The organism is Micromonospora pisi (genome assembly GCF_003633685.1).
Taxonomy (GTDB): domain Bacteria; phylum Actinomycetota; class Actinomycetes; order Mycobacteriales; family Micromonosporaceae; genus Micromonospora_G; species Micromonospora_G pisi.
The window spans coordinates 55,936-286,621 of the sequence record NZ_RBKT01000001.1; the positions used below are offsets into that span (position 1 = coordinate 55,936).

The window sequence follows — 230,686 nt, forward strand, 5'->3', positions numbered from 1 at the left end:
CTTCGCCACCCGACGCAACGGTGACCCCACGGACCAGCAGGTACGCGCCGGGTACGCCCAGGAACTCGAGGGGCGTCAGGAGCGGATCTCGTGGCCGCCGGAGCGGAACGGGACCTGCTGGTGCGGCTCCGGGAACAAGTACAAGAAGTGCTGCCTGCCCCGTTCCCGCGCCTGACCTCCCACACTCCGCCCCGGTACCCGACCTCCGACACCTGATCCCCCACGACCGATCGACCCGACGGGTCGGGGGTCGCTCCGCACGGTGACGCCGAGCGGAACGGCACCCGACCCGTCGGCGTACGCGCCCCTGGTCGGACGGAGCCGAGTCGCCGTACGCGTCCGATCGTCGTCGCCCCGACGCACCTTCGACCCATCCCGGAAACACGCACAACCTTGCGGCATCTCTACGCACCGTGCTATTGCTCATAGTCCGCATACATCGAAGGGAGTCGCCTCCCGGTGCCTGACCAATACTCCCGACGGTCCTTCCTCGCCGGCGTCCTGACGTGCGGCACCCTCTCCGCAGGCGCGATCTACCTCCTTCCCGGTGGCCGTTCCCTCCCCACGATCGAGCTTCGGCTGACCACCGGCCGGGACCCCACCGGGGCACGCGACCTGCTGATAGCCATGTGGGAACGGGCCAATCCGCGTACGAAGGTGCGGCTGGACATCGTCTCCAGCGGCACGCTCGACGAACGGGTGCAGATGCTGAGCCGCGCCCAGCACGGGCAGGCGGACATCGTCAATCTCGACGTGATCCATATTCCGGAGTTCGCCCGGCAGAAGCTCATCACACCGATCCCGCTGGCCGACAGCCTCGAACTCCTCGACCCGATCCGGCGGATCAGCCAGGTGAGCGACGACCCGGACCGGTTCTGGGCGGCGCCGTTCAACACCGACGTCGGCATGCTCTTCTCGCACCGTCGCGGGGGCGGTGACCCGGAGCAGGCGCCGACGCTGCGGGACGTACTCGACACGGTCACCAACCAGCAGTTCGTCGGCCAGCTCAAACCGAGCGCGGAGACGTCCAACGAGGCCTTTGTCATCAACGTGCTCGAGCACGCCCTCTCCAGGGATGGTGACCTCCTCGACGAGAACGGCGCGATCGAGATGGACACCCCGGTCAACGACCACCTGGAACGCTGGCAGCAGGCTCTGCACCCGCTCCGGGACGCGATCGCCGAACAGCGGGTCGCCCTCGGCGACGACGAGAACGACAGCATGCGGATCTTCGCCGACCGGGGCCTGACCTACATGCGGAACTGGCCGGTGAAGTACCGCGAACTCCAACAGCTGGAGCGTCCGGGCGCCAACCCCAACGAGATCCAGTTGGACGCGTTGCCGACCGGGATCCTGGGCGGTCAGAGTCTCGCCCTCGTGGCGAACTCGCCGCACGAGGAGCGGGCACGCGAGTTCATCGCCTTCATGACCGGTGAGCCCGCCCAGAAGGTGCTCGCCGCGCACGGGTTGGCACCGACCCGTCGGGGCGCGTACGGAGACGCCAACCTACGAGCCCTCATCCCCCACCTGGGCAAGCTCCGGGGCGCCGTCGGGGCGGCCCGCCCCCGGCCGATACACACGAACTACGTCGCCTTTTCCAAGGCCGTCCGGGACCACGTGTACCAACTGCTCTACGAGAAGCGTGAGCTACAGCCGGAGTTCGTCACCGACCTGCGGGCCGCACTCGCCTAGTCGAGGTCCGGTCGGTGCGTATTGAAGGGTGGCAGAGGATGAGGGTCGAACCCTGGCAGGCACCGATCCTGGTGATGGCCGGCATCATCGTGGCGGAGTTCCTGTTCGGAACCGCGCTGCGCAGGTGGGGTGACGCCGTTGTCAGCCGGTGGCTGCGCACGGTGGCGCTGGCGGGGCTCACCGTACTCGTGCTGGTGGTCGGGATAGCGGCGCTCGGCCCGGACCTGGCCGACCAGCTCGCCAGCGTCGCGGCCGCGGTCGCCACGCTTGTCGGCCTCTGGCTGACCTACCGGTCGCACCAGGCGTCGACCCTCGACACCGGTACGGTCCTGGCCGTGCCCCCGCCGGGAACACCTCGACCGGTGACGGCGCCCGAGGGCGACACCCCGGCCGGGGCGGCACCGCCACCGTCCTAGAGGTTCCGTCTCACGGACCATGGATCTCGTTCGTCAGACCGTTTCCGGTCGTTCGCACCGATCAGATCGGCGACCGGAAGATGAAGAGCGGCGCGAGTCGGTCGGCGAACTCGTACGCGTATACGGCCGGCCGGCTGGCGCGCGCAGCTCGAGTTGTTGTGCCGGGCCCAGTGGGGCCGCCGCGCTGCGCGCCGGCTCGTTCCCGATCCTCGCCCGCGTCACCGCCCGGCCCGATGTCGACCTCACCATGGACACCCTGTTCGAATTCGGCCTGGAGCGCACCCTCGACGGCATCGCCGCGCTGCTGGCCACACACGCCCGATAACCGCCGGGCAAACTCCTCACGCTACCGGAGGGCCCATCTGGCCGGTGCGGGTTTCGGCTGACCCGGACGCCGGCACCGCCGCCACCGACCCGACCGGGCCGGCTCCGGGTGAAACGGTGTCCGGCCGGGCGGAACGGAGGCGGCGTCACCGGTATGAGGACCGGCATGGTGGGAATGGGACCGTCGGTGGCACGGTTTACACCGCCGGAAGCAGCCGGAACACGCAGGTGTGCCCGGCACCGACGGAGGAGAAGATCATGGCGACGGCCGTGGAGTTTGGCTTGGACACCTTCGGCGACGTCACCGCTGACGCCGACGGTGACCGCGTCCCGTACGCACAGGTCATCCGGAACGTGGTGGAGCAGGCGGTGCTCGCCGACCGGCTCGGCGTCGACGCCTTCGGACTCGGCGAACATCACCGCGACGACTTCGCCGTCTCGGCTCCCGAGATCGTCCTGGCCGCCATCGCGAGCCGTACGGAACGCATCCGTCTCGGCACCGCGGTCACCGTGCTCAGCTCCGACGACCCGGTGCGCGTCTTCGAGCGCTTCGCCACGCTCGACGCGCTGTCACGGGGACGCGCCGAGATCACCCTCGGTCGAGGCTCCTTCACCGAGTCGTTCCCGCTGTTCGGCTACGACCTCGCCGACTACGACCGTCTCTTCGCGGAAAAGGCCGACCTGATGTCGCACCTGCTCACCGAGGGGCCGGTGACCTGGCAGGGAAGCGTACGTCCCGCGCTGGAGAAGCAGCACGTCTACCCGAAGACCGAATCCGGCCGGCTGCGTACCTGGGTCGGCGTCGGCGGCAGCCCCGAATCCGTGGTCCGCGCCGCCCGCTACGGCTTCCCGCTGGTGCTGGCGATCATCGGTGGGCACCCGAGCCGGTTCGCCCCGTACGTGGATCTGTACCACCGCGCCCTCGCCGAGTTCGGCAAGGAGCGGCTTCCGGTCGCCGTGCACTCGCCCGGCTTCATCGCCCGAACCGACGAGGAGGCCGCCGACGTGCTGTGGCCGCACGCGCGGGCGATGTTCAACCGGATCGGCGGGGAACGGGGCTGGGCGCCGATGACCCGGGAGCGGTTCGAGGACGACATCAGGGACGGCGCGATGCACGTGGGCTCACCCGAGACGGTGGCCCGCAAGATCGCGGCGACGGTGAGCGCGCTCGGTGTCCAACGTTTCGACCTGAAGTACTCCAGCGGCACCCTGCCCCACGAACGGATGATGACGGCGATCGAGCTGTACGGCACCGAGGTCATCCCCCGCGTCCGGGAACTCCTCGCCGCGCAGACCCCGACGGGTTCCTGAACAGACCCGACGGTTGCCGGCGGCGGCCCAGACGACAACCCGGGTACGGGTCAGCCGTCCGCCGCCGGCAGCCGTAGCCGCATCGCCGGATCGGTGGTGGGAACAAAGCCCGGCATCGAGCCGGGCCATCGGGCGGGACCTGCGGGGGATCCGGCCGAGGGCCGGCGCCTCCGGCGAAGCTAGGCTGGTCGGCATGCTGCGCCACGTCGTCGGGACCCGATACGTCACCCCGCTGCGCGAGGGTGGGTCGTTGCCGGGCGTGGTCGAGGCGGACGACCTCGGGACGTACGTGGTGAAGTTCCGGGGCGCGGGCCAGGGGCCGAAGTCGCTGGTCGCCGAGGTGGTCGCGGGTGAACTTGCCTGCCGGCTCGACCTGCCCGTACCCCGACTGGTGGTGATCGACATCGACCCGGTCATCGCCCGCGCCGAGCCCGACCAGGAGGTACAGGAACTGCTTGCCGCCAGCGGTGGCGCCAACCTCGGTCTGGACTTCCTACCCGGCGCGCTCGGCTTCGACCCGGTGGCGCATCCGGTGGAACCGGAACTCGCCTCGCGGGTGCTCTGGTTGGACGCGTACCTGGAAAACGTCGACCGAAGTTGGCGCAACCCCAACCTGCTGCTCTGGCACCGGAAGCTCTGGCTGATCGACCACGGCGCGGCGATCTACTTCCACCACAACTGGCCCCGGGCCGGGGCAGCCGTACAGCGTCCGTTCCGGGCCGACGACCACGTGCTGGCACCCTTCGCCACCCAGTTGGCCGAAGCGGACGCCGAATCCGCCTCGCGCGTCACCACCGACCTGCTCACCGAGGTGCTCGCCCTGGTACCCGACGAGTGGCTGGAGGGGCCGGATTTCGCGTCCCCCGAGGCCACCCGCGTGGCGTACGTCGACCACCTCGCCGCCCGGGTCGCCGGCACCCGTTCCTGGCTCCCCCAGGGGGTCGCCGCATGAACAGGAAGCCCTTCGAGTACGCGGCCGTGCGCGCCGTACCCCGGATCGAACGCGGCGAACAGATCAACGTCGGGGTGGTCCTCTACTGCCAGGCCCGCGACTTTCTCGCGGCCCGGATCCATCTCGACACCGAACGGTTGCGCTGCCTCGACCCTGGCGTCGACGTCGAGGCGGTCGCCGCCGCACTGCGCGGCTGGGACACGACCTGCGCCGGCGGACCCGACGGCGGGCCGGCGGCACGGATGCGGCTGGGTGAACGGTTCCGGTGGCTCACCGCCCCGCGCAGCACGGTGATCCAGGCCGGCCCGGTGCACACCGGCTTGACCGAGGAGCCCGCCGACGAACTGGAGCGGCTACTCGAACTGCTCGTGCGCTGAAACGAGCACCCAGGGTTCACAGATCGGAGCGTCCCCCCATGCCCCGTACCACCCACCTCGGGGCCTGTCCGCTGGACTGCCCGGACACCTGCACCTGGCAACTGACGGTCGAGGACGGCCGGGCGGTGCAGATCCGCGGCGACCGCGACCATCCGTTCACCCGGGGCGTGTTGTGCGGCAAGGTCAACCGCTATCTGGACGCCGTCAACGGCCCCGACCGGCTGACCACCCCGCTGGTGCGGGTCGGCCCGAAGGGGGTGGGGCCGGGCTCGTTCCGGCCGGCGACCTGGGACGAGGCGATCGCCTGGGTCGCGTCGGGGCTTCGGGCCACGATCGACCGGGACGGCCCCGAGGGGATCCTGCCGTACTACTTCGCCGGCACCATGGGGCACGTACAGGGCTGGACGATGGGACCGAGGCTCTTCGCGCACCTGGGCGCCTCCAGGTTGCAGACCACGATCTGCACCGCCGCCGCCAGCGCCGCCCTGCGCTCGATCTACGGGGGCTCGGTCGGCTTCGAACCGGAGTCGATCGTCGAGGCGCGGTTGGTCGTCCTCTGGGGCGCCAACCTGCTCTCGACGAACCTGCACCACTGGCCCTTCGTGGAGGAGGCGCGGCGGCGGGGGGCGTACGTCGTCGCCATCGACCCGTTGCGTACCGACACGGCGGCGCGCGCCGACGAGCACCTCGCACCGCTGCCCGGTACCGACGCCGCCCTGGCGCTGGGGCTGATGCGCCACCTGCTCGACGCCGGTGCGGTGGACGAGGCGTGGCTCGAGGCGTACACCGTCGGCTGGCCGGAGTTGGCGGCCCGGCTGGCGCGGTGGCCGGTGGAGCGGGCCGCGGCCGAGTGTGGACTGGACGTCGCGGTGGTACGCCGCCTGGGAGACCGGATCGCGCGGACCCGCCCGACCGCCATCCGGGTCGGGCTGGGCGCGCAGCGCCACCACGGTGCCGGCCAGGCCATCCGGGCGATCTGCGCGTTGCCGTTGGTCACCGGCGACTTCCGCTACCCCGGCGGTGGGGCGCTCTGCATGACGTCGGGACATCACCCGGTGCACCGCGACCCGGTGGTCCGGCCCGACGACCTGCCGACCCCACCGGCGCGGTCGGTAAACATGAGCCGGCTCGCAGCCGTCCTGGCCGGCGAGGCGGACCCGCCGATCACTGCGCTGGTCGTGTTCAACACCAACCCGGCCGCCACCGCCCCCGACCAGACCCGCCTGCACGCGGGCCTGCGCCGGGACGACCTGTTCACGACCGTCCTCGAACAACGCTGGACGGACACCTGCGACTACGCCGACGTGGTGCTGCCGGCGACGATGCAGCCCGAGCACCTCGACCTGCACTCGTCCTACGGTCACCACTACACGACGTTGAACCTGCCGGTCACCAGGGCGCCCGGCGAGGCCCTGCCGAACACCGAGATCTTCCGCCGGATCGCCGCCGCGATGGGAATCGACCATCCCCGGCTGCGGGACACCGACGAGGACCTGGCGCGGCAGTTGCTGCGCGACGCCCCGGTCACCTTCGAACAGTTACGGGAGCGGACGTACGTGCGCTCGACCGGTGTCGACGTCGGCTCGGCCCCCTACGCCACCGGTGGTTTCCCCACACCGGACGGGCGCGCCCGGCTGCTCGACCCGGAACTGGCGAGCAGCGGGGTGGACCCGCTGGTCGGCTACACGCCGCCGGTCGAGGCCGCCGACGCGGAGTTGGCGGCGCGTTTCCCGCTGGTGCTCATCGCCCCGGCCGGCAGGTTCTTGATGAACTCGACCTTCGCCTCGTTGCCCTGGCACAGCGGGCGGATGGGCCCGCCCCGGGTGCACCTGCACCCGGACGACGTGGCGGCCCGGGGGCTGACCGAGGGCGACGAGGTACGGGTGCACAACGACCGTGGCTCGTTCCTCGCGGCGGTCACCGCCGACGACGCGACCCGGCCCGGCCTCGCGTTCACGTACAAGGCGTACTGGGCGCGACTCAGTCCCGGTGGCACGAACGTCAACGCGGTGACGGCGGTACGCGACACCGATCTCGGCGGCGGCCCGACGTTCCACGACACCCGGGTGGAGGTCGAGCGGGCCCGGTGAGCCGCGGTGCGGGTGGGGCGGCGGTCGGTTCCGCCGCCCCACCGGCACGCCTCAGAAGCCGGGGAAGACCGCGCGCAGGTCGTCCAGGCTCAGCGGCCCGGTCACCCGTACGTCCTCCGGCGTGTAGCGGGGCGTGAGCCGTCCGACGGCCAGCCGCAGCCACGCCTCGGCCGGGAGGACCAGTTCGCCGTCCGGCTGCTCCGGCACCTCGGTCAGCTCGATCCGCTCCCCCAGCCGCAGTCCGTACGAGCGGTCGGGCTTGCGCAGGTGCAGCGCAAGGGTCGCCTGCCGACCGCCGAGCGCGTCCGGCCGACCGGTCCAGGCGAGCATGCCGGCGACCTGGTCGAGCAGGATCTCGACGGCCTCGGGCGCCAGCGTCGCGTACTGATTGAAGCCGACCTCGACGTCCCAGTGGTGCAGGGTGAACTCGCTGAGCCGGAACCGGGCGGCGGTGGCGACGTCGACCGGTTGGGGCAGGAAGCCGAGGTCGATACGGAGTTCCGCCCGGGTGGCGGAGTCCAGCGCCTCGTACGCCTCGACGAGCCGCTGGTTGGCGTCGAGGAATCCGCTGGCGTGCTCGGCCGGGGACATCGCGTCCCAGCGGGCCCAGACCTGGCGGTTGAAGTCACCGTCGGGAGTGGGGCCGCCGGCGAGCGCGGCGGTCAGCGACGCCAGGTTGATCTCGGCGCCACTGCCCAGGTGGCTGAGCACCTGGGAAATCTGCCATTCGCTGGCCCCGGAGGGCCGGACCAAGTCGTCCGGGCCGAGGTCGCGGACGAAAGCGGCGAGTTCGTCGTGGCCGGAGCGCAGGGTGGCGATGGTCTGATCGGCGAGCGTGGTCATGCTTCTCCTGTCATCTGGTCTGCAGGCTGACCTTAGGCGGCCCGGGCCGGTGGCCGGTAGGCGGCGCCCGGAACGCGACAGGGTCCCCGGTGAAGGAACTCCGGGGACCCTGTCGGGTGTTCTTCGCGTCGTGCGACGGTGTTACTTGGTGAGCGGGGAGAGCTTCGGGTCGTTGGCGTAGGCCTCGGCCGCGTTGGTCTTGGTCACGATGACCGGCGGCAGCAGGAACGACGGGACGACCTTGACCCCGTTGTTGTACGACTTGGTGTCGTTGACCTCGGGCTCCTTGCCACCCTGCAGGTCCTTGACCATCTGGATGGTCTGCTTGACCAGGGTGCGAGTGTCCTTGTTGATGGTCGAGTACTGCTCACCGGCCATGATGGACTTGACCGACTCGACCTCGGAGTCCTGTCCGGTGACGACCGGCAGCGGCTTGCCTGCGCCCTTCACCGAGGTGATGATCGCGCGGGCCAGGGTGTCGTTCGGCGAGAGCACGCCGTCCAGCGTCTTGCCGTTGGTGTAGCTGCCGTTGAGCAGCGTGTCCATCCGGCGCTGGGCGTTCTCGGCCTTCCAGCCGTCGGTGGCGACCTGCTTGATGTCGGTCTGGCCGGAGCCGACGATGACGTTGCCCGCGTCGATCTCCTTCTTCAGCACGTCCATCGCGCCGTTGAAGAACACCCCGGAGTTGTTGTCGTCGGACGAGCCGGCGAAGAGCTCGATCGTGTACGGGCCGTTCGGCTTCTTCTCCTTCATGCCCTTGAGCAGGGCTTCACCCTGGAGCTGGCCGACCTTGAAGTTGTCGTACGCGACGTAGTAGTCCACGTCCTTGCTGTTCGTGATCAGGCGGTCGTACGCGATCACGGCTGCGCCGGCCTGCTTGGCCTGCTCCACCTGGGTGGAGAGCTGGGCTGCGTCGGTCGCGCCGATCACGATCACCTTGGCTCCCTTGGTGACCATCGCCGAGATCTGCGACTGCTGGTCGGCGACGGTGCCCGAGGCGGCGGCGTACTGTACGTCGGCCTGGAACCCGGCTTCCTTGAGCCCGTTGGTGAACAGGTCACCCGCGAGGACCCAGTTCTCCGAGGTCTTCGCCGGCAGCGCCACGCCGATCAGCGCGTCGGCCGCGAAGCCCTTGTCGGAGCCGGTCGAGCCGCTGCTGTCCGAGTCGGAACGCGAGGAGCAGGCGGTAAGCGCCAACAGGGCGACGGCGCCAACCGCGACACCCTTGGCGAGGAACTTGCGCATAGTAGCCCTTCTTTGGAGTAGATCGGGGCGGATGGATTCTGCCCCGATGGCGGTGACCGTCAGCCGGCCACCGGAGTCTTGGTGGGCTCGGTGCCCGAATCGGTCGCGGCCGCGGGTACGAGGGACGCTTCCCGGCGGAATTGCCGCATGAAGATCCCGCTGATCGAGGGCCGCCCCTGGTTCTTGTTCCAGACGTCGAGCGCGACTGCCAGCAGCAGCACCAGACCCTTGATGATCTGGACCCGGTCGGACCCGACGCCGACGAGCTGGAGGCCGTTGTTGAGCACGGCCATCACCAGGCCACCGACGATGGAGCCGCTGATGGTGCCCAGTCCGCCGGAGACGGCCGCGCCGCCGATGAAGACCGCGGCGATCGCGTCGAGTTCCCAGCCGAGTCCGTCCTGCGGCCCGGAGGCGGCGGAACGCGCAACGAAGATCATGCCGGCGATGGCCGCCAGGATCGACATGTTCATCATGACGAAGAAGTTGACCCGGCGAAGCCGGACACCGGACAGCTCGGCCGCGCGGGCGTTGCCACCGACGGCGTAGATGTGCCGGCCGCCGGCGGTGTTGCGGGTGATGAAGGAGTAGATCAGCACCAGCACCGCGAGGATGATGCCGGAGATCGGGAAGCTGGTCCCGATCCGGCCACCGGCGAACCGCATCGTGGCGAAGATGATCACGGCGAGCAGGATGACGACCCGGAGCGCCGAGATCCACATGGGAGCGACGTCGGCCGCCATCTCACGCCGGGTGGCGCGGAGCCGCCATTCCCGGATCACCACGGCGACGCAGGCCGCCAGCCCGAGCAGCAGGGTCAGGTTGTTGTATCCGGTGTCGGGCCCCACCTCGGGCAGGAATCCGGCGCCGATGAACTTGAAGTCCTGCGGTACGGGGGTGGTGTCGGCGTTGCCGATGTACTGGTTGCCGCCCCGGAACAGCATCATGCCCGCCAGGGTGACGATGAAGGCCGGCACGCCGACGTAGGCGACCCAGAAGCCCTGCCAGGCTCCGATCAGGGCGCCGACCACGAGGCCGATCAGGATCGCCACGAACCACGGTACGGAGTATTCCTGCATCACCTTCGCGACCACGATGCCGACGAACGCGGCGATCGAGCCCACGGAGAGATCGATGTGACCGGCGACGATCACCATCAGCATCCCGATCGCCAGGATGAGGATGTAGGAGTACTGACTCACCAGCGAGATCATGTTGGCGGAGTTCAGCGTGAGGCCGTTGGTCAGGATTTGGAACAGCAGGACGATCGCCACCAGCGTGAAGATCATCCCGAACTGTCGGGCGTTGGAGGTCGTCCCTCCGAACAGGGACTTCCGAAGGTCTTTGATTCGACTCATGGCGTCTGCGTCTTCTTCGCTGAGGTCATCTGCTTCAACAGGGTCTCCGGGTCCGCGTCCCGCTTCTCGATGTTGCCGGTGATGGTTCCTTCGAACACCGTGTAGATGCGGTCACACAGGCCGATCAGCTCGGGCAGTTCAGAGGAGATGACGACAACGCCCTTCCCCTGATCCGCGAGCCGCTGGATGATTCCGTAAATCTCGTACTTGGCGCCCACGTCGATGCCCCGGGTCGGTTCATCGAGGATGAGCAGGTCAGGGTCGGTGAACATCCACTTCGCCAGGACCACCTTCTGCTGGTTGCCACCGGAGAGCTTGGTGACTCCCTCGTCGACGGTCGGGGTCTTGACCCGCAGGCTGGTGCGGTACCCCTCGGCCGCGCGGTACTCCCGTACGCGGTCGAGCACCCCGCGCCGGGCGATCTTGGAGAGCTTGGCGGAGACCATGGAGGTCTTGATGTCGTCGAGCAGGTTCAGGCCGATCGACTTGCGGTCCTCGCTGACGTACGCCAGCCCGTGGTCGATCGCGTCCGACACCGACTTCAGGACGATCTCCTCACCGTCCTTGAAGATCTGACCGGAGAGGTACACGCCGTAGGAGCGGCCGAAGACGCTCATCGCGAGCTCGGTACGGCCGGCGCCCATCAGGCCGGCGAACCCGACGATCTCGCCCCGCCGGACGTTGAAGTTGGAGCCCTTGCAGACGAGGCGCTCCGCCGAGATCGGGTGTCGTACGGTCCAGTCGCGGACCTCGAAGAAGACCTCGCCGATCGAGGGGGTGTGGTCCGGGAAACGGCTGTGCAGTTCCCTGCCGACCATGCCCCGTACGATCCGGTCCTCGTCGACCCCGTCCGCCTTGACGTCGAGGGTTTCGATGGTTCGGCCGTCACGCAGGATGGTGATGGAGTCCGCGATCTGTGCGATCTCGTTGAGCTTGTGCGAGATGATGATCGAGGTGATGCCACGCTCCCGGAAGCCCCGCAGCAGGTCCAGCAGGTGCTGGGAGTCGTCCTCGTTGAGGGCGGCGGTGGGCTCGTCGAGGATGAGCAGCTTCACGTCCTTCGCGAACGCCTTCGCGATCTCGATGAGCTGCTGCTTGCCGACACCGATGTCCTTGACCAGGGTGTCCGGGTCCTCCTGGAGGCCGACCCGCGCCATCAGCTCGATCGCCTGGCGGTTGGCGGCCTTCCAGTCGATCACGCCGCCCCGCCCCGGCTCGTTGCCGAGGAACAGGTTCTCGGTGATCGACATACCGGGGATCAGCGCGAGTTCCTGGTGGATGATCACGATGCCGGCCTGCTCGCTTGCCCGGATGTTGGAGAAGCGGCACTCCTCGTCCCGGTAGACGATGTCGCCGGTGTAGGTGCCGTACGGGTAGACCCCGCTGAGCACCTTCATCAGGGTGGACTTGCCGGCACCGTTCTCACCGCAGATCGCGTGGATCTCACCGGCGCGGACGGCCAGGTTCACGTCCTCGAGCGCCTTGACGCCGGGGAACTCCTTGGTGATCGAACGCATTTCCAGCAGGACCGGAGCGGCGCTCATCGCAGCGGCTCCAGGGTCGCGTTCTCGAACGGGTGTGGTCGCACGGTGGCCGGAGCCGCCAGGCGGCCTTGTCCCGGTCGCCGGAGGCGTCCGCGCGCGGCCACCACAAGGGGGGCGCGCCACGTCACCAACGTCATCGTTGCCTCCGCGGGGAGTTGTCAACAGCTCATGCGTTTGTTGCGGGAAGCAACCTATTGGAGACGAGCATGTTTCGCAACATTCAATTTCTCACCCTTGTCACGAATCGGATACGCGGGGTTAACCCGCCCACCAGCAGGGGCGACGGGCCATGATCAGGGAGATCGACGGCATACTTGACCAGTGCTTTCGACGCTGTGGTTCGTCGGCGTATCCACCGGACACTCCTTGATCCACGAGGCCTTTCCGCTCTGGATGGCCGACCTCGGCCTTGACCTGCGGCTGGTCGGTCGCGACCTGCCGCTAACCGCCCCGGTGGAGGCGTACCGCTCGCTGATGTCGGAACTCATCGCCGACGATGGGGTGGTCGGCGCGGTGATCACCTCACACAAGGTGACGCTGCTGCACGCGGCCGGCGACCTCGTCGACCAACTCGATCCACTGGCCGCGGAATGTGGCGAGATCAACGCGGTACGGCGGGAACAGGGCCGGCTGACCGGCTTCGCCCGCGACCCGATCTCGGTCGGTCGGGTGGTCGACGAGATCTGGCCCGACGGCACGAACCTGCTCTGCCTGGGATCGGGCGGAACCGCCATTGCACTCGGTAGTCACATGCTCACTCGCACAGTGCCGCCGGAGCGGCTGGTCTTCACCGACCCCCGCCCGGACGCGGGCCGGCACCTCCGCTCGGTACTGGGTCCACGGGCCACCGCCCGGCGGGTACGCCTCGAGGTGCACCACGGCGACGGCACCTGGGACCACCTGGTCCGGGACGCCCCGGCGGGCACGCTCGTCATCAACGCCACCGGTCTCGGCAAGGACCGCCCGGGCAGCCCGCTGTCGCCGGCCCCGTCCTTTCCGCCCGGAGTCGTGGTCTGGGACCTGAACTACCGGGGGGACCTGGCCCTGCTACGGCAGGCGGCCGCCGCCGGGGTGACGACGTACGACGGCTGGCGGCTCTTCTGCCACGGCTGGGCGGCAGCGCTGGGCCCGATCCTCGGACTGGCGGACGAGGCGAACCGGGCCGAACGGTTCGCCACGCTCGCCGCGCCCCTGCGGGGACCGGCCTGAGGCAACCCTGGATCGCCCCGCGTCGACGCCCGTGAGACGGTCTGCCTGTGATCGACGTTTCCGGTGACTTCGAGATCCACCTCACGGTCGAGGCAGCCGCAGCCGACCGGACCGCCACCTTCGCCGAGCAACACGGACTCAAGTACAGCCACATCGTGCTCGACCAGGCCCTCTCCCCCACGCAACCGATGCTCACCCTGTCCGGCCGGGGCGGCCGGGAGGCGCAGGCCGAACTGGCCCGGCGGTGGGTTCGTGACCTGCGCGCGGCGGATCTGCACGTACGTCGGGTGAAGATCGAGGCCACCCCGTGGAGCCGGGGCGTGCCGCAGACCGACAGCGAGGCCGCCGCCGACCCACCCGAGCGCTACTTCGAGCACCACGTCAAACTGCTGCTCCCCGATGCCGGGGGCGAACGCCTGGCGGCAGTGACCGAACTGGTGCTGCCGCACCACGCCCGGCTGTCCCGCAACGCGCGCAGACACCGGACCGACGGCAGCGAGGAAAGGTTCGTCACCCAACGCTGTCACGGGGTGGGACAACCGACCGCGCGGGCCCGGCTCGACAACCTGATCGCTGCCCTACGCGGCGCGGGGCACGAGGTAGCCGAGGTGGAAGCGGAGTACGTCGTCTCCGACAGTGCCCTGGACCTGGACCACGGCTGGTTGACCTCGGGCGGGCGCGACGCTACCCCGCCACCGGCCACCCGCACAGCCTGACCACCTCGTCGGCACAACCCCAGGAGAGGGTCACCCCGGCACCGCCGTGTCCGTAACTGTGCACCAGCCGTCGACCGCCGGGCAGCCCGACCGGGTCGACCGCCACCCGCGCCCCACCGTGCCGCGCCGGGCGCAACCCGACCCGTTGCCCGGTCACCCGGGCGCCGGCCAGCTCCGGCACCAGCGCGACGCTCCGGTCGAGGATCGCCCGACCGGCGGCATCGTCGACGCCGGTGTCCCAGGCATCGCGCTCGAAGGTGCCACCGAGCACCACGTCGCTGGCGCGCGGGTGAACGTACGTGATCCCGGCCGGGTTCTGCTCGTCGCGTACCGAGGTGACCAGCCCCGGGTTCTCCACCAGGACGATCTGCCCGCGGGCCGGGTGCACCGCCGGGTCGGCGGCGAGCGTGCCCGAGGCCAACCCGGTGGCGTTGACGACCACGGGCGCCAGGTCGGCGACGTCGGCGAGGCGGGCCACCCGCCGCCGCAGCATCGGCGCGCCGGCGGCGACGACCTGCTCGACCAGCCAGTCGAGGTACGGTCCCATCTCCACCGTCGGTACGGTGAACCGCCACTCGCCGGTCACTCCGGGCGGTACGTCGGTCGGGGCCACCGCACGGAAGTCCGGTACGGCCGGCGACCACCACGGTCGCGGCTCGGCCGCACCGCGCAGCAACATCCGGGTCGGCCGCATCACCACCCCCGGCACCGCCCGCCCGGCCTGCTCGGCGAACTCCACAAAGGTGCGGTGCGACCACTCCAGGACCCGGGGGTCGGCGTCGGTACGCGTCGGATACCAGACCGCGGCGGCGATCCGGGAGACGGTTCGGCCGCTCTCCTGCGCCGTCACCACGGCTACCCGGGCGCCGGCCCGCTGTAGCCGCATCGCACAGGTCAGCCCGATCACCCCGGCGCCGACGACCACCACGTCGACCATGCCTCCATCGAACCCGGTGGCGCGGTCGGTGTCCACACCGGTCCGGTCGCCTCCGGCGGACCGGTGACGGCGCCCTGCCGGCCGACCGCCGAGCCGCCAACCACCCCGCCGCCGCCGGACCATACGCCCGTAGGCTGCCCCGCGAACGGTTGATCCATAGGGGAGAGTGCTCGGGGTGAACGAGGTATCGGCCACCGTCAGGATGCGGGTGGCGAGCTGGTGTGGGCGTGTGATCGGTGCCGAGTGGTTCAACGCCGTCTCGTTCGGTGTGATCATCGTGAACGCGGTCATCCTGGGGATGGAGACGTACGACCAGGCGGTCGAGCGGGCCGGGCTGGCCCTGCTGGCCGCCGAGTACGCGTGCCTGGCCTGCTTCACGATCGAACTCGCGCTACGGTTCGGCTCCCACCTCACCGCGCCCCGGGACTTCTTCCGCGACGGCTGGAACATCTTCGACCTGCTGATCATCGCCGCTCCCCTGCTGCCCGGCGTACGGGAGAAGGTCACCCTGCTGCGGTTGCTGCGACTGGCCCGGGTGGTACGGGCGGTACGGCTCTTCCCCAGCCTCCGGATCATCCTCGGCGGCGTGTTGCGCAGCCTCCCCGGACTGGGCAGCTTTCTGCTGATCGCCACGTTGACCATCTACCTCTACGCGATGGTCGGCTGGATGACCCTCGGCGACGCCTACCCGGAGAAGTACGGCACCGTGGGGCAGGCGATGTTGACGCTCTTCCTGCTGCTGTCGTTGGACGGCATCACCGACGCTCTCGAAGCGGGCCGGCTGGTCTCCGACTGGAGCGTGCTCTACTTCACCTCGTACATCGTGGTGGCGTCGTTCCTGCTGACCAACCTGCTGATCGGCATCGTGCTGAAGGCACTGGAGGACGCACACCTGGCGGAGCACCCGGGCGATTCGCCGACGCCGACCGCTCCCCTGCCAGTCCCCACCGACACCACCGCCGTGCCGGCGGCGCCGCCGGCCCCCGGCGAGGGTTCGCGGCTGATCGGCGAGCGGCTGCGGGAGTTGCGCAACGCGTTGGAGGCGCTGGAGGCCGAACTGGACGAGCAGCGACGGATCGAGGAAGCGGCGGAGCACGCCGGCGGCGGGTGGGCGCACTCGCGGCGGGCGACCGCGCACCGCCCCTGATCCCACCGGCCCGGCCCACTATCGTGATCCGGTGGTCGCGGCGCTCGAACTTTATCTGGACCCGGACGCCACCCGGCGGATCCGTACCCTCTGGGACGCCCTGGAGTCCGAGGGTGTGCAGAGCATGCGTTCACTCCTGGGGCAGCGTCACCGTCCGCACGTCTCGCTGGTGGTCGCCCCGCGCCTCGACCCGGACCGGGTGGCCGAGGCGCTGGCCGGGATGGTGGTGGCGGCACCGCTGCGGATGTCGTTCCAGCACGCCGGGCAGTTCGTCGGGCGGGTGCTGTGGCTCGGGCCGACCCCGACCGCCGAGCTGCTCGGTCACCAGGCCGAGGTGCACGCCCGGCTGACCCGGGGCGGGGTTTCCCTGGCCGAGCAGTACCAGCCGGGACGATGGGTGCCGCACTGCACGCTCTCGATGCGGGTGCCCAACGTGTTGATGGCGGCGGCCGTACGACGCTGCCTGGAGATGCTGCCGCTCGAGGCGACCGTGGTCGGCGCGGCGGTCGTCGACCATGCCCGGGACATCGTCCATCCGCTCGGCTGAGCGGGCCGGCCGGCGGTCGACCCGAGCGTCGAGCTGTCAGCCCTGAGCCCTGAACTTCCAGCCTCGGTGACCTGTCCAGATTATTCCCATGTCGGCGAGTTGGTTGACAGCCCTTAGATCGACAGGTATCAAGATTCCCATGCGTACGCCCAGGGGCTGGCCTGGATCAACGGGGAGGATCAGTGACCAACTCGGGTCTGACGGATGGCATCGACAGGCGGGCCGCACTGGGGCTCGGTACGGGCCTCGGCCTGGCGGCGTTCCTCGCCGGCTGCGGCGTACGGACCAGCAACGGTGGTGACGACGGCGGAGCGGACTACCCGCAACGCGCGGTGGAGCTGATCGTCCCCTTCGCACCGGGCGGCAGCACCGACCTGATCGCCCGCACCCTCGGCAAGGCGATCGAGAAACCACTCGGTCACTCCATGGTGATCGTCAACCGCGACGGCGCCGCCGCCGCGGTCGGCACCAAGGAGGTCGCCGCCGCCACGGCGGACGGTTACAAGGTCGGCTTCCCGCCCAGTTCCCTGTTCACCCTCACCCCACAGCTCGTGAAGAACGCCGACACCGTGCCGCTCGACGACCTTCGGGTGGTGATCGGGCTGACCGTGGAGAACATCGTCCTCGTCGCCCACCGGGACTCTCCGTTCAAGACACTCGACGACGTCATCGCGCTCAGGGGCAGCGGCCGGCGCATCACGTACGGGCACTCCGGGGTGGGCACCGGGGCGTACTTCGCCCAGACGGCGTTCTACAAGCTCGCCGGGATCAACGCCGCCGACGTACCGTTCGGCGGCGGCGGTCCGGCCGTCACCGCCGTACTCGGCAAGCAGGTCGACATCGGCGCCTCACAACCGGCCGAGTCGATGCGGCTGGTGCAGTCCGGTGAGCTGCGCTGGCTCGGTCTGTTCAGCCAGCAGCGCAGCCCGTCCCTGCCGGAGCTCCCCACGGCCACGGAGAAGGGCTTCGACCTCGTGGTCGACCAGGCCCGTTTCATCGCCGGACCGAAGTCGATCCCGGACCGGGCGGTGACCACCCTTCAGGAGGCGTTCCGGGAGGCGGTCAAGGCCCCGGAGTACGACGAGTTCCTGAAGAAGAACTACATCGACCGGTTCGAAGTCGCCGGCACCGAGGTCGCCAGCAAGATCAAGGGCGACTTCGACCGGTACCAGGTGCTGATCGACCGGTTCGGGCTGCAACCGAAATGAGCCGCCTCGACCACGAGGAGGCAGCCACCCCCACCCCCGGCAACAGTCCGGACGCCGTCGACCTCGCCGAGACGGAGATACCGCCAGCCGGACCGCTCGGCCAACTCGTCGCCAGCGTGGTACCGGTCGCGCTGGGCGCGGCGGCTCTCGCCTACGCGGTCTCGCTCGGCCTGGGCACGCCGACCGAGGCCGGGCCGGGACTCTGGCCCGCGCTGGCCAGCCTGCTCCTGATCGCGGCCGGCGGATGGTCGCTGGTCTTCGAACGCCGCCGGCAGGAGGCCGAACAGTTCAGCCGGGGCGCTGTCGGCATCGCCGTCGGCATCGCCAGCCTGGTCGTCTTCGTCCTGCTGATCAGCCGGATCGGGTTTGAGATACCGACACTGCTGATCATGGGGTTGTGGTTGAAGGTGCTCGGCCGGGAGCCTTGGCTCACCACCATCGTGGTCAGCGTCGTCACCACCGCCACCCTCTACCTGCTCTTCATCACGCTGCTCGGCGTCCCGCTACCGAGATTGGCCTTCTGAGTGGACTTCCTCGAGCCCGCGCTCTCCGGCTTCGGGGTGGTGTTCACCCCGGTGAACCTGCTCTACGTCCTCGCGGGCGTCGTGATCGGAATGGTCATCGGCGTCCTGCCCGGCCTCGGTCCGGTGGCGACGATCGCACTCCTGCTCCCGATCACCTACGAGATCCCGGCCGAGGGTGCGATCATCCTGCTCGCCGGGATCTACTACGGCGCCATGTACGGCGGGACGATCACCTCCGTACTGCTGCGGTTGCCCGGCGAGGCGGCCACCGTGATCACGACCATCGACGGCTACCAGATGGCCCGCCAGGGCCGGGCCGGGTCGGCGCTCGGCATCGCCGCGATCGGGTCGTTCATCGGCGGCACGGTCAGCATCGTCGGGCTGACCCTGGTCGCCCCGCTGCTGGCCAGCCTCTCCCTCGGCTTCGGACCGCCGGAGAACGCCGTACTCGCCGCCATGGGCATCCTGCTCGTCGCCAGCCTCGGCACGGTCTCCACCGCGAAGAGCCTGACCGCTGCCGCACTCGGACTGCTGCTGGCCGCCGTCGGGCCGGACCCGCTCTACGCCTCGCCCCGGTTCACGTTCGGCAGCATCAACCTCGCCGACGGCGTCGACTTCATCGCCCTCGCGATGGGGCTGTTCGGGCTCGGCGAGATCCTCTACCACCTTGAGCACCGCGCCCGGAACCGGCTGCCGAAGCCGAAGGTCAGCAACGTCTGGCCGTCCCGGGACGAGTGGCGGCAGTCGCGCGGGGCGATCGGCCGAGGTTCCGTCGTCGGGTTCTTCATCGGGCTGCTGCCCGGCGGCGGCGGGGTGCTCTCCTCCATGGCGGCGTACACGCTGGAGAAACGGCGCAGCCGCCAGCCGGAACGGTTCGGGCGGGGCGCCATCGAGGGGGTCGCCGCCCCGGAGACCGCGAACAACGCCGCCGCGACCTCTTCGTTCATTCCGTTGCTCACACTGGGTATCCCGACCAACCCGGTGATGGCGCTGATCTTCGGAGCGCTGCTGCTGCAGGGCATCGCGCCCGGCCCGCGCCTGATCAACGAGAACCCCGAGGTCTTCTGGGGCGTCGTCGACTCGATGTACGTCGGCAACATCTTCCTGCTGATCCTCAGCGTGCCCCTGGTGGGGGTCTTCGTCCGGCTGGTCACCGTACGCGACACCATCCTCGCGCCGATCGTGGTGATGGTGACGATGCTCGGCGTCTACACGGTCAACAACAGCGTCTTCGACATGCTGCTGGTGATCTTCTTCGGGGTCGTCGGTTACCTGATGAAGAAGACCGGCTTCGAACCCGGACCGCTGGTGCTGGCCTTTGTCCTCGGCAGTCTCCTGGAGACCGCGATCCGCCAGTCGATGCGCATCTTCGACGGTGACCCCACCGGCTTCGTCACCCGCCCGATCTCGGGCACCCTCTTCGCCGCCGGGGTGCTGGCGCTGCTCGTACCGGTCGGACTCCGGTTGATGCGCACGCGTCGGGCGCGTACCCGGTCGACCGAGCCGGTCGACAGTGGCACCCCGAGCCGCTGACCGGGTGGCACCCATCCCGCGATACCGGGACGGGCACGAACAATTTGGTGTTCGTTGATATGTTCACGGACGCGATGACGGCATCGGCGTATGGCAGCCGCCCTGGCGCGAGCAGTAGGGGGTAGCGGTGACCTACCACGAACGCTTTGGCCCGTACCGGATCTCGGATCGAATGTTCGTGCTGGTCGCGGTCGCGACCGTGCCCTCGGTCGGGGTGCTGATCGCCGCGTTCGCCTCCCTCGACGACATCCATCCGGCGATCCGGGTGACGGTCGGGATCGCGGGCGCCGTGCTCGTCACACTGGCCCTGTGGGCGATGCGCTCCAGCACCAGCGCCGACGAGAAGCAGCTCCGGACCACCATGCTGTGGCGCAGCCGTCACATCCAGTGGTCCGACATCCAGGACATCAGGATCGAGCAGCTCCCCGGCGCGCAGTACTCCGGCATGGGGGCCAGCGAGCAGGCGGTGGTCTACGACCGGCAGGGCCGCCGTACCACCCTGCCCTACCTGGACAACCTCAACGTCGGGCGGGGCGGACGATCATTCGCCGGCGAGGTACGGGCGCTGCGCGACGCCTGGGATCGGCTGCGCGAGGGTGACCGGCCGCCGATGCCGGCAACCAGCGCCGGACGGTCCGAGCTGCTCGGGCGGCTCGCCGAGATGTCCGACCCGGCCGAACTGTGGCGGCTGGTACGTGACCTTCCGCTGATCGAGGCGGCCACCGCCGTACGCCGCTTCGAGGGCTGGCGCCCGGACGGCCCCGACCAGACACTCTTCGACCAGCTGAGCAGAGCCGACCCGGAGCGGCTCCGCGCCATCCTCGGCCGGCTGACCCCGACCGTACCGGTCCGGCTGGCCTTCGACGACATCGTGCTCTCCGCCGCGCTCGCCCCCGGCGAGCGCCGGCTCGCGGTGGCCACCATGGCCGACGTCGAGGCACCGAACATCGTCCACGAGTACGTGCTGCCCACTCCGATGGGCGCCCGGGCCGACTCGCCGGACCCCCGTTGGACGTACGAGATCGACGGGCCGTGGGTGACCGACCTGCTGCACCTCGGCGACGCGATCGTGGTGCGGATCGAGGAGTTCATGGGCGGGACCCGGCTGGTGCGGTGCGCCGACGGCGCTACGGAAGTGTTCGGCCGCGGTGTCGAACTGGGCCGGCTGCTGCACGCCCGGGAGGGGTTCGTCGGCGTCACCCACAACCACGCGCTGATGTTCGGCTCCCCGCGCGGCGCCACCCTGCGGCGGGTCGGGCTCGGCACCGACCTCGGTCTCGGCGCACGCGAGGTCAACCCCTGGACGCTCGCCAGCGAGCCCGGTGGCGGCCGGCTCGCGCTCGGCGGACGGACGCTGGTCGTCCTCGACGAGCGGGCCGGCGCGATCATCGCCCGGGTCACCCCGCCCGGCCGGCGTACGCTCGTCGGCCAGGTCGTCTTCGCCGGCCCGGACCGGTTGGTGGCCCAGCTCGGCCGGCCGTGGCGGGACGTCCGGGGCGCGATCTGCTGGGACACCCTGGGCAGCTGGCGGCTGCGCGGGGACAGCCTGACCTACGAGGGCGCCGCCCCCGAGGCGACCTGGGGGTCGATGTGGCCGGCCGGCATCGTCTCGCAGCGGCGGGTCGCGACGGTCCAGCATGGTCCGAAACCGGTGGACGGCGGGACACTCCGGTTTCGCGACGGCGGCACACTGCGCCTCAGCGGCGCACCGGTGAACTCCCTGGCCGACCTCAACCGGGTGACCGCACTGGCTGAGGGACCCGACCAGCGCGAACTGGTGGTGACCCGGCGCCTGCGGCCGGACCTCGACCGTGACGACACCGTCGAGGTCCACCCGCTCCGAGCCGGTTACGCCGACCTGATCCCACGCCCGCTGGGCGAACTGGGCGAAGCCGACCTCGCCGACGCGGCGGAGAGCGCCACCGCCGGCGACAGCCCCGCCGTACGCGACCTGTACGCACTCCTCGACGCGTGCGTACGGCAGCGGCGGCGGATCGACACGACCGGCGACACGGGTGTGGGTTTCCGGCCCGGCGTACCGGGGCAGCATGGTTGAGTTGATCGGGATCGGCCGGTCACCGGGCCACCCTCCCCAGTAGGCCGGCAGGAGGCAGTCACCATGAGCAGCGCCGAGATCCTGGTCGACGCGTTCGGACGGATCCGGGAACTCGTCCACGACGTGGTACGCGACCTGAGCGAGCAGCAGCTGACGTACCGGGTCGACCGGGACGCGAACACCATCGCCTGGCTGGTCTGGCATCTGACCCGGATCCAGGACGACCATCTCGCCGACGCCGCCGGGACCGAGCAGGTGTGGACCGCCGAAGGATGGCTGGAGCGGTTCGGCCTACCGTTCGACCCGGGAGCGACCGGCTACGGTGCCAGCCCCGAAGAGGTGGCGGCGGTACGGGTGGGCCGCGACCTGCTGACCGGCTATTACGACGCGGTCCACGGCCGGACGGTCGCGTACGTCGCCAACCTCACCGAGTCGGACCTGGCCCGGATCGTCGACCCGAACTGGAACCCCCCGGTGACGCTGGCCGTGCGGCTGGTCAGCGTGGTCGGTGACGACCTCCAGCACGCCGGCCAGGCCGCCTTCGTCCGAGGCATCGTACGGCGCTGACGGTGCCGGCCGGGGAACCATGCGAACACGGGTTCCCCGGCCGGTCACGCCGTAGCCGCTAGCGGCCCGATGCGAACAGCGCCCGGACCTCGGTCGCGTCCAGCGGACGGTCGTAGACGTGCACCTGGTCGACCGCGCCGCCCAGGTAGTCCACCGGTCCCCCGCCGAACCGGCCCCGACCGATCACCAGCGGACCCGTGGACGCCTCACCCGCGCAGGCGTCGACCTGCCGGCCCAGCACCCCGTCGAGGTAGAGGGCGAGCCGCCCGGTGGCGGCGTCCCGGACACCGACCAGGTGGTACCACTGGCCGGCCACCGGTGCGATCGGGGCGACCGCCCGGAGGCTGGCGAAACTCATCGCGAACCGCCGGTCGCTGCCGGAGTACTGGAGGAAGAAGGCACTGTTACGAGCACCGTCCTGGCTCACCACCGTCTGGAACGCACCGTTGGCGTTGTCCAGCCGTACCCACGCCGCGACCGAGTAGCTGCCGGTGGTGTCGAGAATGGTCCGACCGGTGTCGACGTACTGGCCGCCGCCGCTGAGCTGGATTCCGGAGCCGGTCCGGCCCGGGGTCCAGGTCGCGCCGCTGACCAGCGTGCCGTCGTTCCGCGCGATCTGGTCGGCGGCGACGGTCCCGGTGTTCTCGTCGAGCGGCCAGTAGCCGATGCCGTCCGGCCCCGGCGTGCCGGGCGACGGCTGCGGGAGCGCGACGCCGTCACAGGCGCCGGGTACCGGCACGAAGTCCCGGGGCGCCTGGTTCGCGCCGGTCGCCCAGCGCAGGTTCGGCTCGGCGCCGAGGGTCACCGAGACCGTCCCGCCGTTGCGGATGAACGACTCCGGCAACCAGGACCGGCCGTACGACTCACCGTCGAGGCGCACCGACTGGACGTACTGGTTCGCGTCGGAGGTACCCGGAGCCTTGATCACCAGCTCCACACCGTTGTCCCGCTCGATCCGCACGGTCGGGAAGAGCGGGCTGGCCAGCAGCAGTTCGGCCCGTCCGGTCACCTGTGGGAAGACACCCATGGCGGCGAAGACGTACCAGGCCGACATGGTGCCGAGGTCGTCGTTGCCGGGCAGACCGGACGGGCCGGTGCCGTACACGGTGTCCACGATCTCCCGTACCGTCGCCTGGGTCTTCCAGGGCTGGCCGAGAGCGTTGTAGAGCCAGGGGGCGTGCAGGCCGGGCTCGTTGGTGGGGTCGTAGCGCAGGGCGCTACCACCCTTCACCGACCAGTTGCCGGCGTCGTCGTGGAAGAAGGCGTCGAGCCGGGTCTGCGCGTTGGTCGGGCCACCCATCGCGTCGGCCAGACCGGAGACGTTCTGCGGCACCATCCAGGTGTACGTGGCACTGGACCCCTGGGCGAAGCCGAAGTCGGTGGACGGGCTGAAGCCGCCGGCCCAGCTACCGTCGGCGTTGCGCGCCTGCTGGTAACCCTCGGTCGGGGTGGCCGCCGAGTTGAACGTGTTGCGCCACCAGTTGGCGCGCACGGCCAGGTCCTGCTGCTCGGCCGGGCGACCCAGCCGCTGCGCCCACATGGCCAGGGAGAAGTCCGCGAGCGAGTTCTCCAGGGTCTCGGCCGCCCCACCCCAGCAGTGGCAGGCGTCCTGGGGTGCGTAACGCAGGTCGAGGTAGCGGTCGAGGGCGGGCCGCTGACCGGTGCACTGACCCGGGCAACCGCCGTCGTTCTCGGCGTCCGGGTTCTGCACCGTCGCCTGCCGCAGCAGCGACTCGTACGCGCCGACGGTGTCGAAGTTGCGCACGCCCATCGCGGCGAAGGTGGCCAGGGTCGGGGCGGCCGGGTCACCGGTCATCACGTGGGTGGCGCCGTTGTTGTGCAACCACCGGTCCCAGACGCCGTTGTTCTGCTGGGCGAACTGGTAGAGCGACTGGGCGAAGTCGCCCGCGATCTCCGGCTTGAGCAGTGCGAGCAACTGGATGTGGGCCCGGTACTGGTCCCACCCGGAGAAGGTGCCGTACTGCGCCTGCTGCCCCTTGGCCAGCGAGTGGATCGCCTGGTCGGTGCCGAGGTAGCGGCCGTCGACGTCGTTGGAGACGTTGGGCTGGAGCATGGCGTGGTAGAGCGCGGTGTAGAAGGTGGTGCGCTGGTCGGGAGAGCCGCCACCGATGCGGACCGTACGGAGCTGTTCGTTCCACTCCCGGTAGCCCTGCTCGGCGACCTTCGCCACGGTGGAGCCCGGGCGCAGTTCGGTCTCCCGGTTCAGTTCGGCTCCGGCGAGGCTGACGTAGGAGATGCCGACGCGCATCCGTACCGGTGTGTCGGCACCGGGTGCGAAGGTGACGTAACCACCGGAGCCACGACCGGCCCGGTCCGCGCCGGTGGCGTACCCCTCACCGCCGGTGGCGTGGACGCCGCCCGGGGTGAGCGTGCCATCGGTCCAGGTGCCGGTGCCGACGATCGGCCGGTCGAAGGTCGCGCTGAAGTACAGCCGGTAGTACGTCTTCCGGTTGTTGACCCCACCGTTGGCACGCCGGCCGCAGAAGGCGCCGGTCAACACCGAACCGGTCACCCGGCGGTTGGCGGCGTCGATGTCGATCTGCGCGTCCTCGCTGCCGTTGAGCGAATTCGAGGTACGGAAGAGCAGGTTGGCCGGAAGGTCAGCGGGGAAGGTGAACTCGCCGACCCCGGCCCGGGTGGTGACGGCCAGGTCGGTCTTCACCCCGGAGTCGAGGGTGACGGTGTACCGGCCCGGGTCGGCGGATTCGCGGGCGTGCGAGAAGTTGCTGGCGTACTTGCTGTCGGTGGTGTCCGCGCTCGGTGAGGAGTCGACCGCGCCGACGTACGGCATGATCGGCACGTCACCTGCGGCACCCGGGTTGCAACCGGCGCCGTTGACGTGGGTGAGGCTGAATCCGCGTACCCGGGTGGTGTCGTACTGGTACCCGTTGGCGGCGCCGGTGCTGGTCTGGTCGCCACGGGTGCTGGTCGGACTCCACGAGATCATCCCGAACGGGCGGACCGCTCCCGGCCAGGTGTTGCCGTCGCGGGCCGAGCCGATGAACGGATCCACGTAGCTCGCCGGGTCGGTGACGAGGGCCGCGTCGGCGGCGGCGCTGGCCGGCGCGAAACCGGCCACTCCCGCGACCAGGGCGAGCACGAGACTCGCGGTGGTGCTTATTCGGACTTTGGACACGGGTCACCCTCCGGTACGTACGACGAGACGATCGCAACGTACGGTGAACGCCGCACCAAAGATCGACTCTGGACCGTCGGGCCGGTGAATGCGCTGTGAACCGGGATTAGTCGGTCCGGCGGCGCGACGCTCGCCGGTCCACCCTGACTACGATCTGCGAATGTCTCTCACGCACCGGGCGACCCGGCTGTTGGCGCTCGCCTCGGCTGCCGTCTTCCTGGCGGTGGCGCTGGCCATCCGCGCCATCGACGACGGCGCTCTCGAACAGCACTCCGGCACCGCGTTGTACGCGTCGATGGTCTACGCCGGGGTGCTGTTCGGCTGGCCACGACTGGCCCCGGTCGCCGCCGGTGCGTTCGCGGTCGGGTTCTGCTGGCTGGTCGAGTGCGCGCAGCTGACCGGGGTGCCGGCCGACCTGTCGAGCCGGAGCCTGCTGGCCCGGCTGGTGCTGGGTGTGCAGTTCGACCCGACCGACCTGGCCTGGTACCCGGTGGGGGTCGTGCCGCTGGTCGCGCTGCACTGGTTTCTCCGTACGTCCTCGCGCCCGGCCGGGGGCGCGGTGGCCGACTCGACCTGAAGCAGCGGTTATAGGACCGTTTGTCGGGTTCGGCCACCGGCCCGGGACACCGCCCGGGCCGGCCCCGACGATCACACGACGCACCGGTGGACCCGGTGGTTAGGGTGGTCCGAGTGAGCGTTGAGAAAGCTGGCGGCGGAGCCGAACCGACCGCTCTGGGGCTGGTCATCCACCCCAGCGCGGACGTAGGGGAATCGGTCCGCACGATCATCGACTGGGCGACCGCCCACTCCGTCCCGGTGCTCGGGCGCGACCAGGACGTGGAACGGCTGCCACCGGAGGTCGACACGGTGCCCGACGACCAGTTCCGGGCCCAGATCAAGGGACTCGTCTCCCTCGGCGGCGACGGCACCATGCTCGGGGCCATGCGACTGGTGGTCGACCGACCGGTGCCGGTGCTCGGGGTCAACCACGGCAACCTGGGCTTCCTGGTCGAGGTAACCCCCGCCACGCTGGTGGACGCACTCGCCCGGCTGGTCTCCGGTGACTACACCATCGAAACGCACGGCTGCCTCGTCGCCGAATCCAGTGGCGCCCGGCCGCTCCGGACCGATGTGGGCTTCAACGACTTCATCCTGGCCCGGCACGGCCGGACCGGCACCGTCTCGATCGACCTCACCCTCAACGACCAGCAGTACGGGTACTACCGAGGTGATGCCGTGGTGGTCGCCACGCCCAACGGCTCCACCGCGTACAACTACGCCGCCGGTGGACCGATCGTCTCGCCCTCGGCGGCCGCGATCGTGATCACCCCGGTGGCGCCGATGGCCGGCATCAACCGGTCGATCGTGCTCGGCGCCGGTGACCGGGTGTCCCTGCACGTCGCGTCGGACAGCGTGCCGGTGGCGGTCAACGTCGACGGCACCGCGTCCACCGAACTCGCACCGGGCGACGTGCTGAGCATCCGCCTCGACGAGAACGCGTCCCAGGTCGTACGCCTGGCCGCCGGCACCCACTCGAACCGCAGCCGGATCAAACTCAGCCTGCTCGACCTCCCGCTGCGCCGCGACCAGCTCCTGGAACTGATTCCCGAGAGCCTGCGCCCGAACGGCAGCATCCAGCCGATGCAGGACCAGGCCGAGGCCGGCGACGCACCCCGCTGACCGAGGTCGCCCCGGCCGACGCGCGGACCTCCGCCCGAATTCCGGTTGTCCCGGCCACATCCACGCTGACAAGATCCGCATATGCCCACCTTCTCCGCACCTGACGGCACCCAGCTCTCGTACCAGGTCACCGGGGATGGCGAACCCCTCGTCTGTCTGCCGGGCGGCCCCATGAAGGACTCCCGCTACCTCGACGACCTCGGGGGCCTCTCCCGGCACCGCCAACTGATCATGCTCGACCTGCGCGGCACGGGGCAGTCGGCGATACCGGAGGACGCCTCCTCGTACCGCTGCGACCGTCTGGTCGACGACGTCGAGGCGCTGCGCGAACATCTCGGACTCGATCGAATGGATCTGCTCGGACACTCCGCCGGGGTGAACCTCGCGACCCTGTACGCGGCCCGATTCCCGGCGCACGTCCGCAAGCTCGCCCTGATCAACCCCAGCACCTTCGCGGTCGGCATCACGATCACCGGCGAGACCCGACTCGACACCGCCCGCCTCCGCAAGAACGAGCCCTGGTTCCCGACCGCGTTCGCCGCCCTGGAGGCGGTCACCGGCAACCGGGCCGGCGACGAAGACTGGGCGGCGATCGACCCGTTCTTCCACGGCCGCTGGGACGCGACGGCAAGGGAGCACCAGGCGACCTTCAGCGCCCAGCCGAACCCGGAGGCAGCGAGGACCTTCGCCTCCGAGGGTGCCTTCAACCCGGAGGCGACCCGCACCGCCCTGGCCACCTTTCCCGCCCCGGTCCTGCTGCTCGCCGGGGAATTCGACGTCAACAGCCCTCCCCCGTCGGTGGCCGAGTACGCCGGACTCTTCCCCGACGCGTCGCTCGTCGTGCAGCCCGGGGCGGGGCATTACCCCTGGCTCGACGACGCCGACCTCTTCGTGGCCACGCTGACGACGTTCCTCCGGTCATGACTATTCGCCGCCGGCGCCATCCACGCGACCGCCGCAGCACCGCGCGCAGGGCTGGATGAGCTGCGACCTCGGTGACGATCGCGCAGGTAGTCCTCTTCGGGCAGTCACGGCAGCAAGTCGCACAGCACGTCGGCGGCGGCATGATCGGCTGTCCGATCTTGTTCTTCGGCGATTATCGGGCGGCGGCAAGATGTCGGAACATCACGATGTTTCTTCCGCAGGTGGAAGGAACTGCGGGTGTTGAGAGTTTTCACAACACCCGCAGTTGGTGTGCGGTTCAGGCTGCGGCAAGGAAGCTGGTCAGGCCGTCGAGCAGCATGTTGCTGCCCTGTTCGGCCTGGTCGCGCTCTTCGGCGGTGTCGAAGCTCTGGGAGAGGGTGATCTGGGTGCGGTCGCCGTCGGCGGTCAGGTCGAGGTCCATGATGGCGGGTTCACCGCGGCCGGGCACGTTCATGCCCATCACCAGTCGCTTGTTCGGTACGACCTCCGTGTAGGTGCCGGACAGTGGGATGCGGGCCCCGCCGGGGATGACCATGACCGCGCTCCAGGCTCCGCCGGGTCGGACGTCCAGGGCGACCTGCTCGGCGCTGGCCCACTGCCCGTAGTTGTCGGGGTTGACCCAGGCGTCCCACACCTTGTCGACCGGGGCGTCCAGCGTGCGGGTGATGGTGTAGTCGAAACCGGGGGTGCTCATAGTGTGCGTCTCCTTGTTCGCCCCTGTGGTGGGGGTTGGGGGGATCAACTGAGAACAAGGTATAGTCACGGTTGTTGAAAGTCAAGGATCGTGACTAATTGAAGGAGTTCGGATGACCGCCACCGTGCCGGAGCCTGAGCCGGACCTGGGGGTTTTGACCGGGCAGCTGATGCGAGCCTTGCAGGAGGAGTTGTTCGAGACCCTCGGCGAGCAGGGGCATCCGGATGTACGCCCGCGGCACGGCTCGGTCCTGGCGTTCCTCGAGCCCGAAGGAGTGCGCGCGACCGATCTGTCGGCCCGCTCCGGTCAACACAAACAGATCATCGGTACGATCGTCGATGAGCTCGTCAGCCTCAACTATGTCCGCCGGGAGCCCGACCCTGCCGACCGTCGCGCCAAGCGCATCGTCCCCACCGGACACGGCCTTGATGAGATCGCCAAAGCACGCGCGATCCTGGCCGCCATTGAAGAGCGCCTCGAACACGCCCTCGGCGAGCAGCGCTTCGCCACCTTCCGGGAGGTGTTCCAAGAGGTTACCCACCTGCAGCGAGGTTGGCGGCAGACGCGGAACCCACCCGCCTGAGCCGCCCTCTCCCCCGGTCATCCACTGGTCCGTCGCGGAAGTCTCTCGCGGGCAGGAACGCCCGCGCGGGCGGCTGTAGGTAGGCACGCTCTCATCGGCATCGTGCGCGCAGGCGGATCGATGCCGTGCCGGATGTCAACGGTGCATGATGAGGGCTCCAACCATCCCGGGTAACGGTCGGCGGCAGCGGAACACCTCGTCAAGGGTCACCTGAACCGCCTCCGGCGCCTGCCGGGGCCGGCCGCGGCAGGCGCTCCACCCAGGCACGACTCGCGCCCGCTCCTCGCCACGCCGAGATGGCAACTGCACCGGGGCTGACCGACGCAGCGCGGCCCGCACGCCTTGCCCGAGCACATGCTCTGCGGCGGATGTGTGCGTTGGTATGGGCTGCGGGCAGTCGGCCTACCGAAGTCGGTCCGGATGGTCATCGCGCAAGTGATCTCAACATTTCTCGCAGCCAGGCGATCTCGGTGCGGCTGGTGGCGGTGGCGATGCGGAACAGTCCTCGACGGAAGGGGTTGTCGGGAAAGTCGTCGGCGCGCAGCGGTCGGTCGCCGTCCCAGAAGAAGCTCGCCGGCTGCGTGAGGAAACTGAGCCGGCGGTGCAGCACGGCCCTCTGGGCTGCTGGGTCGTCGAGATGATGCAGGAAGGCCAGCAGCGTGAACCAACGGTTCTCGTCGGTGATGAACAGCTCGTCGGGTGTGCGGAGCTGACGCAGCAACTCGGCGCGTCCAGCCGGGCTCAGGATCAGCACGTGCCGTGGTGCCGCCACCTGACCAGCCTGCACGTCGCGACGCAGCAATCCCGCACGTTCCATGCGCTTGATCGTCGGGTACAGCGTCCCGTCCGCGATCGGCCGTACGTGACCGGTAAGCGCAGCCACGCGTCTGCGCAGCTCGTACCCGTGCAGCGGGGCGTCGGCCAGGAAACCCATTATCGCGAACTCCAACACCGTGTTAGCTTATCTCGGCAGCGAGGTACCTCGAACACGAGGTACCGATCAGGAGGTACGTGATGCACGGCGCCCAGGTCCGACCAGATGGCACGACGATCCGCTGGGTGGAATTGCCCGGCGCCGAACCCACTCGGGTCTACCTGCACGGGCTCGGCGCCTCCTCGCCGGCGTACTACGCGGCGGTGGCCACCAAACCCGCCCTCGCCGGACGGCGCAGCCTGCTGATGGATCTGCTCGGGCACGGCATCAGCGACCGGCCGGCCGACGCCTCGTACACGCTGGAGGAACACGCCGACCTCCTCGCTATCGCGCTGACGACAGCCGGGGTCAGCGCCGCAGAGGTGATCGCACACAGCATGGGCGGCGCCGTCGCGATCGTCCTGGCCGCCCGCCATCCGCACGTTGTCTCCGCGCTGGTCCTTGTCGACGCCACCCTCGACCCGCAACCTCCGGGTGTCGGCATCCGCGCCCGCTACACCGAGGAGCAGTTCGTACGAGGCGACGGCCGATCGGAGACGCTCACCCGGGTCGGCCCGACCTGGGCGGCGACGATGCGGCTCACTGGTCCGGAGGCGCTCTACCGCACCGCGGCACACCTCGACCGCGGCACCACCCCCACCATGCGGGAACTGCTGCTCGAACTGCCCGTGCCGCGCACGTACCTCCACCCGGCCGACAGCGAACCGATCGGCGCGCGCGCCTTGGCCGACGCCGGTGTACGGGTGGTCGCCGTGCCGGACGCCGGCCACAACATCATGCTGGACAACCCGGACGGCTTCGTCGCGGCCACAGCCGCCGCATTGCGGTCGTAGTGCAAGCGTTCCATCCGCAATTCGACAGTTCAGGATGCCGACACCACGGGACGCCGAACACCGAGCGTGACGGCTCGTAGTCTTCCTGCGCGCACGGGTGGCGGTAGATCCGGACATTCGATCGGAGGCCGCCGAGCGCGGGATTCCGGCTTCGCGGTCGTTGATCACCGTAGGCAGTTTGTCGGCCACGCCACGTCCGCCGAGCGCTCGTGGTTCCGGGCCAGCGGGCGACGCATCAGACATACGCGATCTCCACCGGCGCAGCTAGGCTCCTCGCGTGTATTTCGTGGAACGGTCGCGCGTGGACTCCCCGCTCAGCAAGATGGTCTTCCACGTGCCGGACACGACAGTGCTCGGTTGGTTTCAGCACGCCTGGCATCACGAGGACCCGGAAGCGTTGCTAGACGCCGAGATCGGCGGCGGCTCCTACGGTCTCGACTCGATCTTCGAGGCGATTGAGGAACACCACCTGCCCTGCCCGCAGACCCTTGACGAGCTGCGCGAGCTCCTAGGCGAGCACCTCTGGATCGAATCTGACGACCCGATCCGCCTCGACGAGCGAGGGCTGCGAGTGCGTACCAACGACGACGAGGTAGACCTGGCCTACTTCTTTCTCGAGGACGAGGCAGTCACAGCCCACCCCGACCGGCTCATGTACCTCGTAAACCACACCTGGCCGCTGCCGTCCAGCGCCGGAGCGCCCAGCGCGACCTTTACCCCTGACGTGGCGCTCCGCGTCGTCAACCCACCCGGGTCCGGTCCAAATTCCGTCTACGCGGTCCGCATCAGCTGGCAGCACACCGACCACAACGGCACGAACCTGGACCAGCGGGGAGCGATCGTCTTCCCCGGCGTCAGCTTGCCCGGACTCTCCGACCACCTACGCCGTATCGGCGATTCCGTGTCCCGGGAATGCTTCGACGCCGACCTACTGCGCTCTCTAGTCGGGCCCGGCGACGACAGCATCGGTCCCGCCATAAACCGTTACATCGCCCTCGAATCCTACGACCTGTCGATTTTCGGAGAATGGACGGCGCCCAGCCACGAGCAAATCCTGCAATGGAAGCTGCCGGAGCCACCGCTGAAGGCCCGCGTCGCGGTGGACGAGCACCTCGCTCAGGCCGCTCGATACATCGACGACTTCTTCGGTTATGAGCAACTGTTCCTCTTCGACACGCAATGGGCGGCCGCGCATCCCGACCTGGCCCTGTCCCTGCTCCGCTACGCCGCCCACTGGGACCCGTTTGCTTCGTGACGGGTATCCCGAGCGCACAGGTACAACACAGGTTCCCGACCGGCAGAACAGGTCGACACCAGAAGCTGTGACTAAACTTGCCCATCCGCTCTTCGGCAATAGCGGATGCCCAGCATCTGGCGTCGGCATCGCCGGCAATGCAGATCGTGGCCGTATCCGGCGCCGCCGGTGTTCTATGGGATCAACTCAGCCACGGAAAGTGCTTCGTCCAGCCGACCAGCGGCCAGGTCGTCGTGACGGATCACGAAACTACCGTCACTCCGGTAATAAAGCTCGTTGTCTACGGGAAAGTGGGCGAGCGACACCCACTCACTCGTCAGCCGGTGCGTTTCCTTCTCCACATGGGAATACCATTTCGCGACCGGGATGACGATCTCGCCGGTCTTCTCGCGCCACGCGAGGGTCTGCTCCGCAATACTCTTGACTACCTCCTCGTCGGCATACCCGCCGATATAGGCGCTGGCGTACCCGTTGTCAGGCGGCCAGAGATCGTTGGCCAGAGCACAGAGTTCGTCAAGGTGCGGCAGGTCACGCTCGAGGTCACGGGCCAACTGCTGCTGGAAGGGCGACAGGTCGTCCTCGTCCTCGTCGTCCGCCCCGAACCAATCGGGGAACTCCGCGCGCAGCCTGGCGCCGACGTCGTACTGCTCGCCGACGAACGCGTCGTCGGTGGATCCTGTCGCCACCTCGGTATCGGTACCGGCCGGCACATACACGACGCGCCCGTACCTCCGCTCCCCGGTGGCAGCGGCCTGCTCGTGGTCCTGGAAGAACAGCAGCGAGCCGTCTGCCGGCAGGCCGAAGCCGTCGACTCTTGGCAGCGCCGCACAGTCGACCGAGAAGATGAACGGCAACGGACTGACCCCGTCGGACGGCCAGTCCATGCCCACCGGCAGCCGGGGCAACCCACCGAACTGCCCGACCGGAACACCGCCGGATCCCCCGCTCAACCGGATCGACAAACGGAGGTGCTGGATGAACCGGCTGACCTCGTCGTCCGGGATGCCCAACGCGAGCGCTGCACGACGAAACTGCCCCTGATGATCCACAGCGCAACATGGTGCCACGTGGGCGAGCCCGGCGACCGGGTGCCCCACGGCCGCACGCGCTGACGTCGGCATCGCTGCCGCCGTGATCGGGTGCGCACATCTCGACAGTTCCGGGCTCCGGTCGCAGCCGACGGCCGACACGGAGCGCGGCGGCTCCGGCTGAGGGTGCCGCCGCGCGGTCGGCGGCTACTTATCTACTGGTGTTACGACCGCAGCCCGGCCAGGCTTGGTCGAGGTGACCGGCAGGGTCGCTCTTTCGGCGGCTGCCCACCGCAATTTGGTGTGGCTCTCATCTGGCATGCGTCCTGCCGGTCACCGTGGCGCGGAGAGGATCCAGAGGGGAATGCCCAGCTCGAAGTAGCGCTGCCCTCCTCGCCGGATTCAGCCCCGGTTTGATCGAGGAGGACGAGCGTGGGACAGGTCATTATCGGTATGGATCCGCACAAGCGGTCCGCGACCATCGAGATCATCAACCACCGCGAGAAGGTCCTCGCGCAGGGCCGGTTCACCACCGACCGCGACGGCTACCAGACGATGCTGAACCTCGGCCGGCAGCACAAGGACCGGGTCTGGGCGGTGGAGGGTTGCAACGGCATCGGCCGGCACATCGCTCAACGTCTCGTCGCCGACGGTGAGACCGTGGTGGACGTGCCGGCGAAGCTGTCCGCGCGGGCCCGGGTGTTCGACACTGGTCAGGGCCGCAAAACGGACCCGGTCGACGCCCACAGCGTCGCCGTGGCAGCCCTGCGGGCGAAGGGTTTGCGGCAGGTCACCGTCGACGATGTGACGGTTGCGTTGAGGCTGCTGGTGGACCACCGCGATGGTCTCGGTCACGCCCGCACCGACCTGCTCAACCGCATCCACAAGCTGCTGCTGGAACTGCTGCCCGGTGGGGCGAAGAAGTTCCTGTCTGCCGCCCAGGCGCGGACCCTGCTCAACACGATCCGGCCACGCGATCTGGTCGGGCGCACCCGCCGCCGGCTGGCCTCCGAACTGATCACGGAACTGGTGCAGGTCGACAAGAAGATCAAGGCCGCGAACAAGGAACTGACCGAGCTCGTCGAAACCACCGGCAGCAGTCTGCAGGGCCTTAACGGCATCGGCCCCTCCGGCGCCGCCCGCCTGATCGGCGACATCGGTGACATCAGCCGATTCGCCAGCCGCGGGCACTTCGCCTCCTGGAACGGCACCGCACCCCTGGACGCGTCCTCGGGCGACCAGCAACGCCACCGCCTGTCCCGGGCCGGGAACCGACGCATCAACCGGGCCCTGCACATCATGGCCGTCGTCCAACTACGCCACGACACCGAAGGCCGCGCCTACTACCGGCGCAAACTCGCCGCTGGCAAGACACCGATGGAAGCCATGCGCGCACTCAAACGCCGGCTGTCCGACATCGTCTACCGGCAAATGATCAAAGACGCCAAGGAGGCCGGGACGGGCCCGGGAGGACACGTGGGGGCGACACTTCAATCCAGCGCGGCCGATCAAATCCCCATGATCGACACTTCGGAACAGTCACTTCCCGGACCCGCCGGACCCCAGCCTAGAACACCACTACTCGCCGCCTCTTGACACAGAGGTGTCCCTATGACGCGTGTCAAGCCGTTGTTGTGGTGCCGTCGTCGTTCGACGGGACGGTGGGTTGGTAGGGGGTGCGGTCGCGGACCATGGCGTAGAGGACGTCGGTGCGGCGTCGGGCGAGGCAGAGAAGCGCTGAGGTGTGGTTCTTGCCCTCGGCGCGTTTCCGGTCGTAGTAGGCGCGGCTGTCAGGGTGCTTCAGGCTGGCGAACGCGGACAGGTACAGGGCTTGTTTGAGTGCCCGGTTCCCGCGCTGGGGCTGGCGTTCGCTACGGATGGTGCGTCCGGACTGGCGGGTGACGGGCGCCAGTCCGGCATAAGCAGCGAGGTGTCCGGAAGTACGGAACGTGCTGCCGTCGCCGAGGGTTAGCAGCAGCGCGACCGCGGTTCTGGCTCCGACGCCGGGCATCGAGATGAGCACCTCGACGAGGGGGTGCTCCTTCAGAAGGGTGTCCAGGTCGTGGGCGACAGACACCCGCTCGTCCAGGACCGCCAGCAGTTGGGCGGCGACACCGCTGATCACCCGCCCGTACTGCACGGTGGCGGGGATGACGACGCTCTGCTGTTCCAACGCGGTGTGGATCTGCGCCGGCAGGGTCAGCGCGAGACGCCGTGACCGTGGTGCCAGCGCTTGACGCAACGCGTCCTCGTCGAGTGCGCAAAGCTGCTGCGGAGTCCCTGCCGCGGTGAGTAGTTCCAGCACACCGCGGCGACGGAAGTGCTTGCCGAGTAACCGTTCCAGGGCTGGATGAACGTGTAGCAAGGCGTCGTGCAGCCGGTTGGTCAGCCGGGTCGCCTCGGCGGCGAGGTCGGCGTCGTAGCCGGCAAGCACACCCAAGGCGGTCACGGTCTCTTCGTCCGGGCCGACCCGCCGCAGGGTGTGCGGCAAAGTCCGGGCGGCGTCGGCGATGACGAATGCGTCTCGCGCGTCAGTCTTGCCCTCACCGGGATACAGGTCTGCGATGCGTCGCATCGCCAACCCAGGAAGGTAGCCGACCTCGATGTTCATGCTGCGGGCGACCGCGATCGCCAACGCCCCGATCGACGCGGGCTGGTCGACGACCATGAGCAGCCGGCCGTGCTCCGCCAGCTCGGCGAACAGCGCCCGCAGGGCGGGCTCGTCGTTAGGCAGCGCACGCTCGACCAGCCGCCGCCCGTCACGGTCGAGAGCCACCGCGTAGTGGGTTTCCCGGGCTACGTCAACGCCGCAGAAGATCTCGAATCCGCGGCCCCCGCCGGGGCTGATGTCATGGGACTTGGTCAACAGGCGCTCCTTGTCACGGTGGGTAGGCCAGCCGCGGACGACGCGCCGGCAGCCACGTTACAAAGGCCTCCACACTGCACCGGCCAGGTCCCTATAAGCGGTCACGAACGCCCTGCGGTCCCGGTGACACCACCTCTGAGATCATGACGACAGGAGCCATGAGTCATGCCGAAACCGCTGGCCTACACCCCCAACACGAGGGCTCCAAGAACGTAACGGGTGCCAGATGAGGGCGTCTCGATCGGCGGTGGGGCGTTCATTGGCGGCGATTGCTGACAGAAGGAGCTGCTACCGGGGTGCCAATCTCGGCATGATTCTTTGTTCACCGGTGGCGGCCATCGAGTGCATCGCGCCGCTGGCGAGCGGGATCAGCCTGGCCAGGCCCGGCTGTCCGTTGCGTCGGGCCAAGTCGGGCCCGAGGCGAGTCATCAGCAGAGTGAGCGCCGGCAAGGGCCGGACGTAGAGGGTGATGTCGCTGATCAGGCCGTCGGCGCCCAGGCGCAACCGCTGGGCTTCGTAGAGACGCGTCGCGCCGACCTGCGCCTCGTAGAAGAGCGCCACGGTACGGCCCTCGGCGACCTGGTCGGTGTAGGTGATGTCATCGATCGCGGCCAGGGCCACTTCGAGCAATGTGCGTACTTGCCGGTGGCCTTGGAAGGTGAACTGCTCGGTGATCGGCGAGACCAGAGTGACATCAGGGCTGAGGGCGGCGACCGCACCGGCGGCGTCACGGGCCTCGCCGGCGGCCCGCCACGCGGCGACGGCGTCATACGACTGATCCACGGATACTCCCTTGTCTGCTGTGGTTATCAGGGGCTTCGTTACTGCAAGTCCGCGCCGGTGGAAGCGGGTCGGTGGAACGCGCCCGCGATCCAGGTAGACCGCAGCCCGCACACAGACGGATCCGGTGATCGTTCGGAGCGCTTTCCGCTGATCGGCGGCCGTAGGAGACGGTTGCCCCAACCAGCAACACGGCCCCTGTGAAGAAGTAGGTGTTGATCCCGATGCCGGTCCAGAACTCGACCGTGGAGATGTCTGCGGCCCCCACAAAGCCGCCGCGACGGATACCTGCGACCATCAGCAAATTCTCGGCCATTCCTGGAACACCCCGGATGACGAGCAGCAGGCTGCCACAAAACAGCGGCGTCAGAAGTATCCACCGGGGAAGATGTTGAGCCCACGGGCGGACTGTGGCGAGGACGACGACCGCCCCGACGGCCGACATCGAGATGAGCACAATGTTGAAGATCACATAGGCCCTCATGCCCCAGGGTCCGTCACCGGTCGGATCGTCACCGGGGAAGAACACCAGGATCACATGGGACACCACAAAGAAGATCAACCATGCGAAGGCGCCGTGCGCCCAGCGAGGACCTCTGAAAGCGTGCATACCAGCAGCATCGCCAAGCCAGCACGACAATGCCTCCCTCCTTGGGTGGGTCTAACTCCCCCAGAAGAGCGAGGCGCGGGAGTGTCAAAGCACTCGACTCAGCAGTTCCGCATGCTGAGCGACTACGTCGTGGTCGGACCCGACGCTGGACGCGCTGCGGCGTCGTTCCCGCGACGCCCGACGCGGTACCACTACGACATCCCCACATCACAAACCGTTGGTTGGACAGACCTGTTCGTGCAGCATTGCCGCGAGCACCGATGGGATGCCACCCTGGAACCCGCTGCAGCTGTCGGGGTACGGCTTGGAGTGCAGAGCCAGGTACACGATGAGCTACAAAGATCCACAAGCCGCCGCATCGACGTCGGGTGCATCGAGGACTGCCGTCGGCCACCAGGACGGCTGCCTGATCTAACTACGTTGGGTCACAGGAGGACGGAAGGATGAGCGTGGATCGCGGCTAGTGCTCTGACCACAAACGTTCGCGGTGTTGGATGACACGCCGCTGCGCCTGCAGGCGCAGGTGCGTGGGTGGTTCAGGCTGGGGCGGTGGCAGAACCTGTTCGAGTACGCCGATTAAGTGATCAAGAGGGTCAGCGGTTGCAGCGCATGGTGCGCCGTGGGACTGGCTCGACGGTGCGGCTGCGGCGGGCGATGGTCGTGCTGGCCTCCGCGGGCGGTAACAGCGTGCCGGTGATCGCCCGCCTGGTGCAGGCCGATGAGGACTCTGTTCGGCAGGTGATCCACCGGTTCAACGAGATGGGGATGCCCAGCCTGGACCCTCAGTGGGCGGGTGGCCGTCCCCGCCAGATCAGTGATGACGATGAGCAGTTCATCGTCGCGACGGCCAACACCCGCCCGGCCACGCTCGATCGGCCGTTCACCCGGTGGAGTATCCGCAAGCTCGTCGACTACCTGGCCGTCAACCCGGATCGGGGTGTCGTGATCAGCCGGGAACGGCTGCGGCAGTTGCTGCGCAAGCATGAGATCACGTTCCAGCGGACGAAGACCTGGAAGGAGTCCACTGACCCGGACCGGGAAGCGAAGCTGACCCGCATCGAGCACGTCATGCAGCACTTCCCGCAACGGGTGTTCGCCTTCGACGAGTTCGGGCCGTTGACGATCCGTCCGCAGGCCGGCTCCGGCTGGCGACCGAAAGGCAAACCGCGCCGGCTGCCGGCGAACTACCACAAGCTGCACGGAGTCCGGCAGTTCCACGGCTGTTACTCGGTCGGTGACGACACCATGTTCGGTGTCGTCCGTCAGCAGAAATCCGCCAAGAACACCCTGGCCGCGCTCAAGTCGATCCGCGCGGCCCGGCCGGACGGTGCACCGATCTACGTCATCCTCGACAACCTGTCCGCGCATAAGGGCGCAACGATCCGGGGGTGGGCGGCGCGGAACAAGGTCGAGTTGTGTTTCACACCGACATACGCGTCCTGGGCGAATCCGATCGAGGCCCACTTCGGGCCGCTACGCACCTTCGTGATCGCCGGCTCGGACCACCAGAACCACACGACGCTGACCCGCCATCTGCATCAATACTTACGCTGGCGGAACACCAACGCCCGCCACCCCGACGTCCTGGCAGCCCAACGCCGTGAACGCGCCCGCGTCCGCAGTGAACGCCAACGACGCTGGGGTCAGGCCCCCGCCCGCGCAGCCTGAACACACCAGCCGCCGGTCATCAGCCTGCACTGAAATGCGCCGGATCATAGTGCCGCTGTCCCACGACGCAGTGGTAGCAGCGCTCGACCTCACCGTCAGCCTTGTACCACTCATGGTCACCGCAGTCAGCCGTGCCCTTACTCGCCAGGCCACGGTTGACCAGGAACCACGGCAGCCCTCTCCGGATCTTCGTCCTCCACCGGAACCGTCCACGAGCCGTCCTGGTCATCGCCACACCGTACGACGAGATGATCCGACGGCGAAGCCGGTAACCAACCCGGCGAACGTTTGTGGTCAGAGCACTAGATGCGGACTCGTCCACTGCGCGAGCGGGTTATCCCTCGGCAGCGGGTCGGCTCCGTACCACCAGCTCGTCGATCTCCAAACGGCCGACGCGCAGCTCCCGCACCACCGCCCGGCGGATAGCTAACCGCCCGATGACCAGCACCCCAACGGCCACGGCCCCAACGGCCAGCGCCCCGACGGCCAGGGCGCCGAGCGACGCCGCCCCCGCAGCCCGCGCGCCTGTAGCCGCCGCGCCCGTCGCCACCGCACCGTCGGCGCGCGTCCCGGCCAACCGCATCAGGCGAACCTCTCGCTTCATCCCCCCATTATCCGCGCACCGCCGGCCGCCCGATCCCCACAGATCCCGGATGTCACCCCACCGCCCCTATCTTCGTCCGTACCGCCCGCCGCCAATCGCTGCATCCGGCGCCGAAGGGCGGAGGTGAACGGGCGGGCCGAGTCGCGGCTTCACAGGCCAATCCGGCAGGCCGCGGCCAAGACAGTGTCCCGGCACTGCTGCGCCGCATCGCGGACAGCATCGAACAACGGCCCGGCATCGAAGTCCAGGACGTCACCCTGCACAGCGAGGTCACCGCCGACGGAGCCGACGGGCCGCGCGCTATCTGCGGCATGTGCGTGCACCGGGTCTCGGTGGTGGCCGCCTGGGTGATCGTGGCAACATCGCCGTGTGCCGGCCGCCGAGCAGAGTGTCCCGTTCGGTGGGACCTCGTGACTCCCTCGTTCTGGATAACCGGTCAGGCCGCATCTACCGTTGAAGCGAATGACCGCTCTTTGAAGGAGTTGGCGTGGCCGCCCTAGCCCCCCAACGCCGTCGACACATGCTCGGGCGCCGCATGAAGGCGACCGAAAGTGCCCGTCGTGGCTGACCCGGCCGAGCGACGCTTCGCTCTTGACGCCGGAGTCGTCGTAGGTCGGGTCGACGGCGATGTAGTGCGGGCGCTGGGCATTCCGTACGCGGAGGCGCCACGGTTCGCTCCTCCGGTTCAAGTCATGCGATACGAGACACCGGTCAACGCATTCCAGCGGGCGCCGGCCGCGCCGCAACTGCCGCCGAAGCTGTTCGATCGGTTGATCGGCCGCGACGACCTGGGCACGACTGAGAACTGCCAGCGGCTGTCGGTCACCGCGCCGGCCACCCTCGGCGATGACGAGCGGCTACCGGTACTGGTCTGGATCCACGGCGGCGGCAACGTCGCGGGAGCCGGTGATCTAGCCCAGTATGATCCCCGCGCGTTCGTGGCCGAACAGCGTGTGATCGTCGTCGCGGTCACCTATCGGCTCGGGATGCTCGGCTTCCTCGGTGACGGCGCCGACGTGCCTGCAAACCTTGGCCTGCTCGACCAGCTGACAGCACTGTGGTGGGTTCGGGACAACATCACCGCATTCGGTGGTAACCCCGATTTGGTCACAGTGTTCGGCCAGTCCTCGGGCGCGGACGCGATCGCGCACCTGATGATCAGCGAAGGTGCAGAAGGGCTGTTCCGGCGGGTGATCATGCAGAGTGCCCCACTTGGCGTCACCACGGGCCGAGCCGCCATGACCGACGCGATGCTCGCGGCCGTCGGTGAGTTGTCACGGGACGCCCCGGTCGAGGAGATCATAGCGTTGCAGCCGGTGGCGGAGCGGGCAGCGCGACGGTTTGGGATGGCAAGCAGAATGCCGTTCGGGGTGCAGTACGGATTCCCGCCGGTACCGGGTGAGGCCGACCGGGATAGGGCCTGGCAAGAGGCGGCCCAGCGCGTCGATGTCTTGATCGGCTGCACTCTGGAGGAGACCGGCGTAGTCGCGGCCCTCGTTCCAGCCCTCAAAGGTGTGTTCCGATTGCCGGTGATCGGTAGCCGCGCGCGGCGGCTGATCGTGACGCCGTCCACCCGCAGCATGTACGACACGCCTGCCCGACGGTTTGTTGTCCGGCACCGAACGGCGGGTGGTCGCGCATATCGGTACCGCATGACCTGGCGGCCATACGACAACGGTTACGGGGCCGCACACCTCACCGACCTGCCACTCTTGCTTGGCACACGCCAGGCATGGCAAGGCGCGGCGCTGCTCGGGTCAACTGACTGGGCTGACGTGGAAGGCCGGGGTTACGTCGTTCGCCGTATCTGGGCCGAATTCGCTAGAACCGGCACGGTGCCAGACATCCAGGCGAACGACACGATCACCGTCCTGCCGGACTGACAACGTCTGCCGTGAGCCACCCCCGCTTTCATGGAGCTTCTTGATCATGGTCTGATGGCCGTGGGGAGGAAGTTTCTGTGGTCGCACCGAAGAAGTACCCCGATGAGCTACGTCAGCGTGCTGTGCGTTTGTACCGCGAGTCGGACCCGAAGCCGGTGATCCGGCGCCTGGCCGAGCAACTCGGCGTGCATCACGAGGCGTTGCGGAACTGGATCAGGCAGGCCGAGGCTGATGCGGGTGAGCGTCACGACCGGCCCACCAGCGAGATGGCCGAGGAGAACCGGCGGCTGCGTAAAGAGGTAGGCGAGCTGCGGCGGGCGAACGAGATCCTGAAGGCGGCGAGCGCGTATTTCGCGGCGGAGTTCGACCCGACCCGGCGACGGTCATGAGGTTCATCCACGAACATCGTGACCAGTTCGCGGTCGCGCTCCTACTACGGGTCCTCAACATCGGCGCCTCGACGTACTACGCGTGGGTCAAGCAGGCCGAACAGCCCTGCGACCGCGACGTGGTCGACCTGGGCCTGCTCTCCAACATCCACGAGGTCTGGGCCACGTCCGGGCACACCTACGGCGCGGACCGGGTACACCGGCAGCTACGCCGCGACGGCATCCGGGTGGGCCGCAAGCGGGTCGAGCGGTTGATGGCCGCCCAGGGCTGGCAGGGCGCGTTCCTCCGTCGCGGCTGGCGCGGCGGCTCCACGAAGCAGGACCCACGGCACACGCCGGCACCGGACCTGGTCAACCGGCAGTTCACCGCTGCCGGGCCGAACCGGCTGTGGGTCGCCGACGCCACTCGCATCCCCTGCGGCGAGGGCGTGTTCTGGCTCGCTGCGGTCCGCGACGTCTTCTCCCGCCGCATCGTCGGGTGGAAGACCTCCGACCGCTGCGACACCGACCTGATCCTCGCCGCCCTCGAATACGGCATCTGGTCCCGCGACGTCCGCGACGGCCAGTTGATCCACCACTCGGACAGGGGCTCGAACTACACGTCGTTCCGCTTCACCGAACGCCTGCAAGACAACGGAATCCTGCCCTCGATGGGCTCCGTCGGCGACTCGTACGACAACGCACTGATGGAGAACTTCTGGTCCACCCTGAAGATCGAACTGGTCTACCGCACGAGCTGGCGGACGCGAGACGAGGCCGAGAACGCGATCTTCGCCTACATCGACGGCTGGTACAACACCCGCCGCATCCAAAAGGAACTCGGCTACCTCAGCCCCGACGAGTACGAAACCGCCTGGCGTATCCGCCAGAGCAACCCAGCCGAGCCACCTATCGCCACCCCTGCGCCGGCCGGCAGCAGGTAACCACCGCTCCATCAAAGCGGGGGGAACTCAGCCGATCATCACACCCCATGAGCTTCCCGCGCATCCGCTCATCGGCTACTTATGTACTGGTGCTACGACCGCAGCCAGGCCAGGCTTGGTCGAGGTGACCGGCGGGGTAGCTCTCTCATCGGCTGCCCACCGCGAGTTGGTGTGGCTCTCATTTGGCATGCGTCCTGCCGGTCACCGTGGCGCGGAGAGGCTCAAGAGGGGTCTGCCCAGCTCGAAGTAGCGCTGCCCTCCTCGCCGGATTCAGCCCGGTTTGATCGAGGAGGACGAGCGTGGGACGCGTCATCATCGGCATGGATCCGCACAAGCGGTCCGCGACTATTGAGATCATCAACGACCGCGAGCAGATCCTTGCCCAAGGCAGATTCGCCACCGACCGTGATGGCTACCAGGCGATGCTCAAGGTCGGCCGACAGCACAAGGACCGTGTTTGGGCGGTCGAGGGCTGCAGCGGCATCGGCCGGCACATCGCTCAACGCCTCGTAGCCGACGGGGAGACTGTGATCGACGTGCCGGCGAAGCTGTCCGCGCGGGCCCGGGTCTTCGACACCGGTCAGGGCCGCAAGACCGACCCGGTCGACGCCCACAGCGTGGCCGTCGCGGCGTTACGCGCCAAGGGCTTACGGGAGGTGGCCGTCGACGACGCGACCATCGCGCTGCGACTACTGGTCGACCGTCGCGATGGTCTTGGTCATGCCCGTACAGACCTACTCAACCGCATTCACAAGTTGCTCCTGGAACTGGTGCCCGGCGGGGCGAAGACGTTCCTGTCCGCCCCGCAGGCCCGGACACTACTCAACACGGTCCGACCCCGTGACCTGGTCGGATCCACCCGCCGGCGACTCACGTCAGAACTCATCACCGAGCTGGCCCAGGTCGACAAGAAAATCAAGGCCGCGAACAAGGAGCTCAGCGAACTCGTCGCCGCCACCGGCAGTGGTCTGCAGGACCTCAACGGCATCGGCCCGTCCGGCGCCGCCCGGCTGATCGGCGACGTCGGTGACGTCAGCCGGTTCGCGACCCGTGGCCACTTCGCCGCCTGGAACGGCACCGCGCCTCTGGACGCCTCGTCCGGCGACCAGAAACGCCATCGACTGTCCCGGGCCGGGAACCGGCGCATCAACCGGGTCCTGCACATCATGGCCATCGTCCAGATGCGGCACGACACCGAAGGTCGCGCGTACTACCGGCGCAAACTCGCCGCGGGCAAGACCCCGATGGAGGCCATACGCTGCCTGAAACGACGCCTGTCCGACGTCGTCTACAAGCAGATGATCAAAGACGCCGCATCGGCGAGGACGGGCCCGGGAGGACACGTGGGGACGACTCTTCAATCCAGCGCGGCCGACCCAATCCCCATGGTCGACACTTCGGAACAGTCACTTCCCGGACCCGCCGAACCCCAGCCTAGAACACCGCTCCTCGCCGCCTCTTGACACAGAGGGGTGCCAGTTTCGGACGTGGGTCGACACCCGAGGTCGGGCACGGAGCGTAACGGTTCTGGCTAAGGGTAGCGCGCCCGGACGGCGGCATGGGTGCGCACATGACCATAGCGTTCGGTGGTGCGGAGGCTCTGTCAGCGCCAGGGGGTAGGCGTCGCCGGGGAGGTCGTTACTGTAGCTGCGCGGGGGTGTGAGCGGCTGTTCGCTGGCTTGCGATGCGATCGGGCCACGCGATGCCGTCAACCGCCAGCCATGGTTGACCGATTGCGGTCGCCGGGGTCGATCCGGTGAACGCCACGACGTCGCGATGTAGGTGGGACTGGTGGGAGTAGCCGCTATCGGCGGCGACTCGGGCTGCGTGTTCACCCGCGACCAGGCGGTGGATGGCGTGGTCGAAGCGGACCAGCTTTGCGGCGCGTTTGGGCGCCGCGCCGATCTGCGAGTGGAACCGGTACCACATACGTTTACGACTCCAGCCGACCTCAGCCGCCAGTCTGTCGACCCGTGCTTGGCCACGACTGACGAGGATTCGCTTCCAGGCCCAGGCCACCTCCGGATCCACGGGTGATCCTGCGGTACGCGACCCAGCCTGCCACTGGTCGGCGAGCAACGCGTCGACCAACGCAAACCGGTCCTCCCACGACGAGGCGTTGCACAGTTGCTCACGCACGTGCGACGCCTGTCGGCCCCACACGTCGTCCAGGGTTACTACGGCACCGTCTAGGTCGCCCGGCGACACGCCTAGAATTGCGCGAGCGATAACGGGGGACAGGCGTACCTGCACGGCCTCGAAATTCTCCCCGCGGGCACCCAGAGCGCGTCGGATCCGAATCCGAGCCCGGCGACGAGACTTCCCCGTTGTTGCCGCCCTGCGGCATCGTCCACGATGAGCGGGCCGGAGCCGAACTCCAGGGCCAGCGTCACCGCCGGGTGTGGGATCACCCGCTGGCCGACTGCGGTCACGCCGCGATCACGAAATCCGGCCATGCTGACACCGGCCACCCGGCTGGGCCGCGCGGGGCGGGTGACCTCCCAAAGGGTCGCATCGCCACGTCCGCGAACGGTAGAACGCATCGTCAGATTTTACGCGGGCCGGTCGACCGGAACATTTGTTCAAGCCAGCGGTGCCGCAGGGCAACGACAGTGGGCTTCATGACGACATCGCCAGCCCCCGGCAACCAGCTCGACGAGGCTGATCCGCGCTCGCCCGACCAGCAGCCGCGTGGGAGTCGCGCCCGTCGGCGACGCCGCATCATCGCCTCGACAACCCTGCTCACGGTCGTCGGATTGCTCCTGGCGAACGCGGCAATGGTGAACTGGCAGACCGCCCCTGCCACCGGAGACTCGACCCTGCATCTCGACGGCGGCGACATCAACGTCAGCCAGGACGGACCCCGCGACGCTCCGGCACTCGTGCTGATCCACGGGCTCGGTGCCTCGACCGAGTGGTGGAGTCCGATAGTTCCGACGCTGGCAACGTCCTATCGTGTCATCCGAATCGACCTGCTCGGACATGGCCGTTCCGCCAAACCGGCCGGCGGCTATGCGATCTCACAGCAAGGACGCCACGTCGGGCAGGCACTGGACCAACTCGGCATCGAACACGCCACAGTGATCGGCCACTCCACCGGCGGCTACGTCGCCACCGCGCTCGCCGAGCACCGCAGCGACCTGGTGACCGCACTTGCGCTCATCAACACCGGACCTCGCCTGGACGCCTTCATCTCGGACGGGCCGGTGGGCAAGCTCGTCTTCGTTCCTGTGCTGGGTCAACTACTGTGGCGACTTCGGACCGATGGAATTCTGCGCCGGGGCTTGTGAGCACCGCGTTCGCGCCAGGCTTCCACGTCCCGCAGCAGCTCGTCGGCGACTCGCGCAGCTTGACCTACCACGCGCTCACGGCAACATCGCGGGCGTCCAACGACTATCTGACCCAGCGACCACTTTCGGATCGGCTCACGAGCCTCGGCAAACCACTGCTGGTCATCTTCGGCGAGCTCGACCAGAGGTGGCGATCCTCATCGGCGGCATTGTACCGCTCCATTACAGGTGCGAAAGTCGAGTTGGTGCCCGGTGTCGGCCACTCACCCATGCTCGAAGATCCTCCGCATACAACCGGACTTCTCCTCAGCTTCATTAGCTCCGTGTCAGGCGGTCAGTGAGATACGCAACGCCATCGATCCACATGCGGCCGTGCGAGGTGCGCGCACATCGACACGTACGTGAGACGGGGATCGGGTCGATGCGGTGCCAGATGCCCACGGTGAGTGATGAGGGCTCCCGCCTCCTGGTGCCCCGTCGGCGGCAGATTCGGATGGCCATTTCTAGGAAGCGACACCCTGCCGGAGTGCTGACGCGGCTGGGTGGGGTCGTCGCATAACCTGCTGCTATGACTGGCGGGCCAGCTCGTTTCGGTGGACGGCATGACGTTGTGTTGGCGGTAGTCCTGGACTGTGCCGATCTGGCTCGCTCGGGGGCGTTCTGGTCTGGCTCGCTCGGGGGCGTTCTGGTGCGGCGCACTCGGGTATGTCGCGGAGCCGCTCTCGCCGGGGCGTTACCGGCGACTGCTACCCACAGACGGAGACGGCGTTGAGCTGCTGTTACAGCGAGTTCCCGAGCCGAAGACGCACAAGAACAGGATGCATATGGACCTGCGCGTACCTGACCTGGAGGCAGAGGTGTCCAGGCTGGTATCTCTGGGTGCGCAGTGCATCACGGACGGCCCGATCGAGGAAGACGGCTGGGCTTGGCATGTGCTCGCCGATCCCGATGGCAACGAGTTCTGTGTGCTACGGCCACCGGCAACGTCCGCCGAACACTGACCGCACCATCGGCCGGGTTCCGACGCAAAACCCCACCCTCAGACAGCACGTCCAGACGTCCTGTGAGACGCAGGCAGCCACGATCCGTAAGCGCGGATCGCGGCAGGAGAGGATGCCTTGCGGCCACCAGTAAACGCATATGTCACCGGAATCGAGGCGATAGGGTGGCGCGGTGTTCTCCATCGGCAAGCGTGACTCGACCCGGGAGCAGTTGCTCGGCTTAGCCGAAGGTGACCCCGCCGTCGTCGGGGCCGCCATCACCGGATCCCACGCCGTCGACGGCGGCGACCGATGGTCGGACATCGACCTGGCGTTCGGTATCGAAGGTTCGCTGGATTCAGCGATACGCCGCTGGACTGAACTGCTCTACCGTGACTTCGCCGCCGTTCATCACTGGGACTTGCCGTCCGGCTCGTCGGTGTATCGGGTGTTCCTGCTTCCCGAGATGCTCGAAGTGGACATTGGGTTCACCCCGGCTGCGGAGTTCGGGCCGCTTGGTCCGAACTGGCGTACCGTCTTCGGGCATCCCGCACAGGCAAAGGAAGATCCGTCCCCCTGTCGGCGGACTCTGGCCGGGTTGGGATGGCACCACGCCCTGCACGCGTGGACATGCATCCAACGACACCGCTGGTGGCAGGCCGAGCAGTGGATCAGCGCCCTACGCGGCCAGGTTCTCGCCTTGGCCTGCTTGCGCCTCGGTCATCCCACCAGCTACGCGAAAGGCGCCCACCTGCTTCCCTCAGAAGTGACCGCACCGCTGAACACCACCCTGGTCCGTGCGCTCGACGAGGCCGAGCTCACCCGCGCTCTCTCCGCAGCTACGGCCGCGCTGATCGCGGAACTCACGCTCGCCGATGCGGCTCTTGCAGCCCGACTCGCCTCCATCCTCAGCGACCTGCGCGTCGATAGCCGTCCACCAGGCTCAACCATTCCGCTCTGCTAACGGCTTCCGCTCATCGACAATTCCGGATGTCATTGTGTCTGGACGCACCACGCTCGACGGCTACCGAAGGTGACGGACGCGCCAGCACCCGCGCTCTGCCTGCGGCAGTTGCGGACGCGCGGCACCCGATAGCCTGGCGACCATGAGGGACGGATGGCGGTTGCAGGATCACCACCGTCTGCTAACCGGAACTGACGCCGCGGAACTCGTCCGTGCACGAGCTGGTGAAGGCCAGTTCGAGACCTGGTTCGAGCATGATCACGGACGGCTATTGGCGGTGGTGACCAACGGGACCCGCGCGCTGATCATGGTGCTTGACGAGCCCGGGGACGCGGGCAAACACGCGATCGACCCGATGGCAACTGACCAGCAGGGCGGGTACGTGCTAAGCAACGGGCAGCACGACACCTACGACAACCGTGACACTGTCCCTCTGGAACAAGCCCTCGTGATCGTCGAACACCTCGTCAATCATGGGCGGCCGCCGACCGGAGTCGACTGGCACGTCGACCGGTAGATCAAACCGCGCGCCTCGCGGCAAATCCGGGCGCCTGATCTTGGCGAGACATATAGCAGGCAGGAAGGCACCGCCGATGGCTCGGCTGGGCGGCGTTGCGTTCTGGGTCATCAGCCGTTCGGATGACCGAAGGCGATGATCGGCTATTTCCATGTGCGACGGACACCCTGCGACGCTTAGGAAGGAGGCATGACCAACGAGGTGACCGTTCCCCTGCTGCCGTGCGCATCCATTGACGACATCGAAACCTTCTACGGGGTTCTCGGTTTCCGCACCACGTACAAGCAGCGCAAGCCTTACGCGTGTGTGGGGGTGCAGCGGGAAGACCTGCATCTACAGTTCTTCGAGATCGCCGGATTTGACCCGGAGCAGTCCTATGGCTCCTGTCTCGTACTCACCACGGACATCGAGGGACTACACCGGGCATTCGCAGCCGGCATGCGCGCCGCGTACGGCAAGGTACTGGTGTCCGGAACACCGCGGATGACCCGGCCTAGGGCGCGGAAGAACGCCGACGGGTTGGGCGGATTCAGCGTCATCGACCCGGGCGGCAACTGGATCCGCGTCTTTCGGAACGCCGCCACCGCGCCCATGCCGGCCACCACGCCTGCCGGGCGGCTGGCCAAGGCCCTAGCGAATGCTGTCGTGCAGGCCGATTCCAGGGGGAGCGTCGGACAGGCCGTTCGGATCCTCGACAGCGCGTTGGCCCGCCCGCAAGCCGACGACGACCCGGTCGAGCAGGTAGAGGTCCTGGTCTACCGCGCCGAACTCGCGATGGTGCTGCACGATCCAAAGACTGCGGCCGAGATGCTGGCCCGCGCCCAGTCCGTCACGCTCACGGAAGACGAATCCGAAAGGGCGGCACCCGCGTTCGACAACGCCGCCGAACTCGCAGCAGCACTGCGGTGACTCACCATACGAACGCCTCCCTCATCTCGACAGTTCAGGACGCTACGCGACGTAGCAACCCGTCACGGAGCGTGGCCGCTTCAAACGGCGAGCATGCCCGGTCGGCGGCTACTTGTTCACTGGACCTACGACCGCAGCCCGGCCAGGCTTGGTCGATGTGACCGGCGGCCGGGTCCGACCTCATTCGATCGGCTAAGTTATGCAGCCATGACTACCGGGACGGCATCGCGCCACGCACGGATTGGTGACCCGGTGCCCTTCTGAGCGCCGTACGGGCCGGTGTATGCCCGCTTATGGATCGAGAATCCCGCACTTCTGCGCGGGCTCCACCTCCGTCGTGTTGACCAAGGCTCGAGACCTCAACGACGACAGGAGAAGTCATGCCCACCAAGACGCTGCACATCCCCACCGCGGACGGCCAAGCCGACGCATTCGCCGCTCTCCCCAACGCTGGCGGGCGACGCCCGGGAGTGCTGATGTACCCGGACGGCTTCGGCATCCGGCCAGTGCTGCGGCAGATGGCCTGTGAACTGGCCGAGCACGGATACTACGTGCTCGTCCCCAACGTCTTCTATCGGCACGGCCCAGCACCCGTGATCGAGCTTCCCGAGCACATCGGAGAGGAAGCCCGGCCCGCGATTTTCGCCCAACTCATGCCCATGATCAAGGCGCACACCGCCGCACGGACCCTGAGCGACGCCGACGCCTATCTCAGGTTCCTCGCCACCCAACCCGAGGTCAGTACGGGACCGGTCGCGGTGACCGGCTATTGCATAGGCGGCCTCATGGCGGTACGCACCGCTGCGGCCCACCCCGACCAGGTGGTTGCTGTTGCCGGATTCCACGCCCCCGTAGGCGCCGACGGGCCGGACGTCCTCTCCAAGCTCACCGCCCAGCTCCACTTCGGTCACGCCGAGGGCGACATAACCCCTGGGGCCCTCAAGGAGCTCAACGAGACCCTGAGTGCTACGGGCGTCAGCTACACCTCCGAGATCTATCCCGGCACCATCCATGGCTTCACCATGTCCGACACCGACGCATTCAACCCGGCCGCGCTGCAACGCCACTGGGACCGCCTGTTGTCCCTGCTCGGCAACACCCTGACCACCGGCTGATCGTTCGAGTTGTTCTGGGGTCAGGCTGCCCGAGCGGCGGGCTGGCCCCAGAACCGTGAGCGCACTACTTTATGCTGAAAGCTGTAGAGGCCCTCTACGCCGAGCTCAAGGCTGAGCCGTACGCGATGGTTCGGTGCGTGTCGCCGCCGAACTCATCGCGACACTGTCGAAAGCAAGTCCGGGTGACTCAACGGACGACACGCGCCTATTGGCAGCCGCCCTCTGGCCGACCATCGACAACACTCGAGCGCGGTGTGGTCCGCGTTCGGGGTGCCGGAGGTAACCACCCGGTCGGCGGCAGATCCGTGCACCGCGAGCAGCAGCTCCGATGCAGTCCCGGACAAGTCGCAAGCGGATTCCGTCCACTATCATCTTCGCGCCGCTGGCTGCTGGCTGCTGGGGCGCGGCACTTCCACCAGGAGGAAAAGATGGCGACGGACGTCTGGAGCGTTCTGGCCGAAACGCAGCGGCTCCCGTGGTCGTTCACACCTTTCGAGCGCGTCGGCCCGTTGGAGTTCGGCATGACACACGCCCAAGTTCAGGCCGCGACACGTGGCGCCCTCTGCGTTGCCGTCTCTGAGGGCACCTCGGGAAATGAGGGGTGGGCGGAATTCTGGCTTGAGCAACGCACTGACGCGAGGTTCTCCGGTCCGGCGGTCACCACCTATTACGACGAGTCGGTCGGCCTAGCGGGCGTCGCGGTTAACGCGCTGCGTGGTCCTCAGGTGGCGCTGGAGGGGATGCGCCTGGTCGGGCAGACGCCCTCACGTCTGGAGGATGAGATCGCTGATTACCTAGCGGCGCACAGCAGGGAGCTGCGGTACTCGCAGTGCGCTGATCCTTGCTCGCCAGAACTCGGGTTGGTGCTGCGGGCGCAGCGAGCTGGCGACGCTGTGCTGACCCGCCCAGTAATGGTGGCAAAGGCATGGGCTGATCGTTGCTGGGACACCAGCGAAGGCCACATTCCGACACGGGAGTGGAAGACCTTCGAGTGGTGACCCAGGGCCCGACCGCTCACCGGTAGGCATCTTCGTCAGCCAGTTTGGCTACCGTCGCTGTTGTCAGCCCACGGAGAGCACCAAGATCGGGTACGCGCTTTTCGGCACGTGCGTACGCCGGGATCGGGTCGATGCGGTGCCAGATGCTTCGACTCGACGCCAGTCATCGGTGCTGCGCCGTCGCCCTGCACCCCGTAATGGCGTCCCAGCCACCCGACGGTCCCCATCAGCAGCGGAAAGCCGAGATAGTCGTACGGCGACAGGTCCGAATACTCCACGTCACGATCATCCAGCGTGCTGCAACCAGGACCGCCCTCCGGGCCGGCCCGAGCATGTCGAAGCGCCGAGGCCGACGGGTACCGAGGGTGACGGGGGCGCCAGCACCAGCGCGAACGACCGGCGGCATGAGCGTGCATTTCAGTTACTGCATGATGGTGATCGGTGGGTGCTCCTGCGAGGCGGTGCATCGGTAGACCTGGAGTGTGTAGCCACGGCCGATTTCCACCTGGGTCGGGGTGTGGTCGACCGACTCGTCCTCCTCAGTGATGGGACGCCAGCTGCGGCTGTCGCCGTCCCATTCGTCGCTGGGAATGGTGAGAAGGGGTTCCAGCGACGCACCGCAGCACTGAAGCTCATCAGGGCCCGCCGGGCTCCGAAAGGTAAAGAAGGCGGACCAGCCACCGACCTTCCAGCCAGGAGCGATTGACAGATCGCCCCTGTAACCCGGTTGCTTCTCGTCCGGTGACTGGAGGAGCTCCCTTTCTCGGGAGATGATGCGTTCCGCGAGCTTGTCATCCAGCTCGTGATAAGCCGGGTACTCGATGATCTGCTCTGGATACAGAACGCAAGGTTCCGGCACGTAATAGCCTTGGCCGACGAAGGTCGGCTCGGGTGGGTGCATCAGCAGGTTCCGCACGCTTGCGGACCGCCGCCACCGTAGGTGTACCGCAGACCGCGCATCCATGATTTCGTCGAACGGGCACCACAACACCTGAAGCACGTCCGCGCCATCGGGACAGGGCAGATCAGGGACGTCCCGGGCATAGAGCTGCGCCAGCGGGATGAGCGGCAGCGGCTCCACCGGCAGCAGCGCCGGGTCGTAACCGGCATCTATCTGGTCTACGACCGCCTTTTCATCTGGATTGAGTAGATTCGTTCCCGGCGGCGTGGGCCGTTGCCACGCCGCGGCGAGGATGCGTCGACGCGTGCGGACGTCCTCCAGCGTCGTCAACGCGTACGGCTCATGCTCGGCGCTGCATGTCGGCCATGCCTCGCCTACTGGCCACAGCAAAGGCCCACCCACCGAGCTGTCATGCACGGTCGGGTCTCCTGGGCGGGGATGAAGGCGGGTGGCGGTCCTGGCCATCTCTGCCAGTTCCGGAAACAACGAGACCACATCCAACGGACGCGGTGGGGTCGTGCGCGTCATGATTCCTCCTGATCGCCAGCCTGTATCCAACCAGGCCGCACTGACAGGAGAGGAGCCGTCATAGAGCCCGCTGGTCATCCGGTCAGATCTTTTGTGACTGCCGCTTAGCGCGACGAGACGTTCCACCCTCCGTAAGTGCGATGCCCCGGTTCCCGTTACCGGCCGCTACACCCCAAGGCATCAGGTGCCATCACCCCTCAGGCGTGGACAAGGCATCCGCTCGTCGGCAGTTCAGGATGCCGGCACTACGGGACGCCGAACACCGAGCGTGGCGCCTCGTCGTTTGTCTGCGCGCACGGACGGCGACAGATCCGAATGTGTGCCGGATCGGCGATGATCATTCCGTAGTGCTACCCGGCGGTGGCTCGTTCCGCGCCGCGTGCGGAAATCTCGTTGATGGCGGTGTTGCCAGCCGCTCCATGATCAAGACTTTTCTCGGCAGGGTCAGCGTGGGAGGGCGAGCAGACTCTCGGCAGTCTCGGCGATGGTGTCCGCGATCGGGCGCGTCTTCCAGCCGAGCAGGCGCTCAGCCTTGGCCGAGGTGGCGTCGAGGTTGCGGCCCAGCAGCATGCGCAGGTTGCGCATCTCCGGGTTGACCTTGGCCAGCCCGTGCGCGACCCACACCGGCATCTCCTTGGTCGGCACCTTCGCCGCTCGCTCGCCGAGCCGCTCGCGCAGGATCGCGGCGACCTCACGCATCCACAGGCTGTGGCCGGCGGTGGCGATGAACCGCTCGCCCGCGGCGGCGTCCTCGGTCAGTGCGAGCAGTTGCAGCGACGCCACGTCCCGGACGTCCACATAACCGCAGGCGAAGGGCAACAGGGTCGGCATCGAGCCGTCGAGCATGCGGGCGATCGCGCCCAGCGACGGCGAATAGTCCGAACTGAGGACCGGGCCGAGCACGGCGGTCGGGTTGACCACGGCCAGTTCGAGGCCGCCGCCCTCTTCGTTCACGAAATTCCAGGCCGCGCGCTCAGCGAGGGTCTTGGACTTCTGGTAGGGCTGGATACCGTCCGCGTCGATGTTCGTCCAGTCCTGCTCGGTGAATGGGGTGTCGCGCTGCTCGTGACCATAGGCGATCGCGCCGATCGCGGAGGTCAGGACCACTCGCCGGACGCCGCCGTCACGGGCCGCGCGCAGCACCCGCAGTGTGCCGTCGATCGCGGGGCGGACCATCTCGTCGTCATTCTTCGGTGTCTGGGTCAGCGTGGGCGACGCGACGTGCAAAATCCCGTCGCAGCCGGCCGCCGCGTCCGTCCAGCCCTCGTCGTTCTGCAGGTCGGCGCGTACGACGCGCAGGTTGTCACCGGGGTCCACTCCGCCGCGCCGCAGCATCTCGCGCACCTGCGGCTCGCGGCTCAGATCGCGCACCGTGGTGCGTACCGGCATAACCGGCGTTCAGCAGTGCCAGCGTGCACCAACTGCCGATGTAGCCCGAACCGCCAGTAACCAAAATCTCCGACATTTCGCCCCCAGGGTGTCCGTTTCGCCTAGCTGAAACGGTACCGGAGACCTCTCCACATCGTCAACCAGAACCGGAGATGTCTCCAGTAATCTCCCTCTCTGAGTCGGGGCCTGGCGTATCAGCGGTGGCGGCCGGCGTCGAGGCCGTCGAGGATCAGCGCGAGCATGGGCTGCGTACGGTCTTCGGCGGCCCTCCAGAGGGCGCCGGTAAGTTGCAAAAAGTCACCGGGCTCGGCGTCGGCGCGGATGCTGCCGTCCGCCTTACCCGCATCGAACAGCAGGGTGATCGCGGCGATCACCGGACCGTAGGTCTGCTCGGTGACCGCCTTCTGGATGCCCGGGGTGAGAGCGGAGCCCAGGGCGTGCTTCTTGCGCATCGCGTCGACCAGTACGCTCGTCCAGCTCCGCAGCGCCTCCAGCGGCGTCTGCGTGGTCAGTGACTCGGACACCGAGCCGACGAGCTGCTCGACCTCCTCCTGGTAGATGTCCAGGATGAGCGCCTCGCGCGACGGATAGTTGCGATAGAGCGTGCCCGGACCGACGCCGGCCCGCTGTGCGATCTGATTCATCGATGCGTCGCCGTCCTCGGCGAACGCCTCATGGGCGGCGGCCAGAATGCGGTTGCGGTTCCTGCGAGCGTCTGACCGAACCATGCTTCTCCCTGCGACGTTAGTGGAGACCTCTCCACAACGATAGAGGAGCGGCGAGAGGCACATCAACCAACGATCGCCTGGAGCAAACCTTGGACGAACCTCTGTCAGCCACTGTTCGACGACCGGCACCCGCCAGTCCATCTCTGGAACCAGCAGCATCATCCGGCTCCTCGGGGATCCGCCCCGCGAGGACCTGCCCCACCGCACCCCTCGACGAGACGGCGGCCGGCGGCGACACGCCGTTGCGGCAGGGCGAACGAGGTCCGGCGCCGACCAGCCCCCAGGCGACCAGTTCCCCAACTGCAGTTAGACGTAATCGCCGCGCTTGGCGTGATGCCACGCCGCGGTGGACATGTCCGACACAAGGCCCTGGCCACGAGCACGGGGGCAAACCGCAGGAAATCCAAGCCATTGTCGGCGAGCACGCATGTTATCAATAGCCGCTGCCCGAACCGAGATGAACGACCCTCGTCCGCCGGCTGCGCGCCGTTGAAGAGCTCGGCAAGGGGTACGCCGTGCTGCTCCTACACCCAGACAAGCCTTGCGGCCGCGACCTCGATCCTGCTCGTCTCGAAGTGTTCCCTGGGCAGGGCGTGCAAGCCCCACATGTCGATTGACCAGTGTTTACACGCCGTACCTGGACGCCTTCGGTGGACGGCAGGGGCGTTCGGCGTACCTGGGCGGCTTGGCAACGCCCCCGTGCCGTGCCGACGCGGGGGCGTGTGCGCGATCAGTTATGACTGCTTGGCGAAGCTGACGAACGCCCGCCACGCGTCGGGGGCGATGGTGAGGGTCCCCCCGTCGCGATCCTTGGTGTCACGGACCAGTACACGCCCGGGAAGGTTGTCTGCCACTTCCACGCACGCCCCGCCGTTGTTGCCGCTCTTCGTGCTCTTGCGCCACCGCGCGCCGGTCAGGTCCATGAAGTTGCCGCTTCCCTGAGCAGGTCTAGGGACTGCGACCGTGAGAGGGCTTCCCCACGGATGCGTTCCCACCGTCGCTCAAGCGTAGCAACGTGCTCCGGTTGGGTCAGGATCTGTGCCTCTGCCTGGCTATCAGCATGTGCGGCCCTCCCGCCGTCGGGCAACTCGGCGAGGATGAACGGCCCGCCGTGGCCCGGGTACATGCCAACTGACATCGGTACGACGTGCACCGACACCGTCGGAAGTTCGGCGGATTCCGCCAGACGTGCGCACTGCTCACGCATCAGGGCGCGGTTGTTATGCGGCGCCCGACGCAGGACCAGCTCGTCTATGACCGCTATGAACAAAGGCGCCTGCTCACGGCGGAGGACCGTCTGCCGCTGGATTCGCGCCGAGACAAGCTGGTCGACGATGGTCGTGGTCAGCGTCTCCCCCGCCAGCGTTGCCCGCGCATACGCCTCGGTCTGGAGAAGGCCCGGCACCCATGCCAGCTCGAACCAGCGCAGCGACACGGCCTCGCGCTCGATGTCCGCCCACCGTCGGAACCACGCGGGCTCCTTCCGCTTAAGGACGTCCGGCCAAAGGTCACCGACGTCCTTCTTCAAAATCTCCGCGATCTTCACTCGCCGTCTGGGCTGCGGTATTCGTCCGGGCGTAACCCAGCGCCCCGCTGTCTTCGGGTCGACACCTAGCTGAGCTGCGAGAGAGTCGGCGGTTTCGCCCGCCTCAGCCATTGCGGCGACGAGTGCATGGTTCATACATGCCTCCCATATGGACGTCCATGATGTTCGCAGACCATACATCAACGGAGTGTGCATGTCTCGCCACAGGAGGCAAGGTGGCTCATTAAGCGGCGTGGCTGGTGGGGGTTCGAGCCCGGCGGTCGCGTTGCGGGGCGCCCCAAGCAACGGGCGCGGGGCGCCCCTCCCAACCCGCAAGGAGGTGGCGCGTTGTTCACGTTCCGGCGATGGTGGTCCGGGTGGCCATGGGTCCTCGGGTCCGCACTCCCGATCCCGCCCGAGCCGCCACCACCACCGGCCCGCCCCGCCTGGGCCGACGAGCGTACGGCGAACCTGCGCCAGGTCCCGCTGCTCACCCTCGGGCAGCAGGTCGGGTATCGGGTGGCCCGGCGCAACGGGGGCCGTCATGTCCGGTAGGCCGCTGGGCAACGTCGGTGACATCGTCAACGCCGAGGGCGAGGACTACTACCGGGGCACCGGAGCGGACCGCCGACCCGGCGTCGGAGACCTCCACCTACGCATCACCCAGGCACCGCTGAACACGACCCAGGAGTGGATCGTCGTACGCGGCATCGAAAAGCCACTGGGCAAGCCCGAACGCCCCGAGGCCGACTACGTCATCCGCCGCCGCGTGCTCCTGGACATCGAACGCCCCGCACCGAAGGGACCGACCTGGTGATCGAGCCGAAGCCGGTCGCCAGCCGGCAACTCCACCTACCGTTGCGCCCGGTCTGGTGCTGCCGGATCTGCGCCCAACCATGGCCGTGTGCCGACGCCCGACTCGACCTGACGGTGGGCTTCCGGCACCAACGGATCGCGTTGATGCTCTACCTCGGCACCCAGTTCGTCGACGCCATCTCCGACCTGCACGTCTACGACTCCGCCCTCGGACCACCACCCGACGTACGCGCCATCTTCGACCGCATCATGTGCTGGATGCCGCCCGAGCGTCCCCCGGCGGAAACCTGACCTTAGTGCGTCGTCGAGCCGAGGCGGCGCCGATCACGGGTCCTCCTGGCGCGCAGCCAGAGCCCCACGGGCAGGCCGAGCGCCGCGACCAGCAGCGCCGCAACCAGCATGGGCAGCAGGGCACCGCCGCTCCCGCTGGTCGCGGCGACGGTGGACCTGCCGAGGACGTCCGCTGTCCCGTCCGGCGATCCGATTCCGGTCACGGGCTCGGAAGACCCGCCGCTGGGCTGCGTACCGCCGGGAGGGGTGGTCGCGGGTCGGCTGGTGGCGGCGCGGGCCCCGGCCGCCGGGGCGGATTCGAGGATCACGTCCGAGCAGGAGTAGTAGGTGTCCGGCGTACTCGAGTTCTGCCAGATCGCGTAGACGAGGTGCCGCCCCGACAGTCCTGCCGGAAGCTTGCCGCGCATCCGGTACGAGCCGTCGACCACCGGCGGGTCGGTGGCGGTCAGGAACGGCCGCTCCGAGAGGTCAGACCAGCTCAGGGGTTGGCTCGGGTCGTAGCCCGCGCGGGTGACGTACCAGCGGAACGTGCCCTTGTGCGGGATCGTCGTGCGGTAGGTGAAGGTGAGTTCGACACCCGTCCTGAGCGTGGTCGCCGGCCAGTCGGCGCGAGCCAGGTCCAGGCCCCGGAACTTGGCCATGCCGCCACTGCAAAGCTTCCCGTCGGGGACCTTCTCCCGGTCCCGGCCGGCCACGTCGGACAGCCGGACGTTGTCCCACTGCTCGGTCGCCGTACCGGCGGCCTTGGCTGCCGTACAGGCCGCGGACCGGTTGGTCTGACGTCCTTCCGGACCACACGCGACAGCCCGGCTCACCGGACTCCCCGGTGCACCGTGAGCAAGCGCCGGACCCACGACAAGGCCGGTGAGCAGCAGCGCAGTGGCCGTCAAGGCGGCGGCCACCACGAGCCTGCGACGTACGGTCATCATCTGGCTGACCTCCCGCCCAGGGTACGGAGATCAGCGTCAAAAGGTTCAGCCCGTCGTTGCGACAGTCGAACGTGACCGGGGCGACCCCCGGTAGCCGTCCTAGGACAATAGGCTGAAATGACCAGCTCTTTGGGCCGCCCGTAGTTTCCAGACCAAAAACAACGGTAAGCAGTTGATCTAGGGCACCACCTGGGACGACTTCCTCATGGCGGCCGGTTTGCCGGACGCCGGGCGCCGTTTTCCGTAATCCCGGTACGTGGGATGCAAGGTCAGCGGCGGTGCCGCCGGTGGTGGTGGTGCTCGTCGTTCTCGGCGGTGATGCGGGCGGAGGTTTCCTCGCCGAGCCGGACGTAGATGCCGAGGGTGGCCAGGTGCCGGTGGCGGGACTTGGCCTGGAGTTCGGCGGCGCTGCGGCCTTTGGCCGCGAGGTGGGTCAGCCCGGAGTGACGTAGCTGGTGGAGGGTGTAGCCGGCGCCGTGCGGGTCGTGGAGCTTGGACGCCTGCTTGAACAGGTACTCGGCGCGCGGGTAGGACAGTCGCCCCCGGCCGGTCTCGGGACAGATGTCGCTCAGGGCCGGGGCGCGGCGTCCGGCTGACGCGGCGCGTCGGTCGGCGAGGAAGACCGGCCCGGTGGTGCGGCCGGCCAGCAGCCGGGGCAGCAGGCGGGCGGTTGGGGTTTCCCAGTGCACGTAGGCGCGGTCGCCGCCCTTCTCGACGGCCAGGGCGCGGCGGAACTCCATGTCGAGGTCGGGCACGTCGAGGCCGAGGATCTCCTCGGCGCGGGCGCAGGTCTCGTAGAGCATCCGCCAGAGCACCCGTTCGCGCAGCGGGTTGCGGTCGTCGGTGAACAGCCGATCGAGGCGGGCGCGGGGGATGGCCTTGTCCCGGGTCCGGGTGACCTTGCGGCGTTCCAGGCGGCGGCCGGGGTCGGTGGCCAGCCAGTCCTGGCGGCCGCAGTAGGCGGTGAACGAGGTCAGCGCGGACAGGTGCTTGTTCCAGGTGTTCGCGGCGCCGGGGTCCCAGCGGGCCATTGTCTGCTCGTAGATCTCCGGGGTTAGCGCCGCGACCGGGAGTGAGTCGCCGGCGGTCTCGCGCAGCCGGCGCAGGGTCTCGGTGTAGGTGGCGCGGGTGCCGGGGTCGTCGCGGAACCGGTCGAGGAACGCGTCGACGGCGACCACGAGCGCGATCGGGCGGTGGGTGGTCGGCAGCGGGATCACGGACACCTCGGCGGCCCTTCCGGTGATGTGACACAGAATGTGGCCGAGTCGCCCCGGCTGCGGTGACGGCGTCCCGCAGGTGGCGGTGGGTGGATCATCGGCTCTGTGACAGAGAATATGCGATTCTGTGTCACACGAAAGCAAGTGACATCCCTTACATGTGTGTCCCGTACGGGCTGGGCTGGCACAGTCCGGGTTGAGTCGGCACCGGGCTGGCACCGTTCGGAGGGATTGGCACCTCCGGTGTCCGATCCGCCACATCGCTGTTGGCATTGCACGGCCAGCCCTTGCTTGAGACCCGTCCTACGGGGCCGGGCCTTCGCCTTGTCTTCTGTGGATCGCCTCAGGGTGGCTCAGCCGGGGCACAGGTTTGGGCGCGGAGACTGCCGGTATGCGATCGAGGATCCGGGTAGCGGGGGCGGCCGCCGCATTCACTGCGTTGTTCGGCATCGGCACAGGCATCGGCGCGTTTGCCGGCCAGGACGAGTTTGCCGGCTTTCCGCACGCGGCGTGGCCCGCCGCAGCGGTCTTGCTGCTCGCGAGCGCCGCGGTGCTCACTCGCCGCCGATGGGCGGCATGGGCGATTGCCGTCGTGCTGATCGCCGGTAGTTGCTGGCTGCTGCTCAACCTCGTCGACCTCGCTCTCACCGGCACGGTCAACGACCGGCACGGCGATCCTGCCTGGCGCGCGTTCCTGGAACGTCTCGGCTTGCTGGCCGCCGGCGCGCTCCTAATCGCGGCCACCGTGCGGCGCCGGACCGGTGGTGTCCCGCCGCCCGCACACGCCGCCCCGGCACGGATCCGCTGGATCGCCTACGCCGGCTGTATGGCGTGGCTGCCGTACGGCGGCGTGCACTTGCTCTCCGTATTCGGGGTGCCCGGCCTTGAGCCCGATGGCTTCCGTCCGAGTCCCAGCATGGCTGTTGCGCTCTGCGTCGGTCTCGGCTTGGCCGTGTTTCTGCTGCTCGGACTGGTCCGGCCGTGGGGCATGGTGTTCCCGCGCTGGACGATCCTGCTGGCCGGCCGGCGCGTGCCTCGTTTCCTGCCGATCGTCCCGGTCTGGCTGATCGCCCCCACGTTCGTGCTGTACGGGTTGGGCGCCGGGATTTACGTCATGCTGCTGGTGGGCGGTGTGCTGCAGTGGCAGGGCCGCAGCGACCTCGATGCGGTGGGCTATATCGGCGTGGCCCAGCCGATATCTTTCGCTGGCTACGGGCTGGCGCTTACCGTCTGTGTTGTCTCGTACCAGCTCAGGACTCGACCGACGCCGGTGACACTCCCGCCTACGCTAGAAGCGGACTCATCGGAGCTGGGGAGTCGTACCGCATTAGTGCACCACAAGGGTGCGTCACGGGTCACATGAAGCCGGCCGACGTTGCGGTGACGACCTCGTGAGCGGCGGCCCTTTCTTCGACGCCGCCGCTCACGGAGGTTGCCGGTCAGTTGTTCGCCGGAGCATCCTCGGCCAGCCGCAGCGGCCGGTAGCCGTCGGTGTCGAGCTGGGCGAGCTCGCCGTCGATGTCGACGGAGTGGGTGCCGTAGAAGTGGACATTCTCGTGGTGGGTGGGCCAGATGTGCGCCAGGACCTCGTCGTCGACCTGACGACCGGTGCGGCGCAGGGCGGCCACGCCGAGACCGTGGTACTCGGTGGACCAGCAGACGATCGCGTTGGTGGCCAGGGTCAGGCACCACATCTGCTCGGTCTGCTGCTCGTGGTGCCGGCGCCGCAGCGTTCCCTCGCCGGCGTAGGCGAGGGAGCGGCGCAGGGCGTGCAGGTTCTCGCCTTTGTTGAGCTGCCGGGCGATTCGGCGCCGGTAGGTCTCGTCGGCGAGGTAGCGGGCGGCGTAGACGGTGCGGCGCAGGGCCCCGTACTCCTTGATCGCACTGGTCAGCGCGTTCTGCTGCCGTTTCGAGGAGCACAACTTGCCGACCACGAGCGCCGCGGTGGCGTGTCCGCCCTGGACGCTGGCGGCGACGCGCAGCAGGTCGTCCCACATGTCCGTGATCAGGTCCAGGTTCAGCCGCCGGGTCAGCAGCGCCCCGGCGCGCGGGTACCGGTTCAGGAAGTCGGCGCGGGGGCCGGTCCGGTACAGGGTGATCTTCCCGAGATCACGGATGCGCGGGGAGAGCTGCTTGCCGACCAGGTCGAACAGGGCGAAGTTCGCCAGGGTGGCGCCGTGGGTGTCGGTGGCGTGCTCGAAGGTCGGCAGGTCGGTCTCGTTGCCGAGCAGACCGTCGAGCACGTAGTGCGACTCGGGCGCGGTCGCCACGATGACCTTCGTGTCGAAGGTCGAGTGCTGGTCGGAGACGTGGGTGTAGGTGGACACGCCCTGCCCTCGGGCGAAGTACCGCGACAGGTGCCGGGCGGTGATGGACTTGCCCTTGACCGGGAACCGCTGCCCGTCCGACGACGACAGGGTGCCCGAACCGAACGCTCTCGTGAGCGGGAGCCGGTGGTGGTAGTTGACCACCGCAGCGTTGGCCGCCTCCAGGGTCTCCGGCCGGAAGTACCACTCGGCGGTCCAGGCGCACGCCGCAGGACTCGGCCATCGCGGACAGGCCCATGTTCGTGGCCTCCGCGATGATCACATACATCAGGTTGCGTTTGAGCTCGACCGGCCGGGCGACCTTCCCGCCGGCGTGCACGAGGTGGTCGGTGAACCCGGTCCGGGCGTCGACCTCGACCAGCACCGACGCGATCGGCACCCGCGGCAGCATCCCGGCCAGCTCGGCGCGCAGCGCGTCGGCCTCGGCAGGCACGTCCTCGGCTGTCAGCGGCGGGATGATCAGCTCGCCGTCGTCGGTGAGCCGGACCTCGCCAGGGTTGCCCTTAGCCAGCTGAGCCTCCAGATCAGCCAGGGCGGTGTGCAGCTCGTCGCCGGCCTGGGCGAGCGCGTCGGCCGGCTCGCCGGGCTTGCCGACCAGGTGGCAGAACTCCACCTTCTGCGGCGCCCACGCCTCGGCCGTGAGCAGAAACGACGCCGGATCGGCGTACCGGCGCGAGCCGGGCACGAACACGTCGCCGGAGCGCAGCCCGTCGCGCAGACCGACCAACACGGCCAGCTCCCAGTACCGCCGGTACGCGGTGACGTCGCCGGCCTGCTCCGCGGCGACCAGGTAGCCGGCCCACTTCGTCGGCACGAACCCCACCGGCGCGCCGGCCGGGACCTTGCGGGCGCCGCTGGCGTACAGCCCGGCCAGCATGCTCACCGCCTGCAGCAGCTGCTCGGTGCCGGGCCCACCGGCGAACTGCACCGCCGCGAGCACGGCCGGGGCGAACTGCCGCAGGTACGACATCGAGGCGTCCAGCATGCTGAGCTGACCGTGGTCGCGGGGCAGCCGCTCGCGGCGCTCGGCCCACGCCGCCCGCATCCGGTCCAGGCCGATACTGGCGCGCAGCATGGTGCCGATCTGCTCGTCGCCGATCGCGGTGTCGAGCACGATGGTCAGGATCTCGTCCAGCAATGCCTGCCGGTTCTCGCCGCCCTTTGCCCGCTCCGCGAGGGCGTCGGCGACCTTCTGCTTCGCCGCCGCCTCCCGGCCGCTGATCGCCTGGTCGAACAGCAGCAGCGTCTCGTCGAGCACGTCGACCGCCGACTGCGACAGCAGCGTCAGCAGAATCGGGTACCGGCGTTCCGGCTCGCGCCGCTGCAACGCCTGCCCCGTCAACCGGCGGCCCACCCCGGCCAGGAACCGACGGCGCTCAGCCGGGAGCATCGACAGGTCCACGGTGTGCGCGTCGAGGCGGCGCAGGTAGGCCAGCTTCTCCAGCTCCGCCTTCACCGCGGCCGGGCTCGACGACGTCGGCCCCACGCCCAGCCACGCCAGCGGCGTGCGGCCGAGGTAGGCGTCCGGGACCAGCAGCAGGTCCAGCTCGGCGCATCGCCGGTCGGTGAGCAGGTGCTTCACTCGGGTCCACGTCTCCGTCCGGGCGCGGACCCGGGCCGCGGCCACCCGGCGCAGCAGCAGGATCACCCCGGGCCGGATCACCCGCGACGAGAGCAGGTACTCGCAGGCCAGCCGGAACAGCAGCTTCGGCGAGTCGTGCTCCATCGCCCGGGCGAACAGGAACTCGTCGAGGTCCTTCCACTCGGCAGTGTCCATCGACCGCCAGCCGGCGTAGCCGGCCACCTCCCGCAGATGATCCGTGCGGGTCTGCTCCCGCTCGCCGTACCCGCGCAGCTCACCCATCGCGATCCCGAGCCGCTGCGACAGCCGGCCCACCGCGGCGTCCGGAGCCAGTGCCACCTCATCGGGCACGAACCCGAGCCACGGCAGCGTGCACAGCTGGACCGCCACGCCCAGCACGTTGCAGCCGGTCCGGAACTGACGCACAAACGCCTCGTCCGCACCGGTCAACGTGAAGTGCCGGATCAGCTCCGCCCGGTTGATCTCCGGGAAGCCCCGAAGCCGCGCCAGTTCCTCCGCCGAGAACACGTCCTGAGTCGCCACGAACCACCGCCTGAGCATCGATCGTCACCCAACGGGACGGGACGCTAGGGCTCGGGACAGAGCTTGATCAACCCTCAGTTCTTACCGTTGTTTTTGGTCTGGAAACTACGGGCGGGCCTCTTTGACACAACCCTCCCACCGTCCACACCCGACGGTGGGGCCTTCCCACGCCTGCGGACGCCCGCCCAATGGAACCGAGCATCATCTCCGCCGGCATCGCTGGGCGTCTCCGCCACTGTCAGAGCCGGTCGACCACCCGGTCGGAGCTGCGCGATAACGCTCACGCACTTCATCGCGGCCTCATCGATATCCGAGACCCAGCGCCAGCAGGGATCTAGGCGGGCTGCTGGCGTATCCGAGCGGCCCTGTCCGCCGCTAGTTGCGCTAAACCTTCTGCGCAACTAGCCTCTCAACCCCATGGCGACCCAGCAGGAGATCCGTACGGAGATCGTCCGCATTTTGAGAGCCCTCCAGCACGCCGAGGGCGAGCGGCGCACGATGCTCTACCGCGACCTGGCCGACCAGACGGTGGACCTGCGCGAGCACTACCTCACCCCCGCCGGGCAGCCGGACTGGACCGGTCGGACCGGCGCCTACCGCATCGCCGTACGCGCGCTGTATGCCGAGGCCGGGTACAGCCAGGCGGAGCGCAAGGTAGTACAGACCTCCACCCGCTACCACATCGGCAACCACGTCCGGGCCCGCATCTCCAAGGAAGAAGCCGACGCGCTGGCCCTGAACCCCCAGAGCCCGCTGCTGCGTGCGCGTGAGCGCTCGCGCTCGGACCGCCAGGAGCTGCGCGACCTCATCGCACAGGCCCGCGCGATTGTCGAGGCACATCAGCAGCAGCCCGAGCCTGGGCTGGCGAAGAGCGGGCGGCGCCGCGCACAGTAGCGCGCCCAGGGCGGAATAGCTCAGCACGGAGCTACTCCTCGATCGCACCGCCGACGCGCCGCAGGTGCCGACGGAAGGTGTACGACGGGTCGGTGGCCCGGCGGGACAGGTAGTCATCGAAGCCGGTCTGCTCGCGCAGCGTCCGCCCCGCCCGGATCATCCCGGCCTGCTCGCGCTCGGTCCGCCGGATCTGGTCGTTAACCGCTGGCGTATGGCGACGGTCGGTCCATACGGTTTTGCCGGTGTTACTGACTGAGATCTGCAGACGTGCCGGGTGAGCGGTAACGGCTGGGGCCTTGACACGGTGTTCGTGCGGTGGATGTGGTGCCGGGCCTTGCTGCACCGGGGCTGGTGGCTGGTCACCAGCGTCTACCTGGTCGTCGACGCGCACCTGTCCGCGTCTGAGCTGGTCTTGATCGGTGTCGGCCAATCGGTTGTCTCGCTCCTGTTCGAGGTTCCCGCCGGTGTCCTCGCCGACACGTTCAGCCGGAAGTGGTCGCTGGTCGTCTCTCACGTGCTCATGGGCGCCGCCATGCTGGCCACCGGTTTGGTCAGCGGGTTCATGCCGCTGATGGCCACCCAGATGGTGTGGGGGCTGTCCTGGACGTTCGCCAGCGGCGCCGATGTCGCGTGGATCAGCGATGAGCTGGATGACCCGGCGCGCGTCTCGGCGGTGTTGATGCGTTCAGAGCAAGCTCAGCTCACCGGGACGGTGGCCGGTCTGGTGGGCGTCGGCGGGTTGGCATGGCTCACGCGACCCGGCACGGCGCTGGTGCTCGCGGGAGCCGCCATGCTGCTGCTCGGCCTGTATGTCGTGGTCGGCTTCCGCGAGCATCGGTTCGTAACCGTCCGCACCAAGCGGTGGTCTGCATCGTGGTCGATCCTGATCCGCGGATCAACCTTGGTGCGTGGTAGCCGCCTCGTCCTCGCCATCTTCGCGGCGACGTTCCTGGTCAACGGCGTCGTCAACGCCTTTGGTCGCCTCTACCCGTTGCGGTTGGTCGATCTCGGGCTGTCCGTCGATCCCGTGGTATGGCTGGCGGGCCTGGGTGTGCTGATGAGCCTCGCCGGCGCGGCCGGGTTACGTATTGTGCGACCGCACATCGACGGCGTCCACACTGTGCGGCGCGGCTACGTCATCGCCTGCGCAGTCGCTGTTGTCGGCGTTGTCGGCCTGGTCGGCGCACCCGGGGAGAACAGCGGCAGTCTCGCTGTACTGCTGGCTGCGGGCGCGTTGCCGCTGACCCGCACCTTCAGCACCATCTGGGTCAACCGGCAGACCAGTAGCGACGTCAGAGCCACCGTGCACTCGTTGCTCGCCCAGGCCAAGTCCCTCGGAGAGATCACCTGCGGGCTCGCCATCGCCGCCATCGCCCAGTTCGCCGACATGTCCATCGCGCTGGTGACCTGCGCTGCGCTGCTCGTGATCACGATCCTGCTTGTCCAGTATTTCGGCTCCCCGCGTTCCGAGCGATTGCCGTGAGTTCAGTTGATCCCCGGCAATCGGGGACCGCGCTCATCGGCAGCGACTCGCAAGGTAATTCCGACCCTCGCAAGATCACTCGCAAGCTAAGTCTGACACCCGCAACCTTCGGCGATACAGGACAACGACCGCCCCGATGCCGGGTGGCGCGGCGCGCAGGGGCACGTCACCCGGACGCAGGCGTCGGCCAACAGTGGCGTGGAGAGGTCGGCGAACGCATCCAGCAAGGCGGCTCCTCCGACTCGTCGGATCGTCCGGGGTCTGCCCGACACACCTCGGTCGGACACACCCCGGACGACGGACGCTACCGGTCGGCGCCCATGGCGTCGATGAGACTCTGTGGGCGCAGGTCCGTCCAGTGCGTCTCCACGTAGTCCAGGCACTCCTGCCGGGGCCCGGGGCCGTGCGCGACGGTCCAGCCGGCGGGCACGTCCACGAACGACGGCCAGAGGCTGTGCTGGTTCTCGGCGTTGACCAGCACCAGGTAGGTGCCATCCGGGTCTTCGAACGGATTGGTCATCGATCTCTCCTCGGGTTGGATTCGACGGACGCGACGAGTGCCCGCAGCGCCCGGGTGAAGGTATCGGTCAACTCCCGTACGTCTTCCTCGGCCAGCAGCGCACCGGGCCAGGCCCAGCCGACGACGAGATACGGGCCGTCGGCACGGTCCTCGACGTGCGCGGTGACGCTCAGACCGTACGCCTGCGGCATGCCCGGATCGGCGGCGTGCGCCGCCGCGACGGCCATCTCCGGCGCGAACGCCCAGTCGGTCGCCTCCGGCGCGCCGAACCGACCCAGGTAGTTCACCTGGATGTCGGGCAGACCGAGGGCGGCGAGCTGCGGGGCGCTCGTCGGATTGAGGAAACGCAGCAGACCGTAACCGAGCCCGTTGTCCGGCACGGCGCGCAACTGCTCCCGGATCCGCGACACCGCCGGGGCCAGCCCCGCACCGCCGTCCGGCTGATCCAGCCGGACCGGGCCGGGGTCCAGCCGCACCGGGTAGACGCTGGTGAACCAGCCGACCGTACGGGTGAGGTCGAGCCCGCCCGGGACCGGCCCGAGTGCCGACTCCTCCCGCCCGTGCCCCTCGACCGAGAACCAGACCCCGGTGTCGGTGCCGGTGCGACCCCGCACCCGGCGGAACTCGTCGACGGCGAGCGCGAACCCGGTCATCAGCACCTCGTTGACGGTGCCGTCGAACGCGGTCGGCACCCGCGTGAGCAGCGGCGACACCTCCTCCGGGCCGAGTGTCACACGCACCTCCCGGACGGTGGCGGCGGTGTCCCGCAGCGGGTCCACCGGATCCAGCAACGGCGTGGCGCCGGTCATCACCTCGGCCCAGTACGGCAACTCCGCCGCCCGCTCGGCCTGCACCGCGTGCCGGGCCAGCAGCTCCGCCCAGCGGCCGAAGGTGGTGCCCGGCGACGCCGGTTCGTCGGTCCCGCCGACACCGCAGGCCGCGGCGAGTTCCGGCACCAGGATCCGCCAGGAGACACCGTCGACGGCGAGGTGGTGCACCATCAAGAGCAGCCGACCGGGCCGCTCCCCCGCGTCGAACCAGACCGCCTGGAGCAGCACACCCCGGTCCGGGTCGAGCCGCTCCCGAGCCGTCCTCGCCTGCTCGTCCACCTCGGCCCGCAGACCGGCGTCGTCCAGCGCCGCCACGTCCACCCGTCGCAGCAGCGGGCGTACGTCGACGGTCCCCGGCGCCGGCACCCGCAGGGTCCACTCGGCACCGGGGCCGCCCCGGTCCAGTCGGGCCCGCAGCAGGTCATGCCGGTCCAGCAGGGCACCGACCGCCCCGGTGAGCCGGTCGGATCCGAGTCGTGGCGGCACCCGCAGCACGACCGACTGGTTGAACCCGTCGATCGGGCCGCCGAGCTCCCGCAGCCAGTGCATCACCGGGGTCAGCGGGACCACGGTCTCCACCGGCAGCGCGACCTCGGCCAGCGCCGCGACCGTACGGAGCCGGAACACGTCCCGGGGACGGATCTCCAGACCGGCGAGCCGGGCCGCCACCACCAGCTGGATCGAGCCGGCGCTGTCCCCGCCGAGGGCGAAGAAGTCGTCCTCCACACCGATCTCCGGCCGGTCCAGTGCCCGTGCCGCCACGTCGAGCAGCGTCCGCTCGACCGGGTTGCGGGGAACCCGCCCCGACTCCGCCGCCGGGTACTCCGGAATCGGCAGGGCCGCCCGGTCGAGCTTGCCGTTCGACAGCACCGGCAGCCGGGGCAGGAACACAAACGCGGCGGGTGTCATGTACTCCGGCAGCAGCCCGGTCAGGTGGGTCCGCAGTGACGCCGCCCCGACCGGCTGCCCCGAGGCGCCGACCAGGTACGCGACCAGGTGCCGGCCGCGCGCCCGGTCCTCGCGTACGACCACGGTCGCCGAGCCGACGCCGGGGTGCGCGGTGAGCGCCGCCTCGATCTCGCCCGGCTCGATCCGGAAGCCCCGGATCTTCACCTGGTCGTCGGCACGGCCCACGTAGTCGAGCTGCCCGTCCGGAGTCCACCGGGCCAGGTCACCGGTCCGGTACATCCGGGCGCCGGGCAGCCCGAACGGGTCCGCCACGAACCGCTCGGCGGTCAGCCCGGGACGGCGCAGGTAGCCCCGGGCCAGGCCGGCACCGGAGAGGTACAGCTCCCCGGTCACCCCCGGCGCGACCGGTCGCAGCGCCGAGTCGAGCACGTACGCCCGGGTGTTGTGCACCGGTCGTCCGACCACCGGTACGTCACTGTCCCGGAACCGGCCGACCAACGCGTCCACGGTGCACTCGGTCGGTCCGTACAGGTTGTAGCTCTCGGTGCCGGTCAGCTCCCGCAGGGTCGCCCAGAGTGCCGGCGGGACCGCCTCGCCGCCGACGCCGACCACCGCGAGCCCGCACCGGCCGTCGCGGACCAGCCCGGCTGCGGCCATGGCGGCGAAGTGCCCCGGGGTGACCTCGATGAAGTCGAGGGCGGCGGCGGCCACCTCGGCGGCGAGCCGTTCCGGGTCGCGCCGGGTCTCGTCGTCGACGACGTGCAGGGCGTGGCCGTCGAAGAGCCAGAGCTGCGGCTGCCAGGAGGCGTCGAACGAGAACGACCAGGCGTGACCGACCCGCAGGTGACGCCGGCCGGTCGCCTCGACCGCCGGGCGGTAGAGCGTCTCCCGGTGACTGTGGAAGAGGTTGACCAGGCTCCGGTGGCTGACCACCACACCCTTCGGCCGACCGGTGGAACCGGAGGTGTAGATGACGTACGCCGGGTGGTCGGGGCGCAACGGCGCCAACCGGTCGGCGTCGCCGAGGCCGTGGCCGGGAAGTGCGGCGAGCAGCGCGGCGGTCTCGGCCGTGTCGAGCAGCACCGTGGCCCGGTCCGTCGGCGGCAGTTCCGCCGCCAGCGCGGTCGTGGTGACCAGCGCCACCGGTCGGGCGTCGTCGAGCATCATCGCCACCCGGTCGGCGGGCAGGTCCGGGTCGACCGGCAGGTAACCGGCACCGGCCTGCTGGGTGGCGAGGATCGCGGCGATCATCCCGGCGCCACGCGGCAACGCCAGCGCCACCACCGCCTCCGGGCCGGCCCCCCGGGCGACGAGCAGCCGGGCCAGCCGGTTCACCCGGTCGTCCAGTTCGGCGTACGACCAGCCGTCCGGCCCGGTGTCCGGTCCGACGACGGCGATCGTGTCCGGCGACTGTGCCACCCGCGCGGCGAAGAGCGCCGGCACGGTGGTCGCCGGCTCGTCGACGACGCCACCGGTCCCGGCTGTCAGCACCTGGTCGCGTACGTGCGGGGCGAGCAGGTCGACGGTGCCGACAGGACGGTCGGGGTCGCCGGCCAGGGCGGTGAGCACCCGGGCGAACGCCGCACCGAAGCGGCGTACGGTCTCCGCGTCGAACAGGTCGGGACGGTACTCGGCGACCAGGGAGAGTGTCTCCCTGGGCGAGACCGCCCAGGTCAACGGGTAGTGGGTGGCGTCGCGCCCACCGGTCGGTCGGATCGACAGCCGGTCGCCGCCGGTCGCCTGGTCGACGGCGTCGGGCAGGCCGCGTACGGCGGGGAAGTTCTCGAACACCAGCAGGCTGTCGAAGAGTTCACCGAGACCGGCGGCCCGCTGGATCTCCGCCAACCCCAGGTGCTCGTGTTCGACCAGTCGGGACTGGGCCGCCCAGACCCGGTCCAGCACCACACCGAGCCGGTCGGCCGGGGCACAGTGGACCCGTACCGGGACGGTGGTGATGAACAGGCCGAGCATCGACTCCATGCCGGGCAGGTCGGCCGGGCGACCGGAGACGGTGGCGCCGAAGACGACGTCGTTCCGACCGGTGAGCCGGCCGAGGACGACGCCCCAGGCGGCGTGCACCACGGCACCGAGGGTCAACCCCCGGGACCGGGCGAGTGTGGTCAACGCCGTGGTCACCGGCTCCGGCAGCACCACCTCGTGCAGCCGGGGCGCGATCGGCAGCCGGGTCGGCTCGGCCGGCGCCAGCAGCGTCGGCTCGGCCAGCCCGGCGAGTTCCGCCGCCCAGGCGGAACGGGCCGCGTCCCGGTCCTGCGCGGCGAGCCAGCCGAGATAGTCCCGGAACGGTACCGGCGGCGCGAGCGCGCCGTGGGCGGCGTCGGCGGCGTCGGCGGCGTACAGGGTAGCGAGTTCGTCGACCAGCGGTGGTCCGGACCAGCCGTCGAGCAGCAGGTGCTGGTGGGTGAGGAGGAGCCGGTGCCGGTCCGGCCCGAAAGCTGCCAGCAGCAGCCGCAGCAGCGGCGGGTGGGCCGGGTCGAAACGGGCGGCCTGGTCGTCGACGAGCGCCGACCAGGCGTCCTCGGCGGCCTGCCGGTCGAGACCGGTCAGGTCCCGCTCGGTCCAGGGCAGTGACGCCCGGGCCGGGATGAACGCCACCGGGCGGCCGGAGCCGAGGTAACGGAATCCGGCGCGGAGGTTCGGGTGCCGGTCCAGCAGCGCCTGGGCGGCCCGGCGCAACCGGGCCGGGTCGACCGGCCCGGTCAGTTCGAACCAGGTCTGCACCGTGTAGACGTCCGGCCCGTCGGCGTCGAGCGAGGCGTGGAAGAGCAGCCCGGCCTGGAGCGGGGTGAGCGGCAGCAACTCGACCGGAGCCGGGTCGAGGATGGCGACCTCCGCCTGTTCGGCCGGGTCCAGCGCCAGCAGGGCGGTGGTGTGCGGCGTCACGGTCTCGCCCAGTTCATCCGCCTCGCGGGCTAGCCCGGCCGGGGTACGGGCCTGGAACACCGCCGCCGGACGCAGCCGCAGCCCTTCCCGCCGGGCCCGGCTGACCAGTTGGATCGCGACGATGCTGTCGCCGCCGAGGGCGAAGAAGTCGTCGTCGGCACCGACCCGGGGCAGGTGCAGCAACTCGGCCACCAGTCGGCAGAAGACCTCCTCGCGGGAGTTGGCCGGGGCTCGGCCGGAGCTGGTGGCACCGAAGTCCGGCGCGGGGAGCGACCGGCGGTCCAGTTTGCCGTTCGCGGTCAACGGCAGCGGACCGTCGAGGACCACCACCGCCGCCGGGACCATGTACTCGGGCAGCAGCCCTGCCACGTGTTCCCGGAGCCCGTTCGGATCCAGCTCGGCCGCACCTGAGGTCTTGCCTTCGGGCACCACGTACGCGGCCAGTCGGACCACGCTGCCGGCCCGGTCGGCGACGACGGCGGCCTGCGCCACCGCCGGATGCCCGGCCAGCGCCGCCTCGATCTCGCCGAGCTCGATCCGGAAGCCCCGGATCTTGACCTGGTCGTCGACCCGACCGAGGAAGTCGAGGTTGCCGTCGGCCCGCCAGCGGGCCCGGTCGCCGGTGCGGTACATCCTGGCCCCGGCCGCACCGAACGGGTCGGCGACGAACCGTTGCGCGGTCAGACCCGGCCGACCCAGGTAGCCCCGGGCCAGGCCGCGACCGGCGACGTACAGCTCGCCGACCACTCCTGGCGGGACCGGCCGCAGCGCGGCGTCGAGCACGTACACCCGGGTGTTCGGGTCGGGCCGGCCGATCGGTACGGCGGCGTCCCAGTCCGGCTCGGCGGCCCAGAGCGTGGAGTTGACCGTCGCCTCGGTCAACCCGTACGCGCCGAAGACCCGCTGCCGGCGGGCCAGCCGCCGGATCAGGTCCGGCGGCACGGTCTCCGTACCGACCAGGACAGTGCCGCCGTCGGGGAGTTCGCAGTCGGCCGGCAACGCCGACAGCAGCGACGGCGGCAGGATCATGTGGGTGACGCCCTGCGCGCGCAGGAAGTCGGTGAGCGGGTGGTCGGCCACCCGGGCCTCGTCCGGGATCAGCACCAGCCGCCCGCCCACGCACAACGACATGACCAGGTCGAACACGGCCACGTCGAAACCGACAGAGGCGAACTGCGAGACCCGGCTCGCCGCGCTGACCCCCATCCGGTCCACGGCGGTGGCGATCAGACTGCCGATTCCCTCGTGGCTGACCACGACACCCTTCGGGCGGCCGGTCGACCCGGAGGTGTAGATGACGTACGCGGCGTGGTCCAGGCCCGGCGGGATCCGGCTCAGCGCCGGGTCGAGTGGCCCGTCGGGCAGCCCGGCCAGTTCCGCCACGGTCACCGGGTCGTCCAGTTCCAGCCGGCGCAGACCCGGCCGGTCCGGCAGCCGGTCGGCGGCGGAGGCGGTGACCAGCACCAGTCCGGTGCCACTGTCGGTGAGCAGGTAGCCGAGCCGGTCCGCCGGCAGGGTCAACTCCAACGGCAGGTACGCGGCGCCGAGCTTGAGCACACCGAGGATCGCCGCGACCATCTCCCGGGACCGGGGCACGGCCAGTCCGACCACGTCCCCGGCCCGGACCCCCCGCCCGGAAAGCAGCCGGGCGATCCGGTTCGACCGGGCATCCAGTTCGGCGTACGTCGACTCGCCCTCGGCGTCGACCACGGCGACCGCGGCCGGACGCTGCGCCACCTGGGCGGTGAACAGCTCCGGCACGGTCCCCTCGTCGACCGGCCGGCCGGTGTTGTTGAGGTCGTGCAGCACCCGCCGCCGCTCGCTGTCGTCGAGCAGGTCGACCCGACTCACCGGCGCCTCGGGGTCGGCGGCGACCGCCTCGACCAGACGGCCCAGTCGCCGCCCGATCGCGGCCACCGTGCCGGCGTCGAAGAGGTCGGCCCGGTACTCCAGCAACACGTCGATCGCGTCGGTGTCGGTCCGCTCGCCGAAGCTGAACACCAGGTCGAAACGGGCGGTGCCGGTGCTGTGCGGCTCCGGGGTGGCTTCCAGGCCACCCAGTTCCAGCCGGTCGGCGTTCCGGTTGCGGTAGACCACCATCACCTGGAACAACGGGTTGTCCGTCACCGACCGGTCCGGGTTGAGAGCCCGGACGACGGCCTCGAACGGCACGTCCTGGTGTGAGAACGCGGCCAGGTCGGCGGCGCGTACCCGACCCAGCAGTTCGGTGAAGCTCGGGTCGCCGGAGACGTCGGTCCGGAGCACCAGTGTGTTGACGAAGAACCCGATCAGGTCGTCGAGCGCCTCGTCGGTGCGACCGGCGATCGGTGCGCCGAGGGGGATGTCGGTGCCGGCGCCGAGCCGGTGCAGCAACGCCGCGACCGCGGCCTGCCCGACCATGAACATGCTGGCGCCGCTGGCCTGGGCGAGTTGACGCAGCGCCCGTACGGCGACCGGGTCCAGCGCGACCGTGGTCTCGCCGCCGGCCCGGACGACCTGTCCGGGCCGGGGTGCCCGGTCGGTCGGCAGTTCGAGCCGCTGCGGGGCGTCGCGCAGGGTCTCCCGCCAGAAGTCGAGCTGTCGGGCGGCGAGGCTGCCCGGGTCGGCCGGGTCGCCGAGCAGTTCCCGCTGCCAGAGCGTGTAGTCGGCGTACTGCACCGGCAGCGGGGTCCAGTCCGGTGCGGTGCCGGCACGGCGGGCCGCGTACGCGGCGCCGAGGTCGCGCAGGAACGGCCCGTCGGACCACTCGTCCGTGGTGATGTGATGCAGCAGGAAGACGACCACGTGCTCGTCCGGGCTGAGCCGGGCTACGGTGACCCGCAGCGGCAGCTCGGTGGCGAGGTCGAAAGGGCGGGACGCGGCGTCGGAGACCACCCCGGCGAGGTCGGCCCGGTCGACGGCGACGGTACGCAGCACCGGACGGGCGTCCGCCGGGGCGACGATCCGCTGTGTCGGCAGCCCGTCGTGTTCCACGATGAGCGTACGCAGCGCCTCGTGGCGCAGCATGACGTCCCGGACGGCGTCGGTAAGCGCCACCTCGTCCAGCGGGCCACGGACCCGTGCCACCAGCGGGAAGTTGTACGCCGGGGAGTCCGGGTCGAGCTGCTGGATGACCCAGAGCCGCTGCTGGGCGTACGCGGCGGGCAGCGGGTCGGGCCGGGTCGCCGGCACCAGCGCCGGGCGCTCGGGTACGCCCGCCTCGGGTGCGATCCGGGCGGTCAGCTCGGCGACGGTGGGCGCTTCGAACAGGTCCCGGATGGAGAGTTCCGCGCCGATCACGCTGCGCGCCCGGCCGATCAGCCGGGTGGCGAGCAGCGAGTGTCCACCGAGGTCGAAGAAGCTGTCCCGGACACCGACGGCGGGCAGGCCCAGGACGTCGGCGAAGAGCTGGCAGAGCACCTTCTCCCGCTCGGTGACCGGGGCCTGGTCGCCGGTGACGGTTCCGGTCGGCTCGGCGTCCGGCAACGCCCGTACGTTGAGCTTGCCGTTGACGGTGAGCGGCAGCGCGGCCAGGGTGACCAGGGCCGCCGGCACCATGTAGTCCGGTAGCCGGAGCTTGAGGTGCTCGCGCAGACGGGTGGTGAGCGCGGCGACGCCGCGCGCCACCGCCGGCCGGTTGGCGCAGTCGTCGGGTGCCGCCGCGACCCGCAGCGGCCGGCACAGGTCGACCGGGAGTTTCCCGTCGAGCAGTTCCGGGGCCACGAAGATCGCGTCGAGGCTGCCGTCGGCGACCGGGGACCAGGTGGTGAGGACCTGGTAGCCGAGTCGCTCCCCGAGTTCGTGCAGGGCTTCCGGCTCCACCGCCGCCGGTTCCGTCTCCGAACGGGCGGTGCCGGGCTCGGCCTGGTCGGCGTCGAGGCGCCGGAGCAGGGCGAGTTCCGCCGCGAGCCGGGCATTGGGTACGCGTTCCACCCGCAACCGGTCCGGGCGCTGCCGCTGTAGGTATCCGGCGAGTCCGGCCAGGTCGGCGACGGTTCCGCCGCCAGTTTCGCCGTCGGCGCGGTCGGCGGCCCAGCGGAGGGTGGGGAACTCGGCCAGGGAGAGCGTCTGCTCGTCCGGCGGGGCGGCGAGCCGGCGCAGGACGGCGTCGTACCGGTGGCGGGTCAGCTCGTTGTGCCGGTGGCCGCGCTTGGTCCGCACGGTCACCGCGACCGGGGTGTGCTGCGCCCAGGCCGCCGCCACGGCGCCGAACAGGTCCGGGTCGACCAGCAGTTCCTTCTCCAGCAGCACCGAGCGCTCGACCGCGCGGCGCAGTCGTGCGGGGTCGACGTCCGGCCCGGAGCGGCTCGCCTGTACGGCGGCGTGGAAGGTCCGGGCCAGGCGCAGGTTGCGGATGTCGCCGACAAAGAGCGAGCCGCCGGGGACGAGTAGCTCCACCGCCCCGGCGAGCACCTGCACCAGGTACTCCACGCTGGGGAAGTACTGCACCACCGAGTTGATCACGATGGTGTCGAAGTGGTCGCGGGGCAGCCCGTCGAGTACGTCAGCCGGCTGGTGACGCAACTCGACCCGACCGGCCAACTCCGGCGTCGCGGCGACGTCGGACCGGAGCTTCTCGATCACCGGACCGGCGAAGTCCGTACCCCAGTACGCCTCGCAGTCGGGTGCGAGCCGGGAGAGCAGCAGTCCGGTGCCGACACCGATCTCCAGCACCCGGCGGGGCCGCAGTTCGCGGATCCGGGCGACCGTCGCCTCCCGCCACTCCCGCATGTCGTCGAGCGGGATCGGCTGCCCGTCGTAGCTGCTGTCCCAGCCGGCGAAGTCCTCGTCGGCCACGGCGGTGCCGATGGCGGTGTACTCGTCGTGGTAGATCTGCTGCCACTCGGCCAGGTGATCGCGTTCGTTGCCGGCGTCGACGCCGGTCGCCGGCACCACGTACGCGACCAGGCGTCGACCGACCCCGTTCGCGCTCTCCCGGGCGATCACCGCGGCGCGGGCCACGTCCGGGTGTTCGACCAGGACCGACTCGATCTCGCCGAGTTCCACCCGGTAACCCCGGATCTTGACCTGGTCGTCGGTCCGGCCGAGGAAGTCGAGGTTCCCGTCCGGACGGCGGCGGACCAGGTCACCGGTGCGGTACAACCGCTGACCCGGGCCACCGAACGGGTCGGCGACGAACCGGTCGGCGGTCAGGCCCGGCGCGTTCAGGTAACCCCGGGCCAGACCGGCGCCGCCGATGTAAAGCTCGCCGGGGCAGCCGTCGGGCACCGGCCGCAGCCACGGGTCGAGCAGGTACGCCCGGGTGTTCCAGATCTCCCGCCCGACCGTGGGGGTGGCGCTGTCCACGGTGCCGCCGCCGAGGGTGTTGATGGTGTACTCGGTCGGCCCGTACAGGTTGTAGCCGAGGGTGCCCTCGGTTTCCCGCAGCCGGCTCCACACCTGGTCGGAGACGGCCTCACCGCCGAGCAGCACCAGCACCGGGCGGTGTTGCCCGGCCGCCGGGTCGTGCCGCAGCAGACCCTCGGCGATCAGGTGGTCGGCGTACGTGGGAGTCACGTTCACCACGTCGATCCGGTGCCGGTCGCAGTACGCCACCAGCGCCTCGGCGTCGCGGCGCAGGTCCTCGTCGCAGACGTGCACCTCGTGTCCCTCGACCAGCCAGAGCAGTTCCTCCCAGGACATGTCGAAGGCGAACGAGACGGTGTGCGCGATCCGCAGCCGCCGGCCGCCGGCCGCCTCGACCGTGGGGCCGAAAATCGCCTCCTGGTGGTTGAGCTGCATGTTGGTCAGTCCCCGGTACGGGGTGACCACGCCCTTGGGACGCCCGGTCGAGCCGGATGTGTAGATCACGTACGCCGGGTGGTCGAGCCGGTCGGTGCGGGTCCGGGCGAACCCGGGGTGTTCGGTGTCGGTGATCTCGGTGGCGGGCAGGGCGTCGAGTTCGGCGGCGGTCTCCGGGTCGTCGACCCGGAGGGTGCCGGGCAGCGCGAGCCGGGTGGCGACGGCGGTGGTGGTGAGTACGCAGACCGGTGCCGCGTCGTCGACCATGTGCGCCAGCCGCTCAGCCGGGTGGTCCAGTTCCAGCGGCAGGTACGCCGCACCGGTGCGGAGCACGGCGAAGAGCGCCGCGACCATCTCCGCCGAACGCGGCAACGCGAGCGCCACCACCCGTTCCGGCCCCGCACCCCGGGACAGCAGCAGCCGGGCCAGCCGGTTCACCCGCGCGTCCAGTTCCGCGTACGTCCAGGTGGCCGAGCCGAAAACCAGGGCGGTCTCGTCCGGGGTACGCCGCGCCTGCGCGCCGAGCAGGTCCGCGACCGTCTCGCCGGGCAGTGGGCGGGTGGTCGCGCGGGACCCGGCGTCCAGTGCCGCCCGCTCCGACGCCGGCAGTACGTCGAGCCGGCCGACCGGCCGGGTCGGGTCCCCGGCGAGCCGTTCGAGGACGGTGACGAACCGGGCCAGCAGGCTCGACGCGGTCGTCGCGGCAACCGCGTCGGCCCGGTAGGCCAGGGTGGCCCGCAGTGTCGTGCCCGGCGCGACGACCAGGGTCAGCGGATAGTGGGTGGCGTCGACGCTGCCCACCTCGGTCAGCCCGTGACGCTCGCGCAGCTCGGCCGTCTCGTCCTCACCACCGACCTGTTGCAGAGCGAAGAGGGTGTCGAAGAGCTGGCTCTGCCCGCTGGCGCGCTGCACCTCACCGAGGCCGAGATACTCGTGGGCCATCAGCCCGGTCCTGGTCGTCTGCACCCGCCGCAGCAGGTCGCCGATTGGCTCGTCCGGGTCGAGCGCGACCCGGACCGGCACGGTGTTGAGGAAGAGCCCGACCGCGTTCCCGACGTGCGGAATCTCGGCGGGACGGCCGGCGACGGTGGTGCCGAACACCACGTCGGTACGCCCGACCGCGGTCGAGAGCACCACCGCCCAGGCGGCGTTGAGCAGCGTGTTGAGGGTGACTCCGGCCTCCCGGGCGGCCACCCGGAGCCGTTCGGTGACCGTTGCCGGCAGTTCCGCGCGCCGCCGCCGGGGCAGCACCGGCTGGCGGGCCCGGTCGACCGGCGCGACCAGGGTGGGTTCGGCCAGGTCGGCGAGTTCGTCCCGCCAGGCGGCCACCGCCGCGTCCCGGTCCCGCCCGGCGAGCCAGACCAAATAGTTCCGGTAGGAGCCGGCCGGGGGCAGATCGTGGTCGTCGCCGCCGGTGACGTACAGGGCCAGGAGTTGGTCCAGCACGATCCGCGCCGACCATCCGTCCCAGAGCAGCACATGGTGGGTGATGACCAGGCGGTCGTTGCCGTCGCCGAGCCGGAGCAGCAGCAGCCGGAACAGCGGCGGCCGGGCAAGGTCGAACCGCCGGGTCCGGTCGTCGGCGAGCAGCGCCTCGATCCGCGCCGCCCGGTCCACCTCGTCGACCGTGGTCAGGTCGACCACGGTCAGCGGCGGCGGCGGGTCGGTGGTGATGAACTGGACCGGGGCGGGGAGTCCGTCACCGGTGAAACCCGCGCGCAGGCCGGGGTTGCGGGCGAGCAGGGTCGCACAGGCGGCACGGAGCCGGTCCGCGTCGATCGGGTACGCCGCCTCGAACGCGACCTGGGCGGTGTAGACGTCCAGCTCACCCTGGTCGTAGCTGGCGTGGAAGTAGAGGCCCTCCTGCAACGGCGACAGTGGCCACACCTCGGCCACCGGCCACGGGCTCCGCTGCCGGACCAGCTCCCACTCGCCCGGTTCGAGGGTGCCGAACGCCCGGTCGACGTCGGTGCCATTCCCGGTCGTGGGGCCGGTCGCGGTGCCCCCGGGGACGGTCGCGGGGCCGCCGGTCAGTTCGAGCAGGGCGGCGAGCCAGCTTTCGGCAAGCTCGTGTACCTCGGCGCTGTCCCAGACCGCCGTCGACCAGGTCCAGGTCGCGGTCGGGTTCGTCCCGCCCCGCACCCGCAGCTGCAACGGGTGCGGCTGGGCGGTCGGCGTGGCCAGCCACTCGGCGCCGGGCAGCGCGGGCGCGTACTCGACCAGCACCGGTGGGCGTACCGTCGGGGCGAGAATCGGCGCCGCCTGCGGGTTGAGGTAACGCAGCAGGTCGTACCCGGATCCGTGGTGTGGTGCCATTTGCCGTCGCCGGGCCACCTCACGGGTGGCGCCGGTCAGGTCGGTCACGGCCGGCAGGCGTACCGGACTCCACCGGTGCAGCGGGCCGACCGTACGGGAAAGGTCGGATCCGGCCTCACGTCCCGTCGTCAGCAGGTCGACCAGGAGGTCGCCGGTCTCCTCCCGCCCGTGCCGCCGCCCCCACCGGGTGGCCGCCACCCGCAACGCCGCGAGCAGTCGGTCGACCGGGTCCCGATCAACCAGTCCCGGTGGCAGGACCAGCTCCATCGTGGACCGGGCCGCCGGGTCCGCGCCGACCGGCAGTGTCCGGGCCAGCGTGTCGGCGCCGGGCACGAGCGTCTCCACCCAGTGGGTCAGCTCGGCGAGCCGATCCGGGTGCTGGGCCTGCTCGCCGAGGGCGCGGACGTGAGCACGCAGCGGCACCGGGACGGGCGCGACGGCGCCACCTTCCCAGAGTGCCTCCAGGTCGGCCAGCAGAATCGGCCACGACGCCTCGTCGACCGCCAACCGGTGCGCGACAAGCAGCAGCTCGCCCGGCTTGTCCGTCCCGCCGTCGAACCAGACCGCGTCGAAGACCGCACCGGTTTCGGGGTCGAGCCGACCGAGCGCGTCGCGCAGCTCCTCGTCGACGCGGGTCCGGTCGGCCACCGCTCCGGTGTCGGCACCCGGCGTCGCCACCCGTGGCAGCCACGCGTCGCCTCCGTCGCCGGGCGCGGTGATCCGCAGGGTCCAGAGCAGGTCACCGATCCGGGTCAGCCGCTGACGCAGGCCGTCGTGCCGGTCCCGCAGCGTGGCCAGGACCGCGCGCACCCGGGCCTCGGTCAACCCGGCCGGGGTACGGGTGAGCACCGCCGTACCGGCCGGTCCGACCGGTAGACCGCTCTCCCGTAGCCGGTGCACCGCCGGGGTCGGCGGCAGGTCGCCGTACCGCTGCGGGTCCGTCCCCTGCTCCGCCGGCACGGCCGGGGTCGCTGGCGCCGGTTGGGCCGGCTCGGGACCGGCCAGCTCCGCCAGGTGGGCCGGGGTCCGGTGGGTGAAGACGTCACGTGGACTGATCAGGATGTCGTGGGCGTGCGCCCGGTTGGCCACACCGATCGACTGGATGCTGTCGCCACCGAGGACGAAGAAGTCGTCGTCGGGGCCGACCTCGGGCAGCCCCAGCACCGAGGCGAAGACCTCGCAGAACAACCGCTCTGCGGCGGTACGCGGGGCCCGGCCGGTGGACCGGGACGGCTGCGGCTGCGGCAGCGCGGCGACGTCGAGCTTGCCGCTCGCCGTACGCGGCAGTTCGTCCAGCACCAGCAGCGCCGCCGGGACCAGTGCGGCGGGCAGGGTGGTGGCGAGCGCGGTCAGCAGCGTCTCCGGGTCGACGGTGACACCGGTCCGGGCGACCACGTACGCGAGCAGCCGCACCGCACCCGTCGAACCCGTCCGGGTGACGACGGCGGCGGCGGCCACCTCCGGCCGTACGGCCAGGTGCGCCTCGATCTCGCCGAGCTCCACCCGGTGACCCCGGATCTTCACCTGCCGGTCGACCCGCCCGAGGTACTCCAACGTCCCGTCGGCGGCCGAGCGGACCAGGTCACCGGTGCGGTACATGCGCTCCCCCGCCGGCCCGTACGGGTCGGCGACGAACCGGTCCGCGGTCAGTCCCGCCCGCCCGTGGTAGCCGCGCGCGAGCTGCACCCCGGCGACGTAGAGCTCACCGGGCACGCCGTGCGGCACCTGACGCAGCTCCTGGTCGAGTACGCGCAGCCGGGTGCCCGCCACGGCGGTGCCGATCGGCACCGTGCCCCCGGTGACCGGGGCGCCCGGCCCCTCGGTCGCCTCGGCGCAGGTGACCTGGATGGTCGCCTCGGTCGGCCCGTACACGTTGTGCACCGGCACCCCGGTCGTCGCCTGCCAGCGGCGGGCGACCGACCGGCTGAGCGCGTCGCCGCCGGCCAGCACCCGGCGCAGACTCTCCACCCCGGCGCCGGTCTCGACGGCGTCGGCGAAGGCACCCAGCATGGACGAGACGATCACCATCGTGGTCACCCGGTGCCGGCGGACCGCCGCCGCGAGGCGGGCCGGGTCGCCGGTCGCCTCCGGCGGGGTGAGCACCACCGCCGCGCCCACGGTCAACGGCCAGAAGATCTCCAGAGCGGCCGGGTCGAAGCTCGCCGAGAGGTGGTGCAGCACCCGGTCGTCCGCACCGAGTCCGAACTGTCCCTGCACCCAGGCGAGCTGGCTCGCGATCGCCCCGTGCGGTACGAGCACGCCCTTCGGCTGCCCCGTCGACCCCGAGGTGTACAGCAGATAAGCCCCCATCTGCGGAGTAAGGAAGGGCCCCTTGTTATCGCTTTCCGTTGTATAAGGGGCCCTTCCCAACGCCTCGGGGGTGTCGCTGTCGAGCAGGAGGAGATCCAGGTCGGGGCATGGCGGCAGGCGGTCGGCGGCGGACCCGGTGGTGACGACGGTACGGACGCCGGAGTCGGCGAGCAGGTACGCCAGCCGCTCTGCCGGGTGGTCGACGTCCAGCGGCAGGTACGCGGCACCCGCCTTGAGTACGCCGAGCAGCGCCACAACCAGTTCCGCCGAGCGGGGCACCGCGACGGCGACGACCCGCTCCGGGCCGACACCCGTGGCGCGCAGCCGAGCGGCGAGTGCCGCCGCGCGGGTCTCCAGTTCGAGGTAGCTGAGGGTGGTGTCGTCGGAGACCAGCGCCGGCGCGTACGGCGTCCGGGCGACCTGCGCCCGCACCGCCGCGACCAGCGTGGTGGCGGTGGGGTCGCCGGCCGGGCCGCTCAGCCGGGCCAGGATCTTCTCCCGCTCGGTGGCATCGAGCAGCTCGACCCGTCCGACCGGCCGCCGTGGGTCGTCGACGAGCTGTTCCAGGAGCCGGGTGAGCCAACCGGCGATCCGGTGCACGGCGTCGGCGTCCAACCGCGCGGCGTCGTGCTTGAACCGCAGCTCCAACCGGTCACCGGGAACGACGATCAGCGCGAGCGGGTAGTGCCCGGCGTCCCGGTAGTCGACGCCAGCGACCGCGACGCTGCCGCTCGGGTCCCGCAGGTCGGCCTGGTCGGGGTAGTTCTCCAGCACCACGAGCGTGTCGAACAGTTCGTCCACCCCGGCGATCCGGTGCAGGTCGGCGAGGCCAACGTGCTGGTGGTCGAGCAGGTCGGACTGCTCGGCGTGCAGTTGGGTGAGCAGGTCCGCCAGGGACTGCTCCGGTTGCCAGCGGACCCGTACCGGCAGCGTGTTGATGAGGAGACCGACCAGGTCACCGATGCCGTCGAGGTCGGCGCCCCGACCGCTCACGGTGGTGCCGAAGAGTACGTCACGGCCTCCGGTGAGCTGCCCCAGCAGCAGCCCCCAGGCGCCCTGGAGTACGGCGCCGAGGGTGATCCCGTACTCCCGGGCCCGTGCGGTGAGGCCGGCGGTGAGCGCCTCGGGCAACGCCACCCGGAGTTCCGCCGGACGGGCCGGCTGCTGCGGTCCGGTCACGGGAACCAGCCGGGTCGGCTCGTCCACCCCGGCGAGCACCTGCCGCCAGGCGGCGTGGGCGGCGTCCCGATCCTGTCGGGCGAGCCAGGCGAGGTGGTGCCGGTACGGGGTGACGGCCGGCAGCCACGGCGTGCTCTCCGCCAGGCCAGCGGCACCAGCCGGGGCGGCCAGGCCAGCCGCACCAGCCGAACCGGTGGTCGGCTGGTACAGGGCGAGCAGGTCCCGCAGCAGGACCGGTACCGACCAGCCGTCCGCGACGATGTGCGGGAACTGCAGCACCAGCCAGTGTCGTACGTCGTCGCGGCGCAGCAGGAGCGCCCGCAGCAGCGGCGGGCGACCCAGGTCGAACGGGCGTCCCCGTTCGTTGTCGGTCTCGGCGAGCAGCCGGGCGCGTTGGCCCGCCTCGTCCAGGTCGGCGACGTCGACCCGGCGCCACGGCAGGTCGACCCCGGCGACCACCGCCTGGATCAGCCGACCGTCCGGGCCGAGGCGGAACGCGGCCCGGAGCGGGGCGTGCCGGTCCAGCAGCCGCTGTGCCGCCCGGCGGAGCGCGGCGTGGTCGAGCGGACCGGAGAGGTCGACGATGAGCTGGACCACGTACGCGTCGGTGCCGCTGCCGTCGGCGAGGGCGTGAAAGTAGAAACCCTCCTGCATCGGGGTGACCGGCAGCGCCTCGACCAGCCCCGGCAGTTCCTCGGCCAACTGGGCGGCGGCGTCCGGGGTGAGCACCGGTGCCAGCTCGTCGGCGACCGGTGCGCCGGCAGGCACCACGACCGGGGCGAGCTGGGCGACCGTACGGTGGACGAAGACCTGTCGCAGGGTGAGCGCGAGTCCGGCCCGCCGGGCCCGGATGACCAGTTGGATCGCGACGATGCTGTCTCCGCCGAGGGCGAAGAAGTCGTCGTCGATGCCGACCTCGGGCAGGTCGAGCACCTCGGCGTAGAGGGTGCAGAGCAGTTCCTCGCGGGCGCTGCGCGGCCGTACGCCGGTGCTGAGCACGCCCCGGTCGGGCCGCGGCAGCGCGGCCCGGTCAAGCTTCCCGCTGCCGGTGACCGGCAGTTGGTGCAGCGCGACGATGGCGGTCGGGACCATGTACTCCGGCAGCCAGGCCCGGGCCCGCTCGCGTAGCCGGCGCAGCAGGGTGGGGATGTCCCGGAAGCGGACCGGGGTGTTGGCGTGCTCGGGCCGGGGACCGCCGGCGGACGCCGGCTGGTAGACCGGTCCCGGTAGGGCGTCGCCCCTGGCGAAGACGACGTCGAGGCGACCGTCGGTGGCGTCGGCTGTCCAGGTCGTCCGGACCGTGTACCCGTGCTTTTCACCGAGGCGGTGCAACGCCTCGGGATCCGCCGCGACGGACCGGGGTGTCGACTCCGGGTCGACCGAGCCGGACGCCAGCGCGTGCGCGGCGGCCAGGTCCACGGTGAGGCGGGCGTTCGGCACACCGGTCAGCCGCAGTGCCGCCGGTCCGTCGCCGCCGAGCATGCCGGCGAGCGCGTCGAGGTCGGCCAGGTCGGCCAGGTCGGCCCCCCAGCGGTACGTCGGCACGTCGGTCACCGCCGTCGCCACCTCGGCGGGTGCGCCGTCCGGGCGGCGGCGCAGCACGACGTCGTACCGGTAGCGGGTCAGTTCGTTGTGGTCCTCGCCCCGCTTGACCCAGAGGTCCACGGTCTCGACCTCGGGCAGGTCACGGGCGAGGGCGGGAAAGAACTCCGGGTCGAGCAGGAGTTCGCCCTCCCAGGCGAGATCCTGCGCGACCCCGGTCCGGGCGGCGGCGAGGTCGGCCGGCTCGGTGCCGGGGCGGCGGCCGAGCTGGATGGCGGCGCGCAGGCTGGGCAGCAGGCGCAGGTTGCGCACGTCGCCGACGAAGACCCGGCCACCGGGAACGAGCAGGTCCACGGCACGACGCAGCACGTCGGCGAGGTAGTCGGCGGCCGGGAAGTACTGCGCCACCGAGTTGATCACGATGGTGTCGAAGTGGTTCGCCGGCAGGCCGTCGAAGCGGTGGGCTGGCTGTGCCCGCAGGGTGACCCGGTCGGCGAGCTCGGGATTCCGGTCGACCTGCTGGCGCAGCGACGTGATCGCCTGCTCGGAGAGGTCGGTGCCCCAGTACTCGGCACAGTTCGGGGCGAGGCCGGAGAGCAGCAGGCCACTGCCGACACCGATCTCCAGGATCCGGTGCGGACGCAGGGCGGCGATCCGGGCGACGGTGGCGTCCCGCCAGGCCCGCATCTGCCCGAGCGGGATGGGCTGGCCGTCGTAGCTGCTGTTCCAGCCGGTGAAGTTCTGCGCCGCCGGCTCGGCCCGGCCGGCCGAGTAGAGCAGTTCGTGCAGGTCCTTCCACTGGGCGACCTGCCGTTCCCCGACGGTGTCAACGGGCTCGGCGCCGCCAACCGCGCCGGTGGTGGGCACGACGTACGCGACCAGGCGCCGCTCGCCGGGCTGGTCCTCGCGTACGGTCGCGACCACCTGGGCCACGTCCGGGTCGCCGGCCAGCGCCGATTCGACCTCGCCGAGTTCGATCCGGTAACCCCGGACCTTCACCTGGTCGTCGGCGCGGCCGACGAAGTCGAGCTGGCCGTCGGAGCGCCACCGGACCAGGTCCCCGGTCCGGTACAGCCGCTCGCCGGGGTCGCCGTACGGGTCGGCGACGAACCGCTGCGCGGTCAGTGCCGGGCGCCCCAGGTAACCCCGGGCCAGACCGGCCCCACCGAGGTAGAGCTCACCGAGGACACCGGCCGGCACCGGCCGCAGCGCGTTGTCGAGCACGTAGGCGCGGGTGCCCGGGTCGGGTCGGCCGATCGGCACCGAGGAGCCGGACCGGGTCGCCGGGTCACACCGGCCGAGGGTGGAGTTGACGGTCGCCTCGGTCGGCCCGTACGCGTTGAACATCCGCTGTCGGGTGGCGTACCGGGCGACGAGTTCGGGACTGACCCGCTCGGTGCCGGCGAGCAGGGTGGCGCCGTCCGGCAGCGTGACCTCCGGTGGCAGCGCGGCCAGCAGGGCCGGCGGGAGGATCATGAAGGTGGCGCCGTGGGTGTGGGCGTACTCGGCGAGTTCGGCGGTGGGCAGCCGGCGCTCGGTCGGGACCACCACCAGCCGACCACCGGAGAGCAGCGCCAGGCAGAGGTCCCAGAAGGCGACGTCGAAGCTGGGCGACGCGAACTGGAGAATCCGGCTGTCCGGGCCGACACCGAAGCGTTCGGTCTGGGTGGCTAGCAGCTTCGCCACCCCGGTGTGGGAGAGCACGACGCCCTTGGGGCGGCCGGTGGAGCCGGAGGTGTAGATCACGTACGCGGCGTTGTGGACGCTGAGCGGCGCGGTCCGGTCCTGGTCGGTCGGGTCGGTGTCGGGTCCGTCGGCGACCGCGCGGACCAGGTCGGGGTCGTCGAGCAGCAGCCGGGTGGTGCCCGGGTGTTCGGGTACGTCGGTCGCCAGTTCCCCGGTGGTCAGCAGGCAGACCGGCGCGGCGTCGGCGAGCATGTACGCGATCCGCTCGGCCGGGTACTCGACGTCGACCGGCAGGTACGCGCCACCGGCCTTGAGTACGGCGAGTTCCGCCACGATCAGGTCGACCGAACGGGGCAGGGCCAGCGCGACCAGCCGTTCCGGGCCGACCCCGTGCGCGATCAGCAGATGGGCGAGCCGGTTGGCCCGCTCGTCGAGTTCGCGGTAGGTCAGCTCGTCGCGCTCCAGGACCAGCGCGACCGCGTCCGGGGTGCGCCGGACCCACGCCTGGAACAGTTGCGGCAACGTCGCCGGTGGCACCGACAGGGCGGTGTCGTTCCAGCCGTCGAGGAGCAGGTGCCGTTCCTCGGGGGTGAGCAGTTCGAGCACTCCGACCGGCTCGCCGGGTCGGCGCAGGCCGTCGTCGAGCAGCCGCAGCAGGTGGTCGAGCAGCCGGTCGGCGGCGGCCCCGGCGAGCACCTGCCCGGCGTGGCGCAGCCGCAGCGCGTACCCGGTGGGGGTTTCGGTGAGCCCCAGCCAGAGGTCGAGTCGGGGGTCGGGGGTGCCGCCGTAGCCGACGTTGGTCAGCAGCGCGCCCCGGCGCAGTGGCGCTACGCCCAGGTGGGCGGCGATCGCCGGCAGCGGCAGCGGGTACGCCGACGCGTCGAGGCGGGCGGTGGCGACCCGGTCGACGACGTCGTCGAGTCCGGGCGCTCCGCTCAGGTCGAGTCGCAGTGGCAGTTCCGCCGCCGTGAGCACCAGGTCGGTGCCGGCGCCGTAGCGCAGCAGCAGGGCGGCGAGCCCGGCGAGGACCACGTCGTCGGCGCTCACCCGCCCCTGGCGGACGTGTTCGGCCAGCAGGGTGCCGAGCGCGGCCGGCAGTTCCCGGGTCCGCTGCCCGGACGGTTCGCCCGTGTCGGCGGCCGCTGGGGTTCCGGCGTCGCCGGCCGGTGCGTCCGAGGGCAGCGCGATCTCCTGGGCGACCGGGGTCAGCCGGTCCCGCCAGTACCGAAGGGCGTCATCCACTGTGGTCAGTTCGCTGGCGGACAAGAAGAATCACACCTCTTCGACGGTTGGCGCAGGGACGTACGCGGGACGGCGGGAGAGAAGCCGATCCCGCGACGGGCCGGGTGTGCGGTCGCACGGCTCCCGGCACCGGTGGACCGGGAGGCCGTGGTCGGCCGTCCGGTGGCGGTACGACGATCGACGGTCAGGCGCGACCGGCACCGGCCGGCGCCGGCATCGGGGTGGGCAGGTCGCGGTGGGACACGATCGAGTCCAGGATCTCGGCCGCGCGTACCGAGCCGTTGGAGAGCAGCGAGGAGCTGATCCCGTGGCTGTGCTCGGTGCCGCCCTGCAGGTAGATGCCGCAGCGCAGCCCGTCGCCGGTAACGACCCGGTAGTCCCGGTCCAGCCGGAGCCGCCCCAGTTCGTCGCGGTGGCAGTGGCCGCTCAGCTCGCCGAGCATGGAGACCGGGTCGACCGGGTCGTAGCCGGTGGCGCAGACGAGTACGTCGGCGTCCAGGACGGCCGGCTGCCCGGTGATCAGGGTTTCGATGGTGACCTGTACGCCGTCCGGGTGTGACACCGCGGCACGCAACCGGGAGGTGTTGAGCAGGCGGAGGCGGGACTGGCCGAGCACCTGTTCCCGGTAGCTGCGCCGGTACAACTCGGCGATCAGGTCGCCGTCCACGACGGAGTAGTTGGTGTTGCCGTGGTAGTCCATCAGCTGTGCCTTGACCTCGGCCGGGGCGTCGAAGTAGTCGTCGACCGCACCGGGATCGAAGATCCGGTTGGCGAACGAGCTGTCGTCGGCCGGGCTGTAGCCGTACCGGGAGAAGACGGCGCAGACCTCGGCGGTGGGGAACCGCTCGTGCAGGTGTGCAGTGACCTCGGCCGCGCTCTGTCCGGCGCCGACGACAACGAACCGGGCGGGGGCCGTGACGGCCTGCCGGTCCAGGTTGAACAGCAGGTCCCGGCTGTGCCAGATGCGGTCGTCGGCGATCACGCCGGCCGGCATCCGGGGTTGCAGGCCGGTGGCGAGCACCAGGTTACGGGCCCGGTGGACGATGGTGCCCTGCCCGGTGTCGACCAGCACGTCGACCAGTTCGATCCCGTCCTCGCCGAGCACCGGCCGTACGCCGATCACCTCGTGGCCGTAGCGCACCAGGTGGTCGACCTGGGCCGCGGCCCACTCCAGGTAGTCGTGGTACTCGATCCGCAGCGGGTAGAGCGTCTTGTGGTTGATGAAGTCGACCAGGCGGTCCTTGGCGTGCAGGTAGGCCAGAAAGCTGAACCGGCTCGTCGGGTTGCGCAGTGTCACCAGGTCCTTGAGGAACGAGACCTGCATGGTCGCGTCGTCGAGGAGCATGCCGCGATGCCAGCCGAAGCTCTGCTGGCGTTCGAGGAAGACCGCGGAGACCGGTTGCGTCGTCCCGGCCGGTCCGGCGGGTACGTGCTGTTCGGTGAGGGCGATGGCCAGCGCCAGATTGGACGGGCCGAACCCCACTCCGACGATGTCGTAGACGGGCACCTCGTCGTGCGGCGGTACGTGCGCCATGGACCACACCCCTAGATCGTCGATTTAGGGTAGGCTACCCTTGCTTCAAACCTCGGTCAATGCGGGGACAGCAACACCACACACGCTAGCTAGGTAAGGCTTGCCTGACTAGTATCCGCCGGGAATGCCAGGAGGCGTCCACATGCGAGTAGTCATGTTCGGTTACCAGACCTGGGGTCACCGGACCCTACAGGCCCTACTGGACTCGGAACATGAGGTCGCGATGGTGGTCACCCACCCCAGAAGCGACCACGCGTACGAGCAGATGTGGGACGACTCGGTAGCCGACCTGGCCCGCGCGCACAACGTACCGGTGCTCCTGCGCCAGCGACCCGACGACGAACTCGCCGACCAGGTCAAGCAGGTCGACGCGGACATCATGGTGGCCACCAACTGGCGCACCTGGCTGCCCCCGTCGATCTTCAACCTCCCTCGTCACGGCACCTTGAACGTGCACGACTCGCTGCTGCCCAAGTACGCCGGCTTCTCCCCCCTGATCTGGGCACTGATCAACGGCGAGCCGGAGGTGGGGGTGACCGCGCACCTGATGGACGACAAGCTCGACGGCGGCGACATCGTGCTGCAGCGCGCCGTCCCGGTCGGGCCGACCGACACCACGGCAGACCTGTTCCACCGCACGCTGGCCCTGTTCGGGCCGATCACACTGGACGGCCTCGCCCTGATCGAATCCGGTCAGACCGAGTGGACGAAGCAGGACGCAAGCAAGGGCAGCTTTTTCCACAAGCGCTCCATCCAGGACAGCCTGATCGACTGGACCTGGCCGGCGGAGGAGCTGGAGCGGCTGGTCCGTGCGCTCGCCGACCCGTACCCGAACGCGTTCACCTACCACCGGGGCGAGCGGGTCCGGATCACCGAGGCCGCCGTGTCGCGCGGCTACTACGGCGGCACCCCCGGACGGATCTTCATCCGGGAGGACGACGGCATCGTCATCGTCGCCGGCGCCGAGGCGCGCCACGGACGCAGCCACGGTCTGCTGGTCAAGCGGGTCCGCACCGACGACGGCACCGAATACCCGGCCACCGAGTACTTCCACACCATGGGCGGCTACCTCACCGGCCAGCCCTGACCGACACCGACGGGCGTGCCCGCCGCCGGGTCCGGTGACCACGGCGGCGGGCGGGCCCTCCTCAGTTCGGTTGTTCTCGGCCCCGCCGCCAGTAGCCCATGAACGCCACCGCCCGCCGGTCCAGGCCCCGCTCCCCCACCAGGTGCCGGCGCATCGCCACCACCGCGCCGGCCTCGCCGGCCAGCCAGGCGTAGAAGCCGTCCGGGCGATCGGGATCGTCCGAGGCGGGCACCTCCCAGGGATCGTCGTCCTGGTCCGACCCGTCGACCGGTGAGCCGTCGGCGGGCAGCGGCGGCCGACCCGAACCGGTCCGGCCCGCACCCACGACCGCCGGCACCAGTTGCCCGACCAGTTCCCGGACCACCGGCCCGAGCACCTCACCACGGTCGCGGGACAGCCAGATCACGGTGACCCCGGGGGGTGCGTCGATCTCGAGCACGTCCGCCGGCTCCGGCACCTCCAGCACCACGGTCGCCCGTACGTCCGGACCGAGCAGTTCGACAATGGACGAGGCGGCCGGCACGGCGGCCTCGTCCGCGGCGAGCAGCAGGCGTCCGGCGTGCGCGGGCGGCGCCCAGGCCACGTCGGTCACCGGTCCCGGTTCACCGGCGACCGGCCCGATGACGGTGATCGGGTCACCGGGCCGGGCCGCGCCGGCCCAGCGCGAGGCGGGCCCGACGTCCCCGTGCAACACGAAGTCCAGGTCGAGTTCACGCCGCTCGGGCCGGAACGCCCGAACCGTGTACGTCCGCAGTGGTGGGCGCCGGTCAGCCGGCACCGACTGCCACCGCTCGACCCAGTCCGGGCCGGCGGGAAGCACCTCCGGACCCGCGCCGGGTGGCGGGAACAGCAGGTTGATCCGCTGGTCGAAGCCGTGACCGGCGAACCCCGCGAGGGAGTCGCCGGCCACGGTGACGCGTACGAAGGTGGGGCTCAACCGCTGGACCCGGACGACCCGTACGGCGAACGGCAGGTAGGCCGGCACGTTACCGACCGGGCGCCACGAGCATCGGCAGCAACTGGTCGATCGCGTACGGCACGCTGAGCACGGTGACGAAGGAGAGCGCCGCGCCGACCGGTGGTTCCATGTACGGCACGAAGACCGCCCGACCCTCCTTGGCCACCTTCAGCGCCGCGTAGACCGGGTCGGCCTTCACCCGGGGCTCCACCGCCGGGTCGGCGGTCAGCAGCACCAGCCGGTCCACATCGAGCAGGTCGAGCCGCTCCGAGCTGACCACCGCCGCGATTTCCTTCCCGGCCAACTGCTCGACCTGGTCGGAGAGCTTGTAGCCCATCTCGCCGAGCAGTTGCGCCTTCGGGTCGCCCTTGGCGAAGGCCGCGTACGTGCCCGGCTCGCTCGGGTCCGCGACCACCGCGGTCTGGGTGGCGAACTCCGGGTGCTGCTGCCGGATCTCGGTGAGCCGCTTGTCGATGGCGGCGAGCAACTGGTCGACCTTCGGCTCCGCCCCGAGGGCCCTGCCGATCACCTTCGCCATCTCGTCCCACGGCGTGGCGTAGTCGTCGTACTGCTTCGCCTGTGCGACCACCGGGGCGATCTTCGACAGGGTGGTGTACTGCTCCTGGGTCATGCCCGAGTACTGGGCGATGATCAGGTCAGGCTTCAACGCGACGATCTTCTCGACGTTGTAGTCGTCCCGCTCGCCGACGATCTCCGGCGGGGTGGTGCCCCAGAGGTCCTTCGTCCAGGCCCAGTTGCCGAACGGGCGCTCGCCGAACCAGTCGACCGCGCCGACCGGCTTGATCCCGAGCGCGAGCACCGTGTCCTGATCGCTGAGGCCCAGGGTGACGACCCTGCTCGAGGCCTTGGTCACGGTGGTCGAGCCGTACTTGTGCTCGATGGTGACCGGGAAGGCTCCCGGCGCCGCCGACGACGACGCGGTGCCGCTGGGTTCTTCGGACCCACCACCGCAGGCGGCCACCGTGGCGGTCAGCGCCGCGGCGACGAGCACCCGCGACCATCTGCCGGTCCGACGGCCTTTGACAATCTTCGACGGGCTACGCATGGGTCCCCTTCGGGAATCGACGTCAACTGGACCTCGGCACCGGCCGAGGAGAGGTTGCCATATAGTAAGGGTCGGCTAACCTAACCTCAAGCCGTAAGATGCTCTCACCTATGTCGGGGTCGATCGCGACGACGACGCAACCGCACGAGGAGACCATGTGAGCGCACCGATCCGGCCCCCCACCACGCGCCGGCGCGGCCGCGTCCATCTGGTCGCGCTCACCGCCGGCCTGCTGGTACTCGGCCTGGTCTGCCTGCTCTCCATCGCGATCGGCGCCCGCCAGATACCCCTGTCCGAGGTCGTACGCTCGTTTGTGGACCCGGGAGGCACACCCGAGGACGTGTTCGCGATCGTGCGCGAGGTACGGCTGCCCCGCACCGCCCTCGGCCTGCTCGCCGGTGCCGCCATCGGCCTGGCCGGCGCCGTCATGCAGGGGCTCACCCGCAACCCGCTCGCCGACCCGGGACTGCTCGGGGTCAGCGCCGGCGCCGCCTTCGGCATCGTCACCGCCAGCGCCGTGCTGCACCTCACCGGCCTGTACGGCTACATCTGGTTCGCCATCCTCGGCGCGCTGCTCGCCAGCGCCATCGTCTACCTGCTCGGCGGGGTCGGTCGAGGTGGCGCCACGCCGGTGAAGCTCGCCCTGGCCGGGGTCGGGGTGACCCTGCTGCTCGGCTCGTTGACCAGCGCCATGGTGCTGGCCAGCCCGCTCGCGCTGGACCGCTACCGGTTCTGGACCGCCGGCTCCCTCGCCGGCCAGGACCAGGGCACCCTGCTGCGGGTCCTGCCCTTCCTCGTCCTCGGCATCCTCGCCGCGCTCGCCCTCGCGCCCGCCCTGAACAGCCTCGCCCTCGGTGACCAGGTGGCCACCGCACTCGGGCGGCGGGTCGGCGTGATCCGCCTCGGTGGAGCGGCGGCGATCACCGTGCTCGCCGCCGCCACGGTCGCGGTGACCGGGCCGATCGTCTTCGTCGGACTCGTCGTACCGCACCTGGTTCGGATGATCACCGGGCCGGACTACCGCTGGCTGCTGCCGTACACCCTGGTTCTGGCCCCTATCCTGCTGCTCGGCGCGGACATCGCCGGCCGGGTGGTCGCCCGCCCCGGCGAGATCCAGGTCGGCGTGATCGTGGCCTTCCTCGGGGCACCGTTCTTCATCGCCCTGGTCCGGCGACGCCGGCTGGCGGAACTCTGATGGCCCTCGTCGAACTCTCCACCACCGGTGGGCGGGCCACCTTCCGGCTCGCCGGGTCCCGGATCTCCGGCGTCGTGTCGCTGCGCGCGCTCACCGTCGGCACCGCCCTGGCGCTCGCCACCTTCGCGGTGTTCTGCCTCGGCATCACCACCGGCGACTATCCACTGACCCTGACCGAGGTGGTGCCGGCCCTGTTCGGCGTCGGCGACCCCGGAACGCTGCTCGTGGTACAGGAACTCCGTCTGCCCCGGGCCCTCGTCGGCCTACTCGTCGGCGCCGCCTTCGGCATCTCCGGCGCGGTCTTCCAGACCATGACCCGCAACCCGCTGGCCAGCCCGGACATGATCGGAGTGATCGCCGGTGCACAGACCGCCGTGGTCGCCGGCATCGTGCTCGGCTTCGGCGCCGGTCTCGGCACCCAGGTGCTCGGCCTGCTCGGGGCGCTGGTCGCCGCACTCCTGGTGTACGTGCTGTCCCAGGGGCGCGGGGCGACCGGATACCGGATCGTCCTGATCGGCATCGGGGTCGCCTGGATGTGCACCAGCGCCACCGACTACCTGCTGGCCAAGGCGATGCCGTTCGAGGCCCAGAAGGCGGCCGGCTGGCTGGTCGGCAGCCTCAACGAACGCGGCTGGCAGCACGTACGCCCGCTCGCGCTCGCGATGGCGGTGCTGCTCCCCGCCACCCTGCTGCTCGGCCGCTGGCTCCGTACGCTGCAACTCGGCGACGCGATCGCCACCGGCCTCGGTACGCCGGTCGCCCGTACCCAGCTGGCGCTGCTGGTGACCGCCGTCGGCCTGGCCGCGTTCGGCACCTCGGCGGCCGGACCGATCCTGTTCGTCGCGCTGATCGCCCCGCAGATCGCCCTACGCCTCACCGCCTCGGCGACCCCGCCACCACTGGTCTCCGCCCTGACCGGGGCCCTGGTCGTGGTGACCGGCGACCTGATCGCACGGCACGTGCTGCCCGACGACCACCTGCCCGTCGGAGTGGTGACCGGAGTGCTCGGCGCACCGGTCCTGCTCTGGCTCCTCGCCCGCGCCAACCGAACCGGCTCCGGAGGATGACCCGTGACCGCTGAACCGATCAGCCGAACCGTGACCGACCTCCCACCCGGCCCCCCGCAACCGCATCGGACCGACCCGTCCTCGGCGCCGCCCGGACCGCGTACGCGCGAGTTCCCCGCCGGTCTGCCCGACCTGCGGGCGAGCGACCTCACCCTCGGCTATGACGGGGTCGTCGTCGTCGACGGCCTCGAGGTGGCCATCCCGGCCGGACGGATCACGGTGATCGTCGGCGCCAACGCGTGCGGCAAGTCGACCCTGTTGCAGGCCCTGGCCCGCCTGCTCACCCCGCGCGCCGGCGCGGTCCGGCTGGACGGCGCGTCGATCCGGTCCATGCCCACCCGACAGGTCGCCCGCAAGATCGGCATCCTGCCGCAGTCGCCGGTGGCACCGGCCGGACTCACCGTGATCGACCTGGTCACCAGGGGCCGCGCCCCGCATCAGACCTGGTGGCGGCAGTGGTCCAGCCAGGACGAACAGGCCGTGACGGACGCGCTGACCGCGACCAACATGCTGGAGCACGCGCACCGACCGGTCGACGAACTCTCCGGCGGTCAACGGCAGCGGGCCTGGATCGCGATGGCGATCGCCCAGGAGACCCCGGTGCTGCTGCTCGACGAACCGACGACCTTCCTCGACCTGGCGCACCAGATCGACGTACTCGACCTGATCGTCGACCTGAACCGACAGGAGAACCGCACCGTGGTGATGGTGCTGCACGACCTCAACCAGGCCAGCCGGTACGCCGACCACCTGATCGCGATGAAGTCGGGGCGGATCGTCCGCCAGGGCAGCCCGGCCGAGGTCATCACGACGGACCTGGTCGAACAGGTCTTCGACCTGGACTGCCAGGTCAGCCTCGACCCGGTCACCGGCACTCCCATGATCATCCCGATGGGCCGGCACCACCACGCCGCCCCCGCACCACTGGGCATCAGGTGACCACCCAGACCACGGCCACGCCGACCCGACCCGGCCCCCCGGCCACGCCGGCACCGGCAACCGCCCCACCAACCGGCCGACAGGTGCTGCGACGGGCGGTCACCGGCCAGGGCCGGTACGTCGCCCTCGGCAGCCTGCTCGCCGTCGGACACCAGGCGGGCGAGGCTCTGGTCCCGGTGATCATCGGCGTGGTGGTGGACCAGGCCGTGGCGACCGGTTCGACCACCGCCCTGGTGCGCTGGCTGGTCGTACTCGGCCTGGTCTTCGCCGGCCTCTCCACCAGCTTCCGGTTCGCCGCGCGGGCCGGCGAACGCGCGGCCGAACAGGCGGCCCACCGGATCCGCCGCGAACTGACCGCACGGGTCCTCGCCCCGTACGGCGGGGTCGAACGCGGCCACCTGCCCGGGGCACTGGTGAACATCGCCACCAGCGACGCCAGCCGGGTCGGGGCGGTGAACATGGCGCTCACCGCGGGCGCGGCGGCACTGGCCGCACTGGTCACCACCGCGGTCGTCCTGCTGCACACCTCCGTACCGCTGGGACTGCTCATCCTGCTCGGCGCGCCACCGGTGCTCTGGATCGCGCACCTGCTCGGCGGCCCGCTGCAACGGCGCAGCGAAGCCGAACAGGAGAACGCCGCACACGCCTCCGGAGTCGCCGCCGACCTGGTCAGCGGATTACGCATCCTCAAGGGAATCGGCGCCGAACAGGCCGCCTCGGCCCGCTACCGGCTGATCAACCGCCGTTCGCTCGCCGCGACCTTGCGCGCGGCGCGAGCACAGGCCTGGCACGACGGGGCACTGATCGCCGTCACCGGTGCCTTCATCACCGCCGTCGCGCTGCTCGGTGCCCGCCTCGCCATCCAGGGCGACATCACCATCGGCGAACTGATCGCCGCGGTCGGCCTCGCGCTCTTCCTGCTCAACCCGCTGTCGACGCTGAGCTGGGTCAACGCCGAACTGGCCCAGGCCAGGGCCTCCGCCGCCCGGGTCGCGGCAGTGCACGCCGCCGCGCCGGCCGTCCACCCCGGCACCGTCGACCTGGCCGATCCGGTCCGGGGCGAACTGCGCTTCGACAACGTCACCGACGGTCCACTACGGATCAGTACGCTCCGGGTCTCCCCCGGCGAACTGCTCGGCGTGGTCGCCCCGGACCCGGCCGCCGCCTCGGCGCTGGTACGTTGCCTGGCCCGCGAGGCCGATCCGGAAACCGGCACGATCACGTTGGACGGTGTGGCGCTGACCGACCTGGACCCGGCTCGGGTCCGCACCGCGATGCTCACCGCCAGCCACGACGCGGTGCTCTTCGCCGGCACCGTACGGGAGAACGTCACCGCCGCCGGCAACAGCGAGGGTCCACTGGAGACGGTCCTCACCGCCACCACGGTCGACCAGGTCGCCCGGGTGCTCCCCGACGGGTTGGGGACCCCGGTCAGCGAGCGTGGCCATTCGCTCTCCGGCGGTCAGCGGCAACGGATCGCGCTGGCCCGCGCGTTGCACGCCGAGCCGCCGGTGCTGGTGGTCCACGAACCCACCACCGCCGTCGACACCGCCACCGAGGCCCGGATCGCCACCAGCCTGCGCCAGCTGCGCGAGGGGCGTACCACCATCCTGGTGACCAGCAGCCCGGCGCTGCTCGCGGTCACCGACCGGGTGGTGCTGCTCGACGGCGACCGGGATCCGGTCACCGGCCGTCACGCCGATCTGGTACGCGGCCACGAGCGCTACCGCGCCACCGTGCTGGCCTGACCCCGCCCGGCTGTCCGCCGCCCATCCGCCCGCCCGCTCGCGACAACCCGGCGTCGAGCGCGTCGACAAGGGAGACCAGTGACTCCGCAGGTGCTACCGATCGCCAGCCCGGCGCAGACCACCGCCGCGGTGCGGCGACTGCTGCGCGGACGCCGCGCCCTGGCGGTCGGCTCGCTCGGCGTACTGGCCGGCGCGACCGCGATCGGGCTGCTCACCCCGCCACTGCTCGGCCACATCGTCGACCTGGTCACCCGGGGTGGCACCGTCGGCACGCTCACCGTACCGGCGATCGCGCTGGTCGCCATCGCGCTCGCCCACGCGGTCAGCACCGCGATCGGAGTCGGCATGATCGCCCGTCTCGGCGAGGGGATGCTGGCGGACCTGCGTGAACGGTTCGTCGACCGGGCGCTGCACCTGCCACTGGGGCAACTGGAGCAGGCCGGGGCCGGCGACCTCACCTCCCGGGTCACCAACGACGTCACCGCGATCGCCGAGGCGGTCCGCGGGGCGCTACCGGAACTGGTCCGTTCGGTACTCGTGATCGGGCTGACCCTGGCCGGTCTCGCCGTACTCGACCCCCGGTTCCTGCTCGCGGCTCTGCTGGCCGCCCCGATCCAGTGGCACACCGTACGTTGGTACCTGCGCCGCAGCCGGCCGCTCTACCCGGCGCAGCGACTGGCTGTCGGCGCCCAGCAGCAGCAACTGCTGGAAAGCATCGGTGGCGCCGCCACCGTCCGCGCCCTCCGTCTGGAACAGCGGCACCTGGACCAGGTGACGACGCGCTCCCAGGGCGCGGTCGACCTCGCCCTGCGTGCGGTACGCCTGATCACCCGGTTCTACGCCCGGCTCAACCTGGCGGAGTTCGTCGGGCTGTCGGCGGTGCTGGTCACCGGCTTCCTGCTCACCGACGCGGGCGCGGTCACGATCGGTACGACCGCCGCCGCCACCCTCTACTTCCACAACCTCTTCGGCCCGGTCAACTCCGCCCTGCGCCTGGTCGACGACGCCCAGGTGGCGACGGCGAGCCTGGCCCGGCTGGTCGGGGTGACCCAGCTGCCGGCCCCGGTCGACGCCCCGGACCGCCCGGCCGCAGTGGACGCCTCGGTGAAGGCGGTCGACATCGAGTACGCCTACCTGCCCGGCAACCGGGTGCTGTCCGGGGTGACGCTCGAGATCGAGGCCGGACAGCGGGTGGCGCTGGTCGGGGCGAGCGGGGCCGGCAAGACCACCCTGGCCCAGCTCGTCGCCGGCGTCCACCGCCCCACCTCGGGCAGCATCATGCTCGGCGGTGTGGAGGTCGCCGAACTGCCACCCGAACATCGTCGCCGTACGGTCGCCGTGGTCACCCAGGAGGTGCACGTCTTCGCCGGCCCGCTCGCCGACGACCTGCGGCTGGCCCGACCGGACGCCACCGAGGACGAGCTGCGCGCCGCCCTCGCCGAGGTGGAGGCGCTGGAATGGGCGCTCGGGCTGCCGGAAGGGCTGGCGACCGTGGTCGGCGACGGCGGTCACCAGCTCAGCGTGACCCAGGCGCAGCAGTTGGCGTTGGCCCGGGTGGTGCTGGCCGACCCCCGGGTGGTGATCCTCGACGAGGCGACCGCCGACGCCGGCAGTGCCGGGGCGCGGGTGCTGGAACGGGCAGCCGAACGCGCACTGCGCGGGCGTACCGCCCTGATGGTCGCCCACCGCCTCACCCAGGCCGTCGGCGCCGACCGGATCATCGTGCTGGAGGACGGTCGGGTGATCGACGCCGGAACCCACGAGGAGCTGATCGGACGTGGGGACGGTGCCTACGCCGCGCTCTGGCGGGCCTGGTCACAACAACGGTGACCACGGCACAGGGGACACAGGCTTCCCGGGAACTGGGCGCGAGGTGGTGACGACTAACGAGCGAAACCAGCCACTGGGAGGCCAGAGTGAGAACAACCGTGCCGCGACGTACCCGGCTCCGCCCCATCCGGACGGTCCTTCTGCCGGCGATCGGCGCCCTGATGGTCGGCGCTCTGGTGCTCGGCACCGCGGCCGGCTGCGGCGCGACCGACCCGTCGCCCTCGCGGCCCGGGCCCGAAGCCCACCCCAGCACCGCCGTGGCGAGCGTCTTCCACGTACGCGATCCCTGGGTCAAGGCCGCGCAGAGCGGGATGACCGCCGCGTTCGGTGTCCTGGTCAACGACAGCGGCACCGATGCCACCATCGTGAGCGCCACCTCGTCGGTGTCGCCGATGGAACTGCACGAGATGACCATGAAGGACGGCAAGATGCTCATGCGGCCCAAGGCCGACGGCATCACCGTCAAGGCGAAAAGCACCCACACCCTCGAACCGAGCGGCGACCATCTCATGTTGATGGCGCTCGCCGAGCCGGTGCAGCCCGGCGACGAGGTCACCTTCACCCTGACCTTCGCCGACGGTCGGACGGCCGAGTTCACCGCGATCGCCAAGCCGTTCACCGGGGCCGGCGAGAGCTACGACCCGCACCCCGGCAGCGGTCCGAGCGCGAGCCCGGCGACATGACCGGAGATTCCGACCCGGCGCCGGTGAGCAGACGTCGACTGCTCACCGGCGGGGCCATCGCCGTCGGTGGCGCGCTCACTGGTGGTGGTGCCGTCGCCGCCACCGTCCATGACGACCGGCCCGCTCCGACCGTCGGTGTCCTCACCGGGCCGCAGGCCGGTACGGTCACCGAGCCGTTCCACGGTCGGCGACAGGCCGGGATCGCCACCCACCCGCAGGCGCACGCCTCGTTCGTCGCGTTCACCCTGCGTCGGGAGACCGACCGGGCGGCGCTGGTCCGGCTGATGCGGCTGCTCACCGACGACGCCGCGCGGCTCACCCAGGGCCAGCCGGCCCTGGCCGACACCGAGCGGGAACTCGCCTTCCTGCCCGCCCGGCTCACCGTCACCTTCGGTTTCGGGGCCGGGCTGTACCGGGCCGCCGGCCTGGACGACCGCCGCCCGGTGTCGATCGCCGACCTGCCACCGTTCACCATCGACCGGCTGGAACCGGGCTGGTCCGGCGGCGACCTCCTGGTCCAGATCTGCGCCGACGATCCGCTCACCGTGGCGCACACCCAACGGATGATCGTCAAGGACACGCGCCCGTTCGGCACTGTCCGCTGGGTGCAGCAGGGGTTCCGGCGCGGTCACGGCATCCAGGACCGACCACAGACCCAACGCAACATCCTCGGACAGCTCGACGGCACCGCCAATCCGAAACCCGGCACCACCGCGTTCGAGCAGGCCGTCTGGGTGCCGGACGGCCCGCCCTGGCTGCGCGACAGCAGCACGCTGGTCGTACGCCGGATCCGGGCCGAGTTGGAGACCTGGGACCAGCTCGGCCGCTCCGACAAGGAGTTCGCGATCGGCCGGCGACTCGAGACCGGTGCCCCGCTCACCGGCGAGGTGGAGGAGGACCTGCCCGACTTCGCCGCCACCGACGAACTCGGCTTCACCGTCATCCCGGACTTCGCCCACATCAGCCTGGCGCAGGTTCCCGACGACCGGTCGAAGATCCTCCGTCGGCCGTACAACTACGACGGTGTTCCGGACGCGGCGGGGCGTGCCGACAGTGGGCTGGTCTTCGCCTCGTACCAGGCGGATGTCGAACGGCAGTTCCTGCCGATCCAACGCCGGCTCGCGGAGCGGGACCTGTTCAACGAGTGGATAACCCCGATCGGTTCCGCCGTCTTCGCCATCCCACCGGGTTGCGCCCCCGGCGGGTGGATCGGTGAGCAGGTGCTCGGCTAGCCGGACACCAGGTGTGGATCGTCGCGCTGGCGATCTGGCGCCTTGCCCGGATCGACGAGCGATGGGGGCGCGGGCGACCCCGGCCCCACACCCCCACCGCGTACGCTGAACGCGTCTCCCCGGCGACCGGTCAGCGGCGACGGACCGCGCGCAGGACCGCGTCCCGGATGGTGATCGACCGTCCCTCGGGATCGGTCACCTGCCGTGGCGGCGCCGTGGCTTCGATCTCCCAGTCCTGCGGGTCCAGGACAGCCGCCACCTGTTCGGCCGTGAACATCAGCTCGGGAAGGTTCGGCCGCCCGATCGTGGTCTCCAGGTCGGACGGGTGGTGACCGACGATGAGCAGCGTCCCGCCGGGGCGTACGGCCGCCGCCAGGCGGCGGTGCAGCGCCTCCAGTTCCAGCCGGGGCAGGTGGATGAACTGGGCCGACACCAGGTCGTACCGGAGCGGTTCGGGTCCCCAGGAGAGCAGGTCGGCCTGTTGCAGGGTGATCCGGTCCGCGATCTGGCTCCCGGCGGCGGTGGCCTGCGCGGCCGCCCGGTCCAACGCCACCCGGGAGATGTCGACCCCGGTGACCTGCCATCCCCGGGAGGCGAGCCAGACCACGTCCGCCCCCTCGCCGCAGCCGACGTCCAGTGCCGTCGCCGGGCTGAGTTCGGTGGTGACATCGACCAGGTGTGGGTTGGCGTTCCCACTCCAGATCCGGTCGGCGGACCGGTAGCGCTCGTCCCAGAACTCCTGGGTGAACAGGACCACCTCGTCAGCCTGTTTGTGGGCATGGTGGTGGCGGTGCATCGGAGCGGCGTCCGTCGGCGCCGCCTCCGGTTCGGCCGCGTTCCGTTTCCGGTGGGCCTCCACCGCCCGCTCGGTCTCCTCGGCGATCAGGTCGGCGTTGATCGCGGCGCCCGCGAGGACGCCGCCCGAGGCGGCGGTGACAACCTGCGCGACCAGGTCGGTGACGTTGCCGGCGACCCACACCCCCGGCACCTCGGTCAGCCCGGTCGGGTCGGCGGCCACGAACTCGCCGACACCACGCGGATCGGCGGTGGTCTGGAGCCCGAGCGTGGCGAGCACCCCGGACGAGGCCACCAGCCGCGACAGCACCACCAGCGCCCGGCGGGCCACCACCGTGCCGTCGGCGAGGACCACCCCGGTCAGTTGGTCGTCGACGACGTCGAGCGCGTCGACCGGGCCGGTGACGACCCGGATGTCCCGGGCGGCCAACTGCTCGGCCTGCTCGTCGGTGAGCGGCGGCGCGGTGTGCGTGAACAGGACGAGGTCGGAGGTCCACTGCCGGAACAACAGCGCCTGGTGGACGGCCCACGGTCCGGTGCCGAGGATGCCGACGGGCTGGTCCCGGACCTCCCACCCGTGGCAGTACGGGCAGTGGATCACGTCCCGCCCCCAGCGTTGCCGGAGCCCGGGGATGTCCGGGAGTTCGTCGACCAGGCCGGTGGTGACCAGCAGCCGACGGGCGGCGACGACGGTGCCGTCGGCGAGGACCACCTCGAACCCGTCCGGCGTACGGCGCGCGCTGCGGGCTTCGCCGTGGTGCAGGACGCCGCCGTACTGGTCGACCTCCTTGCGACCGGTTTCGACCAACTCGGCCGGGCTGATCCCATCCCGGGTCAGCCAGCCGTGCACGCCCTCGGCCGGGGCGTTACGGGGTGAGCCCGCGTCGATCACGATCACCGAGCGACGTGCCCGCCCCAGGGTCACCGCCCCGCTCAGACCGGCGGCACCACCGCCGATCACCGCCACGTCGAACCCCCGCGTCAAACGCTCGGCCGGCGCCTGAACCCGTTCCTGGTCCTGTTCCCGATTCTGTTCCTGGGTCATCGCGACCACCTCCACGGCAACGATGCGTCCATCACCCCTAGACCCGCAAACATTGTTGCCGTTATGGCAAACTGGTGCGGTGGACGACAACCTGGAGAGCGTGCTCGACGCGGTCGGACCCCGACTCCGGACGCTGCGCCGGCAACGCGACATCACCCTGACCGAACTCTCCGCGACCACCGGCATCTCGATCTCGACCCTGTCCCGGCTGGAATCCGGCCAGCGCCGACCAACCCTGGAGCTGCTGTTGCCGCTGGCCCGGGCGTACGGGGTGCAGATCGACGAACTGGTCGACGCGCCACCTACCGGGGACCCCCGGGTGCACCTACGTCCGGTGATCCGTGACGGGATGACCATGATGCCGCTGACCCGCCGCGCCGGGGGCGTACAGGCATACAAGTTGATCATCTCGGCCAGCCGGCACACGCCGGAACAGAAGACCCACGAGGGCTACGAGTGGATCTACGTCCTCAGCGGACAACTCCGGTTGCTCCTCGGCGACCAGGATCTGACGCTCGGCCCCGGTGAGGCCGCCGAGTTCGACACCCGGGTGCCGCACTGGTTCGGCAGTGCCGACGCCGAACCGGTCGAGGTGCTCAGCCTCTTCGGTCGTCAGGGCGAACGCGCCCACCTGCGGGCACGGTCCGTACGCTGACCGCCCGTCATCGCCATCGACGGTCGGTCATCGTAGGCGACCCTCGACCACCTGGCCCACGAAGCCCGCCGACTCCACGACGACCCGACCACCGGCGGGGCGATCAGACCGACCTGAGTGTGGCGGGCGGGTCGAATCAGGAGGCGGGGAAGGCCCGCTGCGGGGTGACCATGCAGCTGGCGATCGGTCGTCCGCTCTCTTCGGCCAAGACCTTGTCGCCGACGAGTAGCCGGCAGGTCGCGGTGGCTCCCAGCGGCGCCAAGGCGGTGAGTACGATGACGCCCCGCTCCGAGGCCACCTCGATGCGCTCACTCCAGGGCGTCTCGATCGGCTCCCCTGAATCGGACACCTCGTGCGTCTTGTTGTTGTCGTCCGGGCCCCGCCAGTTGATGGCCTCGACCTCACCGGAGGTGGACGTGACCTCCATCCGGATCTCACGATCATCCCCGCCGAATACCGCTATCCCGGCCCACAGACCGAGTCCGACGACGCAGACGGCGGCGACCGTGGCGGGACGACGGAACCAACGGCGGTCGGCAGCTCTGGTGGTGGCGGCGTCATCAGTCACGGCGGCAGGCTAGCCGACCAAGGGGGTGTCGACCACGGCGGTGCCGGGGTCCCACCCGAACAGGCCGATGGTCCCCTCCTGGGAGGGGACCATCGCCTCTGCCTCCCAGCCGTAGGGAAGGCATCGAACGGAGGTGTCCGTCGAATGGAGGTGTCCAGAGCGCCTGACCGAACACTCCGAACTGGACCGCTCAGAAGTCAAACTGTCCGATGTTCGCGGCGTCGAAGACGGTCGGCGGGCCGAGGACGATTACCCCGTCGGCCTGGATGGTGTACTCGCCGAGCTTCCCGGCCGTGAACGTCTCCCCCTCCTTGCCACTGATCATCCCGGAGGCGAGGGCGGCCCCGGCGTACGCGGCGAGGTAGCCCAGGTCGGCCGGGTTCCAGAGCGCAAAGCTGCGCACCGTCCCGTCGGTGACGAACTCGCGCATCTGGTTCGGTGTGCCCAGCCCGGTCAGCGCCACCTTGCCCTTGTACTGCGAGGTCGACAGGTAGCGGGCGGCCGCCGCGACGCCGACCGTGGTGGGCGAGACGATCCCCTTCAGATCCGGGTACGACGCCAGCAGGCCCTGGGTCTCCTGGAACGACTTCTGGTCGTCGTCGTTGCCGTAGACCACGGTCACCAGCTCGATCTTGGCGTACGCGGGTTTCTTCAGTTCGGTCCTCATCAGCTCGATCCAGGCGTTCTGGTTCGTCGCGTTCGCGGTCGCCGAGAGGACGGCGATCTTCCCTTCGCCGCCGATCGCGTCCGAGATCAGCTTGATCTGGTTCTCGGCGATGCCCTGGCCGGTGACCTGGTTGACGAAGAGGTCCCGGCAGTCCTTGTTCGTGTCCGAGTCGAAGGTCACCACCTTCGCGCCGCCCTGTCGGGCCTGGTTGACGGCCCCGCAGATCGCGTTCGGGTCGTTCGCCGAGACGGCGATCACGTCGCTGCCCTGCTGGGTGAGCGTGTTCAGGTAGCTGACCTGGGACGAGGCGCTCGCCTCGGAGGGGCCGACCTCCTTGTACTCACCCTTGAACTCGGCGACCGCGGCCTTTCCGCCGTTGTCGGAGACGGTGAAGTACGGGTTGTTCACCTGCTTCGGCAGGAACGCGACCTTCAGTCCGGCCCTGATGGCGCCACCGGCTGCGGCGTTCGAGCCGCCGGACGGGGTGTCGCCCTCGTCGCTGGCACACGCCGAGCCGCTCACCAGCAGTGCCGCCAGCGCGAGAACGGACGCGCCGAGGCGCAGGGGTGTGGTCCGCGTACCTCTCATGGCTCTTTCCTTCCTGGACATAAGGCTGATCGGTGGCGGGTCGGTGGTCGAGCCAGGGTGGTGCGTGGTCGGGCGGTCAGCCCGCCACCGGTGACGCGCGGGGTCGGCGGCGGCGCAACCGGGCCCGGAGCATTCCGGCCAGGTTCGGTCCGACCACCGAGATGATCAACAGGGTGCCGGTGACCACGGTCAGCGTGTCGGCCGGGACGTCGGCCAACTGAAGCGCGTTGCGCAGGGTCGTCAGCAGCAGCACCCCCGCGACCACGCCGACCAGGGTTCCCCGACCGCCGAAGATGGAGACGCCGCCGAGCAGCACGGCGGCGACGACGGAGAGTTCGAGACCCGATCCGTTGTCGGCGCGGGCGCTGGCGTACCGCAGGGTCCAGAAGAGACCGGCCAACGCCGAGACCGCGCCGGTGAGGACGAAGAGCCAGAATTTGGTCCGGGCGACCGAGATGCCGGCGAAGACGGCCGCCTGGTCGCTGTTGCCCATGGCGTACAGGCTTCGCCCGACCGGGGTGGCGTGCAGCACCAGGCCGAAGGCGAGCGCCAGGCCGCCGACGACCAGGGACACCCACGGTACGGTCGTGCCGGGCAGGGCCGCGATGGCGTTGCCGGTCCAGTCGAACGGGAAGTCGGCCACCGCCCGGTCACCGAGCACCACGTAGGCCAGCCCCCGGTACAGCGCGAGGGTGCCGATCGTCACCGCCAGCGACGGCAGGCCGAAGCCGGCGACGAAGAGGCCGTTCACCGCGCCGAGGAGCGCGCCGAGCAGCACCACCAGCGGGAGGATCAGCGGCAGCGGAAGGCCGAGGAACCACAGTTGGCCCATGACCGCGCTGGAGAGACCGAGCACGCTCGCCACCGAGAGGTCGATCTCGCCGGTGATGACCACCAGGGTCATCGGCAGCGCGATCAGCGCGATCGGGAAAACGTCGAGCAGCAGGAATCCCCAGAACCGTGGGCTGGCGAATCCCTCGACCAGGACCGACGAACCGATGATCACGGCAATCAGGACGACGATCACCACGACGTCCCAGCTGCCCAGGGCGGAGAGGCGGCCGCCGGACCGGCCCGTCTGGTCAGGCGTCACGGGCCTTCCTTCCTCGTAGTCGCCGGGCCACCCGCGCGGCGAGTGCCCGGTCCAGACCGATCGCGGCGAGGATCAGCGCGCCGACCACCGTCTGCTGCCAGAAGGGGGCCACCCGCAGCACCGGCAGCGCGCCGCCGATGGTGCTGAGCAGAAGTGCGCCCAGTGCCGCGCCGTACACCGAGCCGCTGCCGCCGAAGATGGCCACCCCGCCGACCACCACCGCCGCGACCACCTGCAGTTCGATCCCGGTGCCGGCCGCGGCGTCGAGGGTGCCGAACCGGGCCGCGTACAGCACACCGGCGAGCCCCGCCAGCGCACCGCTGACCACGAGCGCGCCGAAAACCCGGCGGCCGACCGGGATGCCGTGCAGGCGGGCCGCGGCGGGGTCCGATCCGATCGCGTAGAGCTCCCGACCACCTCGGTACGAGCGCAGGTAGAAGCCGGCCAGCAGCAGCACCGCCACGGCGAACAGGGCGAGCACCGGTACGGTCAGCACGGTCGCGGTGCCCATGTTCTTGAAGTTCGTCGGCAGGTCGGCGGCGTTGATCTGCTGACCGGCGGCCCAGGAGAAGTCGAGGCCCCGGAAGACGTAGAGGGTGCCGAGGGTCACGACGAGGGCCGGGACCCGGGCGACCGCGATCAGCGCGCCGTTGACGATGCCGCAGAGCGCGCCCAGGGCGATCCCGGCGAGCAGCGCCACCGCGATCGGCGCTCCGGGTACGGCCAGGAACAGCTTGCCGGTGGCGAAGGCGGCCAGGCCGAGGATGGAGCCGACGGAGAGGTCGACGTTGCGGGTGATGATGACGATCGTCTGCCCGACGGCGAGCACGACCAGGATGGTCGCGCCGAGCATCAGGTCCTTGCGGCTCTGCCCGGACAGGAAGCGCGGGTTCACCACGGTGGTGATCGCGATCAACAGCACCAGCGCGAGCCCGATGCCCAGTTCACGTACGGCGAACAGCCGGTTGACCCCGCGTACCGGGTCGCCGCCGCTGGTCGGGGGCGCCGGGACCCCGCCCGCCGCCGGGCCGGTGCTGACCGTCGTCGTCATCGGGCCGGCTCCGATCCGGGCGACGCCTGGCCGGTCGCGGCGAGCATCACCGACTCCTCGTCGGCGTCCGCGCGGGAGATCTCCCGTACCAACCGGCCCTCGTGCATGACCAGCACCCGGTCCGCCATGCCCAACACCTCCGGGAGTTCGCTGGAGACCATCACCACGGCCACGCCCTCGGCGGCGAGCTGCGACATGAGTCGATGCACCTCCGCCTTGGTGCCGACGTCGATGCCCCGCGTCGGCTCGTCGACGATCAGCAGCTTCGGTGTGGTGGAGAGCCACTTGGCCAGGACCACCTTCTGCTGGTTCCCGCCCGAGAGGGTGGAGACCGGGTCGGTCGACCGGCCCGCCTTGACCTGGAGGCGCCGCAGCCACTGCGCGGCGGCCCGCCGCTCGACCCCCGGGCCGAGCAGGCCGTAGCGGGACAGCGACCAGCGTCGGGTCAGGGTGGCGTTCCGCTCGATCGACAGCTCCATGACCAGGCCCTGCTGACGGCGGTCCTCGGGGACCAGTGCCATTCCGACGGCGATGGCCGCCGAGGGACGGCCGCCCGGCACCCGTACGCCGCCGACGGACACCTCACCCGCGTCGTACCGGTCGACGCCGAACACCGCCCGAACCACCTCGCTGCGCCCGGCGCCGACCAGCCCGGCGAGGGCGACGATCTCGCCGGACCGTACCTGGAAGCTGACCTCGTCGAAGACGCCGTGCCGGGTTAGGCCGCGCACGTCGAGGACCACCTCGCCGGGTGACGACTCGGTCTTCGGAAACAGTTGGGAGATCTCCCGTCCGACCATCCGCCGGACCAGTTCCGCGACGTCGAGCTCGCCGGCCGGGTCGGTGGAGACCCGGCGACCGTCCCGCATCACCGTTATCCGCTGGCAGAGTGCGAACACCTCGTCGAAGCGGTGGGAGATGAACAGGATCGCGGCACCGGCGTCGCGCAGTGATCGGACCACGCTGAACAGGCGCTCGACCTCCACTCCGGAGAGTGCCGCCGTCGGCTCGTCCATCACCAGCACCCGGGCGTCGAACGACAGCGCCTTGGCGATCTCCACAAGCTGCTGGTCGGCGATGGAGAGTCCACGTGCGGGCCGATCCGGGTCGAGGTGTACGCCGAGCCGGGCGAAGAGCTCCTCCGCCTGATGCCGCATCAGCCTGCCGTCGATCCGTCGCAGCGAGCGCAAGGGTTGACGGCCCATGAAGATGTTCTCGGCCACGGAGAGGTCGGGGAAGAGCGTCGGTTCCTGGTAGATGACCGCGATGCCGGCGGCGCGCGCGCCCGCCGGGCCGGTCAGCGACAGCCGATCACCGTCAAGCGTGAGTACGCCCTCGTCCGGCTGGTGCACCCCGGCCAGGATCTTCACCAGAGTGGACTTGCCCGCGCCGTTCTCCCCTACGAGCGCGTGGACCTCGCCCGGGTGAAGGTCCAGCGAGACGTCCCGCAGGGCGTCGACCGCGCCGAAGGACTTGCTCGCTCCGGTCAGGGCCAGCAACGGCCGGTCTGGGCGATCGTGTTCGGGCACGGAACACCCCCAGGCTGAAACGTTTCATCGACGTTCGTGAGGTAGACGTTAAGCGGACGTTTCACCTGTGGTCAAGGGTTGCCGGGCGCGGGCCGCGATCGAAGCACCTCGACGCGGGCGAGTTCGGCCGGGCCACGGGACTCCAGGGTTGTCGATACGCTGTCGTGACGTCGGTGGCCGGCCGCCACACCGGGCCGCCGCAATCACCGGGCTGAGGGGAACTCGATGATGCAGACCAGGATGTTCGGCACCACCGGCCTACGGGTAAGCGCGATCGGGCTGGGGGCATGGCAGCTCGGCCGGTCGGCGCAGTGGCACGACGGACCCGACCCGGACGAAGCGGTCCGGATCGTCCACACCGCGCTCGACGCGGGCGTCAACCTGATCGACACGGCGCCGGGCTACGCGGACGGGACCAGCGAACGCAACATCGGTCGGGCGCTGACCGGACGCCGCCGCGACGAGACCATCATCTGCACCAAGGTCGGCTACTTCCCCGACGGCAGCCCCAACTGGGGCTCCGACGCCATCGAGGAGTCGATCGAACAGAGCGCCCGCCGGATGAACGTCGACCACGTCGACATCGTCGTCCTGCACAACCCGCCACCGGAGATCCTCGACGGCACCCGCAGCGACCACTACCAGGTCCTGCAACGACTCCAGGACAAGGGCGTCATCCGCGCGTACGGGACCTCGGTGGACTGGGGCGCCGACATCGACACCGTACTGACCACGAGCGACTCGAACGCGCTCGAGGTACGCCTCTCCGCGCTCTACCAGGAACCATGGGAGGCGATGGGACGGGCGCACGAGCGCGGCGTCGGCACCATCATCAAGGTGCCGTTGGAGTCCGGCTGGCTCTCCGGCCGGTACGACGCGCAGAGCGTCTTCACCGACGTACGGGACCGCTGGTCACGCGAGGACGTGGCACTGCGCGCGGCACTCGTCGACGACCTGCGCGCGCTGCTGCCCGAGGGGGTGAGCCTCTTCGAGGGCGCGCTGCGCTTCCTGCTCGGCTACGACGCGGTCTCCACCGTCATCCCGGGCAGCAAGTCCGTGGCGCAACTGCGGGCGAGCATCGCCGCCGCGCAGCTGCCACTGCCCACGGAGACGTACGACGCGATCCGCTCCTGGTACGCCGCCCGCCTCGCCGACCGTCCCCTCGACTGGTAGCGAACCTTTTCCGCCCCCTCGGCAGTCGAAGCTGACGAGGGGGCGGGAAGTGCCGCCACAGGGGACGGAAACGGGACGACCTCGATGCTGGGGCTGCCCGGACCACTGCGTCGGTTCAGCCAGCGCCGCGACGTGACCGCTTCAGCAGGGCCCGGCCAGAACCGGGCCGACCCGTACGACCGGTTCATCCTCTGGGCTCGGTGACTCCGATAACCCGGGGGGGCGGCGACCAACCCGGACAGCAGAACGCGGAAAGGCCCCGTCCACGGCTGACGGCCACCGGGCCGGCCGAAGATCGAGTACCAGCTGAGCTGCGCTAGCATCCCCGAGCCTCGAATGGGCTGGAAGAAAACGGCGCAAAGGAAATTTCTTGGCTAAAACGAAAGCCTGGGTGGTCGGTATCGCGGCACTCGGCCTCATTCTCTGTTGCGGCCGGGCGTTCTCCCAGTCCGAACAGTCTGCTGCTCCCACACTCACGCTCACGCCAATGCCAACGTGGTCGGCACCAGCCGCGCCAACCCGGCCCAAGCCCCCGCCTGCGCCATCGGCGTTGGTACTGCCGACCGGGCACAAGATGACGCCGGCCCAGTGGTGCACCACCTACGCCGAGACGTTCATTCAGCTTCAGGCGAAGAGCGACCGGATCAGCGACCTACGCAGGACCGAGTACAAGAACGGCGTCGCGCTCGACAACACCAAGCGAAAGCTCCAGGCTGATGCACTGTGGGCTGAGGTCGAGGCGTTCGATCCCGGGCAGGCCATCGCCGACGCGCTCATCTCGCTCCCACACTCCAGCTACAAAGAGGCGGCGCTGGCCGCGCCGGACGGCGCGGACGCCAATCCCGTGAACGTCGACATGTGGCACGCCTACGACCAGGTCGGGAAGGCGCGCGACAACTACGTGGAAAAGTGGAACAGCTCACTGCTCGGACCGGACGATGCCGGCGATGCTCGCTTCTACGGATCGCACACGCTCATCGACGCGATCGGCGAGCCGCCGAACGGAAAGCCCGGCTCGGGCCAGACAGGCCTCTGCTACGTCCAGCAGCCGTGGGAGAGCCAGTCGGGCGGCGACGGCACAGGCGACACGGCCAGCACAGGCGGTGGCAGCACCGGCTGCGAGTATCACGGTAGGCCCAGGGCCACGTGGAAGGTCTGGCGCTGGGGAGACTGGAGCTGTTGATTCCGATCGTTGAACTCCGCTCGACCGACCGCATCGACCGGGCTGGGCAGGCGTACGGACCATCGCCCTTGATGTTCTTGCCGTTTGGGCGTACTTCGGCTGGTGTCCACTGTGTTGTTGCTCGGTCCCTGAACGCCGGCCAGTCAAAAGCCGCCTCGACCTGAGCCACTCGAACGGCCCTGACCCGCACCAACAGCAGCCGGCGCAGGTCTCCCCGGTGGCTCGGCGAGGTCTGGTGTTCAGGGGCGGGCTGCGCGTACAAGATGTCGCGCATGCCAGGCAACGACTCCTGGTCTTCTCGCCAGATCAGCCGCAGGCTGAGATCCGGGAGGGGAAGGTCGAGCTGGATCAGCGCGCCGGAGCGGAGACTGTCGGCGACCGCGAACCTGGGTAGCAGCGAGATTCCGAGTCCGTGCTCCGCCCATGCGCGCATCACCGGGACGCCTCCGACTTTGATCCGTTTGGGACCGGAGCCGAGGATCTTGTCCCCGGCCATCCAGAACGAGCACTCTGGCACGTTGACCAGGAGCCGCTCGTGCTTGAGGTCATCGGTGGTCAGTGCGGCTCGGGCGGCGAGCGGGTGGGCAGGTGCGGATACCAGTACGAGGGGAACCGGGTCGAGGTCGATGAAGGTGAGCGGTTCGGCGGGGGCGGGGAAGCCGAGTCCGCCGACGTTGTCGCCGGAGTCCAGCAGCAGGGCGGCTTCGAGTCGTCCCTCGATCACGTCGGCGAGGAGGCCGTCGCGGGCGCTTTCGGCGTGGATTTCGAGGTCGATGTCGGGCCGGCGTTCGGCGAATCGGGCGAACACCTGGGGCACGTAGGAACCGGCGAGGGTTTCCAGTGCGCCGAGCCGCAGCAGTTGCCGTTCGCCTCTGACGTCGCGGGTGGCCTGCTTGGCCTGGTCGAGCAGTGATCGTGCCCATCTCTGTAGGCGTTGTCCGGCGGGGGTCAGCTGCATTCCCTTGGGGCCGCGGACGAACAGGGTCACGCCGAGTGTTCCTTCGAGGGTCCGGATCTGCTGGGAGACGGACGAGGGCGCGAGGTCGAGCGCGACGGCGGCGTCGGCCACGGTTCGGTGCTGGACGACTGCCTCGAAGGTCCTGAGTTGGCGTAGCTCCACGCGCGGAGCAACATCCCGGGGCGTTCGGAAATTCCGAACGCGTCGTGCGGCTGTGGCGGTGGAGCGTTGGCCTGCCAAAACGCACAGTGGTGGCGTCCTTCCCACTGTCGTCTTCGGGGAGCTGTCCCAGCTATGACGCTTTTGAATTCATCTGCACCAGCACAGGCGAATCACCGTCCGCCGCAGGGGCGCTCCAGTGCCCTGACGGGCATTTCGCTGGGCTACTTCATGGTGCTGCTGGACATGACGGTGCTGTCGGTCGCCGAGCCCGATCTGGCGTCGTCTCTCCGCACCTCGATGGCCGGGTTGCAGTGGGCGACCGCCGGCTACACCGTGGCATTCGCCGCGTTGCTGCTGTCGGCGGGGGCGGCGGCGGACCGCTTCGGTGCCGAGCGGCTCTTCCGGGCCGGCATCGCGGTCTTCACGCTCGCGTCCTTGCTCAGTGCGTTCGCCCCGGGGCTGTGGGCCCTGGTCCTCCTGCGTGCGATCTCGGGGGTCGCCGCCGCAGCGTGCGTGCCCGCCTCGATGGCGATGATCGCCCATCTCTATCCAGAACCGGCGGCACGGGCGCGCGCGGTCTCGACTTGGGCCGCGATCAGCGGTGCGGCCGTTGCGGCCGGTCCGATCGCAGGCGGCGCACTGGTCGGCGCGGCCGGATGGCGGTCGATTTTCCTGGTCAACGTGCCCATCGGTTTGGCAGTGCTGGCGCTGACGCTGGGCCGGGCGGTGGCCTGCCAGCGCGGTGACCGCCGGATCGACTGGCCCGCCCAGTTGGCAGCCGCCGCAGCGCTGGCCCTCTTCACGGACGCATTGATCGCTGCCGGTTCGCAGGCGTGGGCCCACGCCGCGTGGTCGTCGGTGGGGTTTGGGGTGTCGGTGCTGGTGTTCCTCGGCCTGGAGCGCCACAGCCAGGCGCCGGTCCTGAACCGGGCTCTGCTGCGGTCAGGCCGGGTGCGGGCTGGGCTGCTGGCCGCTGCGGCGGTGAACTTCGCGTTGACCGGGGGTCTGTTCGTGCTGCCACTGCTGTTGCAGCAGGAGCGGCACCTGGACCCGCTGCAGACCGGGCTGGCGTTCCTGCCGCTGACGGTTCCCTTCGCGGCCAATCCGCCGTTCACGGGCAAGATCGTGGCACGGGTGGGTCCTCGCCGTCCGATCCTGGCCGGTTTGGCCCTGCTGGCGGCTGGAGGTGCCGTGCTGGCAGCCGTGGTCTTCGCCGACGGCGGCTACCTATGGCTCGCGGTGGGCCTGCTGATGACCGGCTTCGGCGTCTCCTACGCCTTGCCTGCGCTGGTCGCGGCCCTTGTCGGCGTCGCCCCGGCGGGCACGGCCGGTGCGGTGGGCGGTCTGCTCAACGCCGTACGCCAGGTTGGCGCCACGCTCGGCGTCGTCGTCATGGGTGCTGCCGTCACCGCAGGCACTGGATGGTCTCTGCTGATGTCGGGCTCGGTCTGCGCAATCGCCTGCTTCGTGTTCGCTGTCGCGCGCCGCGAGGAGACGGCCGAGTGACGCGCACCGGGGCCAATGCGGGCCGTGCCGCGCCCGGCGCTGGGATCCGGCCAAGATTGCCAGCGTGCTGCGTGCCCCCCTGACCTGATCTGCCCGAAGTGCCTGGTCGTCGGTGAGGGCATGGTGCCTGTACCTGCTGGCACGGCGCGGCGGCCGGCGCCGTACGGCTCCCCGCCCGACCTTCGGGCGTCGCGCCGGGTCGCGGGACACGTGGACCACGAAATCCAGTAACAACCGTGTATCGGCGCGGCAGCTTGGCAGCGGGCCAGGTACAGGGGTATCGCTTAGGCTGATCCTGTGATTGATCTTCAAGTGCGGACCGAGCTTGGGGAGATGGTGGCGCGGGGTGATCGCGGCTTCGACTGGACTCGAGAGTTCATCGACCTCGACAGGTCCGCATATCCGCTGCTGAGCGGCGTTTGCGCGTACTTGGACACCGTCTTCAATCAGCGGCAGGTCCCGATGCTGGTGGACGAACTGGATCGCCTACCAGACGGCAGTGTGCTGAGTGAGGAGAGCAGGGGTGAGATCCGGAGGCTCTGCGCCATGGTCAGGGAGCGATCTCACCATTATCTGTGGTTCGTTGGGGACTGACCGGACGAGCGTGGGAGCGCCGGCCTTTGGTCGGCGCTCGCTGTCTGCGGTCGGGGCACCGAGTACCTGGACCACGACATCGGTGGCAAGCCCCGAAGCGGCGCGGCAGCTGACCGCCCCGACCTCGACGGCGGCCACCATGCTCCCGGTCGTCACGGCGTTCTGTTGAGTCGAACTCTGACCCAGCAGGCGGGTTGGCCCTGGCAACTCGGGAGCCAGCAGGGAGCGGGTACGCAGCGTCCACAACGCGACCGGAGAGCATTCACGCTGGTCAGATGACATCTTTGCTGATCCTCGAGGTGCCCCCGGCAGGATTCGAACCTGCGACACACCGTTTAGAAGTACGTGTGCAGCACGTCCACGATGATCTGGTTGTCGTCGACGACCGGGATGGACCGCCACTTGTCGAACGCGGTGCAGGGGTGGGAGATGCCGAAGCAGATCAGGTCGCCCGTCCCCAACTCCACATCGGACGGCACCTCGAGAAAGGTGTGGTGGTCGTTGAGCCGGGTCACCCTCATCCCACCGACCGGGTCGAGCGCGCCGGAGGCCCGGCGGATCCGCAGCGGCACCGGCAGACCCTCGTCGTACGGCGCGTCGCGCTTGCCCATGCCGACGATCGCCAGGCCGGGTTCCGGGGTGGAGGTGACCTGCGCCCAGAGTTCGAGCGCGCCTTCGAGGGAGTCGCCCTCGGGCAGCCGGTCGAACGGGGTCCGGTCGGCGTAGAAGCCGTGGTCGTGGGTAATGTAGGCGCCGCTGCGCAGGACCACCCGCAGCTGGTGGCCGGGGAGCCAGTCGCCGCCGAGCCGGTCGGCCACCACGTCGAACCAGGCGCTGCCGCCGGCGCTGACGATCACCTCCGGCCCGAGCAGACCCCGGTGAGCCAACTCCAGCACGGCGGTACGGGCCTGGTCCAGGTAGGTCGCGACGGCGTCGGCGGCGGAGAGGCCGCCCTCGTACGCGGTGACGCCGTCGAGTCGTACCCGGGGGGCGGCTGCGGCCGCCTCGGCGACCTGAACCAGTTGCTCGACGGTGCGGCCGCCGGTACGTCCTCCGGGGTGGCCGAGTTCGACGAGGACCGGGATGGAGGACCGGCCCGGTTGGTCCTTGAGTGCTTCTGAGATCGCCTCGACCCCGGCGACCGAGTCGACGAAGATCAGTGCCTGGAACCCCTGGTCGAGTTCGCTGGCGAGCCAGCGTAGCGGCACCGGGTCCAGCATCTGGTTGGCCACAAGAGCGCGGGGCACGCCGAAGGCGCGGGCGACGAGTAGCTGGTTGGCGGTGGCCACGGTGATGGCCCAGGCGCCGGCGGCCAGTTGCGCGTCGAAGAGGGACGGCACCATGGTGGTCTTGCCGTGGGGCGCGAACGAGAAGCCGTGCCGGGAGCAGAAGGCGGCCATGGTCGCGATGTTGTGCGTGAGCGCGGATTCGCGGGCGACCAGCACCGGCCAGGTGACCGCACCACCGAAGAGGTGGTGGCCGGCGGCGGCGAAGTCGGTGTCCGACACCGGCGGGCCGGGCTGCCAGAACCCCTTCGCCCGCCAGTCGAGAACATGCTCGTCGAGCCGGTCGTGGAGCAACGGCCCTCCCACGTTGGTTCGGATATGGCGCGCTGTCGGAGGCTGAGCCTCGTCGATCCCTCATTCCGGCCAACGTCTTGACGGGACCGAGTCGAAGATATCAGGCTGTCGGGACCCTCCGTTCTACGGACCACTTCCGAACCTGGAGTGCCGATGGTGATCGGTCTCGTCATCCACGCCAGTCATCGCGCCGCGTTCGAGGACGCGGCGCGCACGCTGGCCGGGGTGAACCTGGAGTGGGTGGTCTACGGGCACGAGGACGAGGTGGCCGTACGGGTCGACGACCTGTTGGCCCGGCGACGGGTGGACGGGCTGTTGCTCGGCCCGGTGCCGTACGCGAAGTGCCGCCATCTGCTCCCGGCGGACCTGCCGGTGGCGGTCCTGCGCTCGGCCGGTCTGGACCTCGCGCTGGCCCTGTTCCGGGCGTCCGCCCGGGGCTGGCGGCCCACTCCGGTCAGCATCGACACCTACGACGCGCGGACGGTGGACGAGGTCGTGCGGGCGCTGGAGCTCGACCCGGCCCAGGTCAGTTGCCTGCCGTACGACCGGGAGCAGAGCGTGGCGGAGACGGTCGCGTTCCACCGCGAGGCGCTGGCCCGCACCGGCGGCGAGTACGTGATCAGCCTCCGTACGGCGGTCGCCGCCCAGCTGCGCGACGAGACCCGGGTGCTCGGCGGCCTGCCCGGCCCGGCGACGCTCCGGGCCCAGTTGCACGAGCTGGCGCTGCGGGTGCAGTCGAAGCGGGCCAGCGCGCTCCGCTTCGCCGCCGGGGTCTTCCTGGTCGGGCGGTCGGGGCCCCAACTTGACCTGGACCGGGCCCGGGTGGGGCTGTTGAACCTGCTGCTGAACACGCCGGAGTTCGGCGACGCGTGGATCGAGAACCGCGATCGACGCGGCGTGGTCGTCCTCGCCCACCAGGCGCTTTTCGAGGAGGCGACCAGTAGCTGGGTCAGCCTGCCGGCGTTGCGCCAGGCGCAGGAGACGCTCGGCATCAAGGTGGCCGCCGGTTTCGGGGTGGGTGCCTCCGCCCGTAGCTGTGTCCATCTCGCCGAACGGGCGGCCACCCGGGCCGAGCAGGAGGAGTCGCCGAGCGCGTATCTGATCGAGGACGGTGGCGTGATCATCGGCCCGATGAGCGCTGCCGGCGCCTCGGTGGCGTTCACCTACCGGGAGCACGGCGCCGAGCTGGAGCGGCTGGCCGGGGAGGTCGGGCTGAGCGCGGCGACCCTGTCCCGGCTGGCGGCGATCGAGCGGGCCCAGATGGGTCGGGCCATCTCTCCCAGCGACCTCGCCCAGCAGCTCGGCATCACCGATCCGAGCGGGCGGCGCCTGATCCGCAAGCTGGGCGACTCCGGACTGGTCGAGGTGGAGGGGAGCACGCAGGTGCATCGCCGGGGTCGCCCGGCCCGGTTGTACCGGCTGCGCATCGGCCCGGCGATCGGCCGGTCATGAACGACGATCGGTTGGCCGTGAACGGTGGCCCGCTGGCCGTGAACGGGGACCCGCAGGCGGTGCGGGGCGATCGGTCGCCTCCGGCGTGGGATCTGCTGCTCACCGGCGGCGACCTGCTGGACCCGGGTACCGGGCGGGTCGGGCGGTACGACGTCGCCGTACGGGACGGGCGGATCGCCGAGGTCGGCGCGTCGCTGCCGCCCGGGCAGGCCGCCGAGGTCGTCGACGTAGGCGGCCGGTTGGTCACACCGGGCCTGATCGACCTGCACACCCACGTGTACGGGGGCGCGACGTACTGGGGCATCGACCCGGACCCGGTCGCCTGGCACAGCGGGGTGACCACCTGGGTCGACGCCGGATCGGCCGGGGCGTACTCGTTTCCCGCCTTCGCGGCGACCACCGCCGGTTACCGGGTCCGGGTGCCCGCGTTGTTGAACATCTCCGCGGTGGGGCTGGTCGCGCCGGTGGGCGAGTCACGCGAACTGGCCCACTGCGACGTGGAACTCGCGGTGACGACGGCGCGCGCGTACCCGGAGACGATCGTCGGCTTCAAGGTGCGGATGGACCGGCACAACGTCGGCGACCACGGCACCGAGCCGCTGCGCCGGGCGGTGGAGGCGGCGCGGGCATGTGGGCTGCCGGTGATGGTGCACATCGGAGCGGGACCGCCCTCGGTCGCGCAACTGCTGCCGCTGCTGCGGCCGGGGGACGTCATCACGCACTGCGCGAGCGGGATAGCCGCCGGTCCGACCGGGTTCGACCCGGCCGCCCGGGAGGCGTACCGGGCCGGGGTCCGGTTCGACATCGGGCACGGTTCCGGCGGCTTCGCCTTCGACGTGCTAGAAGCGCAGTTGGCCGCCGGCATGCCACCGCACACCGTCTCCACCGACCTGCACAGCCGGTCGCTGCACGGTCCGGCGTTCGACCTGCCCACCACGATGGCGAAGATGCTGGCCGTCGGCATGGACCTGCCCCAGGTGGTGGCCGCGACGACCGTCGGTCCGGCACGGGTGCTCGGGTTGACCGGTGGCATCGGCACGCTCGCGCCGGGAGCACCGGCCGACATCGCGGTGTTCACCGTCGACCACCGGCCGTTCGAGGTGGTCGACGTGCACGGCCAGCGCCGGACGTCACCGCTGCGGCTGGTCAACGAGCGGACGTACCGGGCCGGTCGGCCGTTGCCGGCGCGTCTGCCGGCACCCGTACCACCGTGGATCCCGCTCACCGTCGTCCAGCGCGAGGCCCTGCTCCGACGTGAGCGGGCGGTACGCGACCTGCTGACCTCACCCCTGGTGGGCCCGGACGGGCTCGCCGAACAGTTTCCCCGACACGGAGGTTGACCGATGCCCAAGAAGATCATCGTCGCGGATCAGGCGGCGCCGCCCGGTGGCCCGTACTCGCACGCCGTGGTCGCCGGTGACCACGCGTACCTGTCCGGGGCGTGCCCGGTGCTGCCGGACGGGACCTGGGTCACCGGCGACTTCGCCGCGCAGGCCCGGGCCGCGTTCACCAACCTGGCCCGGGTCGCCGAGGCCGCCGGCGGCGACCTCGGCAAGGCCGTACGGGTCGGCGTCTACCTGCGCGACTTCGCCGACTTCCCGGCCATGAACGAGATCTACGTGGAGTTCTTCGGCACCGAGAACCTACCGGCCCGCACCACCCTGCCGGTGGCGCTACAGGGGTTCGACATCGAGATCGACGCGGTGCTGTACCTGGGCGGGTAACGTCCACTCCCCCGCCGAAGCCAGCCGTCACCGCAGCTGCCACAGCAGCTGTCGGCGGCTGGCGTCCGCGCGCCTGGAAACCGGCTCTCAGCTGCGGAAACGTGGCTTGACGGAACACCTTCCGACGCCCAACCTGGAGGGCATCGATGCCGACCTAATTATGAACCTGGCTCGTTATTGGAGGGGAGAGAAGCTGTGCGGAAACCCCTGGCCCTCGCCGCGCTGATCGCACTGGCCCTGGTCGCGGGCGCCTGCGCGCCGTCGACCGGCACACCCACGGAGAGCACCGACGAGAAGACCGGCACGTTGCGGGTCTGGCTCTTCGACGAGGCGAACCGCGCCGCCAAGGAGGCGGTCGTCTCCGAAGCCGTCGCCGAGTTCACCGCCGCCCACCCCGGGGTCAGCGTCGACGTCAGCTACCTGGCGACCGACACCCGGGCCGAGAAGTACAAGGGGGCGCTCAACGACCCGGCCAGCGCGCCGGACGTGACCGAGGTCGGCAACACCGACCTGGCCGGTTTTGTCGCCTCCAACGGCATGGCGGACGTCAGCTCCGACCTCAAGAGCTGGTCGGAGGCCGCCGACCTGCCGGCCGACCTGGTGAACACGGTGACGGTCGACGACAAGGCGTACGGCGTACCGTGGTGGATCGGCGTCCGCGCCCTGTACTACCGCACCGACGTCTTCACCGATCTCGGCCTGCGGCCCCCCACCTCCTACGCCGAACTGGTCAGCGCGGCGAAGCGGATCCGGGCCGAACGCGAGGAGATGCTCGGCATCGCGGTCGGCGGGCTGTACGTCTTCGGCGCCCTGCCGTTCGTCTGGGACGCCGGTGGCGACATCGCCACCAGCGGCGGCTCCGGTTACACCGCCAGCATCGACTCGGCCGCGTCGAAGGCCGGCATCACCGCGTACACCGACCTGTTCGGCGACGACATCTGCCCGGCTCAGCAGTGCGTCGACCTGACCGGTGGCGGCACCGTCGAGGCGTTCGCCGCCGGCCGGGCCGGGATGGGCATCCTGGGCAACTTCAACCGCTCCGCCGTGGAGGCCGGCGCGGTCAAGGGCAGGTACGCCGTCGTCCCGCTCCCCGGCGCGAAGCCGGGCTCGATCGCGCCCGCCTTCGCCGGTGGCAGCAGTCTCGGTGTCTTCCGCTCCACCAGCCACCGCACCCTGGCGGTCGAGTTCATGCAACTGCTCGCCGGCCGGAAGTACACCCTGAAGCTGTACGACGCGATGGGCTTCGTACCCGCGATGAAGTCCGCCCGGACCGAGGTGATCGCGAAGGACCCGCAGCTCAAGCCCTTTATCGACACCATGGAGGCGGGCACCCGTTTCGTGCCGGTGGACAAGGCCTGGACCACCATCGACGCCGAGAAGATCCTGCCGACCCTGCTCCAGAAGGTGATCACCAAACAGGCCACCGTGGACGCGGCGACGGCCGAGGCGAACACCCGGATAAACGCGGCGTTCGGCAAGTAATGACGGTCTCCGCAACGATCCGCCGGCAGCGGCTGACCCCGCTGTGGCTGCTGCTGCCGGCGCTCGCCGTGCTGGTGCCGATGTTCGCGTACCCGCTCTACCAGCTTGGCCTGCTCTCCCTGTTCGAGTACGGGCAACCGCAGGTCAGTGGTGGCGAACCGGCCCGGTTCGTGGGCGTCGGCAACTTCCGGGCCCTTTTCGACGACCCGACCTTCTGGACCGTGCTCGGCCAGACGGTGGTCTTCGCCGCCGGCTGCGTCGTCGTGACGCTCGCGGTCGGCGCCGCGCTCGCCGTCCTGCTGACCCGGATCGGCCCGCTGGCCCGGGCGGTGCTCTCGTTCGCCGCGCTGACCGCCTGGGCGGCACCGGCGATGACCGGCTCGGTGGTCTGGGCGTTCCTGTTCGACAGCAATCTCGGCCTGGTCAACGAGGTGCTCGGGCTCGGCGGCTACAACTGGTTCTACGACCGGAGCGTGGCGTTCGCGCTGGTCGGCGCGGTGGTGGTCTGGCACTCGTTCCCGTTCGTGATGATCACTCTGTACGCCGGCATCCAGGCGGTGCCGACCTCGGTACGGGAGGCCGCCGCGCTGGACGGCGCGAGTGCCCTGACCACCTTCCGTCGGATCATCGCCCCGATCCTGCGGCCGCTGATCATCATCGTGGTGATCCAGTCGATCATCTGGGACTTCAAGGTGTTCACCCAGATCTACGTGATGACCGGTTGCGGTGGCATCGCCGGACAGAACCTGGTGCTCAACGTGTACGCGTACCAGAAGGCTTTCGCCTCGTCCCAGTACGGCCTCGGCTCGGCGATCGGCATCGTGATGACGGTGATCCTGCTCGTGGTCACGCTCCTCTACCTGCGCGCGCTGCGTCGTACCGGGGAGGCGCTGTGACCCGCCGCCGGATCGCCGACGCCGCCGCGATCGCGGTCGCGGTCGTGACGGTCTTCCCGATCTACTGGATGGTGCTGTCGGCGCTCAAACCGACCGGCGAGATCCGGTCCGCCGATCCCCGGCCCTGGACGCTGCACCCGACCCTGGAGCACTTCAGCTCGGCGCTCGGCGTCAGCGGGTTCGGCCGCTACTTTCTCAACAGCGCGGTCGTCGCGCTGACCGTGGTCGCGCTCAGCGCGCTGATCTCGTTCCTGGCCGCGGTCGCGCTGACCCGCTACCGGTTCCGCACCCGGACCACCCTGCTGGTGCTGTTCCTGGTCGCCCAGATGGTGCCGGTGGAGGCGCTGAGCATCCCGCTCTTCTTCCAGATCCGCGACCTCGGCCGGACCGTACCCGGGGTCGGGCTGAACACCCTCGGCTCGCTGGTGCTGGTGCAGTTGGCGTTCAGCCTGCCGTTCGCCATCTGGATGCTGCGGGGTTTCGTCGCCGCGGTGCCGCAGGAGATCGAGGAGGCGGCGACGCTCGACGGCGCGGGCCGTTTCACCATCCTGTGGCGGATCCTGTTTCCCCTGGTGGCACCGGGGCTGGCGGCGACCGGGGTGTTCTCCTTCATCACCGCCTGGAACGACTTCCTGTTCGCCAGGACGTTCATCATCAGCACCACCGAGAACCAGACCCTGCCCGCCGCGCTGCTGGTCTTCTTCAAGCCCGACGAGAACGACTGGGGCGGCATCATGGCCGCCTCGACCCTGATGACGATCCCGGTGCTGGTCTTCTTCGTCTTCGTCCGGCACCGGCTGGTCTCCGGACTCGGCGGGGCGGTGAAGGACTGATGCTGCCACTGCCGGCCGACATCCGCCCCCTCACCGGCTCGTTCACCCTCACCGAGGCGACCACGATCGGCTGGGAACCCGGGTGCGCCGAGGTCGCACGATGGCTCACCGGTGCGCTGTCGCGCCCGACCGGATACCCGTTGCGCGCCGCGCACAACGGCGTCGGCGGCATCGACCTCAACGTCGATCCCGACACGCACCCGGAGGGATACCGACTGCGGGTACGGCCGGACCGCATCACCATCACCGGCGGCTCCCCCGCCGGCGTCTTCTACGGCGCGCAGAGCCTGCGACAACTCCTGCCGCCGCAGGTGTACCGCCGGGCGCCGGTCCGATCCGGTCCGTGGGTGGTACCGGGCGTGGAGATCGTCGACCAGCCCCGGTTCGGATGGCGGGGCGTGATGCTCGACGTGGCCCGGCACTTCATGCCGGTCGCCGGTGTGCTGCGCCTGGTCGACCTGATCGCCGCGCACAAGCTCAACGTGCTGCACCTGCACCTCACCGACGACCAGGGCTGGCGGCTCCAGATCCGGCGCTACCCACGGCTGACGGAGGTGGGCGCGTGGCGCCGCGAGTCGATGGTCGGGTCACGCCAGCACGAGCGGTTCGACGGCCGGCCGCACGGCGGCTACTACACCCAGGACGACATCCGGGAGATCGTCGCGTACGCGGCCGAGCGGTTCGTCACCGTGGTGCCGGAGATCGACCTGCCCGGCCACACCCAGGCGGCCATCGCGGCGTACCCGCACCTGGGCAACGGGGCCGACGGACCGGTGGAGGTCTGCACTCGCTGGGGCGTGTCGTCACACGTACTGAACGTCTCCGATCAGACCGTCGCCTTCTTCTCGCACGTGCTGGACGAGGTGATGGAACTCTTCCCCAGCCGGCACATCGGCATCGGCGGCGACGAGTGCCGCAAGGACGAGTGGCGGGCCAGCCCGGCGGCCCAGCAGCGGTTGCGGGAACTCGGTCTGCGCGACGAGGACGAGTTGCAGAGCTGGTTCGTCCAACGGTTCCAGCGGCACCTGGAAGCCCACGGCCGGGTCCTGTTCGGCTGGGACGAGATCCTGGAGGGGAGCCTCCCGCCCGGCGCGACGGTCGCCGCGTGGCGCGGACCGGCGTTGGCGGTCGCGGCGGCACGCGCCGGGCACGACGTGGTCGCCTGCTGGGACAGTGCCGCATACCTGGACTACCGCCAGTCCGATCATCCGGACGAGCCGATCCCGGTCGGCACCGTGCTCACGGTCGCCGACGTACGCGCCTTCGAACCGGAGCCGCCGGCCCTTCCGGCCGAGCTACGGCACCGGCTGCTCGGCGCTCAGTGCAACATCTGGACGGAGCACGCCGACCAGCCGCGTACGGTGGACTACCTGGCCTTTCCCCGGCTCTGCGCGTTCGCCGAGGTCGCCTGGTCGGCCACGGACACCGCCCCCTGGCACGGTTTCGACGCGCGCCTCACCGAGCACCTGTCCCGCCTCGACGCGCTCGGCGTCGCGTACCGCCCGCCCGACGGGCCGCTACCGTGGCAGCGGAGACCGGACGCGGCCGGCTGGCCCCGCGAGCGGGCCGACCGTGACGCCGAACTCGCCGCTCTCACCGGTAACGTCCTGTCGCCGAGGGAGCCGGGGACCGGGCCGATCGAGAGTTGACCTGAACAAACGTTGAGGTGGCAGGATCCTCGGAGGCGGGTCGGAGCCCGGTTGTTTCCGCCCGGTGCCGCTACGCGGGGGCCGGACCGCCACCACGGACCATCCCGTACGGGCGACACTGATCCGCGCACTGGGCATGGCGGCGCTGCGCCTGCCCCGGCGCTACCTCACCGTCATGAACCTGTTCTGGGGACTCGGGTGCCTGCCCCTGGCACTGGTCGGCTTCGCCGACCAGGCATGGCTGATCGCCGTGGCGCTCTTCGTGGTCGGGATCTGCTTCTCCGCGCCGATGGTCATCTGGGGAACGTTGTTGCAGCGGCGGGTTCCGCCGCACATGCTCGGTCGTGTCTCCAGTCTCGATTTCTTCGTGTCGCTGCTGTTCGTGCCCGTGTCGATGGCGATCGCCGGACCGGTGAGCACCGGCATCGGACTCGGTACGACCTTCGCCCTCGCCGGTCTGGTCCCGACCGCGCTCGCCGCGCTGGCGATCATCCTGGCCAGGATGCCCCGGGACGACCTGGCCCACCCGCTCGACGTGCTTCCGGACGGCGACCGGCCGCAGGAACAGACCGGGGACGACGACACGACCCGGATCGGCGAGGACGTAGCGCTCGCGACCAACCGCACCGAGACCTGACCCCCGGAACGAAGGACCCGGGTGCGCACCGGCACCCGGGTCCTCACGCTCCGTTCAGCGGAATGGGACGGCTACCGCTGCGCCGCCCAGAGCACGGCCCGGCCGAGCTGCGACTGCAGCCCCTTCGGGTGGGTGCGGTACGTCGGATCCGTACCGAAGAGCACCACACCGTTGCCGCCGGCCGACACGCCACGGACGATGCTGGCCTGGTTGGCCGCCGCCGCCGGACCGTTGGCGCCCGCCGCATTCGCCGCCCACCAACCGGAGAGCAGCGGGTCGGCGCTGTACGACTGCTCGACCGTGACGCCCGCACCGAGGTTGGTGAACCAGACGGGCTGGTTGATGAACGAGTGCGGGATCGCACCCGAAGTGACCGGGCCTTGACTGTTGACGATGTTGACCACACCACTGGCCAGCGAGGCACCAGCGGTGGCCGTGACGCTCAGCAGCGAGGTGGCGTTGCTGAAGCTCGCGCCAGCGGTGTCCAGACCGATGACACCACCGCCACGGGCGAGGAAGGCGTTCAGCGCGGCCCGGTTCTCCACCGTCAGGGTGGCCAGGTTGACGTTGCTCGCCACCAGCAGTACGTCGACGTCGGCGGTCAGCGTGGTGGCCAGGGTCGTCGCGGTGAGCGTACGCGCGTCGAAACCGAGGTCCCGCAGCGTGTCGCGCTCCTCGACCGTACCCAGGTAACCGACGACAACCTTGTTCAGCGGCGTTCCCTGCCAACCCGCCGGGGCGGCTTCGAAGGCAACGTCGTGCTTACGGGATTCGGCTGCGGCGAGCCGGCGGTTGGTCGTCGTGTGTGGAATGGCGACCGACCCGTCGGCCAGGCGGTAGACCCTCACCCCCTGGTCCAGCAACGCGTTGACCGCGAGCAGGTCGGCGGCGTCCTGGAGGTTCAGGCGCAGGTCGGGAGTGCCGGCCGGCACGGAGCTCTCGGCCTTGCCGTCGTAGGCCCGCTCCAGGCCCACCCCCGGCAACTGGTCCCACAGGGTGTCGACGGTCGCTCCCCAGGTCAGACCCTGGCTCCAGGCAGCCGGGCCGGCGTAGAGGTCGTCCACCCGGTCGGTGATGTCGACGCCGGGTTCGAGCAGGGAGTTGACCAGGCCACGCTTTGGCTGGTGCATGTCGATCACGTACGAACCGGCGGGGTAGCTCTTGCCGTTGGCGGTGAAGTTCTGCTTCGCCCGCCACACCCGGCCACCGCTGCCGATCAGCAGGTCGACGAGTCGGGCCGCCGCCGGTGCGGAGTGCTGGCCGGAACCGGCCGGGATGACGTACGAGCGCGGGAAGACCGTGTGGTAGTTGTCCTCCGGCCCCCAGCCCGGCACGTAGCCGTCCGGGATGTCCCGCAGCGGCTCACCGGCCGCGCCACGGCGGTAGACCTCGGCCTGGTCGAACAGCACCTCGGCCCGGTGGTCCTGGATGTACTGCAACGAGGTCCTGATCGCCACCTCGTGCACGTCGGTGTTGATCCGGGACCGGCGCACCTTCTCTTCCGGAGTGAGGTTGCCGCGCGGGTTGAGCGGTGCCTCGATCGTGTACGGGATGCTGCTCTGCAACATCGCGAAGGACGGCACGTAGATCGGCGGGAAGTCGTCCCACACGCCGGGCTCGTCGTCCCGGAACGGGATCCGCGCCCGCTGGGTCTCGGGGTAGCCCAGGCCACGCAGGCCCTCCTCGATCGCCAGCGCGTTCGGCAGGCCGTGCTTGATGTAGAGGTCGTACTCGTTGTTGACGTTGTGCGGGGGCGTGCTCGGGTGCAGCAGCGTCGGGTTGACGTAGCCGTGCAGGTCGAGCGTGATGATCGGCCGGGTGTCGACGATCAGCTCACGGATCAGGTTGGTCTCGGGCTGCGACACGATGGTCAGGTCGCGGTTGAGGTCGTAACCCGCGGCGTTCTGGCGGGTGCCCGCGACCCGACCGTCCGGATTGGAGGTGACGTTGAAGACGAGCCGGTTGCGCGCAAGGAGCTGCGCGACCTGGGGATCGGTGCTGGTCGCGAGCTGCTCGATCACTCGCAGCGCAGCGTCGGTGCCCTCCCACTCGTTGCCGTGGATGTTCGCGTTGACGAACAGCGGGGTCTTGTAACCGGCGAGCAGACGCTGGTCCTGCTGCGCCGCCGCCGGCTCGTTCTCGATCCGACGCCGCCAGTTCTCCTGCCGCCGTGCCTCATCCTGGCTTTCCGGTGCGGTCACGGTCACCGCGTACAGGTCGTAGCCGCCGGCGGACTTGCCCGCCACCCGGGCCGAGACCCGGTCCGTCGTGCTCTGCAGTGCGTTCAGCTTCGGCGCGATCTCGTCGTACGGGATGACACCGATCGGGATGGACGCGTCGTTGGGGTTGTCGGGCCAGACCGGCAGGACGTTCCGGCTCGGGTAGCCCGTGATGCCCCAGAAGTCGACACCGGACGGGGGCACCGCCGGCAGCGCGGTGGCGTTCACCGGACCGGTCCACGCCACCGTGCCGATCAACGAGACGGCCACCGCCGTAGCCGTGAATCTAGCGAGTCTTCTGACCATGAAGAACAGGTCTCCTGTCAAGAGCGGACTGTGCGCGCAGGCGAACGCCACCGCAGGGCCGGAGACCTACGGCAAGAAAAGGAGCGTTGGCAGCGTGCGAAGGAGGGAGAGGTGCCCGGCGTCAGATGGAGCGTCGACAGGCAGCGCTGGCGACACGCAGGAGGTCGATGTGACCCCGCTTAGTCAGGAAGGCGCTCCGCACGAAGTAGATCTTCGTTGAGCATCGATGCCCTGTCAACCAACCGGGCGCTTTCCGATCATGAGTGCCGTTCACCCGGACCCGTACCGATTCGGGCCGGAGCGTGCCGACACCGGCGACCTCGGCGGGTCCCGCCGTTACGCGGACGGACGCGTCCGCTGGATGCCCAGCAGGGCGATGTCGTCGGCGGGCTGTTCCGCGCCGAGCACCCCCATGATCGCCGCACAGACGTCCTCGGCGGAGCCGGGACACGTGGCGACCCGAAGCCGGTCGAGTCCGACGTCGATGAGCTCACCACGGCGCTCGACCAGCCCGTCGGTGTAACAGACGAGGACGGCGTCGGACGGGAACTCCACGGCGGTGGTGTGGCGTACCCGCGGGGCCCCGATGCCCAGCGGCGGATCCACGGGCAACGACAGCAACTCCGCCGAGCGTCCGGGACTGGCCAGTACGGGCGGGAGGTGACCAGCGAGCGAGATGTGGATACGCGTGCGGTCCGGGCTGATCATGGCGTAGAGCACGGTCGCCAGGTTGCCCGTCTCGAAGTGGTGGACCTTGCGATCGAGACGGGTCAGCGCGTCCGCCGGATCGTCACACTCGAGTGTGTACGCCCGCAGCGCGCTACGGAGACGACCCATGACGACCGCTGCCGGCAGGCCGTGTCCGGAGACATCGCCGACGACGATGCCGAGCCAACCGGTGGGCAGGACGAAGACGTCGTACCAGTCACCGCCGATACCAGCCTGGTGGCCGGGCACGTACCTGGCGGCCATCTCGACGCCGGGCACCCGTGGCAGCCGGGTCGGTAGCAGGCTGCGCTGCAGGGCCAGTGCCGCGACCCGATCGATGCTGGCCAGACGTGCCTGGCTCACCAAAGCGGCCCGGTCCGCCACGAGTTGCAGCAGTTGGACGTCGTCCTGGCTGAACTGCCGAGGGTCGCGGGAACCGACGTGCAGCACCCCGACGAGGTCCTTGCCCGCCAGCATCGGCACACCGAGCAGGGAGCGGATGTCCGCGTCCCGCAGTACCGGACTGGCCACGTCGGTCGCGCCGACGTTCTCGATCAGGACCGGCTGTCTGGTCGCGGCGACCCGTCCGGCGAAGCCCTGACCCACCGGAAGCCGGAAGTTGCGCCGTACCTCTTCCTCAAGCCCTTTCGCCGCAGTCGACACGAGCTGCTGGGAGTGGGGGTCGAGCAGAAGGATCGCCGCGGTCTGGACCCGCATCAGGTCCCGGACGCGGTCGAGCAACTCGTCGAGCAGGTCCTCCGCCTCGAGCCGGGACAGCGCCGCGTCGGTCACGGCCTCGATACGGCGCAGGCGCTCGGCGCTACCGGTGTCCTCTGCCTCGATCACGGAAGCAGCCTAGCCCGTGGCCGGCCCGGCGTGGCCGGCGGCAACCCGTTCACCAGCGCCGATAACATATATTCCGACTCACGCGTGGCGACCGGTTGATTCCCCCGTACGCACCAGCCGCCGACCGTCCGCCCTGACCGGCTCCACCCGCGGACAATTCGGCGGCAACGTGGTTTCGATCCACCGCCGGGGGTAGGTTCCACGGATCCACAACGTGCAGAAAGGGCGGCTGACGTGTCCGGGCATCTCCCGAACCAGGCACCACCCGCCGAAGTGGAACGACTACTCTTCGTCACAGAATTCGACGCGGAGAACTTCACCGAAGTACGGCACGAGGTCGACGCCCACATCCGGCAATGCCAGATCCCCCCGGAGAAGGCCGCCGACTTTGTCGCCGCCGTCAACGAGGTCATGATCAACGCCGTACGCCACGGTGGCGGGCGGGGTGTGTTGCGCCTGTGGCGAGACGTCCACCTGCAGTGCGAGGTCCGGGACCACGGCCCGGGGTTCGTCGCCGAGCGGTACCTCAACCGTGACCGACGGCCCAACCCCAGCGCCGAGGGCGGGATGGGGTTGTGGATCGTCCAGCACACGACCGACCTGCTCTCCATCGTCAGCGGTGCAGCCGGCACCACGGTGGTCATCGGCGCCGCGCTTCCACCGCCGGCGCCGCCCGGCGAGACCCGCTAGCTCCGCCGGGAATCCTCGGCCGGGCGACGGCGGCGACACCATCACCGGCGGCACCTGCCTGATCGGCCTCGCTGATGGCACCGCCAACCGCGAGACGACCACACGCGCAACCGGGTCTCCTGTCGGCTCGGGTTTAAGGGCGGACGACTTCGGGCACTTTGCCCGGGCGTCGCCCGACCGCGCCGGGCGTCGCCCCTGCTGTCGAGAAACCTGGGAGCGATTCGATGTCGGAGGCGTCCGAGCCGCAACAGCAACCCCCCGGAGCCCTGGGGGCGATGCGTCAGCAGCCCGATCACGGCGAAAGTTCCTACCGGGGATCCGGTCGCCTGGAGGGCAAGAAGGCGGTGATCACCGGCGGCGACAGCGGCATCGGTCGGGCGGTGGCGATCGCGTACGCCCGTGAGGGTGCCGACGTACTGATCTCCTATCTGAACGAACACGACGACGCCAAGGACACGGCGAAACTGGTCGAGCAGGCGGGGCGCCGGGCGGTGCTGGTCGCGGGCGACGTGGGCAACGCCGCGCACTGTCGTACGGTGGTCGAACGGGCCGTGGAGGAGTTCGGACGGATCGACGTGCTCGTGAACAACGCCGCGTACCAGATGACCCACGAGACCGTCGAGGAGATCACCGACGACGAGTGGCAGCACACCTTCGATGTCAACATCACCGCCATGTTCCGGCTCGTCCAGGCGGCGTTACCGCATCTGGGCGAAGGCGCGTCGATCATCAACACCAGCTCGATCAACTCGGACCAGCCCCGTCCGACCCTGCTGCCCTACGCGACCACAAAAGGGGCGATCGCGAACTTCACCGCCGGGCTCGCCCAGATGCTCGGCGAGCGGGGCATCCGGGTCAACAGCGTCGCACCGGGCCCGATCTGGACCCCGCTGATCCCCTCCACCATGCCGCCTGAGCAGGTCGAAGGGTTCGGCAAGAACACCCCACTGGGTCGACCCGGCCAGCCGAAGGAGGTCGCTCCCGCCTACGTACTGCTCGCCTCCGACGAGGCCAGTTACATCTCCGGCGCGATACTCCCCGTCACCGGCGGTAAACCGATCCTCTAGCCCGTCGACCCGTCGGGCGAGCCGTCGCGGCCTCCCGGTTCTGCCGCCCCACCTCCGGCACCGCTGGCAACCGTCGCTGGAGGGCCGGAGTTTCTAGGCACGTGAAAGCTGCTTACGACTCCGGGGCGGCGGCCGGGCACAGGTACGCGGAACCGCCCCGCGCCGCCAGGGCCGCGCCCCGACCCACCTCCCGATACCGGCACCAACGCACGATCGCGGTGCTCGCCGCCGTGGCAATCGCCGTCGGCGGCGTCCTGCTGGTGCCGGCCGCCTACGGCCGACTGAACCCGCCCGCCCCGGTGACAACCAACGCGGGTGCCACCAGCAGCCCCAACTCCAGCACCGAGGCGGCGCCGACGCCGGCCACGCCGCCCAGCGCGACGCCGGGCCGGACGAAGCCCTCACCGAAGTCGCAGCGACGCACGCTGGCCGCCGGACGGGTCTCGGTGAAGCTCGGGCAAGAGTTCTTCTCCTATGCGCTGCTCGACCGCGAAAGCGGCAAGGTCTCCGGTGCGAACCTGGCCGCGACCAGCTCCACCGAGTCGATGATCAAGGTCTGGATCGTCTCCGACTATCTGCGCCGCCTCGGGGACGAGGAACCCCCGCCCGACCGGCTGACCGAGGCGAGCAGTGCGATCCGGGACAGTGACGACGCCGCGGCGCAGTCGCTGTTCATCGCCGGCGGCGGCGCGTCGGTGATCGACCGACTGACCCGGACGTGCCGCCTGCGGCAGACAAGAGCGGTCGTGCCGGCCGGCGCCGCCGTGGTCTGGTGGAGCTACACCGAGATGTCGGCCACGGACGCCGTCCGGATGGGTGAGTGCGTAAAGAACGGCACCGCGGCCGGACCGAGGTGGACCAACTGGGTACTGGGCCAGATGGCCAAGGTCCGGGGCAGCACCGCCGCCCGCGATCAACGGCCGACCAGCGGCGGTGGCCGCTGGGGAATCATCGACGGGCTGCCCGAGGAGATCCTCGCCCAGGGTCCCGTCGGGATCAAGAACGGGTGGACCCTGCACCGGGACGACGGCCTCTGGCACGTGAACTGCCTCGCCGTCGCGGACGACTGGATACTCGCCGTGCTGTTGCGCTACCCCGGCAGCCAGGACCTCGACCGAGGCGCCGGGATCTGCGCCAGCGTGGCCGAGCAGTTGGTCACGCCCCGTCAGAAGACGGGGTGAGGGCGCACGGGACCGGACCATTTTGCCCGGGCGGCCGGCGCGACCCCCGTCAGGAGAACCCGGCGGCCTTGTCCGGACCCCTGAGGTTTCCTTCGGCGGCGAGGCGTTCGGCCTCGAAGGTCGGAACCCGGCTGGCGGTGGGGTCCTCCGCCGAGAACTGCCGGTTCCGGTCACGCCAACCGAGGTAAACCACCAGGACCACGAGCACAGCCGCGCCGAGCCCGAGTATCGCCCCTACCACTGCCATGGCCGGAGCGTACAACCACGACCGCCGATCCGCTTCGGACGGTCCGCTCGACCGGCCACACCGCAGCGGTCAGGCGCTCTGCCGGCGTATCAGGGTCGAGGGGAAGACGACGTTCGGTGGACCCGGAGCCTGGTTGAGGACGGCGGTGGCAGCCGCCCCGACGATCCGGCTCACCGGATGACTCGCCGTGGTCAACGCGGGGGCGCTCAGCGCGGCGAACGGAATGTCGTCGAACCCCGCCACCGCCACGTCATCGGGCACCTTGCGGCCTTCCTCGCGCAGGGCGGCCAGCGCGCCGAGCGCCGTGGCGTCGTTGATGGCGAAGACGGCGTCGGTGTCGGGCCAGCGGCGGAGCACCCGACGCATGGCGCGGTGACCGGTGCCGGCGGAGAAGTCCCCGGCGACCAGGCGGGCCGGAAGTCCGGCGGAGCGCATCAGTCCCTGGTAGGACTCGACCGACCGCCACGCGCACGGCATCCACTGCGGCCCGGTCACCATGGCGATCCGGCGGCGGCCGGTCGCGTAGAGGTGACGCAGGACAGCGGCGGCTCCCCCACCGTTGTCGACGTCGAAGGACGGCACCCAGCGGGACCCGATCCCGATCGAGGCGACCCGTCCGCGCAGTGACATCGGTACCGCCTCCAACGCGGCCTCGGTCGTGTTGAGCAGGACCACACCGCGAACGCTGCGGTCCTCGGCCAGCCGGTCCAGCCGGGGCGCCTGGCGGGGCAGCCACTGCAGCGAGGCGCCGACGCCGTACGGGGCACCGGCCTGGGCCGCCGCGGCGACCGCCCGGTCGACGTACGGGTCCTCGAGCACCTGGGCGGTCGTACCGACGACCGCGACGACGAGCCGGAAGCCGGACCCACTGACGAGTGCACGGGCCACCGGGTCGGGGCGGTAGTCGAGCCGCCTCGCCGCCTCGCGGACCCGGTCCCGTACGGCGGCGGAGACCGGACCGGATCCGGACATCACCCTGGAGGCCGTCGCGCGCGAGACTCCCGCCTCCTTGGCGACGTCCTCCAGCCTCATCTGCCGTACCGATCCTGCCGTCATGGGTACCTCCACTCGGAACCGTGCCGCCCCGGGGCGGCTGGTGCCGGGCGGGCCGGACGGCCCCGGTTCGTTGTTCGTCATTCAGGTTACGCTTGCCCTGAGAGCGCTCTCAGGGGTGCGATTCAAGGCGTTGGCCGCCCACGCCAACGCGGAAGGAGCCCCACCCGTGAGCCCGATCAAGACATCACCGCCCGAGCGCGTCCCAGCACCAACCCGGCAGATCGTCGCCGCCCGTACCGCCGTCGCCTTCGTCTTCGCGCTCAACGGTCTGGCCGTCGCGACCTGGTTCGCCCGGGTACCGGCCGCCCGCGAGGGGCTCGGACTCAGCTCCGGACAGCTTGGCCTGCTTCTGCTCGCGATGTCGTGCGGCGCCATCCTCGCCATGGTGACCGCCGGTGCGGTGGTGCACCGCGCCGGTTCACCGCGTACCGCGGCCGGCTCCACCACCCTCATCACCGTCGGCCTGCTGCTGGTCGGCGTCGGCATCGGGGTGTGGTCGTCGGTCCCGCTGGTGGCCGTCGGACTCGCCGCGATCGGTTACGGTTCCGGCCTCACCGATGTCGCCATCAACGTGGAGGCGGCGCTGGTGGAACGGCGACTCGGCCGGACGATCATGCCGCGCTTCCACGCCGCCTGGAGTCTCGGCACCGTCTCCGGCGCCGCACTCGGCGCGGGCAGCGCCCAGATCGGCGTTCCCGTCCTGGCCCACCTGACGATCGTCGCCCTCGTCGTACTGCTCGGCACCCTGTGGTCGGTTCGGTCCTTCCTGACCGCCCGGACCGACGGACGGCTCGAGGAGAACCCGGCCACGGCCGGCCCGGCTCAGGGCAGCGGCGTCCTCCAGGCGTGGCGCGAACCGCGTACGCTCCTCGTCGGTCTGCTGGTACTGGTCGTGGCGTTCACCGAGGGGACCGCCAACGACTGGGTCGCGGTCGCGTTCATCGACGGACACGACATCAGCGAGGCGGCCGGGGCCGCCGTCTTCGGCATCTTCGTGGCCGCCATGACGGTGGGCCGGACCACCGGCACGATCGCGCTCGACCGGTGGGGCCGGGTACCGGTGCTCTTCGCCACGCTCGCGCTGGCCATCGTCGGCGTGACGATTGCCGTACTCGCCCCCTCCCAGCCGGTGGCACTGGCCGGGGTGGCGCTCTGGGGACTCGGCGCGTCGCTCGGCTTCCCGGTGGGGATGAGTGCCGCCGCCGACGACGAGGACCGGGCGCCGGCGCGGGTGAGCGTCGTCGCGACGGTCGGCTACACCGCGTTCCTCGCCGGGCCACCGGCCGTCGGTTTCCTCGGTGACCACGTGGGCACCCTGCGGGCGCTGCTGATCGTGCCGATCCTGCTGGTGCCGGCACTGGCCCTGGTGCCGGTGACCCGGCCGCCGGTCGGCACCCGTCAAGCGGGTCCGGCGGTGCACGCGGGCGACCCCGCACCACTGTGACCTGTGGAGCACCGCCCGACCCGCGCACACGTCCGACCTGCGACACGACCGGTCGCGCGGCCGGGCGCGCGCCGTCCGGGTGGGACGGTACGCGCCCGGCCGCCGCGAGCGCGGTCCGGTTCGTAATGGTCAGTCGACGACCGGCGGCGCCGTCCTGGCCGCAGCCTTCAGCGCCGCCGCCTCACTGACGTACGGGTTGTAGGTGTACGCGCGGGACGGGCTGCCGGGCACGGTGAAGTACTCGACGGAGAGCTTGGCCGGGTCGGTGGCGATCTCGCCCCGGCCGGGCGCGTCGTCGCCGTCGTCCCAGCCCCACGGCGCGTTCGCGGAGTTGGTCGAGCACTCCCAGGTGCCGACACCACAGTTGTCGGTGTTGTCCCCGGCGAAGGTGCCGAGGTTGGCGAAGAGGCTCGCGTTGGCCCGCTGCGCCCACAGGCCGCCGGAGGCGAAGACGTCGATCAACTGGTAGCGCACGTCCCGGTCGTCACCGTTGCTCGGCGTCTCCGCCACGGTCGACGGGTAGTACACGATGCCGTCACCGTTGATGTTGTACTGCGGGTACGCCTTCAGCCCGTGCCCCTGCGCCTCCTGGGCGGTCACCGGGTGCGAGAACGAGTCGTGCGGCGACGACTGGAACTGCAACGTACCGTCGACGTTCTCCCGACCACCCGACCAGGTGCTCCCCGCCGGGGTGTAGGAGTAGAAGCTGGTGTGTGCCACGGTGACGGCGGAGCGGAGGACCCCGTACGTGGACCCGTCCCGCTCGATCGCGAACAGCACGCCCTCGCCGTCGTTCTCGTGTTCGGTCTCGAAGAACGGGTGGTCGGTCCAGTCGCGCGGGTGGAAGAACAGGTACGTGATGTACCAGTGGGTGCTGGTCTCCACCACGGAGTAGTAGCCGGCCGCAGCGAGCGAGACACCGGCCGCTCCGGTGCGGTCCCAGTTGTTGCGCCCATTGAGGTCGCCGTCGAAGTCGACCCGGGTGATGTAGTCGGACCGGCCGCCGAGTGCGTGACTTCCGGTGGCGTCGACGTCCTGGTAGTGGATCGGCGCCCAGCGCAACGCCAGCTCCGCCCGGCTGACCGCGGCGACCGCCGGTGTGGGCACCGCGAGCCCCACGGTCACGAGTGCCGCGGCCAGCGTGGCCGCGGCCAGGGATCGCCCGGCGAACCTGCTTCTGTCGAACATGTCTACTCCCCATCCGGTCTGGATGAACCGCAGGGAATCCTTCTGGCCCACGGCGCCCGGCACGTGTCCGGCGAGCGAAGAGAGAATAGATGTACGTCAACGGATTGTGTGCCCTGGCGGGTCTGGTAGAGCACGTAGAGCGGCGTCGGCGCACTGGAGGCGGCCAGGAACGAGATCACCGTGACCGGGTCAGCCCGTCGGAGCGGGGAATGTCCAGTCCCGCCGCCCCGAGCACCTCGTCGACCTCGACCTGTGCCGCCGTGAGCGTGCCGCGTCGGCCGCCGGGGAGCCCGAAGGCGACGAGTGCGGCGCCGAGGGCCGCCCCGACTGCGGCGATCGCCAGGATGATCACGTACTGCGACTCGTGCGGGAGTGGAACCGGGGTGCCGTCGATGAGGTTTCGGGTCAGCAGGGTCACCACCAGGGCGCTGGCCACCGAGCCACCGATCGAGCGGGCGATCGAGTTGACACTGTTGGCGATGCCGGTCTCGGCGAGCCCGACGTGCTCGACCAGGAGCGCCGGCAGGGCGGCGTAGCCGAAGGTGACGGCGGTGTTGACGGCGAAGGAGCCGACGATCACCTGCCAACTCGCGGAGTGCAGCACGACGAGGGAGAGGAACCCGAGCCCCGCCAGCAGAAGCGAGACGACCAACGTGGTTCGGGCGCCGTACCGGGCCACGAGTCGGCCACCGAGCGGGGCGGTGACGATGCCGGCGGCGGCGCCGGGCAGCAGGTAGACCACGCTCGCGGCGAGCACGGTGGATCCGAAGCCGTATCCGGCCAGCGCGTGCGGTGCCTGGACGAAGCTGGAGACGGTGAGGAAGACGACGAAGAGGGAGATGCCCAGGAACAGGCCGGCGAGGTTCGCGACGACCAACGGCCGGTGGGTGAGCATCCGGACGCTCACCAGCGGGTGGGTGAGCCGACGTTCGAACAGTACGAAGATCGTGAACGCCAGGACGGCGCCGACCAGCGAGCCGATCACCCGAGCCGAGCCCCAACCCCAGTTGTTGCCCTGGGCCAGGGGCATGAGCAGGAGTACCAGCGCGACACCGAGGATGCCCGCGCCGGCCCAGTCGGTGCTGCCCTCGGCGGCCGGCCGACGGCGCGGTACGGCGAACAGGACGCCGACGATCCCGATCACGCTGAGCACGGTGGCGAGCCAGAAGACCCGGTGGTAGTCGGCGCCGTCGCGGGTGAGCAGTCCGGTGGCGACAAGTCCGAAGCCGGCGCCGATGGCGAGCGTGCCGCTGACGATGGCCATCGCGCCGGTGAGCCGCTGCGGTGGCAGTTCGTCGCGGAGCACACCGATGCCCAGCGGGAAGAGGGCGAAGGACGAGCCCTGGAGGACCCGGGCGAGCAGGAGCAGCGGCAGGTTGTCGGTGGTGGCGGCGAGCACCGAGCCGACCAGGACCACGGCGAGTACGGCGAGCAGAACCAGGCGGCGGCCACGCAGGTCGCCGAGCCGGCCGAGGATCGGGGTGAGTACGGCGGCTGCCAGCAGGTTGGCGGTCACCACCCAGCTGGTGGCGTTGGCGGTGGAGTGCAGCGACGCGGTGATGTTGGCGAGTACCGGCACGACCAGGGATTGCAGGGCGGCGACCAGCAGTACGCCGTACGCGACGACGGGTAGTACGAGACGGGGGAAGCGTGACCCGTCGGAGGCGCTCATCATGTCGGGTTCTCTTTCGGCTGTGGGAAGCACGAACGTAGGCCCGACGGTCCTCGTTTTTCAACACCGTGTCGATTATTCTCGTCGTGACGTCGATCACCACCGACGGTGGGTATAGTGGCGGCATGCCAGCTTCCGGGAGCCGTCGTGGGCCGACCAAGGGTGATCAACGCGAACGGGCGCTGCTCGACGCGGCGCGGACCGTGCTGCGACAGAAGCCACTCGCACAGGTGACGATCGACGAACTCGCCGCCGCCGCCGGCATCGCCCGTTCCGGCTTCTACTTCTACTTCGAGTCCAAGCAGGCCCTGCTCGCCGCACTCTGCGAGAGCACGCTCGGCACGAGCGAGGAAGAACTCGCGGAGTGGGTCGAGGCGGACGGCATCGACCGGGACGCGCTACGCCGCGGAATGGCGCGCGCCCTCGATCGCTGGCGGATCGACGGCCGGTGGCTGTGCGAGGCGTTCGTCAACCCGTTCCCCGGGCCGGAGATCCTCCAGGTCCGGGAGCGGGTCACCGCCAACGGCTGCACCGCGGTCAACCGTCGCATCGAGCGCGACATCCGGGCCGGTGTCACCGTGTTGGGTGACCCCACCCTGCTCTCCATGATGGTGGTGAAGCTGAGGATGATCATGTTCGCGCACGCCTTCACCAACCCCGACGAACAGACCGACGACGCCCTGCTGGACTCGCTCACCGAGGCCACCCTGCGACTGCTCTACGGCACCCTGCCGGCGCGGGCGGACGCGGCCGCAACCGCCTCGGCCTGAGGCGGCCACGGCGCCCGCCCGGACCCCGGCCGGGGCGCGGAGGTCAGAGCGCGGAGGCCAATGCCGTGACGACGTCCCGGGCCGGGCCGGCGGGCGCCCGCCGGTAACCGGTGCCGGCCCAGAGATGGGCGCGGTCGGTGTCCCCGGCCGCCACAGCGGCCGCCCGGAGGGGACGGGTCAGGTGATGCACCGCCGGGTAGCCCAACGGGGCACCGGCCTGGTGACGGTCGACGAACCCGTTGCGCAGCGCCCGGGCCGGGCGCCCGGTGAAGGCGTGGGTCATCACGGTCTCGGTGAACGCCGGGTCGACGAGCGCGTCCTTGTGCGGCTGACTCGCCCCACTCTCGTCCGTACGCAGGAGCAGGGTCCCGACCATGACGGCGCTCGCTCCCGCGCCGATCAGGTCGCGCACCTGCCGAGCTTCGGTCACTCCCCCGGCCACCACCACCGGCAGCCCGGTCGCCCGAACGACCTGACCGGTCAGGCGCTCCAGCGTCACCGGCGTCGCCGGCTCCCCCGGCGTGTGCGTGCCGCTGTGTCCCCCGGCGTCAGCCCCCTGGGCCACGAGGCCGTCGACGCCCTGTTCCCGCGCGGCCCGCGCCTCGGCCTCGTTGGTCACGGTGACGAGAACCCGGGAGCCGGCCCGTCGCAGGGCGGACACCACCGCCTTCCCGGGCAGACCGAAGGTGAAGCTCACCACCGGCACGGGGTCCTGGAGCAACAGGTCGATCTTGTCGTTCCAGTGGTCGTCGTCGACGACCGGGTCGGCGGCGAGTTCGATGCCGTAGGGCCGGGCCTCGGCGGCCAGATCCCGGGCGTAGCGACGGAACGCGTCCACGTCGATCGGCACGGCGTTCGGTACGAACACGTTCACCCCGAACGGGATCGCGTGCCGACGGAGCTGGTCCATCTCGGTCCGCATCGCCTCGGGGGTCTTGTAACCGGCGGCCAGGAAGGCAAAGCCGCCGGCGCTCGTGACGGCCGCCACCAGTGCCGGCACGCCCGGGCCCCCGGCCATCGGCGCGGCGACGACCGGCAGCTCACTGCCGAGTAGCTCACCCCAGACGCTGGTCATGACGGTCATTCTGCCGTGACCCCGGGAGCCGGATCCGGCGCGGGTCCCCGGCCCACCAGTGTCCGCCCGAGAAGGACGCCATCGGTTCCAACTACCCGGGACGACAAGATCCGTCCAGATCAGTGTTTTGAATGTCGACAATGGTCCCGAAATACACGACAAAGCCACGCTTGAATATTGACAGAATTCTGCAATAACATGACCGAGTCTAGCTCTGTTTCGAGCCTGTGAACTCAGCGTGACGATCCTGAAGCGACACGGGGGACGCTCCGCCTTCGAGCGTCAGCACACGTCACCGTCCCGAGAGAAACGAGTCATTCGATGTCACGGAGCATCATCGAAGTCACGGCGAGGCGGGCCACGCGTCCGGCACGCTGGGCCGCCGCGGGGACCGCGTTGGCCCTCACCCTCCTCGTCGCCGGGGGCGCCGGCACGGCGTACGCCGCCACGAAGACCCAGCACGGCCCGGCCCCGGTGGTGACCCGCGCCGGCCTCGACCCTTCGCTCGTCACCGGCCGTGGGGCGGCCGTCGACTTCCTGGAGCAGGAGGCGGAGAACGCGCGGACGAACGGGACGGTGATCGGGCCGGACCGGGCGGCGTACACGCTGCCGTCCGAGGCGTCCGGCCGCCGGGCGGTCAAGCTGACCCCGGGGCAGTACGTCGAGTTCACGCTCCCCAGGACGGCGAACGCGATCACCGTCCGCTACAGCATCCCGGACGCGCCGAATGGCGGCGGCATCACCGCCCCGCTCCACGTCACGGTCAACGGCGGGTCGAAGAAAACCATGACCCTCACCTCGCAGTACGCCTGGCTGTACAACCAGTACCCGTTCACCAACGACCCCAACGCCGACCTGCTGCACCCCGACTGGTGGATCACCGAGTGCGCCTGCGTACCGGCGGCGACCACGCCGGCCCCGACGATCAGCAAGCCGTTCCGCCCCATGCACTTCTACGACGAGCAGCGCCTCCTGCTCGGTCAGACCTACCGGGCCGGTGACCGGGTACGGCTGAGCGTCCCGCCGGGCAGCAACGCCGCGTGGACCGTCATCGACCTGCTCGACTCGCAGCTCGTGGCCCCGCCTCGGGTACGGCTGATCGCGGCGAACGTCCTGGCGTTCGGCGCGGATCCCACCGGCCGCCGCGACTCCGCCGCCGCGTTCGACAAGGCGATCGCCTTCGCCAAGCTCACCCACCTCAAGGTCTACGTCCCGCCGGGGACCTACCAGGTGAACCGCCACATCATCGTGGACGACGTGACGATCGAGGGCGCCGGCAACTGGTACACGATCATCAAGGGCCGGGAGGTAGCCCTCGACCCACCGGCTCCGGACGGGTCGGTGCACACCGGCGTCGGTTTCTACGGCAGGGACGCCTCGGCCGGTGGCAGCGACAACGTCCACCTCTCCGGCTTCGCGATCGAGGGTGACGTACGCGAGCGGATCGACACCGACCAGGTGAACGGCATCGGCGGCGCGATGAGCAACTCGACCATCGACGGCCTGCACATCCGCCACACCAAGGTCGGCCTCTGGTTCGACGGGCCGATGACCAACGTCCGGGTGACGAACAACGTCATCGTCGACCAGATCGCGGACGCGCTCAACTTCCACATCGGCGTCACGAACTCGGTGGTCTCGAACAACTTCGTCCGCAACACCGGTGACGACGGCCTCGCCATGTGGTCCGAGACGACCTCGAACGCCAACAACACGTTCGACCACAACACCGTGCAGACGCCGACGCTCGCGAACGGCATCGCGATCTACGGTGGCAGGGACAACACCGTCTCGAACAACCTCGTCGCCGACCCGATCCGCGAGGGCAGCGGCATCCACGCCGGGTCCCGTTTCGGTGCCGAGGCGTTCACCGGACATCTGCGGATCACGAACAACACCGTGGTCCGAGCCGGCACGTACGAGCTGAACTGGAACATCGGCCTGGGCGCCATCTGGATCTACGCCCTGGACAAGAGCATCGAGGCGGACATCCAGGTGGTCGGGGACCACTACCTCGACAGCACGTACAACGCGATCATGATGGTCAGCGAGTGGTCCGTGAAGGACCTCTACTCGATCAGCGGCGTCCGCTTCAAGGACATCCGCGTCGACGGTACGGGCACCTCGGTGCTGAGCGCCCGGGTGGCCGGCTCCGCCTCCTTCGAGAACGTCGACGCCCGCAACATCGGCGCGGTCGGCATCAACAACTGCGGGTCGTTCCACTTCACGCCGGCCGGCTCGGAGTTCTCCGTGACCGATCTCGGCGGCAATGACGGCGGCGGCACCACCGGCCCCTGGCTCGCCGCGTGGGAGTTGCCGAACACGATCACCTGCGACGACCGGCCCCCGGTCGTCGTACCGCCGGCACCGGCGCCGTGGTGACCCCTGGGACGCCGAGGCGTTGATTCGCCCGCACGACGACGGCGGAGGCCGGGCCCTACCGAACCGCGAACTCGCGGAGACGGCAGTGGTCCGGCCTCCGGCCGTATCAACACCTGGTCAGGCCGAGGAGTCCGATCCGGACAACTACTGGAAACCGAAATGGGACGGCAGCGGCTCCCGATCGAACAGCCGCAGCGGTACCGCGTCCGCCAACGCCCGGTAACCGGTCGGACTCAGGTGCAGGTGGTCCCCGTCGTCGTACGCGCCCACCAGCCGGCGCGGGTCGCCGGGATCACGGACCACCCGGTCGAAGTCGAGGAGATCGTCGAACCGGCCGCTGGTGCGGATCCAGTCGTTGACCCGCTGGCGGGCCCGCTCGCGCAGACCGGCCGGGTCGTCGTAGGCGCCGTTGCCGCCGAACGGCAGGAGTGTCGCGCCGTAGACCCGGATGCCGTGCGCGTGGGCCCGGACGACAAGCTGGTCGTACGCGGTGACGAGGTCGTCGGCCACCCGCCTCTGCGCCGCCTCGGTTGCCTCGGCGGTGCCGATGTCGTTGACGCCCTCGAACACGACCAGCCGCCGGACCCCGCTCTGTGCCAGTACGTCGCGATCGAGCCGGGCCAGGGCACTGGGGCCGAGCCCGTCGGTGAGGACCCGGTTACCTCCGGCGGCCTGGTTCAGGATCGCCACCCCGCGACCGCCGGGGTGGGATCCGAGCCGGCGCAGCAACTGGTCGGGCCAGCGGTTGTTCGTGTTCGTGGTGGAACCCCGGCCGTCGGTGAGGGAGTCACCCAGCAGCACAGCCGCCGAGGTGCCGTCGCCGGACCACACCTCGACGCCGCTGAGCAGGTACCAGTGGTCCGTCGGCGTGGCCGCCGGCAGTTCGGCGGCGGTGACGTGGTTGCCGGCGAGGAGGTACGAGGTGGTTCTGGAGCCGGGATGTGAGGTGACCTCGTTCGTCGCCTGGCCCTCGGCCAGGTAGACGGTGATGGTGAGGTTCGTCAGTGGTGCGAGGTCGAAGCTCAGCGGGTCGGAGACGACCTGTGCCCCGACCGGTACCACCATGGACGGCTGACCGGAGAACGTCACCGATCGGGACGTCGCCGCCTGGATCCCGCTGACACCCGCTCGCCCACCGGTCGGTAGTGCGACCGAGACGGCGGTGATCGGCAGCGCGGCCCCGCCGAAGGCGTTGGAGAGGCGTACCCGCAGGTGGCGCCCGCCGACCGAGACGAACACGGTCTGCCGCAGAGTGGTGTCGACGAAGACCGCGTCGTCCCCGGTGAACGGCGCGGGCGGCAGGTTCTCCGGTTCCGTCAACTGCGGCATCGATACCCAGGTGTGCACCCAGTGGCCGGTCATGCTCGGCACCCCGGTCGCCCCGGTGCGGGAGGCCAGCCCTTCCGCACCGGGGCTCGGGGTTCAGCTCGCGGTGCAGCTGGGCGTCATGCCCGTCGCGCTGCCCGTGCCCTGGAAGCCGAACTCAGTGGTCTGCCCGGCGGTGAGCCGGCCGTTGTAGCTCACATTGCGGAACTGGACGCTGCCGCTGTTACCGCTCGCGGTCGCGCTCCAGGTGTTGGTGACCGTCGCTCCGGCGGGCAGGGTGGCGGTCACCGTCCAGCCGTTCGTACCCGAGGAGCCGGCCGTCACCCGGATCGTGGCGACGAACCCACCCGTCCACGAGTTGAGCGAGACCGACGCGGAGCAGCCGGCGCCGCCGGGCGGCGGAGTGGTGGTCGGCGGCGGGGTGGTGGTCGGCGGCGGCGGGGTGGTGGTGGTCGGCGGGGTCGGCGGGGTGGTGATCGGGTTGCCGCCACTGTTGAGGGCGTTCAGGGTCGAGGTGTACGCGGCCTTCTTGTTGCCGCTGCCGTCGAAGAGCAGTGGCGTGCCGCTGGCCCGCCACGAGTCGGTGTCGCGGATGCCCCACACCGTGATGCCGGTGCACCGGGTGACGGCGAGGCACGCCTGCACCACCCGGCCGAAGTTGTTGGCCTGGGTGGTGCCGGAGCCCTCGATGTCCAGCTCGGTGATCTGTACGTCGACGCCGAGGTTCGCGAACCGCTGCAGGTTCGCCTGGTAGTCGTTGGGAACCGGGCTCTGGGCGTTGAAGTGGGACTGGAACCCGACGCAGTCGATCGGCACGCCGCGCGACCTGAAGTCCTGGACCATCGCGTAGACGGCGTTGCTCTTCGCGTTCTGGCCGTCGGTGTTGTAGTCGTTGTAGCAGAGCTTGGCACCCGGGTCGGCGGCCCGAGCGGCGCGGAACGCCGCCTCGATCCAGTCGTTCCCGGTCCGCTGCAGGTTCGAGTCACGCCGGCCGCCACCGCCGCCGTCGGCGAACGCCTCGTTCACCACGTCCCAGGCGGAGATCTTGCCCCGGTAGTAGGTCGCCACCTGGGTCACGTGGTTGAGCATCGCGTTGCGCAGCGCGGTGCCGCTCATGTTCTGTGCCCAGCCGGGCTGTTGCGAGTGCCAGGCCAACGCGTGGCCGCGTACCTGCTGGCCGTTGGCGCGCGCACTGTTGACGATGCGGTCCGCGTTGGCGTAGTTGAACTGGTTCTGCGACGGCTCGGTCGCGTCCCACTTCATCTCGTTCTCGGCGGTGACACTGTTGAACTCGCGGTTCAGGATGCCCACGTACGTGGAGTCGGAGAGCTTGTTCGCCGCCACGGCGGTGCCGAAGTAGCGTCCCTTCTCCGCGGCCGACGCACCGAGCGTCGTACCGGCGCTGGCGTTCGGCGTGAAGGCGATCATCGTGCCGACGACGAGGGATCCCGCCGCGGTGAGCACCAGCGCCAGGCGCGGCCATGACCTCGCGCGGGCCGGTTGGCCGGGGCGAGCCGATTTGTCGCTCATCTCTGTTGCCTCTCGGACGGTTTGGGGAAGGAGATGGTTGTCGAAGCCGAAGGCATCGGGGCTGAGCGCGACGGGTCGACAGGGGACGGATCCGAGATCGCCGGCCCTGCCCAGCTCGTAGCGGTGCCCACGCCCGGAAAGGCGACCGACTACGGCGTTGACCTGGCGTCTCCTGAACCGCCCAGAAACACGACCCGCACAGGCAGCGCCACCCGCCTGGCACATCACCTTCTGGATCTCGTGCAAAAATTTGCGCAGGTCGATGTTAGCGGAAAGTTTCCGGAAGTATCAATGGCGGGACGCCGACGACCACCGAGGGACCGGTGCGTGACCCGACACGACGTCCCCCCTGCAAGCGGCCACGCGTGGCCACGGGTAACGACCACGGCCGACGACCTGGTGTCGGGTGTCACCACACATCCGGCCCAGCCAGAAGGCTCGCCCTTCCGGGGCGTTACCGGTAACTTCCGGCATCGATCGTCCGAGCCCGGCACCCGCGACCGGCACGTCCCGGGAGACCCGTTCCAACGGCTGCCGGATCGTGGTCAACGCGGGGTCGGTCTCGCCATACTGTGAGCGCTCACAGGAGCCAGCCCTTCCTTGACGTACGACCTCGCCCCGACCAGACCGTCGCGCCGGACCAGAGTGACTCACCGATCCCCCTCCCACCTGCCCACAGCCTCTGACCTGGGGATACGGTCTGGTCATGGAAATCGCCGCCATTCTGCGCGGTGGCCCCGGGGACAGTCAGTCCGTGGTGGCCACCGGACGCCAGGTGGTCTGGCGATCATGCCTCTACGAGATGACGTCCGATCGGGTCATGCGCGGCGGCGGCGAAGGACGGGTGTACGAGCACCGCCCGGACTGCTGCGAACCGTTCGGGCGGGGCGCGGAGGACAGGTGCGAGTGACCGCCGTCAACCGCCCGGGAAGAACTCGGCGCCCTGGACGTACAGGCTCCGGAAGCCGCTCTTGACGGCTCCCGGAGCCCGGTCGCCCATGCGTCAGTAGCGGTAGTGGTCGGGCTTGTAGGGGCCCTCGATGTCGAGTCCGAGGTATTCGGCCTGCTTCTTCGTCAGGGTGGTGAGACGTACGCCGAGCGCGTCCAGGTGCAGCCGGGCGACCTTCTCGTCCAGGTGCTTCGGCAGCGTGTAGACCTCGTTGCGGTACTGGTCGGGCTTGGTGAACAACTCGATCTGGGCCATCGCCTGGTTGGTGAAGGAGTTGGACATGACGAAGCTCGGGTGGCCGGTGGCGTTACCGAGGTTCATCAGCCGCCCCTCGGAGAGCACGATGACCGAGTGCCCGTCGGGGAAACGCCACTCGTGCACCTGCGGCTTGATCTCGACCCGCTCGATCCCCGGCACCCGGGCCAGCCCGGCCATGTCGATCTCGGTGTCGAAGTGGCCGACGTTGCCGACGATCGCGTTGTGCTTCATCCTCGCCATCTGCTCGGCCATGATGATGTCCGGACCGCCGGTCGTGGTGATGAAGATGTCGCCGGTGGAGACGACGTCCTCCAGCTCAACCACCTGGAGGCCCTCCATAGCGGCCTGGAGTGCGCAGATCGGATCGATCTCGGTGACCACCACCCGGGCGCCCTGGCCGCGCAGTGACTCCACCGCCCCCTTGCCCACGTCGCCGTAGCCGCAGACGACGGCGAGCTTGCCGCCGAGCATCACGTCGGTGGCACGGTTGAGGCCGTCGGCGAGCGAGTGCCGGATCCCGTACTTGTTGTCGAACTTGCTCTTGGTCACCGAGTCGTTGACGTTGATGGCAGGGAAGAGCAGCTTGCCCTCACGGGCGAACCGGTAGAGGCGGTTGACGCCGGCGGTGGTCTCCTCCGTGACGCCCCGCAACTGCTCGGCGATCCGGGTGAAGCGCTGGCCGTCGGCGGCGAGGCTCTCGGCGAGCGTACGCAGGATGATCTGGTATTCCTCGTGGTCGTCCTCGTCCGGCTGCGGTACGGCACCGGCCTTCTCGTACTCCACGCCCTTGTGTACGAGCAGCGTGGCGTCGCCACCGTCGTCGACGATCATGTTGGGGCCCTGGCCGTCGCCGAAGTCGAACAGGCGCATGGTGCACCACCAGTACTCCTCCAGCGTCTCGCCCTTCCAGGCGAACACCGGCGTACCGCTGGGCCGCTCGACCGTGCCGTTCGGGCCGACGACGACCGCCGCGGCGGCCTCGTCCTGGGTGGAGAAGATGTTGCACGAGACCCAGCGGACCTGGGCGCCGAGCGCGACCAGGGTCTCGATCAGCACCGCGGTCTGGACCGTCATGTGCAGGGACCCCGCGACCCGTGCGCCACGCAGGGGTTGGGCGTCGGCGAACTCCCGCCGGATCGCCATCAGGCCCGGCATCTCGTGTTCGGCCAGGCGCATCTGGTGCCGTCCCGCCGCGGCGAGCGACAGGTCCGCGACCGCGAAGTCGACGCCGTTGATCTCTTGCAGTCGTGCGTTCATGGATTCCTCTTCCGTACTGCCCGGAGTGCATGGGTTCTCGGTCGGGTGGGATCCGACCGGTACGGCGCCGCGGTGGGTGTGGCCCACGGCGCGGCAGGAGGTGACCTGAAAAAGGGCACCTCCTGCTCGGAGGCGCCCTTGTCACTGGCCGCAGGTCGAGCGTGGCGGATGGGATCCGTCGCAGCGCCTCTCGACCCGGGCCGCGCCCCGAGGGACGCACGGGAAGCATAGCGCGCACGCCGCGCTCAGGACATCACGCGCACCAGGTCGGTACGGGATCGGATACCGAGCCGGCTGAAGATGTTGCGCATGTGGTGGTCGACCGTACGGGTGGAGAGGAAGAGCCGGGCTGCCACCTCCCGGTTCGTGGCGCCCTCGGCGACCAGCCGGGCGATCTGCAACTGTTGCGCGGTCAGCGCCCCGGTCAGCGCCACCGGCGACGCCTCGACGGTCTCCCCGGCCGCCCGCAGTTCCGCGCTGGCCTGCGCCGCCCAGTACGCCGACCCCAGGTGCACGAACGTCTGCCACGCGGTGTGCAGGTGCTCCCGCGCGTCCCGGGGTCGGCGGCTGCGCCGCAGTTCCCGGCCGAAGAGCAGTTCCGTACGCGCCCGCTCGAACTTCGACCCGGTCGCCGGATGGAGCAGCAGCGCGGTCCGGAATCCCTCCTCGGCCGCCGCGCTGCCCCGAGGCGCGAGCAGGGCGTGGCACCGGGCGGAGAGGGCCCGACGGGCGGGGCTGCCGGTGTCGCCGACCCAGCGGTCGAAGATCGCCAACGCGGCGTACCCGGGCGACGGGTCGCTGCCTCGGGCGGCGGCCTCGACCAGGTACGGCATGGCCATCATCTGGACCAGGATCTGCCCGCGCCCGGTCGCCGGGTCGGCGAGCGCGGCCAGCCGGGCCAGTGCGTCGTCGCAGCGACCGGCGGCGAGTTCCAGCACGCCGAGCGCCCACTGGGCCAGTGCCCGGGGGCGGGTGTCGCCCACCGGCGCGTCGCCGATCTGTGCGACCCGTCGGATGCAGGAGGGCTGGTCGCCGCCGATGGCGGCGAAGACCGCCAGCAGGCCGAGGTGGGCAGCGGCGCAGTTGCGCTGGCCGGTCTCCCAGGCGGTGCGGTACCCCTCGTGGGCGGTCGCCGCCGCGTCCTCGTCCGGGCCGAGCCAGTATTCGGCGCACGCCCGTAGCTCCAGCACCCGGGGCAGCAGGGCGATCTGCCCGGTGGCGCGGGCCAGTTCGACCGCGCGGCCGGCTGCCCGGTGTGCGGCCTGGTCGTCGGCGAGCAGCAGGCTGTCGGCGCTCGCCACGGCGAGTGCCGCCGCGTCGTCGAGCCGGGTGGCGAGGTCGACGACGCGACGCAGCGGCGGCACCGCCCGACGGTGGTCGCCGCGGAGCATGGCGCCGAATCCGTCGAGGTGGGCGCGCATCAGCTCGGTGACCGGTGAGCCGTCGCGGTGACGCAGGGCCGTGGCGCGGCGGGCGAGGTCGGCGAAGCGGTGGTCGGCGCCGACGAAAGTGGCCGCCTCGCCGGCGCGTACCAGGGCGGTGAGGGCGAGATCCGTGCGCTCACCGGTGAGGAGGTCGGCGGCGGCGAGCAGCATGTCGATCGCGGCGCTGGCCGACCCGGAGCGCAACTCCATCTCACCACGGAGCAGCGCCACCGGTCCGCGCAGTTCGGGGCCGACGGTGACGGTCGCCGTGGGTGGTCGCGGAATGAGCGAGTCCGGCGGCGCCGACCCGGCTGGCTTCGCGGCGCCGCCGCCGAGTTCGCCGAGGAGTTCACGGGCGCGGTACGGCGAGCCGGCCAGCCACGCGTAGCGGGCGGCGGTGAGCAGCCGGCTTGCCACGCGGAAGGGTTCCGTGGTCAGTCGGGCGGCCCGTTCGAGCGCGTGCGACGCGGCGAGGTAGCCGTCGGGTCCACTGGCGGCGGCCCGTTCCAGCTCGGCGGCGAGGCCGGGATCGGGTTCGGTGGCCGCGGCGGCGAGGTGCAGCGCGCGTCGGAGCCGGTCCCGCTCGCCGTCGAGAACACCGGCGAGCCTCAGGTGACCGGTACGGCGCTGCGCCAGCGGCGCCTCGTCGTGCACGATCGCCCGGACCAGCGGGTGGGCGAAGTGGACCCGCTGGTCCCCGACCCGTACCAGTCCGGACACCTCGGCGGGAGTGAGGGCGTCGACGCCGGTTCCGGACGCCTGTGCGGCCCGGACCAACGTGGACGCGTCGAGTTCGTGGTCGAGCGCGGCCAGCAGGAGCAGCCATCTGGTCTCCGGCGCGAGGGTGGCCAGCCGGCGACGGTAGCCCTGGCGCAGCACGCTGTCCGGCCCGAGCGCGGTGGGCGGCGGCTGGTCACCGCGACGCTGTGCCGGGGTGAGTGCACCGGCCAGGTCCGTGAGGGCCTGCGGGTTGCCGGCGGCGAGTCGGGCGAGCGCGGCGGCGACGCCGTCGGGCAGGGGTTCGTCGAGCAGGTCGGCGAGGAGGTCGGTGCTGCTGGCCCGGTCCAGGCCGGGCAGGTGCCGGGACCCGATGCCATCGAGCACGGTGTCCGGGGCGGCGGCGAAGAGGACGGCGACGGGTTGGCCGTGCAGTCGGCGCGCGGCGAAGGAGAGCGCGTCGAGCGAGGGGCGGTCGAGTAGTTCGACGTCGTCGATGGTGCAGAGCACCGGGCGGTCCCGGCCGGCGGTGACAAGCAGTGCGCGTACCGCCATGGCGAGGGCGAAGCGATCCGATGGTGGGCAGTCGCCGCCGGCGAGGGCCCGACCCAGCACCCGGGCGAGCGAGGCGGGCAGGGCGGCGACCTGGTCGAGCAGCGGCTCGACCAGTCGCTGCAGTCCGGCGTACGGCAGCCCCGTCTCGTCGGCGAGCCCGGCGACGGCCAGGATGGTGAAACTCGGTGCGGTCGCCCGCGCGTCGGCCAGCAGGGCGCTCCTGCCGATTCCCGGGGGGCCGTGCAGGGCCAGCGCCGCACCACTGCCCCCGGCCGTCTCCCGAAGCAGTTCGGCCACTGCCCGCCGTTCGGCGTCCCGGCCACGAAGGAAGGTTATTTGCACTGCCGATGCAGTAACCATGGGCTCAGTGTTACCTATCGGTAATCACTTGGAAAGAGCCTGGTGACGCGAGGGTCGAGTGTTCCCGGTCCGTCGACGAGGCGGAGATCGCGCACCAGGCGTCGGGAACGAGGAACGGCCTCCCCCTGTGGAGCTGGTGGTTATTCGGTTGGCGCGGACCACGGCCCTGGGTAACCTGACCCTCCCTGATCCGACGTCCGAAGTGGGTGCATTTGATGCCGGTGCGCAGCGTTCTGATCCGAACCGACCAGCGCCAGCCCGAGCTCACTCACCCCATGGACGTCAGGAGTCACAGAAATGGACCTTCCACGTAGTTTCACCATTCGCGAGGGCGACCTCCGCATCCTCAACCCGTACTCGCCGGAGAAGCTGGCCACGCTCGGCCAGGTCATCCGCCTCCGCCCGGGAATGTCGATGCTCGACCTCGCCTGCGGCAAGGGCGAAATGCTCTGCACCTGGGCCCGCGACCACGGCATCCGTGGCACCGGGGTCGACATCAGCACCGCCTTCCTCGAAGCGGCACGGGCACGGGCGGCCGCGCTCGGCGTCGCCGACCGGGTCGGCTTCGTCCATGCCGACGCGGCGACGTTCGTCGCCGACGAACCGGTCGACCTGGCCACCTGCATCGGCGCCACCTGGATCGGCGGCGGCGTCACGGGCACCCTCGACGTTCTCGACCGCAGCCTCCGCCCCGGCGGGATGCTGCTCGTCGGCGAGCCGTACTGGCGGCTCGACCCACCCGACCAGGAAACCGTCGAGGCGTGCTACGCCCGGTCGAAGGACGAGTTCCAGAGCCTGCCCGACCTCGTACGCCTCTTCGGCGATCGCGGGTGGGACCTGGTCGAGATGGTGCTGGCGAACCAGGACAGTTGGGACCGGTACGCGGCCGCGCACTGGCTCAACCTCCGTACCTGGCTCGACGACAACCCGGAGGACGAACTCGCGGCGGAACTGCGGCGGGAACTGACGGATGATCCGGCGCGCTACGTCCGCTACGTCCGCGAATACCTTGGCTGGGGAGTCTTCGCCCTGATCAAACGCTAAGCGGTCGACCAGAAGTCTTGTCCGTAACCCTCGGTAGCCAGGGCGCCGCGGTGGTCTGAAGTCCGCCCAACCGGTGTCGATCCGATGGTCATGGCCGCGCCCCGTCACCCTTGCGGGGCGCGGTCCTGGACGATACGGCTGACGGCGGTGACGACAGCAGCCCGCAGTTGCTGCCACCGTTCGGCCGACCACGGTCCACCACTGTCCGTAATCTGGAGCCCCAGCGGGGTGAGTACATGGACGTGATGGATGGCCCAGATCACGGCGTAGAGGTCGGCGTGCGCGAGTGACTGGTCGATCTGGGCGGTGGTCAGCGAGTCGAGGGCCTGCCGGTAGTAGTCGAGTTCCGGCTCGGTAGGCGCGGGCCGTTCCAGTTGACGCCACAGGGTTAGGCGCACCCGGTCGGGGTCGGAGGCGTAGTAGTCGAAGATTGCGCCAGCGAACCGCGGAAGGTCCTCCCAGGAAGCCGGCAGGCTCTCGCGGCTGAACTCCAGGCGTGCGACGACCACCTGGTCGAAGAGATCTTCCTTCTTGCCGAAGTGCTCGTAGATCGCGCGCTTGTTGGCCTTCGCGTTCTCGGCGATCCGGTCGACACGGGCGCCGGCCAGGCCATAGGCGGCGAACTCCCGGTAGGCCGCCTCAAGAATGCGCTCTTTGGTCGCGCTGGAGTCGTAGACCACGTGAGCAGTGTAACGAACGAACTAGTTCGTAATCCACGTGAGGGCGTGTGTATGGTTGGCGAACTAGTTCGTTCGCTTTCCGGCCGCGCCCCGGCGGCCGATCAGATAGGAAGTGGTTCTTTTGTCCGCGTTTGCCCTGTCTGTGCCCGTGACGGCCACCGTCGCAGGCGAGCCACATCCCACTCGATCGACGTTCGACGTGGTAAATCCGGCCACCGGTGAGGTTTTCGCGGTCGCCCCGGACGCTTCGGCGGCCGACGTCGACGCTGCGGTGAAGGCCGCCCACAACGCGTTCGCCGCCTGGCGGTCGGACCCGGCCGCGCGCCGGGCCGCCCTACACGCAGCCGCCGACGCCCTGACCACAGCTCGTGACGAGATCGCCCCGGTGCTAACGGCCGAGCAGGGCAAGCCCCTGGCCGAGTCGGCTCGTGAGGTCACCACGGCTGCCGCCTACTTCCGCTACTACGCGGACATGGAACTTGGGCGCCAGGTGATCCGTGACGACGCGGACGCTCTGGTGCAGATCGTGCACCGGCCGCTCGGGGCCGCGGCGATCATCGCGCCGTGGAACTTTCCGCTGATCATTGCTGCGGCGAAGATCGCCCCAGCACTCTCCGCCGGGAACACGGTAGTGCTCAAGCCATCGCCATTCACACCGCTGTCCTCGCTGAGAATCGGTGAGGTGCTGCGCGGCGTGCTACCTCCCGGCGTGTTCAACGTGCTCAGCGGTGGCGACAAGGCCGGAGCCGCCATGACGGAGCACCCATTGATTCGAAAGATCAGCTTCACCGGGTCCACCGCCACGGGCAAGGCCATCGCAGCCGCTGCGGCGGCCGACCTGAAGCGCACCACTCTGGAACTCGGAGGCAACGACGCGGCCATCATCCTGGCCGACGCCGACCCCACCGCGGTCGCTGCGGGCATCTTCGCGCGCGCCTTCTCCAACACCGGTCAGGTGTGCGTGGCCCCCAAACGGGTCTACGTCCCCGAAAAGCTGCGCGCGCAGGTTGTCGAGGCGTTCGCGGAGCTGGCCCGGAATGCACGGATCGGCGACGGCACCGACCCCGCCACGCAGTACGGCCCGCTGAACAACCGTCCCCAGCGCGACCGCGTAGCGGAGTTGGTCGGCGACGCGGTGCGCCGAGGGGCGACCGTCGCCGCCGGTGGCGCCGAAATCGAGGGTAAAGGCTTCTTCTACCAGCCCACGATCCTGACCGACATCAGTGACGGCGTCCGGATCGTGGACGAGGAGCAGTTCGGGCCCGCGCTGCCGATCATCGGCTACCGCGACGTGGAGGACGCGCTGGCCCGGGCGAATGCCACCCACTTTGGGCTGGGCGGCTCCGTCTGGGGCGGTGACCCCGAGCAGGCCCTTGCCGTCGCCGAGCGCATGGAGGCCGGCATGACATGGGTGAACACCCACACCGCCACGAGTTTCGACCAACCGTTCGCCGGAATCAAGTGGAGCGGCGTCGGCGTCGAGAACGGCCGCTGGGGCCTGGAGGGCTTCACCGAGATGCAGGTCATCCACCATGCCCGGGCAGCGAAAATCGCCGCACAGCGCTGACCGCGAGAGCGGGTCACGCCCGATAAAGGTCGCGCCGCCCGGTCCGGCGTCCATCGCCTGCCGGGTAGGCCGGCAACGACCCCTGCGACGAGGAGCAGCGCCCGCCGGCCTAGGAGAAGCCGCGCGTCGTCGCCCTGCCACGAAAGGCCTCTCTCCTATGCCCGTCACGCGCGTCCGCAGAGCCAGGGCGGCCGGCACCACTCCCACCGCAGGGCTGGTGACCGCCGCCCTGGCCTTCGCCGGGCTGACGACGTCGATGGCCCAGACCGCGATGGTTCCCCTCGTCCCACAGCTGCCACGCCTGCTGAACACCTCGCCGTCCGGCGTGGCCTGGACGGTAACCGCCGCCTTGATCGCCGGAGCGGTCTCAAACCCGATCGTCGGGCGACTGGGGGACATTTACGGCAAGCGACGGGTCCTGCTGTGGACCCTGATGGCCCTGTTCGCAGGATCCCTGCTGTGCGCGTTCGGCGACACGCTGCCTGTCGTGATCGCGGGACGCGCGGTCCAGGGTTGCGCGCTGGGCGCGATCCCGGTCGGCATCAGCATCCTGAGGGAGCTACTGCCCGCCTCCCGGGTCGCCACCGCCACCGCGGTGATGAGTTCCATGGTCGGCGTCGGCGGCGCGCTGGCCCTTCCCGGCGCGGCCCTGCTGATCCACGGCGCCTCCTGGCACGTGCTCTACTGGGCCTTCTCGGTCTTGAGCCTGGTGGCGCTCGTAGGGGTGCGTGCCGTCGTGCCCTCGCCGTCCCCCTCCAGATCCGCCGCCACGATGGACACCGGCGGGGCCGTCGGACTCGCCCTGATCTTGGTCGCTCTGCTATTGGCACTGTCCGAGGGTGGCGCGTGGGGCTGGACGAGCCCTCGCGTGTGTGGCCTGTTCCTGGCCGCCGCAGCGGTGCTCGCCTGGTGGGGCCGGTGGGAGTGGCTGCGGCCTCATCCGCTGGTGGACCTGCGGGTGTCGTCCGCCCGGCAGGTACTCGTCACCAACGTGACCGCGGTCCTGGTGGGTTTCGCCACCTACGCGCTGGCGTACTCGGTAAGCCAACTGCTGCAACTGCCCTCGGGCACCCACTACGGACTGGGCCTGTCGACGCTCACCGCCTGCCTGTGTCTGGCGCCCTCCGGGATCGTCATGCTGCTGTCCTCACCAGTGTCGGCACGCCTCTCGGCGCGGTTCGGCGCCCGCATCACCCTGACAACGGGCTGCGTCCTAGTCGCCCTCGGCTGGGCGCTGAGCCTGCTGCTCATGCACACGACCTGGGGGCTGGTGGCCGCCAGCTGCGTCATCGGCACCGGCGTCGGGCTGGCCTACGCGGCGATGCCCCTGTTGGTCATGACCGCCGTACCGTCCTCCCAGACGGCATCCGCCAACGGCCTCAACACTCTGATGAGGTCACTGGGCACCTCGTCGTCCGGTGCCGTGCTCGGGATGATCCTGACTACCAGGGTGACCGTCTTCCACGGTGCCACCGTCCCCACCGAAGGCGCGTTCCACACCGTGTTCCTCAGTGCGCTCGCCGCCTCCCTGCTAGCCATCGTGACGGCACTGCTACTGCCCTCGAGTCGCCGTACCGGCGCCAAGCGGACGGGTGTTGGCGTCCCGGCTGAACCGTCGTGACGACCCCACTCTGGATCATCTCGGCGATCGAATGGGCGACCGGACGAAATTGGCCATTGCGGCCGGCCCCGTCTACTCCCCCGCGCTCTCCGCCAACAGCGGATCGTCACTCCCGCGACCCTCCTGACCTGGGACCACCGCCTGGGGCAGCCAGTCCGGCAACGCTTCCCGACGACGCAGCCAGGTCCGAGGTATCCCGTTCACCCCGCTGCCGGTGTACGCGGCGACGATGCCACCGACGATCGCCGAGGTGGTGTCGACGTCCCCACCGGCCTCGACGCAGGCGGCGATCGCCGCCGGGTAGTCGTGCAGGTGGGTCGCGGCGACCCAGAGGGTGAACGGCACGGTGTCCTGGGCCAGCACCTGCGAGCCGTTGCCGAGTTCGTAGGCCGCCTCCGCCACGCTCCCGCCGAGCAGTGTCCGGGCCCGTTCGATGCCACGCCGAACCCGGCTCTCGACGAGGTGGTCGAGTGCCGAGTTGAGCAGTTCTCCGGCCTCGGGGCGGACTCCTACCGTCCGCCCCCACCCCGCCTCGGCGGCGGCGACCGCGACTGCGACCGCACCGAGCACCGCCTCGGCGTGTGCGTGGGTGACCTCCGCCGAACGCATCGCCTCCAGCGCGGCGGTGCGGGAATCGTCCGCGTGGAACGCACCCAACGGCGCCACCCGCATCGCGGCGCCGTTGCCCATGGAGCCCTGCCCTTGGAAGACGGACCGGGCCACGTCGCGCCAGGCGGCGCCTTCACGGATCTGGCGCAGGACCACCACGGCTCCCCCGCCGTAGCCCCGGTACGGCTCGAACCGCTCGGCGAACGCCATGGCCAGCCGGTCCTGGTCGATCCGGCCATGCGTCTGAAGCTGCTCCGCGATCGAGCAGGCCATCTCGGTGTCGTCGGTCCACGGCCACGGTCCGGCGGGTATGTGGCCGGCGGCGAAATCCTCGGCCGAAACGCCGGGTACGAAGAACTGGGCGCCCAGAGCGTCGCCCACGGACAGCCCGTCCAGGCTGTCGAAGCAGAGTCGCGACATGGTCATGTTGCGCCGATCCTGCCACGGAACCTGGTGCCGGCGTACCCACGTCGGGTCGGGACCACCACGGAGCAGAGCGGTATGGTCGGCGTCGCGCCACCGGAACGCGCGACCCGAAAGGCGAGCCCATGATCATCCCTGCGCGTTTCAACGGTCCACCCGGCTCGGGCAACGGCGGCTATTCGGCCGGGGTCTTCGCCGAGGGTGCCGCGTGCGAGGTGACGCTGCGGATCCCGCCGCCGCTGGAGACGCCGCTGTCACGGGTGGGCGGGCTGGTCCAGGGGCCCGACGGCGCCGTGGTGGCCGAGGTCGGACCGGCCGCCGAGGTCGACACGGTGGTGCCGCCCGTCGGGTACGCCGAGGCCGTCGAAACCTCCCGCACGTACGCCGGCTTCACCACCCATCCGTTCCCCACCTGCTACGTCTGTGGGCCGGAACGCGGCGACGGCCTGCGCATCTTCCCCGGCCGGACGGGCGACGACCGGACCGCCGCGCCCTGGACGGTCCCGGCGGAGGTGTCGCCCGCGATGGTCTGGGCCGCGCTGGACTGTCCAGGTGGCTGGGCGGTCATCGCCGCCGGACGCCCGTACGTGCTGGGCCGGATCGCGGTCGCGCTCGACCGGATGCCGCTGCCGGGTGACCGTTGTGTCGTGGTCGGGGCCCTGGCGCGCACCGAAGGGCGCAAGGCCCTGGTACACACCACCCTGTACGCCCCGGACGGCGCCGCGCTGGCCCGTGCCCGCGCCACCTGGATCGCGATCGGCTGACCGGCCGGCACCGCACCCGCGGAAACGGCTGGAGTATTCCGTTGTCCGGGGCGATACCCCGAGTTGCGCGTTCTGACGCTCGTCAATGTGGCCGATTGCCGGCGCGACGATGATCCCTAGGATCGGCTTCATGACCGTACCGCTGCGTCAGCGTCCGTACGACCTCTTCTTCGTCATCTTCTTCGCTATCAACGCATTGATCATCACCTACATCGTCGACCTCGAACAGCTGGTGGTCGCCGATCCGGCGAACTTCGACTATCCCTTGTGGCCCCCGGCGCCGGCGATCGATCTGGTGCACTGGTGGGGCAACACCTACGATCCGCTGCTGATGGCCCGTCCCCCGTTCTGGCGGATGACCATCTGGATCGACGTCGTCTTCTTCGGACCGTTCTACCTGTTCGCCCTCTACGCCTTCATTCGCGGTCGCAACTGGATCAAGGTGCCGGCGCTGGTATGGTCCGGCACGATGCTGGCGAACGTGTTGATCATCCTGATGGACGAACGGTACGGCGTCACGCCCACCCCCAACTTCCCCATCGTGTTGGCGGCGAACACGGCCTGGCTGGTCACCCCGTTCCTGGTGATCTGGCGCCTGCGCCGTGAGCAACCGTTCACCCGGGTCGAGCCGGTAACCGCATGAGGGGCGACTTCGGCCAGCGGTACGGGCCCTGGGCACTGGTCGCAGGCGCGTCGGAGGGGCTCGGTGCCGCCTTCGCGCACCGGCTGGCGGGCGCGGGCCTGAACCTGATCCTGGCGGCACGGCGGGAACAGCCGCTGGCCGCCCTGGCGGAACAACTGCCCACCCGTACCATCACGGTCAGCGCGGACCTGGCCACCACGGACGGCCTCGACCGGGTTGTCGAGGCGGCGGACGGCCTCGCCGTCGGCCTGGTGGTCGCGAACGCCGCCTACTCGCCGATCGGCCGGCTCATCGAGATGGACCCGGCGGAGACCACCCGCGCACTGGACCTCAACTGCCGCATGCCACTGCGGCTCGCCCACGACTTCCTACCGGCGATGGCGGCCCGGGGACGCGGCGGCTTCGTGGTCATGTCGTCGCTCGCCGGCCTGCAGGGCTCACCACCGATCAGCGTGTACGCGGCGACGAAGGCGTTCGGCGCGATCCTCGCCGAGGGCCTCTGGGCGGAACTGCGCGGCGCCGGCGTCGATGTGGTCACCTGCGTCGCGGGCGCGGTGGCCACGCCCAACCTCGCCGGCGCGAAGGGCCGTCCCGCCCCCGGCACACAGACACCCGATCAGGTCGCGCGAACCGCGTTGCGGGGTCTCGGCCGTGGACCGCGGGTGATCCCCGGACTGACCATGCGGTTCTCGTCCGCGCTCATGTCCCGGCTGCTCCCGCGCCGCACCGCGATCGCCGTCATCGCCCGGGCGAGCCGGGACCTCTCGCCTCCCTCCGCCGGGTAGGTCACCGCCGCTCGACAGGGACCGGTCGGGGCCACGACGATCTGCGGTGACCAGCCCCGACGCGTCGATCATTGCGCGATGATTACCTGCAGTAATCATCGCCTGATCGACAGCGAACCCGGAGGCCCAGGTGACGCGGTTGCCCAGGGTCGTCCACCCGCTGCGGCTGCGCGGAACAGGGCCCGCCGCCCAGGAGGGCGAGCGACACGCGACCTGGCTGGAACTCTTCTTCGACCTGGTGTTCGTGCTGGCGCTCTCGTCCATCACGACGGAAATAGGGAATGGCGCGTCGCCTGCCACCTCGAAAATCCTGGTCGCGGTCGCGCTGTACATGCTCGTGCAGTGGGCCTGGGTCAGCCAGTCCTTCTACGACACCCGATACGACCCGGACGACTGGCTCCACCGAATCCTCGTGTTCGTGGCGACGGCCGGTGCCGGTGGCATCGCGATCGGCGTACGCCACCTACCCGAGGACCTGTTGCTGCCGGCCGGCTACCTCGTGGTACGCGGCGCGCTGATCCTGATGTACCTGCGGGTCCTGCTCACCAGCCAGGCGGAGCGGTCGGTGGCGACGGTCTACCTCGGCGGGTTCGGGGTCGGTTGGTCTCTCTGGCTCGCCTCGCTCGCCGTCGACCCGTCGACCCGCCCGATCCTCTGGGTGGTCGCGGTCGCGATCGAACTGAGCACCCCCGTGTGGGGGTACCGCTGGCTGCTGCAACACCCGGTCGACACCTCACACCTGCCCGAGCGGCTCGGCCAGTTCACCATCATCCTGCTCGGCGCCACGCTTGCCGACCTGCTCAACGCCGTACCGGTGAGCCACCGCTCCGGCGAACTGGTCGGCGCGGCGATGCTGGCATTCGTGGTGCCGGTCTCCATCTGGTGGATCTACACCACCTTCCTGACCAGCCAACTTGCCTTATCCCGGTTACGCAACGGGTCGTGGTACGCGTTCCTGCACCTACCACTCGGCACCTCACTCGTCTTCCTCGGGTGGGCGCTGGGCGAGGTCGTCCAGGAGATCGCCCACGGCGTGCCTCGGCTACCCGACACGCTCCGCGTCCTGCTCAGCGGCTCGATCGTGATCGCGATGCTGTCGGGGCTGCTGCTGCAGTGGGGATCGCTCGGCTCGCTCCTGCTGAAACGGATCGTCATCGCGGGCGTGGGGATGACCGCGGTGATCGTGACGGCCGCCGTGGTCAGCGATCCGCTGCTCACTCTGGCCCTGACGGCCTTGTCCATGGCCAGCTACGCCAGCCTCGTCAACTCGGAGATCTTCCACGTCCGCTCGGCACGGTCGAACCCCTGACCGAACCCGATCACATCGCCAGCAAGACCGCCCAGCCGGGTTTCGGCGTACGCCGAAAAGATTGACCTGCCGACCCACCAGCCCCAGATTAGGGGGCCAACGGGGAGGAGAACGCCTTGCGACGGATCATGATCTGGGGAATGGCGTGGGGGCTGCTGCTCGGCGCGTCGGCCTGCGACGGGGGCGAACCACCGGCGACACCAGCCTCCCCCACCGCAGCCGCCGTACAGCCCGCACCGGGCAAGCACCAGTTGACCCTCGACCACGCCGGAGTCACCCGTCGATACCGACTCCACGCGCCCGCGAGCTACGACCCGGCGACCGCCGTCCCATTGGTGATCGCGTTGCACCCGTTTCCCGGCGAGGGTCTGGGCATGAGCGAGATGGTCGGCCTGGACGGCAAGGCCGAGCAGGAAAACTTCCTGGTCGCGTACCCCGACGGGATCAATGGCGGCTTCAACGCGTTGGTCTGCTGCGGCACCGCGGACGATGTCGGCTTCCTCAGGGCGCTCACCGAACACCTGATCAGCGAATGGCGGGTGAACCCGGACCGGGTGTACCTGACCGGGATCTCCAACGGGGGCGACCTGAGTTTCCGGGCCGCGGTCGAGGCCACCGGCGTGTTCGCCGCAATCGGCGTGGTCAGCGGTGGTTTCGGAGGTCCGCTCGCCGCTGCCGCCGACTATGCGCCCCGCACACCGGTCTCGGTGATCACCTTCATCGGTGGCCAGGATCGCTACGTCAAGGAGTTCCAGGCTGGAATTCGGACCTGGCAGGAACGGCTGCGCTGCGCCCCGGCCACGTCCACCCGGGTCGCCGAGACGATCGGCATGACCCAGGCCCGGTGCGCCGACGGCAGCGACGTCCACGTGTACGTGCTGGACGAGATGGGTCACTCCTGGCCGGGGGCGAAGGTCGGCATGATCGCGGCTCCCACGGCGGGACTCGTGGCGACGGACCAGATCTGGGAGTTCTTCGCCGCCCATCCCCGCCTGTCCTGAGCCGCCGCGCGGGGCAACGGGACGACGGCCGGTGCGGCATACTTCCGGCCGTGCGGGGGACAGGACGACGAATAGCTTTCGGTACGGCGGCATTGCTGGTGGTCGCGCTGGTTGCGGGCGGCCTGTGGTGGTACTTCCACCCGACCGACCCGCTCCACGACCGAGCGGTGGCGGACGCCACGAGCAAGGTTGACAAGGTTCTCGACCGGTTCGAGTACGACCACCTCCACAAGGCCAGCGACTACGCACACTCTGCCGGTCAACACTCCGACGTCACCGTTCTCGACGTCGACGGCGAGACGCACTGGCAGACCGGCGTGACGTTGGTGCTCCAGGTGATCGGTCATGCTGAGGGGGAGACCCCTGACGGCCTCCGGATCGGCAAACACGATGAGCCGATCTGCTTCCGTATTCAGCTCGGGCCGGACGACGACAGCCGCGACGACGACATCGACTGCCCGGCCGGCCCTCCGGTGCCGGTCACGAAGGATCCGACGCTCCGTGGCGTTGACGACCTCCTGAAGAGTGCCCTGGAGTCGGTCGGTCCGGACGAGGCCGCCGTCCGCGTGGCGATCGCCGGCCTGGAACTCGACCCGGCCATCGAGCAGAAGGTCGCCGTGCGCGACGGCATGGTCGGCGTGTCCTTGCGGGCTTCGCAGTACGACTGTCTCCTGGCTCGGGTCACCTCGAAGGGGCCCGCGCTCTGGCGACCGTCGCACACCCAACTGGCCCCGGGCGAGCTGCCCTGCTCGGCGGGGGTCGCGTTGAGCAGCGAGTTCGGAAAGTACCCGCACTGACCCTGCCCGAGGTCATACCGTGACCGGAATGCGGATACTCGTCACCGGAGCGGCCGGGTTCATCGGTTCACACGTCGCCGATCTCCTCGCCGACCAGGGGCACGAGGTGGTCGCGCTGGACGCGCTGCTGCCCCAGGCCCACGGTGGGCCGCCACCTCCCTGGACCCGCCGCCACGAACTGATCGTCGGAGATGTACGGGACGCCGACCTACTGGCCGGCGTACTACCGACGGTCGACGCCGTCTGTCACCAGGCGGCGATGGTCGGGCACGGGTTGGACCCCTCGGACGCCCCCAGGTACGCCGCACACAACGACCTCGGCACGGCCAGTCTGCTGGCGGCGATGCACCGGGTCGGGGTACGGCGGCTGGTGCTGGCGAGTTCGATGGTGGTCTACGGCGAGGGGCGGTACGACTGCGACCGGCACGGCGTCGTACGGCCGACCGAACGGACGCCGGCCGATCTTGACGCCGGCCGGTTCGAGCCGACCTGCCCCGAGTGCGGTGATCCGCTCACCCCGGGGCTGGTGCCGGAGGACGCGCCACTGGAGCCGCGCAGCACGTACGCCGCGACCAAGCTGGCTCAGGAGCACCTGGCCGGGGCGTGGGCACGACAGACCGGTGGCGGCGTCTGGGCACTGCGCTACCACAACGTGTACGGCCCGAGAATGCCCCGGGACACCCCGTACGCCGGGGTGGCGTCGATCTTCCGTTCGGCGCTGGCCGCCGGACAGGCACCCCAGGTGCTGGAGGACGGGCGGCAACGACGCGACTTCGTGCACGTCACCGACGTCGCGAGGGCGAACCTGCTCGCCCTGACCACGGCACCGCCGAACGGGCTGGTACCGCTGAACATCTGCTCCGGTCAACCACACACCGTCGGAGAACTCGCCCACGAACTGGCTACCGCGATGGGCGGGCCCACGCCCGAGGTCGTCGGCGGCGGCCGACCAGCGGACGTACGACACGTGGTCGCGGACCCGACCCGGGCCGGGGAACTGATCCGGTTCCGCGCCCGGGTCGGGTTCACCGAGGGCGTCGCCGCGTTCGCCACCGCTGAGCTGAGAGTTCCGGCGGCGGTCAGCGCCCCGACTCCGGTGGGCGGCTGACCGGCGCAATCGGGTACGCGAAAAGCCGGGCCCCCCTGCGGGGGCCCGGCTTCGCCGTGCTGTTGTGCTGGTTGCTTACTTGGTCCAGACGTCCTGGACGATGTGGGCGGCCTGGTTCTCCCACTGCGCGTACGCGTCCGGGAACGCCGACACCTGAACCTTCTGCGCCGCCACCGTCAGCGGCAGGTCCTGCCAACCGTCAACCTGCTTCAGGTTGCTCAGGAACGCCGTCGCCGCGTACGTCGGGTCGGTGATCTGCTCCGGGGTACCCCAACCACTACTCGGACGCTGCTGGAACAGACCCAGGGAGTCGTGGTCGTTCATGTCACCCAGATGACCCAGGTTCTCCAACTTCGACTCCTGCATCGAAGTAGCGACCGCGATCACCGCACCACGCTCACCCATACCCAACTTCTTGGCCGTGTCAGTAATGGCCTTGGCGTTCGCGAGCTGGTCCTTGCTCAACGAGATCTCCGACTGGGCACCCTGCGTGCCGTGCGGCACCAGCTTGTCCATGGCCGGCTTACTGTCAACAACCTGCGCGACCGTGGTCATCGCCGGGGCGGTGTGCACGGCCGGCGACGCGAACGCGTGCGACGCGGGACCCGCGACGGCGCCACCAACAAAGGCGAGGCCAGCGATACCAAGGGCGGTCTTACGAACAAACGAAGCTTCAGTAACAGCGGTGAAAGTCGTCTTCACGATGGTTCACCTTCCAATCGGGGGTTCCGAGGCGCACACACGTAAAGGGGGAAAACAGGTGCGTCACTCGGGAAGAAGTACGAGGCCACAGGCCCTCATGAGGCGGGGAGAGAACACTGCCTCGGCGCTGCTCCGGTCGTACGCGATGTATAACGACCCCACCCCCGCCAACATTCCGCCGATCATGCCCCGAACCAAGTCGATCAAGCCCGAAAACCTCGCACCGGGAAGATCGGGCCCGACACCTCACACCACTCCCCCGGGCCCGAGCCCGCTGGCCCCGCAGACCCGGAGACGACCGACGACCGGCCGACCGAATGACGCGACTAAGCAACTCTGTCCGGTTTGCCCGGATCGTTCGATCGGCAACAAGATCACTACAACCGTTGCCACGTCGTAAAATTCGTTGATCTCTATTGCCGTGAGGTCCCGCCGACTGGTACTCAATGGGGGCCAGTGATCAACAAACGGCCGGGAGGGTCGCGATGATCGTTGCTGCCCTCGACCCGAACCGCCGTGGCCACAAACCGATCATCCGTACGACGACGGCGCGCCAACCATCCACAGCGGAGCACTGCCGTGGGCCCCCAAGGACCCGCGATGTCCACAAAGGGGCTGATGGCTGTGCTCACCTGTCGCTATCTGGGAGGCACGGGAGCATCCGGAATCTGGGCAGTGCCACTGGTCGCCCTCGCGTACCAGGCACCACCACGCGGATTCCACGAGAAGGACCTACCGGTAGTGGCGCGGAGCGGTGTTCTCCGCGCCAGACGATGGCCGGCCCACGAGCCGACCACGGAAGGCGATGCCAGATGACAATCAGTGAAAGCTCAGGTCTGTCCCGGCGCACGTTGCTCAGGTCGACGGCGGCGGCCGGTGCCGCAGCCGCCACGGCGACCGTGATCCATCCCGATGTCGCTTCGGCGCAGCCCCGGGCAGCCGCCCAGCCCGTCGACGTGTTCGCCGCCGCGAAGGCCGCCGCGATTCCGACGCCCGAGCAGTACTTCGGATTCCGGATCGGGTCCGAGGGCAAGCTCGCGACCTGGGACAAGATGGTCCCCTACTTCCAGCTCATCGCCGAACAGAGCAACCGGGTCACGTACGAGGAGGTCGGCAAGACCACCGACGGCAACCCGTACGTGCTACTGACGATCAGCTCGCCGAAGAACCTGAGCAACCTGGACAGGCTGATCGAGATCAACGATCGGCTGGCCGACCCGCGCGGGCTGTCGCCGACGGAGGCGGAGGAGCTGGCCCGGACCGGCAAGCCCTTCTACTTCGTACAGGCCGGCATCCACTCCAACGAGGTCGGCAACTCACAGGCCACCATCGAATGGGCGCACCGGCTCGCCACCGAGCAGTCGGAGTACGTCAACAAGATCCTCGACAACCTGGTCATCCTGCTGGTGCCGGCCCAGAACCCGGACGGGCTGGTCCTGATCAACGACTACTTCGTCAAGACGGCGGGCACCAACTACGCGCGGACGTATCCGGATCTGTACCAGAAGTACACCGGACACGACGACAACCGTGACTGGTTCATGCTGACTCAGATCGAGAGCAACATGAACATCTCCCTCCTGAACAAGTACCACCCGCAGGTGTTCCAGGACTCGCACCAGGCCGGCACGAACGCACCCCGCATGTTCACCCCGCCCTACCTGTCGCCGTACGACCCGAACATCGACGCGATCACCGTGCAGCAGACTGACGCGCTCGGCATGGCGATGCAGCGGGGCATGACCGCCGCCGGCATGAAGGGCGTCGGCTGGGGCATGACGTACGACTACTGGACCCCGTCGCGCCAGTACTGCGTGTACCACAACGCGGTGCGCATCCTGACCGAGGCGGCCAGCTGTTCGAACCTGGCCTACCCGCAGGTTGGCAGCGGTCCGCTCGGCAGCCAGGAATCGTCGATCAGCTTCATCGAGCCGTACGACCAGAACACGTGGACGCTGCGGCAGATCGTCGACATCGTCTCGCAGGCCTTCTACTCGGGCATCGAGGCGGTCGCGTACGACAACTACAACTGGCTCTACAACTTCTACCGGGTCGGGGTGAAGGCGACCACCCGGACGAGCCCCCGCGCGTACGTCATCCCGGCCGGCCAGCGGGACCCGCAGGCGGTACGCGACGCCATCGACATCCTCTTCAAGGGGGCCGTCGAGGTCCACCAGGCGCAGTCCGCGTTCACCGCCGGCGGCCAGCAGTACCCGGCCGGGTCGTACGTCATCTACCTGAACCAGCCGTACGGTGGCTTCGCGAAGACGTTGCTGGAGGTGCAGGAGTACCCGCACCTGCTGCAGTACCCGGGCGGACCGCCGCAGCGCCCGTACGACGTGACCGCGCAGACCCTGCCGATGCTGCTCGGTTTCAAGGCCAACCTGGTCACCGGCTCGTTCTCGGTCACCGCCAAACTGCTCACCGAGATCAAGCCAGCGCCGGTGACGATGCCGGACGCGCCCCCCAGCACCGGTGCGTACGTCATCGGCCCGGAGTCGTACGGCGTCTTCCAGATCGTGTCCCGGTTGCAGAAGCAGGGCATCCCCACCTTCCGCGCGGCGGCGCAGTTCGTCGACGCCGGCCGGACCTTCCCGGCCGGCACGTTTGTCGTCCCGCCGACGGACGCGGCCCGGCAGATCCTGCAGAACCAGTCCCGGACCACCGGCATCCCGATCTCCGCGATCGCGGTGGTGCCACGCGTGGCCGGCGCCCAGCTCAAGCCCGGCACGAGGATCGGTCTGCTCAAGCCGGCAAACAACATCCAGTCCGGTTGGTTGATGTGGATGTTCGACCAGTACGGGGTGACCTACTCCGTGGTGAAGGCGCAGGACTACAAGAACCTGTCCGGCCGGTTCGACGCCATCGTCATGCCCGAGGGCGTCAGCAAGAGCTCCATCACCAACGGGTTGAACCAGAACAACTACCCGCCGGAGTGGAGTTGGGCGTTCGGGGTCGGCGAGGACGGCTGGAACAAGCTGCGGGACTTCGTCACCGCTGGCGGCACCCTGGTCGCCTACGGCAGCGGGGCGAACACCGCGCAGCAACTCTTCGAGCTGCCGCTGCGCTCGATCCTGCCGAGCGACTCGTCGGTCTTCTACTGCCCCGGCGCGCTGCTCAGCCAGGACATCGACACTGACGACCCGGTTGCCTGGGGTATGGACCCGCACCACCCGACCTGGTTCGACGGTGACCGCGCCTACGAGCTCACCGACCCGAACAAGTACCCGGTACACGTCGTCTCGAAGTACCCGGACAGCGGGGAGCAGTTGCAGAGCGGCTGGCTGATCGGCGGCGAGTATCTGAACGGGGCGGTGAACGGCCTCTCCTGGACCGTCGGCAGCGGCTCGGTGGTCACCTTCGCGAGCGAGATCGCGTTCCGTACCTGGAACCGGGGCGAAGAGAAGATGATCTTCAACGCGATGTACCACGGGCCGTCGCAGAAACTCACCCCGGAACAGTTCGAGCGCCTGGGGCGGTAGTACCCGCAGCCCGGATGGGGCGGGGCCGAACATCGGCCCCGCCCCGCCCTCCAAAAACCGACTAAGCCGATCTGTGAAGGAGGTTGGTGTGGATCCCGACGACGGAGACCGGACCGGGCGCGGAGCCCCGGCGGCCACCTCCCCCATGGTCGAGCTGCGCGGCGTACGCAAGGCGTTCGGCGACCTGGAGGTCCTCAAGGGCGTGGACCTTACCGTCGACCGGGGCGAGGTGGTAGCCATCATCGGCCCCTCCGGCGGCGGCAAGAGCACCCTGCTGCGCTGCGTCAACCTGCTCGAACCCGTCACCGCCGGGCAGGTCTTCCTCGAGTCGGAGGACCTGACCGCGCCCGGAGTCGACCTCAACCGGGTACGCCGCCGGATCGGCATGGTCTTCCAACAGTTCAACCTGTTCCCGCACCTGACCGCCCTCGACAACCTCACCCTGGCGCCCCGCAAGCTGTTGCGTACGCCCAGGGCCGAAGCCGAGGAGCGTGCCCGTACGCTGCTCGACCGGGTCGGGCTCGCCGACAAGGCCGGGGCGTACCCCCGGCAGCTCTCCGGCGGTCAGCAGCAACGGGTCGCGATCGCCCGGGCCCTGATGATGGACCCGCACGTGATGCTCTTCGACGAGGTGACCTCGGCCCTGGACCCGGAACTGGTCAGCGAGGTCCTCGACGTGATGCGCGACCTCGCCCGGTCCGGGATGACGATGCTCTGCGTCACCCACGAGATGGGCTTCGCCCGCGAACTCGGCGACCGTCTGGTGTTCGTGGACGGCGGTGTCATCGCCGAGCAGGGGCGGCCGGCCGACGTGCTGGACCACCCCGAGCAGGAACGTACCCGTCAGTTTCTCCGCAAGGTCTTGAGATAGCCCACCGTGGGTGGGCAGGAGGAGTTCGCGATGAGATCACGTATTGGTTTGGTTCTGCTCGCCGTCGCCCTGGCTCTCACCACCGGTTGCGGTGCCACCGGTGGCGACGGCGGAGCCGATGACGCTCCCGCCGGCGCGCCCGTCGACGTCGGCGCGCCGTTGCCGGGCAACGTCCAGGACAAGGGCAAGCTGGCGATCGGCGTCAAGTGCGACTATCCGCCCTTCGGCTACATCGACGAGGCCGCGAAGAACGCCGGCTTCGAGATCGACGTGGCGCGCAAGCTGGCGAGCTACGCCTTCGGTGACGCCGACAACGTGGAGCTGACCTGCGTCACCGGGGCCAACCGGGTCTCCTTCCTCACCACCAACCGGATCGACCTGATCATCGCGACGATGAACTACACCAAGGAACGCGCGGAGACCATCGACTTCACCACGCCGTACTTCTCCAGCGGGGTGAAGCTGCTGGTGCCGAAGGACTCCCCGATCACCTCGTTCGCCGACCTCACCGGCAAGTCGGTGATCAGCACCAACGGTGCCACCGCCAGCCTCTGGCTGACCCAGTGCATGAAGGACGCCAAGCAGGTGCTCTTCGGCCAGACGAGCGAGGCCCTCACCGCGCTCAAGCAGGAACGCGGGGCAGCGCTGGCCCAGGACGACACCCTGCTGCTCGACCTGGCGGCGAAGAACCCAGACCTGAAGGTGGTCGGGGAGGGCAAGGCCGGCAGCCCGTGGGGAATGGGCGTACGCAAGGGCGACACCGCCATGCTCGAATGGGTCAACGCGGCGCTCAAGAAGATGCAGACCGACGAGTTCTTCTGGACCGAGTTCCAGAAGACCGTCACCGACCCCACCCTGCAACAGCAGTTCGCCAAGTTCGTCCCACGCCCCGGCAACGACCTGAGCTACCCGACCGGGTCCACCCTGGTCTGCTGACGACATGACAAGCGCCGATGGCTACCGCTTCGACCCCGGCTTCCTCGTCGACCATCTCGGCGAGTTGGGCGGCGGTCTGCTCCGTACGGTCGAGATCAGCGTCATCGGCATGGCCGGGGCCCTCGTGGTCGGCGCGCTGCTCGGCGCCGTCTCCGCGTTCCGGGTCCCGGTCGCGCACCAACTCGTCCGGGCGTACGTGGAGGTGTTCCGCAACACCCCGCTGCTGGTGCAGATCTTCTTCCTCTACTTCGCGCTGCCCGAGGTCGGGCTCCGGCTCGACGCCTTCACCGTCGGCTGGCTCGCCCTGCTGCTCTGGGGCGGCGCGTACAACGTGGAGAACTTCCGGGCCGGCTTCGAGGCGGTCGAGAACGGGTACGTCGAAGCCTGCCGGGCACTCGGCTTCTCCCGTACGGCCGCCTTCCGCCAGGTCGCGTTCCCGCTCGGCTGGCGGATCGCCCTGCCGTCGGTCACCAACACCCAGATATCGGTCTTCAAGAACTCGTCATTCATGATCGCGATCAGTTATCCGGAGCTGACCGAGACGGCGGTCAACATCGTCGCCGTCTCGTTCCGGGTCTTCGAGATGTTCCTCGCCATCGGCGTCATCTACCTGGGGCTGGTGTGGCTCATGTCGTGGGGCACCAGGGCCGTCGAACGCCACTACGCCATCCCGGGAGGACACTGATGCCGGCCTGGGTACCGCCGGTCGCGACCTACCTCGCCACCGGCCTACGCACGACCGCGTTGCTCGCCGCGATCAGCATCGGGGCGAGCATCGCGATCGGCGTGCTGCTCGGCACGCTGCTGACCCTGCCGAGCCGGCTGGTACGCGCCGTGATCCGGGCGTACGTGGAGATCTGGCGTGGGCTGCCGATCATCATCATCCTGTTCTTCATCTTCTTCGTCCTGCCGATCATCGGCCTGACGGTGGAGACCTTCACCGCCGCCGCGATCGGCTTGAGCCTCTGGGGCAGCGCCAACATGGCGGAGGTGGTCCGTGGGGCGGTGCAGTCGGTGCCCCGGGGCCAGACCGAGGCGGCAGCCGCGCTGGGACTGCCCTGGCCGGCCCGCATGCGGTACGTCATCCTGCCCCAGGCCACCCGACGCGCCCTGCCACCGCTCATCGGCCTGGTCGTCAACCTCACCCAGCAGACCTCGCTGGCTGCGGTGATCGGCCTGCTCGACATCCTCGAAGCGGCCCAGCGCTCGATCGAACGTCTCACCCTCACCGGTGGCGACACCCACGCGGTGCCCATCCTCGGTGGCGTACTCGTGGTCTTCTTCGTCATCTGTCTGCCACTCACCATGCTGTCCCGGTGGCTGGAGCGCAGGCTCCACTGACCGGCCCCGGCCCGGCTGGCACGCCCGTTTCTGTCGCAGGTCGGCGGCAGGATGGCGGGCATGACTGTGACTGGCCGCCTGGAACTCGTAGCACTCGACGCACCGGACGTCGCGAAACTCGCCTCGTTCTACGCCGCGCTGACCGGCTGGGAGGTGGTCCGTAAGGAGGTCGACTGGATCACGATACGGACCGGGGACGGCCAGGAGGTCGCGTTCCAGCACGCTCCCGACCATCTCGCACCCCGCTGGCCCGGTCAGGATCTGCCGCAGCAGTTCCACCTCGACCTGCTGGTCGACGGGCACGAAGCGGCGGCAGAACGGGCCATCGGCCTCGGCGCCACCCGGCTGGCCGCCGGCCCGAGCTGGATCACCCTGGCGGACCCGGCCGGCCACCCCTTCGACCTCTGCCACAGGGACGGCGTCGGCCCGGAGATGGGCCTGTACGCGGTGACGATCGACGCGCCCGACGCGCCCGCGCTGGCCCGCTTCTACGCCGACCTCCTGGGCATGGAGGTCACCTACGACGGGCCGGAGGGGGCGCTCATCGCCGGCGACGGCAGGAGCGTGATGTTCCAACCGGTCGCCGACTACACGGCGCCGAGGTGGCCCGATCCGGCGTACCCGCAGCAGGCACACCTTGACATCACCGTCGACGACCTCGACGCGGGCGAGGCACGGGCGCGTGAGCTGGGTGCGTCCCGGCACGACGGTGGCGGCGAACGGTTCCGGGTCTTCGCCGACCCGGCCGGGCACCCGTTCTGCCTCACCATCTGAACGGGCGGGAGCCCGGCGCGGGAGAGGGCCGCCAGTTGCCGCAAAGGCGCCCCGGGCGGGCGAGAACTGGACCATGCTCAGACGGTGGGCGCGACGGGGGCGACGGCGCTGATCCCGCCGATGCTGGCGGTCGCCGGTGAGCTGCCGGCCGAGGCGGGCTGGGCGTACGAGTTCAAGTGGGACGGCGTACGCGCGGTCGCGTACGCCGAGCGCAACGGCCGGCTGCGGCTGTTCTCCCGTAACGACCGGGACATCACCTCGGCGTACCCGGAGATCGCGGTGCTGCCGTCGCTGCTCGGTGGACGCGGCGGTGTGCTGGACGGCGAGTTGGTCACCCTGGACCAGCGGGGCGCACCGAGCTTCTCGGCGTTGCAGCGCCGCATGCACGTACGGGCACCGGGCGCGTCCCTGATCGCGTCCACTCCGGTGCGGTACGTGGTCTTCGACCTGTTGCGGCTGGACCGGACCCGGTTGCTCGACCGGCCGTGGTCGCAGCGCCGGGCCGCGTTGGAGGAGCTCGGGCTGGCAGGGGAACAGGTGAACGTCTCCCCGGTGTTCGACCGCGACCCGGACTCGGTGCTGGCGGTCGCCCGGGAGCGTGGCCTCGAGGGAGTCGTCTCGAAACGGGTCGAGTCCGAATACCAGCCCGGCCGCCGATCTCCGTCCTGGCGCAAGACCGCGCTGATCCAGACGACCGAGGTGCTGGTCGCCGGGTACAAGCCCGGTGCCGGCCGGCGGTCGGGCCTGGTCGGCTCGCTACTTCTCGGGATCCACGAGCCGGCTGGGCTGGTCTACGTCGGTGGTGTCGGTACCGGGTTCACCGACGCGATGCTGGAGGACCTCGGGCAGCGTCTGCGGCGTCTGGAACGGGACCGACCACCGTTCGCCGCACCGGTGCCGACAGCGGAGGCGAAGAACGCTCGCTGGGTCGAACCGACACTCGTCGGCGAGGTGGTCTACCGGACGGTCACCCCGGACGGGCGGCTGCGGCACGCGTCCTGGCGTGGTTTGCGGCCCGATCGGAACCCGGACGAGGTCAGCCGCCCGTCGACCGCCGCCTGAACGCGTGGGTCGCGAGGACGACATCAGCCAGGGTCTCTTTGTTCCTCAGGATCTAGATACCTGGATTTCCCGTGACCTTGACCCGGAAGGTGTTCACCCGCGCCTTTGCCGTTGCTGCTTCTACCCGGCTCGCCCAGCTGGGCTCGTACGGATCATCCAGAAGTTCCAACACCACTCATGCCCGAACGAATCTCACACACGCGGGAGCGATACACACGCGACACAGACCACGAACCGGCCAGTGCTCCCGAACAACCTTCCTGGCTTTGAGTTGGACGATCCTGGTTCTCTGCTCCGAACTCAGCGGCATTACCACTCTCCGGGTTTGGTGAGAGCTTCCGCCTTCTTCAGCTCCGGGCATCCGTCGTCCGCGCACGAGGCGCATTTCTTTCCGTCCTCGTGCTGACCGACGACCCTGAGGGCCTTCTTCACCGTCTCGTACGCCGAACCCGTCACGAAGGCTCTCCCATCTGCCGCAGAAAATCGACAGCACGATCCAGGTATTCACAGCCAGACCAGGAACAGAACAGACACACGGGCTTCCAGAATTTGGCTCGTGCGTGGCGAGCAACCTCTTTCCTGGCAATAGCGACAAGTTCCCTGTCGGTCAGAGTCGCCCGCACAGGTTCCCGTCGACCAGGTCGAAAGGCAGGCACGTAACCGAAGTTAGGGGCTTTCTTGTGCCTACCTTCAAAAACTAGGACAGAACCAGCACCGTAAAACTTGATCTCCCCGCTCTTCGCAGTGAACCACGACCACCGCAAGCTCAGCTCTCCCGTCTCCCGCAGGGGCTAGTCAGAAGCCTAGACGATACACGACTAGTACGCACGCCTAGTAGATGCTCGACCAGTTGGCACAGGACTAGCCGACACGTGCCTAGCGTCTGCGGCATGGCAAAGCTCAGGCTGATGGGCTCGCAGGAGATCAGGGATGCGCTTGGAGGCATCTCGCGTCAGCGCGTGTACCAGATAACCCAGCGCAGAGACTTTCCTGAGCCCGTAGCGCAGCTTGGCATGGGCAACGTCTGGCTTGCCGAGGATGTTGAAGCGTGGATCAAGGAGCACAGGTCATCTCTGGATGACTAGCACGAGATCGTCATGTCCCTATAAGTCATGGTTGTTCCACAAGGAAGCAGCCTGGATGCGGGCAGGATCGCGGTAACCCAGAGGAGCGGTCGACCACCGGACCACCGGCGAGGCGACCGGCCGACCATAACGTTGGTGGGAAAGTTGGTCCTGTTCGGCGACGGTATCTGCGGCTGTCGTTGCGGAGTGGGCACATAGGATCGCTGGCATGGCACTGCGACCTGTTCAGGTGAACATCAAGGCTCTTGATCACTGGGCGGTCGGCCGGTTCTGGGCGGAGGCGCTCGGCTGGGGTGTCTACAGCGGCGGGACGACCTACGTTGGACCCGTCGGCGGCTTCGTCTGGCCGGACCCGGTCGCCGTCTGCATCGACGTCGTTGCCGTCCCGGAACCCAAGACGACAACAAAGAACCGTACGCACCTCGATCTCGCCACCACCTCTGCGGCCCATCGGGCGGAGTTGGTCGCGCACCTGAAGGCACTCGGTGCGACGCCCGCCCAGGTTGGCCAGGACAGAGTGCCGTGGACGGTCCTCGCCGACCCGGAGGGCAACGAGTTCTGCGTGCTGGAGCCTCGGGAGATCTACCGGGACACCGGGCCGATCGCCCGGGTGGTGGTCGACTCTGCGGATCCGCAGGCCATGGCCCGGTTCTGGGGTGAGGCGATGGACTGGACCCTGCACGAGGTGACTGACGACCATGCAGTTTTGCGCTCCGCCAAGGGTGTCGGCCCGTATCTCGAGTTCCTCCGCACGCCCGGCGTGAAGAACGTGCCGGACCGCGTCCATCTTGACCTGCTGCCGTACCCAGGTGACGACAAAGCAGCGGAGGTGGCCCGGTTGCGGACCCTCGGCGCCACCGACCTCGACCTCGGCCAGGGCGACGTTCCGTGGACGTGCCTGGCCGACCCGGAGGGCCACGAGTTCTGCGTCCTCGCCCTGTCCTGACGCCCTGGATCCTGACCAGCGAGCGCCCCGGGTACGGCAACGTACGTCGGTGAACGTCTACCGGGGCCAGGAGCACGGTGGACCTGAGGCAGTCGTGTCGGGCGCGTTGCCAGAAACGCGCCTCACTACGACGGTCGCTGTGCGTCTACATTGGCGTGTCGGCTGACCTCCGCTCGCGGTCCCCGTGGCGCGGTCCGCCACGGCGACCCGGATTCGCGGTGCGGGCAATCCACGCAGCTCACTCCCCCGAACCGGATGCTCGTGCACGTGTCGAGGAAGTCGGAGTGCCATTTGCAGCGGGGGGCCACCCGTCCGTACGAGTGGTGACCCACCGTACGGATGACTAGTTTCAGCCCATTATCTGCCCGAATGCTGCCCGCCAACATGTCTTGATCAGCAACAGTGATCCACTCACCATGATCGAGGTCGTCGCGGAGCACCCATCGATCACCGGGGAGCGCTCCCACTCGACTGGTGGCACCGGACATCCCGGCGCCGCCCATCGGTGCTCCCAGTTGCGCGGGCACCGATAAGTGGGGAGGAAGAATGTCAGCACGACAATCGCATCGGGGCGGGGGCCGGTTCATGCTCCGGTCCTCGGTCGCCATCCTGGCGACCGTCGCCCTCGGTGCAACGGCGCAGCCCGCGCTCGCGGCACCCGCCGCGCCCAGCGCCACGGTGGAAGCCGGCGTGTTCAAGGAAATCAGCAGCAAGGGCAGCACCACCTTCATGGTGTTCCTGCGCGAGCAGGCCAAACTGGACGGCGCGGCGCGGCTGCGCGACGCCGACGCCAAGGCCACCGAGGTGCACCGGCAGCTCACCGGCACCGCCGACCGGACCCAGGCCGGACTCCGCGCCGATCTGGACGCGAAGAAGGCGACGTACACCCCGTACTGGATCGCCAACGCCCTACGGGTGGTGGGTGACAAGGCCCTGGTCGACTCGATCGCCGCCCGTCCCGAGGTGGCCCGGATCGAGCCGGTGAAGTACTACCCCCTGATCACGCCGACGCCGAGCAAGACGACGGCTGCGGCGAACCCGGCCGGGGTCGAGTGGGGCCTGACCAACATCGGGGCACCCCGGGTCTGGTCCGAGTACGACGACCGTGGCGAGGGCATCGTCATCGCCAACATCGACTCCGGGGTCCAGTACGACCACCCGGCACTGGTCGGCAAGTACCGTGGCAACAAGGGTGACGGCACCTTCGACCACAACTACAACTGGTTCGACCCGGCGAACGTCTGCGGCGGTCCCACACCCTGCGACAACTCCGGCCACGGCACCCACACGATGGGCACCATGGTCGGCGACGACGGCAACGGCAACCAGACCGGTGTCGCCCCCGGCGCCAAGTGGATCGCCGCCAAGGGCTGCGAGACCAACAGCTGCTCCGACACCTCCCTGCTCGCCTCCGGCCAGTGGATGCTCGCGCCGACCGACGCCAACGGCCAGAACCCCCGGCCCGACCTGCGTCCGGACATCGTGAACAACTCCTGGGGCGGTGGCAGCGGCGACTCGTGGTACGAGCAGACCATCACCGCCTGGCGGGCGGCCGGCATCTTCCCCGCCTTCGCCTCCGGCAACACGCTCGGCGGAGCACCCTGCGGCTCGGCGAGCTCGCCCGGTGACAACGTTCCCGCGTACGCCGTGGGGGCGTACGACGTCAACAACGTCATCGCGGACTTCTCCAACCGGGGACCGACAGTCGACGGGCGTACCAAGCCGGAGATCGCGGCACCGGGCGTCAGCATCCGCTCCAGCGTCCCGGGCAACGGGTACGAGAGCTGGGACGGCACCTCGATGGCAACCCCGCACCTCTCCGGCGCGGTCGCGTTGATCTGGTCGGCGGCGACGAGCCTGCGTGGTGACATCAGCGCCACCGAGGCACTGCTCGCCCAGACCGCCACCGACACCGAGGCGCTCGCCTGCGGTGGCACCATCGCCAACAACAACATCTTCGGCGAGGGCCGGCTCAACGCGTACCAGGCGGTCACCGCCGCTCCGCGCGGATCGGTCGGCCAGGTCACGGGCACGGTCACCAACAGCGACACCGGTGCCGGCGTGGCCGGCGTGACCATCGCCGCCGGGGCCCGGAGCGTCACCACCGGCGCCGACGGCACCTACTCGCTGACGCTCTCGGTCGGCGAGCAGACGCTGACCTTCAGCGCCTACGGGTACGCCACCCAGACCGTCACCCTCACGGTCGCCGAGGGCGGATCGGTCACGAAGAACATCGCCCTCGTCGAGACCCCGCCGGTGACCGTCACCGGTAAGGTCACCGACGGTTCCGGCCACGGCTGGCCGCTCTACGCCTCGATCGAGGTCGCCGGCCGACCGGGTGCGCCGATCTTCACCGACCCGACCACCGGCGCCTACTCCTTCACCGTGCCGGGCAACAGCAGCTACAGGCTGACCACCACCGCCCGCTACCAGGGCTACCAGAAGGTCACCACCGAGCTGAACCTCGGCACCGCCGCGACGACCGCGAACATCGCGGTGCCGGTCGAGGAGGCCTGCACCGCGGCGGGTTACTCCGCCACCCTGAGCGCACCGCTGCTGTCCCAGAGCTTCGACGGCGACACCGCACCGGAGGGCTGGTCGGTGAAGAGCCGCACCGACGGTGGCAGCTGGTCGTTCAAGAACGAGGGTGGTCGGAGCAACCTGACCGGTGGCAGCGGCAACTTCGCCGTCATCGACAGCGACCACGCCGGTCGTGACGCCACGCAGGACAGCGACCTGGTGACGCCCGCGATCGACCTGACCGGGATGCGCGCGCCGCAACTGAGGTTCAAGGCGGACCGCTACTCGACCGGTGGCGACAACACCTTCGACGTCGAGGTCAGCAGCGACGGCGGCGAGAACTGGATCAACGTCCGGCACGACTTCAACAGCCGGCGTGGCCCGGCCGCCGAGGAGGTGCTGCTCACCCCGGTCGCCAACAAGGCCAACGTCCAGCTCCGGTTCCGGTACCAGGGTGCGTACGACTGGTGGTGGCAGGTCGACGACGTTCAGGTGATCAACCGAAGCTGCAACCCGGTCCCGGGCGGCCTGGTCACCGGCTTCACCACCGACGTCAACACCGGTACGGCGGTCAACGACGTCACCGTTACCAGTGTGGACCAGCCGCAGGACAAGGGCGTGTCGGCGGCGACGCCGGACGACCCGAACCTCTCCGACGGGTTCTACTGGTTCTTCTCCGGCCTGACCGGCGCGCACTCGTTCAGCGCGAGCAAGTCGCCGTACCCGTCGCAGGCGAAGACCGTCACCGTGACGCCGAACGGCGTCAAGAAGGCGGACTTCGCCCTGAAGGCCGGTCGGCTGACCGTGGACTCGACCAACGTCGAGTCGCACCAGCCGTACGGCAGCACCCGCACCACCACGGTGACGGTCAAGAACACCGGAACCGCGCCGGCGAACGTCGAACTGCTGGAGCGGTCCGGTGATTTCGAACTGCTCTCCCTGCCGGGCGCGGCGTTGACCGAACGCCGGATGAAGGGGCTGTCGGCGGCGATGACGGTGACCCCGTACCCGGGCGTCGCCGGTGGACCGGCCGCGGCCGGTCCGACCGCCGACGGGGCGTGGAAGCAGATCGCCGACCTGCCGTCGGAGATCTTCGACAACGCCGCCGCGACGGTGGACGGCAGGGTCTACTCGTTCGGCGGTGCGAACGGCAGCGGCAACGAGCGGAAGGCCTGGGTCTACCAGCCGGAGACCAACACCTGGGGTGCCCTGCCGGCGCTGCCGACCGGGCGGGCGAAGCCCTCGGCCGTCGCGGTCGACGGCAAGATCTACCTCATCGGTGGCTGGGCCACCGGCGGCACCCCGGTCGCCTCGGTCGACGTCTACGACCCGACGGCCAACGCCTGGAGCACGGTTGCCGGGGCGACCAACCCGGCGCCGCGCGCGGCGGCCGGCGCGGCCGTGGTCGGCGGCAAGGTCCACCTGATCGGTGGCTGCGCCAGCAGCAACTGCGCGGGGTCGGACGACGTGGTCGTCTTCGACCCGGCGACGGGTGGATTCAGCCTCGGCGCGAAGTACCCGCACACGGTGGCGTGGATGTCCTGTGGTGGCATCGGCGGCAGCGCGTACTGCGCGGGTGGCACGAGCGGTGGCACCTCGTACAAGGACGCGTTCTCGTACGACCCGAAGAGCGACTCCTGGTCCGCGCTGCCGGACATGCCGATCGACCTGTGGGGCTCGCAGTTCGCCACCGCGGGTGGTCTGCTGGTGATCGCGGGTGGGGTGACCGGCAACTCGTCCGGGCTCACCAACCGGACGCTGGCCTACAACCCGGCCGGACGGGCCTGGGAGGACCTGCCGAACGTCGGGTTCCCCGTCTACCGGGGCGCGCTGGCGTGCGGTACGTACAAGCTGGGCGGCTCGCCGAACCCGGGCGAAGCCAGCAAGCAGGCCGAACAGCTCGGTGGGCTCGGCGAGTGTGAGGCGGGCGACGCCCCCTGGCTCGCCACGACGCCGGGCACGTTCACGCTGGCTCCGGGTGCCACCAAGAAGGTGACGCTGACCCTGACCGCCACCGCGGAAACGGGGATCGACCAGCCGGGCGCGTACCACACCGACCTGGTCCTGCGTTCGGACACCCCGTACGCGGTGCCGGCGGTCAACGTGGAGCTGAACGTCTCGGCGCCGAACGGCTGGGGCAAGATCCAGGGTACGGTCACCGGCCTGAGCTGCGACGGGAGGCGTGTCCCGGTCAAGGCGACGGTCCGGCTGAACCTCGCCGACGGCGGCTACACCCTGACCGCCGATGGCCAGGGGCACTACACGTACTGGCTGCCGAGGGGCAAGTACCAGGTGATCGTCGCCAAGGACGGCTGGGTCCCCGAGGTCGTCCAGCAGCAGATCCAGCCCGGCTTCGTGTCGACGCTGGACATCACCCTTGATCCGGTCACCGCCTGCGACGCGCGCGTGGGCGGGATCTGATCTTCGCTGATACCGGTGGCCGTCGACCCGCAGGGGTCGGCGGCCACCGCCGTTCCCGGACCCGCTCGCCCAGGTCAGGCAGGTCACCCCCTCACATTGCAACTGCATTGCCAAACGAGGTACGGTAGAGAGGCAATGCAGTTGTATTGGAACCGGGGAGGGTCACCGATGCTCGTGATCGAGTTGTCCGAGACGACCGCCGACATGATCGACCTGGTGGGCGGCAAGGCGGCCGGCCTGGGGGAGCTGATCCGCCGGGGCGAAGAGGTGCCGCCGGGGTTCTGTGTCACCACCGAGGCCCACCGGCTCGGCGTGGTCCCCCGGGACGAAGTCCTCGACGCGTACGAGCGGCTCGGCTCCGGTCCGGTCGCGGTGCGGTCCAGCGCGACCACTGAGGATCTGCCCGAGGCGAGTTTCGCCGGACAGCAGGAGACCTTCCTGAACGTCACCGGCGCCGCCGAGCTGATCGCCGCGATCGGCAAGTGCTGGGACTCACTGCACAGCGACCGCGCGGTCGCCTACCGCGACGCACACGGCATCCCAGCCGAGGCGGCGCGAATGGCCGTCGTCGTACAGCGGATGGTCACCCCCGAGGTGGCCGGGGTGATGTTCACCGCGAACCCGTTGACCGGCTCCCGTGCCGAGATGATGGTCGACGCCGCACCGGGTCTGGGCACGGCCGTGGTCGATGGTGCCGCCGTCGTGGACCACTACCTGCTCGACGGTTCGGCCCAGGACGACAAGGGCTGCCTCAACCCGGCCCAGCTGGCCCGGCTGCGGGCGGTGGGTGAACGGCTCCAGGACCACTTCGGCTGCCCGCAGGACGTGGAGTGGGCGATCGACGCGCAGGGCACCCTCTGGTTGCTGCAGTCGCGGCCGATCACCACGCTCTTCCCCCTGCCACCGGCGACCGACCGGCCCCTCCCCCGCGTCTACCTGGAATTCGGCCACGTGCAGGGGATGCGGCAACCGGTCACACCGATGGGGATGTCCAGCCTGCGGGCGCTGATCGTGGCGATGACCGCCGCGATCGGGCTCCGGGTCGACATCGTCGACATCGGTGGACGCCTCTACGGCGACCTGAGCGACCTGGCCCGGCACAAGTCAGCCCGGAAGCGGCTGGTCAAACTCATGGCGGTCGACTTCGGCCCTCGGGCCCAGGAGGCGATGCGGCACGTCCTGGCCGACCCACGCTTCGCGCCAGGGCAGGATTCACCGGGACGAGCGGGTGGGGCGACGGCACCATCGCTGCGGACCGCCGGACGCGCGGTGGTCGGCATCGTACGGGCACTGGCCCGCCCGGACGCCGCACGGCAGCGGATGTTCGACGCGATCGAACAGCTACGGGACCGCTCCGCCGCACCGGAAGGGCTGCGGAGCACTGCCGAGCGACTGCGGTTCGTGCAGGCACACGAGTCGAACGACAGCTCCGACGAGATCGTCTGGCCGATCGTGGCCGGCATGCTCGCGGCCTCCCTTCCGGAGCACCTGTTGCGGGGCATCGCCGACCCCGGCGAGATCCACACGGTACTGGGCGGGATGCCGCACAACGTCACCATCGAGATGGACCTGGCCCTGTGGCGACTCGCCCAGGCTGCCGGTGAGCACCGTCAACTGCTGCTCGACACCGCACCCGACGCGCTGGCCACGCGCTACGCCAGCGGGACGCTACCCGACATCGGGCTGACGGCCTTCCTCGACACCTACGGCCACCGTGGCGCCGCCGAGGTCGACCTCGGCGTGCCGCGCTGGGCGGAGGACCCGGCCCCGGTCTTCGCCGCCATCGCCAACTACCTGCGGGTCACCGACCCGCAGCAGGCACCCGACCAGCGATTCGCCCGCGCCGCCGCGACAGCCGAGAAGACCCTCGACTCACTCGTCGTGCGGGCCCGCCGCCGCCGGCCGGTACGGGGCCGGCTCGCCGGTTTCCTGCTGCGCCGGGCGCGGGAGCTTGCGGGTCTGCGGGAGGCGGGAAAGTTCGCCGGCCTGTACCCGCTGCGGGAGATGCGGCGGCAGCTGCTGCTCATCGGCGCCGACCTGACCGACGCCGGCCTGCTGGCGCAGCCGGGCGACATCATGTTCCTGACCCTCGACGAGGTGGAGGCGGTCGTGCACGAGCGCGCCGACCACCGGGCGACGATCATCGCCCGCAGGGCGGTGCACCAGCGGGAACTACGCCGGGCGTCGGTGCCGGTGGCGCTGCTCTCCGACGGCACCGACGTGGAGTCCATCCTGCCGGCGGCACCGGCCGCAGACGGCGTCCTCAAGGGCGTGGGGGCGGCGGCGGGGCGGGCGACCGGCCCGGCCAGGGTCATCCACGACCCGGCCACCGCCCACATCGAACCCGGCGAGATCCTGGTCACCGCGACCACCGACCCCGGCTGGACCCCGCTGTTCCTCACCGCCGCCGGGCTGGTCACCGAGACCGGCGCGATCATGGCCCACGGCCCGACGGTCGCCCGCGAGTACGGCATCCCTGCGGTCATCTGCGTCCCCGGCGCCACCCGCAGGATCTCCACCGGACAGATCGTCACCGTGGACGCCGCCACCGGCACCGTCACCCTCAACTGACCGGTGGCACCGGCCCGGCCGACCCGCCACCGCCGTTCCACCAGAGTCCCTTCCCCGCCAGCCACTGTGAGGACGACGATGAACGACCCGACCGGACGTACCGGCTCGATGCTGCGGCGCGCCCTGGCGACCGAGGGTGCGATGTGGCGCAGCCTGTACCTGTGGATGCGCCGCCGGCCCCTTTCCCTCGCCCCGGGCGACGAACCCTACGGCTACCTCGGGGTGGTCAAGCCGATCCTCGGTGTCTTCATCGGTCTCTCGGTCGTCGAGATCCCGATCTTCGACCTGATCGTCACGCACGTGGTGCCGTGGCAGCCGGCCCGCTGGATCGTGCTGGTACTCGGCGTCTGGGGTGTGCTCTGGATGATCGGCCTGTTCGCGAGCATGAAGCTCAACCCGCACATCGTCGGCGAGTCCGGTGTCCGCGTACGGGTGGCTGCGGGCATCGACTTCACGATCCCGTGGGAGCGGATCGACACGGTGGGCAAGGCCTACCGCTCCCTGCCCTCCGGCAAGTCCGTGCAGGTCGAAGAGGTGGGTGAGCGCAGGGTGTTGCAGATCGTGGTCGGCAGCCAGACCAGCGTCGACGTACGGTTGCGTCAGCCGACGACCTTCGAGCTGCCGAAGGGCCGGACCGACCCGGTCGACGAGGTCCGCATCTACGCCGACGACCCCGACGGCTTCTTCCAGCAGGCGCGCACCCGGCTGGCGCCCGCCACCGTCTCCGTCGCCGGTGCGCCCGGGCGGACACGGGCCGCCGGCACGCCGCTCCCGCGCGCCGACCGGAGCGCGTCGACCACCTGACGATCCACACGACACGGCGCGCCCTATACCGTCTGGTGGATCCTCCCCACCGGGAGCAGGAAGCGGATCATCAGCACGTATCGATATCACCGCACTACGAAAGCGTCGATGCCATGCCGAAGAAGGTCGACCGCCAGGAGCGACGTACGCTCATCGCCGACGCGTTGATGCGGGTCGCCGCGGACCAGGGCCTGGAGGCGGTCAGCCTGCGCCACGTCGCGGCGGCGGCCGGCGTCTCATCGGGCATGGTGCAGCACTACTTCCGCACCAAGGACGAGATGATGGCGTTCGCGCTGGACGTGGTCCGCGACCGTAACCAGGTCCGGGTCACCGAGGCGCTCGCGCGGCTGGGCGAGCAACCCCCGCCGAGGCTGCTGCTGCGCACCATGATCGCCACCCTGCTCCCGCTCGACGAGCACACCCGCGCCGACGGACGGGTGGCGCTGGCCTTCCTTGCCTACACCGCGGTACGGCCGGCGGCCGCCTCCGCCCTGCGCGAGGAGACCGCGCAACTGGTCGGCTTCATCGCCGGTCTCCTTCCCGGTCGGAACCCCGACGCCGACGCGGCCGGCCTGCTGGCCCTGATGGAGGGGCTGGGGGTCTACCTGCTCGGCGGCCAGTACACGGCCGAACAGGCGCTGGGCGCGTTGGACGCCCAACTCGACCTGCTCTTCGGCTCGTCGGCGCGGGCCTGACCGGCGGCCCCTAGACTGCCCGCCGTGGCTGATCTCATCGGCACGACCGCGACGGCGGCGGGTGTGTTCGCCGGCACGAACATCGACGACATCATCGTGCTGACCGTGCTGTTCCTCTCCGCGAGAGCGACCGGCAAACCCCGCCCCTGGCAGATCTGGGTCGGCCAGTACGCCGGGATCGGCCTCCTCGTCGCCATCTCCACGGTGGCCGCCCTCGGCCTGACGATCGTGCCGGACCGGTGGGTCGGCCTGCTCGGTCTGGTGCCCTTCGCCCTCGGCCTCCGGGGCCTGGTCGCGGCGGTCCGGTCCGGCGACGCGTCGCCACCGGCGGTGGCGACCGGAGCGGTGGCGGTCGCCGGGGTGACCATCGCCAACGGCGCGGACAACCTCTCCGTCTACACCCCGCTCTTCCGTACCGTGGGCGTGACGGAAAGTCTGATCACGGTGGCGGTCTTCGCCGTCGGTGTGGCGCTCTGGTGTCTCGCCGGCTCGTGGTTGGGTTCGCACCACAGGGTCGTCGAGGTCGTGGAGAGGTTCGGGCACTGGATCGTTCCCGTTGTGTTCCTGCTCCTCGGCGCGATCATCGTCGTCGAGTCCGGCGTCCTCAACCGCCTGACCGGCTGGTAGCCCGCTCGGACCTCCCCCTGCCCACCTCGCGGCCGGAGGAGGCCCTGATCGTGCGAGCCGGTCGCCGCTACGGGACGATGTCGGCCCCGCTGACCCCGGCGCCGGCAGCCGGTGGGCTGGCCGAGGCCGACCCGGCCGAATAGCTGTACGGCGGCGGAGCGACACTTCCGTCGGCGCGGAGCCAGTCCTCCATCGTCTTACCGCTGTCGTTGGCCCGGGTGATGGTGGCCGGGTCGTAGAAGTTGCTCCCGGTCCAGGTGAGCCGGGCGTTGCCGAAGTCCTCGGTGATGGTCTTCGCGCCCGCGACGTAGTTGCTCTCGGCATAGATCCTGCCCTCGACGCCGAGGCCGATGAAGTAGTCGTCGACGCTGACGTGGTTGGCGAAGACGTGCGCGTACCCGAACCGGACCCGGGGATGACGGGTGTTCGAGCCGTCGAACCAGTTGTGGTGGTACGTGACGCGCAGGTAGCCGGTGTCCTGGGCCGCGTTGCTGTCGCTGTGGCCGAGCAGCATCGACTTGTCGGTGCCGGCGTACCGGTTGTAGGAGACCGTCGCGAGGTCCGACCCGCGCTTGATGTCCACCGAGCCGTCGTTGGCCGGGTGGAAGGTGTTGTGGTCGATCCACACGTGGTGGGAGTAGCACTGCACGTTGACCGAGTCGTCGGCCGAGTTCCGGAACGACAGATTACGGATGATCACATTTTGTACGGGCGTGAAGCGGTCCCGCTCCGCCGGGTCGCAGAGGTCCCCGCCCCAGGCGACCTCTTCCGGGCCCCACCCGTTGACGTCGAGGCCGAAACCGCTGATCGTCGCCGTCGAGCCGATGCCGATGATGGTCTTGTTCGAGCCGACGTCCAGCATCGGATCACCGTTACCGTTGATCGTTCCCGACACCCGCACGATTCTGGGTACGTCATCGGCCACCGCCGCCGCCAACTGCGCGTACGTGCTGGCGGTCACCGTCGCGCCACCGGCTCCGCCGCTCGTGCCGGTACGGCCGTACCCGCTGAGGGTCGCGAAGCCCACCAGCCCGGTCGCGTTCCCCGGACCGCCGGTCGGCGGTGGCGTGGGCGTCGCCGTGGCGGTCGAAGTCGGAGTGGGCGTGGCGGTACGGGTGGGCGTGGGTGGCGTGGTGGTCGGTGGTGCCGTACCGCCGGTGGTCACCAGCACGTCGTCGAAGGACGCCGACGCGTACTGGGTCTGCAACCCGATCCGTCCCGCGGCCGACACGGAACTGGAGCCCGAGGCGAACTGCGTACCGTCGATCGATCCGGTGACGGTGGAGCCGTTGGTGGTGAGGGAGAGCGTGTACCAGGTGCCGTTCGAGACGGTCCGTGAGGAAGCGCCGAGCACGGTGACCGTACCGCCCCCGACGGCCTGCAGTTCCGCCCGGCCCGGCAGCAGGGCCAGCCGGTAGAAGACGGTCGCCCCGGCGGCCCGGGACAGCAGGCCGACCAGGCCGTTCGATCCGAGGCTCACCGGTTTCACCCTGGCCTGGACGGTGTAGTCGGTGAGGCTGGTGGAGGCGTTGAAGAGTCGGGCGTTCTCAGCGTCCGTCCTGGACTGGTGGGCGACACGTGAGCCGTCGTCGGATACGGACCAGGTGCCGCCCGACTTGGACCAGCCGCTGATCGCACCGTCCTGGAAATCGGCGCTGAACACGGTGGCGGCGCTGGCCGCCGGCGCGGTGAGGGTGGCGGCGACGGTCATCACCACGACCGCACCGGCGAGCAACGGCCAGGTGGAACCGAACGTGGGGCGCGACAAGGCGCGTACACCCATGGTGGACCTCCCTGAGGGGTGCCGGGCGCTTCGCGTACGGGTCTGTACCCCGGAGCGCCGAGCAGGCGAAGAGATGCGCGAACTTGCGGACGGACTACCGACGGCGGCACGAGGAGCGGGCCCGGTCGGGCGAACCGGCGGGACGGGCAGTCGCAAGGAAAGCGCTTTCCTAAGCCAGGATGGTAACGGGGACACCGAAACACGTCAATGCGTCCCCGGTGCCTGCGCGCGTACGCGTCTCAGTGCGGCAGCGGGCCCACTCGCAGGGTGATCCGCGTCCAGGCCCCGAGTCGGATCTGGTCCCCGTCGCGGAGCGGCACCGGGGTCTCCGGCTCGATCGGCTCGACGCTGTCGTTGACGTACGTACGGTTCGCCGAGCGCAGGTCCACCACCGCCCAGGACCCGTCCGGTTGCCCGATCAACAGCGCGTGCAGGTGTGAGACCGCCGGATCCTCCGGGGGTCCGGCCAGGTCGATCTCCGGATAGATGCCCCGGGACCGGCTACGGCGACCGATCACCACCTGGGCCGACCCGAGGGGAAACCGGCGCTCCGGACAGAACCTCGGGAACGCGATGTCGGGATCGGCACCGTGTTCGGACTCGATCCGGTCGAAGTACGTCCGGTCGGCGGCGACGACCACGTGCCACGCCCCGTCCGCCGCATCGTGCCCGTCGACAGTCTCCGCTGCCGGTCGCGGCGGCCGTGACGGGGCCAGGTGGTTCGGGACCATGTGCCGCTCATCGGCGGGTGGCCGGCCCGAGGACGACGGGCCGGCCAACGACGAATCGGGCGACGCCTGGCCGGCTGACGAAGGATCGGCCGAGGACGGATGCCCACCTGCGGTCGCGCCGGGCAGCGCCGTACCGGAGATCGCCTCGCCCTGCGCGGCCGGGTCGGTCGCCGGCCGGGCCGGCACCGCGAACGCGTCGAAGCCGCAGCGCTCGCAGAACCGCCCGTCCATCGGGTTCGCGCAGTCCGGACAGACCGACGGCCCGGTACGCGGCCCAGGCGCCTGCTCGCGACCCTCCCCCTCGGTCCCCACCGCCCCGGATCGCGCCGCGCCGGGCGGGGCTCCCCCGATGGCCACACCACACACGTCGCAGTAGTCGTCGAGATCGGACTCGTGGCCCCGGGGGCAGAGCGGCATGACGCGCCTCCTCAGGCAGGCCGGACGCGGGTGGTCTTGCGGGACGTGACGGCCGCGATCTCGGCGTCGACGTCGACGTCACGGTTCGCCGAACGCTGTTTGAGCACCACCGTTCCCTCCCGGGCGTCGGTCACCTCGACCACCCCGGCGAGGAGGCGCACGGTGTCGGAGCGTCCGGATTCGGTGGCGAGCCGGACCGCCCGGCCGAGTCGGGCGGTAGCCGTGGCGACGTCGCCCACCTCCCGTGCCGCGAGTCCCTCCTGGATGGCCTCAGCCAGTTCGATCTCACCGCTGTAGTGCGCGACCCGCTGATTGATCTTTGTCGAGTGGGCGGTGTCGTCCGTCCAGACGGCCCGGACGAGCGCCTGGGCCAGGGTCTCGTCGCGCCGGACCACACTCACCCGGGCGGCGAGCACCTCCTCCCCGACCGTACCGGGCTCCAACTCGACCGAGAGGTGGTAGTCGCGGCTCTCCGCACCCCACGAACCGGTCGGATAGTCGCCGGCCCGGGCGCTCACCTGGGACCGGCGGTCGGTCAGCTCGACGATCTCCGGATGCACCTGCTTCAGGAACCGCAGCCGTCCCCCGGCCGGAGTCCACACCCGCAGGAACACGTCGGCCATGGTCTTGCCCATCGCCGCCTCGATCATCGCCTGGAAGTCCGCCGCCAGCCCGGCTGGATCCTTCATCCCGTCAGCGGTTCCGAGCAGCGTGTCGGCGATCTTCAACAGTTCCGCCGCGCGCCAGCCCTCGCCGACGCCCCGGCTGTCGCAGACGAACTCACCCGCACAGTCGTCGAGTACGGCCTGGAGCGTCCGCTCCGACTCGCCGTTGCAGCCGTCGGTGAGCAGGATCGCGTGCCGGATCTCGACCGGGTACTCCCGGAACAGGTCACGGGCCAGCCGCAGCCACGTACTCATGGCGGTCCCGCCGCCGGCCTTCAGCTTCCGGATCGCCGCCTTCGCCTCGGCGCGGGTGCTCGGCGACGTGACGGCGAGCCGCTGGCCGGACGGGAACGCCGTGACGGCACCGGACGAGCCCGCGATGACCGCGAACCCGACCCCGTCACGCAGGGTGTCGATCGCCACCGCCGCCGCCTTCTTCGCCTGCACCATCCGCTCGCCATGCATCGACCCGGAGCAGTCGATGATGATGATCTCGGCCGCTGCGGCACCCTCGGTACGGACAGCCGGGCCGTGACCGTCGCCCACGGTCACGGTGACCACGGCGTCGGCGACCGTGGCGCCTTCCGCCAAATACTCGTTCTGGAAGACCTCTGCCCTGACGTCACTCATCGGTCGGCGCTCCTCTCGGATCGATCTGGGGGTGGTCGTCGGACGTCGTGCCGACGGTCACCGGAATGACGGCGACAGCGATGTTGTCGATGCCACCGGCGTTGAGCGCGAAGGTGGTCAGCCGACGCGCGGCGGTCATCGCGGTGGTGGCGGACGAGGCCGTGGTGCGGGTCGGTACGGCGGCCAACTGGGCCAGCACCGCCGGACTCGGCAGATAGCGGGAGAGCCCGTCCGAGCAGAGCACCACCGCCCCGGTACGCGACGGCGCGAAGGTAACCAGGTGGGGGTCGCCGGCGGGCGCGTCGGCACCGAGCCAACGGGTCAGGCCGAAGGCGTCCGGTGGAAGCGACAACCGGGTCGAGTCCACTCCGGCCGCGTCGAGTTGACCCGCGAGCGAGTCGTCGACGGTGAGACATTCCGGTGCCCCGGGTAGCGCCTCGTCCACCCAGTAGGCGCGGCTGTCACCGGCCCAGCCGACCGTCACCCGCAGGTCCGCGCCGACCACCGCCGACACGAAGGTGCAGCTCGGCGCATCCCCGGTGGCGGTGGAGCGGCCCAGGGTCGCCACCGCCCGCGCCGCCGCCCGGAAGGCGGCAACCGTCGCGACGTCGGGGGGCGTATCCTCGCCGAGCGCTCGCAGCAGCGTGTCGATGGCCGTGTCGGCGGCCACGTTGGCCGCGGCGTCGGCGTCCGGCGAGGACGAGACGCCGTCGCAGACAACGGCGACGCGGCCGGTCCGGACGGAGCCGACGGCGACGGCGTCCTCGTTACGGGCGCGACGGTGGCCAAGGTCAGTGGCCGCCGCGACCTCCCCGAGGTCCAGCTCGCACCGGTCACGTCCGACCGGGCAACGACGACCGCACGAGTCGCAGTACCCGTCCGAGCCGACCGTCGCCCCACAGGACCGGCAGGTGCGGTCGGTGGAACGGGACGAGAGCCGGCCGGCGCCGGTGGACAGGCCCGAACCGCACGCCTCGCAGAACCGGTCCCCGGCATCGACCCGGGCGGCACATTCCGGACACTCGGTCATCTCAGAACCACGTCCGTGGACGTACCGAGTTTGCCTGGTCGACCAGTCCGATCCGGGTCTCCTGGTCGGCGGCCACCTTGGAGAGCACCCGGAACGCGCGTTCGAGTCCGAACCGCAGTTCCCGCTCCGACAGGGTGTGCGACAGCACCCGCCCCGCCCCGCCGTTGCCGGCCCGTACCCAGTCGAGCGCCGCCCGCAACGTCTCCACCGTCAGCCATGCCCGCCGCTCGACGCCCAGGCCGAGCCGCTCGACCCGGGTGGAGACGTCGAGCAGTTCCGATTCGGCCAGACGCGTCGGCTCGGCACCGAGCCGGGCCCGGACCGCGGCGATCTGCGCGGGCACACTGTGGCTGGAACTCTCCGGGACCGTGTCGAGCACGGCCACGGCGGCGGCCCGGTCGTCGGCGCCGGCGAGGATCCGGGCCAGCCCGAAGGCGGCGCTCACGTACGCGTGGTCGGTCCGCCAGACCCGCTCGTAGAGGCGCCGCGCGGTCTCGCCGTCCCCCACCAGCTCGGCCGTGGCGGCGAGCGCCAACTGCGGGGCCAGTTCCCCGGGCAACGCGTCGTAGACCCGGTCGAACGCCTGCCGGGCGTCGCCGAACCGCTCCTCGGCGAGGGCGACCAGTCCGTCGTACCAGTCGAGGCGCCAGTCGTCGCCGACCCGCTCGATCGCGGCGAGTTCGGTACGGGCGGTCGCCACGTCACCACTGACAAGACGCGCCCGGACGACGGCGAGCCGCGCCTCCACCCCGGTCGAGCCGAGGGTGGAGAGTGCCTCGGCCAGGACGTCCGGGTCGGCGGTCTGCACGGTGGCAAGCAGCGCTGCCGCCGGGTCCGCCGGGTCGACCTGCGGGATCGGCAACCCGGCCACGACCGAGGCGGCCCCGGGCCGGGTCTGATGCGCGGTCGCGTCGGCGTCGACCTGCCCGGCCCGGGTGCCGAACGCGCGCCGCTCGCCGGTGAACTGTGCCGACACGTTCGGCCGAGGCACCCCGTCGCTGGCGAGCACCTGGCGCAGTACGCCGAGCAGTTGCTCGGTCATCTCGGCGGCGCTGCCGAACCGGCGAGCCGGATCCGGGTGGGTGGCCCGGCGCAGCAGGCGATAGTAGGACTCCTCCCGCTCCAGCAGTGGCACCGTTTCGGGACCGGGCAGCTTGTCCAGATAGGCCGTGCTGAAGCCACGGAAGTCGAAGCTGAGCACGGCCATGGAGCGGGCCACGGTGTAGAGGTCGGAGGAGGCCGACGGGCCGACCGTGGCCACCTCGGGTGCCTGGTACCCGGTCGTCCCCCAGACGGCGCTCACGTCGTCGTCGATCCGACGTACCGCACCGAGGTCGACGAGGGTGATCCGGTCGTCGGCGTGCAGCACGTTGTCCGGCTTGAAGTCGCAGTAGAGCAGTCCGCGTTCGTGCAGGTAGCCCAGGGCCGGAAGGACCTCGAGGCCGTAGGCGATGACATGCGGCAGGGGCAACGGTTGCCGGGCCCCGCCCACCACCGGTTGGTCGAGGTAGATGTCGCGCAGGGAACGCCCGCCGACGTACTCCATCACGATGTAGCCGACCCGGTCGCCGCTGCGCGGGTCCGGGTGGGAGACGAAATCGTAGATCTTCACAATGGCGGGGTGGTCCACCTCGACCAGGAACCGCCGCTCGGTGATCGCGGCGGCGGTCGCGTCGGCGTCCCCGGAGTCGATCAGCCCTTTCAGCACCACCCAGCGGTCGCTTACCTCGTCACCGACGTTGCGGTCCCGGGCGAGGTAGATCCAGCCGAGTCCGCCGTAGGCGAGAGTGCCGAGCACCTCGTAGCGGCCGGCGACGGCGGTGCCGGGATCGAGCGCGGGGCGGAACGAGTACGGCGTCCGGTCGTTGGTGCAGAAACCCTCCACCAGACCAGGGCGCCCGTCGCGGCTGCGGCCGACCGGGCGGCCGCAGGTCGCGCAGTAGCGGCGTGATTCCGGCACCTGCGGGTCGGCGAGCACCGCCGTGGTGGGGTCGCGGCGGGGCATCCGGGGTACGTCGAGCAGCCCACCGCCGAGCCGCCCGCGACCGGTGCCCCGGGTGCCGGTCCGGCCGCTCGACGAGGCCGTACCGCGCGTCATCGCGGCGCTCGGGGTCGAGCCGGCGGAGGCCGACGAGCCGTCCGAAACCGGTGCCCCGCCGCCCGGCGGCAGGCCCACGTATCCGGCGTTGCCGACCGGTGCCCGGCGCCCGCACTCGTCGCAGTAACCTTCCGGGCCGTAAGAGCCCACGCAGTCCGGACGCACGCACGCGGTCATCCCGCGCTCCTCTCGACGTTGCCGGTCAGTGCCTGTTGGTACGCGTACACCGCCCTGGTCGCCGCCCGTAGATCGCACGGTGCGGTCCAGAGCAGGTCCCGGGCGGTGCTGTGCAGTCCGGTGAGCCGGGGTTCCTCGGCCCGGCCGAGCCGTACCGCCTTCGCCCGGTACGCCTCCAACCGTCCGCGCAGCTCGTCGCGGCGGCCGATCAGCCCGTCAGCCACCCGGGTACGGTCGGCGGCGGCGGCGAGGGCGGCCGACGCCTCCCCCTCCAGCACGGTCAACCGGTCCGCGACGGTGGACCAGCCCTCGGGTTCGGGCGGGGCGCGCCGGACCAGGGCCGTGGCCGCCGCCCACAGTCCGGGCACCGGGTCCAGGGGCTCCACCAGACCCGGGTCGGCGATCTTCTCGGTGACGCGCGCGTACGCGACCCGGGCGAGGTCCTGCGCGGCGGTGACCGCCGCCAGCGTCCGGTCGAGGGCGGCGAGCCGGTCGGGCACGGTGTCCCGGATCCCGGCCAGCGCCGTGAACCGCTCGACGGTCGCGGTGACGGTCGAGCGGAGCCGCACCCGCTCGCCGGGGTCGAGGACCGCGCCGACCGGGTCGGCCAGCGCGGTGTGCTGGAGCTGTTGGCAGGTCGCGCCGAGCCGGGCGCTGACGGTGTCGGATCCGTCGGTGAGGTCGGCTTCGGCGGTGGCCAGGTCGGTCAGCCCGACCGCCAGTTCGGCTGCCCACGCCGCCACCTCGGCTCGGGCGGTGGCGATCCGGTCGAGAACCCTGATCACCTCCTGACAGCTCGCCGTCAGGGCGGTGACGGCGGCGTACGGCCGCACGTCGAAGCCGGGCACCGGCGAGTGGAGCAGGCGGGACAGTTCCATCAGGGTGGCATCCGGGAGCCGGTTGCGGGTGCCGCGTACGCCCCTGATCTGTTCCAGGTGGTCCCGCACGTTGGCGAACCCTTCCCAGAGCGGGCCGATCCGAGGTCGGGTCGCCTGCCACAACTCCCCGGTCGCGCCGCCGAGGTCGGTTGTCCGGACGTACCCGTTGGTCTCGTGGGCGTCGATCGTGTAGAGCGCGGCGGCGATCGCCTCGCAACCCTGGCTGACCTTGCTGATCTCGTCGTCGATCTCGTGACGGGCCAGCCGTCCGATGCCGCTTCCCATGGTCAGTCCAGGTACCGCGCGACCGGCGGTGGCGGTACGTCCCCGAACCGGCCTAGCCAGCGGCGGTAGAGCGAGGTCCAGGTGCCGTCGGCGCGGATGCGGGCCAGTACGCCGTTGACGAACCGGACGAGCTCCGGGGTGTCGAGCGACATGGCCACACCGGACGGCTCGTCGGTGATCGGCTCGCCGACGACCTCGGTACCCGGGTCCTGGGCGGCGAGGGCGAGCAGGAGTACGTCGATGGTGGAGACCGCGTCGATCTGGCCCTGCTGCAACAGGACCAGGCAGTCGAGCGTGCTGTCGGTCGAGACGGCGATCGGCTTGGACGCCGCACTCTGGATCTTCACGATGCTGGTGCTGCCCCGGGTGGCGCAGACCTTGCGGCCGGCGAGGTCGTCGAAGCTCTTGATGCCGGAGCCCCGGTTGACCAGCAACCGTTGATAGGACGTCAGGTACTCGCTGGAGAACGCGACCAGCTGCATCCGTTCGCAGGTGGCGGTGACCGTACGGATCACCATGTCGACCTCGCGTCGCTGGATCACCGGTATCCGGTCGGCAGTGGTGATCGCCCGGAACTGCACCGCGTTCGGATCGTCGAAGATCGCCTTGGCGATCTCCCGGGCCAGGTCGACCTCGAAGCCGGTCAGCTCCCCGGTCACCGGGTCGCGGAACCCCATCAGGTAGGCGTTCTGGTCGATGCCGACGACGAGCCGTCCACGCTTCGCGATCGCCGCCATCGCCGTCCCCTCGGGCATCCGCCCCGGTGCCGGCATCGTCGCCGGGGGACGCAGGCTCGCCCGGGGGTCGCACGCGGGCGGTGGTGACGCGGGAGGACTCGGTACGTCGGCCGGGTCCTTGACGTTGAGCGGCCTCGGCACCGAGGCGGTGGCCGGGGTCGCTTCCGACGGCGGTTGGTGCTCCGGTGTCGAGCAGCCGGTCAGGAGGAGGAGGGCGGCGGTTCCCAGGATCATCAGTCGTCGAGCGTTCATCGGTACTCCGCGATCCGCTGGTAGAGCCCGAACGATCCGGCCGCCGCGAGCAGAACGGCCAGTAGTGCGACCGCGAGGTCGGCGCCCCGCAGGATGTTGCCGGCGGTTTCGGCCTGCTGGTCGAAGTGTTGACGGCCGTCGGTGATGCCCTTGGCGAGGGCCGTGTCGAGCTGACCTGCCGCGTTCGCGGCGCTCTCCGGCCCGGTTCCGGTCGCCAGCCGCACCGCTTCCAGGTGCTGGCTGCTGTCGTCGAGTTCACGTACCTTGCGATGGGTGGCGAGCCAGGCCCGGGCGTGGGAGCGGGCTTCCTCCACGGTCGAGCGGGCGGCTTCGTCGGGTGCCTGCTGGTGCGCCCGCTCCAACAGACCGCCGGTCCCGTCGGCCCCGATGAGCCGCTCCATCATCGCGGTGAAGTCCTCCTCGAACTGGGCGCCGTCGCCGCGGGCGATCAGCGTCAGTCCCTCGTCGGCGCGGGCCTGCAACGCGGTGATCCGGGCTTCGGCGAGGATTCCGACCTGCAACGATCCCTCCTCCGCGCCGTTGTTGATCCGGGTGGCGGCGCCGGTGACCGCGACCGCCATCCAGCCGACCGCGACCACCGAGGCCAGGGTCGCGACGAGCAGCCCCCGGTTGAGCACCCGGTTGGTCATCCGTCGCAGCCGTACCTGGGTGACCACGAGCAGCCCGAGCAGCGCCAGACCGAGTAGCACCACGGCCCACGGCACCCCGGCGACGGCGCTCTGCGCCCGCGCCAGCCGTTGGGACTCGGCACGGTAGAGCTCCTGCGCCGCCGGCAGGATGGTCTGCCGCATCAGCGCGGACGCCTCGCGCAGATAGGCGCCGCCGAGGGGCAGGCCCTGTCGGTTGTAGGTGCGGGCGGCCTCGACGAGTCCGGTGTAGACGGGCACCTGTACGACGAGGACGTCCAGGGCGGCGGCGCTGTCGCCCTCGGCGCTGCGCAGTGCGGCGGCGACGGTGGTGGCGGCGTGCGCGATGTCGTCGAGGTAGCGGGTGCGCAACGCCGCCGGTTCCACGCCGTTGGCGAGGAAGGCGCTGGCGGCGGTCGCGTCGGCGTCCGACAACGACCGGTAGATGTCCTGGGCCTGCACGGTGAGCGGCCCGCTGCGTACGCTCACGTCCCGGACCAGGGTGACGCTGTCACGCATGGTCAGCGCGCCGACAAGGCCGAACGCCAGGCTGAGCGCCACGACGGCGACCAGCGCGAAGGTGAGCTGGCCGGGGCTGGTCGAGGCCCGTCGCCGCAGCGGGCGCCAGATTCGATTCAACAACGGCAGCTCCCCGTGTCGTACGCCGACTGTCAGGCCAAGGTATCCACGGCCGTCAAGACGTGGAGCGCTTCGTCGGGTACGGGCAACGCATGGGACTTATGGTGCGTATAGCGCCAAAACATGCATCAGTCAGGAAGATGATGATCATCTGAATGATTCGTTGGATTTGATGCTTCGCTGGCGCCAAGCTTAGGTCCGACAGCACGGCACACCGTTCAAGGAGCACCATCATGAGCACCTCGCAGCGCGTAGCGATCATCGCCGGCGGCTCCCGTGGCATCGGCCGCGAGACCTCACAACGGCTGGCCGCCGAGGGATACGCGGTCGTCGTGAACTACGCCAGCAACAAGGACGACGCGGACGCGACCATCGCGACGATCACCGCCAACGGCGGTAACGCGATCGCCGTCCAGGCCGACGTCGCCGACGAGAATTCGGTCGCCGCGCTCTTCGACGCCGCCGAGCGCGAATTCGGTGGTGTCGACGTGGTCGTGAACGCGGCCGGCATCATGCCCGTCAGCCCACTGGTCGACCTCGACCTGGAGGTGCTGGACCGGGTCCTCCGTACCAACCTGCGGGGCACCTTCGTGGTCGACCAGCAGGCCGCCCGGCGAGTGCGCGCGGGCGGGGCGATCATCAACTTCTCCAGCTCGATCAGCCGCTTCGCCCGGCCCGGCTACAGCGCCTACGCGGCGAGCAAGGGCGGCGTGGAGGCGATCACCCTGATCCTCGCCCGCGAGCTGCGCGGCCGGGATGTCACGGTCAACGTGGTCGCGCCGGGTCCGATCGCCACCGAACTCTTCTACCAGGGCAAGGACGAGCAGACCCTGAAGCGGATGGCCGCCGAACCGCCGCTGGAGCGGATCGGCACCCCGCAGGAGATCGCCGACGTGGTCGTCTTCCTCGCCGGTCCGGCCCGCTGGATCAACGGTCAGGTGATCTACGCCAACGGCGGCGCCATCTGATCCGCCGGCCCCACCCCGCCCCCGCCCACCTCCACCGCGCCCCGAGCGGGCCAAAGGAGTCCCCCATGAACAAGATTGTGGTCATCAGCGGCGCGTCCAGCGGCTTCGGCGCGCTGACCGCCCGCGCCCTCGCCGACGCCGGCCACACCGTCTACGCCGGCATCCGGGACCGGACCGGTCGTAACGCCGAGGCGGTCGCCGCCGCCGGGCGGTACACCACCGAACACGGCGTCGACCTGCGTACGGTCGAACTCGATGTCAGCTCCGAGACGTCGACCGACGCCGCCGTCGCGACCGTCCTGGGCGAACAGGGTCGGATCGACGTGCTGGTGCACAACGCCGGGCACATGGTCACCGGTCCGGCCGAGGCGTTCACCCCGGAACAGCTCGCCCAGCTCTACGACGTCAACGTGCTCGGCGCCCAACGACTCAACCGCTCCGCGCTGCCGCACCTGCGCCAGCGGCAGGAGGGGCTGGTGGTCTGGGTCGGCAGCTCCAGTACCCGGGGCGGCACCCCGCCGTACCTGGCGCCGTACTTCGCCGCGAAGGCGGGGATGGACGCCCTGGCCGTGAGCTACGCCGCCGAGCTGGCCAGGTTCAACATCGAGACGTCGATCATCGTGCCGGGGGCGTTCACCCACGGCACCAACCACTTCGCCCACAGCGGCCGCCCCGCCGACCAGGCGAGAGTCGCCGCGTACGACGAGCGTTACCCCGGGCTGCTGGAGCAGGTGGGCCAGCGCCTGGCCGAGCTGGAACCGGCCGACGCCGATGTCGCGGCGGTCGCCCGGGCGATCGTCGAGGTGGTCGACACCCCTGCCGGCCGGCGCCCGTTCCGTACCCACATCGACCCGTCGGACGACGGATCGGCTGTGGTGAGCGCGGTCGCCGACCGGATCCGGGTCGAGTTCCTGACCCGAATCGGGCTGCGGGACCTGCTGGTCCCCCATGCGGCCTGAGCCGGGCTCGCCCGACCTGGCCGTGCCGTCGCGCCCCGAGAGGCGCGGCGGCCGCCGGCCGCCCCGGGTACGGTCCGGTCGCGGCGGCGAGTATGTGATGCTTGGCGGAGTGGAGCTCAGGCATCTCGAATACTTCGTCGCGGTCGCGGCGGAGCGCAGTTTCACCCGCGCCGCGGGTCGGCTGCACGTGGTCCAGTCCGCGGTCTCGTCGGCGATCTCCGCGCTGGAACGTGAACTCGGTGCGGTCCTCTTCGAGCGCAGCGCGCAGCGGGTGTCGCTGACCGACGCCGGGGAGGCGCTCCTGCCCCGGGCGCGGGCGACACTCGACGCGGCCCAGTCGGCCCGGGACGCGGTCCAGGAGGTCGGCCGGGAACTGCACGGTACGGTCGCGGTCGGCTGCCTGACCGCGGTCGGCGGGATCGACTTCGCCGGCCTGCTCGGTGAGTTCCACCGGGTACACCCCCGGGTGAGGCTCCGGCTACGGGCGGCGACCTGGGACGGCTCGGCCGGCCTGGCCCGGTCCCTGGTCGACGGGGAGATCGACGTGGCGTTCCTCGGCATCGGCGGCCGACCGTTCCCGCAACTGCGCACCCGGGAACTGGTCCGCATCCCGCAGGTGCTGGTGGTCCCCGCCGACCACCGGCTGGCGAAGCAGGACTCGGTCACCCTGGCCGAGGTGGCCGACGAGCCGTTCATCGACTACCCGCTCGGCTACGCCAACCGCACCGCCAACGACCAGGCGTTCCGGGCAGCCGGGCTGGAACGGGTGATCGGCATGGAAGTGACAGACGTCGGAGTCGCCGCCGAGTTCGCCACGCACGGTCTCGGGGTGACGATCCTGCCGACGCACGTGGTGCCGCAGGCACGGCGGTGCAAGGCGTTGCCGGTGACGGACCAGTCTCTGGAATGGTCGCTGCACCTCGCGACCGCGGAGAACCGCCGGATCAGTTCCGCGACCGCCGCGCTGATGGAGATGGTGGACTCCCATCTCGCCCGCTCACGCTGAACACCGTCGTGACCGTGGCGTCAGTCGTGTACCGCCTCCGTCAGCAGCGCCCGCACGGTGCGGGTCATCACCGTACGTGCCCGGTCGACGCCGAGACCGAGACCGTCGCGCAGCATCGACCAGGCGGGCCACATGCTCGCCGCGACCAGGGCGTTGACCAGGTCGTCCCGGCCCGCACCGGCCTGCTCCAGCTCGACGGCGAAGAGTTCGACCACCTCGGCCCGTACCCGGTCGATGTGTTTGAGCCGGTTGCGGTGCAGTTGGGCGGAGACCGGTTCACGCATCTGCGCCGCCCGCGCGGAGGGCGCGATCAGCTGGAGCAGCCGGGCCCGCTGCCGGCAGTAGGCGTCGACCCGCTTGGCCAACGGCAGCTCCGCCGAGATCGGTCGGTAGGCGGCGTCCTGCTGCTGGAGCAGTCGCTCCCCGCTGGCCTCGAAGAGGGTCTCCATGTCCTTGAAGTTGGTCCAGAGGGTACGCAGGGAGACCCCCGCGCGCTCGGCGATCCGCTCGCCGGTCGGCCGCAGGTCCCCCTCGGAGATGAGCGCGAGATGCGCCTCGACGATCGCCGCCCGGGTCCGTTCCGCCCGCGCGGTACGCCCGTCGACCCGGGCCGGCAGGTCAGTCTGGCCCATCTCCCACATCCCCTCCACGCGGACGGACCGGGGCCGAACACGCACGCAGAGTGTAGCGATGGATCATGACGGGACCGGCAGGTGGCGGCGCAGTTCCCGACGGGCGAGCGACCGACGGTGCACCTCGTCCGGACCGTCGGCGAGCCGGATCGTCCGAGCCCGGGCCCAGATCCGGGCCAGTGGCGAGTCCTGACTGACCCCGGCGGCACCGTGTGCCTGGATGGCCTTGTCGACGATCCACTCCACCGCCTGCGGGACCGCGATCTTGATCGCCTGGATCTCGGTGTGGGCCTGCTGATTACCAACGGTATCCATCAACCAGGCGGCCTTGAGCACCAGCAGGCGGCACTGTTCGATCCGTACCCGCGACTCGGCGACCCAGTCCTGGATCACACCCTGGTCGGCGAGAGGGCCACCGAACGCCTGCCGGGACCAGACCCGCCGGCACATCAGCTCCAGCGCCCGTTCGGCCATCCCGATCAGCCGCATGCAGTGGTGCACCCGGCCGGGGCCGAGTCGGGCCTGGGCGATGGCGAAGCCGTCGCCGGCCGCGCCGATCAGATTGCCGACCGGCACCCGTACGTCGACGAAGTCGATCTCGGCGTGTCCACCGTGGTCGCCGTCGTCGTAGCCGAAGGTCCGCATACCCCGCCGGATCGTCACCCCGGGGGTGTCCCGGGGCACCAGGATCTGGCTGTGCTGCCGGTGCCGGGGCGCCTGCGGGTCGGTACGTCCGAGCACGACGAGGATTTCGCAGCGGGGGTTCATCGCCCCGGTGACGAACCACTTCCGGCCGTTGATCACGTACTCGTCGCCGTCGCGTTCCATCCGGGTGGCGATGTTGGTCGCGTCGGAGGAGGCGACGTCGGGTTCTGTCATCGCGAACGCCGAACGGATCCGGCCGTCGAGCAGCGGCTCGAGCCAGCGGGTCCGCTGCTCCTCGGTGCCGAACTGGGCCAGCAGTTCCATGTTGCCGGTGTCCGGTGCGGCACAGTTGAGCGCGACCGGCGCGAGGCTGGGGCTGCGGCCGGTGATCTCGGCGAGCGGGGCGTACTGGAGATTGGTCAGGCCGGCGCCGTGTTCACCGGGGAGAAAGATGTTCCACAGGCCACGGCGGCGAGCATCGGCGGCGAGCCGCTCCACCACGGACGGGGTGGTCCACGGCTCGCCGGTCCGCGCCTGCTCCTCGAAGAGTGTCTCCGCCGGGTAGACCCGCTCGGCCATGAAGTCGAGCAGCTGCCCGCGCAGCCGCGTCGTGGTGTCGTCCAGGGCGAAGTCCATCAGGCTCCTCCGAGTGTGGTCAGGCCCTGCGCGATCAGCGGCGGAACCTGTTCGCCGACCCGGTCGAAGCCGGGTCCGACGGTCTGTCCGCGTACGTAGCGGTAGTGCACGCCCTCGAGAATCGCGGCGAGCTTGAACGAGGCGAACGCGACGTACCAGCCGAGGTCGCTCAGGTCACGACCGGTGCGGCGGGCGTATTCGGCGGCCAGGCCCTCGGCGTCGGGCCAACCTGGCGCCGCCAGCCGGGCCGAGTAGACCAGCAGCAGGCCGAGGTCGGTCAGCGGGTCGCCGAGGGTGGACATCTCCCAGTCGAGCACCGCGCGGATCCCGCCCCCGGCGCCGACCACCGCGTTGTCCAGCCGGAAGTCGCCGTGCACGACGGTCGCGGCCCCAGCCGGCGGTACGGCGGCGGCGAGCCGGTCGTGCAGCTCCTCGACCCCGGGCAGGTCCCGGCTGCGCGAGGCGTCGATCTGGGTCTTCCACCGTCGTACCTGCCGGGCGGCGAACCCGTCCGGGCGGCCGAAGCCGGCGAGCCCGACGCTGGCCGGCGGCACGGCGTGCAGGTGACCGAGGGTTTCCACCAGCGACCGGGCGAGGTTGGTCACCTGGTCCGGACCGAGCGGGGTCAGCTCCGCCGGCACCCGGTAGACGCGTCCCTCGACGAACCGCATCAGGTAGAACGGGGCACCGAGGACCTCCGGGTCGGGGCAGTGCAGCAGCACTCCCGGCACCGGCACGCGGGTCGGCGCGAGGGCGTGCAGCACGCGGTACTCGCGACCCATGTCGTGCGCGGTGGCGAGCACGTGGCCCAGCGGCGGTCGGCGTACGACGAAGCGGGACCGGCCGTCGGTCACCTCGTACGTCAGGTTGGACTTGCCACCGGCGAGCACCGTGCCACGGAGCGGGCCACCGACCAGTTCCGGGGCCACCCGGTCGAGGTAGGCGGCGAGCCGGGCGAGGCCGAGGCCGGGCAGCGCCCGGGCGTCGTCGCGTACCGCCGGTGCCCGGTCCGGTCCGGTCACCGGTCCCGCGCCGCCGGGTCGAGCTCCTGCTGGATCCGGTTCATGCCGCGCAGCCAACGGTCCGGGTCCGCGGCCCGCCGGGCGTAGAACGTGGCGACCTCGGGGTGCGGCAGGATCAGGAACCGGTCGTCGCGCAGCGCCTCGACGACCCGCTCGGCGACCTCCTCGGGTTCCACCGCGTCGGCGTGGAGCAGGCTGGCGGTGGTGCCGTCGCCCTTGGCGAGCATCGGCGTACGGACACCCTGCGGGCAGAGCGCCTGCACGGTGACGCCACGGTGGGCGTACGTCGCGCGCAGCCATTCGGCGAAGCCGAGCGCCGCGTGTTTGGTGACCGAGTAGGGGGCGTTGCCCAGCAGGGTGAGCAGGCCGGCCGCCGAGGCGGTGACCACCAGTCGCCCCCGCCCGGCCGGCAGCCAGTACGGCAGCAGCGCGCGGGCGGCGTGCACGTGGGCGAGGACGTTCACCTGCCAGGCCAGGTCCCAGGAGTCGAGGTCGGCGTCGACTCCCCCGCCGCCACCGACGCCGGCATTGGCGCAGAACAGGTCGATCCGGCCGAGCCGCTCGTGCGCGCTCCCGACCAGCCGGGTCACCTCGGCGGGGGCGGCGGCGTCAGCCGGTAGGGCGTGCCCACCGATCCGGTCGGCGACCAGCTGCGCCGCGTCGGCGTCGATGTCGTTGACCAGCACCCAGGCACCGGCGGCGGCGAACCGGGTGGCGAGGGCGGCGCCGATGCCGGAACCGGCTCCGGTGACCACCACGCCGGCGCCGGCCAGCTCCAGTCCGGCGGGGTTCATCCGGGCCGGCCGACGGACCGGACGGACGGTTCGCCAGAATATGCATTCACAGTGCTAATACTAGGAGCCCCTGGGGTCACCGTCAACGGCGCGGCCGGTCCGACAGGGGCGGCCCGGCAGGGGCGCGCCGTCGACCGGCACGTCGGCCCGGTAGCCGGCGCCCGACGGGCAGACCGGCCGCACGCCGTCGCCACTCGACAAGCCCGATCAGGGCAAAGTCGAGAGGATCGGGCAAGACCTGGCGTGCATTGGTCTACCACGGACCATGCGGCTCGCGCTTCGATGGCAGTGGCCATTTCCGAGACCTCTCCGTTCACATACAGGAGCACGCGCATGCCGCTCGATCACTACGTCACCCTCGGCCGGTCGGGGCTGCGGGTCAGCCCGTTCGCGCTCGGCGCGATGACCTTCGGGGAAGACCCCGGGGGCGCCGGATGCAGCGTCGAGGAGTCCGAGAAGATCCTGGCCACCTACCTCGACCTGGGCGGAAACTTCGTCGACACCGCGAACTTCTACACCAACGGCCACTCGGAGAAGATCCTCGGAGACTTCTTCGCGGCGCGGCCCGGCCGGCGCGAACACGTCGTGCTGGCGTCGAAGTTCTTCGGCAACCTCTTCCCCGGCGACCCCAACGGTGGCGGCGCGGGCCGTACCTCGATCACCGCCCAGCTCGACGCGACGCTGCGCCGCCTACAGACGGACTACCTCGACCTCTACTGGCTGCACAACTGGGACCGGCACACCCCGATCGAGGAGACCCTGCGTACGCTCGACGACCTCGTTCGGGCTGGCAAGATCCGCTATCTCGGCTTCTCCAACACGCCGGCCTGGGTCACCGCCCAGGCACAGACGATGGCGCTGCTGCGGGGCTGGACCCCGCTGATCGCGCTGCAGGTCGAATACTCGTTGCTGGCCCGTACCGTCGAGGGCGAACTCGCACCGCTCGCGCTGGACCAGGGCATGGCGCTGGTCCCGTGGAGCCCGCTCAGGAACGGCTTTCTGTCCGGCAAGTACCGGCGGAACGCCGAGGTCACCGACTCCGCCCGCACCGCGTTCGTCGGCGGCCCCAGCGAGGACGAGTACACCGTCATCAACGCCGTGGCCTCGGTCGCCGACGAACTCGGAACCAGCTCGGCGGCGGTGTCGCTGGCCTGGTTGCGCGCCCGGCAGGGCACCGTCGTGCCGATCGTCGGCGCCCGGCGGGTCGAACACCTCCGGAACAACCTGGCCGCGCTGGAGGTGACCCTCACCCCCGAACACCTCCACCTGCTGGACGAGGTCTCGGCCCCGACGTTGAACTACCCCGCGCCGATGCACGGCGCGCAGCGGGCGATGTTGCAGTTCGCGGGCACCACCGTCGACGGCCAGCCGTCCGTGGTGTACCCACCGCTGTTGCAGAGCGCCGTCCGCTACTGAGTCCCCGGGCGCACGTCCCGGTCGGGTTCGCACCGCCGGGACGACCCTGCGCGCCGCGGACGGTCCGGTGGCCGCCCCACCCGGGAGGCGGCCACCGGTTCGTTGCCGTGGGCGCGGAAACGTCAGGACACGGTCGGGATCCCGTTCACCGGTGGCGTGGCCGGCGCGACGGCGTACTCCCGTACCGGCCCGTCGACCTCGTCCGTCTCGTACGCCGGACCGAAGTAGCCCTGCACACCAGCGGTGACCCGGCTCATCCGCGCACCGCCGTATCCGGAGTGGTCGGTCCTCGAAAAGCGCAGCGGCGCCAGGCCAGGTCCCTGGAACCCGCCCTTCTCGACCGCCGCGACCAGCGAATCGCGGGTGAGGTCCTTGCCGGCGGCGAGCAACGCCTGCACGAATAGGTAGCCGACCGACATGCCGTAGACCGTGTTGCCGTCGAACGGCGCACCACCGTTGTGTGCCTGGTTGACCTTGGTGAAGAGCTGGATCCACGGGTTGGCGGTGTCGTTGTTCATCGGCATGTAGTTCGTGCCGACCACCCCTTCGAGCAGCGGGGCGGCCTCGCCGAGCGACTTGGCCAGGGTGTTGTAGTCGGCGCCGACGTTGGAGACCACCCACTGCGGCTTGAAGGCGAGCCGGGCGGCGGTGCCGATCGAGAGCGCGGTGAAGCCCGGCACCGTGGCCAGTACGACCACCTGGCAGCCGGCCGCCTTGAACGCGCCGATCTGCGGGGCCACGTTGGTGTTGCTGGTGACGTACGTCTGCTTGGCGGCGACCGTACCGGCGCCGAGGATCTTCTCCACCCCGACCAGGCTGTCCCGCCCGAAGTCGTCGTCCTGGCCGAGGAAGCAGACCTTCTGCCCGGCGTGGTTCGCCTTGATGTACGTGGCGAGGATCTTGCCCTCGACGGTGTAGTCGGTGTTGTAGCCGAACGTGAACGGGTATTTCTCCGGCTGGTCCCAGCTGCGGCTGCCGGAGGCGACGAAGAGGTCGGGCACCCGGTTGCTCTTGAGGAAGTCGAGCACGCCGGTGTGGGTGGGGGTGCCGAGTCCGTTGAGGATGGCGAAGACCTTGTCCTGGAGGACGAGTTGGCGTACCACCTGCTGCGTGTTCGCCGGGTTGTAGCCGTCGTCCATGATCTTGTACGTGATCTTCCGCCCGTGCACCCCGCCGTTGGCGTTGACGTAGTCGAAGTACGCCTTCGTGGCGGGCGCGATGCTGGAGTAGCCGGCCGCCGCCGGCCCGGTCAGCGGCATGTGCGTACCGACCACGATCTCGGTGTCGGTGACACCGGGTACAGGTGCCCCGCCCCCGCCCGACCCACCGTCGTCACCGCACGCGGCGACGCTGGTGAGCAGGGCGAGCGAGGTGGCGACGGCGAGACCGCGTCGTGCGAATCGTTGCATGATGGAGGCACCGACCTTTCCCGGTCCGGTTCATGTTGACGGTGTGAGCTGGGTGTCGTGTGAGCTGGCGGTGTGGAACTGGCTGGTGCGGTGCTGCGCGGGTCAGGGACGCCGACGGCGGGCCAGCAGGCGGCCGGCCCGGGTCAGCAGCCCGTGGATGCCGCCCGGAGCGGCGATCATCACGACGATCAACGTGACTCCGAAGATCGCCAGCGGGAGGTTGCCCTCCCACCGTTGCGCCACCGACGGCGAGAGGGTGAACAGCTCGGTCACCGAGTGAGTGAGGTCGGGCAACGCGACCAGCAGCACCGCACCCCAGACCGCACCGGCGAGGCTGCCCAGCCCACCGATCACGATCGCCATCAGCAGGAACAGCGACAGCGTCAGCGAGAACGCGCCGGGTGACACACTCTGTGCCAGCACCGCCAGCAGGCCGCCGCCGAGGCCGGCGCAGCCGGCGCTGACCACGAACGCCAGCACCTGGGTCCGACCGACGTGGATTCCGGCGAGCCGCGCGGCGACCTCGTCGTCCCGGACCGCCCGCAGTGCCCGGCCGAAGCGGCTACGGACCAGGTTCGCCAGCAGCAGCATGGTCAGCAGCATCGCGGCACCGGCCAGCCATGCCTGCCAGCGCTCGTACGGGAAGTACGGGCCGAGCGCCAGCGGAGGCGGCTCGACCGGGACGGAGAGCCCCTGTTCCCCACCGAAGACCCCGTCGAAGGTGATCGCCACCGCCGGCACGACCACCGCCACAGCGAGCGTGAGCCCGGCCAGGTACGGGCCGCGCAACCGGGCCGCGGCCAGCCCGATCACCGCACCGACGGCGACCGTCACCAGTACCGAGGCGAGCAGCGAGACCACGAGCAGCCAGCCGGAGGTGACGCCACTGTCGAGGAACCGACCCTGGGTCAGGGCCACGGTGTAGGCGCCGGTCGCCATCAGCGCACCGTGGCCAAGGCTGAGTTGTCCGTTCAGTCCGGTGAGTACGGTCAGGCCGGCGGTGGCACAGAGGTACGCCGCCACCGTGGCGAGCTGGAAGTTCCGGAACGGTTCCAGCCCGTAGCTGGCGGCGACCAGCAGCAGCGCGGCGACGAGCGCCACGGCGAGGTGTCGCAGCAGGGTGGAGCGGCGCAGCCGGTTGCCCCGGCCGGCGCTGCCCACTGCTGCCGACGCGGGCGCGGTGACCCGCGTGGGCGCGTTCACACGTGCCTCGCCGCGACACCGGCGAAGAGGCCACCGGGGCGGGTCAGGAGCACCACCAGGAGCAGGGCGAGGACCGCCAACGGGGTGACGTCGCTGCCGACGTACCCGCTGACGTAGGAGAGCAGGAGTCCGACCACGAGGCCGCCGATCACCGCACCTGGTGGGCTGTCCAGCCCACCGACGACGGCGGCGGTGAAGGCGGAGACGAAGACCAGGTCCATCGCGTGCGGGTGCAGCCCCAGTTCGGTCGGGATGACGAGCATGCCGGCGAGGGCGCCGACCCCGGCGGCGAGCGCCCAGCCGAGAGTGAGCATGCCGCCGACGTTGACCCCGAGCAGCCGGGAGACCTCGGGGGCGAAGGCCGCCGCCCGCATCCGCAGGCCGATCGCGGTGCGGCCGAACATCCACGCCAGGCCGAGGACCACGGCGCCGACCGCGCCGAAGACAAAGAGGTCGTACGGGGAGAGCAGCACCAACCCACCGGCGGTGAACGCGGTACGGTCGAACGGCGCCGGCGCCGGCAGGAACTCGTTGCCGTACACGATGCCGAGGACGGCCTGGATGACCAGGACCAGACCGAGGGCGACGATGACCGCGTTGAGTGGTGACGAGTGGCCGACGAACCGCATCACGGCGACGTCGACCACCGCTCCGAGCAGCAGGCCGGCGGCGAGTGCGGCGACAAAGCCGAGCCAGTAGGAGCCGGTCGCGGTCGAGACGCTGTGCGCGACGTACGCGGTCGCGACCGCCATCGCGCCCTGGGCGAAGTTGACGATCCGGGCGGCGCGCCAGATCAGCACCAACGCGAGGGCGAAGGCGGCGTACACCGCTCCCCGGGCGAGCCCGTCGAACGTGAGAAATACGAAGCGGTCCAAGTGGTTCCTCCCTCCGAGCTGTCGGTGCGGACGGGTGGGGCCGGGTCGACGATCTCCGGGTCAGAACCCGAGGTAGGCGTGTCGCAGGTCGGCGTCGTCGCGCAGCCCGGCCGCGCTGGTGGCGATGGCGATCCGACCGAGGGACATCACCACACCCTGGTCGGCGACGGAGAGCGCGCCGCGTACGTTCTGTTCGACCAGCAGGACGGTGAGCCCGTCGCGGTCGCGCAGTTGCCGCAGCAGCGCCATGATCTGGGCGGTGACCCGGGGTGCCAGCCCGAGCGACGGTTCGTCGAGCAGCAGCAGCCGGGGCCGGCCGACCAGGGCCCGGCCGAGTGCCAGCATCTGCCGTTCACCACCGGAGAGCTGGTGGCCGGCATGCCGGCGGCGGCGGGCGAGCGGTTCGAAGAGGTCGTAGACCTCGTCGAGGGCGCGGCGGGCGTCGGCCCGGTCGCGACGCCAGAGCCCGCCGAGGCGCAGGTTCTCGTCCACGGTCAGTTCGGCGACCACCCCGCGCCCTTCCGGCACGTGCGCCATGCCCCGGCGGACGAGTTGTTCGACCGGTACGCCGCGCAGGTCGTCGCCGTCGAGCACGATCTGCCCGGCGGTCGGCCGGACCAGCCCGGTGAGGGTACGCAGCAGCGTGGTCTTGCCGGCCCCGTTGGCGCCGAGTACGGCGGCGATGGTGCCGGGTGCGATGGTCAGGTCGACCGACCGGAGCACCGGCGCGGCCCCGTAACCGGCGACCAGTCCCCGTACGCGCAGCAGCGCGTCGGTGGCGGTCATGCCGTCGCCCCCCTGCCCGCCTCGGCCCCGTCCGGGGTGGGCGTCCCGGCACCGCTCTGCTCCACCGTGGCGCCGAGGTAAGCCTCGGTGACCCTCGGGTCGTCGCGGATCACCTCCGGTGGACCGGCGGCGATCACCCGCCCGAAGTCGAGCACCACGATCTGGTCGCAGACCGCCATCACCAGGTCCATGTGGTGTTCGACCAGCAGCACCGCGCACGGGTGCTCGACCCGGTGGGGCAGGTCGCGGATCAGTTCGCCGAGCGCCTCGATGTCCTCGGCGCCGAGGCCGCCGGCGGGTTCGTCGAGCAGCAGCAGCCGGGGCCGGGAGGCGAGCGCGCGGGCCAGCGCGACCCGCTTGCGTACGGCGAAGGGAAGGGTGCCCGGGGCGGCGCCGGCCTGGTCGGCGACGCCGAGTCCGTCCAGGATGGTCAGCGCGTGTGCGCGTAGCCGGCGTTCGTCCCGGTCGCTGCGGGGTAGCCCGAGCAGGGCGGGGGCGAAGCCGGCGCGGGCCGAGTTGGTCGCGCCGACCATGACGTTCTCCAGGACGGTGAGGCCGGCGAAGAGCCCGACGCCCTGGAGGGTGCGGGCGATGCCGAGTCGGGTGAGCCGGTGCGGCCGGGGGCGCAGTGGCCGGCCGTCGAGGGTGAGGGCGCCGGCCGCCGGTTCGACGAGTCCACAGACGACGTTGAACAGGGTGGTCTTGCCGGCGCCGTTGGGGCCGATGACGCCGACGACCTGATCCGGGGGCACCTGGAGGGAGACGCCGTCGAGGGCGGTGAGGCCACCGAAACGTACCCCGATGCCGTGCATCGCGAGCCCGTGCTCCGTCATCGCCATCCCTTGTCCGGACCCGAACTAATTACACTCGGAGTGTACGTTTCCGAAACAGGCCGTCAATACCTTCGATGCATAGCTGTTACTTACCAGTAACTGCGTTGTTCACGTATCGGTCAACCAGGCAGGTCAGCCAGGACGGCGAGCTTCGCCCGGTGCCGGTCCGCGGTGCCGAAACCGATCGCCGCGCTCTTCGCCCGCTTCAGATACCGCCCGGGTCATGCCGGTCGAGGGACGCGGCCACCCGGTCGCGGAGCCGGTCGGCGGCTGCTTCGTCGTCGTCCACGTCTCCCCTTCCGTATCTATTTGCATTGTCGGTGCAATATAAACGGGCGACCGCGCCGGACGGAAGCCCGGCGCGGTCGTGTGGGAACGGGTACGGGGATCAGGCGCTCGGGCAGGTGTTGCGGTACTCCTCGATCGCCAGGCCGGTCGGCCCCGGGCAGAGGAACTGCTCGTATCGGGTGTCGTCGTCGACGAACCGCTTCAACCACGACACCATCTGCTTGGCGGTCGGGGTGTTGGTGGTCTGCGGGAAGAAGTGGCTGGCCCCGTTCAGCTCCAGGTAGGCCTTCTCCGCCGACGACGGGATGCTGTTGTAGAACGGGATCGAGTGCGACGACACCGACGCGACCGAGTCGTTCTCGCCGCCGACGATCAGCGTCGGCACCCGCAGGCTGGACCAGCTCTTGGTCAGGTTCCACGGGGCAAGCGGGACCGCCGCCTGGAGCGACGGGCGGCTTCGGGCCGCATCGAGGGAGCCACCACCGCCCATCGAGTGACCGGCGACGGCAAGCCGACCGGGGTCGATCCGGGTACGCACCGAACTCTGCTCGACCAGGTAGTCGAGCGCGGCCAGAAGTTGCTGACCTCGGCTCGACGGCTGATCCAGGACGGAATTGGTCTCGATACCGATCACCACGAATCCGTGTGAGGCGATCCGGGGACCGAGCCAACTGATGCTCGACCACGACGCGGTGTAACCGGGCGAGATCGCGACAGCTCCGAAGGTGCCCTCGCTGGTGCTCGTCGGGTAGTAGATCACCCCACCGCCGAAGCCGCTGACCAGCGACGAGACGTTCTGCGAGGCGGTGGCGAAGGGGCCACGGCTGGCTTCCAGGATGGCGTTGGTCGGGGCGGGACCACGTTCGTACGGGCCGGCGGCCTGGGCGGGGCCGGGGACGGCGACGATGCCGGCGGCGACCAGGGCGACGGCCACGGCGAACCGGCCGAGGGCGCGTACGGCGGGACGGGGGCGGGCGGGGGCGCAGGTGAGTGGTTGCACGTCGGTGTACTCCCTGTTCGTCGGGGTCATATCGACGTCCACCAGTGTTTGACGGGCCGGACGGGCCACGCATCGGCAAAATCACCAGTCTGTTGCCGGCTCGGTTGCCAGCCCTGATGCCGGTGACGCACGACGCGCGACGCCACGGGTTTGACCTGGAGCGCACTCTAGGTAATACGGTTTCTGCATGGCCAGCGACAACGCCCTCCACCAGGGTGAACGGGCTCTCACGATCGCCGAGGTCTCCGAACGGACCGGGCTGTCACCCGACACCCTGCGCTACTACGAGAAGGCCGGCCTGATCGAGCGGGTCGGTCGCACCTCGGGCAACCAGCGTCGCTACGCGGCGGCCGATCTGGAGTGGCTGGCGTTCCTGATGCGGCTGCGGGAAACCGGCATGTCGATCGCCGACATGCAGCACTTCGCGCAACTTCGCGGCGCCGGGGAGGCAACCATCGCCGACCGGCTCGCCATGCTTCGAGAGCACCGCAGCTCGCTGGAGGACCGCATCCGGTACCTGCGGCGCAACGCCAGGGCGCTGGACGACAAGGTCAATCACTATGAACAGCTGCTCACCGAGCAGCAGGGAACGGAACAAACATGACCGACAAGGCCGCCACCGCAGAAACCAGGCAGGACCGCTTCGAGCGTGGCATGAAGGTGCTCACCGAAATCGACGGCCCAGCCGGCCAGCGGGTCATCGACTCCCTCGCCGACATCTCGCCCGAACTCGGCCACCAGGTCGTCGCCTGGGGGTTCGGCGACATATACCAGCGTCCCGGCTTGGCTCCCCGGGACCGGCAGCTGGTCACCCTCGGGATGCTCACCGCCCTCGGCGGCTGCGAACCCCAACTGGAGGTGCACATCAACGCCGCCCTCAACGTCGGGCTCGCCCCGGAAGAGATCATCGAAGCACTGCTGCACTCCGCGGTCTACTGCGGTATGCCCAAAGCCGTGAATGCCACCTTCGCCGCCAAGAGGGTCTTCGCCGAACGTGGGCTGCTCCCGGTCAAAACTCGATAGACGAAACGCCGTCCCGGGCAGCCACCAGGAGAGCACGGTTGAGACCGGCGGGCGTTACCTGGTCCGGCACCAGGTCGCGAGGGACGAGCATGGATGGCCGCCCGACCCTCGGGCCGGGGCGGCGACCTACCGACCGGAGCGTCCCCGGCGCACCATCAGGCGGCAAAACGCCGTCGCGTCGGAGGCGCCCGGTCTGGAATGCTTCGCGCATCGGCGGGTGCTCCGGAGGGTGCTCCGCACCATCCTGTGGTGACGGGAAACGACGATGGCACCGCTGCGCCAGATCCGCGCCGACTTCGACGCGCACACCATCGTGGTCTACCAGGCATATTCACCGACGGTGGCGAGGGCCGCCGTGACGGCCGGGCGGTTCGTGGCGCCGTTCTCGTTCACCCGGATGACCTGGATCAAGCCGTCGTTCCTGTGGCTCATGCATCGCAGCAACTGGGCCCGCAAAGCCAACCAGGAACAGATCCTCGCCGTACGGATCACCCGCCAGGGATGGGAGCGGGCGCTGTCCCGGGCGGTCCCGACCACGCCTGGCAGCGGAGACGGCGGGCGGGGCGAGGATCTGGCCGATGCCGCCGTACACGTGCAGTGGGATCCTGAGCGGTCGCTGCGCGGTGCGGCTCTGAACCACTACAGCATCCAGGTCGGTATCGGGCGCGAGCTGATCCGCGAGTACGCCGAGCAGTGGGTGACCGGGATCGACGACCTGACCCCCCGCGTACGCCGGATGGCGGAGTTGCTCGGTCAGGGACGGAGTGCGCAGGCACAGCGGCTGCTGCCGCCGGAACGGGTCTATCCCCTCTCCCCGCCCCTCGCCGCCGCTGTTCAGGCCGACCGCTGAGAGAGCTTCACGACGTTCGCGAGCGGTTCGCCCGCCGCGTACCGTCGGACCTGGTCGACCAGCAGCCGGCGAGCCCGGGGCGCCAACGCGGCTGTCAGGCCGCCGACGTGCGGACTGATCAGGACGTTCGGCGCGGACCACAGCGGATGGTCGACGGGCAGCGGCTCGGGTTCGGTGACGTCCAGGGCAGCGTGCAGCCGACCCGCGTTGAGCTCCGCGAGCCCGGCAACAGCGGGCGCACCTCACACGCCGAGACCGCCGACCACTGTCACTTCCTGGCTGGTGAACTCACCCGTGAGCATCGGCATGGCCTGGCTGATCGCCGCCTTGGTCTCGGGGAGCGCAAGGGAGGCGGCGTGCATCTCCTTGCTCTGCCACACCTCGCTCACCCAGATCGTGACGTCGTCCGTGTCCGAGACGCTCACGACGTAGAGATCACATCCCACCTGGCGTAGGCCCTCGACACCGCTCAGCAGGATGTTCACGACATCAGCGCGGTGGCCCGGCTTGGTCTTCATCGATCCGATGTATCCGTACGACACGACAACTCCCCGTCAGCCTGGTCAGGTCGGAGGCCACACGTCTCGGCGGTGTCACCGACCGCCGAAGAACGACAGCGCCTCGTTCAACGCAAGGTCGGTGAGGACCGGGTCGTGTCGAGCACCGACGTCGCGCATGAACGCGTGCTCGCCGCCGGCGTAGACGTGTAGTTCGAGGTCGTCCAAACCGGCGGCGTAGAGGGCGGAGATGATCTGGGCCCGTGCGTCGGCGGGCACATGCGGATCCCGGGAGCCGAAAACAATCATCAGCCGGCCACGGATACTCGCGGCGCGGGCGAGCGATCCCGCATCGGCGTCGGCGCCCAGGGCACCGTTCTGTAGTCCGGTCGGGTAGAAGCACACGGTGGCGGCCACCCGAGGGTCGAGCGCGGCCCGGAACGCCAGGTGACCGCCGAGGCAGAATCCCACCGCGAGCAGCGTGGTGATGTCGCTGCGCTGCTCCATGAAGTCCAGCACCGCGACGCGGTCCGCGTCGAACTGGTCGGTCGTGGTGCCGGCGGCAGCCTCGAGGCCGGCCTGTTTGCCGGCGTCGTCGAACTCCAACGCGACACCGGCCAGCTCACCGCGTGGGTAGATCTCGGGTACGCAGACGACGTATCCGGCCGACGCCAGGCGCCGGGCCGTACGCAGTGTCGACTCGGTCAACTGGAAGATGTCGGTGTACAACAGCACGCCCGGCCACGGGCCCTCGCCGACCGGGCTGAGCACCACCGAGCGGATCTCACAGTCGGGTGCCGGCACCAGCACCTCGTCCTCACGCAACTTCACGTGCAGGGACAATACCGGTGCGAGACTACCGGCCGGTCCTGGCCGCGCTGATTCGCTGCGATGTTCGCCGCCGGTCAGTGGTGCTCGGGCGGGGCGACCCGGGCGTCGGACTGGTTCGAGCGCCGCAGTGCGTCGGCGACGAAACCGTTGGCTTTCAACTCCTCGACGAGATCCCGGAGGAACCGTACGGTCTCGGGTCTCCGACTCTTCGTCGTCCCCACCGCCTGCTGGATCTGCATGAACCGGTCCTCGATCAGCCTGAACTCGGGATGGGTCGCGACGAACTCGGTCATCGGTTGTCTGATGCCGGCCGCCACCTCCAGGCCCTGGACCAGGAACTCGTCGACCCCTTCCTCGCCTCGCACCACGGTCGCGTGTTGGAGAGTGCGGGAGAGGAACAGGTCGTAGGCGGATCCTCGCTTGACGCCGATCCGTACTCCCGGGTGGTCGACGTCGGCGGGCCTGCTGACGGCCGAGTCCCGGGCCACCACGAAGACACCCTCGATCACGACGTACGGTGCGGTGAAGGCGACCTCGGCCGCACGCGCGGGCTCGATGGCGAGAAAGCAGATGTCGGCCCGACCGGAGGTCATCGCCTCGTACGACTTGCGCGCCGCGTCGAAGCAGACGAGTTCCACCGGAAGGTGCAGTCGCGCACTGACCTCCCGCGCGATGTCCACCGTGACGCCGGCCGGCGCCGCCGGCGTTCCCTGGGCCAGAACCGGATTACCCAGATTGATGGAAGCCCGCAGGACGCCCTCGGGGGCCAGATCCTCCGCGATGGCGCCATTTATGATCATGACCTCGAGCATATAACAACTGCGGTTCGCGAATGGTAACCGCAGCCCCCGTAGCATGGCGGCATGGACGTCGACCTCTTCGCGGGAATACCGGTCAGCAACTACCTCGCCGCGCTGGCCTGGTACGAGAGGTTGTTCGGCGCTCCGCCAGCGTTCCTTCCGAACGACACCGAAGCGGTGTGGCAACTCGCCGAACACCGGTTCGTGTTCATCGAACACCGGCCTGACCATGCCGGTCACGCCATGCACACCATCTTCGTCGGTGACTTCGATACCGTGGTGGCCGAGATAGCCGGGCGAGGGCTGGAGCCGACAAAGAGTGAGACGTACGCGAACGGCGTACGAAAGGCCACCTATGTCGATCCCGACGGAAACGAGATCGGGTACGGCGGCGCCCCACTCTGATCGGAAACCAGCCCACGACAAGATCTGTCACTGCTGGCAGCACACTGTTGGTTCCTCGGTCACCAGCTCAATCAACTCGCGCGCAAGCTTGCGGTTGTGCCGCCACGATTGTTGTCGTCGGCGATCGACCCCGGACGGAGCGAATACCCGCATGAAACGGGGTGCTTCTGCTTCTGACCCATGCCCGGGGACGGGTCGCTGTCACTGTGCGTGAGCGGTGGCCGTCTGGTACGCGAGGCTGGACATATGCGACCTCACCCGTAATTCTGGCCATGGTCTTGATCTGAACCAAAGTTGAGGTTTTACCTTGTTCTCAAGCATTCGCCATCGAAGGTAGCCCACATGACGACGCTGCACGTGTCCGACGCTGAGCTCGCGGGTCAACCTGCCGCCTATTGGACAGGCGTCGCCTACGAGTCCCTCATCGCCTTCACCCGAGCCCGGCATGCCGAACTCGGGTTCACTCAGCCCCAGTTCTGGCTGCTGCGCAACCTCTCCAAGAACGACCTCCTGCCCGACGGCGGCGGGATGACCGTTCCTGAGCTTCAGCGGGCGATGAGCTCGTATCTCAGGGCCGAAGACGATCTGGACGTCGAAGCGGAGGCTCTGCTGGAGCGCGGGTGGCTGACCCGCGACGAGCAAGGAAAGCTATGGATCACCAAAGCGGGGGAAGATGCCCGTGTCAGCCTCAAACAGCATGCGCCGGCGATCCGGGCCCGCATCCACAGGGGCATCGACGACGCGGACTATGTCACGACTCTCGAGGTTCTTCGGCAGCTCATACTGAACACCGGTGGCTCGGTGTAGTGAGTTCCAACCGATCGCTTCCCCGTGGGGGCAGCCATCCTCCTGGCGGGCGAGTTCCGGGGCTGTTTCCATTTCCCGTGTGACGGTGGGGAAGCGCTGTCGTTTGGTGAGGCTGTCTCGTCGGCGTGCTTCCCGCAGCACGTGTGGCTGCCCGCGTCTGTTACTCGTCGAGAGCCCTCGGCGTTGCGGGTGAGGACGGTCAATGGCAGAAGCGCCGGAGCGTCACCGATGCGGGCCTTGCGGAGCACGGCGCTCGTCGTAGCCGCTGGACTCCTGGAGGGTCTGTGACGCCTGGGCCTCCGCGACGTCCAGCCAGCGCCGGTACCAGCGGGCGAACCCCACCCGCGAACCGTCGTCGTCGAGCAGCGGCCGGAACCCGCCCTCCTCGGCGGTGTCGTCAGCCCACACCTGGCCCCGTGCCGGCCCGCTGACCACCAACGCATCCCGCAGCGCGCATCCCTGGTGAGACAGGTACAGCAATCCGATCGAATGTTCAGGACGGAAGACGACCGTGTCGTGCTGCTCCCAGTAGGCGTCCTCGGCCGCGTTGAACGCCTCCACCGAGTCGTAGCCCTCCTCGTCGGGCGGCTCGGGCAGATCATCGGCCGGATTGAACGCCTCGGTGGCCGGAAAGGGCTGGGCCAGTGTGTCCAGGTCGGTGAGGTCGGCGCCGTCGCCCTCCCAGCGCCATCGGCCGTCCACCCGGCGCACCGGAAAGAGCCCGTACGCCGGACCGGCGCCGCCGCGACCCACCGTCCGCAGGAACGACCGGTACTCGTCCGGCAGCTCCACCCGCAGTTGCGCCTCCACCTCTGCCAGCTCCTCGGCGCTCAGCGGCGGCTCAAGACTCCATCGGTGACTTGTGGAACCGGCGACCGTTGCGGCACCGGTTTTGCCGGCGAGGTGTGCGAGCCGATCGCGTACATCTGACCAGTCGGAGTGCGTCACGGCAGGCACAGTAACGCAGCGGTCGGACCTCGGGCCGGCGGCCACCGCCCGGTGCCGCTCACACCTGCGCGGTGACGAGATAGAAGGTGAACCCGGCGAGCAGGGGCCCGCTCTCGAGGCGCTGAAGCCAACTCCGGACAGCCGTCTCGTCCAGTTCTCCCGCCTGGACCGCACGAGCCGAGTTGCGCCGTAACCCGAGAATCTGGTCGGCCGTGCCGAAGTCCCGGAACACCACGGCGATGGCTTCGACTGATCGGACCTGGAAGCCGGCGTACGTCGACAGCCGGACCAGCTCGCGGCCGATCGTCGGGTTACGCACCTGCCCCGCTACGAACCGGGCGAAGCCCCGACTGGTACGCAGGTCCTCGTCGGCGACGGCGATCGTGTCCCAGTCCGGTTCCGCCATGCCGAACACGCCTCCCGGGCGCAGCACGCGACGGACCTGCGCCATCGCCCGCGCGGGGTCGTCCAGATGTTGCAGGACCCGGTCCACCCTGGCCCGGTCCACGCCGGCGTCGGTCAACGGCAGGTCATGGACGTCGCCCGCCCGCAGCTCGACGTTGGACCGGGCGGCGAGCCGGCGTCCGGCCTCGGCCAGCATCCGGACGTCCCGGTCCACGCCGATGACCGAGCCGTCCGCGCCGACCGCGTCAGCCAGACTCGCCAGGTCGGTTCCCGGGCCACAACCGATGTCGGCCACCGTGTGCCCGGGCCGTACGTCGAGTGCGTCGACGAAGCGCTGCTTGTAGGCGAGGCCGACGGGGGTGCGAGCGGCCGTGTCCATGTACGTGATCGGGTCCGGCGCGGCCGTTGCCTCGGTGAGTTGACTCATCCACCCAGCCAAGCAGGCCACCGGGTGCGTCGGGTGAAGAGGCTGTGCAGATCCGGCGCAGGTTCACGCGCCCTGGCGGGAAGATCGGAGGCGTGGATTGTTCACGTGAACAAGCCGTTCCTTTCCGAACCGAGGGCCGGGCATTCGGACCGGGATCGGCGGACCGATGACACCATCTGTGAGTGCGCACCTGAGGTTCAGATGGAACGAGCTTCAGCAGGTGTCCAACGACGTACGTCGAAGTTCCGACAGGTGTTCGGTGGGCGTACGCATCGATCGCACTAGGTTGCTGGAAACAAGCGCTTAACACAGGTGATGTCTAACCGACATCGATGTTAGCGCTAACTACACACCCACCGAGTTCAGGGGGTAGACAGTGACTCCAGCACGTCCATCCATCGATCGGCGCGGGTTGCTGAAGGTCGGCGGCGCCGCGACCGTGGCAGCGATCATCGCCCCGCAGGTCGCCGGATCCGCACAAGCCGCACCGCACTCCGGCGCCTCGGCGGCACCCGCCTCGCCGGAGGCGGCGTTCCTGGACCAGAACCCGAGCTGGGTGGTGAAACCGTTCGCGCTGGACCAGGTCACCCTGGCCGAGGGAACGGTCTTCGCCGAGAAGCGGGCACGGGTGCTCAACCTCGCCACGGCGTACTCGGCCGACCGGGTGTTGCACAACTTCCGGGTGACCGCCGGCCTGCCCACCCCGGAGGGTTCGTCACCGCCGGGCGGCTGGGACGACGCCACCGGCAACCTGCGCGGGCACTTCAGTGGGCATCTGATCACCATGTTCGCGCAGGCGTACGCGTCGACCCGCGACCAGCTCTACAAGGACAAGATCGACTACATCGTCGCGGAACTCGGCAAGTGTCAGGACGCGATCGCGGCGAGCGGGCAGGCAAGCCATCCCGGCTTCCTGGCCGCCTATCCGGAGACCCAGTTCATCCGGCTGGAATCGTTCGCCACCTACCCGACGATCTGGGCGCCGTACTACACCTGCCACAAGATCATGCGCGGGTTGATCGACGCGTACCTGCTGGTGGGGAACGAGCAGGCCCTCGAGATCGTGACCAAGATGGGCGACTGGGTGCACAGTCGGCTCTCGGTCCTCCCCCGCGAACAACTCAACCGGATGTGGGCGATCTACATCGCCGGCGAGTACGGCGGCATGAACGAGGTGATGGCCGACCTGCACGCCCTCACCGGCGACGAGCGTTACCTGACCACGGCGAAGTGCTTCGACAACCGGCAGGCGCTCTTCGGAGCCTGCGTGGAGAACCACGACATCCTGACCCGGCTGCACGCCAACACCCACGTTCCGCAGTTCGTCGGCTACCTGCGGGTCTTCGACCGGTCGAATGAGCCGGACTACCACGCCGCCGCCGAGAACTTCTGGCACATGGTGGTGCCGCACCGGATGTACGCCCATGGCGGCACCAGCGGCACCTGGCCGGCGGGTGACGCCGGACCCGCGAACACCAACGCGGAGCTGTTCCAGCCGCGCGGCAACATCGCCGGCTCGATCGCCGGCAACGGCGCCGAGACGTGTACGTCGTACAACCTGCTCAAGGTCTCGCGGAACCTGTTCTTCCACGACCCCGACCCGAAGTACATGGACTACTACGAGCGGACCCTGGTCAACCACATCCTCGGGTCCCGCCGCGACGCCGACAGCACCAGCAACCCGAACGTGGTCTACTTCCTGCCACTGACCCCGGGCAGTTCCCGCGGATACGGCAACACCGGCACCTGCTGCGGCGGCAGCGGCCTGGAGAACCACACCAAGTACCAGGAGTCCGTCTACTTCCGCTCGGCCGACAACGCCTCGCTCTACGTCAACCTCTTCGTCGGCTCCACCCTGAACTGGGCGGAGAAGGGGATCACCGTCACCCAGACCACCGACTTCCCCCGCCAGCAGGAGAGCACCCTGACGGTCAGCGGCGGCAGGGCGCAGCTCGACATCCTGGTGCGGGTGCCGAACTGGGCGAAGAACTTCCAGGTCTGGATCAACGGGCAGGAGCGGCTGGGGCCGAAGACGCCCGGCACCTACCTGCGGCTGCGCCGGATGTGGCAGGACGGCGACACCGTACGGATCTCGATGCCGTTCGGACTGCGGGTCGAGAAGGCGCTGGACCGGGCGGACACCCAGACCGTCTTCCACGGCCCGGTGGTGCTCGCCGCGCTCAGCTCCGACCCCGCCTACCGGGAGTTCTCGTTCTACCGGCAGGTGAGACTCGACGGCGACATCTCCCCCGCCTTCGCGCCGGGCGCAGCCGGCACCTTCACCACGAACGGGCACACGCTGCGTCCGCTCTACGTCGGTGACACCCAGGCCCACCACATCTACTTCCGGCGTACCGAGCCGACGGTGGTCTTCGGGACGTACGACTCCGGGGTGGCGAACAAGCAGCGCGACGGGCAGACGTTCCTCGACCTGGTCTGGGCCCAGGCCCCGTTCGGCAGCCACCAGGAGTTCATGAAGACGGTGACGGCCGCCTCCGCGAACTGGGTACGCCAGGGCTTCCTCACCCGCGACGAACGTACCGCCATCCTCGCTGCCGCCACGGACGCGGAGGGCGAGCTGCGCATCTGATCTGGGCCGGTGGTAGCGGCGCGGCGTCCGCTACCACCGGAGCCAGCAACCTCAACATTTTGTTGAAAAGGAGCCGTTGATCAGTCATGATTCAGGTCATGGTTGATCCCTTCACCCGACCCGACCCGGCAGCCCGGCGCGCGGAACGCACCTACCAGGCGTTGGCGCACCTCGTCGAACGGCACGCCAACGATCCCGAGCGCCGATCCCGACAGGTCCACCCGTCGATGGCCGCCCCGCACGAAGTGATCCGGCTCGTCGCCGGCATTGCCGGTGGCACGATCCCGACCGGGCCGGACGAGCCGGATATCGACAAGACCGACCTCGTCGCGGCCCTCACCCTCCTACCGAACGTCCGGGCCGACCTCGACGCGACCGAGCTGCACCTGCTGAGAACCGCCCGGAGCAGGGCGATGACCTGGCAGGACATCGCCTTCAGCCTGGGCCTCAACACACCTCAGGCGGCCCGGCAGCGGTACGAGCGCCTCGAAGCACGCGCCGACGACCCGACCCAACCAGGGGTGGGGTAGGGCCAGCGGGATTGTCAGCCGAACGATCGATCGGCACGCTGAGGTGAACCACCCGCGTCCGCGTACACGCGGCTCACCGGAAGGCACAGCGTGATGAGGAGAGCTCTCGGAGTCATCGGCCTGATCATCGGCCTCTATCTCATCGTACGGGCGGCGCTGGAGCCATTCGTCATCGACATGTCCGACCCGGCGACCTACCGCGACGACTGGGGCGGACCGAGTCTCGCCGGAGTCCTCGCCGTGCACTGTGGACCCGGCATCGTCGCCGCCCTCATCATCGCAACAGTGCTGCTACGACGTCGGTCGACCCGACGACACGCCCAGCCCGGCAAGGGCGTGTGAAGCCACCGGTCAGGCCGGGCTGGGCAGCAACAGGTCGAGGAAGGGGTTGCTGAACACCCGGTGCGGGTCGTACGCGTTGAGGTCCGCGACCGCCTGGTCCCAGGTCGGGTCGGGCCCCTGTCGGTAGGAGTCGGGCACGATCCGGGTCAGCATCGACGGGTCGACCCAGGCGGCGGTGCCGCTGTACCCCCAGCCCTTCGACCACTCGGCGCGGCAGCCGGCGTACGAGCCGGTGTAGTTGGCGAAGAAGAAGTGCTCCATCTCCCGGTAGAACTCGTGGGCCCGGGGCGCGGTGGGGAAGGTGAGCACGTCGAACCAGACGACCACGTCCCAGTCTGGGTGGTCCGCCCGAGGCCGGGCCGCGGACAGCGCCGGTGGCCGCGCCCCGGGTACGCCGACGTCGGCAGCCCGGTCGAGCCCGGCGACCCGGATCTCAACCTGTCCGGTCACCGGGAACTCGCCCCGCGCCTGGTAGGCGGCGAGCTGCCGTTGGTAGAAGCTGGCGAACTCGCTGACCACCCGTTGAATCGAGCCGCGACTGGTGTGCACCGCGTAGCCGTTCGCGTGCTCCCGCAGCGTGGTCGGCTTGACGTAGAGCAACAGGTTCTTCGACGGTCCCCACAGGTCGGTGGCGAGGGTGGCGGTCAGCCCGGTGACGGCGGTGGTGTACTGCACCCGCCCAAAGGTGGGCGCCAGTTCCCACGCCCCGTTCAGCAACTGCTCGGCCAGTTCGGCGACCGGCCTCGGAACGTTGTCGGAGAAGACGTAGTTGTAGGGCGTGACCACCGGCCGGGAGGTCAACGGGCGCTGTGGGCTGACGCTCCACACCTTGAGCCAGGGGTGGGAGGTGAAGGCGAACCAGATCGCCTCCACCCGTCCGGCGGCGGCCACGAAGCTGGCGAGGGTGCGTCGTGCCCCGCTGCCCGGCGGGGCGAACAGTTCCGTCGCGGGAATGTCGACGGTGCTCACGCAGCGAAGGTTCTGGTTGGCGCCGACCCGCAGCGTCACCTCGGTGACGAACGCGCGGCCGACGTGGGTCAGCAGTGCCGTACAGGCGGGGTCCGCACGGTCGAAGATCCGCAGGACGTACCCGCCGGCCGCGGGGTCCCACACCACCGCGGTGAGGGAGAGGATCAGGTTGCTCAGCGACCCGTAGGTGTGCCCCGGTGTCCGGGTCTCGCCGTCCGCCGGCACCGATGTGCCGTGCCCGTTGATGGCGAGCACGCCGCCCACGCTCAGCTCGCCAGGCGCCGGGGTGTTGGTGACGCCGAGTTCGTGTTCCTCCAGGAAGGTGAGCAGGCTCTCCATCGAGGCACCGGTCTGCACGCGTACCGCCGCCGGCGCGGTCGAGACGACCGTCATCGAGGTCAGGTGCCGGGTGGTGTCCATCAGGATGACCCGGTCGGCGCCGCTGGCACCGGCGGGTACGGTGAGCGGCGCCCAGGTGTGCCGGTAGCCACGGGCGCGTACGCAGTAGCCCTGCGCGTACGCCCAGTTGGTCACCGTCACCACGTCTGCCGCCGTGCGTGGCACACAGGTCCACATGCTGCTGGCCTGGATCTCGCCGGCCCAGTTGCGGTACGCCTCCCGGTACACCTCGATGCCGGACGGGAAGTCAGGTGGTGCCGACCGGTCGGTCGGCAGCCACAGTGGTCCGAGCGCCGTGACGGCGGATGCCTCCAGGAAGTTGCGTCGGGTAAGGGCCATCTCGATCCTCTCGTCGCCGGTCAGGTCCCGCTCATCGCGCGACCTCTACCCGACCGCCGAACGGGCAAACCGGAGCGAGGGCCGAGGACGGGCTCGCCGGGTGGGACGGGCGTTGCGACACTCTCCCGGACCCGTTAACTACACGGCGGTGCTCGACGGACTCCGGCGCGTCCCGCAGAGACCACCTGAGCACGTCCGGACGCCGGGGATGCGTCCGCTCCTGCCCGGCCTGCTCCATCAGCCCGGCCCGCGCGACTTGAAGGGATAACCAGCAACTATGACCGACACCAACCGAGAAATACTGCGCACCACATTCGGCCAGGACGCCGAACTCTACGACCAATGCCGTCCGACCTATCCGCCCCAGCTGTTCACCGACCTCGCCACACTCGCAGATCTCGGTCCACACGCTCGGGTGCTGGAGATCGGATGCGGCACCGGCCAAGCGACCCTGCCCCTGGCACAACTGGGATGCCATGTCGTCGCGATGGACCTCAGCCCCGACATGGCCGCCATCGCCCGACGCAACCTCGCACAGTTCCCGAATGTCACCGTCGTCGCGGCGGCCTTCGAGGACTGGCAGCCCCCGGACGGAACCTTCGACGCGGTTCTCTCCGCGACCGCGTTCCACTGGCTTGACCCCGACGTGCGCATGATCAAAGCCGCTGACCTGCTGCGGCCCGGCGGATCTCTCGGCATCGTCTCGACTCACCACATCGCCGGCGGGACGAACGCCTTCTTCGCCGACGCACAACGATGCTACGAACGTTTCGACCCCACAACACCGCCCGGCATGCGCCTGACGACCGATGACGAGACCCCCGAGGAGGCGGCAGAGTTCCATCGATCGGCACGATTCGGGCCAGTCGAATTCCGGCGCTACGAGTGGCAACAGACCTACACGGCGCCTGAGTATCTGAACCTGCTCATGACCTACTCCGGCAATCGGGCCATGGCACCGCAGGCACGCAGCAGCCTCTTCGCGTGCATCACTCACCTGATCGACGACGTCTACAGCGGAGCAATCACCAAGCAGTACCGGACCCGGCTCGCCATCGCGCACAAGACACCGTGACTCGGCTCGGCATCCGATCTGCGCACTGCCGTCACCTCGAGCAGACGGCGAACGAACGCCGGCTCTCCAGCTTCGCCGCGCCGTCCGAGCCGCCGCGCCAGTTCGCGAACCCGAGCGCTCAACGGTGGTCATACTGAGGGTGGACACGTCAGTTCCCGCCTATCGGCGCTTCAGAATTCGCGAACCCGAGAGCTCTCCATCACCACTGACCAATACGACAACTCCGGCGCGGCGGACACCGCCCCGGCCCTACCCGGCCGCGCCGGTGACGTCGTCGCCCCGCCGCTGCGCGGTCGACACGTCGGCCGTCTCGACCGGGCGCAGCCACTGCCAGAGCAGGAAGGCCAGGCCGAAGAGGAGCATGGCGAGCCCGGCCCAGAGGTTGATCCGTACGCCCTGGGCCTTGTCGATCTCGGCGCGGGAGTCGAAAAGACCGATCCCGGTGACGATCAGCCCGTACGCGAGGAAGAGTCCGCCGATCACCCGACGCAGGTCGAACCGGCGGGCGGCGGCCGACCGCCGCTCCGCCTCGGTGCTGTCCAGCGTGTCGGCGCTCGGTTCGGTGTTCTCGGTCATCACGCGCACCCCTTTCAGAGGACAAGCAGGTAGAGCAGGCCGGACAGGGCCAGCGCGACCCCGCCGAGCAGCAGTGGCGAGCGGTACCAGGCCGCGTCCCCGGCGAGCACGTCTCCCTTGAGGTCGACGCCGCCGAGGCCGTAGACCAGACCCCGCAGGTCATCGTCGGTCTTGGCCCGACCGAGCGGTGTGAGCAGCACCGCGACGACCGCCACCATGACAAACGCGACCCCGGCGCCCCAGAAGCTCTCCTCCAGGTCGGAGCCGAAGTCGAGCACCCCACCGAGGTAGAGCAGGTACGTGGCGAGCGAACCGACGGTGCCGGCGAGCAGGGACCAGAAACCGGCCCAGGCGGTCATGCGCTTCCAGAACATGCCGAAGATGAAGGTGGCGAAGAGTGGGGCGTTGAACAGGGAGAACAGCGTCTGGATGTAGTTCATGATGTTGCTGAAGCCGGCCGCGATGAAAGCCGTACCGATGCCGACGATCACCCCGGCGACGGTGGCGATCCGGCCGACCCTCAGGTAGTAGTCGTCGGGGCGGTCCCGGCGGACGTACGACTGCCAGATGTCGTACGTGAAGACGGTGTTGAAGCCGCTGACGTTCGCCGCCATGCCGGCCATGAAGGAGGCGAGCAGGCCGGTGACCGCCACCCCGAGCACACCGTTGGGGAGCAGGTCACGCATCAACAGCGGGATCGCGTTGTTGTACTGCAGGGCACCGCTGGACGCCCCGAGCCCCTGCACGGTGACCAGGGCGATCAGCCCGGGAATCACGGTGACGACCGGGATGAGCAGTTTCGGGTACGCGGCGATGATCGGCGTACGGCGGGCGGCGCTCATGTTGCGCGCGGAGAGTGCCCGCTGCACCTCGGCGAAGTTCGTGGTCCAGTAACCGAAGGAGAGGACGAAGCCGAGGCCGAAGACGAGGCCGACCCAGTTCGCGCCGAGCGGGTTGGCCGAACTGCCGGTGTCGGCCCAGGTGTGCAGGCCGGCCTCGCCCAGATCGGAGGAGCGGACCGCGTCGAAGAGTCCGTCCACGCCGCCGACCTTCACCAGACCGATGACGGTGATCGGAATCAGGCCGGCGAGGATCACGAAGAACTGGAGCACCTCGTTGTAGATCGCCGAGGTGAGCCCGCCGACGGTGATGTACGCCAGCACGATGGCGGCGCCGACCACGATGGAGAGCCAGAGCGGCCAGCCGAGCAGCGCCTGCATGACCAGGGCGAGTGCGTAGAGGTTCACCCCGGCGATCAGTACCTGGGCGAGGGCGAAGCTGAGCGCGTTGAACAGGTGGGTCGGCCGGTTGAAGCGCAGCCGCAGGTACTCCGGCACGCTACGGACCTTGGAGCCGTAGTAGAAGGGCATCATCACGATGCCGAGAAAGACCATCGCCGGTACGGCGCCGATCCAGTAGTAGTGCAGGGTCATCATGCCGTACTGGGCGCCGTTGGCGGCCATGCCGATGATCTCCAGCGCACCGAGGTTCGCCGCGACGAAGGCGAGTCCGGTCACCCAGGCCGGCAGGGAGCGGCCGGAGAGGAAGAAGTCGGTGCTGGTCCGGATCGCCCGGCGGGCCATGAGGCCCACACCGAGGACCGTGACGAAGTAGAGCGCCAGGATCGCGTAGTCCAGCGCGTTCATGTTGAGTCTCAGGCCGCCGTCCACGCCGCCACCTCTCTCTCACCAGCGCCGCACGTACCGGCGGCGCGGGGCGCCTACTACCCGAGGCGAGAAGTTTTCACGCCTGCCGGCGGGTGTGGTGGATCACCAGGGGCAGGACGAGACCGGGCGGACCAGCGGGAAGAATTCGGACGCACCGGCGGAAAGAGCAGCCAAAACGTCATTCGGCCACGTCGAGCCCATTGTTCAGATCCATTTGGCATTCCGTTGACCACGCACCAGGGCCGGACTTCTCATCCCTAAATCGAACGATTCCCCCGGCGCCTGACAGGCGTACGACACCGCACGACAAAGCCCCACCAGGACCGACGAACATTCACTGTCAGCAATGCGTCGGTCACGCAATTTTCCATCGACGACTGTGGAATTCTGTTCGCGGTCGGGTAAGTGCCCGGCCGATTGTGGGGAGGATACATCCATGAACACCAGGCCAATCCGCCTGCTGGCCATCGCGGCCAGCGCGGTCCTGCTCGCCGGGGTGGCGTTCGCCGCGCCGGCCGGAGCACGCGAGGCGAAGTCCGCGCCGGCCGCCGACACCGGCGCGGTCGCCGCAGCCGTCCGCGCCTACCAGTCGTCGTACCCGCAGATGTCGGCGGCGGCGGCACGCGCGGCGTTCGCCCAGCAGATGGACCGCAAGAAGGTGTACGAGCGGGTCGCCGCCGACACCGCCACCTACGGCGGAGCGTGGTTCGACCCGCCGACCGGGCTGATGCACCTGTCGGCCACCACCCCCGCCGCCGCCTCCGCCGCGGCGAAGGCCGCCAAGGACCTCGGCATCCGCGCCGAGACGCACGTGGTCAGCCGTAGCTGGGCCCAGCTCGAACAGCAGGCCGCAGCCCTGCGGGCCGGCACCGACGGCCTCGCCAAGGCGGCGAAGGGCCAGGTCGGCATCGACGTCAAGACCAACAGTGTGGTGGTGGCCGTGCCGGCCGGCACGCTCTCCACCGCCCGGACTGCCGCACCCGCCGGGGTGTCGGTCGTCGCCGACCCGAACATCCAGACCGAGGCGGACGCCGGCTGCACCTCGCGGCTGGACTGCGACTGGACCGTCCGCGCCGGTGCCGTGCTCAAGTACAACGGCAGCGGCACCTGCTCGGTCGGCTTCACCGCCCGCAACGCGAGCGCCCAACGCTTCGTCTACACCGCCGGGCACTGCAACAGCGGCGGCGGCACCTGGAGCACCGGCGCGCAGAGCATCGGACCGATGACGAACTCGCTCCAGTCCGGGGCGATCGACGCCGGCATCATCCGGGTCGACAACAGCTGGTTCCAGTACGACTCCGGCGGCGAGATCTACGCCGAGAACGCCAACCACAGCGTCGCCCTGAACTACGTCGCCCCGACCACCGGTTACCTGCTGGTCGGCGAGACGGTCTGCCTCTCGGCGAACTTCACCGAGATCAACGGCCCGAACTACTGCGGCACCATCGGCAGCACCAGCGACGCGGCGGTGCTCGGCATGGTCCGGGTGGACGGCTTCGACGCCTGCGGCGGCGACAGCGGCGGCGGCTGGTACTGGCTCAGCTCGGCGACCTACCGGGTCGCGTACGGCATCCACAGCCGCAGTGACACCGGCTGCCACGGCAGCAGCGGCGGCACCCGGTCGTGGTTCGGCTCGATTCCGCTGGTCACCCCGCTCTGGGGTCTGAGCATCGAAACCCGGGCCTCCTGACCAACAGCGACAACGGGGCCCGCCGACCATTTCGGCGGGCCCCGGCGGCGTCTATAAATCGCATCGACCTGGACGCCCGTCATTCGCGCGACCGGTGACCGGAGAACACGATCAGGCTGGCCCTGGACACCATTCCGGGGCCGGCCTTCCGGTCATGGGGCCGTTTCTGACTGATCGGTCCCCCCGCGCATCTGCCGGTACGCGACCAGACCCGCCGCAGCGGCGAGCAGACCACCGCAGAGAATCACCGGCCGAGTGCCGTCGATGAGGAAATGCCCGCCCCACAGAGTCACCGGGCGCTGCCCGATCAACGTCACCAGCACCGGCGTCAGCACCACCGAACACCCCAGCACGACCTTCAGCATCGACTGGTAGAGCGCGTTGACCCGGCCGCGCATCGAGTCCTCCACGCTGGCACCGATGATCGTGACACCGGTGAGGAACGCCGATCCGGCGCTGGCACCCGCCGCCACCACGGCCGGCAGCGACACGGCCAGGTGCGGGGAGAGCGCCACCAGGACGAGCGCGCCCCCGGCGCAGACGACCGCCAGGCCGAACAACCGCTCGTGCGACAGCCGCCGGGCCAGTCTGGGCGCCCCGAGCAGGCCGATCGCCAACCCGAGGAAGGTGGCCAGGAGCAGCAGTCCCCAGGCGGCCTGACCACCGAGCAGGCTCAGCGCGTACGGCTGGGCCGAACCGACCACCACACCACCGGCCGCGAGCGCGCCCATCATGCCGACCAGCAGGCCACGGACGACCGGTGTGCCCCGTACGTAACCGACGCTGTCCCGCAGCATCGCCCCCAGACCCTGGCCAGGTCCGGTGGGGCTGCCCGCGGTGCCGGACGACGGCGTGACGCCGAGCGAGACGTCGCCGGGCTCGCGTTCGCCGTCCGCCCCCCGGGCGCCGAGCGGCGCGGCGGGTCGGGACAGCTCGGGCAGGGCGGTCGCGATCGAGACGGCGCTGGCCAGGTAGAAGAGTGCGGCGACGACGATGGCGAGCCGGGTCAGCCCGTTCATGCCGATCACGTCGGCAGGGATGTCGAAGACCGTTCCGGCACCGGTGATCAGGGTGAAGAGCCCGCCGCCGACCGCGATCGCGACGCCGTACGTCATGGCCAGACCGAGCTGGGCCGCCGGGGCGACCTGGTCCGGCCGGCGCAGCAGGCGGGGCAGCGCGGCGTCCTTCGACGGAATCCACATGGTGGTGGCGACCTGGATGAGGAAGCCGCCGACGAGGATCCACCAGTAGGTGTTCACCACCGCGATCGAGAGCAGCAGCGCGCAGCGGGCCACGTCCGCGACGGCCATCACCGTACGCCGGTCGAACCGGTCGGCGACCAGGCCGGCGATCGGCGCGAAGAGCAGACCGGGCAGCAGATTGGCGAAGAGCACGCTGCTGAACGCGAAGTTCACCCCGGCGGCGCTGGTGGCCAGGGTGCTGGCCAGTGCGGCGAGCCCGGAGAGGGCCAGCCAGTCACCTGAGCTGCACAGACCGGTCACGATCCACAACCGGCGGAACGCCCGTAGCGCCAGCACCTCCCGCGCGGAGGCCAGCGAGGAGGTGTGTTGCTGCTCTGAGGTGCCCGTTCCCCCTGCTACCGGGCCCTCGTCCACGCTGATCCGCACCAGCGCACGGTAGACCGGGCCGGGCGGGAGAGCAAAGATCGCTACCGGGGTGGCTGAGGGAAACTACCGAGGGTGGTCACGGAGAGCGGAAAGCGAGCGCCGGCCGGACGGGCGTGAACCCGTCCGACCGGCGCTCCTGCGATTACCTCACCGCGGGACAACGGCCATCTTCCCGCGGACACCGGATCAGGCTGTTCCGACGCGGACACCGCCACGGCGGCGCCGGACGACGGTCAGCATGACCAGCAACACACCGAGAGCGAGCAGGCCGGCACCGACGCCGATCTGGGTGCCCATCGAGCTACCGGTGACCGGCAGCTGCCGGGGAACGACGGTCAGCACGGTTGTCGCGCTCAGCCCGGATTCCTGACCGGTGGCCGTGATCAGCCAGGTGCCCTTCCAGTCCGCCCGGAAGGTGAGCTGGAACTCGCCAGCGGCGTTGGTCACCGCGGTGAGCGCCGGCGGCCCCGACGGCGGGTACGCGACCGGCACCATGGCGATGGTCGCGCCGGTGTCCTGGCGGACCGAGGCCCGCTCGGCCGCACCGGCCGCCACGGCCTGCGGTGTGAACACGATGTTGACGACCTCGTTCGGCCCGTAGAACCGGCCGAACAGGGTGACGTCGGTGCCCACCACAACGGTGGAGTCACTCAGAGTCAGCACAGGTGGCTGAGGTGGGTAGGGCGGTTGTGGTTGGGCGGCCGCCGGGCTGGATGTCATGGTGGCAAGCGCGCCGGCCGTGACGAGTGCCGCCATGGCCGAGGCGACGATGCGGGTGAGCCGCATGATGATTCCTCTCTTTTTACTGTTCACACGTGGTTGCAGGATTGACACGGGTGGTCCATGGCGTGGCACCCGGCGTCAGCCAGAGGTCGGCCGCGCCGGTCCGGGTGACCGGGGTCAAAAGGTTGACCTCCAGTTCCCGGGTCTTGCCGGGGGGAATGTCGAGGCTGAGAACGCCGACCTTGCGGCCACGTTCCGTACCGACATTGATCGGGGCGACGGCACCGTCGAGCCGGGCGTTCACCGGCAGGCCGCCGACCGGGGTGAAGACGTACGCCACCAGCCGGTTGCGGTACGGGTCACCGGGCAGTTGCAGTCCCAGCACCGATTTGCTGAGCCCCTTGCTGGGCGCGGTCGAGCCGAGGCTGAGCCGCAGCTTGAGTTCGCGTCGACCGTCCGGGCGACAGTCCCCGACGGTGAGCTCCGCGGCGCGGGTGAGGTAGTAGCCGAGCTTCGACCCGGTGCCGTCGTTGAGGAAGACGCCGACCGTCGGCACGGTCTCCCGCTCCGGCATCACCCCGGCGAGCCGGGTGTCGGCCAGGTCGTCCTGTTCGTCCGCTCGGGCGCTCCAGAACAGGATCCGACGCTCGGTGACGGCTCGCTCCAGCGCCTCCAGCAGGCTGCGTGGGTCGACCGTGCGGGTGAGCAGCGCGTCGAAGACCGACATCGCGGCGGAGGCGAAGTACTTGTCCTGGTCACGTGGCTTCTGGATCCGCTGGTACGCGTCCGACAGCAGGGTCTTCACCGCGCTCTCCGAGGTGAGCGTGGGGTGCTTCGGTACGGGCACCGGCCCGATCGCCTGGAGCAGGTAGGAGAGGGTGACCGGGTCGGTGGCGAGCACCCCGTCGACGACCGTGCCGGTCCGGCGCTTGTACATCTCGCGGAAGAGCGCGGCGGCGGTCGGGAAGTGCGGGGTCAGGTTCACGTCGGCCGGGTAGATGCCGGGCAGCTCCGTGTAGAGCGCCTTCATGTTGTCGTCGAGCTTGGTCACCGGCTGGTCGAATGCGCCCAGTTCGGAGGCGGCGCCCTGCTTGAGGATCTTCACTTTGCCGTTTTCGGTCTGGACCACGGCGTACGCGCCGAAGATGCCGCCGGTGGACCGGGGTTCGGCGAGGTTCTGGAAGGCGACCAGATAGGTGCGGGGGCCGGTGGTGCCGAGCAGCGGCGGGAGCAGGACGGCGCCGTGACGGGCCGTGGCGGTGAGGGCGCCGAGCCGGTCCAGTTCGCCGCTGAGCTGCTCCACCGCCTCCCGAACCGGCTTCTGGAGGCCCTCGCCCGCGATCGCGTCGACCCGGGCGCTGGCCTGGCGCACGGCCGTGTCAGCGGTGCTGAGTTCGGGTGCGGCGGCCTGCAGTCGGGCGAGGTCGAGCTGACCCGCCTTGGGAACCAGGGTCGCGAGGTCGAGCCGGAGCAGTGCGGGGAAGGCGTGCCGGGCGAGGTCGTCGACGGCGACGGCCACGTTCCGTACGGCGCTCAGGTCGTCGCCGCCGTACGGTGCGTGGCCGGCGGCCCACCAGGTCGGGTCCCCGGTGGCCGAACGGGCCGCGCTGGCCTGCGTCTGAAGCGCGGAGAGGGTGCGTTGCGCCTGCTCGGAGTCACCG

186 protein-coding genes and 5 pseudogenes (2 of these 191 running past the window's edge) are annotated in these 230,686 nt (G+C 70.0%); 108 read left to right on the forward strand and 83 right to left on the reverse strand.

Features of this window, described 5'->3' with window-relative positions:
- The 8 genes from BDK92_RS00285 to BDK92_RS00320 all read left to right on the forward strand — a co-directional run.
- A protein-coding gene (locus BDK92_RS00285) for an SEC-C domain-containing protein (RefSeq protein ID WP_121153495.1) crosses the window boundary here: on the forward strand, positions 1 to 175 show its 3' end. Its footprint begins 848 nt before the window's first position; 175 of the gene's 1,023 nt are visible here — the last part of the coding sequence; its start codon lies beyond the left edge, outside the window; it ends in the stop codon at positions 173 to 175.
- 284 nt (positions 176 to 459) lie between these two features.
- Complete coding sequence (locus BDK92_RS00290) at positions 460 to 1,692, forward strand: extracellular solute-binding protein (RefSeq protein WP_170208437.1); 1,233 nt, start codon at positions 460 to 462, stop codon at positions 1,690 to 1,692.
- Between the two features lie 38 nt (positions 1,693 to 1,730).
- Positions 1,731 to 2,108 carry a hypothetical protein gene (locus BDK92_RS00295; protein WP_121153499.1) on the forward strand — a complete coding sequence of 126 codons (378 nt, stop codon included), beginning with the start codon at positions 1,731 to 1,733 and terminating at the stop codon, positions 2,106 to 2,108.
- Between the two features lie 19 nt (positions 2,109 to 2,127).
- Positions 2,128 to 2,433 (forward strand): hypothetical protein, encoded by a 306-nt coding sequence (locus BDK92_RS00300; RefSeq protein ID WP_121153501.1) that lies wholly within the window; start codon positions 2,128 to 2,130, stop codon positions 2,431 to 2,433.
- Between the two features lie 257 nt (positions 2,434 to 2,690).
- The gene (locus BDK92_RS00305) at positions 2,691 to 3,743 is read left to right on the forward strand and encodes an LLM class flavin-dependent oxidoreductase (RefSeq protein WP_121161402.1); all 1,053 of its coding nucleotides are present in this window, start codon (positions 2,691 to 2,693) and stop codon (positions 3,741 to 3,743) included.
- Between the two features lie 193 nt (positions 3,744 to 3,936).
- Positions 3,937 to 4,695 (forward strand): HipA family kinase, encoded by a 759-nt coding sequence (locus BDK92_RS00310; RefSeq protein ID WP_121153503.1) that lies wholly within the window; start codon positions 3,937 to 3,939, stop codon positions 4,693 to 4,695.
- Entirely contained in the window at positions 4,692 to 5,072 is a 381-nt protein-coding gene (locus BDK92_RS00315; protein WP_121153505.1) for a DUF3037 domain-containing protein, read from the forward strand. The genes BDK92_RS00310 and BDK92_RS00315 overlap by 4 nt, the downstream gene beginning before the upstream one ends.
- A 38-nt stretch (positions 5,073 to 5,110) precedes the next feature.
- Complete coding sequence (locus BDK92_RS00320; protein ID WP_121153507.1) at positions 5,111 to 7,162, forward strand: molybdopterin-containing oxidoreductase family protein; 2,052 nt, start codon at positions 5,111 to 5,113, stop codon at positions 7,160 to 7,162.
- A 51-nt stretch (positions 7,163 to 7,213) separates the two neighbouring features.
- Here the strand turns inward: BDK92_RS00320 and BDK92_RS00325 are convergent, their stop codons facing one another.
- The 4 genes from BDK92_RS00325 to mmsA form a co-directional block, all read right to left on the reverse strand.
- Positions 7,214 to 8,005, reverse strand: a complete 792-nt coding sequence (locus BDK92_RS00325; protein WP_121153509.1) for a maleylpyruvate isomerase family mycothiol-dependent enzyme — start codon at positions 8,003 to 8,005, stop codon at positions 7,214 to 7,216.
- A gap of 141 nt (positions 8,006 to 8,146) precedes the next feature.
- Positions 8,147 to 9,250, reverse strand: a complete 1,104-nt coding sequence (locus BDK92_RS00330) for a substrate-binding domain-containing protein (protein WP_121153511.1) — start codon at positions 9,248 to 9,250, stop codon at positions 8,147 to 8,149.
- 59 nt (positions 9,251 to 9,309) lie between these two features.
- Positions 9,310 to 10,608: a multiple monosaccharide ABC transporter permease gene (gene mmsB / locus BDK92_RS00335; RefSeq protein WP_121153513.1), complete on the reverse strand. Its 1,299-nt coding sequence runs from the start codon at positions 10,606 to 10,608 to the stop codon at positions 9,310 to 9,312.
- Positions 10,605 to 12,152, reverse strand: coding sequence for a multiple monosaccharide ABC transporter ATP-binding protein (mmsA, locus tag BDK92_RS00340; protein ID WP_121153515.1), 1,548 nt, complete (start codon positions 12,150 to 12,152; stop codon positions 10,605 to 10,607). Before mmsA ends, mmsB begins: the two co-directional genes overlap by 4 nt.
- A 321-nt stretch (positions 12,153 to 12,473) precedes the next feature.
- Here mmsA and BDK92_RS00345 point away from each other — a divergent pair, with 321 nt between their 5' ends.
- Complete coding sequence (locus BDK92_RS00345; protein ID WP_121153517.1) at positions 12,474 to 13,361, forward strand: shikimate dehydrogenase family protein; 888 nt, start codon at positions 12,474 to 12,476, stop codon at positions 13,359 to 13,361.
- Between the two features lie 47 nt (positions 13,362 to 13,408).
- Positions 13,409 to 14,077, forward strand: a complete 669-nt coding sequence (locus BDK92_RS00350; protein ID WP_211348971.1) for a hypothetical protein — start codon at positions 13,409 to 13,411, stop codon at positions 14,075 to 14,077.
- Here the strand turns inward: BDK92_RS00350 and BDK92_RS00355 are convergent.
- Positions 14,046 to 15,050, reverse strand: coding sequence for an FAD-dependent oxidoreductase (locus BDK92_RS00355; RefSeq protein WP_246016683.1), 1,005 nt, complete (start codon positions 15,048 to 15,050; stop codon positions 14,046 to 14,048). The two genes, BDK92_RS00350 and BDK92_RS00355, sit on opposite strands and share 32 nt — an antisense overlap.
- A gap of 139 nt (positions 15,051 to 15,189) precedes the next feature.
- Here BDK92_RS00355 and BDK92_RS00360 point away from each other — a divergent pair, with 139 nt between their 5' ends.
- From BDK92_RS00360 to BDK92_RS00390, 7 genes are all read left to right on the forward strand, one after another.
- Positions 15,190 to 16,161 carry an ion transporter gene (locus tag BDK92_RS00360; RefSeq protein ID WP_246016684.1) on the forward strand — a complete coding sequence of 324 codons (972 nt, stop codon included), beginning with the start codon at positions 15,190 to 15,192 and terminating at the stop codon, positions 16,159 to 16,161.
- Positions 16,162 to 16,192: 31 nt separating this feature from the next.
- A complete protein-coding gene (locus BDK92_RS00365; protein WP_121153519.1) occupies positions 16,193 to 16,708 on the forward strand; it encodes a 2'-5' RNA ligase family protein in 516 nt (171 codons plus the stop codon).
- 182 nt (positions 16,709 to 16,890) lie between these two features.
- Positions 16,891 to 17,916, forward strand: a complete 1,026-nt coding sequence (locus BDK92_RS00370) for a Bug family tripartite tricarboxylate transporter substrate binding protein (RefSeq protein ID WP_170208438.1) — start codon at positions 16,891 to 16,893, stop codon at positions 17,914 to 17,916.
- A complete protein-coding gene (locus BDK92_RS00375) occupies positions 17,913 to 18,440 on the forward strand; it encodes a tripartite tricarboxylate transporter TctB family protein (protein WP_121153522.1) in 528 nt (175 codons plus the stop codon). Before BDK92_RS00370 ends, BDK92_RS00375 begins: the two co-directional genes overlap by 4 nt.
- A complete protein-coding gene (locus tag BDK92_RS00380) occupies positions 18,441 to 19,973 on the forward strand; it encodes a tripartite tricarboxylate transporter permease (protein WP_121153524.1) in 1,533 nt (510 codons plus the stop codon).
- A gap of 127 nt (positions 19,974 to 20,100) precedes the next feature.
- Complete coding sequence (locus tag BDK92_RS00385; RefSeq protein WP_121153526.1) at positions 20,101 to 22,029, forward strand: hypothetical protein; 1,929 nt, start codon at positions 20,101 to 20,103, stop codon at positions 22,027 to 22,029.
- Positions 22,030 to 22,092: 63 nt separating this feature from the next.
- Positions 22,093 to 22,596, forward strand: a complete 504-nt coding sequence (locus BDK92_RS00390; RefSeq protein ID WP_121153528.1) for a mycothiol transferase — start codon at positions 22,093 to 22,095, stop codon at positions 22,594 to 22,596.
- A 58-nt stretch (positions 22,597 to 22,654) separates the two neighbouring features.
- Here BDK92_RS00390 and BDK92_RS39995 read toward each other — a convergent pair whose 3' ends face one another.
- Entirely contained in the window at positions 22,655 to 25,753 is a 3,099-nt protein-coding gene (locus BDK92_RS39995; RefSeq protein WP_121153530.1) for a GH92 family glycosyl hydrolase, read from the reverse strand.
- A gap of 160 nt (positions 25,754 to 25,913) precedes the next feature.
- Here BDK92_RS39995 and BDK92_RS00400 point away from each other — a divergent pair, with 160 nt between their 5' ends.
- From BDK92_RS00400 to BDK92_RS00410, 3 genes are all read left to right on the forward strand, one after another.
- The gene (locus BDK92_RS00400; RefSeq protein WP_121153532.1) at positions 25,914 to 26,330 is read left to right on the forward strand and encodes a ribosomal maturation YjgA family protein; all 417 of its coding nucleotides are present in this window, start codon (positions 25,914 to 25,916) and stop codon (positions 26,328 to 26,330) included.
- A 113-nt stretch (positions 26,331 to 26,443) separates the two neighbouring features.
- On the forward strand, positions 26,444 to 27,433 hold the full coding sequence (locus tag BDK92_RS00405; protein ID WP_121153534.1) for an NAD(+)/NADH kinase: 990 nt from the start codon (positions 26,444 to 26,446) through the stop codon (positions 27,431 to 27,433).
- Between the two features lie 81 nt (positions 27,434 to 27,514).
- Positions 27,515 to 28,357 (forward strand): alpha/beta fold hydrolase, encoded by an 843-nt coding sequence (locus BDK92_RS00410; protein ID WP_121153536.1) that lies wholly within the window; start codon positions 27,515 to 27,517, stop codon positions 28,355 to 28,357.
- A gap of 277 nt (positions 28,358 to 28,634) precedes the next feature.
- Here the strand turns inward: BDK92_RS00410 and BDK92_RS00415 are convergent, their stop codons facing one another.
- The gene (locus BDK92_RS00415) at positions 28,635 to 29,051 is read right to left on the reverse strand and encodes an SRPBCC family protein (protein WP_121153538.1); all 417 of its coding nucleotides are present in this window, start codon (positions 29,049 to 29,051) and stop codon (positions 28,635 to 28,637) included.
- Between the two features lie 112 nt (positions 29,052 to 29,163).
- Between BDK92_RS00415 and BDK92_RS00420 the strand changes: the two genes are divergently transcribed.
- Positions 29,164 to 29,634 (forward strand): MarR family winged helix-turn-helix transcriptional regulator, encoded by a 471-nt coding sequence (locus BDK92_RS00420; protein WP_121153539.1) that lies wholly within the window; start codon positions 29,164 to 29,166, stop codon positions 29,632 to 29,634.
- Between the two features lie 424 nt (positions 29,635 to 30,058).
- Here BDK92_RS00420 and BDK92_RS00425 read toward each other — a convergent pair whose 3' ends face one another.
- Positions 30,059 to 30,568, reverse strand: a complete 510-nt coding sequence (locus BDK92_RS00425) for a PadR family transcriptional regulator (RefSeq protein ID WP_121153541.1) — start codon at positions 30,566 to 30,568, stop codon at positions 30,059 to 30,061.
- Positions 30,569 to 30,693: 125 nt separating this feature from the next.
- Between BDK92_RS00425 and BDK92_RS00430 the strand changes: the two genes are divergently transcribed.
- A complete protein-coding gene (locus BDK92_RS00430; RefSeq protein ID WP_246016685.1) occupies positions 30,694 to 31,401 on the forward strand; it encodes an alpha/beta fold hydrolase in 708 nt (235 codons plus the stop codon).
- Positions 31,402 to 31,678: 277 nt separating this feature from the next.
- On the forward strand, positions 31,679 to 32,656 hold the full coding sequence (locus BDK92_RS00435) for a hypothetical protein (RefSeq protein WP_121153545.1): 978 nt from the start codon (positions 31,679 to 31,681) through the stop codon (positions 32,654 to 32,656).
- A 173-nt stretch (positions 32,657 to 32,829) separates the two neighbouring features.
- On the opposite strand, the gene BDK92_RS00440 is transcribed toward BDK92_RS00435, so the two are convergent.
- A complete protein-coding gene (locus BDK92_RS00440; RefSeq protein WP_211348975.1) occupies positions 32,830 to 33,705 on the reverse strand; it encodes a DUF1963 domain-containing protein in 876 nt (291 codons plus the stop codon).
- A 411-nt stretch (positions 33,706 to 34,116) separates the two neighbouring features.
- On the opposite strand from BDK92_RS00440, the gene BDK92_RS00445 reads away from it, so the two are divergent.
- Entirely contained in the window at positions 34,117 to 35,280 is a 1,164-nt protein-coding gene (locus tag BDK92_RS00445) for an IS110 family RNA-guided transposase (protein ID WP_121153549.1), read from the forward strand.
- A 25-nt stretch (positions 35,281 to 35,305) separates the two neighbouring features.
- Here BDK92_RS00445 and BDK92_RS00450 read toward each other — a convergent pair whose 3' ends face one another.
- The 3 genes from BDK92_RS00450 to BDK92_RS00460 all read right to left on the reverse strand — a co-directional run bounded on the left by BDK92_RS00450 (position 35,306) and on the right by BDK92_RS00460 (position 37,940).
- A complete protein-coding gene (locus BDK92_RS00450) occupies positions 35,306 to 36,550 on the reverse strand; it encodes an IS110 family RNA-guided transposase (RefSeq protein WP_425462200.1) in 1,245 nt (414 codons plus the stop codon).
- A gap of 288 nt (positions 36,551 to 36,838) precedes the next feature.
- Positions 36,839 to 37,333, reverse strand: coding sequence for a nuclear transport factor 2 family protein (locus BDK92_RS00455; protein ID WP_121153551.1), 495 nt, complete (start codon positions 37,331 to 37,333; stop codon positions 36,839 to 36,841).
- Positions 37,317 to 37,940 carry a DUF3995 domain-containing protein gene (locus BDK92_RS00460; RefSeq protein WP_121153553.1) on the reverse strand — a complete coding sequence of 208 codons (624 nt, stop codon included), beginning with the start codon at positions 37,938 to 37,940 and terminating at the stop codon, positions 37,317 to 37,319. Before BDK92_RS00460 ends, BDK92_RS00455 begins: the two co-directional genes overlap by 17 nt.
- A 549-nt stretch (positions 37,941 to 38,489) precedes the next feature.
- Between BDK92_RS00460 and BDK92_RS00465 the strand changes: the two genes are divergently transcribed.
- The gene (locus BDK92_RS00465; RefSeq protein ID WP_121161412.1) at positions 38,490 to 39,608 is read left to right on the forward strand and encodes an IS630 family transposase; all 1,119 of its coding nucleotides are present in this window, start codon (positions 38,490 to 38,492) and stop codon (positions 39,606 to 39,608) included.
- Positions 39,609 to 39,942: 334 nt separating this feature from the next.
- On the opposite strand, the gene BDK92_RS00470 is transcribed toward BDK92_RS00465, so the two are convergent.
- Entirely contained in the window at positions 39,943 to 40,212 is a 270-nt protein-coding gene (locus tag BDK92_RS00470; RefSeq protein ID WP_121153555.1) for a hypothetical protein, read from the reverse strand.
- 560 nt (positions 40,213 to 40,772) lie between these two features.
- Here BDK92_RS00470 and BDK92_RS00480 point away from each other — a divergent pair.
- The 4 genes from BDK92_RS00480 (at position 40,773) to BDK92_RS00495 (ending at position 44,870) form a co-directional block, all read left to right on the forward strand.
- On the forward strand, positions 40,773 to 42,095 hold the full coding sequence (locus tag BDK92_RS00480) for a carboxylesterase family protein (RefSeq protein WP_211348978.1): 1,323 nt from the start codon (positions 40,773 to 40,775) through the stop codon (positions 42,093 to 42,095).
- Between the two features lie 77 nt (positions 42,096 to 42,172).
- Positions 42,173 to 42,484, forward strand: coding sequence for a transposase (locus BDK92_RS00485; protein WP_121153559.1), 312 nt, complete (start codon positions 42,173 to 42,175; stop codon positions 42,482 to 42,484).
- Complete coding sequence (locus tag BDK92_RS00490) at positions 42,481 to 43,407, forward strand: IS3 family transposase (RefSeq protein WP_121153561.1); 927 nt, start codon at positions 42,481 to 42,483, stop codon at positions 43,405 to 43,407. The genes BDK92_RS00485 and BDK92_RS00490 overlap by 4 nt, the downstream gene beginning before the upstream one ends.
- 299 nt (positions 43,408 to 43,706) lie before the next feature.
- A complete protein-coding gene (locus tag BDK92_RS00495; RefSeq protein ID WP_121153563.1) occupies positions 43,707 to 44,870 on the forward strand; it encodes an IS110 family RNA-guided transposase in 1,164 nt (387 codons plus the stop codon).
- 175 nt (positions 44,871 to 45,045) lie between these two features.
- Here BDK92_RS00495 and BDK92_RS40000 read toward each other — a convergent pair whose 3' ends face one another.
- Entirely contained in the window at positions 45,046 to 45,546 is a 501-nt protein-coding gene (locus BDK92_RS40000) for a helix-turn-helix domain-containing protein (protein WP_246016686.1), read from the reverse strand.
- 482 nt (positions 45,547 to 46,028) lie between these two features.
- Between BDK92_RS40000 and BDK92_RS00505 the strand changes: the two genes are divergently transcribed.
- From BDK92_RS00505 to BDK92_RS39525, 7 genes are all read left to right on the forward strand, one after another.
- Positions 46,029 to 46,697, forward strand: a complete 669-nt coding sequence (locus BDK92_RS00505) for an alpha/beta fold hydrolase (RefSeq protein ID WP_211348980.1) — start codon at positions 46,029 to 46,031, stop codon at positions 46,695 to 46,697.
- A 632-nt stretch (positions 46,698 to 47,329) separates the two neighbouring features.
- Complete coding sequence (locus BDK92_RS00510; protein ID WP_211348982.1) at positions 47,330 to 47,698, forward strand: VOC family protein; 369 nt, start codon at positions 47,330 to 47,332, stop codon at positions 47,696 to 47,698.
- Between the two features lie 172 nt (positions 47,699 to 47,870).
- Positions 47,871 to 48,641, forward strand: coding sequence for a hypothetical protein (locus BDK92_RS00515; protein WP_121153565.1), 771 nt, complete (start codon positions 47,871 to 47,873; stop codon positions 48,639 to 48,641).
- A gap of 160 nt (positions 48,642 to 48,801) precedes the next feature.
- Positions 48,802 to 49,158: a hypothetical protein gene (locus tag BDK92_RS00520; RefSeq protein WP_170208439.1), complete on the forward strand. Its 357-nt coding sequence runs from the start codon at positions 48,802 to 48,804 to the stop codon at positions 49,156 to 49,158.
- A 189-nt stretch (positions 49,159 to 49,347) separates the two neighbouring features.
- On the forward strand, positions 49,348 to 50,067 hold the full coding sequence (locus BDK92_RS00525; protein ID WP_121153570.1) for a VOC family protein: 720 nt from the start codon (positions 49,348 to 49,350) through the stop codon (positions 50,065 to 50,067).
- A gap of 380 nt (positions 50,068 to 50,447) precedes the next feature.
- The gene (locus BDK92_RS00530; RefSeq protein ID WP_121153572.1) at positions 50,448 to 51,182 is read left to right on the forward strand and encodes a dienelactone hydrolase family protein; all 735 of its coding nucleotides are present in this window, start codon (positions 50,448 to 50,450) and stop codon (positions 51,180 to 51,182) included.
- Positions 51,183 to 51,610: 428 nt separating this feature from the next.
- Positions 51,611 to 52,180, forward strand: a complete 570-nt coding sequence (locus BDK92_RS39525) for a hypothetical protein (RefSeq protein ID WP_211348984.1) — start codon at positions 51,611 to 51,613, stop codon at positions 52,178 to 52,180.
- A gap of 421 nt (positions 52,181 to 52,601) precedes the next feature.
- Here BDK92_RS39525 and BDK92_RS00540 read toward each other — a convergent pair whose 3' ends face one another.
- The 5 genes from BDK92_RS00540 to BDK92_RS00560 form a co-directional block, all read right to left on the reverse strand.
- Positions 52,602 to 53,609, reverse strand: a complete 1,008-nt coding sequence (locus tag BDK92_RS00540; protein WP_121153573.1) for a hypothetical protein — start codon at positions 53,607 to 53,609, stop codon at positions 52,602 to 52,604.
- Between the two features lie 444 nt (positions 53,610 to 54,053).
- Positions 54,054 to 54,998 (reverse strand): NAD-dependent epimerase/dehydratase family protein, encoded by a 945-nt coding sequence (locus BDK92_RS00545; RefSeq protein ID WP_211348986.1) that lies wholly within the window; start codon positions 54,996 to 54,998, stop codon positions 54,054 to 54,056.
- A 194-nt stretch (positions 54,999 to 55,192) separates the two neighbouring features.
- On the reverse strand, positions 55,193 to 55,888 hold the full coding sequence (locus BDK92_RS00550; RefSeq protein WP_246016687.1) for a TetR/AcrR family transcriptional regulator: 696 nt from the start codon (positions 55,886 to 55,888) through the stop codon (positions 55,193 to 55,195).
- Positions 55,889 to 56,460: 572 nt separating this feature from the next.
- The gene (locus tag BDK92_RS00555) at positions 56,461 to 56,649 is read right to left on the reverse strand and encodes a DUF397 domain-containing protein (protein ID WP_121153577.1); all 189 of its coding nucleotides are present in this window, start codon (positions 56,647 to 56,649) and stop codon (positions 56,461 to 56,463) included.
- Complete coding sequence (locus tag BDK92_RS00560) at positions 56,640 to 57,407, reverse strand: DUF5753 domain-containing protein (protein WP_121153579.1); 768 nt, start codon at positions 57,405 to 57,407, stop codon at positions 56,640 to 56,642. The genes BDK92_RS00555 and BDK92_RS00560 overlap by 10 nt, the downstream gene beginning before the upstream one ends.
- A 192-nt stretch (positions 57,408 to 57,599) precedes the next feature.
- Between BDK92_RS00560 and BDK92_RS38285 the strand changes: the two genes are divergently transcribed.
- Genes BDK92_RS38285 through BDK92_RS00570 form a run of 3 tightly spaced genes read left to right on the forward strand, consistent with a single transcriptional unit; the run spans position 57,600 to position 58,358 of the window.
- Positions 57,600 to 57,806, forward strand: a complete 207-nt coding sequence (locus BDK92_RS38285) for a hypothetical protein (protein ID WP_147456867.1) — start codon at positions 57,600 to 57,602, stop codon at positions 57,804 to 57,806.
- On the forward strand, positions 57,796 to 58,068 hold the full coding sequence (locus BDK92_RS00565; protein ID WP_121153581.1) for a hypothetical protein: 273 nt from the start codon (positions 57,796 to 57,798) through the stop codon (positions 58,066 to 58,068). The genes BDK92_RS38285 and BDK92_RS00565 overlap by 11 nt, the downstream gene beginning before the upstream one ends.
- The gene (locus BDK92_RS00570) at positions 58,065 to 58,358 is read left to right on the forward strand and encodes a hypothetical protein (RefSeq protein ID WP_246016688.1); all 294 of its coding nucleotides are present in this window, start codon (positions 58,065 to 58,067) and stop codon (positions 58,356 to 58,358) included. Before BDK92_RS00565 ends, BDK92_RS00570 begins: the two co-directional genes overlap by 4 nt.
- Before the next feature lie 2 nt (positions 58,359 to 58,360).
- Here the strand turns inward: BDK92_RS00570 and BDK92_RS00575 are convergent, their stop codons facing one another.
- Together BDK92_RS00575 and BDK92_RS00580 are read right to left on the reverse strand one after the other, a co-directional pair.
- On the reverse strand, positions 58,361 to 59,287 hold the full coding sequence (locus BDK92_RS00575; RefSeq protein ID WP_342775793.1) for a lytic polysaccharide monooxygenase auxiliary activity family 9 protein: 927 nt from the start codon (positions 59,285 to 59,287) through the stop codon (positions 58,361 to 58,363).
- Positions 59,288 to 59,556: 269 nt separating this feature from the next.
- Positions 59,557 to 60,510, reverse strand: a complete 954-nt coding sequence (locus tag BDK92_RS00580; protein WP_121153583.1) for a tyrosine-type recombinase/integrase — start codon at positions 60,508 to 60,510, stop codon at positions 59,557 to 59,559.
- A gap of 385 nt (positions 60,511 to 60,895) precedes the next feature.
- Between BDK92_RS00580 and BDK92_RS00585 the strand changes: the two genes are divergently transcribed.
- Entirely contained in the window at positions 60,896 to 61,867 is a 972-nt protein-coding gene (locus BDK92_RS00585) for a hypothetical protein (RefSeq protein WP_121153585.1), read from the forward strand.
- Positions 61,868 to 61,943: 76 nt separating this feature from the next.
- On the opposite strand, the pseudogene BDK92_RS40965 reads toward BDK92_RS00585, so the two are convergent.
- Positions 61,944 to 64,956 (reverse strand): annotated as a pseudogene (locus BDK92_RS40965) (Tn3 family transposase).
- Between the two features lie 417 nt (positions 64,957 to 65,373).
- On the opposite strand from BDK92_RS40965, the gene BDK92_RS00595 reads away from it, so the two are divergent.
- Positions 65,374 to 65,850, forward strand: a complete 477-nt coding sequence (locus BDK92_RS00595; RefSeq protein WP_121153586.1) for a hypothetical protein — start codon at positions 65,374 to 65,376, stop codon at positions 65,848 to 65,850.
- A gap of 31 nt (positions 65,851 to 65,881) precedes the next feature.
- On the opposite strand, the gene BDK92_RS40725 is transcribed toward BDK92_RS00595, so the two are convergent.
- A complete protein-coding gene (locus BDK92_RS40725) occupies positions 65,882 to 66,010 on the reverse strand; it encodes a hypothetical protein (RefSeq protein WP_281278612.1) in 129 nt (42 codons plus the stop codon).
- Between the two features lie 114 nt (positions 66,011 to 66,124).
- Here BDK92_RS40725 and BDK92_RS00605 point away from each other — a divergent pair, with 114 nt between their 5' ends.
- Positions 66,125 to 67,333 carry an MFS transporter gene (locus tag BDK92_RS00605; RefSeq protein WP_211348988.1) on the forward strand — a complete coding sequence of 403 codons (1,209 nt, stop codon included), beginning with the start codon at positions 66,125 to 66,127 and terminating at the stop codon, positions 67,331 to 67,333.
- Between the two features lie 304 nt (positions 67,334 to 67,637).
- On the opposite strand, the gene BDK92_RS00610 is transcribed toward BDK92_RS00605, so the two are convergent.
- The 4 genes and pseudogenes from BDK92_RS00610 to BDK92_RS00620 form a co-directional block, all read right to left on the reverse strand.
- Complete coding sequence (locus BDK92_RS00610; protein ID WP_121153588.1) at positions 67,638 to 67,853, reverse strand: MbtH family protein; 216 nt, start codon at positions 67,851 to 67,853, stop codon at positions 67,638 to 67,640.
- The gene (locus BDK92_RS41045) at positions 67,850 to 80,530 is read right to left on the reverse strand and encodes an amino acid adenylation domain-containing protein (RefSeq protein ID WP_425462289.1); all 12,681 of its coding nucleotides are present in this window, start codon (positions 80,528 to 80,530) and stop codon (positions 67,850 to 67,852) included. The genes BDK92_RS00610 and BDK92_RS41045 overlap by 4 nt, the downstream gene beginning before the upstream one ends.
- A 1,014-nt stretch (positions 80,531 to 81,544) precedes the next feature.
- A pseudogene (locus BDK92_RS41050) lies at positions 81,545 to 88,489 on the reverse strand (amino acid adenylation domain-containing protein); the annotation flags it as partial.
- A gap of 184 nt (positions 88,490 to 88,673) precedes the next feature.
- A complete protein-coding gene (locus tag BDK92_RS00620) occupies positions 88,674 to 90,023 on the reverse strand; it encodes a lysine N(6)-hydroxylase/L-ornithine N(5)-oxygenase family protein (protein ID WP_121153592.1) in 1,350 nt (449 codons plus the stop codon).
- A gap of 142 nt (positions 90,024 to 90,165) precedes the next feature.
- Between BDK92_RS00620 and BDK92_RS00625 the strand changes: the two genes are divergently transcribed.
- A complete protein-coding gene (locus tag BDK92_RS00625; protein WP_121153594.1) occupies positions 90,166 to 91,110 on the forward strand; it encodes a methionyl-tRNA formyltransferase in 945 nt (314 codons plus the stop codon).
- 61 nt (positions 91,111 to 91,171) lie between these two features.
- On the opposite strand, the gene BDK92_RS00630 is transcribed toward BDK92_RS00625, so the two are convergent.
- Positions 91,172 to 92,095 (reverse strand): siderophore-interacting protein, encoded by a 924-nt coding sequence (locus BDK92_RS00630; protein WP_121153596.1) that lies wholly within the window; start codon positions 92,093 to 92,095, stop codon positions 91,172 to 91,174.
- A gap of 1 nt (position 92,096) precedes the next feature.
- Positions 92,097 to 93,134, reverse strand: coding sequence for an iron-siderophore ABC transporter substrate-binding protein (locus BDK92_RS00635; protein WP_121153598.1), 1,038 nt, complete (start codon positions 93,132 to 93,134; stop codon positions 92,097 to 92,099).
- Between the two features lie 157 nt (positions 93,135 to 93,291).
- On the opposite strand from BDK92_RS00635, the gene BDK92_RS00640 reads away from it, so the two are divergent.
- From BDK92_RS00640 to BDK92_RS00670, 7 genes are all read left to right on the forward strand, one after another.
- Positions 93,292 to 94,329 (forward strand): FecCD family ABC transporter permease, encoded by a 1,038-nt coding sequence (locus BDK92_RS00640; protein WP_121153599.1) that lies wholly within the window; start codon positions 93,292 to 93,294, stop codon positions 94,327 to 94,329.
- Positions 94,329 to 95,396 (forward strand): FecCD family ABC transporter permease, encoded by a 1,068-nt coding sequence (locus tag BDK92_RS00645; protein WP_121153601.1) that lies wholly within the window; start codon positions 94,329 to 94,331, stop codon positions 95,394 to 95,396. Before BDK92_RS00640 ends, BDK92_RS00645 begins: the two co-directional genes overlap by 1 nt.
- Before the next feature lie 3 nt (positions 95,397 to 95,399).
- Positions 95,400 to 96,335 carry an ABC transporter ATP-binding protein gene (locus BDK92_RS00650; RefSeq protein WP_121153603.1) on the forward strand — a complete coding sequence of 312 codons (936 nt, stop codon included), beginning with the start codon at positions 95,400 to 95,402 and terminating at the stop codon, positions 96,333 to 96,335.
- Positions 96,332 to 98,083 carry an ABC transporter ATP-binding protein gene (locus BDK92_RS00655; protein ID WP_246016693.1) on the forward strand — a complete coding sequence of 584 codons (1,752 nt, stop codon included), beginning with the start codon at positions 96,332 to 96,334 and terminating at the stop codon, positions 98,081 to 98,083. Before BDK92_RS00650 ends, BDK92_RS00655 begins: the two co-directional genes overlap by 4 nt.
- 78 nt (positions 98,084 to 98,161) lie before the next feature.
- Complete coding sequence (locus BDK92_RS00660; protein ID WP_121153605.1) at positions 98,162 to 99,913, forward strand: ABC transporter ATP-binding protein; 1,752 nt, start codon at positions 98,162 to 98,164, stop codon at positions 99,911 to 99,913.
- 161 nt (positions 99,914 to 100,074) lie between these two features.
- Positions 100,075 to 100,596 (forward strand): copper chaperone PCu(A)C, encoded by a 522-nt coding sequence (locus BDK92_RS00665; protein ID WP_121161424.1) that lies wholly within the window; start codon positions 100,075 to 100,077, stop codon positions 100,594 to 100,596.
- A complete protein-coding gene (locus BDK92_RS00670; protein ID WP_121153607.1) occupies positions 100,593 to 101,828 on the forward strand; it encodes a Dyp-type peroxidase in 1,236 nt (411 codons plus the stop codon). Before BDK92_RS00665 ends, BDK92_RS00670 begins: the two co-directional genes overlap by 4 nt.
- Positions 101,829 to 101,958: 130 nt before the next feature.
- On the opposite strand, the gene BDK92_RS40005 is transcribed toward BDK92_RS00670, so the two are convergent.
- Positions 101,959 to 102,624, reverse strand: a complete 666-nt coding sequence (locus BDK92_RS40005; protein WP_246017465.1) for a class I SAM-dependent methyltransferase — start codon at positions 102,622 to 102,624, stop codon at positions 101,959 to 101,961.
- A gap of 48 nt (positions 102,625 to 102,672) precedes the next feature.
- Positions 102,673 to 103,668, reverse strand: a pseudogene (locus tag BDK92_RS40010) (NAD(P)/FAD-dependent oxidoreductase); the annotation flags it as partial.
- A gap of 22 nt (positions 103,669 to 103,690) precedes the next feature.
- On the opposite strand from BDK92_RS40010, the gene BDK92_RS00680 reads away from it, so the two are divergent.
- Entirely contained in the window at positions 103,691 to 104,323 is a 633-nt protein-coding gene (locus tag BDK92_RS00680) for a helix-turn-helix domain-containing protein (RefSeq protein ID WP_170208440.1), read from the forward strand.
- Positions 104,324 to 104,459: 136 nt separating this feature from the next.
- Here the strand turns inward: BDK92_RS00680 and BDK92_RS00685 are convergent, their stop codons facing one another.
- The 5 genes from BDK92_RS00685 to BDK92_RS00705 form a co-directional block, all read right to left on the reverse strand.
- Positions 104,460 to 104,891 (reverse strand): hypothetical protein, encoded by a 432-nt coding sequence (locus BDK92_RS00685; protein ID WP_121153611.1) that lies wholly within the window; start codon positions 104,889 to 104,891, stop codon positions 104,460 to 104,462.
- Between the two features lie 190 nt (positions 104,892 to 105,081).
- On the reverse strand, positions 105,082 to 106,146 hold the full coding sequence (gene rhaS / locus BDK92_RS00690; protein WP_121153612.1) for a rhamnose ABC transporter substrate-binding protein: 1,065 nt from the start codon (positions 106,144 to 106,146) through the stop codon (positions 105,082 to 105,084).
- 76 nt (positions 106,147 to 106,222) lie between these two features.
- The gene (locus tag BDK92_RS00695; RefSeq protein ID WP_121153614.1) at positions 106,223 to 107,239 is read right to left on the reverse strand and encodes an ABC transporter permease; all 1,017 of its coding nucleotides are present in this window, start codon (positions 107,237 to 107,239) and stop codon (positions 106,223 to 106,225) included.
- The gene (locus BDK92_RS00700; RefSeq protein ID WP_121153616.1) at positions 107,229 to 108,290 is read right to left on the reverse strand and encodes an ABC transporter permease; all 1,062 of its coding nucleotides are present in this window, start codon (positions 108,288 to 108,290) and stop codon (positions 107,229 to 107,231) included. The genes BDK92_RS00695 and BDK92_RS00700 overlap by 11 nt, the downstream gene beginning before the upstream one ends.
- The gene (locus BDK92_RS00705) at positions 108,287 to 109,819 is read right to left on the reverse strand and encodes a sugar ABC transporter ATP-binding protein (RefSeq protein ID WP_121153618.1); all 1,533 of its coding nucleotides are present in this window, start codon (positions 109,817 to 109,819) and stop codon (positions 108,287 to 108,289) included. The genes BDK92_RS00700 and BDK92_RS00705 overlap by 4 nt, the downstream gene beginning before the upstream one ends.
- A gap of 225 nt (positions 109,820 to 110,044) precedes the next feature.
- Between BDK92_RS00705 and BDK92_RS00710 the strand changes: the two genes are divergently transcribed.
- Together BDK92_RS00710 and BDK92_RS40015 are read left to right on the forward strand one after the other, a co-directional pair.
- Complete coding sequence (locus BDK92_RS00710; RefSeq protein WP_211348990.1) at positions 110,045 to 110,992, forward strand: aldo/keto reductase; 948 nt, start codon at positions 110,045 to 110,047, stop codon at positions 110,990 to 110,992.
- 574 nt (positions 110,993 to 111,566) lie between these two features.
- Complete coding sequence (locus tag BDK92_RS40015) at positions 111,567 to 112,175, forward strand: hypothetical protein (protein WP_170208432.1); 609 nt, start codon at positions 111,567 to 111,569, stop codon at positions 112,173 to 112,175.
- A gap of 325 nt (positions 112,176 to 112,500) precedes the next feature.
- Here BDK92_RS40015 and BDK92_RS41055 read toward each other — a convergent pair.
- Positions 112,501 to 113,400: pseudogene (locus BDK92_RS41055) on the reverse strand (LysR family transcriptional regulator); the annotation flags it as partial.
- A gap of 27 nt (positions 113,401 to 113,427) precedes the next feature.
- Between BDK92_RS41055 and BDK92_RS00720 the strand changes: the two are divergent.
- Complete coding sequence (locus BDK92_RS00720) at positions 113,428 to 114,801, forward strand: MFS transporter (RefSeq protein WP_121153622.1); 1,374 nt, start codon at positions 113,428 to 113,430, stop codon at positions 114,799 to 114,801.
- A gap of 297 nt (positions 114,802 to 115,098) precedes the next feature.
- Positions 115,099 to 115,395 (forward strand): hypothetical protein, encoded by a 297-nt coding sequence (locus tag BDK92_RS00725; RefSeq protein ID WP_147456868.1) that lies wholly within the window; start codon positions 115,099 to 115,101, stop codon positions 115,393 to 115,395.
- 335 nt (positions 115,396 to 115,730) lie between these two features.
- On the opposite strand, the gene BDK92_RS00730 is transcribed toward BDK92_RS00725, so the two are convergent.
- Positions 115,731 to 116,987 carry an alanine racemase gene (locus tag BDK92_RS00730; protein ID WP_246016697.1) on the reverse strand — a complete coding sequence of 419 codons (1,257 nt, stop codon included), beginning with the start codon at positions 116,985 to 116,987 and terminating at the stop codon, positions 115,731 to 115,733.
- 141 nt (positions 116,988 to 117,128) lie between these two features.
- Here BDK92_RS00730 and BDK92_RS00735 point away from each other — a divergent pair, with 141 nt between their 5' ends.
- From BDK92_RS00735 to BDK92_RS00770, 8 genes are all read left to right on the forward strand, one after another.
- Complete coding sequence (locus tag BDK92_RS00735; protein WP_170208441.1) at positions 117,129 to 118,427, forward strand: helix-turn-helix domain-containing protein; 1,299 nt, start codon at positions 117,129 to 117,131, stop codon at positions 118,425 to 118,427.
- The gene (locus BDK92_RS00740) at positions 118,424 to 119,767 is read left to right on the forward strand and encodes an amidohydrolase/deacetylase family metallohydrolase (RefSeq protein WP_121153626.1); all 1,344 of its coding nucleotides are present in this window, start codon (positions 118,424 to 118,426) and stop codon (positions 119,765 to 119,767) included. The genes BDK92_RS00735 and BDK92_RS00740 overlap by 4 nt, the downstream gene beginning before the upstream one ends.
- A gap of 3 nt (positions 119,768 to 119,770) precedes the next feature.
- Positions 119,771 to 120,151: a RidA family protein gene (locus tag BDK92_RS00745; RefSeq protein ID WP_121153628.1), complete on the forward strand. Its 381-nt coding sequence runs from the start codon at positions 119,771 to 119,773 to the stop codon at positions 120,149 to 120,151.
- Between the two features lie 195 nt (positions 120,152 to 120,346).
- Complete coding sequence (locus BDK92_RS00750) at positions 120,347 to 121,633, forward strand: extracellular solute-binding protein (protein WP_121153630.1); 1,287 nt, start codon at positions 120,347 to 120,349, stop codon at positions 121,631 to 121,633.
- Positions 121,633 to 122,529: a carbohydrate ABC transporter permease gene (locus BDK92_RS00755; RefSeq protein ID WP_121153632.1), complete on the forward strand. Its 897-nt coding sequence runs from the start codon at positions 121,633 to 121,635 to the stop codon at positions 122,527 to 122,529. The genes BDK92_RS00750 and BDK92_RS00755 overlap by 1 nt, the downstream gene beginning before the upstream one ends.
- Positions 122,526 to 123,362: a carbohydrate ABC transporter permease gene (locus BDK92_RS00760; RefSeq protein WP_121153634.1), complete on the forward strand. Its 837-nt coding sequence runs from the start codon at positions 122,526 to 122,528 to the stop codon at positions 123,360 to 123,362. The genes BDK92_RS00755 and BDK92_RS00760 overlap by 4 nt, the downstream gene beginning before the upstream one ends.
- Positions 123,362 to 125,011 carry a beta-N-acetylhexosaminidase gene (locus BDK92_RS00765; RefSeq protein ID WP_121153636.1) on the forward strand — a complete coding sequence of 550 codons (1,650 nt, stop codon included), beginning with the start codon at positions 123,362 to 123,364 and terminating at the stop codon, positions 125,009 to 125,011. Before BDK92_RS00760 ends, BDK92_RS00765 begins: the two co-directional genes overlap by 1 nt.
- A gap of 64 nt (positions 125,012 to 125,075) precedes the next feature.
- Complete coding sequence (locus BDK92_RS00770; protein WP_211348994.1) at positions 125,076 to 125,648, forward strand: MFS transporter; 573 nt, start codon at positions 125,076 to 125,078, stop codon at positions 125,646 to 125,648.
- 71 nt (positions 125,649 to 125,719) lie between these two features.
- On the opposite strand, the gene BDK92_RS00775 is transcribed toward BDK92_RS00770, so the two are convergent.
- From BDK92_RS00775 to BDK92_RS00780, 3 genes are all read right to left on the reverse strand, one after another.
- Positions 125,720 to 128,137, reverse strand: a complete 2,418-nt coding sequence (locus BDK92_RS00775; RefSeq protein WP_246016699.1) for a M14 family zinc carboxypeptidase — start codon at positions 128,135 to 128,137, stop codon at positions 125,720 to 125,722.
- A 157-nt stretch (positions 128,138 to 128,294) separates the two neighbouring features.
- Positions 128,295 to 128,624 (reverse strand): putative leader peptide, encoded by a 330-nt coding sequence (locus BDK92_RS41060; RefSeq protein ID WP_425462202.1) that lies wholly within the window; start codon positions 128,622 to 128,624, stop codon positions 128,295 to 128,297.
- Complete coding sequence (locus BDK92_RS00780) at positions 128,510 to 129,727, reverse strand: PP2C family protein-serine/threonine phosphatase (protein ID WP_246016701.1); 1,218 nt, start codon at positions 129,725 to 129,727, stop codon at positions 128,510 to 128,512. Before BDK92_RS00780 ends, BDK92_RS41060 begins: the two co-directional genes overlap by 115 nt.
- A 234-nt stretch (positions 129,728 to 129,961) precedes the next feature.
- Here BDK92_RS00780 and BDK92_RS00785 point away from each other — a divergent pair, with 234 nt between their 5' ends.
- The 3 genes from BDK92_RS00785 to BDK92_RS00795 all read left to right on the forward strand — a co-directional run bounded on the left by BDK92_RS00785 (position 129,962) and on the right by BDK92_RS00795 (position 132,665).
- Positions 129,962 to 130,417 (forward strand): ATP-binding protein, encoded by a 456-nt coding sequence (locus BDK92_RS00785; RefSeq protein WP_170208442.1) that lies wholly within the window; start codon positions 129,962 to 129,964, stop codon positions 130,415 to 130,417.
- 224 nt (positions 130,418 to 130,641) lie between these two features.
- Positions 130,642 to 131,484 carry an SDR family oxidoreductase gene (locus BDK92_RS00790; RefSeq protein ID WP_121153640.1) on the forward strand — a complete coding sequence of 281 codons (843 nt, stop codon included), beginning with the start codon at positions 130,642 to 130,644 and terminating at the stop codon, positions 131,482 to 131,484.
- Positions 131,485 to 131,714: 230 nt separating this feature from the next.
- A complete protein-coding gene (locus BDK92_RS00795) occupies positions 131,715 to 132,665 on the forward strand; it encodes a hypothetical protein (protein ID WP_121161436.1) in 951 nt (316 codons plus the stop codon).
- 49 nt (positions 132,666 to 132,714) lie between these two features.
- Here the strand turns inward: BDK92_RS00795 and BDK92_RS00800 are convergent, their stop codons facing one another.
- Both BDK92_RS00800 and BDK92_RS00805 read right to left on the reverse strand, forming a co-directional pair.
- Positions 132,715 to 132,912 (reverse strand): hypothetical protein, encoded by a 198-nt coding sequence (locus BDK92_RS00800; protein WP_121153641.1) that lies wholly within the window; start codon positions 132,910 to 132,912, stop codon positions 132,715 to 132,717.
- Positions 132,913 to 132,981: 69 nt separating this feature from the next.
- Positions 132,982 to 133,968 carry a LacI family DNA-binding transcriptional regulator gene (locus tag BDK92_RS00805; protein WP_121153643.1) on the reverse strand — a complete coding sequence of 329 codons (987 nt, stop codon included), beginning with the start codon at positions 133,966 to 133,968 and terminating at the stop codon, positions 132,982 to 132,984.
- A gap of 166 nt (positions 133,969 to 134,134) precedes the next feature.
- On the opposite strand from BDK92_RS00805, the gene BDK92_RS00810 reads away from it, so the two are divergent.
- Positions 134,135 to 135,412, forward strand: coding sequence for an MFS transporter (locus BDK92_RS00810; protein WP_425462203.1), 1,278 nt, complete (start codon positions 134,135 to 134,137; stop codon positions 135,410 to 135,412).
- A gap of 129 nt (positions 135,413 to 135,541) precedes the next feature.
- Here the strand turns inward: BDK92_RS00810 and BDK92_RS00815 are convergent, their stop codons facing one another.
- Both BDK92_RS00815 and BDK92_RS00820 read right to left on the reverse strand, forming a co-directional pair.
- Positions 135,542 to 136,600 (reverse strand): hypothetical protein, encoded by a 1,059-nt coding sequence (locus BDK92_RS00815; protein ID WP_246016703.1) that lies wholly within the window; start codon positions 136,598 to 136,600, stop codon positions 135,542 to 135,544.
- A gap of 175 nt (positions 136,601 to 136,775) precedes the next feature.
- Positions 136,776 to 138,275, reverse strand: coding sequence for an MFS transporter (locus BDK92_RS00820; RefSeq protein ID WP_246016704.1), 1,500 nt, complete (start codon positions 138,273 to 138,275; stop codon positions 136,776 to 136,778).
- A 122-nt stretch (positions 138,276 to 138,397) separates the two neighbouring features.
- Between BDK92_RS00820 and BDK92_RS00825 the strand changes: the two genes are divergently transcribed.
- Positions 138,398 to 139,042 carry a TetR/AcrR family transcriptional regulator gene (locus BDK92_RS00825; RefSeq protein ID WP_121161442.1) on the forward strand — a complete coding sequence of 215 codons (645 nt, stop codon included), beginning with the start codon at positions 138,398 to 138,400 and terminating at the stop codon, positions 139,040 to 139,042.
- Between the two features lie 43 nt (positions 139,043 to 139,085).
- On the opposite strand, the gene BDK92_RS00830 is transcribed toward BDK92_RS00825, so the two are convergent.
- Positions 139,086 to 140,117, reverse strand: coding sequence for an NAD(P)H-dependent flavin oxidoreductase (locus BDK92_RS00830; RefSeq protein ID WP_121161444.1), 1,032 nt, complete (start codon positions 140,115 to 140,117; stop codon positions 139,086 to 139,088).
- A gap of 321 nt (positions 140,118 to 140,438) precedes the next feature.
- Here BDK92_RS00830 and BDK92_RS00835 point away from each other — a divergent pair, with 321 nt between their 5' ends.
- Positions 140,439 to 142,499 carry a glycosyl hydrolase family 28-related protein gene (locus BDK92_RS00835; RefSeq protein ID WP_121153647.1) on the forward strand — a complete coding sequence of 687 codons (2,061 nt, stop codon included), beginning with the start codon at positions 140,439 to 140,441 and terminating at the stop codon, positions 142,497 to 142,499.
- A gap of 144 nt (positions 142,500 to 142,643) precedes the next feature.
- Here the strand turns inward: BDK92_RS00835 and BDK92_RS00840 are convergent, their stop codons facing one another.
- Both BDK92_RS00840 and BDK92_RS00845 read right to left on the reverse strand, forming a co-directional pair.
- Positions 142,644 to 143,861 carry an SGNH/GDSL hydrolase family protein gene (locus tag BDK92_RS00840; RefSeq protein WP_121153649.1) on the reverse strand — a complete coding sequence of 406 codons (1,218 nt, stop codon included), beginning with the start codon at positions 143,859 to 143,861 and terminating at the stop codon, positions 142,644 to 142,646.
- 60 nt (positions 143,862 to 143,921) lie between these two features.
- A complete protein-coding gene (locus tag BDK92_RS00845) occupies positions 143,922 to 145,355 on the reverse strand; it encodes an endo-1,4-beta-xylanase (protein ID WP_121153651.1) in 1,434 nt (477 codons plus the stop codon).
- Positions 145,356 to 146,067: 712 nt separating this feature from the next.
- Here BDK92_RS00845 and BDK92_RS00850 point away from each other — a divergent pair.
- Positions 146,068 to 146,265, forward strand: coding sequence for a hypothetical protein (locus BDK92_RS00850; RefSeq protein WP_121161446.1), 198 nt, complete (start codon positions 146,068 to 146,070; stop codon positions 146,263 to 146,265).
- A gap of 93 nt (positions 146,266 to 146,358) precedes the next feature.
- On the opposite strand, the gene ahcY is transcribed toward BDK92_RS00850, so the two are convergent.
- On the reverse strand, positions 146,359 to 147,819 hold the full coding sequence (gene ahcY / locus BDK92_RS00855; RefSeq protein ID WP_121153653.1) for an adenosylhomocysteinase: 1,461 nt from the start codon (positions 147,817 to 147,819) through the stop codon (positions 146,359 to 146,361).
- 245 nt (positions 147,820 to 148,064) lie between these two features.
- On the reverse strand, positions 148,065 to 150,875 hold the full coding sequence (locus BDK92_RS00860) for a helix-turn-helix transcriptional regulator (protein ID WP_121153655.1): 2,811 nt from the start codon (positions 150,873 to 150,875) through the stop codon (positions 148,065 to 148,067).
- Between the two features lie 297 nt (positions 150,876 to 151,172).
- Between BDK92_RS00860 and BDK92_RS00865 the strand changes: the two genes are divergently transcribed.
- The gene (locus BDK92_RS00865) at positions 151,173 to 151,919 is read left to right on the forward strand and encodes a class I SAM-dependent methyltransferase (RefSeq protein ID WP_121153657.1); all 747 of its coding nucleotides are present in this window, start codon (positions 151,173 to 151,175) and stop codon (positions 151,917 to 151,919) included.
- 104 nt (positions 151,920 to 152,023) lie between these two features.
- Here BDK92_RS00865 and BDK92_RS00870 read toward each other — a convergent pair whose 3' ends face one another.
- The gene (locus BDK92_RS00870; protein WP_121153659.1) at positions 152,024 to 152,599 is read right to left on the reverse strand and encodes a TetR/AcrR family transcriptional regulator; all 576 of its coding nucleotides are present in this window, start codon (positions 152,597 to 152,599) and stop codon (positions 152,024 to 152,026) included.
- Positions 152,600 to 152,798: 199 nt separating this feature from the next.
- On the opposite strand from BDK92_RS00870, the gene BDK92_RS00875 reads away from it, so the two are divergent.
- Positions 152,799 to 154,166: an aldehyde dehydrogenase family protein gene (locus BDK92_RS00875; protein WP_246017467.1), complete on the forward strand. Its 1,368-nt coding sequence runs from the start codon at positions 152,799 to 152,801 to the stop codon at positions 154,164 to 154,166.
- A 157-nt stretch (positions 154,167 to 154,323) separates the two neighbouring features.
- Positions 154,324 to 155,787: an MFS transporter gene (locus tag BDK92_RS00880; RefSeq protein ID WP_121153662.1), complete on the forward strand. Its 1,464-nt coding sequence runs from the start codon at positions 154,324 to 154,326 to the stop codon at positions 155,785 to 155,787.
- A 72-nt stretch (positions 155,788 to 155,859) separates the two neighbouring features.
- Here the strand turns inward: BDK92_RS00880 and BDK92_RS00885 are convergent, their stop codons facing one another.
- Entirely contained in the window at positions 155,860 to 156,822 is a 963-nt protein-coding gene (locus BDK92_RS00885) for an ADP-ribosylglycohydrolase family protein (RefSeq protein WP_121153664.1), read from the reverse strand.
- 122 nt (positions 156,823 to 156,944) lie between these two features.
- Between BDK92_RS00885 and BDK92_RS00890 the strand changes: the two genes are divergently transcribed.
- From BDK92_RS00890 to BDK92_RS00920, 7 genes are all read left to right on the forward strand, one after another.
- Entirely contained in the window at positions 156,945 to 157,583 is a 639-nt protein-coding gene (locus BDK92_RS00890; protein WP_121153666.1) for a hypothetical protein, read from the forward strand.
- A 130-nt stretch (positions 157,584 to 157,713) separates the two neighbouring features.
- Positions 157,714 to 158,226 carry an EXPERA domain-containing protein gene (locus BDK92_RS00895; protein ID WP_170208443.1) on the forward strand — a complete coding sequence of 171 codons (513 nt, stop codon included), beginning with the start codon at positions 157,714 to 157,716 and terminating at the stop codon, positions 158,224 to 158,226.
- Positions 158,223 to 159,011, forward strand: coding sequence for an SDR family NAD(P)-dependent oxidoreductase (locus BDK92_RS00900; protein WP_121153670.1), 789 nt, complete (start codon positions 158,223 to 158,225; stop codon positions 159,009 to 159,011). The genes BDK92_RS00895 and BDK92_RS00900 overlap by 4 nt, the downstream gene beginning before the upstream one ends.
- 139 nt (positions 159,012 to 159,150) lie before the next feature.
- Positions 159,151 to 160,320: a low temperature requirement protein A gene (locus BDK92_RS00905; protein ID WP_170208444.1), complete on the forward strand. Its 1,170-nt coding sequence runs from the start codon at positions 159,151 to 159,153 to the stop codon at positions 160,318 to 160,320.
- A 116-nt stretch (positions 160,321 to 160,436) separates the two neighbouring features.
- Positions 160,437 to 161,321 carry a CE1 family esterase gene (locus BDK92_RS00910; RefSeq protein WP_246016705.1) on the forward strand — a complete coding sequence of 295 codons (885 nt, stop codon included), beginning with the start codon at positions 160,437 to 160,439 and terminating at the stop codon, positions 161,319 to 161,321.
- A gap of 50 nt (positions 161,322 to 161,371) precedes the next feature.
- Positions 161,372 to 162,118 carry a hypothetical protein gene (locus BDK92_RS00915; protein WP_147456869.1) on the forward strand — a complete coding sequence of 249 codons (747 nt, stop codon included), beginning with the start codon at positions 161,372 to 161,374 and terminating at the stop codon, positions 162,116 to 162,118.
- Between the two features lie 28 nt (positions 162,119 to 162,146).
- Positions 162,147 to 163,226 (forward strand): NAD-dependent epimerase/dehydratase family protein, encoded by a 1,080-nt coding sequence (locus tag BDK92_RS00920; protein WP_121153676.1) that lies wholly within the window; start codon positions 162,147 to 162,149, stop codon positions 163,224 to 163,226.
- A 75-nt stretch (positions 163,227 to 163,301) separates the two neighbouring features.
- Here the strand turns inward: BDK92_RS00920 and BDK92_RS00925 are convergent, their stop codons facing one another.
- Positions 163,302 to 163,928, reverse strand: coding sequence for a hypothetical protein (locus BDK92_RS00925; protein WP_121153677.1), 627 nt, complete (start codon positions 163,926 to 163,928; stop codon positions 163,302 to 163,304).
- Positions 163,929 to 164,740: 812 nt separating this feature from the next.
- On the opposite strand from BDK92_RS00925, the gene BDK92_RS00930 reads away from it, so the two are divergent.
- The 14 genes from BDK92_RS00930 (at position 164,741) to BDK92_RS00995 (ending at position 184,063) form a co-directional block, all read left to right on the forward strand.
- Complete coding sequence (locus BDK92_RS00930) at positions 164,741 to 167,410, forward strand: M14 family metallopeptidase (RefSeq protein WP_170208445.1); 2,670 nt, start codon at positions 164,741 to 164,743, stop codon at positions 167,408 to 167,410.
- Positions 167,411 to 167,555: 145 nt separating this feature from the next.
- Entirely contained in the window at positions 167,556 to 168,281 is a 726-nt protein-coding gene (locus tag BDK92_RS00935) for an amino acid ABC transporter ATP-binding protein (protein ID WP_121161449.1), read from the forward strand.
- A gap of 30 nt (positions 168,282 to 168,311) precedes the next feature.
- On the forward strand, positions 168,312 to 169,217 hold the full coding sequence (locus BDK92_RS00940) for a transporter substrate-binding domain-containing protein (protein WP_147456870.1): 906 nt from the start codon (positions 168,312 to 168,314) through the stop codon (positions 169,215 to 169,217).
- Between the two features lie 4 nt (positions 169,218 to 169,221).
- Positions 169,222 to 169,902, forward strand: a complete 681-nt coding sequence (locus tag BDK92_RS00945; RefSeq protein ID WP_121153682.1) for an amino acid ABC transporter permease — start codon at positions 169,222 to 169,224, stop codon at positions 169,900 to 169,902.
- Positions 169,902 to 170,558, forward strand: coding sequence for an amino acid ABC transporter permease (locus BDK92_RS00950; RefSeq protein WP_121153684.1), 657 nt, complete (start codon positions 169,902 to 169,904; stop codon positions 170,556 to 170,558). Before BDK92_RS00945 ends, BDK92_RS00950 begins: the two co-directional genes overlap by 1 nt.
- A gap of 60 nt (positions 170,559 to 170,618) precedes the next feature.
- Positions 170,619 to 171,332 carry a VOC family protein gene (locus tag BDK92_RS00955; protein WP_342775796.1) on the forward strand — a complete coding sequence of 238 codons (714 nt, stop codon included), beginning with the start codon at positions 170,619 to 170,621 and terminating at the stop codon, positions 171,330 to 171,332.
- An 84-nt stretch (positions 171,333 to 171,416) separates the two neighbouring features.
- Positions 171,417 to 172,394, forward strand: coding sequence for a non-homologous end-joining DNA ligase (gene ligD / locus BDK92_RS00960; RefSeq protein ID WP_246016707.1), 978 nt, complete (start codon positions 171,417 to 171,419; stop codon positions 172,392 to 172,394).
- A gap of 890 nt (positions 172,395 to 173,284) precedes the next feature.
- Positions 173,285 to 173,479: a helix-turn-helix transcriptional regulator gene (locus BDK92_RS00965; protein ID WP_211348996.1), complete on the forward strand. Its 195-nt coding sequence runs from the start codon at positions 173,285 to 173,287 to the stop codon at positions 173,477 to 173,479.
- A gap of 208 nt (positions 173,480 to 173,687) precedes the next feature.
- A complete protein-coding gene (locus BDK92_RS00970) occupies positions 173,688 to 174,425 on the forward strand; it encodes a VOC family protein (RefSeq protein WP_121153692.1) in 738 nt (245 codons plus the stop codon).
- A gap of 546 nt (positions 174,426 to 174,971) precedes the next feature.
- Positions 174,972 to 179,366, forward strand: coding sequence for a S8 family serine peptidase (locus tag BDK92_RS00975; protein WP_425462204.1), 4,395 nt, complete (start codon positions 174,972 to 174,974; stop codon positions 179,364 to 179,366).
- Positions 179,367 to 179,534: 168 nt separating this feature from the next.
- Entirely contained in the window at positions 179,535 to 181,937 is a 2,403-nt protein-coding gene (locus BDK92_RS00980; RefSeq protein WP_121153696.1) for a PEP/pyruvate-binding domain-containing protein, read from the forward strand.
- 78 nt (positions 181,938 to 182,015) lie between these two features.
- Positions 182,016 to 182,741 (forward strand): hypothetical protein, encoded by a 726-nt coding sequence (locus BDK92_RS00985; protein WP_121153698.1) that lies wholly within the window; start codon positions 182,016 to 182,018, stop codon positions 182,739 to 182,741.
- 113 nt (positions 182,742 to 182,854) lie between these two features.
- Positions 182,855 to 183,436, forward strand: a complete 582-nt coding sequence (locus tag BDK92_RS00990) for a TetR/AcrR family transcriptional regulator (protein ID WP_121153700.1) — start codon at positions 182,855 to 182,857, stop codon at positions 183,434 to 183,436.
- Between the two features lie 24 nt (positions 183,437 to 183,460).
- Positions 183,461 to 184,063 carry a cadmium resistance transporter gene (locus tag BDK92_RS00995; RefSeq protein WP_246016709.1) on the forward strand — a complete coding sequence of 201 codons (603 nt, stop codon included), beginning with the start codon at positions 183,461 to 183,463 and terminating at the stop codon, positions 184,061 to 184,063.
- A 67-nt stretch (positions 184,064 to 184,130) separates the two neighbouring features.
- Here BDK92_RS00995 and BDK92_RS01000 read toward each other — a convergent pair whose 3' ends face one another.
- The 8 genes from BDK92_RS01000 to BDK92_RS01035 all read right to left on the reverse strand — a co-directional run bounded on the left by BDK92_RS01000 (position 184,131) and on the right by BDK92_RS01035 (position 195,035).
- Positions 184,131 to 185,846, reverse strand: coding sequence for a pectate lyase family protein (locus tag BDK92_RS01000; protein ID WP_121153704.1), 1,716 nt, complete (start codon positions 185,844 to 185,846; stop codon positions 184,131 to 184,133).
- A gap of 239 nt (positions 185,847 to 186,085) precedes the next feature.
- Positions 186,086 to 186,994 carry an FHA domain-containing protein gene (locus tag BDK92_RS01005; protein WP_121153706.1) on the reverse strand — a complete coding sequence of 303 codons (909 nt, stop codon included), beginning with the start codon at positions 186,992 to 186,994 and terminating at the stop codon, positions 186,086 to 186,088.
- 11 nt (positions 186,995 to 187,005) lie between these two features.
- Entirely contained in the window at positions 187,006 to 188,289 is a 1,284-nt protein-coding gene (locus BDK92_RS01010) for a VWA domain-containing protein (protein WP_121153708.1), read from the reverse strand.
- On the reverse strand, positions 188,282 to 189,319 hold the full coding sequence (locus BDK92_RS01015; RefSeq protein WP_121153710.1) for a PP2C family protein-serine/threonine phosphatase: 1,038 nt from the start codon (positions 189,317 to 189,319) through the stop codon (positions 188,282 to 188,284). Before BDK92_RS01015 ends, BDK92_RS01010 begins: the two co-directional genes overlap by 8 nt.
- Position 189,320: 1 nt before the next feature.
- Positions 189,321 to 191,594, reverse strand: a complete 2,274-nt coding sequence (locus BDK92_RS01020) for a serine/threonine-protein kinase (protein WP_121153712.1) — start codon at positions 191,592 to 191,594, stop codon at positions 189,321 to 189,323.
- Entirely contained in the window at positions 191,591 to 192,757 is a 1,167-nt protein-coding gene (locus BDK92_RS01025) for a hypothetical protein (protein ID WP_121153714.1), read from the reverse strand. Before BDK92_RS01025 ends, BDK92_RS01020 begins: the two co-directional genes overlap by 4 nt.
- A gap of 2 nt (positions 192,758 to 192,759) precedes the next feature.
- Positions 192,760 to 193,746 (reverse strand): glutamate ABC transporter substrate-binding protein, encoded by a 987-nt coding sequence (locus tag BDK92_RS01030; protein WP_121153716.1) that lies wholly within the window; start codon positions 193,744 to 193,746, stop codon positions 192,760 to 192,762.
- Positions 193,743 to 195,035: a hypothetical protein gene (locus tag BDK92_RS01035; protein ID WP_147456871.1), complete on the reverse strand. Its 1,293-nt coding sequence runs from the start codon at positions 195,033 to 195,035 to the stop codon at positions 193,743 to 193,745. The genes BDK92_RS01030 and BDK92_RS01035 overlap by 4 nt, the downstream gene beginning before the upstream one ends.
- Before the next feature lie 230 nt (positions 195,036 to 195,265).
- On the opposite strand from BDK92_RS01035, the gene BDK92_RS01040 reads away from it, so the two are divergent.
- The 3 genes from BDK92_RS01040 (at position 195,266) to BDK92_RS01050 (ending at position 197,965) form a co-directional block, all read left to right on the forward strand.
- A complete protein-coding gene (locus BDK92_RS01040; RefSeq protein WP_121153720.1) occupies positions 195,266 to 196,000 on the forward strand; it encodes an SDR family oxidoreductase in 735 nt (244 codons plus the stop codon).
- A gap of 65 nt (positions 196,001 to 196,065) precedes the next feature.
- Complete coding sequence (locus tag BDK92_RS01045; protein WP_121153722.1) at positions 196,066 to 196,959, forward strand: SDR family oxidoreductase; 894 nt, start codon at positions 196,066 to 196,068, stop codon at positions 196,957 to 196,959.
- Positions 196,960 to 197,068: 109 nt separating this feature from the next.
- Complete coding sequence (locus BDK92_RS01050; protein WP_121153724.1) at positions 197,069 to 197,965, forward strand: LysR family transcriptional regulator; 897 nt, start codon at positions 197,069 to 197,071, stop codon at positions 197,963 to 197,965.
- Between the two features lie 20 nt (positions 197,966 to 197,985).
- Here the strand turns inward: BDK92_RS01050 and BDK92_RS01055 are convergent, their stop codons facing one another.
- From BDK92_RS01055 to BDK92_RS01070, 4 genes are all read right to left on the reverse strand, one after another.
- Complete coding sequence (locus BDK92_RS01055) at positions 197,986 to 198,597, reverse strand: TetR/AcrR family transcriptional regulator (RefSeq protein ID WP_211348998.1); 612 nt, start codon at positions 198,595 to 198,597, stop codon at positions 197,986 to 197,988.
- Between the two features lie 63 nt (positions 198,598 to 198,660).
- Entirely contained in the window at positions 198,661 to 199,878 is a 1,218-nt protein-coding gene (locus tag BDK92_RS01060; protein WP_121153728.1) for an acyl-CoA dehydrogenase family protein, read from the reverse strand.
- Positions 199,878 to 200,900, reverse strand: a complete 1,023-nt coding sequence (locus BDK92_RS01065; RefSeq protein ID WP_121153730.1) for a phosphotransferase family protein — start codon at positions 200,898 to 200,900, stop codon at positions 199,878 to 199,880. Before BDK92_RS01065 ends, BDK92_RS01060 begins: the two co-directional genes overlap by 1 nt.
- Positions 200,897 to 201,679, reverse strand: a complete 783-nt coding sequence (locus tag BDK92_RS01070) for an SDR family NAD(P)-dependent oxidoreductase (protein WP_425462290.1) — start codon at positions 201,677 to 201,679, stop codon at positions 200,897 to 200,899. Before BDK92_RS01070 ends, BDK92_RS01065 begins: the two co-directional genes overlap by 4 nt.
- A 348-nt stretch (positions 201,680 to 202,027) precedes the next feature.
- Between BDK92_RS01070 and BDK92_RS01075 the strand changes: the two genes are divergently transcribed.
- Entirely contained in the window at positions 202,028 to 203,110 is a 1,083-nt protein-coding gene (locus BDK92_RS01075; protein ID WP_121153734.1) for an aldo/keto reductase, read from the forward strand.
- A 122-nt stretch (positions 203,111 to 203,232) separates the two neighbouring features.
- Here BDK92_RS01075 and BDK92_RS01080 read toward each other — a convergent pair whose 3' ends face one another.
- From BDK92_RS01080 to BDK92_RS01105, 6 genes are all read right to left on the reverse strand, one after another.
- On the reverse strand, positions 203,233 to 204,519 hold the full coding sequence (locus BDK92_RS01080) for an ABC transporter substrate-binding protein (RefSeq protein WP_121153736.1): 1,287 nt from the start codon (positions 204,517 to 204,519) through the stop codon (positions 203,233 to 203,235).
- Between the two features lie 102 nt (positions 204,520 to 204,621).
- The gene (locus BDK92_RS01085) at positions 204,622 to 205,722 is read right to left on the reverse strand and encodes a branched-chain amino acid ABC transporter permease (protein WP_121153738.1); all 1,101 of its coding nucleotides are present in this window, start codon (positions 205,720 to 205,722) and stop codon (positions 204,622 to 204,624) included.
- On the reverse strand, positions 205,719 to 206,597 hold the full coding sequence (locus BDK92_RS01090) for a branched-chain amino acid ABC transporter permease (protein ID WP_121153740.1): 879 nt from the start codon (positions 206,595 to 206,597) through the stop codon (positions 205,719 to 205,721). The genes BDK92_RS01085 and BDK92_RS01090 overlap by 4 nt, the downstream gene beginning before the upstream one ends.
- 60 nt (positions 206,598 to 206,657) lie before the next feature.
- A complete protein-coding gene (locus BDK92_RS01095; RefSeq protein ID WP_121153742.1) occupies positions 206,658 to 207,383 on the reverse strand; it encodes an ABC transporter ATP-binding protein in 726 nt (241 codons plus the stop codon).
- Positions 207,380 to 208,216: an ABC transporter ATP-binding protein gene (locus tag BDK92_RS01100; RefSeq protein ID WP_121161451.1), complete on the reverse strand. Its 837-nt coding sequence runs from the start codon at positions 208,214 to 208,216 to the stop codon at positions 207,380 to 207,382. Before BDK92_RS01100 ends, BDK92_RS01095 begins: the two co-directional genes overlap by 4 nt.
- 388 nt (positions 208,217 to 208,604) lie before the next feature.
- On the reverse strand, positions 208,605 to 209,534 hold the full coding sequence (locus tag BDK92_RS01105) for an alpha/beta hydrolase family protein (RefSeq protein WP_121153744.1): 930 nt from the start codon (positions 209,532 to 209,534) through the stop codon (positions 208,605 to 208,607).
- Between the two features lie 157 nt (positions 209,535 to 209,691).
- On the opposite strand from BDK92_RS01105, the gene BDK92_RS01110 reads away from it, so the two are divergent.
- The 3 genes from BDK92_RS01110 (at position 209,692) to BDK92_RS01120 (ending at position 211,377) form a co-directional block, all read left to right on the forward strand.
- The gene (locus tag BDK92_RS01110) at positions 209,692 to 210,108 is read left to right on the forward strand and encodes a MerR family transcriptional regulator (RefSeq protein WP_121153746.1); all 417 of its coding nucleotides are present in this window, start codon (positions 209,692 to 209,694) and stop codon (positions 210,106 to 210,108) included.
- Positions 210,105 to 210,527 carry a carboxymuconolactone decarboxylase family protein gene (locus BDK92_RS01115; RefSeq protein ID WP_121153748.1) on the forward strand — a complete coding sequence of 141 codons (423 nt, stop codon included), beginning with the start codon at positions 210,105 to 210,107 and terminating at the stop codon, positions 210,525 to 210,527. Before BDK92_RS01110 ends, BDK92_RS01115 begins: the two co-directional genes overlap by 4 nt.
- A 265-nt stretch (positions 210,528 to 210,792) precedes the next feature.
- Complete coding sequence (locus BDK92_RS01120; RefSeq protein ID WP_121153750.1) at positions 210,793 to 211,377, forward strand: DUF4291 domain-containing protein; 585 nt, start codon at positions 210,793 to 210,795, stop codon at positions 211,375 to 211,377.
- Here BDK92_RS01120 and BDK92_RS01125 read toward each other — a convergent pair.
- The 4 genes and pseudogenes from BDK92_RS01125 to BDK92_RS01140 form a co-directional block, all read right to left on the reverse strand.
- Positions 211,362 to 211,604, reverse strand: a pseudogene (locus BDK92_RS01125) (NAD(P)-dependent oxidoreductase); the annotation flags it as partial. The gene BDK92_RS01120 and the pseudogene BDK92_RS01125 overlap by 16 nt on opposite strands.
- Positions 211,605 to 211,619: 15 nt before the next feature.
- On the reverse strand, positions 211,620 to 211,919 hold the full coding sequence (locus BDK92_RS01130; RefSeq protein ID WP_121153752.1) for a putative quinol monooxygenase: 300 nt from the start codon (positions 211,917 to 211,919) through the stop codon (positions 211,620 to 211,622).
- A gap of 51 nt (positions 211,920 to 211,970) precedes the next feature.
- Complete coding sequence (locus BDK92_RS01135; protein ID WP_121153754.1) at positions 211,971 to 212,705, reverse strand: dienelactone hydrolase family protein; 735 nt, start codon at positions 212,703 to 212,705, stop codon at positions 211,971 to 211,973.
- Between the two features lie 74 nt (positions 212,706 to 212,779).
- Positions 212,780 to 213,505: a transporter substrate-binding domain-containing protein gene (locus BDK92_RS01140; protein ID WP_121161453.1), complete on the reverse strand. Its 726-nt coding sequence runs from the start codon at positions 213,503 to 213,505 to the stop codon at positions 212,780 to 212,782.
- Positions 213,506 to 213,568: 63 nt separating this feature from the next.
- Here BDK92_RS01140 and BDK92_RS01145 point away from each other — a divergent pair, with 63 nt between their 5' ends.
- Both BDK92_RS01145 and BDK92_RS01150 read left to right on the forward strand, forming a co-directional pair.
- Positions 213,569 to 213,910, forward strand: a complete 342-nt coding sequence (locus BDK92_RS01145) for a VOC family protein (RefSeq protein WP_121153756.1) — start codon at positions 213,569 to 213,571, stop codon at positions 213,908 to 213,910.
- 342 nt (positions 213,911 to 214,252) lie between these two features.
- On the forward strand, positions 214,253 to 214,717 hold the full coding sequence (locus BDK92_RS01150; RefSeq protein WP_121153758.1) for a MarR family transcriptional regulator: 465 nt from the start codon (positions 214,253 to 214,255) through the stop codon (positions 214,715 to 214,717).
- A gap of 222 nt (positions 214,718 to 214,939) precedes the next feature.
- Here BDK92_RS01150 and BDK92_RS01155 read toward each other — a convergent pair whose 3' ends face one another.
- Positions 214,940 to 215,665 (reverse strand): SMI1/KNR4 family protein, encoded by a 726-nt coding sequence (locus BDK92_RS01155; RefSeq protein WP_121153760.1) that lies wholly within the window; start codon positions 215,663 to 215,665, stop codon positions 214,940 to 214,942.
- Between the two features lie 58 nt (positions 215,666 to 215,723).
- Positions 215,724 to 216,497, reverse strand: coding sequence for a methyltransferase domain-containing protein (locus BDK92_RS01160; protein ID WP_121153762.1), 774 nt, complete (start codon positions 216,495 to 216,497; stop codon positions 215,724 to 215,726).
- Positions 216,498 to 216,873: 376 nt separating this feature from the next.
- Here BDK92_RS01160 and BDK92_RS01165 point away from each other — a divergent pair, with 376 nt between their 5' ends.
- The 3 genes from BDK92_RS01165 to BDK92_RS01175 all read left to right on the forward strand — a co-directional run bounded on the left by BDK92_RS01165 (position 216,874) and on the right by BDK92_RS01175 (position 219,959).
- Positions 216,874 to 219,087 carry a glycoside hydrolase family 127 protein gene (locus BDK92_RS01165; protein ID WP_211349000.1) on the forward strand — a complete coding sequence of 738 codons (2,214 nt, stop codon included), beginning with the start codon at positions 216,874 to 216,876 and terminating at the stop codon, positions 219,085 to 219,087.
- Positions 219,088 to 219,185: 98 nt separating this feature from the next.
- Positions 219,186 to 219,617 carry a DNA-binding protein gene (locus BDK92_RS01170; RefSeq protein ID WP_246016711.1) on the forward strand — a complete coding sequence of 144 codons (432 nt, stop codon included), beginning with the start codon at positions 219,186 to 219,188 and terminating at the stop codon, positions 219,615 to 219,617.
- Between the two features lie 93 nt (positions 219,618 to 219,710).
- Positions 219,711 to 219,959: a CGP-CTERM sorting domain-containing protein gene (locus BDK92_RS01175; RefSeq protein WP_211349002.1), complete on the forward strand. Its 249-nt coding sequence runs from the start codon at positions 219,711 to 219,713 to the stop codon at positions 219,957 to 219,959.
- Positions 219,960 to 219,968: 9 nt separating this feature from the next.
- On the opposite strand, the gene BDK92_RS01180 is transcribed toward BDK92_RS01175, so the two are convergent.
- The gene (locus tag BDK92_RS01180) at positions 219,969 to 221,666 is read right to left on the reverse strand and encodes a cholesterol oxidase substrate-binding domain-containing protein (protein ID WP_121153766.1); all 1,698 of its coding nucleotides are present in this window, start codon (positions 221,664 to 221,666) and stop codon (positions 219,969 to 219,971) included.
- Positions 221,667 to 221,943: 277 nt separating this feature from the next.
- Between BDK92_RS01180 and BDK92_RS01185 the strand changes: the two genes are divergently transcribed.
- Positions 221,944 to 222,741 (forward strand): class I SAM-dependent methyltransferase, encoded by a 798-nt coding sequence (locus tag BDK92_RS01185; RefSeq protein WP_121153768.1) that lies wholly within the window; start codon positions 221,944 to 221,946, stop codon positions 222,739 to 222,741.
- Between the two features lie 249 nt (positions 222,742 to 222,990).
- On the opposite strand, the gene BDK92_RS01190 is transcribed toward BDK92_RS01185, so the two are convergent.
- Together BDK92_RS01190 and BDK92_RS01195 are read right to left on the reverse strand one after the other, a co-directional pair.
- The gene (locus tag BDK92_RS01190) at positions 222,991 to 223,317 is read right to left on the reverse strand and encodes a hypothetical protein (protein ID WP_121153770.1); all 327 of its coding nucleotides are present in this window, start codon (positions 223,315 to 223,317) and stop codon (positions 222,991 to 222,993) included.
- Positions 223,318 to 223,331: 14 nt separating this feature from the next.
- Positions 223,332 to 224,963 carry a sodium:solute symporter family protein gene (locus tag BDK92_RS01195; RefSeq protein ID WP_121161459.1) on the reverse strand — a complete coding sequence of 544 codons (1,632 nt, stop codon included), beginning with the start codon at positions 224,961 to 224,963 and terminating at the stop codon, positions 223,332 to 223,334.
- Positions 224,964 to 225,420: 457 nt separating this feature from the next.
- Here BDK92_RS01195 and BDK92_RS01200 point away from each other — a divergent pair, with 457 nt between their 5' ends.
- Entirely contained in the window at positions 225,421 to 226,674 is a 1,254-nt protein-coding gene (locus BDK92_RS01200; RefSeq protein ID WP_121153771.1) for a S1 family peptidase, read from the forward strand.
- Between the two features lie 152 nt (positions 226,675 to 226,826).
- Here the strand turns inward: BDK92_RS01200 and BDK92_RS01205 are convergent, their stop codons facing one another.
- From BDK92_RS01205 to BDK92_RS01215, 3 genes are all read right to left on the reverse strand, one after another.
- Positions 226,827 to 228,302 carry an MFS transporter gene (locus tag BDK92_RS01205; RefSeq protein WP_170208446.1) on the reverse strand — a complete coding sequence of 492 codons (1,476 nt, stop codon included), beginning with the start codon at positions 228,300 to 228,302 and terminating at the stop codon, positions 226,827 to 226,829.
- A gap of 186 nt (positions 228,303 to 228,488) precedes the next feature.
- Positions 228,489 to 229,088 carry a hypothetical protein gene (locus BDK92_RS01210; protein WP_147456872.1) on the reverse strand — a complete coding sequence of 200 codons (600 nt, stop codon included), beginning with the start codon at positions 229,086 to 229,088 and terminating at the stop codon, positions 228,489 to 228,491.
- Positions 229,089 to 229,104: 16 nt separating this feature from the next.
- Positions 229,105 to 230,686, reverse strand: partial view of a DUF4012 domain-containing protein gene (locus BDK92_RS01215; RefSeq protein WP_121153777.1) — the 3' portion only. The gene runs 149 nt beyond the window's last position; the window shows 1,582 of its 1,731 coding nt (coding positions 150-1,731); its start codon lies off the right edge, out of view; its stop codon occupies positions 229,105 to 229,107.

Excerpts from the sequence above, each read along its gene's own strand:
- BDK92_RS00740 (WP_121153626.1), top strand. The coding sequence starts at position 118,424 with ATGAACGACGATCGGTTGGCCGTGAACGGTGGCCCGCTGGCCGTGAAC.
- BDK92_RS00305 (WP_121161402.1), top strand. The coding sequence starts at position 2,691 with ATGGCGACGGCCGTGGAGTTTGGCTTGGACACCTTCGGCGACGTCACC.
- BDK92_RS00585 (WP_121153585.1), top strand. The coding sequence starts at position 60,896 with ATGCGATCGAGGATCCGGGTAGCGGGGGCGGCCGCCGCATTCACTGCG.
- BDK92_RS01140 (WP_121161453.1), bottom strand. The coding sequence starts at position 213,505 with ATGATCATAAATGGCGCCATCGCGGAGGATCTGGCCCCCGAGGGCGTC.
- BDK92_RS00815 (WP_246016703.1), bottom strand. The coding sequence starts at position 136,600 with ATGTTCGACAGAAGCAGGTTCGCCGGGCGATCCCTGGCCGCGGCCACG.
- BDK92_RS01160 (WP_121153762.1), bottom strand. The coding sequence starts at position 216,497 with ATGAGTCAACTCACCGAGGCAACGGCCGCGCCGGACCCGATCACGTAC.
- BDK92_RS01200 (WP_121153771.1), top strand. The coding sequence starts at position 225,421 with ATGAACACCAGGCCAATCCGCCTGCTGGCCATCGCGGCCAGCGCGGTC.
- BDK92_RS00315 (WP_121153505.1), top strand. The coding sequence starts at position 4,692 with ATGAACAGGAAGCCCTTCGAGTACGCGGCCGTGCGCGCCGTACCCCGG.
- BDK92_RS00645 (WP_121153601.1), top strand. The coding sequence starts at position 94,329 with ATGGCCCTCGTCGAACTCTCCACCACCGGTGGGCGGGCCACCTTCCGG.
- BDK92_RS40015 (WP_170208432.1), top strand. The coding sequence starts at position 111,567 with ATGACGCCGGCCCAGTGGTGCACCACCTACGCCGAGACGTTCATTCAG.
- mmsA (WP_121153515.1), bottom strand. The coding sequence starts at position 12,152 with ATGAGCGCCGCTCCGGTCCTGCTGGAAATGCGTTCGATCACCAAGGAG.
- BDK92_RS00425 (WP_121153541.1), bottom strand. The coding sequence starts at position 30,568 with ATGGGTTTCCTGGCCGACGCCCCGCTGCACGGGTACGAGCTGCGCAGA.
- BDK92_RS00880 (WP_121153662.1), top strand. The coding sequence starts at position 154,324 with ATGCCCGTCACGCGCGTCCGCAGAGCCAGGGCGGCCGGCACCACTCCC.
- BDK92_RS00670 (WP_121153607.1), top strand. The coding sequence starts at position 100,593 with ATGACCGGAGATTCCGACCCGGCGCCGGTGAGCAGACGTCGACTGCTC.
- BDK92_RS00845 (WP_121153651.1), bottom strand. The coding sequence starts at position 145,355 with ATGAGCGACAAATCGGCTCGCCCCGGCCAACCGGCCCGCGCGAGGTCA.
- BDK92_RS00860 (WP_121153655.1), bottom strand. The coding sequence starts at position 150,875 with ATGGTTACTGCATCGGCAGTGCAAATAACCTTCCTTCGTGGCCGGGAC.
- BDK92_RS01000 (WP_121153704.1), bottom strand. The coding sequence starts at position 185,846 with ATGGGTGTACGCGCCTTGTCGCGCCCCACGTTCGGTTCCACCTGGCCG.
- BDK92_RS00985 (WP_121153698.1), top strand. The coding sequence starts at position 182,016 with ATGAACGACCCGACCGGACGTACCGGCTCGATGCTGCGGCGCGCCCTG.
- BDK92_RS00820 (WP_246016704.1), bottom strand. The coding sequence starts at position 138,275 with ATGATGAGCGCCTCCGACGGGTCACGCTTCCCCCGTCTCGTACTACCC.
- BDK92_RS00625 (WP_121153594.1), top strand. The coding sequence starts at position 90,166 with ATGCGAGTAGTCATGTTCGGTTACCAGACCTGGGGTCACCGGACCCTA.
- BDK92_RS00895 (WP_170208443.1), top strand. The coding sequence starts at position 157,714 with ATGACCGTACCGCTGCGTCAGCGTCCGTACGACCTCTTCTTCGTCATC.
- BDK92_RS00900 (WP_121153670.1), top strand. The coding sequence starts at position 158,223 with ATGAGGGGCGACTTCGGCCAGCGGTACGGGCCCTGGGCACTGGTCGCA.
- BDK92_RS01175 (WP_211349002.1), top strand. The coding sequence starts at position 219,711 with ATGAGGAGAGCTCTCGGAGTCATCGGCCTGATCATCGGCCTCTATCTC.
- BDK92_RS00755 (WP_121153632.1), top strand. The coding sequence starts at position 121,633 with ATGACGGTCTCCGCAACGATCCGCCGGCAGCGGCTGACCCCGCTGTGG.
- BDK92_RS01210 (WP_147456872.1), bottom strand. The coding sequence starts at position 229,088 with ATGCGGCTCACCCGCATCGTCGCCTCGGCCATGGCGGCACTCGTCACG.
- BDK92_RS00565 (WP_121153581.1), top strand. The coding sequence starts at position 57,796 with ATGTCCGGTAGGCCGCTGGGCAACGTCGGTGACATCGTCAACGCCGAG.
- BDK92_RS00490 (WP_121153561.1), top strand. The coding sequence starts at position 42,481 with ATGAGGTTCATCCACGAACATCGTGACCAGTTCGCGGTCGCGCTCCTA.
- BDK92_RS01045 (WP_121153722.1), top strand. The coding sequence starts at position 196,066 with ATGAACAAGATTGTGGTCATCAGCGGCGCGTCCAGCGGCTTCGGCGCG.
- BDK92_RS00555 (WP_121153577.1), bottom strand. The coding sequence starts at position 56,649 with ATGGACCTGACCGGCGCGCGGTGGCGCAAGAGCACGAAGAGCGGCAAC.
- BDK92_RS00830 (WP_121161444.1), bottom strand. The coding sequence starts at position 140,117 with ATGACCAGCGTCTGGGGTGAGCTACTCGGCAGTGAGCTGCCGGTCGTC.
- BDK92_RS00330 (WP_121153511.1), bottom strand. The coding sequence starts at position 9,250 with ATGCGCAAGTTCCTCGCCAAGGGTGTCGCGGTTGGCGCCGTCGCCCTG.
- mmsB (WP_121153513.1), bottom strand. The coding sequence starts at position 10,608 with ATGAGTCGAATCAAAGACCTTCGGAAGTCCCTGTTCGGAGGGACGACC.
- BDK92_RS00375 (WP_121153522.1), top strand. The coding sequence starts at position 17,913 with ATGAGCCGCCTCGACCACGAGGAGGCAGCCACCCCCACCCCCGGCAAC.
- BDK92_RS01005 (WP_121153706.1), bottom strand. The coding sequence starts at position 186,994 with ATGCCGCTCTGCCCCCGGGGCCACGAGTCCGATCTCGACGACTACTGC.
- rhaS (WP_121153612.1), bottom strand. The coding sequence starts at position 106,146 with ATGAGAGGTACGCGGACCACACCCCTGCGCCTCGGCGCGTCCGTTCTC.
- BDK92_RS00840 (WP_121153649.1), bottom strand. The coding sequence starts at position 143,861 with ATGACCGGCCACTGGGTGCACACCTGGGTATCGATGCCGCAGTTGACG.
- BDK92_RS01020 (WP_121153712.1), bottom strand. The coding sequence starts at position 191,594 with ATGACCGCGTGCGTGCGTCCGGACTGCGTGGGCTCTTACGGCCCGGAA.
- BDK92_RS01075 (WP_121153734.1), top strand. The coding sequence starts at position 202,028 with ATGCCGCTCGATCACTACGTCACCCTCGGCCGGTCGGGGCTGCGGGTC.
- BDK92_RS00720 (WP_121153622.1), top strand. The coding sequence starts at position 113,428 with ATGACGCTTTTGAATTCATCTGCACCAGCACAGGCGAATCACCGTCCG.
- BDK92_RS00865 (WP_121153657.1), top strand. The coding sequence starts at position 151,173 with ATGGACCTTCCACGTAGTTTCACCATTCGCGAGGGCGACCTCCGCATC.
- BDK92_RS00920 (WP_121153676.1), top strand. The coding sequence starts at position 162,147 with ATGCGGATACTCGTCACCGGAGCGGCCGGGTTCATCGGTTCACACGTC.
- BDK92_RS01185 (WP_121153768.1), top strand. The coding sequence starts at position 221,944 with ATGACCGACACCAACCGAGAAATACTGCGCACCACATTCGGCCAGGAC.
- BDK92_RS01120 (WP_121153750.1), top strand. The coding sequence starts at position 210,793 with ATGGCACCGCTGCGCCAGATCCGCGCCGACTTCGACGCGCACACCATC.
- BDK92_RS01010 (WP_121153708.1), bottom strand. The coding sequence starts at position 188,289 with ATGAGTGACGTCAGGGCAGAGGTCTTCCAGAACGAGTATTTGGCGGAA.
- BDK92_RS01015 (WP_121153710.1), bottom strand. The coding sequence starts at position 189,319 with ATGACCGAGTGTCCGGAATGTGCCGCCCGGGTCGATGCCGGGGACCGG.
- BDK92_RS00635 (WP_121153598.1), bottom strand. The coding sequence starts at position 93,134 with ATGCGTAGCCCGTCGAAGATTGTCAAAGGCCGTCGGACCGGCAGATGG.
- BDK92_RS00325 (WP_121153509.1), bottom strand. The coding sequence starts at position 8,005 with ATGACCACGCTCGCCGATCAGACCATCGCCACCCTGCGCTCCGGCCAC.
- BDK92_RS00300 (WP_121153501.1), top strand. The coding sequence starts at position 2,128 with ATGGATCTCGTTCGTCAGACCGTTTCCGGTCGTTCGCACCGATCAGAT.
- BDK92_RS01110 (WP_121153746.1), top strand. The coding sequence starts at position 209,692 with ATGGCCAGCGACAACGCCCTCCACCAGGGTGAACGGGCTCTCACGATC.
- BDK92_RS01040 (WP_121153720.1), top strand. The coding sequence starts at position 195,266 with ATGAGCACCTCGCAGCGCGTAGCGATCATCGCCGGCGGCTCCCGTGGC.
- BDK92_RS01055 (WP_211348998.1), bottom strand. The coding sequence starts at position 198,597 with ATGGGCCAGACTGACCTGCCGGCCCGGGTCGACGGGCGTACCGCGCGG.
- BDK92_RS00575 (WP_342775793.1), bottom strand. The coding sequence starts at position 59,287 with ATGATGACCGTACGTCGCAGGCTCGTGGTGGCCGCCGCCTTGACGGCC.
- BDK92_RS00320 (WP_121153507.1), top strand. The coding sequence starts at position 5,111 with ATGCCCCGTACCACCCACCTCGGGGCCTGTCCGCTGGACTGCCCGGAC.
- BDK92_RS00890 (WP_121153666.1), top strand. The coding sequence starts at position 156,945 with ATGATCATCCCTGCGCGTTTCAACGGTCCACCCGGCTCGGGCAACGGC.
- BDK92_RS00595 (WP_121153586.1), top strand. The coding sequence starts at position 65,374 with ATGGCGACCCAGCAGGAGATCCGTACGGAGATCGTCCGCATTTTGAGA.
- BDK92_RS01170 (WP_246016711.1), top strand. The coding sequence starts at position 219,186 with ATGGTTGATCCCTTCACCCGACCCGACCCGGCAGCCCGGCGCGCGGAA.
- BDK92_RS00525 (WP_121153570.1), top strand. The coding sequence starts at position 49,348 with ATGACCAACGAGGTGACCGTTCCCCTGCTGCCGTGCGCATCCATTGAC.
- BDK92_RS00400 (WP_121153532.1), top strand. The coding sequence starts at position 25,914 with ATGTCTCTCACGCACCGGGCGACCCGGCTGTTGGCGCTCGCCTCGGCT.
- BDK92_RS01060 (WP_121153728.1), bottom strand. The coding sequence starts at position 199,878 with ATGGACTTCGCCCTGGACGACACCACGACGCGGCTGCGCGGGCAGCTG.
- BDK92_RS01195 (WP_121161459.1), bottom strand. The coding sequence starts at position 224,963 with ATGAACGCGCTGGACTACGCGATCCTGGCGCTCTACTTCGTCACGGTC.
- BDK92_RS00460 (WP_121153553.1), bottom strand. The coding sequence starts at position 37,940 with ATGCACGCTTTCAGAGGTCCTCGCTGGGCGCACGGCGCCTTCGCATGG.
- BDK92_RS00955 (WP_342775796.1), top strand. The coding sequence starts at position 170,619 with ATGACTGTGACTGGCCGCCTGGAACTCGTAGCACTCGACGCACCGGAC.
- BDK92_RS39525 (WP_211348984.1), top strand. The coding sequence starts at position 51,611 with ATGGCGACGGACGTCTGGAGCGTTCTGGCCGAAACGCAGCGGCTCCCG.
- BDK92_RS00680 (WP_170208440.1), top strand. The coding sequence starts at position 103,691 with ATGCGTCCATCACCCCTAGACCCGCAAACATTGTTGCCGTTATGGCAA.
- BDK92_RS00665 (WP_121161424.1), top strand. The coding sequence starts at position 100,075 with ATGGTCGGCGCTCTGGTGCTCGGCACCGCGGCCGGCTGCGGCGCGACC.
- BDK92_RS00610 (WP_121153588.1), bottom strand. The coding sequence starts at position 67,853 with ATGACCAATCCGTTCGAAGACCCGGATGGCACCTACCTGGTGCTGGTC.
- BDK92_RS00410 (WP_121153536.1), top strand. The coding sequence starts at position 27,515 with ATGCCCACCTTCTCCGCACCTGACGGCACCCAGCTCTCGTACCAGGTC.
- BDK92_RS00935 (WP_121161449.1), top strand. The coding sequence starts at position 167,556 with ATGGTCGAGCTGCGCGGCGTACGCAAGGCGTTCGGCGACCTGGAGGTC.
- BDK92_RS00800 (WP_121153641.1), bottom strand. The coding sequence starts at position 132,912 with ATGGCAGTGGTAGGGGCGATACTCGGGCTCGGCGCGGCTGTGCTCGTG.
- ahcY (WP_121153653.1), bottom strand. The coding sequence starts at position 147,819 with ATGAACGCACGACTGCAAGAGATCAACGGCGTCGACTTCGCGGTCGCG.
- BDK92_RS00390 (WP_121153528.1), top strand. The coding sequence starts at position 22,093 with ATGAGCAGCGCCGAGATCCTGGTCGACGCGTTCGGACGGATCCGGGAA.
- BDK92_RS01100 (WP_121161451.1), bottom strand. The coding sequence starts at position 208,216 with ATGACGGAGCACGGGCTCGCGATGCACGGCATCGGGGTACGTTTCGGT.
- BDK92_RS00420 (WP_121153539.1), top strand. The coding sequence starts at position 29,164 with ATGACCGCCACCGTGCCGGAGCCTGAGCCGGACCTGGGGGTTTTGACC.
- BDK92_RS00745 (WP_121153628.1), top strand. The coding sequence starts at position 119,771 with ATGCCCAAGAAGATCATCGTCGCGGATCAGGCGGCGCCGCCCGGTGGC.
- BDK92_RS00825 (WP_121161442.1), top strand. The coding sequence starts at position 138,398 with ATGCCAGCTTCCGGGAGCCGTCGTGGGCCGACCAAGGGTGATCAACGC.
- BDK92_RS00550 (WP_246016687.1), bottom strand. The coding sequence starts at position 55,888 with ATGATGCTGCTGGTTCCAGAGATGGACTGGCGGGTGCCGGTCGTCGAA.
- BDK92_RS00940 (WP_147456870.1), top strand. The coding sequence starts at position 168,312 with ATGAGATCACGTATTGGTTTGGTTCTGCTCGCCGTCGCCCTGGCTCTC.
- BDK92_RS01115 (WP_121153748.1), top strand. The coding sequence starts at position 210,105 with ATGACCGACAAGGCCGCCACCGCAGAAACCAGGCAGGACCGCTTCGAG.
- BDK92_RS00965 (WP_211348996.1), top strand. The coding sequence starts at position 173,285 with ATGGCAAAGCTCAGGCTGATGGGCTCGCAGGAGATCAGGGATGCGCTT.
- BDK92_RS00620 (WP_121153592.1), bottom strand. The coding sequence starts at position 90,023 with ATGGCGCACGTACCGCCGCACGACGAGGTGCCCGTCTACGACATCGTC.
- BDK92_RS01080 (WP_121153736.1), bottom strand. The coding sequence starts at position 204,519 with ATGCAACGATTCGCACGACGCGGTCTCGCCGTCGCCACCTCGCTCGCC.
- BDK92_RS00735 (WP_170208441.1), top strand. The coding sequence starts at position 117,129 with ATGGTGATCGGTCTCGTCATCCACGCCAGTCATCGCGCCGCGTTCGAG.
- BDK92_RS00945 (WP_121153682.1), top strand. The coding sequence starts at position 169,222 with ATGACAAGCGCCGATGGCTACCGCTTCGACCCCGGCTTCCTCGTCGAC.
- BDK92_RS00980 (WP_121153696.1), top strand. The coding sequence starts at position 179,535 with ATGCTCGTGATCGAGTTGTCCGAGACGACCGCCGACATGATCGACCTG.
- BDK92_RS01105 (WP_121153744.1), bottom strand. The coding sequence starts at position 209,534 with ATGACCCCGACGAACAGGGAGTACACCGACGTGCAACCACTCACCTGC.
- BDK92_RS00835 (WP_121153647.1), top strand. The coding sequence starts at position 140,439 with ATGTCACGGAGCATCATCGAAGTCACGGCGAGGCGGGCCACGCGTCCG.
- BDK92_RS00950 (WP_121153684.1), top strand. The coding sequence starts at position 169,902 with ATGCCGGCCTGGGTACCGCCGGTCGCGACCTACCTCGCCACCGGCCTA.
- BDK92_RS01190 (WP_121153770.1), bottom strand. The coding sequence starts at position 223,317 with ATGACCGAGAACACCGAACCGAGCGCCGACACGCTGGACAGCACCGAG.
- BDK92_RS00530 (WP_121153572.1), top strand. The coding sequence starts at position 50,448 with ATGCCCACCAAGACGCTGCACATCCCCACCGCGGACGGCCAAGCCGAC.
- BDK92_RS40005 (WP_246017465.1), bottom strand. The coding sequence starts at position 102,624 with ATGCACCGCCACCACCATGCCCACAAACAGGCTGACGAGGTGGTCCTG.
- BDK92_RS01145 (WP_121153756.1), top strand. The coding sequence starts at position 213,569 with ATGGACGTCGACCTCTTCGCGGGAATACCGGTCAGCAACTACCTCGCC.
- BDK92_RS00930 (WP_170208445.1), top strand. The coding sequence starts at position 164,741 with ATGACAATCAGTGAAAGCTCAGGTCTGTCCCGGCGCACGTTGCTCAGG.
- BDK92_RS00415 (WP_121153538.1), bottom strand. The coding sequence starts at position 29,051 with ATGAGCACCCCCGGTTTCGACTACACCATCACCCGCACGCTGGACGCC.
- BDK92_RS01180 (WP_121153766.1), bottom strand. The coding sequence starts at position 221,666 with ATGGCCCTTACCCGACGCAACTTCCTGGAGGCATCCGCCGTCACGGCG.
- BDK92_RS00710 (WP_211348990.1), top strand. The coding sequence starts at position 110,045 with ATGATGCAGACCAGGATGTTCGGCACCACCGGCCTACGGGTAAGCGCG.
- BDK92_RS01095 (WP_121153742.1), bottom strand. The coding sequence starts at position 207,383 with ATGACCGCCACCGACGCGCTGCTGCGCGTACGGGGACTGGTCGCCGGT.
- BDK92_RS40725 (WP_281278612.1), bottom strand. The coding sequence starts at position 66,010 with ATGATCCGGGCGGGGCGGACGCTGCGCGAGCAGACCGGCTTCGATGAC.
- BDK92_RS00805 (WP_121153643.1), bottom strand. The coding sequence starts at position 133,968 with ATGACGGCAGGATCGGTACGGCAGATGAGGCTGGAGGACGTCGCCAAG.
- BDK92_RS00295 (WP_121153499.1), top strand. The coding sequence starts at position 1,731 with ATGAGGGTCGAACCCTGGCAGGCACCGATCCTGGTGATGGCCGGCATC.
- BDK92_RS00990 (WP_121153700.1), top strand. The coding sequence starts at position 182,855 with ATGCCGAAGAAGGTCGACCGCCAGGAGCGACGTACGCTCATCGCCGAC.
- BDK92_RS00700 (WP_121153616.1), bottom strand. The coding sequence starts at position 108,290 with ATGACGACGACGGTCAGCACCGGCCCGGCGGCGGGCGGGGTCCCGGCG.
- BDK92_RS01030 (WP_121153716.1), bottom strand. The coding sequence starts at position 193,746 with ATGAACGCTCGACGACTGATGATCCTGGGAACCGCCGCCCTCCTCCTC.
- BDK92_RS00790 (WP_121153640.1), top strand. The coding sequence starts at position 130,642 with ATGTCGGAGGCGTCCGAGCCGCAACAGCAACCCCCCGGAGCCCTGGGG.
- BDK92_RS00975 (WP_425462204.1), top strand. The coding sequence starts at position 174,972 with ATGTCAGCACGACAATCGCATCGGGGCGGGGGCCGGTTCATGCTCCGG.
- BDK92_RS00470 (WP_121153555.1), bottom strand. The coding sequence starts at position 40,212 with ATGAAGCGAGAGGTTCGCCTGATGCGGTTGGCCGGGACGCGCGCCGAC.
- BDK92_RS01025 (WP_121153714.1), bottom strand. The coding sequence starts at position 192,757 with ATGGGAAGCGGCATCGGACGGCTGGCCCGTCACGAGATCGACGACGAG.
- BDK92_RS01150 (WP_121153758.1), top strand. The coding sequence starts at position 214,253 with ATGACGACGCTGCACGTGTCCGACGCTGAGCTCGCGGGTCAACCTGCC.
- BDK92_RS00545 (WP_211348986.1), bottom strand. The coding sequence starts at position 54,998 with ATGCCGGTACGCACCACGGTGCGCGATCTGAGCCGCGAGCCGCAGGTG.
- BDK92_RS00560 (WP_121153579.1), bottom strand. The coding sequence starts at position 57,407 with ATGAACCATGCACTCGTCGCCGCAATGGCTGAGGCGGGCGAAACCGCC.
- BDK92_RS00540 (WP_121153573.1), bottom strand. The coding sequence starts at position 53,609 with ATGACGCGCACGACCCCACCGCGTCCGTTGGATGTGGTCTCGTTGTTT.
- BDK92_RS00310 (WP_121153503.1), top strand. The coding sequence starts at position 3,937 with ATGCTGCGCCACGTCGTCGGGACCCGATACGTCACCCCGCTGCGCGAG.
- BDK92_RS00505 (WP_211348980.1), top strand. The coding sequence starts at position 46,029 with ATGACGACATCGCCAGCCCCCGGCAACCAGCTCGACGAGGCTGATCCG.
- BDK92_RS00970 (WP_121153692.1), top strand. The coding sequence starts at position 173,688 with ATGGCACTGCGACCTGTTCAGGTGAACATCAAGGCTCTTGATCACTGG.
- BDK92_RS00765 (WP_121153636.1), top strand. The coding sequence starts at position 123,362 with ATGCTGCCACTGCCGGCCGACATCCGCCCCCTCACCGGCTCGTTCACC.
- BDK92_RS41045 (WP_425462289.1), bottom strand. The coding sequence starts at position 80,530 with ATGGCACCACACCACGGATCCGGGTACGACCTGCTGCGTTACCTCAAC.
- BDK92_RS00885 (WP_121153664.1), bottom strand. The coding sequence starts at position 156,822 with ATGACCATGTCGCGACTCTGCTTCGACAGCCTGGACGGGCTGTCCGTG.